Consider the following 223487-nt stretch of genomic DNA (forward strand, 5'->3'; position numbering starts at 1 on the left):
CCCGTTGCCGAGAGATCGGCACGGCGGGTTCGGTGAGCGGTCCGGGGAAACGGGCCGGTGGCAACACCGGAACCGCGCCCCGGGCCGACTCTCTAAGTGGAAGCCAGCCAGGCCCACCGAGGCGACCGTCTTGATGCCGCCGCGGATCACCTCGCCAGGCACCACAAGGGCTACCAGCCTCCCGGGACGGTCTACGACTGCCCGACGAGGAGATCCGCTTCAGGCCGTGGGACGCACCCCTAGATGCCGCGACGCTGGATGGCCGACATGAAGGCAACTCCCGCATCCGGCCGGGCTCCGCCGCTTACACCCTGTCCCGATGGGCGGGAATGATCCGTGTCGGCGCGGCCACCCGGTCACGCCGAGGCACCGGGCTTAAGTGGTGGGATGATCGCGAGGGTGGCTGGCCTGCCATCGAGGCTGGGGTGATCGGCTGCCGCGCCGCTTCGCGGCTCGCCACCGGGAACCGGGGCCGCGGAGCGCCAGCGCGACGCGGAGCGCCAGCGCGACGCGAAGCCGCCCGGCCGATTTACCGGAGGCGGTGAACCGTGCGACACGGGAGAGCCGCGCCAAGCGCGAACAGGAGCTGCCCCCAAGACGCGACGTCGGTATCCAGGACGAGCAGGCTCACGCGGCGCCGCCCCGGCGAGAGGCGTACAGGTCGGCGAGGAAGTCGTCCAACTCGTCGTCGGACTCGAACAGGTCAGGCCGGGCGAGGTCATCGACGCAGGCGACCACCCGGACGCCCTGCCGGCGGGCCAGTTCCTCCGCCGGTACATGCTCGGCGGTGGGCCACTCGGGCATCCGCTCGGCGTAGCTCGACATCACGACTCGCCTCCTCACAGCGGCTCTCACTCTCGCACGGGCAGGACCGGCAGAGCCGCCTCTCGGGCGCGCGGTGAGCCGGTGCAACGGGAGCCGCCCCCCGGGCAAGCCCACTTTGATCATGCCGGCCATCCGTGGGCCACCAGCTGCTCTGGCCGCAGTTAGGTCAAGTGCCTGGCGATCCGGCGGTCCATGGCTGAGGCGATCACCGCAGAGCGCCAACGGGTAGCGTCCGGCCGCATGGAGGTCTTCCTGCTCTGGCAGGTCCGCCACGCCCGGTGCCTCGACGGACGACCAACACAGCATCGAGACGACGCCGGCGAACTGGTCTGGGACGAGGAAGACGGCGACGACCTCAAGATGCTCGGGGTGTATTCGTCAGAGGCACGAGCGGAGGCACGGATACAGCGAGCCAGGAAGCTGCCTGGCTTCCAGGACGAGCCGGACTGCTTCTTCATCAGCCGCTACACCGTCGACCAGGACCAGTGGGACGACGGCTTCGTGTACCTCCCGCGCGACGATCAGGCCGACTAGACAGCGCTGAGCGATGCGGCAGCCCATCGCGGACGCGATCCCGCAGCCCCGCGCACTGGAAGACGGATCAACGCCGCGCGAGGTCACCCTGGTCTAGGAGCGGAGACGGCCGAGGTCGGCAAGTAGTTCGACGACTCGTGTCCTGATGTCGTCGCGGACCTGGCGGACCAGTTCAAGGGGCTGGCCAGCGGGGTCGGTGAGCTTCCAGTCCTCGTACCGTTTGCCGGGGAAGACGGGGCAGGCGTCGCCGCAGCCCATGGTGACGATGACGTCGCTTGCCTCGGCGGTGTGCCAGCTCAGCCGGGTAGGTGTCTGGTCGGTGATGTCGATGCCGACCTCGCGCATGGCCTCGACGGCGGCGGGGTTGATCCGGTCGCCGGGTTCGCTTCCGGCGGAGCGGACTTCGACGGTGTCGCCGGCGAGGTGGCGGAGCCAGCCGGCGGCCATCTGGGAGCGGCCGGCGTTGTGCACGCAGACGAACAGGACGCTGGGCTTGTCGCTCATCGGTGGTCTCTCTCGTCAGTCGATGGAGGGGCTGCGGCGTTCGATGAGAACGACGTCGCGCCAGGTGCCGTGGTGGCGGCCGATGCGCTGGCGGGTGCCGACGGTGCGGAAGCCGCAGGCGGTGTGCAGGGCGAGGCTGGCGGCGTTCTCGGGGAACACGCCGGACTGGATGGTCCAGATGCCAGCCTGCTCGGTGGAGGTGATCAGGGCGTCGAGCAGGGCCCGTCCGACTCCTCGGCCGCTGGCGTCGGGGTGGACGTACACGGAGTGTTCGACGACCCCGGCGTAGACGCACCGGTCGGACACCGCCGAGCAGGCGATCCAGCCCAGTACGCGGCCGGCCTGGTCGACGGCCACCCACCGGTGGCCGGGCATCCGGGTGGCGGTGAACCTCTCCCAGGTGGGCGGTTCGTTCTCGAAGGTGGCGTGGCCGGTGGCGATGCCGAGCCGGTAGATGTCCAGGACCGCGTCGGCGTGCGGGTCGTCCATGGCCGCGATCGTGATGCCGGCAGTGGTGGCCGCGGGGTTCATCGGGTTCCGGTCTCCTGCGCCAACTGGGGCACGGCGACGGCATCGGCGGCGTGCCCGCTGTGGGGGTACCAGGCGGCGAGCGCGGCGACGGCGACCAGGCCGCCGACGAGCTGGGCGACGACGAAGCCGGGCAGGGACGTCGGGGCGATGCCGGCGAAGGTGTCGGTGAAGGCCCGGCCGATGGTGACGGCGGGGTTGGCGAACGAGGTGGACGAGGTGAACCAGTAGGCGGCACCGATGTAGGCGCCCACGGCGGCGGGCGCGGCGGAGGAGCGACCGCTACGGGCGAGGGCGAAGACCAGCACGATCAGGCCGGCGGTCGCCACGACCTCGGCCAGCCAGAGGTTCCCCCCGGTCCGGTCGGTGTGTGACCAGGTCACGACCGGCAGTCCGAACATGAGGTGAGCCAGGACCGCCCCGGCGATCGCGCCAGCGACCTGCGCTGCGGTGTAGGCGGCGAGGTCCCGCCTGGTCAGTCCGGTGCCGGCGCGTCGGCCGAGCCACCAGTCCACGGCGGAGACGACCGGGTTGAAGTGCGCGCCGGAGACCGGTCCGAACGTCAGGATCAGCGCGCCCAGGGCCAGGGCGGTGGCGATCGCGTTCTCCAACAGCTGGAGCCCGACGTCGTCCGGGGAGAGTCGGGCGGCGGCGATCCCGGACCCGACGACGGCGGCGACCAGCATGGCGGTGCCAGCGAACTCGGCCGACGCCCGCCGCGCCAGCGCGAGGCTCATACGACGACCTCGGCGGCCGGCGTGGCGGGAACCTCCAGCAGCGCGCCGAGCTGGCGGAACGCCTCCGCCCTGACCCGGTACCAGACCCACGTGCCGCGACGCTCGGAGTCGACCAGGCCCGCCTCGCGCAGCACCTTCAGATGGTGGGAGATGGTCGGCCCGGACAGGTCGAAAGCCGAGGTCAGGTCGCAGACGCAGATCTCGGGTACCGAGGCGATCATCGACATCAGCCGCAGCCGGACCGGGTCACCCAGGGCCTTGAACATCGGCGCGACGACCGCCGCCTGGTCGGCGTCCAACGGCCGGGCGGCGATGGGAGGGCAACAGGCCACCGCTTGCAGATCCACCACCGGCAGCGCTTGTTTCGACATTCCTCTACCTTGACAGATCTCAAAACAAGGTGCAACAGTGGGTTTTGCTTCGAAATTCATCTAGGCAGGGGTGCAGCGATGACCACGCTGTTCGTCGCCGTCCTGCCGACGGGGTCACCCGGTTATCACCGCGCCGATCCAGCACCACGTTCGCCGACCTGCCAGGAGGAGACCCATGTCCCGCGTCCAGCTCGCTCTGCGCGTGTCCGACCTCGAACGCTCTGTCGCCTTCTACGCCAAGCTGTTCAACACCGAGCCGGCCAAGCGCCGCCCCGGCTACGCCAACTTCGCCATCGAGAACCCGCCCCTCAAGCTCGTCCTGCTCGAAGGCGAGCCCGACCAGCCCACCGTCATGGACCACCTGGGCGTCGAGGTGTTCAGCACCGACGAGGTCAACGCCGCCACCGCGCGGCTGACCGATGCCGGCCTCATCACGCTGGAGGAGAACAGCACCGAGTGCTGCTATGCCCTCCAGGACAAGGTCTGGGTGCGCGGCCCCGGCAACGAGCCCTGGGAGGTCTACACCGTCAAGGCCGACTCCCCGCAACTGGAGAAGGTCGCCGAGAGCGCCTGCTGCACGCCGGCCGCCGACAAGCAACCGGCCACCAACGGAGCCACCGCGAGGTGCTGCTGATCAGGACAAGGTGCGCGCCCGTTCTCCACCCGAGAGCGGGCCCGCAGCCTGCTGGGCAACACGATGTCCCGCTCCGGCCGGGCGTCGGGGCCGCAGTGAGCTGGTCCGCCCCGCTCGGCGGGACGACGGAGCCGACCGTGGCTGGCTACCATCCCGTCCATGACGAGCGTCGATCTCGGGATGACGGCCGCACCGCGCCCACCCGGGCGCACCCTGGCCCGTACGCAGTTCCTGCTGGCCGGCGCGTACGTCGCCGCCGTCGGCGTCGCCCTGGGCCGGGCCGCCACCTTCTCCGGGCACCTCTACCTGCCCCGTCAGGGTGACGAGGCCACCGGCACCGCCGACCTCTGGCCGGGACTGTGGGGCGGGGTGTGGCTGGCGCTGGTCCTCGTGATCGGCATGGTGCCCCTGGCCGCGGCGGTCACGGCGCTCGTCGCCGTCGCCCGGCTCGCCACCCCCCGGATGCGGAAGGAGCCCGCCCGGTGGCGCAGCCTGCTGGTGAGCACGGTCCTCGCCGCCCTCGTCGTCGCCGCCTGGGTGAGCCCGCCCGCGTCCACCCTGTACGCCTGGCTCCTCGACTAATGCGATGTCCACCAACGTCCACCTGCGGTCCGGTGGGTGTTGTGGATCCTCGCCGGGTGGGAACGCGACAACCCGGCGAACGTGAGGGGACATCGCACCAGCCTTCCCGGCGCATGCACCGGGCGGGGGCGTCGGGGACAGCGTCGTCGCCCGGCGCCGCCTCCGGCACGTTCTGCCCCGGAGCCGCGACCGGCCACGCGCCGTCCTCCGCAGGGCCGCCGTCGGGCCAGCTGATCTCGTCGCCGACCAGGGGCGCGACGGCGGACCAGCCCCCGTCGTCCACCGCCACGCGATCCGCACCCGCCCGCCGCCGTCGTCCAGGCCGGAGCTGACCACAATGTACCGACGGCCGTCCTGGCCGGTGACGTCGCGCCGCTCCCGCTGGTCGAACATGGCCCCGCCAGCGGTGGCGGCCGGGCCACCGCCGCTTTTTCAGCGCACCGGCGGTCCCACCCTCTGGCGGCGCCGGTGACGCCGACCGCTCGATCGGGTCGGCGGCGCGGGCTGCGTACGATGCGGAGCCGGGCATTCCCTCGTCCACGTGGAGGTATCGACCGATGGCAGGCCAGCAGGACGGGTTCGCCCTCGGCGTCGACCTCGGCACGTCCAACACCGTGGCCGTGCTGCGCTGGCCGGACGGGCGGACCCGACCACTGCTCGTCGACGGCCAGCCGATCCTCCCCTCCGGCGTGTACGCCGACGCCGACGGGCGGCTGCACGTCGGCCGGGACGCGCAGCGGCTGGCACAGGCCGACCCGGCCGGGTACGAGCCGAACCCGAAGCGCCGGGTGGACGAGCCGGCCGTGTCGCTGGGCGGACGCGCGTACCCCCCGGCGGAGCTCCTGGCCGCGACCCTGTACGCGGTGGCGGAGTCGGCGGTGGCTGCGGTGGGCTTCCTGCCCCCGGCGGTGGTCACCTACCCGGCGGCCTGGGCGGCGCCCCGACGGCAGGTGCTGCACGACGCGCTGGCGCTCGCCGGCTGGCCCTCGGCCGCCGAGCACACCATGTCCGGGCCGATCCCGCCCGGGACCCGCCTGCTGCGGGAGCCGGTGGCCGCCGCCCGGTACTACACCGACGTGCTGCGCCGGCCGGTGCCGGTCGGCGGCGCGGTCGCGGTCTTCGACTTCGGCGGCGGCACGCTGGACGTCGCCGTGGTCCGCAACGAGGGCGCCGACCCGTGGGGAGACTCCGGGTTCACGGTGGCCTCCACCGGCGGGGTGGCCGACCTGGGCGGCCTGGACCTCGACGCCGCCCTGGTGGGCCGGCTCGGGGAGCTGGTCGCCGACGCCGATCCGGCGTGCTGGGCGCGGCTGACCAGCCCGGAGACCACCAGCGAGTGGCGGGACCGGCAACAGCTCTGGGACAACGTACGCGGGGCGAAGGAGATGCTGTCGCGGGCCACCATCGCCCCGGTCGCCGTACCGGGGGTGGAGACGGCGGCGCGGCTGGACCGGGCCGACCTGGAACGGCTCGCCGCTCCCCTGCTGGCCCGGGCGGTGGCCGGGACCCGCGAGGTGATCGCCGCCGCAGGACTCACGCCGGAGCAGCTCGCCGGGCTCTTCCTGGTCGGCGGGTCGTCCCGGATACCGCTGGCGGCCCGGATGCTCCACGCCGAGCTGGGCATCGCGCCGACCGTGCTGGAACAGCCCGAGCTGCCGGTCGCCGAGGGGGCGCTGACCGACCTGCCGATGCCCCGTCCGCAGTCCCGGCCGGCGCCGGTCGCCGCCGGAGCACCCGGCCCCGGGCCGGCGGCGACACCCGGAGCACCCGGCCACCCGGCAACGCCACCCGGAACACCGGGGCAGGCGGCAGCACACGGAACGCCGGGGCAGGCGGCGACGCCGGGGCAGGCGGCGACAGCACACGGAACGCCGGGTTACGCGGTGGCAGCGCACGGAACGCCGGGCGACGCGGCGGCGGGGGTGGCCGGCCCGGCGGCGAAGACGGCGACGGCGGTGACGCTGCCCCAGCCGGCGCCGACCCGGCTCGACCCGTACGTACCCGGCCAGGCGGTGCCCCCGGCAGCCGGGACGGTGGCGGGCTGGCCGGGCGTACCCCACTCGGCGCCGCCGGTGTCGCCCGCGCCCGGCGGCGGTCCCACCTGGTCGGGAGGGGGTCGGCGGGGGCTCTGGATCGCGCTCGGCGCGGGTCTCGCACTGGTCGGCGTGGTGGCCGCGACGGTGCTCTGGCTGACCCGGGACCCCTACCCGGCGCTGGAGTTCCGGACCCTGAAGGTCGTGGCCGAACCGCCCGCCGGCGCGCAGCGTTCGACCGCCATGTTCACCGCGGTCCTGGGCGACCGCGCCTACCTCGCCCACCAGCTGGCCGACGACCGGCTGGAGGTGGTGGCGGTCCACGCCGGCACCGGGGACAAGCTGTGGCGCGAGCAGACCCGGGTCGGCGCGCAGCGGTGGGCCGGGATCCGCGCGCTGCCCGACGGGGTGGCGGTCCTGGCGGACGCGTCCGGCGACAGCACGCCACGCGACCTGCTGGTGCTCGACGCCGGCTCCGGCGACGAACGCTGGCGGCTCTCCGTGCACGGCGACGACGACCTGTACTACACCCGCGACACGGCGGTCTGGGTCGACCGGACCGGCGGTCGCCTGGTCGGCCTACGGATGCGCGACGGCCACGAGGAGTGGCGCCGGGACAGTCCCCGCAACGACTACGGCGACGCCCGGACCCAGGTCGTGCGGGTCAGCACCGCGGAGGCGTTGGGTGGTGCCGGCTCCGTGAGCGGCGCGCCGACGGCGCCCTGGCTCGGTGCAGCAGACCGGCTGGTGCAGGTGAGCGCCGACCGGTCGGTCCGGTTGATCGACATGGACAGCGGCGAGGTGCTGCGCAGCCGGCCCAACGTCGCCGACGTCGATGACCTGGTGGCGGCGCATGCCGACCGGCTGTACGTCATCGAGGACGGGCGCGGCTACCGGCTGCTCGGGTACGACCTGGCCAGCCTCGCCGAGCCGGACGTGCTCTACAGCGCGCCCAACGACCGGCGCCGGCCGAAGTCGCTGGTCGCCTGCGGCGAGCACCGGGCCTGCCTGCTGGAGGTGCCGGACGGCGAGACCGCACGCACCGAGGTGGTGGCGGCGACCGAGGGAAAGGGAAGCCGGCACTGGCCGGCCCCAAAGGCCGACACGCTGGTGCCGCTCGGCGAGCACCTGCTGGCCCGGCGGGACCCCCCGCAGTCCGCGGTCACCCTCTTCGACGCCGACGGCACGGCGGTGCTGGCCGACCGGGACGGGGTGGCGGTCCGGTTGGACGCGGGCAACCTGCTGGTCTTCGCCAAGCCGCCGAGCACGGTCGAGGACGAACGCAGCCTCGCCGGAATGTCGGTGGGCGCGGACTCGCCGTTCGAGATGGGTCAGCTCAAGGACGTCCGCAGCGAGTCCTGCTCGTGGAACGCCGAGGTGATCGCCTGCGGCCGGGAGAAGGACTTCGTGCTGTACCGCTTCGCCGGGGACGGATGAACCGCGGCCGGCGGGGTAAGCACCGCCGGCCTGGTGGAGAACGACCCGTTGTCGCGGCATCCCGCGACCGGACGCGCGGGCGGGCGGCCCCGGCCGACCCGCCCGCGGCGTACGGGTCAGTTGCCCGTGACGAAGTTCCAGGCCGACACGACCCACTCGGTCTGCTGGAGGTAGGCGACCCCCACGCCGACCAGGAAGACCGCGGTCACCAGGTGGGCGCCGCGGGCACCCCGCCGGACCCGACCCAGCTGACGCTCCCAGATCACCCGCCCGACCAGGCGGCACAGCGCGAAGAGGCCGACCGCCACCAGCAGGCTCAGCACGAAGGTGAGCAGCGGCGCGCCCAGGTCGCCCCGGCCGGAGATGGCCCAGATCCCCCAGCAGACGAAGGCGAAGAGCCCGCCCACCATGCTCCACTCGCGGCCCTGGCGCAGCTGCGCCAGGTGCCAGCTCATCGGCCGGCGCGGCGCGGCCGGCTCGGACCAGGTGTGGTCGCCGGCGTCCACGGTCGGGAACTGCTCGGTACGCGGGGTACGCGGCCGCCCGACCGAGGCGACGCCGGGGCGGAACGCGTCCCGCTGCGGCGGCACCCCGACACCGGGCTGCGGCGGCACCTCGACGGTCCGCTCCGCCCACGGCTGTGTCTGGTCTGCCATCTCGTGTCCTCCCCTGACTGATGCCGGCCCCCGGCCGGCCCGCCGTCTTCGAGGGTAGCCAGCCGGCAAATCGGTCGCCGCCCCGCCGGTGATCGGCTAGACAGGGGCGATGACCCACCCCACCCCCGACGTGCAGGTCCCGACCGCGACCGACTTCGACGAGATCGCCGAGCTGATCGGTGACGCGTTCCACAACCCGTTCGACGCCGAGGTCCGCGAGGTCGAGCGGGGCACCTTCGAGCCGGATCGGGCGCTGCTGGTCCGTGACCGGGGCCGAGCGGTGGCGCACGCCTCGGCCTTCACCCGGACGCTCACCGTCCCGGGGGCGACGGTGGCGGCGGCGCACGTCACGCTGGTCGCGGTGGCCGTCACCCACCGCCGCCGGGGGCTGCTCAGCGCGCTGATGCGCCGGCAGTTGCGGGAGATCCACGACGCCGGCCGGGAGCCGGTCGCGGTGCTCTGGGCCAGCGAGGGGCGGATCTATCCCCGGTTCGGCTACGGCCTGGCCACGCAGCGCCTCGTGATCGACTGCCCGGCCACCACCGAGGTGGGGCTGCCGGAGCCGGCGTCCGCGCCCGGCACCCTGCGCCTGGCCGACCCGGTCGCGTCGCAACCCGAGCTGGCCCGCGTGTACGACCGGGTGCGCCCCGATCGCCCCGGCTGGTCGGACCGGGACGACCGCTGGTGGCGGTACGTGCTGGCCGACCCGGCCGCCTGGCGGGGCGGGGCGACGACCCGCCGGGCCCTGCTGCACGAGGGCCCGGACGGCGTGGACGGGTACGCGCTCTGGCGCACCCGGGACGAGTGGGACGAGCGCGGGCCGCGCGGGCAGGTCCGGGTGGACGAGGTGGTCGCCGCCGGTCCCGAGGCGTACCTGGCGTTGTGGCGGACGCTCTTCTCGATCGACCTGACCCGGCAGCTCTCCTGCGCCCGGGTCGCCGTGGACGAGCCGCTGCTGCGCCTGGTGGACGAGCCGCGCCGGCTCGGCGCGCAGCTGGTCGACGCGCTCTGGGTGCGGGTGGTGGACGTGCCGGCCGCGCTGGCCGCCCGCCGGTACGCGACCGCCGTCGACGTGGTGGTCGAGGTCACCGACGAGCTGCTGCCGGAGAACACCGGGCGCTGGCGGCTCACCGGCGGCCCCACCGGCGCGGTATGCGTACGCACCGACGACCCGGCGGAGCTGGCCTGCGACGTACGCGGCCTCGGCGAGCTCTATCTGGGCGGCGTGGCACCGGCCGCGCTGGCCGCCGCGGGTCGGCTCCGCGAGCTGCGTCCCGGCGCACTCGCCGCCGCCGGCCCGGCCTTCGGCTGGCACCGCGCCCCGGCCGCGATGGAGGTCTTCTGAGCGGCGGCGGGGCCACCGGGGCCGGCGCGGGCGGTACGGTCGGCTGATGGCGGATGCGGAGCGACGGCGACGCCGGCTGCGGCACCAGCCCGACGGGCCGGCCGGGGACGGCGACGGCCCGGCGGCGGCCACGGCCGAGGTGCACGACGGCATGCCCACGCCCCGGGCGCGGCGCGGCGGCGGGGGCGAGGAGGGCGAGCGGGGCCTGCGGGGGCTGGTCGGCTCCGGTTCCTCGCAGGTGGGGGTCGGCGCGGCGCTGCGGGCCCGGGACGCCGCCCGGCCGACCGACGAGGACCTGGCCGAGGCGGAGGCCCGGCTGGTGATCGTCCGCCGCAACTGGGTGCCCCGCGAGGACCTGCCCCGCTCCGCCCGCTGACGACCGGCGGCCGGCCCCACGACGGGGTCGGCCCTCAGCAGGTGGTCAGGGCAGCTCGGGGAGCTGGCGGGTGCGCTCGTAGTCGGCCATCTGGGCGATCCGGCGGGCGTGCCGCTCGTTGCCGGAGAAGGGCGTGGTGAGGAACGCCTCGACGATGGCGGTCGCCTCGTCCAGGGTGTGCTGGCGGGCGCCGACGGCCACGATGTTGGCGTCGTTGTGCTCCCGGCCGAGCTGGGCGGTCTCGATGCTCCACGCCAGCGCCGCCCGGACGCCGGCGACCTTGTTGGCGGCGATCTGCTCACCGTTGCCCGAGCCGCCGATGACCACCCCGAGGCTGCCCGGGTCGTTGACCACCCGGTCACCGGTGTGCAGGCAGAAGGCCGGGTAGTCGTCGTCCGGGTCGAAGGCGTGCGGGCCGACGTCGACCAGCTCGTAGCCCTGCTTGGCCAGGTGGTTGGCCAGGTGCACCTTCAACTCGAAGCCGGCGTGGTCGGATCCCAGGTAGACGCGCATACCGCGCAGTCTGTCAGGCCCCGCCCCGGCACGTCGCGCGGGCGGCGGACCGGGGCGGATTCGTCACAACGTCGCCCGCGGCAGCTCGGCGACAACCAGGCCGCCGCGCGCCTTCGGGGTGAACCAGGTGCTCTTGCGGGGCATCTTCTCCCGGGCCAGGTTGACCGCGACGAAGTCGTCCACGGTCACCGGGGCGATCAGGATGGCCAGCTCGGCCCGGCCGGCGTCGACCTCGCCGGTGAGCCAGACCGCCGGGTAGTCGCCGCCGACGTAGGTGATCCGCTTGTCGCCCGGGTCGAGGCCGAGCGCGTCGCGCAGCACCAGGCGCTCGACCAGCGCGTGGTCCAGGTTCTCCAGCCGGGCGGCGCCCTCGTCGTGCGGCAGGGTGACCGCGTACCCCTGGCCGGAAAGCCGGAGGTGGACGGTGCCGCCGGCCTGCGGGACCTCGACCGGACCGTCGACCGGGGTGACCGTCGCGCCGGCGGCGCGGAGCCGGTCGAGCAGCTCGTCAGGGGTGGTGGTCAGCTCGCTGACCAGCCGGTTGTAGGGCTGGATGGCGACCGACGCCGGCGTGGTGACCACCGACAGGAAGCGGGGCAGGCCACCGGTCTGGGCGGCCAGGCTGCGGTGGTTGCCGTCGGCGACCACCAGCTCGCCGCCGCCGGCCAGCGCGGTCAGCTCGTCCTGCTGCGGACCCGGGCCGAGCAGCCAGATGGCGTGCGTCCGACCGGCCTGGTCGGTGTCGGTCGCGGCGGGCGCGCCAGCCGACTCGGTCGCCGCCGCGAGCGCGGCGTGCAGCTCGTCGCCGCGCCCCGTCTGGAGCAGGAGTACGGGCGAGAGCAGGTGCCCCAGCGCCTCGGCGAGAGCGACCCGCTCGCGCACCTTGGCGATGAAGACGTCCTCGTTGCGGATGACCAGGCCGGGCTCGTCGGCGCTGGTGGAGATCTGGTCGGTGTCCACCATGGCGAAGAGCCCGTACGCCGACTCCTCCCCCGGGGCGCTGATCCGGTAGAGCACCACGACCTGCTCGGCCGGGGTGTAGCTGCCGTCGGCCTTGGCCTCGGCCAGGCGGGCCACCGCGTCCGGGAGCGCGTCGAGGAAGGATTTCCCGAGGCTCTCCGGTGCCCGGTGCGGCATCTCGATGCCGAGGGCACTGTGCGGGTTCGCCTCGATGATCGCGGTGATCTCCGCGTCGTCGGCGAACTCGTCGTAGTTCTGCGCGCCGGTGCCGCCAGTGGTGATCCAGGCCCGGGCGATCGGATGCACGACCGTCATGCCCGTTGACGCTACCGGCGTCGGCGGCCCGGACGGCGCGGACCCCGCGCCGGGTCCACCAGATGAACCGCTCATCCCCGCTCGGCCGGCTCCTTGGCGCAGCGGTGCCGTCCGGTCTGGCCGGGGACCGGTGCGGGACGGCGGGCGGGGGCGGAGCCGGGCGGGGTGGCCGGGCGGATGGTCGGGGCACCGGGCGGGGTGGCCCGCGAGGTGACCGGGACCCGGGCGACACCGACCACGATCGGCGGGGCGAGCAGGTCGACCATCTCGACGGGAACCTCCGGGCCGGTCGACGGGTCGTCAACGGGCGGACGGCGGTGCTTGGCCATCGGGAAGCCTCCGGGTCGGCCGGATGCGGCCGCTGCGGCCGCTGCGCTGGACACCGGGAGAAACGACCCCGCGCCCGGGAGGGTGACGCCGCGGTGTCGCCGGCCGGTCGCGTGCGGTGTCGGGCGCGGCGACTGGCGCGGAGCCGGGGTGCGCGGAGCCGGGGTGCCCGGAGCCGGGGTGCGCGGAGCCGGTGCGGCAACGACTGTCAGCCGGCGTCCAACAGCGGGCCCGTCGACGGGCCGACCTTGTGTGCGGACGCTTTAGAGCTGATGTCGTAAACGAATCAGCGTCACCCAGCCAGTCGGTCCGGGCATCCGACCGATCGAGCGTCCGGGGTCCGGGGTCCGGGGTCCGGGGTCCGGGCGAACGGGGTCCGGGGTCCGGGCGAACGGGGTCCGGGCGAACGGGCGAACGGGCGAACGGGCGTTTGGGCGTTTGGGCGAAGGGACGTCGCTTCGGCCGTGTCGTCGCCCCGGGCCGCATCTCCGAGGAACGGCCGGGGGCGACGATCGGGATCAGTCGAAGATGGGGCCCATCTCGCGGGAGCGCTTGAGCTCGTAGAAGCCCGGAGTGCCGGCGACCAGCAGGACGCCGTCCCAGAGCCGCCCGGCGGCCTCACCCTTCGGCGCCGGCGTGATCACCGGGCCGAAGAAGGCCACCTGGGCACCGTCCGGGCCCGGGGCGTGGATGACCGGGGTGCCGACGTCCGTGCCGACGGGACGCATCCCGGCCTCGTGGCTGGCCCGCAGCGCCTCGTCGTACTCGGTGGTGTCGGCGGCGCCGGCGAGCGCCGGGTCCAGGCCGACGTCGGTGAGGGCGGCCGCGTACAGCTCGGGCCCGAGCTGCTCCTTGCCCAGGTGGATCCGGGTGCCCATGGCGGTGTAGAGCTTCGCCACCGCCTCCGGACCGTGCTGCTGCCCGACGGCCACGCAGACCCGCACCGGACCCCAGCCCTTCTTCATCAGCTCCTGGTACTCCTCGGGCAGGTCCCGACCCTCGTTGAGCACCGCGAGGCTCATCACGCGGAAGCGGATGTCCACCTCCCGGACCTTCTCGACCTCCAGCAGCCAACGGGAGGTGATCCACGCCCAGGGGCACAGGGGGTCGAACCACATGTCGACGGTGACACGTTCGGTCACGGTGAGGTCCCTTCGCGACGGGTGATGCGCCGGCAGTCCCGGCGCCGCTGCCTCGATCCTCACCCCGCACGGCATCGACCGGTAGCGGAATGAGAGCGTGACCTCGACCACCGCGGGGCGTCGGTGCATGGAAGACTCGGCTCGGGCCGGCCGTCACGAGCGGCCGACTGGGCTGGCGCAGCCGCGAGGCGGCGAGAGTGGGATGGAGACGAACAGTGCCGGGAGTGCGCAACCTGACCCAGGTCGAGGCCACCGAACGGGCCCGCCTGCTGGAGGTGACCGGGTACGACATCAGCCTGGACCTGTCGACCGCCGTGCAGGCCGAGGGCCGTACGTTCCGGTCGGTGACCGAGGTCCGGTTCCGCTGCGCCGAGCCGGGCGCGAGCACGTTCATCGAGGCCGCCGCCGAGTCGGTGCGTTCGGCGACGCTGAACGGGGCGCCCGTCGACCTCTCCGGATGGTCGGCCGAGAAGGGCCTGGCGCTGTCCGGGCTGGCCGCCGAGAACGTCCTCGTCGTCGACGCGGACTTCGGGTACTCCAACAGCGGGCAGGGCCTGCACCGCACGGTGGACCCGGTCGACGGGGAGACCTACCTCTACAGCCAGTTCGAGACGGCGGACGCGCAGAAGGTCTTCGCCTGCTTCGACCAGCCTGACCTGAAGAGCGTCTACACCTGGCACGCCACCGTCCCCGACCACTGGCGGGTGGTGTCCAACATGCCGGTCGAGCGCGAGGAGCCGGCCGGCGAGGCGCTCAAGACCGTCCACTTCATGGAGTCGGCGCGGATGAGCACCTACATCACCGCGCTCTGCGCCGGGCCGTACCACGAGGTGCGGGACAGCCACGACGGCATCGACCTCGGCGTGTTCTGCCGTGCCTCGATGGCGCCGCACCTGGACTCCGACGACCTGTTCCTGATCACCAAGCAGGGCTTCGACTTCTTCCACGAGCAGTTCGGGGTGCGCTACCCGCTACCCAAGTACGACCAGCTCTGGGTGCCGGACTTCAACGCCGGCGCGATGGAGAACTTCGGCTGCGTCACGCACGCCGAGTCGCACTACCTGTTCCGCTCGCAGGTCACCGACTTCGAGTACGAGCAGCGGGCCAACACGATCCTGCACGAGCTGGCGCACATGTGGTTCGGCGACCTGGTCACCATGCGCTGGTGGAACGACCTGTGGCTCAACGAGTCGTTCGCCGAGTGGGCCAGCCACTGGTGCAACACCCACGCCACCCGATTCTCCGAGGCCTGGACGACCTTCCTGTCCATCCGGAAGAACTGGGGCTACCGGCAGGACCAGCTCTCCTCCACCCACCCGGTCTACTGCGAGATGCCGGACCTGGAGGCCGTCGAGGTCAACTTCGACGGCATCACGTACGCCAAGGGCGCCAGCGTGCTCAAGCAGCTCGTCGCGTACGTCGGCGAGGAGCCGTTCCTGGCCGGCCTGCGGGCGTACTTCGGCAAGCACGCCTGGGGCAACGCCACCTTCGACGACCTGCTCTCCGAGCTGGAGGCCGCCTCCGGCCGGGAGCTGCGCAAGTTCGCCGCGCAGTGGCTGGAGACCGCGCAGGTCAACACGCTGCGCCCCGAGGTGAGCATCGGCGACGACGGGACGTACCAGCGGGTGCTGGTCCGCCAGGAGGCGCCGGCGGAGTACCCGACGCTGCGTACCCACCGCATCGGTGTGGGGCTCTACGACCTCGCCGACGGCCGGCTGGTCCGCCGGGAGCGGGTCGAGGTCGACGTCACCGGCGAGCAGATCGAGCTGTCGGCGCTGCACGGCCGGCCCGCCGCCGACGTGCTGCTGCTCAACGACGACGACCTCACCTACACCAAGCTGCGGCTGGACGATCGGTCGATGGCCACCGTGGTGCAGCACATCGCCGGCCTGGAGTCCTCGCTGGCCCGCGCCCTGTGCTGGACGGCTGCCTGGGACATGGTCCGCGACGCGGAGCTCTCCGGCCGCGACTACGTGGCGCTGGTGCTGGCCGGCCTCCCCGCCGAGACCGACATCAACCTGGTCACCGCCACCCTGCGTCAGGCGGGCACCACGCTCACCTTCTACGCCGACCCGGCCTGGGCGCCGACCGGCTGGACGGAGCTGGCCCGTACCGCGAAGGCCGCACTGTCCGCTGCGGAGCCGGGCAGCGGCTTCCAGCTCGCCTGGGCCCGCGCGTACGCCTCGGCGGCCCGCTCGCAGGAGGACCTGGCGACCCTGCGCGGCTGGCTGGACGGCAGCGGCGTGCCAGCCGGGCTGACCATCGACACCGAACTGCGCTGGACGCTCCTCCAGTCGCTGGTGGCCAACGGGGCGGCCGGCGCCGCCGAGGTCGAGGCCGAACTGGCCGCCGACCGGACGGCCAGCGGCGAGCGGGAGGCCGCGTACGCGCACGCGCTGGTCCCGACCGCGGAGAACAAGGCGGCGGTCTGGGCGCAGCTGACCGGTCCGGAGTCGCTGCCGAACTGGCGCAACCGGGCGCTGCTGCAGGGCTTCACCCACCCGGCGCAGGTGGAGCTCACCGCGCCGTACCGGGAGAAGTACTTCGCCAGCGTGGCCCAGATCTGGGCGCAGCGGGACAGCGAGCCGGCGCAGGAGTTCGTCCAGCTCGCCTACCCGGCGTACCTGGTCGAGGACGAGACGGTGGCGGCCACCGACGCCTGGCTGGCGCAGGACGGGCATCCGGCGTCGCTGCGCCGCCTGGTGGCCGAGGGCCGCGACGGGGTGGTCCGCGCGCTGAAGGCCCGCGCGAAGGATGCCCGGAGCGCCTGACCGCGGTACGCGGCCCGGGGCCGGCGTGGACGGACGTCCGCGTCGGCCCCGGGCCGTTGTGGTGGCGAACGTTACAAGCTCATCATGGGCGACCACCACCAACTGTTCGGCACCGTCGGGCCGGCCGATCCGCTCCGGATGGCCGCACCCTGGACGATGGCGCTCGACCCCAGCGGCTGGCCCCGCTGAGCCAGCCGGAAAGACGAAGCCCGGTCCGCGTGTTCGCGGACCGGGCTTCGGTGTACGGGGAGGGCTCAGCCCTTGCCGGCGTGGCTGGCGAGCTGGTCGAGGCCGATGATGATGCCGCCGGCCAGGTCGCCGCCGCCGAAAGCCGCCACCATGGACAGCGCGGCGAGCTTGGCGTACGTGTCCGGGATGCGCTTGCGCGCGTGCCGGCCGGTGACCACCTCCAGCTGGCGCTGGTTGGGCGACACCGCGATCAGGACGGACTCGTCGGGCTCGGCGAGCTGGCGGTGCAGCCGCGCGGCGTGCTCGCGGATCGGCTCGTCGAGGCCGCCCACGTAGACCGAGAAGACCAGGCCGGTGCCCTGGTCGGCCAGGCGGAGCGCCTCGTCGATGCGCAGCAGCTGGCGGGTCGAGAACGGCCCGTCCAGCACCTCGGGCGGGGTACCCGTCCCGGTCTGCTTCTCACCAACGGTCACTTGCGCCTCCGGTTCCACCGGCCGGCGCCTCGACGCCCGCCTTCTCGAGCTTGTGGCTGGTCAACGCCGGCGCCTGCGCGCCCGCGGCCAGGGCGGTGCCGGCCGAGTCGGCCAGCTGCTCCGGACGGCCCAGGAACCAGACCGGGGTGAAGTCGAAGCGCCGGCCCGGCCGGTAGCGCTTGTTACCGCCGCCGCGGTTGCTGGCGAACGCCAGCCCGACGATCACCAGCACCACCGCCGCCGGGATGCCGACGAAGATCAGTGACGTCTCAGTGACAGACAATCCCAACGCCCCCAGGCGGAAAGAGAGACCAGAGCATCCGGGGTCGGGTGGACGATCATGGCGCCGACCGCCCGACTCCGCTGCCATTCACGTTAGCGGAGCCGACGCCCCGCCAGATTGCGGGGTGCCGATCCCACCCGTCACTACAGTGTTCCAGTTGCGCTGCGGTCGCGATCAACCGGGCGTCGTCGCCGTAGCGACCGGTCAGCAGCACCCCGACGGGCAGGTCCGTCGCAGTGCGCCCGACCGGTAGCGAGACGGACGGATCACCCGTCACGTTGAAGACGGCGCAGTACGGCGAGAACCGGCGCTGCCGGTCGAAATCGGCGGCCGGGTCCGGGTCGGCGGTGAACCAGCCGACCGGTGCCTGCGGCGCGGCCAGGGTGGGGCAGAGCAGCAGGTCGCAGTGGGCGGTGCGGCGGGCGCCGAGGCGTACCTGGGCCTGGATCTCACCGAGGGTCGCCAGCAGCGCGCCGGCGCCGACGGCCGCGCCCCGGGAGCGGAGGAACCGGGTCAGCGGCAACAGCTCGGACTCCCGCTCCGGCGGCACCGGGGCGAGCGCCAGCACGTACCAGAGGGTCTCGAAGAGCGGCCACACCGCGGGGCCGAGCGGCCGGTCGACCTCGACCACCTCGTGGCCGGCCGCGGTGAGCAGCGCGGCGGCCCGGTCCACGGCGGCGACGCAGTCGGGGTGGACCGGCTCCTCGGCGAGCATCGGGGCGGTGAACCGGCCGATGCGCAGCCGGCCGGGCGCGGCCCGACGGGCGGCGGCGAGGTAGCCGCCGTCGGGTCGTGGTGGCGGCAGGTAGGGCTCGCCGGGCACCGGCACCGCCATCGCGTCGAGCAGCGCGGCGACGTCGGCGACCGTACGCCCGATCGGGCCGTGGGTGGGCAGGCCGAACGCGCCGGAGCCGATCGGCCCGCCGGAGACCAGGCCGCGGCTCGGCTTGTAGCCGACCAGGCCGCAGAGGGCGGCGGGGATGCGCAGCGACCCGCCGCCGTCGGATCCCTGCGCGACCGGGACCAGGCCGGCGGCGACCGCGGCCGCCGCGCCGCCGCTGGAGCCGCCGGCGGTGTACGACAGGTCCCACGGATTGCGGGCCGGCGGCGCGACCAGCCCCTCGGAGTAGAGCGAGCAGCCCAGCTCGGAGGTGGTGGTCTTGCCGAGGCTGACCAGCCCGGCGGCGGCCATCAGCCGGACCACGTCGGCGTCGACGGGCGGGACGAAGTCGGCGAAGGCCGCCGAGCCGAAGGTGGTGCGCACCCCGGCGGTGAGGGCCAGGTCCTTGATCGCGGTCGGTACGCCGTGCAGCGGGCCCCGCCGCGCCACCGGCGCGGCGTCGGCGGCCCGGGCCGCCTCCCGGGCGCGCTCGGGCGTGACCGTGACGAACGCGCCGACGGTGTCGCCGAGCCCGTCGACCCGGTCGAGGTGGTGCGCGACCAGCTCGACACTGGAGAGCTCGCCCCGGGCGACGGCGGCGGCCTGTTCCAGCGCGGTCAGGTCGTGCAGCTCGGCCATGCCGCCATCCTGCCGGGTGGGAACGGCTCTCGCCGCCCACGACACGACGTCAACGGATCACAACAGGCTGCCTTGCGGTGCCACCCATTCGCAGCGAGGCCCACCGACATCGCGGATCAGGTCGAAGTCGCGATAGTAGTGCAGTACCGTCGCGGAGTACTCGGCCGCAGCCGCCGCGACCAGGACGTCCACCGGACTGGCGGCCCGGTGCTGCCCGCGTGCCGTCAACGCCAGCTGCAGATCCCGAGCCCGCGTGGCAACGGCGGGCGTGATCGGAAGGTCGACCATCAGCTCTGCACGGCGGGCGCGCACCGCCATCGCATCGCGGAAGTCCCGGGCGCTCCGCCCATCCTCCAAGTCGAGCGGAACACAGGTCGCGGCGAGCCTCTCCTCGAGAATCGCCACGATGCGCTTTCCGACGATCGGTAGCCGGAGACGCCCCCATGCGGAGGTGTCTATGAGGTACAGACCGGCCGGAGGGGTCACGCGGCATCCTGCTCACCGCGAGGTGTCTTGTCGTCCTCAAGGAGACCGGTCCAGTCACGGTCGATCGAGAGCAGTTCCCGGATGGCCTCCATCCGCTCACTCCGCTCGGCCACAAGCCGAAGCGCCGCGTGGATGGTGTCCTTCTTGCTCTTGGTGCCAAGCTCTCGCCGCGCACGTTCAAGCAGGTCATCATCAAGATCGATAACAGTCTTCACAGGAGGAATATATATCGGCACGCCAGCTTTATACACCCGGCTTTCCGAGGAAGCGCAGGGCGTTGCCACCGAGCAGCTTGTCGCGCTGCTCCCCCGTGAGGAAGTCCGCCTCGTGGACCACCCGCCCGACCGGCCGCTCCCCCAGCGGGTACGGGTAGTCGCTGCCCACCAGCACCCGGTCCGCGCCCATGGTGTCCACCAGCAGCCGCAGCGCGGCCGGGGCGAAGACCACCGAGTCAACGCTGAACCGGTCGGTGTAGGAGCTGGGAGGCGCGGTCGAGGCGCCGCGTACCAGGTCGCCGCGGCGGTGCCAGGCGTTGTCGGCGCGGCCCAGCCAGAACGGGAAGCTGCCGCCGCCGTGCGCGAAGCAGATCCGCAGCGTTTCCGGCACCCGGTCGAAGACCCCACCGAGGATGAGCGCCAGCACCGACAGGTGCGTCTCGGCGGGCATGCCGGTGAGCCAGCGGGCCATCCACCGGTCCAGCCGGGGCCCGCCCGGCATGTCCCACGGGTGCACGAACACCGGCGCGCCCACCTCGGCGCAGTGGGTCAGGAACTGCACGATGCCGGCGTCGTCGAGGTCGCGGTCGCCGACGTGGTTGCCGATCTCCACGCCGACGTGCCCGGCCGCCAGGCAGCGGTCCAGCTCGGCGCAGGCCGCATCCGGGTCCTGCAACGGCACCTGGCAGAACGGCACCAGTCGGTCCCCACCGGCGGCGGTGACCTCCAGGGTGAGGTCGTTGAAGATCCGGGCCACCTTCACCGCCTGATCCGCCGGGCGGTCGTAGCTGAAGAAGACCGGGGTCGGGGAGACCACCTGCACGTCGACCCCGTCGGCGGCCATGTCGGCCAGCCGGGTCGGCGCGTCCCAGCACTGGGCGCCGACCGGCCGGAACTCCGTCTCCCCCACCATGATCATGGCGGCGCGCTCCGAGTCCACCCGCAGCCAGGGCCAACCGGACCCGCCGCACGCCGCGGCGAGATCCGGCCATCCCTTCGGTACGACGTGCGTGTGCACGTCGACGACCGGTGGGCGCATCAGCCCCTGCCCGGGTGCAGCGCGCCGCACCTGCCGCAGGTACGCGCGGGCTCGTCGGCGTAGAACGCCTGGAACACCGGGGGCAGGTCGGCGGCGATGTCACGCACCTGCAACTCGACCTCGTGCACCTTGTGCCCGCACTCCGGGCAGTACCACTGGAACTTCTCCAGCGTGCCCTCCTCGCGGACCCGCTCCACCACCACGCCGATCGAGCCGGCCTCGGGCCGCTGCGGCGAGTGCGGGGTGTTGCGCGGCAGCATCCACATCTGACCCTCGCGCACGTGCACCGTACGCGGCCCCTCCGGGGTCATCAGGTTGATGTGCATGTTGCCCTTGACCTGGTAGAAGAACTCCTCGTACGGGTCGACGTGGAAGTCGGTGCGCTGGTTGGGCCCGCCCACCACCATCACGATGAAGTCGTCCCCGCCGGGGAACATCTCCTTGTTGCCCACCGGCGGCTTCAACAGGTGCTGGTTCTCCGCGATCCACCCCGGAAAACTGAACGGCTCGGCGATCTCACTCACGACTGACCTCCTTGGGGGAGCAGGGCGACGGCCTGGATCTCGATCAGCAGGTGCGGGTGCGGCAACTGGTGCACCGCGACCGTCGTCCGGGTCGGCCCGGTGGCGTCGAAGAACTCCGCCCACACCTCGTTGTAACCACCGAAGTCGTTCATGTTGACCAGGTAGCTGGTGACCTGCACGAGGTCGGACAGGTCGGCCCCGACCGACCGCAGGAGATCACGGATGTTCCCGATGACCGCCCGGGTCTGCGCCCGGATGTCGAGGTCCGTCGTGCCGAACTCGTCCACCCGGACCCCGGCGAAGGTGTTGTCGGGCCGCCGCGACGACGTACCCGAGACGAAGACGAACCCGCCCGCGACCTTGACGTGCGGGAACGCCCCGCGCGGCACGGCCTTGCCCGCGACGACGCGCGCCCCACCCCCGCTCACGGCCGCCCGCCTGACGTGAGCCTCATGCCGCCGCGTTCAACGAAGCCGTGCCCAGCTTTTCGACAACGGCACGGACATGGGCACCGGGACGCAGCGGGACAGCCGCGGTGGCGGCGCCGGCGAGGAAGATCCACCCGGAGTGCAGCCGCACCCCGTGCCGGCCGGCGAGCCGGATGCCCTCGTCGAGCGCCCGTCGCGGGTCACCCAGGATCGCCGCCGTCGACCCGACCTGCGCCACCCGCCCGTCGATCTCCAGCAGCACGCCCAGGTTGTCCAGCCCGTCCGGCACCGGCGACCACGGACCGACCACGAACGCCGCCGCCGAGGTGTTGTCGGCGACCACGTCCGGCAGGGAGAAGGTGAAGTTCGCGTAGCGGGAGTCGATCAGCTCGATCGCCGGGGCGACCGCGCGGACCGCGTCGGCGAAGGCGCCCACCGGCTCACCCGGGTCGGGGAGCCGGTCCAGCAGGAACGCGACCTCCGGCTCGACCCGCGGGTGGATGAAGGCGCCGACGTCGACCGTGCCGCCGTCGGGGACCCGCATCACGTCGGTGAGCCGGCCCCAGATCACCTCGTCCACCCCGACCTGGGCCATCTTCGCCCGGCTGGTCAGCCCCATCTTGAGCCCCACCAGCCGCTCGCCCCGGTCGAGCCGGCGCTGCAGCAGCGCGGTCTGCACCGAGTACGCGGCGTCGACGTCCAGGCCGGTCTCGGCGGCCAACTGCGGGATGGCGGTGGCGGAGTCCGCCGCCACGCCGAGCCGCTCGGCGATCCCCGCGACGTCCACCCCGATCACCGAGCCACCTTCGTTCGCGACTGCGGGGCTCGCAAACCCGGCTCACTCCTCACGCTCACGCTGCCACCTTCGTTCGCGACTGCGGGGCTCGCAAACCCGGCTCACTCCTCACGCTGCCTCCTCCTCGCGCCGGCCCGCCAGGTCCAGCGCCACGTCCACGATCATGTCCTCCTGGCCGCCGACCATCCGCCGCCGGCCCAGCTCGACCAGGATCGAGCGGACGTCCACGCCGTACTTCGCCGAGGCCCGCTCCGCGTGCCGCAGGAAGCTGGAGTAGACCCCGGCGTACCCGAGGGAGAGCGTCTCCCGGTCGACCTGGACCGGGCGGTCCTGGAGCGGGCGGACGACGTCGTCGGCGGCGTCCATCAGCGCGAAGACCTCGCAGCCGTGCTTCCAGCCGTGCAGCTCGGCAACCGCGACGAAGACCTCCAGCGGCGCGTTGCCGGCCCCCGCGCCCATCCCGGCCAGCGACGCGTCCACCCGGACGGTACGGCCGTGCGGCGCGTCCGGCCCGGCCGGGCCGTCGCCGGCGACCCGGCCGTGCTCGACGGCGACCACGCTGTTGGCCACGCCGAGCGACAGGTTGTGGTGGGCGTGGATGCCGATCTGCGTGTGCGGCTGGAGCACCTGCCGGTACGCGTCGACCCGCTGCGCCACGTCGGACATCAGCAACCGGCCGCCGGAGTCGGTGACGTAGACGCAGTGCGCCCCGTACGACTCCATCAGCCTGGCCTGGGCGGCCAGCCCGGCCGGGTCGTTCATGTGCGACATCATCAGGAACCCGGAGACGTCCATGCCGTTCTCCCGGGCCCAGGAGATGTGCTGGGCGGAGATGTCCGCCTCGGTGCAGTGGGTGGCAATCCGGACGCTGGTCACCCCGAGCGCCTTCGCCGCCTTCAGGTCGGCGATGGTGCCGATCCCGGGCAGCAGCAGGGTGGTCAGCTTCGCCGTGGTCATCACCTCGGCGGCGGCGGAGATCCAGTCGGCGTCGCTGGCCGCGCCGTGGCCGTAGTTGACGCTGGAACCGGCCAGGCCGTCGCCGTGCGCCACCTCGATCGCGGCCACCCCGGCGGCATCCAGCGCGGCGGCGATGGTCCGCACCTGGTCGACGGTGTAGCGGTGGGCGATGGCATGCATGCCGTCGCGCAGCGTCACGTCCTGGATGTACAGGTCGGTCACGCGATCCCCCCGTTGTTCGCGGCTGCGGGGCTCCGCTCCGCTGCGCTCCTCGCGCTCCCGGCCACCCCCTTCGCGGCTCGCAGCGCCACCAGCCGCTCCGCGGTACGCAGCGCGGCCGAGGTCATGATGTCCAGGTTCCCGGCGTACGCGGGCAGGTAGTGCCCGGCACCGGAGACCTCCAGGAAGACCGAGACCTGCCACCCGGCCAGGTGCCGCCCGAGCGACGGCACGTACGTGTCGACCCGGTCGAACTGCACGTCCTGCTTGAGCCGGTAGCCGGGGACGTACTCCTGGACCGTGGTCACCATGTCGGCCACCGAGGCGGCGATCGCGGCCCGGTCGGCGTCGGCGTCCGGGCAGAGGCAGTAGACGGTGTCGCGCATCAGCAGCGGCGGGTCGGCCGGGTTCAGCACGATGATCGCCTTGCCGCGCTCCGCGCCGCCGACCACCTCGATCGCCCGGGCGGTGGTCTCGGTGAACTCGTCGATGTTGGCCCGGGTGCCCGGACCCGCCGACTTCGAGGCGATCGAGGCGACGATCTCCGCGTACGCGACCGGGGTGACCCGGCCGACGGCGGCGACGATCGGCACGGTGGCCTGCCCGCCGCAGGTGACCATGTTGACGTTGCTCTCGTGCAGGTGCTCGTCGAGGTTGACCGGCGGCACCACGTACGGGCCGACGGCCGCCGGGGTCAGGTCGACCACCGTCCGGCCGTGCGCCCGCAGCACGGCGTCGTGGTGCCGGTGCGCGCCGGCCGAGGTGGCGTCGAAGACCAGCGCCACGTCGGCGAACTCGGGCATCGCGACGAGGCCGTCCACGCCCTCGGCGGTGGTGGCCACGCCGAGCCGCCGGGCTCGCGCCAGACCGTCGGACCCGGGGTCGATGCCGGCCATCGCCACCATCCGCAGGCTCTCACTGAGCCGTAGCACCTTGATCATCAGGTCGGTGCCGATGTTGCCGGACCCGATCACCGCCACCCCGGTCGTCATGCCCCGACCTCCTTCGAGAAACAGGTCCGCACCGACCCGAGGCCCGAGATCCGCGCCTCGTACGCCGCGCCCGGGGTGACCGGCACCATCGGGCCGAGCGCCCCGGAGAGCACCACATCGCCCGCGCGCAGCGGGTCACCGGCCCGGGCCATCGTCCGCACCAGCCACTGGAGCGCGTGCAGCGGATTGCCGAGGCAGGCCGCCCCGGCGCCGACCGAGACCGGCTCGCCGGCGTGCTCCAGCACCATCCCGCACAACCGCAGGTCCACGTCGGCGAGCCGGCGGGGCGTGGTGCCGAGCACGAACATCCCGCTGGAGGCGTTGTCGGCGACGGTGTCCACGATGGAGATGTCCCAGCCGGCGATCCGCGAGTCGACGATCTCGATGGCCGGGAGCACGTGGTCGACCGCCCGGAGCAGGTCGGCGGTGGTGACCCGCTCGTCGGGCAGGTCCGCGCCGAGCACGAAGGCGATCTCCGCCTCCACCCGGGGCTGGAGCAGGCGGTCGATCTCCACCTCGACGCCGTCCCCGACCGCCATCGCGTCGGTCAGCACCCCGAAGTCCGGCTGGAAGACGCCGAAGCTCTCCTGCACCGCCCGGGAGGTCAGCCCGATCTTCGCGCCCACCCGGCGCTCGCCCCGGCCCTGCCAGGCCCGCGCCTGGAGCTGCTGCACCCGGTACGCCGACTCGACGTCGCCCTCCAGCAGCAGCCGCCCGCGCAGCGGCGGGCAGGGCTTCCCGCTGCTGCGGGCCTCGGCCAGCTCCCGGTTCGCCGCTTCGATATCGGCCCTCATGCCCGCTCCTCGCTGCGCCCGGCCCCGCCGGGCACCGTACCGATGGGTCGTTCGCTCACGACAGGTCCACGCAGACGTTGGTGAGTTCGGAGTAGAAGTCCAGCGAGTGCACGCCGCCCTCCCGGCCGATGCCGGAGGCCTTCACCCCGCCGAACGGGGTGCGCAGATCACGCAGGAACCAGGTGTTCACCCAGACGATACCGGCGTCCAGCCGCGCGCCGGCCCGGTGCGCCCGGCCGACGTCCCGGGTCCAGACCGTCGCCGCCAGGCCGTACTCGGTGCCGTTGGCCAGCGCGTACGCCTCGTCCTCGTCGTCGAATCCGGCGACGTGCACGACCGGGCCGAAGATCTCCTCGGTGTTGGTCCGCGTTCGCGGGCCGAGCCCGGTCAGCACGGTCGGCTGCACGTACGCCCCGCCGTCGCGGGCGTCACCGAAACGCGGCACACCGCCCCCGGCGAGCACCTCGGCGCCCTCGGCCCGGGCCAGCGCGTAGTGGCCGAGCACCTTGTCCCGGTGAGGGTGCGAGATGAGCGGCATGTTCGTGGTGGCCTCGTCGGCGGGCCACCCGTACGCCAGCTCCCCGGCCCGCTTGGCCAGCCGGGCGGTGAACTCCTCGAAGACCGGGCGCTGCACGTAGATCCGCTCGGTGCAGAGGCAGACCTGCCCGCCGTTGGTGAAGCTGGACCGCACCGAGCCGGCCACCGCCGCGTCCAGGTCGGCGTCGGCGAAGACCAGCCCGGCGTTCTTGCCGCCCAGCTCGAACGAGACCGCCTTCACCCCGTCCGCGGCGGCCCGCATGATCGCGCCGCCGGTGGCGGACTCGCCGGTGAAGGTGATCGCGTCGACCCCCGGGTGCCGGGTGAGGAACTCGCCCGCCGAGTCCGGGCCGAACCCGTGCACCAGGTTGAACACCCCGTCCGGGACGCCGGCGGCGGCCATCACCTCGGCCAGCAGCGTCGCCGACGCGGGGGTCTCCTCGCTGGGCTTGACCACCACGGCGTTGCCGCAGGCCAGGGCCGGGGCCACCTTCCAGGTGAGCAGCAGCAGCGGCAGGTTCCACGGGACGATCACGGCGACCACGCCGACCGGCTTGCGGACGGCGTAGTTCAGCGCCCGGCCACCGGTCGGGGTGACCGTGGTGAAGGACTCGGTCGGGGCGGTCGCCACGATCTCGGCGAAGGCCCGGAAGTTCGCCCCGCCGCGCGGGATGTCCAGGGTGCGGGCCTGCGAGATGGCCTTGCCGGTGTCGGCCACCTCGGCGGTGACCAGGTCGTCGAAGCGCCGTTCCAGCTCGTCGGCGACCCGGCGCAGCACCTCGGCGCGCTCCCGCTCCCCCATCCGGCCCCACGGTCCGCGCAGCGCCGCCCGGGCGGCGGCCACCGCGTCGTCCACCGTCGACCGCGACGCCTCGACCACCTCGAAGACCGGCTCGCCGGTCACCGGGCTGCGCTTGGTGAAGCGCCGCCCCGCGTCGACGAACTCGCCGCCGACGAAGTGGCGCAGCAGCCCCGGCCCGTCCGGCGCGCGCCCGGCCATCAGCCGCGCATCCCAGAGCGTCACCCGCGCCTCCCCCGACCGACCGCCGCACCCACCACGCCGGCCAGCAACGCCAGCCCGCCCGCGGCCACCGCCCCCACCACCGCGTACTGGCGCCGCACCCGGCGGCGCACCTGGGCGTACGGGGTGGTGGAGAAGGAGACCAGTTCGTACTGCGAAACGTACCGGCCGGGCAGCGCCCGTTCCAGGGCGTGCTCGATCCGCTTGCGGGTCTGGAACACCGGCGAGGCGACCTTGTCCCGCATCTCCACGAAGTTGGCCAGCGCCATCCGGGCGATCGCCTCGGCGTTGTCCTGCCGGCACCGCTGGTAGAGCGGCAGCGCGGCGGACCAGTCGTCGCCGCACTCGTCGAGGCAGCGGTCCAGCTCGACGACGTCCTCGAAGGCGCAGTTGGCGCCCTGGCCGTAGAACGGCACGATGGCGTGCGCCGCGTCGCCGACCAGCGCCACCCTGCCGTCGACCTGCCAGGGGGCGCAGCGGACCGTGCCGAGCACCCCGACCGGGTTGTGCTGGTAGTCGTCGACCAGGTTGGGCGCGAGCGGGATCAGGTCCGGGTAGTGGGTGGCGAAGTGCCGCTCGATCGCCGCCGGGCTGCCCAGCGAGGCGAAGCTGGCGGTGCCGTGGGTGGGCCAGAAGAGCGTGCAGGTGAACGAGCGGTCCGGGTTGGGCAGCGCGATCATCATGGAGGTGCCGCGCGGCCAGATGTGCAGCGCCGACGGGTCGAGGGCGAACTCCCCGCCGAGCGGCGGGATGGTGAGTTCCTTGTAGCCGTAGTCGAGGAAGTCCAGGCTCTCGGTCAGCACGCCGTACCCGAGCAGCTGCCCGCGCACGGCGGAGCCGGCGCCGTCGGCGCCGAGGACGACCGACGCGGTGGCGGCGACCTTGCCCTGCGGGGTCTCGAAGGTCATCTCGCCGCCGGCCGGGTCGAGGCCGACCAGCCGGTGGTCGAAGGCGATCCGCACCCCGGGCAGCGCGGCGGCGGCGGTGAGCAGGGCGTTGTTCAGCGCGCCCCGGCCGATCGAGTTGATCGCCCGGTCCCCGGAGCCGCTATACGACTGGAACTGCGGCTCGCCGGCGACCGGGTGGATCATCCGGCCGCGCATCGGCAGGGCGTCGGCCATCACCTGCGCGTCCAGCCCGATCCGGCGCAGCGCGTCCAGGCCGCGCTCGGAGAGCGCCAGGTTGATCGACCGGCCGCGCTCGACCCGCCCGTTCCTCGGGTCCGGCCGCCGCTCGTAGAGGGCGACCGGGTAGCCGCGCCGGGCCAGGAAGCAGGCCAGCAGGCAGCCGGCCAGCCCGGCCCCGACCACCGCGATCTCGTCGCGTTCCGCACTCATGAGTGCCTGCCTTTCGTTCGCGACTGCGGGGCTCGCAAACCCGGCTCACTCCTCGCGCTCACGGGTGCACCTCGGAAAGGGTCGCGGCCAGCGCGTCGGCGGCCCGCCAGCAGTCGTGGTACGTGGAGTAGAGCGGCACCGGGGCGAACCGGACGATGTCCGGCTCCCGGGCGTCGGCGATCACGCCGTGCTCGTGCCGCAGCCGCTTGGTCAGCTCGGCGGCGCTGCCGGCGCCGATGCGCACCGAGAGCTGGCAGCCCCGCCGCGCGGGGTCGCGTGGGGTGACCACGGTCAGCGGCCGGCCGGGGGTCACCTCGTCGAGCAGCCGTTCCAGGAAGCCCGTGAGCCGGACGCTGCGCTCCCGCAGGGCCGGCATGCCGACGCTGTCGAAGAGCTCCAGCGAGGTGCGCACCGGGCCCATCGCGAAGATCGGCGGGTTGGAGATCTGCCAGGCCTCCACGGTGGCCGGCGGCCGGGAGACCGGGGTCATCTCGAACCGGGTGGTGGCCTCGGTGCTCCACCAGCCCTCGAAGCGGGGCAGCCGAGGGTCGCCCAGGTGCCGCTCGTGGACGAAGACGCCGCCCAGCGCGCCGGGCCCGGAGTTGAGGTACTTGTAGGAGCACCAGGCGGCGAAGTCGACGTCCCAGTCGTGCAGCGCCAGCGGCACGTTGCCGGCAGCGTGCGCCAGGTCCCAGCCGACGATCGCGCCGGCGGCCCGACCGGCGGCGGTGACCGCCGGGATGTCCATCAGCTCGCCGGTGAGGTAGTTGACCCCGCCGAGCAGCAGCAGCGCGACCCGGTCGCCCTCCGCGGCCAGGTAGGCGGTCACGTCCTCGGTGCGCAGGGTGTCCTCGCCGGGTCGCGGCGTCAACCGGACCACGGTGGAGTCCGGGTCGAGGCCGTGGAAACGGGCCTGGCTACGCACCGCGTAGCTGTCCGAGGGGAACGCGCTGTCCTCGATGACGATCCGGGTCCGCTCCCCGACCGGCCGGTAGAAGCTCACCATCAGCAGGTGCAGGTTGACCGTGAGGGAGTTCATCACCACGGTCTCCGCGGGTCGGGCGCCGACCAGTCGCGCGGCGGGCGCCGTCAACAGCTCGTGGTACGGCAGCCACGGCCGCTCCGCCTCCAGGTGCCCCTCGACGCCGAGCCGGCGCCAGGCGTCCAGGTCGGCGAGGAGTTCCGCGCGGGTGGCCCGGGGTTGCAGCCCCAGGGAGTTGCCGGCCAGGTAGGCCGCCTCCGGGTAGCGGCCGCCGTCGGCGGGCGGCACGTGGAAGAGGTGACGGTGTCCGGGGTCGGCGGCGTCGAGGCGGTGCGCCTCCTGCTCCGAGATCGACATGTCCTGCTCCCTGCTCACATCGCCGTCCGGGCCGACCACAGCTCCGGGAAGACCACCCGGGCCATGCTGCGTTGCAGCCACGCCAGTCCGGCCGAGCCGCCGCTGCCGACCTTCGCGCCCATGGTGCGCTGCACCGCCTTGACGTGGTTCCACCGCCAGTCCCCGAACTGCTCGGCCACCTCGGTCAGCGCCTCGCCGAGCAGGCGGAGGTGGTTCTGCGGTCCGCCGTCGTCGTAGATCTCCACCCAGGCCGCCTCCACCGACGGGTGCGGCCGATGCTCGACGGCGACGTCCCGGTCCAGCACGTCGGCGGGGAGGTCGTGGCCGTGCCGGGCGAGCAGGGCGACCACGTCGTCCCAGAGGCTCGGCACGGCGAGGGCGGCGCGCAGCTCGTCGTAGACCTGTTCCTGGCGGCGGAACGGGCGGATCAGCGCGGGGTCGCGCAGGCCGAGCAGGAACTCCAGGTGCCGGTACATGGCGGACTGGAATCCGGAGCCCTCGCCGAGCAGGTTGCGGAACCGGTTGAAGTCGGCCGGGGTCATCCAGCGCAGGCCGCGCCAGGCGGCGTTGAGTCCCTCCAGGTGCATCGCCGCCCGGCGCAGCGGCGCCAGCGCCTCCCACACCCGGTCGGCGCGCAGGTCCCGCTGGGCCTGGCGCAGCTCGTGGCAGGTCAGCCCGAAGTAGAGCTCCATGATCTGGCTGACCATGAGGAAGGACATCTCGCCGGGGTCCGCGCTGAGCGGCTGTTGCAGGGTGTGCAGGGTGCTGGCGTGCACGTACGCGTCGTACGGCACCCGGTCGGCGAACTCCAGCGTGGGCTCGCCGCCGTTGCGGGCCGCCCGCGCGGTGCGCTGCTGCGGGGTGACCGGGCGCACCGCGGCGCTTCGGGTGGTCACCCGCAGATCCGTCTGATCCACCTTCTCGTCTCCTCCGTGAGCGGGATGACGACATGATCCCCCGGCCACAACGGCGTACGGAATGCCGAGTCGACGGCGATCCCGGGCAATCACCTTTGACGTGGAAGGCTCTTCTGCCGATCGGCTTCAGGAAGGTAAAGTCCACGCGTGGACGAGATGGACTGGGCCCTGCTGCGCGAACTGCAGGCCGACGCGCGGCTGTCGTTCAGCGAGCTGTCCCGGCGGGTGCACCTGTCCCCGCCGGCGGTGGCCGAACGCGTCCGCCGGCTGGAGGAGTCCGGCGTGATCACCGGCTACCACGCCCACGTGGACCTGACCCGGGCCGGTCGCGGCGTGGTCGCGCTGATCCGGATGTCCTGCTACGGCTCGCGCTGCATCCTGCACGACCCGGACGTCGCCGGCTGGCCGGAGATCCGGGAGATCCACCGGATCACCGGCGACGCGTGCAGCATGCTCAAGGTAGCGGCCGGCTCGATCACCGAGTTCGAGGCGGTCATCGACCGGCTCGCCCCGTACGGCCAGCCGTCCAGCACGATGGTGCTCTCCACCCCGCTGGACTGGCACCCGGTGACCCCGCTGCCGGTCCCGCCGACCGGAACGCCGGCGCCGGGCGCCCGCCGCCGCTGAGCCGACCGGGTTTGCCCCCCGGCGAGCGGGAATGCAGGTCCGGACACCCGTCGCAGGATTCCGGCGCACGTGGCCGGGAGGGGAGAATCATGCGGGGGCTCAATGCGTACCATCGTGCCTTCTCGGTCGTCCTGGCGATGTTCGCCCTGGTCGCGGCGTTCGTGCTGGCGACGGCCGCACCGGCCCGGGCCGGGGAGAACACCTTCGTCGAGGTCACGCCGAACACCGCGCAGGCCGGCACCCGGGTCAACATCCGGGCCAGCTGCGACAACGCCAACAACCAGCAGGCCACCGTGCAGTCCGACGCCTTCGGCCGGGTGGTGCTGCGGCCGAACAACGGCTTCCTCACCGGGGCGGTGACCATCCCGGGCAACAAGCAGCCGGGCGACTTCCCGGTCGACCTGCGCTGCGCCAACGGCAACACCGCGTCGACGATGTTGACCGTGCTGAACATGGCCCAGCCGAGCAAGGGCCCGGCGACCGGGGGCGGCGGCACCGCCGCTGACCGGGGCGCCGGTTCGCTGCTGCTGGTCGGTGGCCTCGCCGTGGTGGCCGTGGTTGCCGGGCTCGGGGTGTTCCGCGGGGGCCGTCGGCGGGCCGGGACCGGCTCCTGACCCCGCGTCGCCATGACCCGCGCACGCAGACGTACCCCGCGGTCAGGTCGGGACCGGGTCCGGGCCGCCGCCCGGCTGGCGGCCCGCGCGGCCGGCCGCTTCCGCCGGGTGGCCGGCCAGGCCATCTCCGCCAGCGTGGCCACCGCCGACCCGGTCGCCCAAGCCCGTCCGGTACGGCCGGCGCCACGCCGCAGGGCCCTGTCGGGAGGGCCGGGCGTCCCGGTCATGGTGATCGCCACCCTGATGGCGCTGATCGTCGCGATGCTCGGCGTCGAGCGGGTGACCGGCCTCAGCGTGCTGCCGGACCGGTTCATCGCCGGCCTGCGCCCGCCGCCGAAGAAGTTCCCGGTGCTGCCGGAGAGCCCGCCCACCCTGATCGCGATCTCCCGGATCGACCTGCGAGCCCCGGTGCACGACGTCGGGATCGCCCCGGACGGCAGCATCGGGGTGCCCGACGCGACCCGCGCCCAGGAAGCCGGCTGGTACGACCAGGGCCCCACCCCCGGCCAGTACGGTCCGGCGGTGATCGTCGGGCACGTCGACACCACCACCGGCCCGGCGGTCTTCCACGGGCTCCGGGATCTGCGCGACGGCGACACGGTCGAGGTGACCCGCGAGGACCGGAAGGTGGCGGTCTTCGAGGTGAACCAGGTGCAGCGCTACGGCAAGGAGGACCTGCCGGTGGACGAGATATTCGGCGACTTCAGCCGGCCCAACCTGCGACTGATCACCTGCGGTGGCCGGTGGGTGGGCGGCCAGACCGGCTACGCCGACAACGTGGTGGTGTACGCCTCGCTGGTGAAGGTGCACGACGAGTGACCGGACGGGTCCGCGGCCGACCCCCCGGCTCAGGCGGCCTCGGGCTCACGCAGGTCGAGCCAGTCCGCCCAGCGCGGGTCGGGCGCCCGATGGCCGAGCACCCGCCAGGCCGTGCCCCTGGGGGCGGCGGGCAGGGAGTGCAGCCGCCAGCCCAGCTCGGCCGGGGTCTTGTCGCCCTTGGTGTGGTTGCACCGGGCGCAGGCGGCGACCACGTTCTCCCAGGCGTGCCGGCCGCCCCGGCTGCGCGGGAAGACGTGGTCGATGGTCTCGGCCGGGCCCCGGCAGTAGGCGCAGCGCCAGCTGTCCCGGGCGAAGATCGCCCGCCGGGAGAGCCCGACGTGGGTGCGGTACGGCACCCGGACGAAGCGGGTCAGCCGGACCACCGAGGGCACCGGAAGCGCGTCGCGGGCACTGTGCAGGACACCGTCACCGTCGGCGACGCAGACCGCCTTGGCGGAGAGCACGAGGATGGCGGCGCGACGCACCGACACGACACACAGCGGCTCGTAAGTGGCGTTGAGAACCAGCGCGCCGGAGCCCACCGTGGGTCGTATGTCAGGCATCGTGCTCACCCTCCCGGTCCAGCCGCTCCCACCGCTGGCCGCGCCGGCCGTGCCCCACACAGCGGGGAACCACGACCGACGCCGGCGGGCGCACCGACGTCCGTTGCGCCAATCGTCCCTGATAAGACCCGGGATTGCACGTACTAATCCGGGCTCCCTCGTGAAGCTTTTTCGGCACGTGTCAAAATTTCTGGTTCGCGGCCGGTGAGCGCGGCGCGCGTTACCGGGGTCGCTCCGGCGGTGGGTCGGCGGTGGGTGGCCGTCGCTGGTGCGGTACGAAGACAGGGTGAGTGCCACCCGCCTGCCCTTCCCCGTCGCCGCGCCGAGCGCCGACCCCTCGCCGTCGGCCAGTTGCCTCCAGGACGCCTGGTGCAAGGGCGTCCTCGACGTGACCGGCTCGAGCTGGTTCGCCGAGGGCAGCTACTGGATCCTGCTCAAGCCGCTGCGGGTGGTGCTGATCCTGCTGCTGGCGTTCGCCGCCCGCTGGGCGTTGCACCGGACGATCAACCGGCTGGTCCGCACCACCACCCACGGCACGGTGCCGACCATGCTCCGGCCGCTGCGCGAGCGCATCCCGTCGGCCTCGCTCGACCCGGCCGAGTTCATCCCCGAGCGGCGCCGCCAGCGCGCCGAGGCGATCGGCTCGGTGCTGCGCAGCCTGGTCACCGCGTTCGTCTACGGCATCGCGCTGCTGATGGTGCTCAAGGAGTTCAGCTTCGACCTGGCCCCGCTGCTGGCCAGCGCCGGCATCGCCGGCGTCGCGCTCGGTTTCGGCGCGCAGAGCCTGGTGAAGGACCTGATCGCAGGTCTGTTCATGCTCATCGAGGACCAGTACGGCGTCGGCGACATGGTGGACCTGGGTGAGGCGACCGGCGTGGTGGAGTCGGTGGGACTACGGGTCACCACCGTCCGCGACGGCCGCGGGGTGCTCTGGTACATCCGCAACGGCGAGATCATCCGGGTGGGCAACAAGAGCCAGGGCTGGGCCCTGGTGGTGGTGGACCTGCCGATCGGCTTCGCCGGCACCGAGGAGGCGAGCGCCGTGCTGCGGACCGCCGCCGCCTCGGTGACGATGGACCCGGACCTGGCCAAGGAGATCGTCGACGCGCCGGAGGTGCTGGGCGTCGAGCAGATGACCGTGGACGGCGCGGTGATCCGCACGGTGGTCAAGACGACCGCGGACGGACAGTTCGCGGTGGGTCGGGAGCTGCGCCGCCGGCTGGCCGAGGCGCTGGAGAACTCGGGCATCACCGCGCAGATCGCGGCCGCCCGGCTCTACCCGGGGCTGCCGCAGACCGGCGGCATCGGCCCGGCCGGCGCGCCCGGCACCGTGGGCGCCCCGGGCACCGGCCAGGGTGGGGCCACCTGACCTGCGGCTCAGGCCCGGATCGCCGGGAACCGAAAGCTGGGGGTCGCGGACCGCGCGGCCCCTCGGGTATCGTCCGTTCGTTCAGTCGGAGATGCGACGATCAATCCGTTCGCCCTAGCTAGTTGTCAGACGATCGGGCAGAATTCGGTGCACGCGCTCCCGCCGGAGCGTGATCAAGTCCTCGCTGATCCGTAGATCTGACGACGGGGTCCCGTCAGGCCGTCATGACTGGCCGTTCACGGGGCACGATGGAGGCGACGGTGTCCGACGAGCGACCCTCTCCGGACGGGCCGGCCACCTTCCGGGAGGTGTTCGGCCAGTCCGAATACCGGGCGGTCTTCATGGCCACCGTGTTCTCCTGGGTGGGCGACTACCTGGCCAAGGCCGCGGTCACCGTGCTGGTCTACCGGCAGAGCGAGTCGGTCGCCCTCGCCGCCGCCGCGTTCGCGGTCAGCTACCTGCCCTGGCTCATCGGCGGGCCGCTGCTCGCGGCGCTCGCCGAGCGCTACCGCTACCGGCAGGTCATGGTGGTCTGCGACCTGATCCGGATGGCGTTGATGGTGCTGATCGCCGTGCCGGGCCTTCCGGTGTGGGCCATCCTGGCCCTGCTCTTCGCCACCACGCTGGCCAACCCGCCCAGCCAGGCCGCCCGGTCCGCGCTCATGCCCGCCATCCTCACCGGGGACCGGCTGATCCTCGGCCTGTCGCTGAACGCCAGCTCCTCCCAGGCCGCACAGGTCGTCGGATACCTCCTCGGCGCCACCGTGGCCGCGGTGAACCCGCCCGCCGCGCTCCTGATCAACGCGGCCACCTTCGCCGTGTCGGCCGCGCTGACGCGCTTCGGCGTCCGCGACCGCCAGCCGGCGATGGCCGCGGCGCACCGCAGCCACCTGTTGCGGGAGACCGGGCAGGGCTTCCAGATCGTCTTCGGCACCCCCGTCCTGCGGGCCATCGCCGTGCTGGTCTTCAGCGCCATGCTCTTCTCGATCATCCCCGAGGGGCTGGCCGCCGCCTGGGCCGACGAGGCGGGCGACGGGCTGGACAGCGGCGTCGCGCAGGCCGTCATCATGGCCGCCAACCCGGTCGGGTTCATCCTCGGCGGGCTGCTGGTGGGCCGCGTGGTCGCGCCGGCCCGCCGACTCGCCCTGATGCGACCGCTGGCGGTGATCGCCCCGCTGGTCCTGGTGCCCACGCTGTTCGACCCCCCGGCGGTGGTGGTGGCCCTGCTCGCGGCCGCCTGCGGCTTCGCCGCCGCCGGCCTGCTGCCGACGGCCAACGGGCTCTTCGTCCGCGCCCTGCCCAACGGCTACCGGGCCCGCGCCTTCGGCGTGATGGCCACCGGCATGCAGGTGATCCAGGGCGCCTCGGTGCTGATCACCGGGCTGCTCGCCGACCGTTTCTCCATCCCGCTGGTGGTCGGCGTGTGGAGCGCGGCCGGGGTGCTGCTGATGCTGGTCGCGGCGCTGCGCTGGCCGGACGGGGAGACCATCGACGCAGCCATCGCGGCGGCCGACCGCGCCAACCAGGACGACGCCGCGGCGCAGGACACGGCGCACGCTCCCCGACCCCGCGGCGGCCGGGCGCCGACGGACGGCCGCCGCAGCCACGCTGTGACGTGATCGGCAGCCGCCCCGGCCGGTACGCGGCGGCGCACCTGGCAGGATGGAACCGTGAATCCCGCAGGTGAGTCCGACCGGCCCGGTGAGTCGATGACCCTCTTCGAAGCGGTCGGCGGCGAGCCCACCTTCCGCAAGCTGGTCGACGAGTTCTACGCCGGCGTCGCCACCGACCCGCTACTGCGGCCGATGTACCCGGAGGAGGACCTCGGGCCGGCCGCCGACCGGTTCACGCTCTTCCTCATGCAGTACTGGGGCGGTCCCCACACCTACTCCGCCCAGCGCGGGCACCCGCGGCTGCGGATGCGGCACGCGCCGTTCCGGATCGGCGCGGTCGAGCGGGACGCCTGGCTGCACCACATGCGGCGGGCGGTCGACCGGCTGGACCTGCCGCCGGAGATCGCCGGGGCGCTCTGGGACTACCTCGAACGCGCCGCGTACTTCATGGTCAACGTGATGGAGGAGCCGGCCGGGGACGCCTGACGGCCGAGCAGTCGGGCCGGCGCACGCCGGCCCGCCCCCGTCGGGCTCAGAGCAGGGCGCCCTCGTCGTGCAGCCAGTCCACGAAGGTGGTCGCCACGGCCGCCCCGCAATCGAGCATCTCGACCAGGAGCGCCTCGTGGGTGCCGGCGGCGAGCGGCACCTGGAGCTCGGCGTAGATCGGCAGTTGACCCCGCTCGGTGGGGTCGCCGATGTACGCCTTGCAGAACCGGCGGGTGTGGTTCCACTCGTTGACCACCCGGTAGGCCCGGTCCGCCCAGTCCGGCGGCACGGTCGCGTGTGGACGGGCCCGCATCACCAGGATCTCGTCCTCGGGGCCCTCCAGGGTGACCAGCACCGCGTGCCGCTCCCACATGGCCAGCAGGTTCCCGTCGCCGTCGGCCAGGTACCGCACGTCAAGCAGGTCGAGGGCGTCACGGACCCGGCGCAGGGTGACCGGCTCCACGCTGATCGGCATGTCCGCGATCACCGGCCGGTCGGCGGTCACGCAGTCGTCCCCCGGCTGCCGGGGGGACGGTGGTCCGACCCGGACGGTGCTGTCCACTGTGATCCCGGTTCGAGTTTCCGGGTCGCCGCCAGCGGCGGGACCAGGGCGCCATGACCACCACGGCATCGCTCGCGCACCTCACTCCCCAGCGGATCCGGACGCCTACGGTGCGTTGGATCCGAGGATGGACGGTACCCGGACAGTCGGGTTGAAGCACCCCCCCAACGACAGCCCCGGGCCAGAAGAATGACCATGGGTCACCCGTTCGGACTATCCTTCACTGGCCGGATCGCGAGCTCCGAGACCTTGCGCGACCATGCCGCTCCGTACGGTCCGACCAGGCCGACCCAACGGCCGGCGACACGTACCTGGACCTCGCCCGAGGCGTCGACCGGCCCGAGGAACCCCATCCGGACCAGTCCCTGGACCAGTCGCTGGCTCACCTCGACCGGCTCCCCCGGCGGGTCGTCCGGGGTGACCAGCACCGCCACGTGGTCGAGCAGCGCGTCCCGCAGCATCCGCTGACCCACCGCCCGGCCGCCGATTCCCTGGGTGGCCGCGGTCCGCAGGGTGCCCGCCGCCGCCTCGGCGATCCGCCGCAGCTCCCCGGCGGGCAGCGCCTCCACCCGCCGACTCGCCGGCGGCGGCAGGGGCCAGCGCCAGCGGTCGTCCCGCCGGCCCGGCAGCACCCCGCCGGCCGACTCCAGCTGCGCCAGCAGCTCCGCGGCGGTGACCGTGACGTCACCCGGGCCGGCCCCGGCCACCGTATGGACCACCAGCACGTCCCAGGGCAGCCGGGCCCAGAGCGCGGTACGCCCGGCACCGTCGACCGGGCGGAGCCGGACCACGGTGGCCGGGTCGAAACGGACCAGCCGGGCCAGGAAGGCGCCCGCGTCGACGACCCCGTCCAGCCCGTGCCCCGGCGTCACGGCCGGCGCGTCGCTCACGGCGCCCCGCCCGAGGGCGCGTACGCCAGCAGGAAGGTCCGCTCGTCCTCGGTGATGCGGCGGGGCCGCTTGGTCACCAGGTCGAACGGCACCAGCACCGAACGGGCGGTGCTGGCCAGCACGTCGCCGTCGTACAGCTCGTAGGCGACGGTGAACCGGGACGCCCGGATCTCCTCCACCCAGAGTTCGATCCGGACGGTGGGGGCCGCCTCCGCGGTGGCCCGGCCGAGCGCGTAGTCGACCGGGCGCAGGTAGTCGACCTCGTGCCGGCGGATGACCACCCCGTCGGCGAACGAGCCCACTCCCCACGCCCGGCCACCGGCGAACATCAACGCCACCCGCGCCTCCTCGTACAGGGTGAGGAAGCGCGAGTTGTTGACGTGGCCGTACGCGTCCAGGTCGGACCAGCGCAGCGTGCAGTGGTAGACGAACCGGTCAGACAAGGGTCAGCACCGATCAGTCACGGGTGAGCTTGCGGTAGGTCACCCGGTGCGGGCGGGCCGCCTCGGCGCCGAGCCGGTCGATCTTGTTCTTCTCGTACGCGTCGAAGTTGCCCTCGAACCAGAACCACTTGGCCGGGTTCTCGTCGTCGCCCTCCCAGGCCAGGATGTGCGTGGCGACCCGGTCCAGGAACATCCGGTCGTGGGAGATGACCACGGCGCAGCCGGGGAACTCCAGTAGCGCGTTCTCCAGGCTGGAGAGCGTCTCCACGTCCAGGTCGTTGGTCGGCTCGTCGAGCAGGATGACGTTGCCGCCGATCTTCAGGGTCAGCGCCAGGTTGAGCCGGTTGCGCTCGCCGCCGGAGAGCACCTTGGTCGGCTTCTGCTGGTCCGGGCCCTTGAAGCCGAACGCGGCGATGTACGCCCGGGACGGCATCTCGACCTTGCCCACCATCAGGTAGTCGAGCCCGTCGGAGACGACCTCCCAGACGGTCTTGTCCCCGGCGAGGCCCTGCCGGTTCTGGTCGACGTACGACAGCGAGACGGTGTCGCCGACCTTGACGTCGCCGCCGGTCGCCTGCTCCAGCCCGACGATGGTCTTGAACAGGGTGGTCTTGCCGACGCCGTTCGGGCCGATGATGCCGACGATGCCGTTGCGCGGCAGCGAGAACGACAGGTTGTCGATCAGCAGCCGGTCACCGAAGCCCTTGCTGAGGGTGTGCGCCTCGATGACCGTGCTGCCCAGGCGCGGGCCCGGCGGGATCTGGATCTCCTCGAAGTCCAGCTTCCGGGTCTTCTCCGCCTCGTTGGCCATCTCGTCGTACCGGTCGAGCCGGGCCTTGGACTTGGTCTGCCGGGCCTTGGCGTTGGAGCGGACCCACTCGAGCTCCTCGGTGAGCCGCTTCTTCATCTTGGCGTCGCGGCGTCCCTCGACGGCCAGCCGGGCCGCCTTCTTCTCCAGGTAGGTGGAGTAGTTGCCCTCGTACGGGTAGGTCCGGCCGCGGTCCAGCTCGAGGATCCAGTTGGCCACGTTGTCCAGGAAGTACCGGTCGTGGGTGATCGCCATCACGGTGCCGGCGTACTTGGCCAGGTGCTGCTCCAGCCACGACACGCTCTCCGCGTCCAGGTGGTTGGTGGGCTCGTCGAGCAGCAGCAGGTCGGGCGCCTCCAGCAGCAGCTTGCAGAGCGCGACCCGGCGGCGCTCACCCCCGGAGAGCTGGGCCACGTCGGCGTCCGGCGGCGGGCAGCGCAGCGCGTCCATGGCCAGTTCGAGCTTGGAGTCGACGTCCCAGGCGTCGAGGTGGTCGAGCTCCTCCTGGAGCTTGCCCATCTCCTCCATCAGCTCGTCGGAGTAGTCCGTCGCCATCTGTTCGGCGATCTTGTTGAACCGCTCCAGCTTGGCCTTGGTCTCGGCGACCGCCTCCTCGACGTTGCCGAGGACGGTCTTGGCGTCGTTGAGCGCGGGCTCCTGGGCGAGCATGCCGACGGTGTAGCCGGGCATGAGCCGGGCCTCGCCGTTGCTCGGCTTGTCCCACCCTGCCATGATCTTGAGGAGGCTGGACTTACCGGCGCCGTTCGGGCCGACCACACCGATCTTGGCCCCCGGCAGGAAGTTCAGCGTCACGTTGTCGAGCACGACCTTGTCGCCGTGCGCCTTGCGCGCCTTTTCCAGGACGTAGATGAACTGGGCCACGGTGCGGGCTACCTCCGTCGGTTGCTGTCGCCGATTGGCGGGCGCGGCGCGGGCTGCGACCTCCGCCCGCCGCCGCCGGCCGGGGCCGGCCGCGCGCACGCCGTCGTCAATCCTGACAGGTACGGCCCGCTTCGCCCACATCACCCCGCCCGAGGGGTACGACGGCGAGCCGCGTTGTCAGGGTCGGTATAACTGACTAGCGTCTGCGGTATGACCAAGAAGATCGCCATCAGCGTGCCCGACGACGTGGCCGAACGTCTCGCCGAGGAGCCGAACGTCTCCGCCTTCGTGACCGAGAGCATTCGACGCCGCATGGCGGGCGAGAGCACGCGCCGGGCGTTGGAGCAGGTTGGCTTCAAGATCACCGATGAGGCGCTGGAGGAGGCCGGCAGGAAGTTGGACCAGGCGCACCGGGCGATCACGCCCGAACTACGAGCGAAGGCCGCCGCCCTCCTGAGCGAGGCGTCCCGAGGACGGATGCAGGTCGGTGGTTGACGCCGGACTTGTCCTCGACACGGCATCGCTGCTCGCCTACTCCGAAGGAGTGCCGGCCGTCGGCGTCCAGATCGCCAAGGTCGCCTATCGGCAGGAACAAGTGATCATCCCAGCGTTGTGCCTTGCCGCGGCATACCGCCAGGTGTCCAGCGATGGTTTGCCGCTGCTGGACATCGTCGGCGACCTCGACTCCGTGGTCGTCACCCCGGTCGACCACAACATGTGTCCCGTGCTGGGAGGCTGGTCGCGACTCCTGGGGAGCATGGACCTCGCTCAGGTGGCGATCGAGGCGGCTGCCCGGGCCGTCGTACCGATCATGACCGACCGGCGGGAGCTGCTCGGCGAGGTGCTCCCGAAGGAGTGGCCGATCATCGACCTCTGACCAGGCGTTGTCGACAAGATCACTGACCGGGTTGAGCCCGCGTGGGACGGGTAGGGAACTCCGGCACGGGGCACCAGAGGCCGCAGCTACGCTCAGTACGCTCATCGCGGTGGACCCGTCAGCACCCGGAGGTGGCCGATCGTGACCGTCCGTAGCTCCTTTGTCGTAGTGGCGAACCGACTGCCGGTCGACGAGGTGAGCACACCCGAGGGACGGCAGTGGCGACGCAGCCCGGGCGGGCTGGTGACCGCGCTGCACCCCGTCCTCGCCGAGCACCAGGGCACCTGGGTCGGCTGGGCCGGCGGCACCGGCGCCGCTCCCGAGCCGTTCGACCTGGAGGGCATCCGGCTGCACCCGGTGCCGCTGAGCGCCGAGGAACTGGAGCGCTACTACGAGGGCCAGTCCAACGCCACCATCTGGCCGCTCTACCACGACGCGGTCGAGACCCCGGCGTACAAGCGCCGCTGGCGCGAGGCGTACCGCCTGGTCAACGCGCGGTTCGCGGAGGCCGCGGCGGACGTCGCGGCCGAGGGCGCCACGGTCTGGGTGCAGGACTACCAGCTCCAACTGGTGCCGGCGATGCTCCGTGAGTTGCGACCGGACCTGCGGATCGGCTTCTTCCTGCACATCCCGTTCCCGCCGATCGAGCTGTTCATGCAGATGCCGTTCCGCACCGAGATCCTGCGCGGGCTGCTCGGCTCCGACCTGGTCGGGTTCCAGCAGCGGCTGGCCGCGCAGAACTTCGTCCGGCTGGCCCGGCACCTGCTCGGCCTGCGCTACGAGGGCCAGATGATCCAGGTGGACGACCGGCAGGTGAAGGCCGGCGCCTTCCCCATCTCGATCGACACCCAGGAGATGGAGCGGATGGCCGCCGACCCGGCGATCCAGGCCCGGGCCAAACAGATCCGCGAGGAGCTGGGCAACCCGAAGACGATCATCCTGGGGGTCGACCGGCTCGACTACACCAAGGGCATCGAACTTAGGCTGAAGGCCTTCCGGGAACTCCTGGCTGACGGAAAGTTGACAGTGCCGGACGCAGTTATGGTGCAGGTCGCGACGCCGAGTCGCGAGCGCGTGGAGCACTACCAGGCACTTCGCGTCAAGGTGGAGCGCGAGGTTGGTCGGATTAACGGCGAATTCGGACGAGTCGGCGTGCCGGCGGTGCATTATCTGCATCAGTCGTACAGTCGCTCCGAACTGGCCGCGATGTACGTCGCGGCCGACGTGATGATGGTGACCCCCCTGCGAGACGGAATGAATCTGGTGGCCAAGGAGTACGTGGCATCGCGCGCCGACCAGGGCGGTGCACTCGTGCTCAGCGAGTTCGCCGGCGCAGCCACCGAGCTGCGTCAGGCGTTCCTGTGTAACCCGCACGACCCCGACGCGGTCAAGGACGCCCTGCTGCGGGCCGTACACGTGGAGAAGCCGGAGGCCCGTCGACGCATGCGGATCATGCAACGTCATCTGCGCACCCACGACGTGGGGCACTGGGCGAAGTCGTTCCTCACCGAGCTCGGCACCCCCGGGGCGGAGGCCGCGTGAACGCCCCCACCGACATCGTGACCCCGCCCGTGGGGACGATGGACCCGGAGCTGCGCGCGGCCATCGGGCGGATCGCCCGGGTCCCCCAGCTCCTGGTCGCCTGCGACTACGACGGCACGCTCGCGCCGATCGTGGAGGACCCGAGCAAGGCCGTGCCGCTGCCGGAGTCGGTCGCCGCGGTCCGCGCGCTCGCCGCGCTGCCGCAGACCACCGTCGCGGTGGTCTCCGGTCGCGCGCTGCGCGACCTGGCCGCGCTCTCCCGGCTGCCCAGCGAGGTCCACCTGGTCGGCAGCCACGGCTCCGAGTTCGACATCGGCTTCGTCGAGCGGCTCTCCCCCGAGCTGGTCGCCGTCCGCACCCGGCTGCGCGACGCGCTGCGCGAGATCGCCGCGGTCCACCCCGGCGTACGGCTGGAGCGCAAGCCGGCCAGCGTCGCCGTGCACACCCGCGGGGTCGACCCGCAGGTCGCGGCGGCCGCCATCGAGGCGGTCCGCAGCGGGCCGGCGAAGTGGGACGGCGTCACGGTCACCCAGGGCAAGGAGGTCATCGAGCTGTCGGTGGTCGCCACCCACAAGGGCACCGCGGTCGACCAGCTGCGTACCCAGCTCTCGGCCAGCGCGGTGCTCTTCATCGGCGACGACGTCACCGACGAGAACGCCTTCGGCAACCTGCACGGCCCGGACGTCGGCATCAAGATCGGCCCGGGTGACACCGAGGCCCAGTACCGGGTCGCCGATCCGGTCGACGCGGCCCGCGCCCTGGGCCTGCTGCTGGAGACCCGCCGGCACTGGCTCTTCGGCGAGCGGGCCGTACCGATCGAGCGGCACTCGATGCTCGCCAACGGCCGGACGATCGCCCTGCTCACCCCCGAGGCCAACGTCACCTGGCTCTGCCACCCCAAGCCGGACTCGGCGGCGATCTTCGCCGACCTGGTCGGCGGCAGCCCGGCGGGCCACTTCAGCGTCGCCCCGGAGCGGGGCGGCATCCCGCTGGGGCAGCGCTACCGCAGCGGCACCATGACCGTCGAGACCCGCTGGTCGGGGCTGACCGTCACCGACTGGCTGGACCTGCCGGCGCGGGAGACCACCCCGGACGGCCCGGCGATCATCACCGGCGACTCGACCCTGGTCCGGGTGCTCACCGGTTCCGGCCGCGCCCGGGTGGAGTTCGCCCCGCGGCCCGAGTTCGGCCAGGTGGCGGTGCAGCTGCAACCGCTCGACGACGGCCTGCTGGTACTCGGCTCCAACGAGCCGGTCGCGCTCTACGCCCCCGGCGTCGAGTGGGAGGTCGGCAGCGACGGCGCCGGGTACGAGACCGCCCGCGCGGTGGTCGACCTCTCCGCCGCCGGCGGCCAGGTCGTGCTGGAGCTCCGCTTCGGCACACACAGCCTGGAGCACCACGCCGTCCCGATCCACGAGCGCCAGGCCGCCGCGGAGCAGCCCTGGAAGGACTGGGTGGCCTCGCTGCGGCTGCCGGCCACCGCCCGCGACCTGGTCACCCGCAGCGCGCTCACGCTGCGCGGTCTCTGCCACGAGCCGACCGGCTCGATCCTGGCCGCGGCGACCACCTCGCTCCCCGAGGAGCTGGGCGGCGTCCGGAACTGGGACTACCGCTACTGCTGGCTGCGGGACGCGGCGATGACCGCCCGCGCGCTGGTCGACCTCGGCTCGGTCGAGGAGGCCGAGGCGCTGCTGCGCTGGGTGGACGGCTGCATCGAGCGCACCGGCGGCCACCCGGAGCGGCTGCACCCGCTCTACACGGTCGACGGCTACGAGCTGGGCGCCGAGGCGGTCATCGACACCCTGCCCGGCTACGCCGGCTCCCGGCCGGTCCGGGTGGGCAACCTCGCCAACCACCAGCTACAGCTGGACGTCTTCGGCCCGATCGCGGACCTGATCGCCGCCGTGGCCGACGCCCGGGGCTCCGTCCGCGAGGACGAGTGGCGGGTGCTGGACAACATGGTCGAGGCGGTCCGCCGCCGGTGGCACGAGCCCGACCACGGCATCTGGGAGGCGCGCCTGCCTCCGCGGCACCACATCTTCTCCAAGGTGATGTGCTGGATGACCGTCGACCGCGCGCTGCACGTCATGCGGCAGCACGGCGGCGAGGACCGGCCGGAGTGGGTGGAGCTGCGCGACCGGATCGGCGCCAACGTGCTCGAGAACGGCTGGCACGAGGAGGTCGAGGCGTACAGCGTCGCGTACGGCGACGAGGACATGGACGCCTCCTCGCTCTGGATCGGCCTGTCGGGGCTGCTCCCCGGCGACGACCCGCGCTTCCTCTCCACCGTGCTGAAGATCGAGGCGGACCTGCGCAGCGGCCCGGTCGTCTACCGGTACCACTGGGACGACGGCCTGCCCGGCCGGGAGGGCGGCTTCCACATCTGCACGGCGTGGCTGATCGAGGCGTACCTGCGCACCGGCCGCCGCACCGACGCGGACGAGCTGTTCCTGCAGATGGTCGACACGGCGGGCCCGACCGGGCTGCTCCCCGAGCAGTACGACCCGCTCGCCGAGCGCGGCCTGGGCAACCACCCGCAGGCCTACAGCCACCTCGGCCTGATCCGTTGCGCGCTGCTCCTGGACAACATGCTCAAGCAGTGACCTGACCAGCGAAGACGGCGGCCGGAGAGTTCACTCTCCGGCCGCCGTCGTTGCGGCGAGTGGAGTGGATCAGGCGCCAGGGACCGGTGAATCGTTCACGACATCAGCTCCACAGCGACCGGGTGAGGTGGGACGGCCCCGCCACCCGGAGGATCAGACGTCGAGCGCACCTACCACGTCACCGATCACCACGATGGCGGGCGGACGCAGGCCCGCCTCGACCACGTCCGCCGCCACCGCGCCGAGCGTCGAGCGGAGCGTCCGCTGGGCGCCGGTGGTGCCCTCCTGGATCACGGCGACCGGGGTGGCCGGGTCCCGGCCGTGCGCGGTGAGCGTCGCGGTGATGGCGGCGAGATTCTTCAGCCCCATCAGGACGACCAGGGTGCCGCGCAGCCCGGCCAGCGCCGGCCATTGCACCAGCGAGGCCGGCGAGTCCGGCGCGAGATGCCCGGAGACGACGGTGAACTCGTGGGCCACCGCCCGGTGGGTGACCGGGACGCCGGCCACCGCCGGCACGGCGACCGCGCTGGTCACCCCCGGCACCACGGTCACCGGTACGCCCGCCTCGGCGCAGGCCAGCAACTCCTCACCGCCCCGACCGAAGACGTATGGGTCGCCGCCCTTGAGCCGGACCACGACCTTCCCGGCCAGGGCCCGGTCCACCAGGATCCGGTTGATCTCCTCCTGGGCGCGCGACGGCCCGTACGGGATCTTGGAGGCGTCCACCAGCTCGACGTCGGGCCGCAGCTCGTCCAGGAGCAGCCCTGGCACCAGCCGGTCGGCGACCACCACGTCCGCCTCGGTGAGCAGCCGCCAGCCCTTGACGGTGATCAGCTCCGGGTCGCCCGGACCGGCCCCCACCAGCGCCACCCGCCCGGCCACCGTTCCGCCCGGCGTCGTGTCCCGCCCCGCGGCGGCCAGGCCGGTGCGCACGGTCAGCAGGTCGCGCACGGCGTCCCGGACGCTCATCGCGCGACGCGGGTCGCCCCCGCCGAGCACCGCCACGGTGACCGGGCCGTGCCGGGTCACCGCCGGCGTCCACGCGGTGGCGGCGGAGCGGTCGTCGGCGCGTACGCAGAAGATCCGGCGCTCGGCGGCGGCGGCGCTGACCGAGGCGGCGGCGAGCGGGTCGTCGACGGCAACCTGGACCAGCCAGGCGCCGTCCAGGTCGGCCGGGGCGAACCGGCGCGGCGCCCAGTGCAGCCGGCCCGCGTCGACGTGGGCGTGCAGGGCGGGGGTCAGCCCCGGCGCGACCAGGACGACGTCCGCCCCGGCGTCCAGCAGCGCCGGCACCCGCCGGGTGGCCACCGCTCCCCCGCCCACCACGACCACCCGCCGGCCGGCGAGCCGCAGGCCGAGGGGGTAGGGGTTGGCGCTCACTTCTCGGAGACCCCCGCCGAGTCGAAGGTGGCGACCTCGTGCAGCACCCGGACCGCGCCGGTGACCACCGGCAGCGCCAGCAGCGCGCCGGTGCCCTCGCCGAGGCGCAGGCCGAGGTCGATCAGCGGGTCCAGGCCGAGGTGGCGCAGCGCCACGGTGGCCCCCGGCTCGGCGGAGCGGTGCCCGGCGACCATCGCGCCGACCGCGTCCGGGGCCAGGGCCGCCGCAACGAGCCCGGCACTGGCCGCGATCACCCCGTCCAGCAGCACCGGGACGCGGCGGGCGGCGGCACCGAGGATCAGGCCGGCCAGCGCCGCGTGCTCCAGGCCACCGACGGCGGCCAGCACGCCGAGCGGGTCGGCCGGGTCGGGCCGGTGCCGGCCCAGCGCGGTCCGCACCACGCCGACCTTGCGCTGGTACGTCTCGTCGTCCACCCCGGTGCCCCGCCCGGTGACCTCGGCCGGGTCCGTGCCGGTGAGGGCGGCGACCAGCGCCGCCGACGGGGTGGTGTTGCCGATGCCCATGTCGCCGGTGAGCAGGATGCCCGCCCCGCCGTCGACCAGCTCGCCAGCGATCCGGATGCCGGTCTCCACCGCCGCGCGGGCCTCGTCGCGGGTGAGCGCCGAGGTGACCGTCATGTCCCGGGTTCCCCGGCGGACGTTCGCGTCGACCAGGCGGGACCCGCCCGCCCGCCTGGCCCCGCCGACCCCACCGGCCCCGCCGACCCCACCGGCCCCGCCGACCCCACTGACGGCGTCGGGGTCGACCGGGAGCGGGGTGGCCACGCCGACGTCGACCACGGTGACCGAGGCGCCGGCCTGGCGGGCGAACGCGTTGACCACCGCCCCGCCGGCCAGGAAGTTGGCGATCATCTGGGCGGTGACCTCCTGCGGCCAGGGGGTCACTCCCTGCGCGTGCACGCCGTGGTCACCGGCGAAGATCGCCACTGCGGCCGGCTCGGGCAGCGGCGGCGGGCAGGCCCCGGCCAGCCCGGCGAGGCGTACGGAGAGTTCCTCCAGGGCGCCCAGGGAACCGGCGGGCTTGGTCAGCCGGGCCTGGAGGTCGCGCGCGGCGGTCATCGCCGGCTCGTCCAGCGGCCGAATCGTCGCGATGGTGGTCTCCAGCATCATGCCTCCAGGATCTCGGCCAGTACCTCGGTGAACGCGTCGCTGGTCGCCGGGTCGCGCACGGCCACCCGCAACCAGTCCGGCCCCAGCCCGGGGAAGGTGTCCCCGCGCCGGACGGCCCAGCCGCGCTCGCGCAGGGTCTCCCGCACCCGGTTGGCGCCGGCCAGGTGCAGCAGGACGAAGGCGCTGGCCGGGCGGGCGGCGACGCGTACCCCGGGCAGGGCCGACAGGCGCGCGACCAGGTGGTCGCGGTCGACGGCGAGCCGCGCGGCGATCGCGCGCTCGGCCGCGACGGCGGTGGGCGACGCGCAGGCGGTGGCGGCGGCGAGCGCCGGGGTGGAGACGGCCCAGAGCGGCTGGACGGCGGCGAGCCGATCCAGCAGCGCGGCCTCGCCCAGCAGGTAGCCGATCCGCAGGCCGGCCAGCCCCCAGGTCTTGGTGAGGCTGCGCACCACCACCAGGCCGGGCAGGTCACGCCGGCCCGCCAGCGACTCCGGCTCGCCCGCCACGCCGGGGGCCAGGGTGGTGTCGGCGAACGCCTCGTCGACGACCAGCACCCGGCCCGGCCGGGCCAGGGCGGCCAGGTCGGCGGCGGGGTGCAGCACCGAGGTGGGGTTGGTCGGGTTGCCGATCATCACCAGGTCGGCGTCGGCGGGCACCCGCGCCGGGTCGAGCCGGAAGTCGTCGGCCGGGTCGAGCAGCACCCGTTCCACCTCGTGGCCGGCGGCCCGCAGCGCGGCCTCCGGCTCGGTGAACTGGGGATGCACCACCACCGGGCGGCGGACCCCGGCCAGCGCGCGGGCGAGCAGCACGAAGCCCTCGGCGGCGCCGGCGGTGAGCAGCACCTCCTCCGGGGGACGGCCGTGCCGGGCGGCGACGGCCGCCCGGGCGGGCCCAGGGTCCGGGTACGCGGCCAGCCCGCCGAGCGAGGCGGTGAGCGGGTCCGCCAGCCAGTCCGGCATGGGGTCCCGGCGGACGTTGACGGCCAGGTCGACCAGGCCGGGAGTGGCCTCGACGTCCCCGTGGTGCCCCAGGTCGGGCTCGTCCCCGGTGCCCGGCGGCACCTCGATCAGCTGACCACGCATGTCCGTGATCCTGCCGGGAAGCCGCCGTACGGGACAGCGGATCCCGACGTGGGTCGCGTCACCGCCGGCGGCACCCTCGCCCGTTTATGAATTCTTCTCATTTCCGAATCGGAAATGTCATAACTTGACCACGTGAGCAACCGACCCCTTGCTGCCGCTGGTCGTTCCCTTCCTCTCCTGCGCGCCGGCCTGATCGCCGCCATCGTGGTCGCCGGCGCGGCCTACCCGTTGGCCGCGTACACCGGCATCGGCGCCAAGGCCACCGCGCACGCCGTGGAGCAGAAGACGGACATCCTGCGCACCGCGCTGCCGGCCGAGACGTCGTACCTCTACGCCCCCGACGGCAAGACGATCCTGACCATGTTCTACGAGGAGTACCGGCAGTACACGAAGCTGTCGGACATGTCGCCGAACATCCAGCAGGCGATCATCGCCGCCGAGGACAACCGCTTCTACCAGCACCACGGCGTCGACCCGAAGGGCGTCGCCCGCGCCTTCGTGGCCAACGCCCGCTCCAGCGGCGTCTCCCAGGGCGCCTCGACCCTGACCATGCAGTACGTCCGATTGGCGCTGCGGGACAGCGCCAAGACCCCGAAGGAGGTCCAGGAGGCCACCCAGCAGACCAGCCTGCGCAAGGTCAAGGAGATGCGCATGGCCCTGGACGTCGAGAAGGAGCTGACCAAGGACGAGATCCTGGAGCGCTACCTCAACTCGGCGTACTTCGGCCACCGGGCGTACGGCATCTACGCCGCCTCGCAGATCTTCTTCTCCAAGACCCCGGGCACCCTCACCCCGGTCGAGGCGGCCACCCTCGCCGGGCTGGTCAAGTCCCCCTCCGAATACGACCCGATCAGCTCGGACCAGAAGGACGCCACCGGGCGGCGCAACTACGTGCTGGACAAGATGGCGCAGCTCGGCTACCAGTCCCCGGACGCCGTCGCGGCAGCCAAGACCGAACCGATCCGGACCAGGGTCACCAACCCGCCGAACGACTGCTCCTCGGTCCCCAGCAAGTACACCACCTGGGGCTTCTACTGCGACTACCTCAAGAACTGGTGGAGCGCGCAGCCCGCCTTCGGGGAGAACCGGCTGGAACGGATGGACAAGCTGCGCCGGGGCGGCTACCGGATCGTGCTGGCCCTGGACCCGAAGATCCAGGCGGCGGCGGAGAACAACGTCGGCGCGAAGGACGCCGTGGGCAGCCCGTTCGCCAACGGGATCGTGGTCGCCGAGCCGGGCACCGGCCGGATCAAGGCGATGGCGGTGAACCGGACCTACTCGCTGGACCTCAGCGAGAACGGGCCGAATTCCAACCCGGAGGCCGGCCCGAACGTCAAGGCCAACTACCCGAACACCGTGGCACCCCTGCTCGGCGGCGGCAGTCTCCCCGGCTACCAGGCCGGATCGACGTTCAAGATGTTTCCCATGCTGGCCGCGCTGGACGCCGGGATGACGCTGTCCACCACCATCGACTCGCCGTACCGGTACCAGTCCGCCATCTACGACGGGTGGGCTCCGTCCAACGCCAGCGGGGCGATGACCGGCCGGCAGACCATGTGGTCCGGCTTCGGCAAGTCGGTGAACACCTTCTTCGTCCAGCTGGAGGAGCGGGTCGGCGCGGACAAGGGGGTACGCCTCGCCGAGCAGCTCGGGCTGCGCTGGCGTACCGACGTGGACCGGGACCATGCCGCCCCGGACAAGGCGAACAAGTGGGGCGCATTCACCCTGGGCGTCTCCGACGCCACCCCGCTGGAGATGGCCAACGCGTACGCCGCGGTCGCCGCCGAAGGGCGGTACTGCGAGGCGATGCCGGTCTTGTCGATCACCAACCGGGACGGTACGCCGACGACGTACCGGACGACGTCCGGCATCGAGCGGGAGGTGGCCAAGCCGCGCTGCCGGCAGGTGGTGGACGCGGACGCGGCCCGGGCCGCCACCGACGCCGCCCGCTGCCCGACCGGGGACACCCCCGCGAAGGGAAGCTGCGGGGGCTGGTCGACCGCGGACAGCGTCCGGGGCACGGTGGGCCGCCCGGTGGCCGGCAAGACCGGTACCACGGACAGCACCCGGTCGGCCTGGTTCGTCGGCTACACGCCCGAACTGGCGGCGGCGAGCTTCATCGCCGACCCGGACAACCCGTTCAACGCGGTGGGTGACGGCCAGTCCCAGGTCCCCGTCGGGGCGGTCGCCCAGACGCTGCGCGACGGCCTCAAGGGCACGCCCACCCGTCAGTTCACCCCACCCTCCGACCGCATCGTGGGGTGAGGTCGGCTCCCCCGCCCGGGCAGCCTCGGCGGCCAGCCCGAACCCGCGGGCGTGCGGGGCGAGGGCGTGCGTCGGCCAGCGGCAGCCGGCGCCGGGAACCGGCGGATCGCCACCTGCCCGATCACGCCGGTGCTCCGGCGCCCTCGGCAATCCCGGCCGCCGACACCAGCCGGGTCGCGATCGCCGGGTCGGCCGCCCAGTGCAGGCCCAGCTGCGAGGCGTGCACGCCCCGCCAGACGAACCCCTCGGGAGCGCCGCCCTCCCAGCTCCACGCCGGCCGCTCGCCGGCCCGGGGTGTCAGCACGGCGCTGTGCTGCTTGTAGCCGACCGCCGCGGCCCCGGCCTCAGCGACCACGCTGGCCGTGCGGGCGGTCGCCTCGCGGTACCCGACGACCAGGCCGTCGCGGCTGGCGCCGATCGCGTCCAGCACCCCGCACATCGGCCGGCCGTCCAGCTCGCGGGCCAGCCAGAGCAGGCCCGCCCCCTCGGCGAGCACCGGGCGGCCGGTGCGGGCCAGCTCGGCCACCGCGATGCAGAGCCGGCGGTTGGCGGAGAGTTCGTCGGCGTACGACTCGGGCAGGCCGGCGCCGACGACCAGCGCACGGGTGCCTGCGGGCAACGCCTCGTCGCGCAGCGGATCGAGGGTGACCACCTCGGCACCCGCCGCGCGCAGCAGCTCGGCGGTCTCGGCGTAGCTGTAGCTGCCGCCCGGCCCACCGGCCAGCGCGACCAGCGGACGGCCCTCCACCGGGGCGACCGGCGACGGCGACCAGGGCTCGACCGGCAGCGCGGGCGCGGAGCGGGCCAGCGCGCGCAGCCGGTCCAGCTCGACGGTGCCGGCCACCGCCTCGCCGAGGCGCCGCACCGCGCGGGTCGCCTCGGCGTCGCCGCCGACCACCGGCAGCACCCCGTGCCGCCTGGCGGGCAGCACCGCGGGCAGTTCATGCCGGCGCAGCGCGCCGTAGACGGGGACCTCGACGTCGTCGAGCGCCTCGCGCAGCATCGCCTCGTGCCGCGGGGACGCGACCTGGGTGAGGATCACCCCGCCCAGCCAGAGCTGGTCGTCGTAGGAGCGGAAGCCGTGCACCAGGGCGGCCACCGACTGCCCCATCGCGGCCACGTCCACCACCAGCACGACCGGGCTGCGCAGGGCGGTGGCGACGGCCGCCGTGGATTCCGCCTCGGGGCGCCCGGCCACCGAGTCGTACAGCCCCATGGTGCCCTGCACGACCGCCAGGCCGGCGCCGGCGGCGCCGTGTGCGAAGAGCGGCCCGAGCCGGCCGGCGCCGACCAGCCGCGGGTCGAGGTTGCGCCCGGGCCGGCCGGCGGCCAGCCCGAGGTATGCGGCGTCGACGTGGTCCGGGCCGACCTTGAAGCCGGCGACGTCCAGGCCCCGCTCGGCGAGGGCGGCGAGCAGGCCGATGGCGAGGGCGTTGGTGCCGTGTCCCGAGGACGGCGCGCTGAGCACGAGGCGCGGCACGGCGGTCATCATCGACTCCTCGCGGGCGACGGGTGGTGGTACGCGGACGACCGGGAGGATCACGACCGGAGATCCGCTCGCGTGACCATACTCGCCCAGACCGACGCGTGGCGGCCGCCGACCGGTCGGCGCCCGGGCCGTCGCGGTCGGTGGCCTCGGCCATACGGGTAGCCTCGTGCTGTGTACCGGTTCCTCCTGACCCCACGCTGGCTGGGCATCCTCGCGCTGACGCTGGCCGCCGCCGCGGTGATGGTGCTGCTCGGCAACTGGCAGCTGAACCGCTACGAGCAACGCACAGCGGTCAACGAACGTATCGACGCCGGCAGCCGGGGCACCCCCGCGCCGCTGCGTGACGCGCTGCCCGCGCCCGCCGGCGGGGCGGGCTCGGTCGGCCCGGCCCCCGCCGAGCGGGCCGAGTGGAGCCGGGTCACCGCCACCGGCCGGTACGACGCCTCGAACGTGGTCCTGGTCCGCGGCCGGACGGTCGACAGCAAGGTCGGCTTCGAGGTGCTCGCCCCGCTGGTGCTCGCCGACGGTACGGCAGTGCTGGTCGACCGGGGCTGGGTTCCGGCCGCGCCGGGCGGCGCGATGGCCATGCCGCAGGTGCCCGCCCTGCCCAGCGGCGACGTGACGGTGGTCGGCCGGGTGCACCCCACCGAGACCGGCGGGAGCGGCGTGGACCGGCGCGACGGCCGGCTGGAGACCCGCCGGGTCACCGTCGACAAGCTCGCCCGCGAGCTGCCGTACCCGGTGCACGGGGCGTACCTGCTGCTGGACGAGCAGACCCCGGCGAACGACCCGGCCTTCAGCGCGGTCCCGATCGGGCACACCAACAACTGGCAGAACTTCGGCTACATCGTCCAGTGGTGGCTCTTCGCCGCGATGACGCTCTTCGGCTACGGCTGGGTCGCCCGCCGCGAGGCCCGCCGTGCGGCGGGGCTGGAAATGCCGAAGGGGCCGGTCGACCGCGCCGCCGAACCGGCCACCCCGGCCTGACCGCACGCTCGGCGGTCGAGCCGAACCGGACACCCGGGCGGGTCACGGGACAACGGGGGACGTTGTAGTGTCCGCCCGTGATCAACGAGCCGGTGACCCCTGATCCCACGATCCCTGCGTCGGAGCCGGCGACGGCGGCGTACCCGGCCTACGACCCGTGGAGCGCCGTGCCGCCCGCGGACACCCCGCCGGTCACCGCCGAATTCTCCGCGCCGACGGCACCGCTTCCGGCTCCCACCGCGCTGCCGGCCGCACCCTTCCCCGCGCCGCCCGCCGCACCCTTCCCCGCGCCGCCGGCCGCACCCTTCCCCGCGCCGCCCGCCGCACCCTTCCCCGCGCCGCCCGCCGCACACTTCCCCGCGCCGCCGGCCGCGCACGACGCGCCCACCGCGCGGTTCTCCGCGCCCCCGGTCCCCTTCTCGTCGCCCCCGGTCCCCTTCTCGTCGCCCCCGGCACCGTTCCCGGTGCCGCCGGCCCAGTTCTCCGCGCCGCCCGCGTTGGCCCGGCCCGGGCCGCGTCCGCCGGTGGCCGCGCCGGCGATGCTGCCCGCCGGTCAGCAGCCGGCCCGGCCAGCCGTGGTGGCGGTGCAGATCGGCGAGATCGTGGTGACCCCGCCGGTGATCCACACGCCGGCCGGGGTGCTCCCGCTGGCCGGAGCCTCCTGGCAGGTGGCGGACTTCTGGCAGCAGGAGGAGAAGATCGCCACCTGGGCGCTGGTCTGCGCCATCGTGGGCTTCTTCTGCCTGACCTTCTTCAGCCTGTTCTTCCTGCTGGTCAAGGAGACCCGTTACCACGGCACGGTCCAGGTGACGGTCGTCAACGGGGGCCACCACTACGTGGCCCGCATCCCCGTGCTGGACCAGGGCCAGGTGCAGCACATCAACAACCAGGTCAACTACGCCCGGTCGCTGTCGACGTTCTGATCCCTGGGGCGGCGCCGACCACGGCCCGCCGGTGCGGGGCGGGGCGGCTCAGCCGCCGGCCCGCCCGGTGTGGATCGCCCGGACCATGTCGATGGTGTCCGCCTCGGCGGCGATCTTGTCCTCGCGGTAGCGCAGCACCCGGGCAAAGCGCAGCGCCATTCCGCCCGGGTAGCGGGAGCTGGTCTGCACCCCGTCGAAGGCGATCTCGACCACCTGCTCCGGGCGTACCCGGACCACCCAGTCGCCGCGCTCGACGGCCAGCGCCAGGAACCGCTCGGTCTGCCAGCGCAGCAGCTCGTCGGTGAGGCCCTTGAACGTCTTGCCGAGCATCACGAAGTCGCCGGTGCGCGGGTCCCGCGCGCCGAGGTGCAGGTTGGAGAGCCAACCCTGCCGCCGGCCGCTGCCCCACTCCACCGCCAACACCACCAGGTCGAGGGTGTGCCGGGGCTTGACCTTCACCCAGGCCGCCCCGCGCCGGCCAGCGTCGTAGGGCGCGTCCGGCGCCTTCACCACGACGCCCTCCTGGCCGGCGTCGAGCGCGGCGGCGAAGGCCGCGCCGGCCTGCTCGGCGTCGTCCACCGCCATCCGCCCGACCAGCAGCGACTCGTCGACCGCGCCGGCCAGCGCGGCCCACCGCTCCCGGCCGGGCCGGTCGATCAGATCCTCGCCGTCGAGGTGCAGCAGGTCGAAGAAGTACGGTGTCAGCACCGTCTCGCCGGTCGTCTCGGCGGCGGCGAGCACCGCTGGGGCCACCGGAACGGCGCCGGTGGTGCTCGGCGTGGTGCGGCGGGCGGCGCGGCTGGAGGTCTGCTGGAACGGCAGCGGCCGGCCGGTGGCGTCCAGCCCGATCGCCTCGCCGTCGAGCACCAACTCGCGGGCGGGAAGCGCGCGCACGGCGGCGACCACCTCGGGGACCCGGGCGGTGATCTCGTCGAGGCTGCGGGTAAAGACGGCGATGTCGCCGCCGGAGCGGTGCACCTGGATCCGGATGCCGTCGAGCTTGACGTCCACCACCGCCGGTACGCCGATCGCGTCGAGCGCCGCGTCGACCGACGGGGCGCTCTGCGCCAGCATCGGGGCGAGCGGGCGGCCCACCTGGAGCCCGAAGCCGGCCAGCGCGGCGGCGCCCCCGGAGAGCGCGGCGGCCGCGACCGCGCGCAGGTCACCGGCGAGCAGCAGGGCCCGGCGGACGGCGGTGACCGGCACCTCGGCGGCCCGGGCGATGGCGTCGGCGAGCAGCCCCGCCTGGGCGCCCTGGCGCAGCTCGCCGCTGAACAGGCCGACCAGCAGCCGCTGCTCGTCGGCGGTGGCGGCAGCGAAGAGCGCGCCCAGCAACTCCCGCCGGCGGGCCTGCGAGCCGGGCCCCCGCACCGCCGCGATCCGGTCGACCGCCGCGTCCACGGCGGCCACGGTCAGCGTCGGCTCGGCGGCGGGGGCGGGCAGGTCGCGCAGGGCGGCCCAGCCGACGCCGGTCTGCCGCTGGCGCAGCTCGCCGGCGAGGTAGCCGGAGCCGGCCGGCACCTCGGACGGGTCGAGCGCCCGCAGCGCGGTGGCGAGCAGCTCGACCTTGGCCCGCCGGCCGCTGGTGGCGCCGACGGCCGCGGAGGTGGCTGCCAGGTCGAGGAACCGCACGGCCCCATCCTGCCAGCCACCCCCGACACCACCCGGGCATTGCCGCGCCCGGGCCGTCCCGACGGGCGGCGCGGGTCAGGCGGAGACGGGCTCCTCGATGCGCAGCCCCCGGGCACGCACCTCGTCGGCAACCCGGGAGAGGACCCCGTCGAGGGCGACCAGCGCGGCGGAGAGCTCGCCGAGCTGGTCCTTGAGCGTGTCCTCGGGCCACGCGGAGACGTCGAGGTCCCCCAGAGCACTCACGGCGGCGTCGAGCCGCGCCATCACGTCGTTCGTACGCATGTTCGAAAGGCTATAACAGCCCGACGCCCGACACCCCGCAAACTCCGACATCGACCCCGAAGTTACGGTTCCGTCACCTACCCGACCTGGCGCCCCGCCTCGGCGACCCCGGCCAGCAGCAGCGCCTCGGCCAGGCAGACCCGGGCGAATTCGCCGAGGTGCAGGCTCTCGTTCGGGCCGTGCGCCCGCGCGTGCGGGTCCTCCACGCCGGTGACCAGGATCGCCGCCCGCGGGAACATCTCCTGGAAGGTGGCGATGAACGGGATGGAGCCGCCGACGCCGATGTCGACCGGGTCGGTGCCGTCCCAGGCGCCCCGGAAGGCCGCCCGCGCCGCCTCGAACATCGGCCCGGTGGCGTCGATGACGCAGGGGGCGCCGTCGTGCTCGAAGGTCACCGTCACCTGGGCGCCCCACGGGGCGTGCTTCTCCAGGTGGGCGGTCAGTGCGGCGTACGCCTGTTTCGGGTCGTCGCCCGGCGCCAGCCGTACGCTCAGCTTGGCCTTGGCTGACGGGACGAGCGCGTTCGGGGCCTCGGCGGTGGTCGGGGCGTCGATGCCGAGCACCGCGAGGGCCGGCTTGGTCCAGAGCCGCTCGGTGATCCGGCCGGTGCCGAAGAGTTCGGCGACCAGCCCGGCCTCGACACGGAACCGGTCCTCCGGGTAGTCGACGCTGGCGCCCGCCCGGCCGACCAGCCCCTCGACCGCCACGTCACCGGCGTCGTCGTGCAGCGTCGCGAGCAGCTTGACCAGCGCGGTGAGGGCGTCCGGCACGGCACCGCCGAACATGCCGCTGTGCACGGCGTGGTCGAGGGTGCGCACCTCCACGAAGCAGTTGACGATGCCGCGCAGCGAGGTGGTCAGCGCGGGCACGCCGATGTCCCAGTTGGTCGAGTCGGCGATCACGATGACGTCGGAGGCAAGTTCCTCACGGTGCTCGGCGAGCAGCCGCTCCAGCGAGTCCGAGCCGTACTCCTCCTCGCCCTCGATGAAGAGGACCACGCCGACCGGGAGCTGGTCGCCGAAGGCGCGCAGCGCGGCGACGTGCGCCATGATGCCGGCCTTGTCGTCGGCGGCGCCCCGGCCGTAGAGGCGGCCGTCCCGCTCCACCGGCTCGAACGGGTCGGACAGCCAGAGCGAGAGATTGCCGACCGGCTGGACGTCGTGGTGGGCGTACATCAGGACGGTGGGCGCGCCGGGCGGGGCCGGCTTCTTCCCGATCACCGCCGGCTGCCCGCCGGAACGCACGATCTTCGTGTCGAGGCCGCAGCCGCGCAGCAGCTCCGCGACGGCCTCGGCGGAGCGCTCCACGTGCGAGTGGTCGAAGCCCTCGAAGGCGATGCCGGGGATGCGGACGAGACGTTCCAGGTCGGCGCGGACACCGGGCAGTTCACGCTCGACGGCGGCCCGCACCTCGGACTCGGACATGATCGGTGTGGTCATGACCGGCATCGTATGCCGGCCTTACCTCGACACACCCTCCGAGGCCGCGTCGTCGCAGCGCACGTAGTAGCGGCGGGCGTCGTGCGGCAGCGCCGGCGCACCGTCGACCACCAGGTCCGCGTGCTCGGCGGTGCGGTCGGCGGCGAAGTGCGCACGCTCCCCGGCGTGCCAGCGGCGCAGCTCCGGCAGGATCTGCGGGCCGTCCCGATCCAGCGCCCGGGACCGTCGCAGCGGCGCCGGGGCGGTGACGAAGACCGCGAGGCTCAGCTCGGGCCGGATCACCGCCCGCGCCGCGCTCACCCCCTCCACCAGCAGCACCGGCCCGACCGGCACCGGCACCGCCCGGGGCAGGAAGCCGCGCCGCACCCAGCTGTAGCGGTGGTACGCCCCGGCTCGCCCGGCCCGCAGCGGCACCAGCACCCGCTCCTCCAGCCGCGACCAGAAGGTGAACTGGTCGTCCCACCCGTCGAGCAGGTCGTCGGTGTGCACCACCGGGGGCCGCTCGCCGCCGGGCAGCGCGGCGAAGGCGTCCGCGAGGCGCGCGGCGAAGACGCTCTTGCCCGCGCCGCTCGGCCCGTCGACGGCCACCAGTCGGGTACGCCCCAGCCGCGCCGGCCGGGCCCGCACCCGCCGGGCCAGCGCCGCGTACGCCTCGACCACCGCCACCCGCGGCCGGCCGGGCCCCTCGCCGGCGTCCTCCCGGTCCCCCGTCACCCGGTGGACGCTAGCGCCCGCCCCGACCCGGTCGCCGCCGGCCCTGGTCGCGCCGCGCGATCCGGGTGTTGTCCCCCGTGAGCCTGGTTCCGTCCTGTGCCCCGCCGTTCGCCGGGCGGCCACTGCCGGTGACCGGCATGATCTGGATGTGCTGCATGACGTGATGAGTCCGGGCGTGGACGCCCTGCTGGAACAGGCCCGCGCCGGGCTGCGCCGGCTGAGTCCGCAGGAGACGGTCGAGGCGGTGCGGGCCGGGGCCCTGCTGGTAGACACCCGTACCGAGCCGCAGCGCCGCGAGCAGGGTGGGCTGCCCGGTGCGGTCGTCATCGAGCGGACGGTGCTGGAGTGGCGGCTGGATCCGGCGAGCGAGTGGCGCATCCCCGAGGCGACCGGGTACGACCGGGAGATCGTCGTGGTGTGCCGGTACGGCGACAGCTCCAGCCTGGCGGCGGCGAGCCTGCAGGCGCTGGGGCTGCGCAACGCGACCGACATGATCGGCGGGGTGCAGGCGTGGCGGGAGGCGGGCCTGCCGCTCTCCGACGAGCCCGCCGACGTGCGCCCCTGACGGCACCGGTCCGCCGCGCGGTGCCCACTGCCGCCAGCCCGGTCCCGCCCCGGTCCGCCGCGCGGTGCCCACTGCCGCCAGCCCGGTCCCGCCCCGATCCGGCCGCTCGCCTGGTCCGGGCCGCCGCCCGCCCTGACTCGCGTGGCCCTTCCCTGGCGGCGGCGGTCAGGGCGCCGGCGGGGCGCCGGGTGGGATGAACGGCAGGTCGGCCGGCGGGCCGGCCTCGACCAGCCGCCAGAGCGCCTCGGTGTCGAGGTGTTCCTCGACCAGATCCCCCAGCAGGTCGAGGGAGCGCTCGCGGGCGGCGGCGAAGGCGGTGTCCGGCGCCACCCGGAAGCCGTGCCGGCCGGCCGTCCGGGCCACCTCGGTGAGGAAGCGGCGGCGGAACTCGTCGGATTCGAACGTGCCGTGCCAGTGGGTGCCGTACACCGCGCCGAGCCGCGCCCCCTCGCCGCCGCCGTCGGCGTGGGTCAGCAGCGGGGGCAGGGTCGGGTCGGCGGCCGAGACGTACCCGTGGTGGATCTCGTAGCCGCGCACGGTGACGCCGCCGGTGGCGGTACCCACGGCCGGCCGGACGGTCTTGCGCCGGTCGAAGGTGATCTCCATGGGCAGCAGGCCCAGCCCGGGGACGCTGCCCCGGCGGCTCTCCACCGGGTCGTGGATGGCCCGGGCGAGCATCTGGAAGCCGCCGCAGATGCCGAGCAGCGGCCGGCCGGCGGCGGCGTGCGCGGCGACGGCGTCGGCCAGGCCGGTCTCGCGCAGCCAGGCCAGGTCGGCGACGGTCGACTTGGAGCCGGGCAGGACGACCAGGTCGGCGGCGGCCAGTTCGGCGGGCTCGACGGTCAGCCGGACCCGGACGCCGGGCTCGGTGGCGAGCGCCTCGACGTCGGTGGCGTTGCTGATCCGGGGCAGCCGGACGACGGCGACGTCCAGCCAGTCGGTGCCGCGCGGCGCGGCCGGCCGGCCCAGCACCCGGCCGTACGCGAGGGAATCCTCCGCGTCGAGCCAGAGGTCGAGGTGCCAGGGCAGCACCCCGTACGCCGGGCGGCCGGTGACCCCGCGCAGCATGTCCAGCCCGGGCTGGAGCAGCCCCAGGTCGCCCCGGAACTTGTTGATCACGAAGCCGGCGACCAGCGCCTGGTCGGCCGGGTCGAGCAGGGCGAGGGTGCCGAACATCGCGGCGAACACCCCGCCCCGGTCGATGTCGCCGACGACAATGGTGGGCAGGCCGGCGTGCCGGGCCAGCCCCATGTTCACGTAGTCGCCGGACCGCAGGTTGATCTCGGCCGGGCTGCCGGCGCCCTCGCAGATCACCACGTCGTACGCCTCGCGCAGCTCGGCCAGGGCCGCGTACGCGGTCTCGGCGAGCTTCGGCCGCAGCTGCCGGAAGTTGCCGGCGGTGACGGTGTCGACGGCCTCACCGAGCAGCACCACCTGGCTGGCCAGGTCGCTGCCCGGCTTGAGCAGCACCGGGTTGAACCGCAGGTCGGGGGCGAGGCCGCAGGCCGCGGCCTGCATCGCCTGGGCGCGGCCGATCTCCCCGCCCCGGCCGTCCGGGCCGACGACCACCGCGGAGTTGTTGGACATGTTCTGCGCCTTGAACGGCGCCACCGCGACCCCCCGGCGGTGCAGCCAGCGGCAGATGCCGGCGGTGAGCACGCTCTTGCCGGCGTCGGAGGTGGTGCCGGCGACCAGCAGCCCGCCGCTCACCGGCCCCTGCCCCGGTCCGTCCCGGCATCGACCACGAGCGGCCCGGCGAACCGGGTGGCAGCCGCCGGGCGGGCCGGCAGCGGGCCCGCCGCCCGGCCCAGCCGTGGACGCAGACCGCGCAGCGCCCGCCGACCGGCGGCGTCCACCAGCCGGCCCACGGTCACCGGGTACGCCGCGGCGACCGCGAGCGCGGCGAGGCCGACGGCGCCGGAGATCCGGGCGGCCCGCTTGAGGTGCCGCGCCTCGGGGCGGGGGCCGTCGCCGAGGTACGGCCGGACCTCGGAGCGCCCGAAGTACACGTTGCGCCCGCCGAGCCGGACGCCGAGGGCGCCGGCCATCGCCGCCTCGCACTGGCCGGCGTTCGGGCTGGGGTGGTCGTCGCGGTCGCGCCGCCAGACGTGCCAGGCGCGGGCCCGGTCGCCGTGGGCGGTCGGCGCGACGGCGATGGTGAGCAGCCCGGTCAGCCGCGCCGGGACGAAGTTGAGCACGTCGTCGATGCGGGCGGACGGGGTGCCGAAGCGGGCGTAGCGCGGCGAGCGGTGGCCGACCATGGCGTCGAGCGTGTTGACCGCACGGTAGCCGAGCAGGCCGGGCAGCCCGGCGACCGCTCCCCAGACCAGCGGGGCGACCACCGCGTCGGAGGTGTTCTCGGCGACCGACTCGACGGTGGCCCGGGCCAGCTCGGACTCGTCGAGCGCGGACGGGTCCCGCCCACAGAGGTGACCCAGGCGGCGCCGGGCCGCCGGCAGGTCACCGCCACGCAGGGCGGACCCCATCACGCCGGCCTCGTGCCGCAGCGTGCGCCCGCCCAGCACCGTCCAGGTGCCGGCCGCCACGAGCAGGCCGCGCAGCACCGGGTGGCGCCGGGTCGCCATGGTGGCGGCGGCGCCGAGCAGCACCGGCGCGCCGACGGCGAGCGTGGTGAAGACCGCTCCGGCGGCCCGGTCGGGGCGGTAGACCCGCCGTTCCAGAGCGCCGGCCGCGCGGCCGAAGCCGGCCACCGGGTGCCAGCGACGGGGGTCGCCGAGCAGGGAGTCCAGGGCGTACCCCGCCACCAGCCCTGCCGCGTTCGCCACGGCGGTCGCCTGACGCACTTCACACCACCTCCGGCCGGCCAGCCTAGCCGTACGGCGGGGTGACCGACGTCGTGTCGCCACCCCGCCCCCGTCCGTACGCCCACCGGGCCGGATGCCGGGCCACTCCCCGCAGCTCACCGGCTCCGGCCCGCCGGCTCAGGCCGGCACCGGCACCCGGCCACGCCCGCGTCGACCCCGTCCGGCCGGCGCGCCGGCGGTCTCCTCCGGCGCGGCGTCCAGGTCGCCGTCCCCGGCGGCGTCCTCGCCGTCCCCCGGCACCGGGGTCAGCTCGTCGCCGTCGGCCGGCCCGTCGCCGTCGGCCTCCTCGTCGAACGGGTCAGCCAGCCCCTCGAAGCCGGTGCCGGGCAACTCGTGGCCGGCGCTGGGCACGGCGAACCCGGAGAACTCGAAGTCCTCGTCGAACGACCGGTCGTCCGGCGCGGCCGGTGCCTGCTCGTACGGCACCGGCTCGGTCGGCTCGCCCTGCACCCGGCCGGCCGCCTCGGCGTCCTCGACGATGCTGGTGGCCATGCTCGGCTTGTTGCGCAGGAACCGGGCCCGCCCCCGGGACAGGTCGTGCCCGACGGCGACCGCCTCCAGCTCGTAGAGGGTGCGGTGGTTGCCCGCGTCGTCCGTCCAGTCCCGGGTGTAGAGGCGGCCGGCCACCACCACCGGGTCGCCGACCATCACCGAGGCGGCCACCCCCTCGGCCAGCTTGCGCCAGCAGTTGACCCGGACGCGGAGGCTGTTGCCGTCCACCCACCGGCCGCTGTCCCGGTCGAGCCGGCGGGCGGTCGAGGCGACCTTGAAGTTGGCGACCAGCGTGTTGCTCTGCGTGGTGCGGCGCCACTCGGGGGCCGTCAGCACGTTGCCGACGATGGTGAGGGATGGGTAACCGCTATGACGGCGGCTCCCATCCCTCGCCCACCGTCAGGACTTGTTGCCCTGCACCAGTCGGAGGTTGATCCGCCTGAGGGCTGCGGCCGCGTCCGGGTCGACGGGCAGGGGCGTAGCCGTGTCCCGTTTGATCGCCGACTTCACCCGGCCGCACTCGCGTCTCACCACCCAGCAGGCGGTAGCGGTGCCGGCGGCGATGGCGGTGAGGTACACGAGAGCGAATGGCGACGGGGAGGGGTTGTGCACGGGGCGACGCTCCTTTGCTGACCGGACCGATCCCCGATGAAACACCCGTACGACCGGGCGGCGGAAGGCTTGGGCAGGTGAACGTCCAGGTAGCCGATCGCGCCGCCCCGGCCGCCAGTGGTCGGTGGAACTTCCACGTGCTATGCGCAACCGAGTGTGATCATCTGGGAGCGCTCAAGCACTGTCTTGATCACGGAACGCGAGTGGGCCGCCGCACTCTTTCGCGTGCACGCTGGGTAGGGGCCGCGCCGAAGTTCACCGAGGACGCTACGAGTCGCCTTCTTCGCGTTCTGCGACGAATACACCCCTACCGATCACCCCGTACGTCAGCCTGCGCTCCCGTAGCACGATGTGCGCCCGCTCGATTGTCGCGGTCGACACCGAATACAGCTCGGCCAACGCCTTGTTGCTGGGGAGCTTTGTGCCGGGCGCGTACTCGCCGCTAGCGATTCTTTCGGCGAGGTCTGCTGCGATCTGCTCATAGGTGAGCCAGCGGGCGGGCATAAGGGTGATCTCCTGGGTTGGGCCCGCGAATTACACCATGAGCGACACCGGACACTAACCCGCTTCTTGACCTCCCTAAGCACCCTAAGTACGGTGCGGACAGTAACCACCCGACACGGGAGGGTGATCAAGTGAAGTTCTGGCCCCTGACGCGACGGCCGACGACACCGCCGCCCGCACGCGGCCCCGCCATCCAACGAGCCGAGCAGCAAGCCGCGAAGCGCCGCCTCCTCGACCTCGCCCACCAGCGGCAGGCACGGCACCTGTACGACGGGCTGAGCCGGTGACTTCCATGTACGACGGGGTGGAGGTGCGGGTGCCGCTGCGGTGCCTCGGCTGCGCCGACACCATCACCAACGTCGGCCACCAGTGCGCCGGCGATCGAGAGCTCGCCCCGTACGGCGGCCTCTGCGAGTGCCCCCGGTCCGGCTGCGGGCCCTCAGCGGCACCGGCGGCCAAGCGGCGGGCACGCCGATGATCCGGCGAACAGCGGCACGGCGGGCAGCCACGCTGCAAGGGGCCCTGACCGCCATCCTGATCGGGCTGATGCTCGTGCTGCTCGGCGGCGGCGGCGCGGACCGCCGCGAGCCTCCCCACCGGACGACGCACCGGCCGTCGACCGAGCTGGAGCAGCAGCAGCGCGACGCCGAACTGCTCCGCGAGGTGATGGACCGCCTCGCGGAGCAGCGCCAGCGCTGACCCGCGCCAGACTGGACGGCAGGTAGTACGGTCCCCGCCATGACCGACACCGCGCAACGTCGTCGCACGCCCGTGCTGGCAGTGATCAGCGCCGTCGCCCTGATCGTCGCCGGCCTCGCCCTCGCCGCCGTCTACGTCGCCCAGGGCGGAGACGACACCGAACCGGCGGCGGCCCCGGCGGCGTCCAGCCCGGCGCCGAGGAAGCCAGCGCCGAAAGCGACGGCCGACCCGTACAAGGCGTACCTGCGGATGGCACCCGATGGGGCGCCCAACCTCAGTCGAGAGGACGCGCAGGCCCGTGCGCTGCTTGGCTGCGGCCAGAAGTGGGCGCCGGGCACTGTGGACGCGGCGCTGGCTGAGGCGTACGCGGATCTCTGCAAGCAGGGCAGGTAATCGGGGCTACTGGGCGGGCCGGTTCGGCACGGCGTAGACGATGCCGAGCGCGGCGAGCGTCGCCACGGCCACGCCCGCCCACTCGACCGAGGTGACCCGGTCGTCGGCCAGCGCGGTGCCGAGCGCGGTCAGGCCGGCCACGGCCGCGCCGACGGCCGCCTTGGCGTACGGCTTGATGCTCATGCTGCCCCTCCATGGGATCGGATGTGGTCTTCCAGCCGGGTCTCCACGCGACCGATCGCATCCCGCAGCGACGACCCACTGTTCGGCTTGAGTTCCTTCTCGATCAGGCTGAGCCGCTCCGGCACCCCGGGCACCGCGTCCCGCCCGGGCCGGGCCGGCGCGCCATACCAGTCCTCGCGGAACTCGTCGCCCTGCCGGGCCAACTTGCGCAACGGCCGGCCGATCATCCCGGCGAGCACCAGCGCCGAGACGACCACGCCGAGGATGACGCTGGCGGCGACCCAGCTCTGCAGGTGGCTCACCGGGCCGGCCCGCCGGTAAGCACGCGGCGCACGATCGCGTCGGCCAGCTTGTCGCAGTCGACCGTCGCCGGCGGCCGGGCGGCCAGCTCGCCGACCTTCGTCTCCAGCGCGGTGAGGTGCTTGTCGAGGCTGGACAGCGTCGGGTGCTCGACCGGCTTCGCGCCGTCCGCGTGGTCCTTGCCGACCGCGAGCCGCAGGTACGCCTGGCCGATCGGCTCGCGGCCGTCGAGCTTGGACAGCATCGTCTCGATGCGCGTGAGCTGCTTGGCCTGCTCCGGGGTCATGTCCTGCTCCTCCTTGGCTACCGCCGGCCACCCGGCAGTGTTCTCATCGTCGGTAGCCCAGCCCGAGGCGTGCACGTGGTCGGTGTGCTGGTCGCTGCCGTTGTACTTGGTCTTCTTCCACCCGCTCGACCTCGACCACTGGTAGCCGTTCCAGATGATGTAGTAGAGCCGTGCGCGGGCCTTCGGGTCGGCGAGCAGCCGGGCCACCAGGGCATCGGCGTCCGCCTTGGTGAACTTCGGCCCGATCATGATGTCGATGGCCCGATGCTCCGGCCGGTTGTCGGAGTCCTCCAGCTCCGGCCGGCTGCCAGGGGTGTCGTCCTCGTTGTGGCCGGACGGGCGGAGCTTGTGCGCGTCGTCGCCGATGCCGTAGACGACTACGCCGGGGTACTCGCGCTTGACGTCGTCGGTCAGCGCCTGCATGTTCGCTGCGCGGGCCATCAGGCCAGCCTCTCCAAGCGGAGCACGGACCCGGCCCGCACGATGCTCGGGTTGGCATGGGATGTGTTCTGCGCCCAGGTGAACGCGAACGTGCCGGCGGTCGCGGCCACGATCAGCACCCCGCGCGCCCAGATCGGCTGGTTGATGTTGCCGGCCGACCACACGATTGGCTGGACGGTGGTCAGCGTCGGGAAGCTGCCGGACACCTCGGTGCCACTGGTGGTCCGCCAGCCCGCCGTCCAGTTAGCCATCGTGGCGCCGGCCGGGCCGGACCAGCTGAACTTGAAGCCGCCCGCGTCGTAGGTGTGCGCGACGGCCAGGTCGACCGCGTAGACGGCCCCGGCCAGCACCGGCACCGCCAGGTGCGGGTCAGCGGCCAGGGTCGTGTTCGACGCCCTGGACGTGTCGGCCGTCTTCCACGCGGCCGGGTTGTTCAGCAGGGCCGGGAACATCGGCGTACCGGATGCGATCAGCACGAATCCTCCTTCACATCGGCACCACGGCGGGCGTCCACACGTCGACGACGGTCCCGGCCGGCCAGCCGGAGATCACGCCGTTGACCGAGCGGGCAGCCACAGTCGCGGCCTGCGGGCTGGCCACCAGGACGTCGTCGAGGCTGTAGGTCAGCGGCATCACGTTGCCCGACCCGGCGTCGATGATGGTCCGCACACCCGCCTTCGTCCCGGTGGTCAGCGCGGTGTCGACCGCGGATGCCTGCCAGTCCGGCATGGGGGTGCCCTCCTGCCATACCCGGGCGCGCAGCAGACTCCCGGCCACGTCCAGCTCGACGCTGTACCGCTGCCCGGCGACATGCGTCAGCCCGGTCACGATCGAGTCCAGCGTGGTATCCACCCCGGCCACCCGACGGCGCACCGAACACGTGATGCTCAGGTCCGGGATGAATCCCAACCTGGCCTGATAGAAATTGTTGTCGTCGGAAAACCTCGCGATGGCGTAGATGGTCAGGGCGGTGCCGGCCCCGACCGCGACCACCGGCACCGACCCGGTCACCCGCACCCGGGCGTCCGTGGAACGCAGCTCGACCACGCTGATCCGGCCGGAGTTCACCACCTGGTGGACGTGCTGGGCCACCGACCCGTCGACCGCGAACGACGCCGCCGACCCGAAGTGCTGCCACGCCTGCCCGGTGGGCGCAACGCCCCAACTGCCCGACACGGTCCGGGCGAAGGGATCGGACACCAGCGGCCCGATCCCCGACACGGTCACCCGCTCCTCACCGACACGCAGGGACAGCGGGAAGTGCGCCGGGTCCTGCGTCCACGGCCCGTTGTCGGCGGTGGAGGCGACCTGCATCGACTGCGACCGAAGCAGGTCCGCCTCATCGACGGTCAGCACATGCGACGGCGGCGGAGTCGATCCCATCGACACGGACAGCATCGCCTGCGCCGTCGACGCGGGCGCCACCCCGGTCACAGTCAGGAGCGTCGGCGTGTTCGCCGCGACCCCGAACGCCGCCGACGTAGACGACAGCAGCGCACCTCCCGCGTCGCGCCACATGACGATGATGGTGACTGTGCGGGCGACTGCGCAGCGAACCAGGGCCGTCGCCTGCCACGTCTCACCGGCCGCCGCGCCTGCCACATTCGGGCTCCGCGCCTCAACCGACGCCGCCACGCCGTTCGGGGTGCACGTGAGCGCCCCGGCGCCGTCGTGGGCGACTGAGCCGTTCAGCCCGGTCCACGCTTGCGCACTGGCGGCGAAGTCCCAACGGCCGCCGAACATGGCGTCGCCGGTCAGCGCGGCGGCCAGCGTCGACCCGTGGGCGGGCGCCCGGGCGGCGCCGTCGACCTGGGCGACGTCATACGGCTGCGCGGGCACACCGGCGTAGGTGATGTCCCACATTTCCTCGGTGATCGTCTCGCTGTAGCCGGTGACCAAGGTCCGGACGTCGCCGGCCGCCCAGGCGGGCAGGCCGGCCACCTCGAGCACGCCGCCCGTGTCCAGGCCGAGCAGGGCGACCAGCAGCGTCGGTGCGGCCTGCCACTCCGGGGCGGCCAGCTTGACGGAGATCGCCGGGAACCGTGGCCGGTCCACCGTCCCCAGGTGCCGCCGCCAGCCCGCCTCATCGGCCAGCCGGGAGTCGTCCAGCAGCCGCAGCTCCACCGACGTTTGGTACACGCCGACGCCGGCGGGCGGCGGCAGGGCGGCGAGTCGGCCGGTGGTCTGCACGGCCCGCGCCGAGCTGCCGTCGACCCGCTTGGCGGTGACGTCGTTGCGGACCTCGTCGGCCTCGTCCGGCGCGAACGGCGCAGCCAGCTGCCCCGTGTAGGCGATCGTCACCGGGGTTTGGTTGTACAGCGACGACCGGGTCCGGTAGGCCAGGCCCAGAGTGGTCCGCGACTCGTACAGGTAGCCCAGGTCGGCGTCCGTGCTGTCCTCGGTCAGATCAGCCAGGGACGCGGTCGGCTGCCGGGCGAGCATGACGGGCGACGCCTCAACGACCGGGACGGACACGGGCACGCCCTGCTCTGCCCAGATCCGGGCCAGCCGCACGTCGGCCGCCTCACCGGTCGCCGCAGCGTCGGCCGTACCCAGCCCAGTCCACATGTAGCCGAACAGGGCGCGCATCGCGGCGCCGTCGCGCCAGTCGACGACGGCCAGGTCCCGGCCCGCCCAGATCGCCAGGTGCCCGGTCGGCATCGGCGTGGTCGCCGTGGTGGCGTCAGGGTTGACCATCACCGCGGTGACGCCCGTCAGGGTGCCCGCGACGCTGCCCGTGGCGAAGTACCCGGCGACCGAGTCCCACAGGTAGCCGGCCTGGATGTTGCCACCCGACTGCCACACCGCGATGTTGTGCGGGATCATGCTGGTGATCACCGACGCGTAGTCCACGACGGTGGTCGCAGCGCCCGCCCCGGTGTAGGCGATCAGCTGCGTCCGGCCCGTCGTCGTGACGACCAGCCGCCACCGCTCGAACGTGCCGCCCGGCGTGGCGATGTCCAGCAGCGTCAGGTTGCCGGACAGGGCGGCGCCCACGGTGACGTCGGAGCACACGCCCACGGTCCAGCCGCCGGCGGTCGCCGCCGTCACCGAACCGGGCACGGTCGCGGCCAGCTGCCCGCCGGCGGACAGGTCGGCGAGTGCCTCGGTGCCGTAGTCGACGGTGTAGCCCAGGCTGGTCGTCCATGACGCGATGCCAGCGAACGGCACCACCCCGGTGATGGTGAGCGCGGGCACGCCGGACACGGCCGACCCGCCCTGCCCGGTGTCGTCGCCGTCCTCCAACGGCCAGTGCGCCAGCGCACCCGACCCGGAGATGGTGCGGCGCAGCGGCGACCACTTCGGCGCCTTGCCCTGGCCGAGCCGCCGCAGGATCCCGGACGCGTCGACGTCGACCCACCGCACCGACCCGGTCAAATTCCACCCGGGTGGCCAGGCGGGCACCTCGCCGTAGAAACGGCCGACCAGGGCACCGCCGGACAGGCCGGCCGACACGCGCAGCGGCGTGTTCCCGCCCAGGTAGCCGTACCACGCGCCGGCCGGGTTACGCGGGCTGTAGTTGCCGGATTCGTTGGCGAGCCGCAGCGAGCACCGGCCATGGTCCGCCCGGTTGCCCTCGCTGGTCCGGCCGCGAGTGATGGTGATGGCGCCGCGCACGTCCGCGGTGATGTCCACCCACCCGAACAGCGGGCCCAGGTGGAGCTCCACCTTGTACGCGAACAGCTTGCTCACGTCGTACCGCCGCCGAGCACGACCTGGACGTTGCCGCCGCCGCGCTTGATGGACCGGCGCAGCACCTCCACCAGCAGGTCGTCCAGGCGCGACCCGGCCGAGTCGATGGTCAGCGTCCCGCCGCCGCTGCCCGCCGCCGAGGTGACCGTCTCGCCGGCCTGCAACATGGCGAGGACGTTCTGGCCGGGCGCGCCGGGCACCCGACCACCCGCGTGGAACGTCGGCAGGTTCGGCACCGAGATGGTGTTGCCGCCGATGCCCGGAATCCACGACGGCACCGTCCACGACAACTTGCCGATCGTGGCGTTCCACGCGCGAGCGATCAAGTTGAACGCCGTCTTGTACGGCCGGGTGATGAAGTCGGCGACCTTCTTGAAGGCGTCACCGGTCCAGCCGGGGATCTTCTTCAAGAAGTCCCAGGTGTTGCTGGCGGCTTTCTTGATCCACTCCCACGACGCGCGCCACGCCTTGGAGAACCAATCCGTTTTCACGGCGATGAGCACGATCACCGCGATCAACGCGATGATCCCGATGACGATCCACGTGATCGGGTTCGCCCACATTGCCGCGTTGAACAGCCACTGCGCGGCGGCCCACACCTTGGACGCGGCGGCGGCGGCGTACTGGCCCACGGTGGTGGCCCGGAACCACGTCACGGCCGACTTCATGGCGGGGATCAGGAGGTTGTACATGCCGGACGCGAGGTCGCCGATACCGAACCCGAGCAGCAGTAGCGACTCGAAACCGAGGCCATCCTCGGTCGCCATCTTGATGCCCTTCATGCCGTCCTCGACACCGGTCAACGTGTCGCGGAACCCCATGGCCTTGGTGTCGACCGAGTCCGCCGCCTCACCGGCACGGTCGAAGCTGGAGCCGGCCTGCTCCACCTCGCGGCCCATGTCGCGGGCGGCGCCACCAACCCGACCGAAGGAATCGGTGAGCTGCTTGTCCTCGCCTGCGAACGTGAGCGTGACCTGATTGGCCATCAGCTGACCTCCAGCCCCGCGTCGCGGGCCAGCTGGGCGAGCGCGCCGGACATGATCTCGGTGACCCGCTCCCGCCTGACTTCCAAGCCCTTGTAGACGTACCGGCCGGACTTGATGAACTCCCGCTTGCCCGGGCGGCCCTTGACCCGGCCCTCGCCGCCGAAGTCGAGCCACGGCGCGTACGGGGCCCGTCGGCCGCCCAGCGCGATCCGGGCCACCCGCTGCGACGACCGCGCCTTCAGCGACGCCGCAGCGCGGCCGGTCTTACGCGGGAACCGCGGCTCGGCGTAGTCGATGATCTCCTCGGCCGCCTGGTTCAGCGCCAGGCGCAGCTGCTTGGGCAGGCCGGCGTCCATCGCCCGCAGCTGCGCCTGGAACTCCCGCAGCCCCGTCACCTGGATCTTGCCGACCATCACACCCCCGCCTTCAACCGCTCGAGTTCCTCGCGCTGTGCTTTGAGCGCGTAGTACCGGCTCCACATCAGGTATTCGTGCTGGCTCATCCGCTGCCGCAGATCGGCGACCGTCATGCCGAGCTTTGCCGCCAGGTAGAACTCGAAGTGCAGGTCAGCGTCGTCGAGGAGTGCTTTTGGTTGCCTCCTTGGCGGCGGAGGGCTTCAGCCCGGAGATCTCGGCGATCGCGTCGGACACGGCCACCAGGTCCCCGGCGCCGCCGGCCGCCGCCCACGCCGCCACGTCGTCGACGGACAGCTGCGGGTCGGTCATGCCCGTCGCGACGATGAAGTTGTCCCGCTCGCCCGTCGACCGGCCGCCCTCCTGCGCCTCCAGCACCTCGTCACGGGTCAGCGCGCGGATGGCCACGGTGGAGCCGTCCGGCAGGGTCGCGACGCCCTTGCCGGTCTTACGGGCCAGGATCTGCTCCCGGGTCAGGTTCGGCATGCCGGTTCCCTTCGTTGCTGGTGCTGGTCGGCCGCCGCTCCCGGGCGGATGAACGGGGGCCAGGTGGCCGTATCGGTCTCGACAACAACCGGCCGGCTGACAACGTCGTCGGTGGCTGCGTCGATCCGGAGGCGGCCGTCGGCATCGGGGATCAGCCGGGTCAGGTGCACCGCCCAGCGGCCGGCGTCGTTCCGTGCGACGGCGAACCGCACGGCGATGCACTTCGGGTCGTATCCGAGCGAGCACACCCACTGGGTCATCGCCTCGCGCTCGCTTGGCAGCAGGCCCGCCCAGTGGTAGCGCCGCAGCGCAGGCAGGTCAGGCATGGTCTCCCCTACGCCTGGGTGGTGGTGGTGACGACGTCGGAGATCTCGATCTCGGCCGACCAGGTGACCATGTCGTCGACCGGGTTGGTCTCCACGTACTTCGACAGCACGCCGCTGAACGCGTCCTGCGGCTTCCCGGTGCCCGTGCCCTCCGGCTTACGCACGACCGCCACGGTGGTGCCGAGCAGCGGCTTCAGCGCGTTGCGGGGGCCCGTCGACGCCGTGTTGTCGTAGGTGCCGCCCATGCTGAACTTGCCGTCGAGCAGACCGCCCTGCTTGGTCTTGGCGGCCTTGCCGTAGCCGGTCGTCTCGTGCACGTCCGCGCTGCCCTCGTACGTCGACGTCTTGCAGTGCGGGGAGATGTCCTTGGTGGCCACCGTGATGACGGTGTCCTTGCCGTGTACGTAGGCCATGGCCGCTACGCGCCCTTTCCGGTGATGTCGAGGTGGAAGATCGCCGCGAGGTACGGCCCGCCGGCGTTGTACCTGGCTTCGTCGAACTCGGCCCACGCCACCCGCACGCTGTCGCAGCTGGAGTACGTGTGCGCCTCGATCGCCTCCTTCACGCTCTTCGGGCCGGACCCGTCGGCGTACGCGGCGACCGCCTTCCGCGCCGACCGCTCCGCCGGCTTCCCGACCAGCACGACGACAGTCAAGTCCGGGTACTGGTCGCTGCCGCGGCCGTACGTCCCGTCGTAGGTGATGCGCTCCGGCAGGGCGATGATCGCCGCCGGTGGGGTGATCTTCTCGACGCCCCACGGCGGCACCCGCAGCCCCGTGATCGTCTTCAGCGCGGTGCTGAGGTCGACGGCGACGGCTTCCAGGTTCATCAGCCCACCACCCACGACTCGCGGACGAAGGGCTTCAACATCGCCTCGACGTCCGGGTCGAGCTTCGCCAGCAGCCGCAGCTCCGACCCCTGATCCGGCGACCCCGCAATGCCGTACGGGGAGTCACGCCGGGACAGAAAACGCGACGCCTGAAGCTTCACGGCCGACTTGACCGTCCCCGGCGTCGCCGTCCAACCCCACGACGCGGTGATGGCCACCTCGAACTCGTCACCCGTCGGCTGAACCGGCGACGCCGGGTCGACGGCCAGGCGCGTCCACGGCCGGGACAGCTTGGCCGCGTTGATGGGCGTCAGCGTGTAGGCGGTGATCGTTCCGGCCGGCACCGACACGGCCAGGCCGCCGGTCGTCATCAGATCGTCGATCTCGACCACCCACCGCCGGCGGCGAGGCCGCCACCGCGCGGTGTACCGGCGTTCCTCCGGCGCAGCAACCTTCCCGAACTGGCGCATGCCGTTGGGATGGGCGGCGTTGTCGACGGCCCGGGAGGCGGCCTCGATCGCCGAGACCACCTCCACGTCGTCGATGGCGTCGTCGATGCGGGTGAAGTCCTTCAGCTCCACATCGGTCAGGTACGCCGGCGCCCACCCCATCGGATCACTTCCCGGCGAGCTGCACCGCGGCCACCGTCAGGGTCGTCACCTTCGAGTAGGTGACGGCCACGATGGTGCCAGCGGTGGTCCGGTAGACGGGGATGACCGCGAGACCGGTGGTTGCCGGCACGCTGTACGGGACGCCGTCAACGGTGACCGTGGTCGCCGTGGCATCCGCGTTCTGCACGAGCAGGAACACGCCGAGATCCCACCCGGCAGCCCTACTGCCGGCCGCCACAGTGTCACCGCCTCCGTTCGCGGCCACCCGGGCGACGTTGGCCAGTCCAGCTGCCGCGTCCTGCGTTGCGAGCAGCGCCATCTACTCCACCTCCTCCAGCACCCATCCGTTGCCGTCGCCCCGGTCGACGTACCCGCCGGCCCGGGCCACCGGTTCCTGCTTTACCCGCTTGGGCACGCCCTTCTTCGCCGGGGCCTTGCTCTCCGGCTCGCCGGAGGTACCCCGCGGGGCACCTCCGGCCGTGTCGCCGCTCATCAGGTGATCCGGAGGCCGCTCACGCCGACCGGGCGGAGCAGGTGGGTCCCGAAGTAGCCGAACAGGTCCAGCTCGATCTTCGCCGGGCCCTGCTTCTCCTCGAACCGGAAGGTGAGCAGCGGCGACTCCCACGCCCACACGTCCAGCTCGTTGCCGATCAGCATCTGCGAGTCGCCGGCCGCCTGGCCGGTCATCGCCCACGCCGGACGGAAAGCCAGACCATCGACGTCCCAGCCCTGCGTGATGGCGTTTCCGGTGCCGATGCTGTTCTGCGCGCCGACGCTGGGGAAGATCGGACGGCCCGTCGAGTCCATCGTGCCCGCGATGATCGAAGTCGCGTTCTGGCCCATGAAGGCGAAGGACGGCGATGCGAAGCGCGCGAACGGGTACTTGGCGAGCTGCTGCCGCATGCCCTTGATCAGCGCCGCCTCAGCGAACGGCGTGCCGCCGGTGCTGGCGAACGTCGCGGCCTGCGCGCCGGAGGGAACGAAGCCCGCCGTGATGGTGCCGCCAGCGCCGCTGGCGCCGTTGAGCAGCGTGTAGACCTTCGTCTCCGTCTGCCGGTTGTACGACTCCATCATCGCGTTGAGCGCGATCTGGTCGATGGCCGGGTTGCTGGAGTCGACGATCTCCCGCGTCAGCACGAGGCTGCCGGAGATGGCGCCCGGGGTGATTGTCTTCGTGGTCAGCACCAGGGTGCCGTCCGTCGGGTTCGTGCCTTCGACGTGGTCGGCGGTCCCGCCCGAGACGGAGCCGAACACCGGCACGACGAACGGGGTCGCGTTCCCGATCACGCCCCGGCTTGTCGCGCTGACCAGCGGCCTGCCCTGAGCCAGCATCGGCACGAACAGGTCGGGCCGGTAGCCGGGCGGAATCACCTGGCTGGCGTTGCCCGTGGTGACCGTGGCGAACTTCTGCCGCGCCAGCTCCGAGTGCGTCAGCTTCGACAGGTCCTCGGTCTGCATGCGGAACTTCCGCAGCCGGTCGATCGCGTCGTCGTCGCGGTGGTGGGCGGCGTACCAACCGTCGCGGACCAGCGACGGGCCGACACCATTCAGCGCGTAAATCGGCGCCTCGCGGGTCACCGTGTACCGCGCGGCGCGTACCGGCTGCGGCCCGTCCTGCGGCGCGGCGATGTTCTCCAGCGCGACCTTGAAACCCGCGGAGACGGACTCGCCGATGGACTGGCCGAGCTGCTCCACCAGGGTCTTCTGGCTTTCCTTCATCGAGTCGGTCAGGCCGGAGACGAATCCCTCGAAGTCGAACGTCTGCGGCTGGCCGTTGCCCTTGTCTTCGGGCATGCCATTTCCCTTCTGGTCTCGGCTGGCCTTCACGGACGTCAGCCGGGCGTCATCGAAAGCGGGGGTGCCCGTGATGGCAACGCCGCGGAGGTTGGCCTGGCGGACCAGGCGCACCGACTCATCGGTCGGGTCCGGCTGCCACGAGTCGAAGCTGTCGAAGTCGACCTCGACCGAGAAGCCGTCGAGAATGCCGTCTTCGGCCTTCTCCAGAGCACGATCACCCTCGGGACCGCGACCGACCTTGAAAGTCCCCATGAGCCCTCGCGATGAGGACTGAAGGCGAGTGGCAACGCCGATCAGGTCGCGACTGTCGTGGTGCTGGTTGAGCTTGATACGGCTGACCTCGGACCAACTCACCGAGTCCTTGGCGAACCGCCACTTGCCCATGCCGTTGTTGGCAACCTTGCCCCAGGGAAGCAGAAGGCCCGTGATGGTGCGGCGCTCCGGATCTACCTGGAAGTCCTGCGGGTCGGGCGCCACGAACTGCAGCTGCACCGGATCACCCGCGTCGAAGTTGACCGTGTCGCGTCCCACGCGATCCTCCCTGCGTTCCTGCTGGCTGCCGGGCGGCGTCGGCTCCGGCGCGGTCGCCGGCGGCGCGGCCGGCTGGCTCTGCTGCTTGCTCGTCGCCTTCCGCACCCGCGCCACCGGCAGGTCCTCCAGGTCCGCGATCCGCTCGTCGTCGTACGCGCCGACCTCCCGGCCGGCCTTGTACGTCTGCATCCGCGTCATCGCGTCCCCGCGCAGGAACCCACCAAAGTCGATCCGCGCCTCGTAGCCGCGCGGCAGAACATCCCGCATCGACAACCGCTCCTGAACCGCGGACACGTACCCGCCGAAGCTGGTGTTCAGCAGCGCCTGCCACCGCTGCTCCTGGTTCGCGTACGTACGCGACGTCACCGACACCTGAAGATCCTCAGCGTCCAGGCCCGTCGCCCGCGCGACCTCCAACACCGCATGCTGCCGCTGCGCGGCCAGCTGCAACTGCTCCGGCGACCACTGCAACGTCTTCGGCTCGATGTCCCCGCTGACGTACCCCCACGCCCGCTTCGCCCGCGCCGCCTCCCAGTCGTCGAGCATCTCCTGGACGTCGTCGTCATCGGGCTCGTCCGCGCCGTCCTTCGGTGCGAAGTAGCCGAGCGGCATCGGATCCTTCACATACAGGGCGGCGGTCTGGTCAAGCAGCAGACACGTGCGGATCGCCCGGGCCGCGTGGCGCAGCAGCGGCGGGTTCGGCGAGTCGAACCGGATCACCTCACGGTCGTCGACCGGCCGCCCGTCGATGTACACCTGCCCGTCCGCCGGGAACGGCTGGTCCGGGCTGATCTGCGCCTGCGACGGCATCAGCGACCCGGCCGGCGCCACGTGGACGCTGTCGACCGGCACGTGCTGGGCCTCGACCGGGTAGCCGTGCCATCCGACCTTCGTGACCCGCAGCCAGGCGATGCCCTCGAACAGCAGATCCTCGAGCAGCTGCGCCTTCACCACCGAGTTGGCGATGTTCGGGTCGATGTTGCCGCTCGGCAGGTACGTCACATCGTCGACGACGCGCCGGTCCGGGCCGTGTACCCGGATCGGTAGGGTCGCGAGGCTGCCGCAGATCAGGTTCCGGGCGCGGAGCACCGCGGTCACCTGTAGCGCCTCGGCCCGGGAGATCCGCGGCGCGATCGCGCCGCCACCGGTCATCGCCTGGAGCATCTCCGCCGGCACGGACACCGCGAACTTGGCCGAGGGCTGCGGGGCGTCCATCTCGGCGGCCGCCGGCTCCGGGGCGGCCATCTGGGCGGCCGGCCTCGGCCGCCACCCAAACATCTCACGCCACCCCACACACGAAGACTAACACCGGCATTGACATTCCGGTATTGCGCTTCGTCAGTCCTTGGCCAGGCCCGACCGGTTCCGGCCAACGATCACCCGCGGCTTCCCCACCGGCTTCGGCAACGTCCGCGCCAGATGCGCCGCCCCAGCCACCGCGTACACCGCGTCAACGGGCTTGTCACCGGCCCGCGTGAACACCCACCCGTCACCGCGCTTCAGCGGCTCCGCGCCAGCCACCTGCGCGTCTAGCATCGCCTGGCCGGAGTGCGCCAGCGTGCGGGCCTTCACCTCTTTGGCCAGGCCCATGCACACCGCCGTCGTCTCACCGCGAATCTCCGCGACCTTCACCCCGCGCGGCGGCCAACCCCGGGCGCCGTCCTTGCGCCGGTCGGCGACCTTTGCGGCCACCGCGGCCGCCGGACCCTGCGGGAACCAGCCGAGCACCTTCGGCTTCAGCTTCTCCACCCACCCGGGCAGGTCCCGCTCCAGCTGCGACGCCGCAGCCGGCCCGGTCCACTCCGCCACCGTTTCCGCCCGCACCCGCCCATCCTCAAGCACCGCTGCCGCAGCGAGCGTGGCGTGCGTGCCGTCCGGCGACAGGTCGATGCACGCCGCCAGCCGCGACCGCACGTCGGCCAGGTCGCCGACGTCCTTGCAGCCCCGCCACGCGATCGGGTCGATCGCCGGGTTCATCAGCCGCACCCGGATACACATCCGCTCCGTCTGAAAACCGGCCAGCGCCTTACCGCCCAGCCGCTTCGCCCGAGCCGCCGCAGCGAGCAGCACCTCCAGGTCCAGGCCGTACCCGACGCGCGGATTCGCCTGAAGCAGCGCGTCGACGTCCTCCGGGTCCGCATCCTCCGGCGCGCTGTACTCGATCAGGCCCAACCGCGGGTCACCGACGCCGGTCTCGATGAACTCTCTCGCGGCGTCCTGCAAGTCGTTGAGCACCACGCTCTTGTCGGAGCCGGCGTTGGACAGGCACCAAATCTGCGCGTCCTCCGGCGAGCAGGCCGGCTCGAACGCCTCCCACGCCTCGTACGTGTGGTGCTGCCGCAGCTCATCGGCGATGCCCCGGTCGATCGTCAGCGACCGGCCGCCCTCCGCATTACTTGCGGCGATCTTGTACCGGGCGCCGGCGATCGACCACGACTCGGTCTCGCCGTTCGTCCGCCGGTACCACTTCCTGCCCGGCTCGTGCAGGTCGTCGAACGCCCGCGTGGCCGCGACCAGCCGCAGCGTCGCCTGCCACGCCTCCTTCGCGTACGACAGCTGGGTGGACGTGCCGAGGATCAGCGGCACGCCCTTCCGGAACTGCCACCACGCGCACATCACCTTCGGCAACGTCGTCTTCCCGTTCTGCCTGCTGATCAGCAGCAGCACGATCCGGAACCGCGGCCGGCCGTCCGGCAGCAGCTCCAGGCCGTGGATCGCGGAGAACCGCTGGAACGGCAGCAGCGGATGCCCGATCTCCACGGCGAAGGCGGCCAGCTCGAACCCCTCGCTGGTCTCCGGCGTCAACGCGCACCCACACCCGCACGGCCCGGGAGGTCCGGTGACCAACGGTGGCGTCCAGAGGCGGGGCGTCGTGGAGCCGATGAGCGGACGGGCAAGATCGGTCATACCTGGTCCAAGTCGGGCTTCGGGGAGAGGGAAAAAGGACAGGGCGCGGGTGTCCGCCAGGTCCCCGCTGGGGAAAAACCGGGCCGCCGGACCGCGGTCGTGGTCACCATCGGGTCACTGGCCTGTTCGGTGGGTCGATGTGCTGGGCCGGGTCGCCGATGTGCAGGTTGCAGGGCCCGCACGCAGCGACGATGTGACGCGGGTCGTCCCCCGTGGTCGCGCGACCGAGGGTGTGATGCGCGTGGCCCGCCTGCGGCCCGCTCAGGGCCGCCTCGCCCGTGCACGTGTGTTCGCCCGGGACCCGGTCGCACCACCCGTCCTCGTGCGCGCGGCACCGGTACCCGTCCCGGGCCAGCACCTGAGCTCGGCGGGCCCGCCACGCCCTGGTGCTGCCCCCGGCCCATGCCTGACTCACATCCCCTCCGTCCCGACCTTGGTCCTGTAGTGCCCCTGAGCGTTCCTGTGTGGCCGCCTGTAGGGGAGCACATGGCTGATCAAGTTGTACTCCCGTCTGCGGGATGACAGGCGGGGTCCGCCCTTTGCGGCCTCGCCTGCCCCTCTTGCGGTTCGCCTGGGCTGGGCGGGGTAGGGCGCCCGACCCGTCCCGACCCGACCCGACCTTTCCGGAAACCGGAGGCTTGGGATCTGCCGGATCGGCCGATGGTCGGCCGGTTTCCGCCGGGCGGTATTGATCTTGGTTCGGGGTGCGCGGGGTGGGGCTGCTCGCCCCGTCGCGCTGGGCGCGGTGCCCCTTGGTTGGGGTCGCGCGGGCGGTGGTGGCGCGGTGTCCCTCGGCGGGGGTCGCGCTCGGGTGCGGGGTCCGGCTGGAGGCCGGGTCGCGGTGGGTGGGCGTGGTCCGGCCGGGTGCCGGGTCGCCGGTGGCGTGGTCCGGCCGGGTGCCGGGTCGCCGCGGGTCCTGCGAGGTCGCGGGGGCCGGCTGGTCACCGGGTCGCGGGTCGTCGTCGTGCTTGCGGGGTCCGCCGGGCAGGCCGGAGGGTCGCGGGGTAGCGGACGCGGGCACCTCGTAGCCGTGCTTGGCGAGGTGCGCGACGGTCAGCGCGCCGTAGTACGGCTGCGCGGGCGCGGGCAGCAGGATCCACCGCTGGGGGTCGGAGTCCTTGCCGCGCTGGCCGTTGCACTGGTTGCAGGCGACGACCAGGTCATCGGGGCTCTGGGCGGCCCTGCCGGGGGTGCGGTGGTCGTAGGTGCCGGCCAGGCCGCCCTTGCGTGCGTCCCAGTTGACGACACGACCGCAGTAGCGGCAGCCGTCGCCGTCGCGCAGCCGCACGGGCACGGTCAGGGCGGGGTTGCCGTTGTCGTTCTTACGCTGGCGCTCCCACGCCATCTCGGCCTTCAGCCGGATGTGGAACAGGTGTTCGGAGTCGTCGGCGAGCAGCCAGCCGCCGTCGACCCGGGTCCAGATGCCGGCCCGGGCGACCCACTCGGCGAGGTGCTGCCACTGCGGGCCACCGTAGAGGGCCACGGTGGCGTCGGGGACCACGTAGTCGGTTTCCTGGGCGGCGGAGTAGGTGGCGCAGAGCCAGGCCAGGCCGGCGATGGCGGGCAGGCGGAGGTCCCACCCGTCCAGGTCGTCGTCCGGGCCTCGCTGCCACGCGAGGGGTGCCAGGACACGCGGGTTCATCCCGCTGGTGTCGCTGGACTTGAGCCAGGTCACCAGACGACCCACTTAGTGATCATGGTCAATGGATCTCCCGGTACGGTGCGGCGCGGCCACCAACAGGGGTGGCCGCGCCGGAGGGTTGGAACAGCGGTGCGGGCGGTGCGGGCTACTCCGGTGGATCCGGCGGGTAGCCGCGCCGGCGTAGGCTGCGCAGCGCCCGGCGCTGCGTCCAGCCCGATCCGCACCGGGTCAGGGATCCGTCCTGCGGCCACCGACGCGGCTCCGCCAGATAGCCGTTGAAGCTGTTCTTCACCTCTCGCCAGCGGCCGGCCCGGGCCCGCCCAGCGACGTACCGGAGGGTCCCCAGCACCCGGCGCAGCGCCCACCGGAGCGCTCCGTTGCGCCGGGCGCCGCGCAGCATCAGGAGGTCGGCCAGCACGCCGACGGGGTAGACGTCCACGTCATCAGCCACGCTGGCCACCGCCCACCGAGGTCAGGTGCACACCGGCACCGTCGCGCAGGTCCATGCCGGGCAGTGGGTCCGGCCGCTTCGGCGGCGGGATCCGCTTGTCGGTCAGCCGCTTCGCGTGCGCCAGCAGCCGCACGGCCTCGTCCGGGTCGGTCTCCGGCTCGATGCGCAGCAGCCGGATCGTCGGGGTGGGGATCAGGTCGCCCTCCACCACGTCGTGCTTGATGGACACGCAGTCCAGCACCACGATGGCGACGTGCTGGCCCTCCGGGTTCTCCAGCAGCTGCTGCCGGATCTCGGCCAGGCCGTTGACCTCGTACGGCGGCAGCGCGGCCTTCAGCTTGGTGGCCATGGGCTACTTCCTTCCTGGCTGGTGGCGGTGCGGTAGCCGTCCATCACGTCACGGGGGATCCGGCCGAGCGCCGGGACGTCGACCCCGTTCTCCCGGGCCCACGCCCGAACGACCTTGGCCGGGACGTCGCCGCCCGGATTGTCGGCCTTCCCCTCGTCCTTGCGGGTGGTGGCCGTGCCGCCAGCGACACGGAACTGCTCGCGTGCCTTGGCCAGTTCGGCGCTCAGCTGGTCGATGCGGCGCTGCGCCTCCGCCTTGGCTCGCACGGCAGCCTCGGCAGCCTCGGCTGCTCGGCGTTCATCGGTCAGCCGGGTGCGGAGGTCCTCGGCCAGGGCGGTGAGCTTCGCGCCCAGCGAGCGGGTGCGCTGGTGCGGTGACGCCGACGCGGCAGCGAGCAGGTCCGCCAGGACATCCGTGGCCCGGGCGATCGTCGGTGGGGCCGGCGCGACCGCAGGGGGCCGCAGAGTGCCGGTCAGGGGCGGCACCTGGGTGGTACGCGGAAGGCCGGGCACGCCCGGCTTGCCCTGCGCGGCCGCCACCATGCTGGCCCGCCGCTCGTAGGCGGTGGCCAGCTGGCGTGCGGTGTCCCGGTCGCCGGCGCACATGTCGTTGATGAGCCGGGTCACCGACCGTTGCCCCAGGGTGGTGAAGTCCGCGATTTCGATCTCGCTCTTACCGTCGGCGAACAGCCGCAACACCTCGTACTGCGTGCGGCTGGCGACGACGACCGGGGCAACACGCACCGGGCTGCCAGAGGTGCTCACGCCCCACCACCGGCGGCCGCCGCGGCTTCCTGCTCTCGGTACTCCGCCACGATCCGGTCGCCGAGGTCGGTCAGCTTCCACGCCCGGACGCCGTTGGCGTCGGCCTCGGACTCGTCCGGCAACTCCACCAGGCGGGCCTTCCGCAGCGGCTTGAGCCGGGCGACGGCGGGGCGGTGGCCGAACGGGAACTCGGCCAGCTTCTCCCAGTCCGGGCGCGGGATACGCGGGTCGTTGTGCACCCGGCCCTGCTCGACGGCGAAGAGCGTCAACACCTGCTCTTCGTCCAGGCTGATCTCCATCAGGTGGCTCCGATCGTGCTGGTCTGGTACGCGGCCACCGCCGCGGTGGTCTTTGCCGCCAGGGCCTGCTCCGCGCAGGTCTTGTGCGAGGGGCGGCCGTCGTCGTCGCGCAGCACCGTGTGCAGGCCACAGTGCCGGCACTTCCCGGCCCGCTTCGCCACGTGCTCGGGGCCCCACACCAGGCAGATGGTCACGCCGCCAGCAGCTGCTCTTTCGTCACGGCCGCTCACCCCTGGCCCTGCCTCGGGTACTCGTCCCAGGTGTGGGCGTCGAGGGTCCGGCCGGCGGCCTGCTTGCCCGTCCGAGCCAGCAGCCAGGTGCGCGGGTCGGCGGCCTGGTGCCCCTCCACGACGTAGCCGGTCCGCTCGACCTCGATCACCCGGGTGCCGGCCAACTCCAAAGCGGCGGCCTCCATGCGGGCCTCGTCCCCGTCCGCGTCGTCGTCGGCCTGGTCGTACAGCGGGCCGAGCGGCGCCCACTCGCCCCACTGCTTGAAGAAGTACGGGATGCCCGCCGCGCGGCACTGGTCACGCAGCTGCCGCGCCCAGTCCGGGTGCATCGGCCGGGCCTGCCGACCGGACTCCCCGCCGACCACTACCCAATCGATCCCGCCGTCGACAAGGGCGTCCTTGTCCGTGAGGTCCAGGTCGACGGGGCCGAGCAGCGGTTCACAGGACAGCCAGCGGACGGCCGCCGGGGTGTCGATCAGCGCAGGCACCCGCAGGCCCGCCCGTTTCTGGTCCTCCACCGAGACGCCCAGCCAGACGTTGCGCAGCGGCCAGGTGTCCCACGGGTTGCCCGCGGTGATGTCGATGCCCTCGTGGCCGAGGGTCGGCGACTCGCACTGCACCAACGTCCGGAACTCCGGGTCGTTGAGCAGCGCCCGCATCCGCCCGTGTCGCTTGGTGAGCAGCTGGAAGGTGTGCTGGTGCGCGGCCGCCATCACGGCGAACACCTCGGCGATGTACTCCGTGGGGACCTGGTCGTGGAACAGGTCCGACATGGAGTTGACGAAGACGCGGCGGGGGCGCTTCCACCGCAGCGGCAGCGCCAGCTTGGCCGGGCGGGCCACCAGGTCGAAACCCTGCTCGAAGTAGTGGCCGGGGGTGCCCCGAAAGCGTTCGGCGAATGTCTCGGCGTAGCAGTGGTCACAGCCCGGGGAGACCTTCGTGCACCCGGTCACCGGGTTCCACGTAGCGTCGGTCCACTCGATGGCGGTCTTGTCAGCCATGCCGCTCCGCCCTCCGCACAGCGCGGGTGGTGCGGCGGCGGGCGCCGGTCTCGGTCCACGCGTAGCCGTGCCTGGTTTGGGCGCCGGCGGCGAGGACACCCCAGTGCCAGCGGCGCCGCCACCACGGCCGGGCGTCGATGCGGCGCGGCTGGAAGTCGAAGACGCGGACCTCCGGCAGGGCCGCCAGCGTGACCGCCTCGGGCTCGGCCGGCTGGGCGGGCAGGGGAGGACGAGCATCCAGCCCATCCGCCGGCGGCATCGACAGCGTTGCGGACCAGAGCTGGCCGGCGGCCACGCGGCTGCCCTCGAGGGCGCGGGCTTCGTCCTCGATGAGGCTCGTCGACCTGGCCGTGAGCAGCGCGGCGGGACGGGCCGGCACCGCGGGCAAGCAGCCCAGGCGCTCGGGCTGGCCGGGCCGGTACTCCGGATAGGTGGCGTACCCGGGCCGGCGGGCGGCCGCCGCGCGCAGCTGGGCGTCGGTCAGTACGCGGGCCGGGGCGATCGGGGTCGGGGTCTGGTCGGTCACCGGTACTCCTCTCGGTCGCGCTCGCCGAGCACGGCGGCGTCGTGGGCTTGCGCGGCCTCCACCAGGTGCCGGGGCAGGTCGCGGGGCGGGGCCGCCGGGTCGGGGTGCCGGGCGTCGCCCGTCCTGCCGACGACATGGCACGTCTGGCACTCGATGCGGCCCTGGTGGTCCGGGGGCGCGCCGGGCGCGGGCACGAACTGGTGCTGCCGGCCGGTCGGCTGCTTGCGGTTCGACATCACGGCACCTGCTCTTCGTCCTGGCCGTCGTCGCAGGCGGCGTCGAGCAGGTCCGGGCCGTCCTGGGCGGGCCGGCCGCCCGGCCCGGGCATGCCGGGCAGGGCGGCCGGCGGCGTCGCCGGCGGGCGGGTCTTCGCGTCGCACACCGGGCCGCGGCCGCGCGCCCGGCTGGCAGGGGTACGCAGCTCCCGGCCGCACTCCTCGCACTCCTGCCGCTCACTCATCGCTGGCCCGCGGTCGGATCAGCGGCATGTCAGCGGGGACGTCGAGCCTGACCGGGGCCGGGCGGGCGATCGGCCCGCCGGTAGCCAGCCTGCGCCGCTGGCTCGTTTCGTCCGTGCTGGTGCGCGGGGGTGCGGCGAGCGCGGCGGCCAGCTCCCGGGCCAGCGGGTCGAAGACGTCCCACAGGTTGGCGGCTCCCCGGAGCAGCGCCGCCCGGTGCTCGGGGCTGGCGTACCGCTCGGCGAGGGTGAGCAGGTCCCGGAACGCCTTGGACGTGGTGATCTGCTCGTCCAGCTGCCGCTGGCGGGCGGCCACGGCAACCGTGATCGCGCCGACGATGAAGCCGGTGACCAGCGCGGCCACCACCGTGATGGCGTACTGAGCGGGCATGGTGGTACCTCCTGCGGTGAGCGCGTGGATCATCGGGTGGGGGCCAGTCCGGGCGGCACCAGCCGGGCGAGGGCACGGATGGCCCGGTACTGCAGCGCCTTGACGGCGTCCTCGTTCTTGCCCATCGCCTGGGCGGTCTCGGCGATGGACAGGCCGAGCAGGAAACGCAGCCGGATGCACTCGCGCTGCTCGGGGCGGAGCTGCTGCACGGCGGCGAGCAGCTCCAGGTTGGTGAAGTGCTCGACGACCAGGCCGGCCGGGTTGCCCTCCGGGGCGTGGTCGACGCGGTCGCCGCCGTCGAGCATGTCCCCGACGGTGACCTCCAGCCGGTAGCGGCTGGACTTGAAATGATCGGCGAGCAGGTTCCGGGCGATCGTGACCAGCCACGCGCCGATGTCCCGGCCCTGCCAGGTCACGCCGTCGATGCGGCGCAGCGCGCGGACGAACACCTCGCTGGTCAGGTCCTCGGCGAGCTGGCGGTTACCGGACCGGGAGTAGAGGAACCGGAACACCATCTGGTGGTACGCGGCGTAGATCTCGCCGAACGCCTCCCGGTCACCGGCCTGCGCCGCCACCACCAGGTCCCACGACGTGGTGGTGCCCGTGGTGGTCCGCTTGCGGGTCTGCTCGGCCGCCGGCGGGCCGGCCTGCGCAGGCACCCGCACCGTCCGGGCGGTCACCGCGGCGGTCACCGGGCACCCGTCCGGTACCGGTCGAGCTCCGCCAGCAGGGCCACCAGTGCGGCCATGAAGAGCAGCCCGCCGACCTCGGGCGCCGCCTCGCGGACACCCTGCACGATCCCGGCCCACATCACGCCGGCACCGCCTCGGCCTGCTCGGCGGCGGTCGGGACGACGGCCACCAGGTCGACCCGGGCTCCCCGCCAGTCGACGATGGCGTGGTAGCCGGTCGCGCCGACCATCGCCCAGTGCTGGGCGCTGCGCAGCCCGCCGAGCCGCTCCGCCCACGCCTCGGCCTCGGCCTGGGTGTCGAAGTCGAGCTGCACGGCGGTGCTGCGGGGGTCGAAGCGGACCGCGAGCGGCGCCGGCAGCGCGGGCTGGTCCACGGCGTACGCCATGCGGCGGATCTCCCGCAGCATGCCGGCACGGAAGATCCGGACCAGCGCCGGCTGGCCAGCCGCGGCCGCCATCACGACCTCGGCCGGTGTCGCGGTGCTGACGACCTCGATGACGATCGCCGCAGCGTGCGCCAGGTCGACGTCGCGCACCCGACCGAAGTCGGGGTCGGCCTCGCGGCGCCGGCTGGCGAGCGCCTCGGGGCGCTCGCCGGTGAAGTCGATGCCGCTGCCACAGGGCCGGTCGCTGACGTCGTCGCGGAGCCGGAAGGGGAGGAAGCCCTCGCTGGTCGCTGCGGTCTTGGCCGCCTCGGCGTGCGCCTCGCACACGTTCACCGTCCCGGACAGCTCGCCGTAGGTGACGCCGTCGCGGGTCCGGTAGATCTCGAAGCGGACGGCGGCGGGCGCGCCGCAGCCGGGGAGCTCGGGCAACCGGCGAGCGGCGGTCTGCGCCACCTCGGGGGTGGCAGGTACGTTGGTCATCTCGACCGTTCCTTTCGTCAGGGTTGGGGCGGGTAGAGATCCGGGGTCACGTCCGTTGCTGCGGACGTGGCCCCTTCCTGCTGGCGGCTGCGCTGCAGCTCGTCGAGCAGCTCGGCAAGCCGGCGGGCGTCGTAGTCCCGCCGTTCCTGCTCCGTGGCCGAACGCCACGGGATCGGCGTCGGCTCGGTCGCGGTCGCGGGGGGCGCGGTCAGGGCGGCGACGATCAGGAACAGCCCGGCAGCGATCAGCGCGGCAGCCTGCGCGGCCAGGGCCGCGGTGCGGCCCATCTCAGGCGGCCTTCCGCTCGCGGGCGGCCCGGCGCTGCCACACGGCCACCTGGATCTCGGCGAGTACCTGCGACAGCGCCTCGGCGGCGGCCCGGCCGCCCGGGCTGTTCGGGTCGATGGGCTGGATGGGCTTGCGGGGGCCGGACGGGGGCGGCGGCGTCGAGGGGCCGGACGGGGGGTGCGTCATGCTGCGATCTCCGATCTCGTTCGCCCGAACAGCGCCTCCACGGAGGTGTCGAGGTCGGCCGCCATCCGCATCGCCAGCGCCAAGCCGGCACCCTTGTGGCCGTTGCGGATCAGGGACATGTGGGTCCGGCCGATGCCGTGCCGCTCGGCCTGCTTGGCGACCGTGTCCAGCCCCTTTCGCTTGGCGAGGGCGTCGTAGACCTCCAGCCGCAGACGAACCGCGTCGGGCTTCGGCGACTCGGCGTCGGGATTTGGCGTCGGTTCCATGCCAGACACGCTAGCCGTCGCCTAAAGGCAACGCAACATGTGACGCCAAAATCCGGCCGATTCAGCCGTTCGGTTGAGTGGCAGTGACCGGCTTCTCTGCCTTATCGTTGCCTGTAGGCAACGCTGGCAGGGGGTCGGAAGCATGGGTCAGAGGGTCAACGGGGCAGGCGCAGCACGGATAAGGCTACGATCGGCGCTCAGACGTGCCGTCACCAAAGGGCAACGCCCCCCAAACCACCGCTGCCGCTGGTCCAGCGCCTATGGTTCGCCTATGGGCGACGCTTCCTCCCCTGCCGAAGACTGGGCAGGTTACCTACGGCGAATGACCAGCCGACCCGGTTGGAGCGTCGCCAGGCTCGCGCGTGAGGCCGGCATCCACCGCGGCACAATCTTCGGATGGATCAAGGGTGAGGGTGTCACCGTCGCCAGCGTGAAGGCCATCGCGAAGGCCCTCGGCGACGACGAGGCACACGCCCTGGCCGCCGCCGGCGGAGCCGCCGCCCACGGTGACCAGCTCGACCCAGACCTTCGGATCATCATGCAGCGACTGGATGACCCGACCGTGAGCGAGCCGGAGAAGGCCACAATCCGCGCGACTCTGCGCTACCTGGCTGACCTTGCCGACCGGCAGGACCGCGGGCGGCGAGAGCGCGGGGGCGAGCAGGGCCGCGCGGCGAGCTGATGCCCCGCCGCCGCGGCCAGCTCGCCGCCGTCCCCGACCAGCCCCGCCGGTTCGTCGCCTACCGGCGCGTCAGCGAGTTGATGGGCCGCGGCGGCGACGACTTCCACTCGCCGAGCATCCAGCTCACCGCGATCCGCCGCATGGCCAAGCCGGCCGGCCTGCGAGAGGTCGCCGTCGTCGACGACATCGACCGCACCGGCAGGCACTTCAGCCGCGAGGGCATCGACCGCGTCCGCGTCATGGCCAAGGCCGGGCAGATCGACGTCCTGGCCGTCTACAAGGTCGACAGGTTCGGCCGCAACGTCCTCGAATCCCTCCAGCTGCTCGCCGAGCTGGCCGCCGCGGGCGTCACCATCATGTCCGCCACCGAGCAGATCGACACGTCCACACCGTCCGGCCGGTGGATGCTCACTAACCTGCTGTCCATCGCCGAAATGCAGTCCGATGAGATCGGCCGAGGCTGGTCAAACACGATCGCCCGCCGCGCGGAAAAGGGCCAGCATCACGGCCGGCCCTTGGGGTATCTGCGGGTTGATAAGCGGCTCGTACCCGATCCCGTCGTCGGGCCAGCAATCACCGAAGTGTTCCACCGATATGCGGCCGGCGAGCCGATCGGCGAGGTGACGGAATACCTTGCGGCAATTCGCGGGAAAGCGATGCATACCGCGAACGTGAAAAAGCTGCTCCGCAATCCCGCCTACCGGGGAATGGTGGTCGCCGGCGACGAGGTGCTGCCCGGCGAGCATGACCCCCTGGTCGACGAGGTGACGTGGCGGCGAGTGCAGGACCGGCTGGCGGCCGAGGCCGGCACCCCGCCCCGACACCTGGCGCCCACCTGGCCGCTGGTCGGCCTGGTCGAGTGCCCGCAGGAGCACAAGCTCCAGCGGCAGGGCGACCGCCTCGTCTGCGGGCAAGGCCGCGGCGACGTCAAGGGCGGCAGCTGCCCCGGCGTCGGCCGGCCAGTGCTCGCGCGGCTGGTAGACGAGGTGCTGCGCCAGGTCGCCGAGTGGGCCGCCGAGCTGCGCACCGGTGACCACGGCGCGCGGTCCCGCCAGCTGGCCCGGATGGCGTCCAGCCGCGTCGACCGGGCTGCACTGGAGCGGCAGGTCACCGAGGCGCGTACCGCCATGGTGCAACTGGTCAAAAACAACGCCCTGGAGCGGCTACCCGATGCGGTGTACCGGCAGGCGATGGCCGAGCTCCGGGAGTCGGAGCAGGCCGCCGCCGGGCAACTCGCCCGCCTCGGTGCCGTCGACGTGCCGCCTGATCCTGTAGCGGCGGCGAACGCGGTCGACGCGCTGCTGGCGCTGTGGCGCGACCCGGAGGTGACCCACGCGGAGCGGGTGCGGGCACTACGGTCAGTCGTCGACCGGATCGTCGTGAGGCCCGCCGAGCGGTGGCGCGAGCCGGAGCACGACCGCGTTGACGTGCAGTTTCACTGGTAGCGGTCCGTGATCTCCGACGATCGTGACGTAGGTATCGAACATCGTCCCCTCCCAGGGGTTCCAGGGTCTGCCGTGGCGAGTCGACTCGATGCCGAGCCTGGCCGGGTGGGCGCTGCGCCGCGAGCGGACGGGACCGCCCTGTGGACGACGGGACCGCCTGTGGACAAGAACCTGATCAAGGTCCCGGTCTGCTAGGGCCAGGCGGCCCTGGGTGGGGCGTACCGGGGGCGACCAGGATCGGAGGCGGGGTCACCCGGCGAGGGAACGACCCCGGCTGGGTACGGATTTGATCAACCGAGGGCCAGCACAGCACGAGGTCCGATGAGAAAGGTCAGTGACGATGATTCTCAGCCCGCGTACCACCGGCTCCGTCCGCACCGAGCGGGAGGTGCGGCGATGAGCGCGGTGATCAACCCGGCGACCGTCGCCGAGTGCCTGCGCGTCGGCGGCGGCTTCTCCCAGGGTGACCGGAACTGGATCGTGGAGCAGTTCGGGACCCTGGACGCGCGGCTAGCCGCGTTCCACGCCGACGCCACCGAACTGGAGGTGTCGGTCAAGGACCGCGAGGCACGCGGGCAGAAGATCACGCTGGAATGCTGGATCGCCGGTCGGCAGAAGATCGTCACCACCTCCCGCGAGGAGGACCTGCGCGCGGCGCTCAACGACGCCCGCGACGACCTGCGCCGACGGCTCAACGACGCCAAGACCCGGCAGGAGCCCCGGCACAACAAGCACGTCCGGGCGATGGGCCAGCCGGGCCCCGACCAGGTGGCCGACGCCGACGGCGACCTCACCCGGGTCGACGCCGAGCCGGCCTGAGCGGCGCAGCGGCCGTCCCCGTCCGGCCGGTGCGTTCGGGCGGGGACGGCACCGGGGGCTACCGCCCGGTAGCTTCCGGGGCGTACCGTCGCCTCCGTGGAACTGGACGTGCTGGGGCCGCCGTACGAGCGGCAGACGATCGACCTGGGCACCGACGACGAGGGACCGGTGGTCGCCACCCTCGTCCGTCGGCGCGCCGAGCGCCCCACCGGGCGGGCCGTGCTCTACGTGCACGGCTTCGTCGACTACTTCTTCCAGACCCACGTCGCCGACTTCTTCGCCGCGCGCGGCTGGGACTTCTATGCCCTCGACCTGCGCAAGTACGGTCGCAGCCTGCTGCCGCACCAGACCCCGAACTTCTGCCGCGACCTCGGCGACTACTTCCCCGAGCTGGACGCCGCCGCGAAGATCATCCGTGCGGACGACGGCCACGACACCCTGCTCGCCATGGGCCACTCCACCGGCGGCCTGATCATCTCGCTCTGGGCGCACGCCCGACGCGACGCCGGCCTGGTCGACGGGCTCTTCCTCAACAGCCCGTTCTTCGACATCAACGCACCCTGGCTGGTCCGTCGACCCCTCGCGGCCGCCGTCTCCCGGCTGGGCCGCAGCGCGCCGCACCGGGTCCTCCCCTTCGCCCTGAACACCGTGTACGGCGAGAGCCTGCACGCCGAGCACCGCGGCGAATGGACGTACGACCTGGCCTGGAAACCGCTCGCCGGGTTCCCCGTCCGGGCCGGCTGGCTGAACGCGATCCGCACCGCCCAGCGGCAGCTGCGCGCCGGGCTGGAGATCCCGGTGCCCGTGCTGCTGGCCTGCTCGACCCGCAGCTTCAAGGGCATGAAGTGGCACGACTCGGCGGCCCTGGCCGACGCCGTCCTCGACGTCGAGCACATGGTCCGCTGGGCGCCCCGGCTCGGCCGGCACGTCACCCTGGCCCGCTTCGACGGCGGCCTGCACGACCTGACGCTCTCCGGTCCCGCCGTACGCGAGCAGGTCTTTGCCGAGGTCGGGCGGTGGGCCGAGGCCTTCCTCGGCGCGGGCCCGACGGACGCCGGCCCGGGCCCGGCGGACGCCGCCGCCCGCGCGGTCCCGACCAGCCGCGGACCGGCCGGGCAGGCCCAGCCGGCAGCCACGCCGCAGGCCGGCTGACCGCCGCTCAGCCCTGCGGCGGCAGCTCGGCGATGATCCGGTCGAAGGTGGCCACCGGGTGGCCGCCCGCGCCGGGCAGCACCAGGCCCAGGCAGCGCAGCCCGACCTCCCCCGCCGCGTCGGCCCGCACCCCGAAGACGGGCGCGCCGACGTACCCGGCGGGCAGCTCGCCGGTGACCCGCAGCCCGCCGTCCGCGCGGACCACCCGCTCGACCGCCACCTCCAACGGCCGCGAGCCGTCCGCACTGACGCCCAGCGCCAGCACGATCGCGGAGACCGGCTCCGCGCCGATCCGGGCGACTTCGTCCGCGCCGGCCGCGACCGCGTCCGGCACCGGTTGGGTACGCCAGCGCCAGCCCTGCCCGGCCGCCCGCCCGTGCAGCCCGCCGGTCGGCATGACCGCCACCCCGACGCCCGGCCGGTGCGCCCACAGCTCGGCGAAACCCGGCAGGACCAGCGCGTCGGCGGCCACCCCGGTCGGCTCGGTGACGCTCGGCCGCAGCCCGATCTCCCCCGCCTCGGCCCGGGTCAGGACGTCGGCGGTGAGCAGGAACTCGCCCGTCGGGTGCTGGAAGAAGAACGCCGTGCCGGCGGGCCCGTCGCCGACCGCGCGGATCGGCAGGATCGCCCGTCCCAGGAGCTGGCACAGCTCGTAGGCGACCTCGTTCTCGGCGTCCGGTTCCAGCAGCACGAAGCCGAGGGTACGGGCCACACCGGGCCGGAACCCGGGTGACCGGGCGGCGGTGGCGTGCGACGCTGATCACCGCGCCGGAGCGGGGACCCGTTCCCCCGTGGACCGGGAGTACGGCGGTACCCTCTTGGCGCGACACGCACGCCGCGCGCCCGTAGCTCAGCGGATAGAGCAGGGGACTTCTAATCCCAAGGCCGCAGGTTCGAATCCTGCCGGGCGCACCACCTCCTAGCTGGTCAACCGCCCCTGGCCGCTGATCATCGACTCAGGCCGGACACACCTCGGCCCCACCACACTCCACGCCACCCGTGGCCAGCCGTGCGCCGACCACGGGTCGCCCGGCGCTGCGGGCACCCCGGCGGGGCGGCGATCTTGGCGCAGGTTCGGGATGACAGCCGACCGCGTCGACCTGCGGGGCGTGGGCTCGGACCGCTGTACCTGCAGCCCGGCGGATTGCACGAATATCGACCGGCGGGCCACCGCCTCGCCCTTCTCGTCCAGTTGGTACACGTCGAGCCAGCACCACCCGTCGTAGGTCATCCAGTCGAGCACGCGGATCACCCGGCACATGATCGGCTTGACGAACTGCACGCTGGCCGCGCGGGTCACGTACATCAGGTCACCGACCTTGAGTAGGGGCACGCTCATCGCCAGCCCCAGAGATGGCGGAACCTGCGCCACGCCCTGATCCGGGCGCGAGCGGCCTCCGCCATCGGGCAGGAGCCGGTCTCAGTGCACTTGCAGCAGCGGTTATGGCGGTGATAGTCCAGGCAGTACCAAGCCGACTGCACCAGGAACGGCGCCTCTCTCCTCACAGCCGCCACGCCCTTCCGGACGACCGCCACTGGGCGGCGAGGGTCATCAGCGGACCAGTGCGCGGGTAGATCTGCGTCGGGGCGTTCCAGGACGGGGCGGCCGGAGCCCAAGCGCCAGTTCGATCCGGGTAGACGGTGGCGGGGCCAGTCCGGTCCAGGGGCGGGGGTGCCGCCGGGCGGCCGATCAGCCGCCGCAGGGCACGCATGATCAGCGAACACAGCGTGAGCATCCGATCCCTCTCCGTTGGTTTACGGCTCACACAGAAGGTAATGCGGCTGGTCCTGGAAGTACAGGAGGTACAGCTTGTTTAATAGGTCCAGGACCTATCTGATGATCGAGGCTTACTGGTCGTACGTAGGTTGAAGCGATGGTCGATCAGTTCTCGCCGATACCCCTGTACGTGCAGCTCGCCGACCTGATCACCAAGCGCATCGAGTCGGGAGAGCTACAGCCGCTCAAGCCACTGCCGAGCGAGCTCCGGCTACAGCAGGAGTACGGCGTGGCTCGCGGCACGGTCCGCGCCGCCATCGCCCTCCTGCGGGAGCGCGGGTTGGTCATGACCATGCCCCAGCGCGGGACCTACGTGACGGAGCGCCAACCCGGGACATAGGCCCCCACCACCAGGCAGGGGATGCGGTGGCGGGCGCGGCAGGGTAGTTCCGCGCCCCAGCGGCACACCCTGCGCCAGCGCGCCCAGCTCCGGACGGGACGTCCTGGTCGGCGCCGTATCCGCACCCGTACGGCTGTCCGCCTGCCGTATGCTGCGCGCGTCGTCACGGGGACACCGGGGAGAAACAGATGCGACGCCAGGGCAGGGCGGCGGCCACGGCTGCATTGATCATGGTGGCGTTGACGGGCTGCGGCACGCCGGCCGGCACGGACGGAGACCTCAGCGACGACTGGCGGCCGATCCCCGCGGCGCAGCAGTTCAGCCCGCAGGCCGGCGAGTGCCACGTGATCGCCGAGGCGACCGCCTACCTCACCAGCTACGCGCCGGTGGACTGCGCCAAGACCCACCTGGTGGAGACGTTCCACGTCGGCACCTTCACCGGCGACCTGGCCGCGCGGCCCATCCCGCCCAAGGTGGAGTCTGCGGCCATGCGCGTCGCTTTCGCCGACTGCGACGCCCGGGCCCAGAAGTTCGTAGGCGGTGACTGGCGGAACGCCCGGCTGTCGGTGCAGGTCGCGCCGACCTCGCCGGCCGGTTGGACGGGCGGCAGCCGCTGGTACCGCTGCGACATCTTCGAGCTGGACGAGGTGGACGGGGCCAACGGCGACTCCGACCGGGCGATCCAGCGGGCCGGCACGCTTCGCGACACGGTGCGCAGTCGCTCCCCGCTGACGTACGGCTGCATGAACGAGGACGAATGGGGACGGCTGCGGCCGGCCGGCTGCACCGTTGCGCACCAGTTCGAGTACGCCGGCATCTGGACCGCCCCGGACCGCTCCTACCAGGTGGCCGGGCGGGATGAGCAGACCATCCATGCCGGATGCCGCATGGTCGTGGCCCGGTACGCCAAGGTGCCGGTCGACGGTAACCTGCGGTACCGCACCGGCACCGCGTACCGATTGCCGTCCCGGGAGTTGTGGGCTCGCGGTGACCGGGGTGTGCGCTGCTATTTCTGGTCCAGCGGCCGCAAGCTCACGCGGTCGATCGCCGGCGGCGGCCCGAAGGTGCTGCCGATCAACTGAGCCGGATCAGCGCGGAGCTGACGCCCTGACCGCATGGTGCGCGGTCGGGCAGGACTTCCGGCCGATCCTGTGGACCGACGGGCGCCCGCAGGCATTGCCGGTGCACGGCAAGTCGGTCCGGGTGACCGCCGTCAACGCGAGCGGGATCGCAGTCGGCCTCGTGGAGGACACACAGCGCCAGGAGTACGTCTTCCGCTACGCGAATGGCGCGTACACGAGGCTGCACACACCACCGGGAAGCTGGCGCCCCTACCCGACCCCGGCTATCAACGCGGCCGGTGACGTCATCATCAACGTGGAGCCGCGCAGAAACTTGGAAGGCAAGGACAGCATCGTCCTGCTCTGGAAAGCAGGCTCGACGACCGCGGTCAAGCTGCCGCTTCCCGCCGGGGCCAACGCCCACGACATCAACGACGACGGCACGATCGTCGGCGCAATGTACAGAGACGGCGTCGCCACCGCGGCGTACGCCTGGGACCAACAGGGCAACGGCCGGAAGCTGGAGTTGCCGGCCGGCCAGACCGGCGCTGCCTACGCCGCGCAGGGCGACTGGGCGACGGGCGGCATGTGGCCGTCCATGTCCACGGCGCTGTGGAACCTCCGGACCGGCGAGGTGACCACGCTGGGGGCGGAAGGACCAGGAGTAACCGGATCGGGGGGGAAGGGACCGGGAACGGCGGTCAACGCCTCCGGCTGGGTCGTCGCCCGCGGCTCCGTGCTGCGTGACGGTGCCGCTGTCGAGCTTGCCGTGCCCAGCGGGCAGACCAGCCGCGCGGCGGACGTGTCCGACACCGGGCTGGTTGTGGGGCAGGCGCTGACCAGTGGCCGCGACGGCGACCAGAACCTCGGGCCGCGCGTGTGGCGTTGTTGACCCGACCCTGAGAAAGCACGTGGAACAGCAACTCCTGCCAGCGCTCCCCTGGTTGTCACGCCGTGGTTCCTGGCGGGAGGTTGTCGGTCCGGCTCGCTACCCTCCGCCGGTGACCGAGACCGCTGACGCGACGCGTGTGCCCACTGTGGAGGACGAGGCTCGGTTCTGGGCCCTGGTGGAGGCCGCCTGGGGCAGCGGTATTTCGACGATTCGGATGTGCGTGGGGTGCTTCAGTCGGGCTTTGACGCCGGGCGGCGGAGGGTTGTGGTGTACTGCCGTGTCTCGTTGCCGGGTCAGAAGTCCGACTTGGCCTTGCAGGTGGCGGCGATGCAACAGTTCTGTCTCGCTCGTGGTCTGGCCGTGGATGAGTGGATCAGTGAGGTCGGCGGTGGGATGAACCTTCGCCGCAAGAAGTTCCTGGCGTTGATGGACGCCGTCGACCGGGGTGAGGTCGCCACTCTGGTGGTGGCGCACCAGGACCGGTTGGCCCGGTTCGGGTTCGACTTGCTGGAGCATCTGGCGGCGCGCGGCGGCTGCGAGATCGTGGTGGCCAACCAGGAGTCCCTGTCCCCGCAGCAGGAGTTGGTCGAGGACCTTTTGGCCGTCGTGCACTCCTTCTCGTGCCGGCTGGACGGTCTGCGCCGCTACGAGAAGGAGTTGAAAAGGGCGGACTTGACCATGGAGGGTGACCGGTGAAGGTCACCCGGATTGCCTACTCGGCCCGACTGAATTCGGGCAGGTACGCCGCCCTGGTGGAGCAGGCCTGTCGGTTGGGTCGGGTGCGTAGCGAGGTGTGGCAGCGTTACGGCTCGGTCCTCGGAGTCGGGTCCGGGTTGAGAGACCGGCAGGTGCGGGACCGGTGGCTGGCCGACGGCACACACGCGTTGTTTGGTGTGCTGGCGAATGCGTGGAAGGAAACCGTCCGCGACGCGATGGCCGACATCGGAGCGAACCTGGAGGCGGCCAAGGTCGACGTCCGGCGGGCGATCAGCCGGCGCACCAACGATCCGGCCGAGCGTAAGCGGATGTTCACCGCGCTGCAGGCGGACCAGTGGGCCAGTGACCCGTTTCTGGCCCGGCAGATGCGTAAGCATTGGAAGCGGGGCCGCAACCGCACACACGATCAGATCGTGGTGCGCGCCGACAAGTACAACACGCTCGTTGACGGGCGGGGCCGGTTGTGGCTGGCGATTGCCGGTCTCGAGCCCCGCAAGATGGTCAGGATCCCGTTGTCCACGACGGTCGCGCCGACGGGTACCTTGCGGCTGATCCTGCGCAGCGGCCGGGTCGAGGTGCACTACCAGATCGACGCGGCGCAGATGCGGTCGTCGCAGCGGCCGTGCGGCGACCGGACGTTGGGTGTGGACAAGGGCTACACCGAAGCCCTGACCGACTCCGACGGCCAGCCCCACGGTGCAAGGCTCGGCGTGCTGCTGACCGCCCAGTCGGATCGGTTGAAGGAACGTAACCGGCGTCGGGCGAAGCTGCGCTCGATCGCGAACAACGCCGCCCTGCGTGGTGACCACGCGAAAGCGCACCGGATCAAGGCCGACAATCTCGGCACGGTGAAGCGGGATCGGCAGGCGGCCCGGCATCGAGCGCGGGTGCGTACGGAGGTCTTCACCGCCGTGCACGAGGTCGTCGACGAGGCCGTCACCGTGATCGCCGAAGATCTCACCAAACGCTTCACCGGACGCAAGAAGCTTCCTAAGAACATCAACCGGCGTCTCGCCGCATGGACCAAAGGAGTCACCGCCGAGGCCCTGAAAAGCGTGTCGGAGCGTAGAGGTTCTACGCTCGTTCCCGTCAACGCCGCCTACACCTCACAAACCTGTCACCGCTGCGGCGCCTTCGGCCGCCGTAGCGGGGACCGGTTTCACTGCACCCCGTGCAGGGTGGTATGGCAGGCCGACGTGAACGCCGCGATCAACATCCTGCACCGAACCGGCGACCCCGACATCGCCCTGCACACCCCACACCACACGGTGAAGCAGATCCTGCAGGACAGGACCGATCGCCACCGGACCAGACTGCCGGTCCAGGACTCCAGCCCAGCCACCGCTGGGCGGAGAGCGAACTATCCGAACCGCTCAACTATGAGCAACGAGTAGGAAGCAGTCGACCAGCAACGCCGCCGGCTGGGCGGAGAGCTGACGGGGGCGGTGCGACGCGACATCGGGGCGTCCACCGGCGCGGAAACCCGGGTGACGCCGACGCACCGGGGTTCCACCATCGACGGATGGCACCGACCCGACCGGCTGAGCCGGACATCCGTCGCTACTACACAAACGTCTACGACGAGGCCGGCCGGCTGGGCCGTACGCCGCAGGGGCGGCTGGAACGGGCGCGTACCCGTGAGCTGCTGGCCCGGCTGCTGCCCCCGCCGCCCGCGACGGTGCTCGACCTGGGTGGCGGCCCGGGAGCGTACGCCGGCTGGCTGGCCGCCGCCGGCCACCCGGTGCACCTGGTCGACCTGGTGCCGGCGCACGCGGCGGCGGCCCGGCGTCACCATCCGGTGGCCAGCGCGAGCGCGGGCGACGCCCGCCACCTGCCGTACGCCGACGCCAGCGTGGACGCCGCGCTGCTGCTCGGGCCGCTCTACCACCTGACCGAGCGGGGCGAGCGGATCACCGCGTTGCGGGAGGCCGCTCGGGTCACCCGCCCCGGCGGGCCGGTGCTCGCCGCCGCGATCAGCCGGAACACCCCGATGATCGACCTGGTTCGGCAGGGCCGGGTGGACGACGCCACCCGGCCGGCGATCCTGTCCGCGTACGCCACCGGGGTCAACGACCCGGCCACCGGCTTCACCACCGCCTACTTCCACCGCCCCGAGCAGTTGGTGGACGAATTCACCGCCGCCGGCCTGCCGACACCGGCGCTGTACGGCATCGAGGGCCCGCTCTGGCCGGTGCTGGAGACGCTCGGCGCGGGCGAGGACTCCACGCTGTTCCGCGAGGCCGTCGCCTGCGCACGGGCGTTCGAGTGCGACCCGGCGGTGATCGGCACGAGCTGCCACCTGCTCGCCGTAGCAACTTCGGGAGCCTGCTGATCTGTCAGCGACCCGACGCGCACCTAGGGTGATCGGAGCGGACGCTCCATGCTATTGTCCCTCGTCGATCTACCGCCGCACGGACCCGGACGGGTCGCTGCCCGAAGGACGCCTCCCGATGTCGGCCGTACCCGCTCCGACCTCGCCGCCGTCGCTGCTGGACCGGCCGGCCGGTGGCGCGTTCAGTCGCATCTTCACCACCCTGCCGGCCCTGCTGCGGCTCACCTGCGGGCTGGTCGGCGCGGTCACCGCGCTGGCCGTGCGCACCCCGCCGGTGCGGACCGGGGCGCTGCTCGTGGTGGTCGGGGTGCTGACCGCCTGGTCGGTGCTCTACGCCGTCCGCGCACTGCGCACCGGGATCGGCGGCGCGCTGATCGTCGGGGACGTCGCGCTCACCACGGCGGCGTGCCTGCTCATCCCGCACCTGGTCGCGCCGGAGGTGCTGCCGGGCGAGGGGAGCTGGATCGCGGTGCTGGCCAGCACCACGGTGATCAACACGCAGGCGACCGGCTCAGCCCGCTGGTCGGTCCCGGCCGGCCTGCTGGTCACCGCCGCCTACGCCACCGGCACCACCGCCGCCGGCAACTCCGCCGAGGCCACCGCGCACGCGGCGACCCTGCTGGGGCAGACCGGGCTGGCGGCGATGCTGACCGAGGTCATGCGCCGGCGGATCGGCCGGGCCGACCGGGCCTTCGCCGACTACCAGGGGTCGCGCCGGGACGCGCTGGTCGCCCGTACCGCTCGGGAGGCCGAGCGGCGGCAGAACCGGGACCTGCACGACACGGTCCTCGGCACCCTCACCATGGTCGGGCTGGGCGCGGTGCCCGGCGGGTCACCGGCGCTGCCCCGGCGGGCCGCGGCGGATTTGCGTACCCTCGTCGGGCTCGCCGACGCGCGGTCGGCGCCGGTCGGCGGCCGGGTCGCGGTCGACGAGCGGCTGCGGGCGGTGCGTGACGCCCACCCGGAGCTCGCGGTGGCCGCCGAGCTGGCGCCCTGCGCGGCACCGGCCCCGGTCGCCGCGGCGCTCGCGGACGCCACCGCCGCCGCGCTGGCCAACGTGGCCCGGCACGCGCCCGGCGCGACGGTCACCCTGCGGCTGAGCACCGGCGCGGACACCGTCGTGGTCGAGGTGGTCGACGACGGTCCCGGCTTCGACCCGACCAGCGTCCCGGCCCACCGGTACGGGCTGCGCGAGTCGGTACGCGGGCGGCTGGCCGAGGTCGGCGGGCGCGCCGACGTGACCTCCACCCCTGGCGAAGGCACCCGGATCCGGCTGGAATGGACAGATGTCGGCTGACCTCGACACCGGACCGGCCGCCGTACCCCGGGTCGGGCCGCCCCGGGCGAGCCTGCCACGGCCGGACGACGTCCCGGCGGTGGACGTGGCCCGCGCCTCCGACGGGGGCGCCCGGATCGTGGCCGTCGCCATCGCGCTGGTCTGGCACACGGCGATCGGGTTACCGGCGCTGCTGGAAGCGTGGTCCGAGCTGGCCGCGCCGGCGGTGGTCGGGGCCGGCTGGCTGGTCGTCGCCGCGACCGGCGGGTACGCCGGCGTCCGGCTGCTGCGCGGCGCCCGGCCGCCGGTGCTGCCGCTGGTCGCGGTGCTGCTGGCGGTGGACGCGGCGGTCTTCGCGGCCTGCGGGCGGGAGCAGTTGTTCACCGCCGCGAACTGGGTCTGGGGCACCCTCGGCTGGTTCTTCGTGGTGGTGCTCTGGGGGCGGCGGCTCCCCTGGCTGCTGGCCCTGCTCGCCGCCCATTCGCTGATCGCCCTGGCCGCCCTGCTCGAGCACGGCGCGACCGCCCCCGCCGACCTGACCCGGTACGCGATGTACGTCTACGGCACCGCGTCGCTGCCGACCGCGGTCTTCGCCGGCGCGGCGGTGATCGCCGCCCTCGCCCGGGAACGCGCCGAGGCGGCGGCGGCCACCCTCGCCGTGGCCGCCGAGCGGGACGCGGCCGAGCGGGCCCGGCAGGAGCGGCGGGCCGGGCTCGCCCTGGTCAGCGGTGCCGCCGAGGCGGTGCTGGCCGAGCTGGCCGACGGGCGCGCCGACCCGGCCGACCCGCTGGTGCAGCGCCGGTGCGTGCTCGCCGCGGCCCGGCTGCGCCGGCTGATCGCCGAGTCGGACGACGTGCCGGACCCGCTGCTGCACGAGCTGCGCGCCGCCGCCGACCTGGCCGAACGGAACGGCCTGCCGATCGAACTGGTCGCCATCGGCACGCCCCCGCCGCTGCCGGTGGAGGTCCGCCGCCGGCTGGTCGACCCGCCCACCGCCGCGCTGGCCGAGGCCGGGGGCTGGGCCCGGCTGACCGTGGTCGCCGGCCCGGACGAGGTGGTGGTCAGCCTGGTCACCCCCGAGGTGGATGGTACGGGGGCGACCGGTCCGCCGGGCCACGTCGAGGACGACGGTCAGGTGGAGCACGTGCAGGAGCGGGACGGGGAGATCAGGTGGACGCAGACCCGGTGGCGCAGGACGTGAGCGCGGACCGGCCGGTCGGGGTGGCCATCGTGGACGACCACCCGGTGGTGATCGACGGGGTGCGGGCCTGGCTGGCCTGCGAGCCGCGGCTGCGCGTACTGGCCACCGGCGACGACCCGGACCAGGTGCTGGCGGACGCCCCGGACGCCGACGTGGTCCTGCTGGACCTGCGCCTGCACGGGCGGATGGTGATCGACAAGCTGGCCGAGCTGAGCGCCGCCGGCCGGCGGGTGGTGGTCTACTCCGAGCACACCGACCCGGCGACGATGCTCGCCGCGCTGGACGCCGGGGCGGCGGCGTTCCTGGCCAAGCACGAGGGGCGGGAGCATTGTGTGGCCACCGTCCTGGCCGCCGCCAGCGACCGCCCGTACGTGCCACCGGCGCTGGCCGGGGCGATGGTCGGCGACCCGCGCCCGGACCGGCCGGCCCTGTCGGACAAGGAACGGGAGGCGCTGCTGCTCTGGTTCCAGTCGATGTCGAAGGCGTCGGTGGCCCGCCGGATGCGGATCAGCGAGCACACCGTCAAGCAGTACGTGGACCGGGCGCGGATCAAGTACACCCGGGCGGGTCGGCCGGCGGCAACCAAGGCGGCGCTGCTGGCCCGGGCGATCGAGGACGGCCTCGTCCGACCGGAGGAGATCGGCATCTACCGGTCGCAGGCGGCGGCCGACCGGCCGACCCCCTAACGGCTGTCATGACAGGTCCGGCGAGCTCGGCGAGGCTTTCCGGCAGGAGGCCAACTGCCCGGGAGGTCGTGACGATGCGCGAGGATGCGTCCCCGTTCTTCATCGCACCGCATCGCTTCGACGCACCGGACGACGAGTTGCGACCGGTGCTGGACCCGCGCTACGAGCTGGTCACGGAGCCGGGCGAGCGGGTGTTGCGGCGACTGCGCACCCCGGTGGCCGGCTGCCTGCTCAGCCCGACCGGCACCCGCCGGCAGTGGGTGCTGCCCGCGCCGGCCACGGTGACCGTCACCGACCGGCGGCTGGCGTACGTGTGCGCTGGCGCGGAGTTGTCCGTGGTCTCCGAACGGGACGGCCGTAGCGGCGCCCGGCACCGGCGCGGCGTACAGCCGTCCCGCCTGGTCAGCGGGCAGATCCGCTGGCAGTGGCCGTCCCGCCTGGAGCTGCCGCGGCTGGCCACCGGGCCGGCGGCGGACGGGCCGGCGCCCGACGGGGAGCTGCTGCTGGTCTGCGACGCGCTGCGGACCATCCAGCAGCCGGCGCTCGCCGTCGGTGGGCCGACCGACGCGGTGACGGACCTGGCCCGGTTGGTCCGCCGGTCGGTGGCCGCGTTCCGGCTGACCCACCCGGACCTGGTGGAACTCTCCCCGCCGGAACGGGACGAGCTGGCCCGGCGGGCCGCGCCCGGTCCGCTCGACGGGGCGGTCCGGGTGACGCTGCCCGGCTCGCTGCCGGTGGAGTTCCTCTCCCGGGACGACTACTACCGCACGCCGACGCCCCCGGCGCGGGACGCGGTCGGCGAGTGAGCCCGCGCCCGTAGCCGGCGCAGCATCCGGGCGTCGGTGAACTCGACGGCCTGGGCGGTGGACTCGACGGTGGCGCCGTGCCCGATCAGGTGCTCGGCCCGCTCGACCCGGAGCTGCTGCTGGTAGCCGAGGCCGGCCGTCCAGCAGGCCGGCCCGGCCGACCGGCCCCGCCGGGCCGTGCGCACTCGGCCGCCATCCGGCCCGGCTGGCCCGCCGGGCGCAGGTGGCTGTCGCTTCCTTTGGAGCTGATGACGTGAACGATTCACACCGGCATCCGCACGCCCGCCCGGAACGGGATCGCAGGCGCGCGCCCACCCGGATCCGCCGCGCCGAACGGCGTGGATCCGCCGCCGTAGCTCGGCCCGGCAGCCACCAAGCCGCCCGGGGCCACAGCGCTTCCCCACGAACCACCCCGTGTGCCAGGGCACTTCCCCCGACTGGCAACGGCGCATCGGCACGAGCCCACTCGTGGGGTCACGGCGAATCCGCACAAACCCGACCGGGGCCCAGCCCACCCCGCACGAACCCAACCGGACGCGGCTGTTTCCCTCACCCCGAGCCACTCACGGACCCTTCCTGCGAGCCCGACGCCGGAGAGCTCCAGCCGGACGCCGGTCATCATCGGCAGCGTCTCGTCCCAGCCGGCGGCCCGGGTCCGGGCTGCAAGGAGTGCGGCGACCGGCGCGTGAGGACGGCCCCTGTCGCCCTCACCAGGGCCGCAGTCCCTCCCAGTTCCGGCCGGAACCGCGGCCGCCACCGCTGGCACGCGTCACTCCGGCGGTGAGTCGTTGACGACATCAGCTCCACAGCGTCCCGCCACGGCATCCCGACCGGGACCGGGACCGCCACGCCCCGGCTGCCACCATGAAGGCGGACGCCGGGGCTCAGCGGACGCAGGCGCAGGGGATGAGCGGGCCCCGAAGGTGAGCGGACGCGGGCGCAGGGGGCGTGAACCGGCGCCGGGTCAGGAGGTGGCGGTGCGGCGACCGCGGCGGTCCAGCTCGGCGGCCTCCTCGAGGGTGGGGGCGGTGCCGCCGAGGTGGGTCGGCTGCCACCAGGCGTCCTCCGGGCCGGCGGGCTGGTCCGGGTACTCCCGCTGGGCCCGGTCGACCAGGGCCGACAACCGGCTCTTCAGCTCGACGGTCATGGCGTTGGTGTCCGGCCAGTCTGCCGGGTCCATCGGCTCGCCGATCAGGATGGTGATCGGGGTGTGCCGGCGGGTCAGGTTCTTCGGCCGACCCTTGGTCCAGAGCCGCTGGGTGCCCCAGAGCGCCACCGGCAGCAGCGGCACGCCGGCCTGCTGCGCCATCCGGGCGGCCCCGCTCTTGAGTTCCTTGACGGTGAACGAGCGGCTGATCGTCGCCTCGGGGAAGACGCCGACCACCTCGCCGCGCTGCAACGCGCCCACCGCGGAGTTGTACGACCCGGCGCCGGCCCGGCGGTCCACCGGGATGTGCTTCATGCCGCGCATCAGCGGGCCCGAGACCTTGTGCGCGAAGACCTCGTGCTTCGCCATGAACCGGACCAGCCGGCGAGACTCGTGCGCCCCGTAACCGCTGAAGATGAAGTCGAGGTAGCTGACGTGGTTGCTGGCCAGCACGGCCCCACCGGTACGCGGGACGTGGTGGCTGCCCTCGATGGTCAGGCGCAGGTCGAGGACCCGGAACATGGTCTTGGCGGCGGCGATCACGGGGGGATACACGAGTTCCGGCATCCGGCAACTTTACCCCGCGTAGGTTACGGACCCGTAGGGCCCGGACGACCGGCGGCCCTGGCCCGGCTGGGACTGCGGGTGGTGGCGGCGACCTACCGCTTCTCCCACCAGGTGCACTGGCCGGCCCAGCTCGACGACGTCCGGCGGGCGGCGCGGGCGGCGCGCGACGACGCCGACGGGGTGCCGGTGCTGCTGGTGCACGGCGGCTCCGACATCACCCACCCGCCGACCGGCCCACGAGGCTACCGTCGACGCATGCCGGAGCTGCACTCCATCGTGATCCACTGCCGTGACCCGTACCTGCTGGCGCCCTTCTGGAGCCTGGTCACCGGCCTGCCGGCGGTGCCGGAGGACGAGGCGAAGCTCGCCGACCGGTCGCTGGCTCCGGGCGAGTCGGTGCTGCTGCGGGACCCGCACCGGCACCGGCCCGGCGTCTGGATCTCCCCGGTCGACGACCTGCCCGGCCCCGGCCGGATCCATCTCGACCTGGTCGGTGACGCCGAGGAGCGGGCCGCCGTGCTGGAGGCCGGCGCCACGGTGGTCCGGGAGCTGCCCGGCTGGACGGTCTTCGCCGACCCGGAGGGCAACGAGTTCTGCCTGCTCCCCCACCAGCCCTGACCGGCGGCGGGAGAGCCGGCGGACACCGCTATTCGGCCAGGTTGTGCAGGTCCAGCCGGCCCCGGGCGAAGGCGTCCACCCGGCCCCAGCGGCCGGGGATGTCGAGCATCTCGATCCGACCCATCCCCACCGGCAGCACCGGCTCGACCGCCAGGTGCCCCTCATGCGGCTCCAGGCCGAGCATGGTCCGCAGCAGCAGCAGCGGGGTGCCCGTGGACCACGCCTGCGGGCTGCACGCCGTCGGGTACTCCACCGGGAACTTGGTCTGCTCCCGGGGGTAGCCGCCGAACGCCTCCGGCAGGCGCCCGTTGAAGTAGCGGGCGGCGTCCAGGATCCCGCTGGCGATGGTGGCGGCCTCCTCCCTGAATTCGTACCGGCGCAGGCCCCAGGCGATGAAGGAGTTGTCGAAGGGCCAGATCGTGCCGTTGTGGTAACCGATCGGGTTGTACCGGACCTCCCCCTCGGCGAGGGTGCGCACACCCCAGCCGGAGAAGAGCCGGGGACCGACCAGGTGGCGAGCGATCTTCTCGGCCCGGTCCCGGTCGACGATGCCGCTCCACAACAGGTGCCCGATGTTGGAGCTCAGCGTGCCGCACTGGCGCCCGTCCGGGTCCAGGGCGAGGGCGTAGTACTCGCCGTCCTCCACCCACCAGTCCCGGTTGAACCGGTCCTTGAGCTGCGCCGCCTCCCGCTCCAACTGGTCGGCGTACCCCGGGTCGCCCCAGAACTCGCGGGCCAGCCGGGCGGCCCGCACCTTCGCGTCGTACGCGTAGCCCTGCACCTCGCAGGTGGCCCTGGGAAACGGCGGCAGCGTGCCGTCGCGGTACGAGATGGAGTCCCAGGAGTCCTTCCAGCACTGGTTCTCCAGGCCGGTCTCGGTGTTGCGCCGCTCGTACCAGATGTAGCCGCTGCCGACCAGGTCGGCGTAGTCGTCGACCCACTTGAGCGCGGCTCGGCACTCCCGTTCCAGTTCGCGGACCAGGGCGACGTCCCCGGTCCACTTCTCGTACTCGTCGAGCAGGATCAGGAAGAGCGGGGTGGCGTCGACCGAGCCGTAGTACGGCGAGTGCGGCTGCTCCTCGAAGGCGGCGGTCTCGCCGTAGCGCATCTCGTGCAGGATCCGGCCCGGGTCCTCATCCCGGAAGTCGTCGAATCGGGTGCCCTGCAACGCGCCGAGGATGCGCAGCGTGGTCTTGGACAGCTCGGGGGCGAAGGGCAGCACCTGCAGGCAGGTCAGGATGCTGTCCCGGCCGAACATCGTCATGAACCAGGGCAGGCCGGCCGCGGGCAGCGTCAGCCCGCCGAGCGACAGCGGCGCGAAGCGCAGTGCCGCCAGGTCGATCAGGCTGCGCCGGTAGGTGGCCGCCAGTTCGGGGTGCTCGCTGTTGAGCTTGGGGGCCCTGGCGATCCACTCCTCCAGGTCGTGCTGGAGGGCGAGCCGCTCCGTGCCGTGCACCCGGAGGCCCATCCGCAGGTCCCGGCCGCCCGGACCGATCGCGAGCGTGTTCACGTCGATGCCGGTGCGCCACTGCTCGTTCGGCTCCAGGTGGACGCTGAAGGCGAACCCGTTCTTGTCGTAGCGGGCCGGCCGGGACGCCGAAATGACCGTCTCGCGCCGGAAGTTGCCACGCCGGTAGCCCAGGCGCAGCCGGTCCTCCTCCACCTCGGTGTAGATCTCGCCCTTCTTGTTCAGGATCTCGTCCTTGACCTGGAACAGGTCGGCGAAGTCGGAGCCGGCGTCCATCCGTATCTCCAGATCCACCGGCCTTTCGTCGTGGTTGAGGATGGTCAGGTCCTCGCGGAAGCTCCCGCCGACCGCCCGCTCCCTGATGATCGACAGCTTGGCGTCGATGTAGTGGGTGGCCATGCCGGGCACCAGGAAGAACCGCGCCTCGTAGTACTGCAGATCGTCGAAGGAGAGCGCGTTGAGGCGCTCGCCGTTGACCGTCAGCACCCACTTCGACAGGAAGCGGGTGTCGATGGCGAACAGGCCGGTCGGTTCGCTCGGCGTCGCCTCGATGTCGCCGGTCTCCTCGGAGACGACGAAGGTGTTGCCGTCCAGGATCCGGATCGTGTTGCTCTGCGCCATCAGCGGGCCTCCCTGCGGAATTCGTGCCGCGGGCCCCGGGAGGTGGCCGGGCCGGGGAAGATCCGCTCCACCTGGAGCACCAGTCGCAGGTCGCCCGAGACGGTCATGTCGCCCCGCAACAACGCGGCGATCGCGTTCTCGCCACCCGCGACGATGTCCCCGAAGAGGTCGGGTCCGGTGCCGAGCACGGTGTCCGCCTCCCGGTCCTCCTGGCTGACTTCCAGCCTGCCCCGGTCGATCTGGAGCAGCCAGTGCCTGGTGTGCGCCCCCTCGTGCAGGTCGAAGCGCAATGTCCCCGAGGTCTTGGCCAGCAGGGGCTCGTAGCCCCGGCGGTCGAGATCCTCGAAGAACCTCGTGGTCGGGTCCACCGTCCACTCCCCCCGTCGATCCACGGCATGACGACGTACCCCGACCGGGTCCCCGTCCCGTGTGCCGTCAACCTCGCCCGGATCAGGTGAGTCCCGGCGAGCCGCGGGCAGCCGGACGCCGGCCCCCCGGCTGGGGGAGCCGGCGTCACCGGCCCGCGGCGGACGGTCAGTTGTTGGGTTCGTCGGCGCTGATGTCCGCGAGCACCGACTGCGGCTCCCGCTCGACCGCCAGGTCACCCATCGAGACCAGGCCGATCAGCTTGCCGTCGTCCACCACCGGCAGCCGGCGCACGGCGTACGTCCGCATCAGGTCGGCCGCGGCGACCGCGTCGTCGTACTGGCTGACCGTCACCACGTCCTTGCTGGTGATCTGGTTGAGCCTGGTGGTGTTCGGGTCCATGTTCTCGGCCACGCCGCGGACCGTGATGTCCCGGTCCGTGACGATGCCAGCCACGTCGTCTCCCGCGGTCACCACCACGTCGCCGATCGCGCTGTCCCGCATCTCCTGAGCCGCGGCGGTGAGCGTGTCGTTGCCGTCCATCGTCACCAACCGGGTCGTCATGAACTCTCCGACCGTTGTCATGGTGCTCCCCTCTCGGTGTCGGCAGGCTCCGTCTACCCGCCGCCCCGCCTCAGGTAACGCGTGCTCACCGGTGCCGGCGCAACCGCGATCGCGGCAGCGACCGGCGGGGGCGGTCAGCCGCGCGGTGGCATGCCGTAGACCCGCTCGACGTGCAGGCGCAGCACCAGCCGCCGCTCGGCGACCATGGCCGCGCGGAAGTCGTCCCAGTCGGGGTGTTCGCCCTGCACCGCCCGGTAGAGCCCGATCAGCTCCTCCACGGTCGGATCGTCCGCTCGCTGCGCCACCGGGGTCAGTTCGGCCCGCGCCTCCGCCACCGCGTACGCCCAGCCGTCCGCACTGCTCACGTGGAAGCTGGCCCAGGGGTCACGACGCAGGTTGGCGGTCTTGGCCCGTCCGTCGGTGACCGAGACCCGGATCAGCTCCCGTTCCCGGTCGAAGGCGTACACCACGTTGGACAGCTGCGGCCGCCCGTCCCGTTTGATGGTGGCGAGCACGCCGAGCCAGCGGCCGGCGATGAGTTCGGTCAGGTCCTGCCGGGTCCGTTCGTCCGTCATGGCGTCCTCCGCGTCAGCTGGTGCAGAAGCAGGTGTGCCCACGAGCGACATACCTGAGAGGCACAAATATGCCTGTCAGGTATGTCGCTCGCACCCGAATCGGCCGGCCCGACGCGACCCGCCCGGGGGACGGGCGGGCTCAGCGGAGTTCGGCGGCGACCAGCTCGGCGAGCTGCACCGCGTTCAGCGCGGCGCCCTTGCGCAGGTTGTCGTTGGAGCAGAACAGCGCCAGGCCGTGCTCGACGGTCTCGTCGGCGCGGATCCGGCCCACGTACGTCGGGTCCTGGCCGGCCGCCTCCAGCGGGGTGGGCACGTCGGCGAGGGCCACGCCGGGCGCGCCGTCGAGCAGCTCGCGGGCCCGCTGCGGGGTGACCGGCCGGGCGAAGCGGGCGTTGAGCTGGAGCGAGTGGCCGGTGAAGACGGGCACCCGGACGCAGGTGCCGGAGACCTTCAGCCCGGGGATCTCCAGGATCTTCCGGCTCTCGTTGCGCAGCTTCTGCTCCTCGTCGGTCTCGAAGGAGCCGTCGTCGACGATCGAGCCGGCGAGCGGGAGCACGTTGAAGGCGATCGGCCGGGCGAAGGAGCGCGGCGCGGGGAACTGCACGGCGGTGCCGTCGAAGGCGAGTGCGGCGGCGTCCTCGGCGACCTTGCGGACCTGCTCGTCCAGCTCGGCGACGCCGGCCAGGCCGGCCCCGGAGACCGCCTGGTACGTCGAGACGACCAGGCCGACCAGCTCCGCCTCGGAGTGCAGCGGGCGCAGCACCGGCATCGCGGCCATCGTGGTGCAGTTCGGGTTGGCGATGATGCCCTTCGGGCGTACGGCGGCGGCGTGCGGGTTGACCTCGGCGACCACCAGCGGCACCTCCGGGTCCATCCGGAACGCCGAGGAGTTGTCGATCACCACGGCGCCCGCGGCGGCGACCCGGGGGGCGAACTCCCTGGCGGTGCCCTTGCCCGCCGAGAAGAGCACGATGTCCAGCCCGGAATAGTCGGCGGTGGCCGCGTCCTCGACCGTCACCTCGCCGTCGCGCCAGGGCAGGGTCCGCCCGGCCGACCGGGCGGAGGCGAACAGCCGCACCTGCTCCGCCGGGAAGTCGCGCTCCGCCAGCACCTGCCGCATCACGCCACCGACCTGGCCGGTGGCCCCCACAATGCCGATCCTCATGCCCGCGAGGCTACCCAGGCCGCCGGTCCGGGCGGGAACGCTTTCCCACCGCCCGGACCGGATCCGGCCCGATCAGAGCGTGGCGTCGGTCACCTCGCCGAGCCCGGTCGCGATGAGTTCGTCGCGGATCACCGCCGCGTCGCCCTCCACCACCAGGGTCAGCGACTCCGGGTGCAGGTGGGCGGCGGCCGCGGCGGAGACCTGCGCCACGTCGGCGGCGAGCAGCGACTCGCGCAGCCGGGCGTGGTAGTCGTCCGGCAGGTCGTGCACCACCAGGGTGGTCAGCGCCGACGCGATCGCCCGCGGGCTCTGCAACTCCACCGACAGCTGGCCGGCCCGCCAGGAGCGGGCCACCGCCAGCTCGTCGGCGGTCACCCCGCCGGCCTGGGTACGGGAGATCTCCCCGACCGCCTCGACCAGGGCCGGCGCGGTCACCGCGGTCTGCACACCGGAGCTGACCGCGAACCGGCCGAACCGGCGGGACGAGGCGAAGTCGCCCCGGATGCCGTACGTGTAGCCGTGCACCTCCCGGATGAGGTGGTTGAGCCGGGAGGTGAACGCCCCGCCGAGCACCGTGCCGGCGAGCGTCATCGGCACGTGGTCCGGGTGAGCGCGGTGCGCCGACGGGTGCCCCAGCCGCAACGTGGACTGCACCGAGCCGGGCCGGTCCACCAGCAGGATCCGCCGCCCGGTGTGCAGCGGCACCTCGATCGGGCCGCCGCGCTCGACCGGGCCGCCGCCGGTGCCGGCGAACGCCGCCGCGGCGAGCCCGTCCAGGTCGAGGCGGTCCAGGTCACCGGCGACGATCAGCGTGCCGGGCCGGAGGAACCACTCGGAGTGGAAGACGGTGACGTCCTCGACGTCCAGCGCGGCCACCGAGTCCGGGTCGCCGTACATCGGGCGGCCCCACCGGTTCTCGGCGCCGAAGAGGTCGGCGCGGAGCACCGCGTCGGCGCGCGGCCCGGGGTTGGCCCAGTCCATCCGCAGCGCGGTCGCCTCGTCGTCGCGGACCCGGCGCACGTCGTCGGGGTCGAGCCGGGGCGTCCGGACCGCCTCGGCGAGCAGCTCCACCGCCGCGCTCAGCCGGCCCACCGGGACCTGGACGCTGACCTGGAAGGAGTCCCAGTCCAGCCCAGTCACCAGCTCGGTGCCGAGGCCCTCGACGGCCAGGGCGAAGGTGGTGGCGTCCCGCTGGGTGGTGCCCTCCTCCAGGGCCTTGGCCAGCACCCCGCCGAGCCCCTCCTTGCCGACCGGCTCGCGGCCGGCCCCCGCGTCGAGCAGCAGCACCGCGACGGCGAGGTTCTGCCCGGGCAGGTGCGCGGCGACCACCCGGCCGCCGGCGACGTCCCGCCGGACCACGGTCGGGAACCGGTACGGGCGGGGGGTGCCCGCGCCGGGACGGGCGGCGATCAGCGTCATGGGGTCTCCTCCGGCAGGTAGGTCAGGGTCACCCGGTCGTCGGCGCCGAGCAGCTCTGCGGCCAGCTCGGCGATCTGGTCGGCGGTCACCGCCAGCCAGGCCGGCAGCCGCTCGGCGGCCCGGGCCGGGTCGCCGAACTGGGTGGCGTACCGGCCGAGGGTGTCGGCCCGGCCGTCCACCGTGGACATCTGCCGCCACCAGGCGGTGCTCAGCAGCGCCTTGGCCCGGTCCAGCTCGGCGTGGGTCACCGGCACGGTGGCCAGCTCGTCGACCACCTCGGCGACGCCTGCGGCCAGCCGCTCGGCGCCCACCCCGGGGCGGGCGGTGGCGGTGACGATCAACGGCGCGGGGGCGTGCGCCAGGTCCACCCCGTACGCCCCGACCAGGTCCGGCTGGGCGATCCGTTCCCCGTCGGCGAGGCGCTGGTAGAGGCGGCTGCCCCGGCCGCTGCCGAGCACCGCGGCGAGCACGGTCGCCACGTCGTACCCGGGGGCGCCGAAGGGGTGGGTGCGGTGCGCGACGTACACGCGGGGCGCGGGGACGTCGCCGGTGACCGTCTCGACGGCGGCCCGGCCGGTGGCCGCGACGGTACGGCCGTCCGGCGCGGCGGGGATCTCCTCGCGGACGGGGATCGCGCCGAAGTACTTGTCGGCGAGCGCGAACACCTCGGCGGCGGCGGCGTCGCCGACGACGGTGAGCACGGCGTTGTGCGGCGCGTAGTAGGTCGTGTGGAACGCCTGGAAGGTGGCCAGGTCGGCGGCGTTCAGGTCGGCCATCGAGCCGATCGTCGCGTGGTGGTACGGGTGGCCGGGCGGATAGAGCAGCGGCAGCAGCCGCAGCCAGGCGTCGCCGTACGGCACGTTCTCGTAGCGCTGGCGGCGCTCGTTCTTGACCACCTCGCGCTGGTTGTCCAGCGTCTCCTGGGTGAGCGCGGGGACCAGGCCGCCCATCCGGTCGGCCTCCAGCCAGAGCGCCAGCTCCAGGTGCTCGGCCGGGACGGTCTCGAAGTAGTTCGTCCGGTCCGGGTTGGTGGTGGCGTTGAGCGAGCCGCCCGAGCCCTGGATCAGCTTCATGTGCTCGGTCTTGGCGACGTTGACCGAGCCCTCGAACATCAGGTGCTCGAAGAGGTGGGCGAAGCCGGTCTGGCCCGCCGGCTCGTGCCGGGAACCCACGTCGTACCAGAGGTTGACCGCCACCGCCGGGGCGGTACGGTCCTCGCTCACCACCACGCGCAGGCCGTTGTCCAGTCGGGTCGTCTCGATGGGCCAGGGGTAACCGCTGTCGGGCATGACCCGACGCTATCCGATCTCCGGGGCGGAAAGGGGACGTGCCGCGGGGCGGTCGATCAGTCGGGGGGCTCGCTCGGGGTCACGGTCTGATCGGACGTGCGATCCTCCAGCACCGTGTCCGGGGCGGCGTTCCGGTCCTCCTCCCGGATGTCGGACTCGGTGAGGATGGCGTCGGCCTGCGCCTGCGGGTTCTCGCTGCCGAGCGCCGCCTCCTCGGGCAGCAGGTGGGCACGGGACTCCACCCGTTCCTGGTCGCTCTGCTCGTGGCTCATGCCGAGTCTCATACCCCCCGATCCGCCCGGCACGCCCGCAAGATCGCGCCCGCTCGGGGCGATGCCGGGCGGCGCCGGACGTGCCGCGCCGGGGGCTCCGCCAGCGGCATCGACGAAGGCGAACGTCAGGCGACGCTTTCCGGACGACCCGGTGAGCCTCGCCGGTCCGGTCGGGTAGGCTTACCGGCGTGACGCGCTCGTATCGATGGTTCAGGCAGCCGGCTCCGCCGCCGGTGACCTCGCCATGAGCTGACGTCACCACGTTTTCGAGCCGGCCGGGCAGGAGCTTCCGCTCCTGCCCTTCTGCGTACGAGCAGCCGGCTCGACCCGGGCACCGGCCCCGGTCACGGTCGGCGGAAGGATGCCCACCGTGACCACTCCGGAGACCCGCGCGGTCATCGACCAGCGGATCGACCGCGTCGTGCCGTTGACCACCCCCGCCCTGCTCCTGCACGACCTGCCGCTGGACGCCCCGCTCGCCACGGCCGTGCTGGCCGGCCGGCGCGCGGTCGGCCGGGTACTGGATCGCGCCGACGACCGCCTGCTGGTGGTGGTCGGCCCGTGCTCGGTGCACGACCCGGCCGCGGCGCTGGACTACGCCCACCGGCTGCGCGAGGCCGCCGACCGGCACGCCGACGACCTGCTGGTGGTGATGCGGGTCTACTTCGAGAAGCCGCGTTCCACGGTGGGCTGGAAGGGCCTGATCAACGACCCGGCGCTGGACGGCTCCGGCGACGTCAACCGCGGCCTGCGGACCGCGCGGGCGCTCCTGCTCGACGTGCTGCGCCTCGGCCTGCCGGTGGGCTGCGAGTTCCTGGACCCGATCACCCCGCAGTACATCGCCGACACGGTGTCCTGGGGCGCGATCGGCGCCCGGACGGTGGAGAGCCAGGTGCACCGGCAGCTCGCCTCCGGGCTGTCCATGCCGATCGGCATGAAGAACCGCCCCGACGGCAGCATCGGCACGGCGGTGGACGCGATCCGGGCGGCCGGCGTGCCGCACGTCTTCCCCGGCATCGACGTCTCCGGCACCCCGGCGATCATGCACACCCGGGGCAACGCCGACGGGCACCTGGTGCTGCGCGGCGGCGGCGGCCGGCCGAACTACGACGCCGAGTCGGTGGCTGGCGCGCTGGACCTGCTGCGGGCCGCCGGCCTGCCCGAGCGGGTGGTGGTCGACGCCAGCCACGCCAACAGCGGCAAGGACCACCGCAACCAGCCGAAGGTGGCCGCCGACGTGGCCGGGCAGCTCACCGCCGGCCAGCGCGGCATCGTCGGCATCATGCTGGAGAGCTTCCTGCTCGACGGCCGCCAGGACCTGGACCCCACCCGGGAGCTGACCTACGGCCGGTCGGTCACCGACGCCTGCATCGGCTGGGACACCACCGCCGAGGTCCTGGACCACCTGGCCGCCGCCGTCCGTACCCGCCGCGCCACCCTCCCCGCCCCGGCCTGACCCACCCCACCTGCCCGATCGGTGGGGAGGGGGAGGGGTGTTGTTTGACCGGTTCGGGGGTGGGTAGGTGGGCGACGTGACCGATGACGTTCCCGTGATCGACGCGGCTGTCACCGACGAGCCGGACACCCGGCCCCTCGATGAGCTGCTCGACGACATCTACCACGGCCAGGAGCGGATCAGCCAGGCGGACATCTACCGCCGGGCCGTCGCCGCGGAACTTCCCGCGGCGTTGCTCACCCGGATCGCCGCGCTTCCCCAGGGTGAGTACGCGGTGGACGAGGCGGCGGACCTGCTCGGCGGTGCGGTCACCTGACGCCCCCCGCGAGAGGAGACGAGATGTCCGACCCCGAGGAGCACCACGACAAGCTGCCGGCGCTCGGCGAGCCCCCGGAGGGCGTGGACACGCTCCCCGAGCCGGACTTCGCCAACGAGCACGACCGCACCGCGGTCGACCGCGACGTGGTCACCGGCGAGGACTCCGACGAGCGGGAGCCGGAGGCGTCGCGCGGCTGGGCCGGGGAAAACCACGGCACCACCCCGACCTGACGAGGACGACGCGAAGGGGGCCGGCGCACCGCCGGCCCCCTCGCGTACGGGTCACTGCTCGTCGTGGTGGCCCGCGGCGGCCCGCTGCGCGACGGCGTACCCCATCTGGAGGAAGTCGGAGGCGGCGACCGCGGTCAGCGCGGTGGACACCAGCCGGGTCAGCCGGGGCGCCAGCACCAGGCCGCCGGTGAGGCCGGTGGCGACCCAGACGGCCAGGCAGAACGGGCAGCTCAGCAGCTCGCCGACGGCGTGCCTCATCCCGCTGCCCTGGTCGCGGACCTGCTCCATCACCTCGCCGCTGCCGATCGGGCGGTCGTAGCGGGTGAACGGGGCCCGCAACGGGCTGGTCACCGCGTCCTTGGAGAGCAGCCGGCTCAGCTTGTGCGTCGCGATGGAGAGCAGCACCACGTCGCCGGCGGCGGGCCGGTCCGGCACCGGCCGCCCGGTCGCCCGGACCAGGCCGGCCAGCGACGCGGTGACCGTGGCGTAGGTGCCCATCGCCGCGAGGTAGCCGCCCAGCGGCCGGTGCTCGTGCGGCGCGTACGCCTGGCGCAGCCGCGCCACCCGCTGCCTCAGGCCGCCCTGGGTCACCGGCATCTCCTTCTCCCTCATCAGGCTCCGCTCAACCAGCGGTCAGGTTGTCGGCCACCTCGCGGGCGAGGTTGGCCAGGGTCTCGTCGGCCAGGCCGTCGTCCCCACCGGTCAGGTCGAGCCGGACCCGGGCTCCTCCGGCGTCGGCCGCCTCCACCCGGATCTCGGCCGACCAGCCGGGGGCGGAGACGCTGCTCCACCGGGCCCGCAGTTCCTCGGCGGTGGCCTGCGGGCGCTCCCCGCCGTCCTGCCGCAGCGGGTCCGGCAACCAGGCCGAGGCCCGGTCCGGGTCGGTCGCGGTGTTGAACACCACCTCGGGCGGCGCGGACATACCCCGCTCGGCGTGCGTGGCCATCAGGCGTCCCGCAGCCGGCTCGGGTCGACCTCGCGCCCGGGGTGCCGGGCCAGGTACTCGGTCTCCAGCTCGGCGGTGCGGCGCAGGTGGTTGGCGAGCGCGGAGTCGGCCGCGTGCCGCAGGGTGTCCAGCCGGGTGCGGTGCAGGCTCTGCAGCTCCCGGATCAGGTCCTCGTCGCCCAACTCCGCCGGGTCCACCCCGACCAGCTCACCGTCGACGTCCGCGCCGGAGGCCGACGCGTCGCGGGCGAGGTCGCCGCCCCACTCGGTCATCCGCTGCTCCGGGCTGACGTCACCGGACTGGCGTACTGATTCGGTCATGTCGCCCCCTGGGCTCGTTTGAGCTGGCATCTAGACGGATGCCCAGACCGGGTGTCACCAAACCCTCCTACGACGCCACGGCGGAGATGCCGGGCCGTCCCGGTACGCTCGACGCCATGAAACGGCTCTGGACACCGGCGTGGATCGCCCGCCACGTGGCCCTGGTCGTGCTGGTCGTCGGGTTCCTGGCGCTGGGCTGGTGGCAGATCAGCCGGGCGGCCTCGGGCAACACGCTCAGCTGGGCGTACGCGGTGGAGTGGCCGATCTTCGCCGGCTTCGTGGTCTTCGTCTGGTGGCGTGAGGTCCAGCACACCCTGCGCGGCCCGGCCGCGACGCCAGAGGCGGTCACCGCCGGTGACGCCGCCCCGGGCCCGGCCGCCCTGGCGGTACGCCGCCCGGTGCGCGTGGCCCGGGTGCCGGCCACGGGCGACGTGCCGGACGCCGACCTGGCCGAGTACAACCGCTACCTGACATGGTTGAACGCCAATCCGGGCGCGAGGCCCGGTGACTATCCCGGCTGAGGCCGGTGCGGAAGGACGGAAGACGGTGGGCGGAGCCCTTACCCGGTACCGCGTGATCGCCTGGATCGTGGGCGTGGCGCTGGCCGTGCTGGTGCTGATCGGCATGCCGCTGAAGTACGCGTTCGACGAGCCGATCGTGGTGGCGGTCGTCGGCACCGCGCACGGCTGGCTCTACCTGCTCTACCTGGCCGCCACCTTCGACCTGGGCCGCCGGGTGAACTGGCCGCTCAAGCGGATGCTGCTGGTGATGCTCGCCGGCACGGTGCCGTTCGTGTCGTTCGTCGCCGAGCGCAGGGTGACCCGGGAGTTCGCGGCCCGGCAGCCCCGCACCCCGGAGCCGGTGGCCGCGGGCTAGGCACGCCTCAACGCTCCGGTCGCCAGCAGCCGGCCGTGCCGGCCGGGTCCTCCGCGTCGGGATACCGGTGCAGCTCCCGGGCGCGACCCAGCGCCCGGCTGACCTGGCCGAACTGCCGCTCGTCGTCGCTGCTGAACAACAGCACCTCGACGCCCCCGCAATGCCCCCACAGCTCGTACGCCGGCGGCCGCCAGCGGTCACCGGCCAGCACCAGCAGCACCGGCAGCAGGAACAGCACCCCCAGGGTCAGGTACGCCCCGGCGGTGAGCCGTTGCAGCCCGCCGGTGAACCCGAGCAGCACGCCGACGCCGGTGATCAGGGCGGCGGTCACCGCGACGGCGCGCACGGCCAGCCGGTCGTGCGGCCCCCGCGCGGTACGCAGGTGGGTGAGGTCGGCCACGGCGAAGGTGTTCCGGCCGACGGTGAACCGTTCGGTGGTCACCACGATTCCCGGTCGCGCGTAGAGCAGCTCTGTCCCGCGCGACGAGCGCGGCGGGCGGGTGGCGGAGCGGTCTGTCTGCACGGCGTCCTCCCAGGGGCCGGCGGTGCCGGCTCTCCCACCGTGCCGTGCCTGCTCACGACGGGATTCCCGGCTCCGGGCTCCATTCTGTTGCCGCCCCGCCAACCGCGTCGGGTCGGATTCCGGCCCTCGCCGCCGGGCACCCGTCCCGGGCTGCCCGTATGTGCCATCCGTTTCGGGTTTGTCCGGCGTCCGCACCACTCGCGCCGCGAGATCCGTCGAGAACGACGAATCCGGCGAAAGCCGTGAAGTGCAACTCACCAGCCGCGACCCACGTCACGCCACAGCAGTGTCACCGGACGTCACGCTGCGCAGCGGCCCTTCCTGCCCCTTTGCCAACTTTCGCCCCGGCTTCACCTGCACGCGACTCCCGTCCCGGGTTAGGTTGGGCGGGCCGGCACGGTCGGCCGCCATCCGTCCGGATGGCCCCAGGCCGGTGCCGCCGGGGGCGTCAGCATCCCCCGGCGGCCCGCAGAGAGGAGCCTTCCGCTCTTGTCGTCCCCACGGATGCTGGTGCGAACGCTCACGGTCGCCGGCCTCTCGGCCGCACTGATCGCCCCGTCCACGGTGGCTCAGGCCGAGCCGTCCGTGGCCGAGCTGACCGCACGGATCGAGAGGTCCTCGACCGAACTGGAACAGGTCGTCGAGTCGTACAACAAGCTCAACGAGGAGATCAAGGCCAACAAGGAGACCGCGGCCTCGCTGCACGCCCGGATCGGACCGCTCGAGGAGCAGGTCGCGCGGAGCCGGGCCGACGTCGGGGAGATGGCCGCGACCGCGTACAAGACCGGTGGCCTGCGGACCGCGCAGGCGCTGCTCGAACCGGGTGGGCCCGCGTCGCTGCTGGACCGGCTCACCACGATCGACCGGCTCACCCGGGAACGCCAGGACCGGATCGCCGACTTCACCACGAGCCAGCGGAAGCTGCTCGACGAGAAGACCCGGCTGGACGCGACGCTGGCCCGGGAGGTCGCGCAGGCCAGCAGCATCGCGAACACGAAGAAGAAGATCGAGCGCGACCTGGCCCGGCTCTACCAGCTGCGCCGGGAGGCGTACGGCCGGGCCACCGAGGCACCGGCCCCACGGCCGGCCGTCCGCTCCACCGACGCCGCGCCCGCCGTCTCCGGCAGCGCCGGGATCGCGGTGCGCTACGCGTACGGGGCGATCGGCAAGCCGTACGTCTGGGGCGCCGACGGCCCCGGCGGCTACGACTGTTCCGGGCTCACCCTGGCGGCCTGGCGGGCGGCGGGCAGGTCGCTGCCGCACAACGTCCGGATGCAGTGGGGCGCGGTGTCGCACATCGGCTGCGGCGACCTGCGACCCGGGGACCTGGTCTTCTACAGCGGCCTCGGGCACGTGGGCCTCTACGTCGGCGGTGGGCAGATCATCGACGCGCCCAGCGCCGGGCGCAACGTGCTGAAGCGGGACATGGACATCATGTCGATCCAGGGCTACGGCCGGGTCTGACCCCGACCCGGATACGGGAACGGCCGGCGTCCCCCTATCGGACGCCGGCCGTTCGCCGTCATTGTCACCGGGTCAGGCTGCCTGCAGCCCCTCGGCCCGAGCCAGCTCGCGGAGCCGGCCGAGGGCCTGGATCTCCAGCTGGCGGATCCGCTCCCGGGAGAGCGAGAACCGCGACGCGACCTCGGTGAGCGAGTGCTCCCGCCCGTCCTCGAGCCCGTACCGGGCCCGCATGATGCCGGCCGACCGGTCGTCGAGGTGGTTGAGCAGACCCTCGATGCGCTGCCGCTCCAGGCCGGTGAGGACGATCTCCTCCGGCGACGGGGCGTCGCTGTCGGCGACCAGGTCGCCGAGCTTGGTGTCGCCGTCGTCGCCGATCGGGGTGTCCAGCGACACCGTGTCCTGCGACCAGCGGACCAGCTCGTTGACCCGCTCGACGGTGACGCCGAGGGCCGCCGCGATCTGCTCCGGCTCCGGGTCGCTGCCCAACTCACGGGTGAGCTGCCGGGCCACGTTGCGCATCCGGTTGACGTCCTCGACCAGGTGCACCGGCAGCCGCACCGTGCGCTCCTGCTGGGCGATCGCCCGGCTGATGGCCTGGCGGATCCACCAGGTCGCGTAGGTGGAGAACTTGTAGCCACGCTCGTAGTCGAACTTCTCGACCGCGCGGACCAGACCGGTGTTGCCCTCCTGGATCAGATCCAGCATGGGCATCCCGGACCGGACGTAGCGCCGGGCGATGGAGACCACCAGCCGCAGGTTGGCCCGGATGAAGAGGTCCTTGGCCCGCTCGCCCTCGGCGACCACGCGCTCCAGGTCGTCCCGGTCGACGCCGTCGGGGACGCGGTCCTCGCCGAGCAGGTGCTGGGCGTAGAGGCCGGCCTCGATGGCCTTGGAGAGATCGACCTCCTTGGCGGCGTCCAGCAGCGGCGTCCGGGAGATCTCGTGCAGGTAGACGCCAACCAGGTCGCGCTCCTCGGCGACCTGATCGGTCCGCATGCCGATGTTCTTGTCCACGTTGCCCACGGTCCCCTCGCTCGCGCCGGTTGCCCGGTTCCTTGCCATCCCCACGTCCATCGGCCCTCCCCCGTAACCTCCGCTGTGCCCGTCGGTGCTGACACCTACACAACAGATGAGACGTGTCGGGGATTCCATGTCGTGAGTCGAAAGTGTCACGAATGCCTGAGTATCAGCTGAAAGCTCGGTCCACGTTTGCTGTCAGCACCCCGCTCGGCGCTCACCGACCCCACACCATGAACGGGCTGTCGGATCAGGGGAAATCGGCCTCCGCCCTGGGCAATCGCACCATTGCGACGCCAACGACGCAGCGACCCTCGTCACCGCCCGGCTGCGATCCTGGTCACTGCCAGACACGCGCCGGCGGACCGATCGGTTCAACCACGGGACATTGATTACCCCACCCCCCGGACAACAATCCGAGGCGTGCTGGACGTCCCCGTCCGCGACGTGTTCCGCGTCTCACCCGACCGGGCGGCGCCGCCGCCGGCGCACAGGGGTCAGGAGGCGAGCAGGGCGAGCGCGCCGCGAACCTGGTGCGCGCAGCGGTCCAGCGCCGCCCGGGCGGCGGACACCTCGGCCCCGGAGACCAGCGAGACCAGTGCGGTCTTGAGGTCGCCGTCGGCCTCGTGCAGGGCCCGCCGGGAGGTCTCCTCCGAGCGGCCGGTGGCCTCCATCAGGATCGAGATCATCCGGCCGCGCAGCTTGGCGTTGGTGGCCACCATGTCGATCATCAGGTTCGAGTAGACCCGGCCGAGGCGCACCATCACGGCCGTGGAGAAGGTGTTCAGCACCAGCTTCTGCGCGGTGCCCGCCTTCATCCGGGTCGAGCCGGTGACCACCTCCGGTCCGGTGTCGACCCCGATGAACACGTCGACCGAGGCGGCGGCCTCCGCCTCCGGGTTCGCGCAGAGAAGCACCGTCGCGGCGCCCCGCGCCCGGGCTGCGGCGAGCGCCCCGAGGACGTACGGGGTGCGTCCGCTGGCAGCCAGGCCGACGACCAGGTCACCCGGTCGTACGCACTCGGCCGCCTCCGCGGCGCCGCCCGGCTCGTCGTCCTCGGCGTCCTCGACGGCGCGCCACATCGCGTCCGGGCCGCCCGCCAGGTGGGCGCAGAACCAGCCCCGCGGGGAGTTGAAGGTGGGGGCCAGCTCGGCGGCGTCGAGCACCCCGAGCCGGCCGGAGGTGCCGGCGCCGAAGTAGTGCACGCGGTGCCCGCCGCGCAGGGCCGCCACGGCCAGGTCGACGGTCGCGGCGATCTCGCCGAGGACGGCCGCGACGGCGGCCGGCACCCGGCGGTCGGCGTCGTTGATGACGGTGAGCACGTCCCGGGTCGACATCAGGTCGAGGTCGGCGCTGTCCGGGTTGCGGCGCTCGGTCGGGGCGCCCACCCGGACCACCGGCCGGGTCGCGACCGCCTCGTCCGGCTCCACCCGGCCGGCGGTCACCCGCGCCTCCGCCCCGGGCCGACCCGGTGCGACTGGACCGCCTCGGCGGTCGCCTCCAGGGCCTTGCGGGCCCGGGCCCGGTTGCGCGCGGCCACCCCGACGAAGAGCACGTCGACGACGGTGAGCTGGGCGAGCCGGCTCGCCATCGCACCGGAACGGTAGGTCGTCTCGCGGGCCGCGGTGGTGAGCACGAAGTCGGCGACCTCGGTGATCGGCGAGCGGGGGAAGTTGGTCAGCGCGACGGTCGACGCGCCCCGCGCTCGGGCCTGCTCCAGCACCTCGATCACGTCGGAGGTGGTGCCGGTGTGTGAGATGCCCACCGCGACGTCCCCCTTGTCGAGCAGCGCGGCGGAGGTCAGCGCGGTGTGCACGTCGGGGAAGTAGAAGGCGGTGCGGCCGATGCGGTGCAGCTTCTGCTGGAAGTCCGAGGCGACGAAGCCGCTGGCCCCGGCGCCGTAGACGTCGATGCGGCCGGCGGCGGCGATGGCGTCCACCACCCGCTCGCAGACCGCCGGGTCGAGTTGCTCGGCGGTCTGCTCCACGGCCCGGGCATCGTTGAACGCGATGGTGGCGATGATCTGCGCCAGGTCCGCGCCGGGCGGGATGTCACCACCGACGACCCGGGCGTCCGGCGGCTCGACCCGGCGGGCGGCCTCGGCGGCGAGCCGGATCCGCAACTGAGGGTAACCGTCCATGCCGACCGACCGGCAGAACCGGATCACGGTGGCCTCGGAGGTCTCGGCGGTGGTGGCGAGATCGGTGATGGTCCGGCGCGCGGCGCCGGCCGGGTCGGAGACGACCAGCCGGGCCACCCGCTGCTCGGCGGGCGACAGCGAGGGGAGCAGGCCGCTGATGTGGACGATCAGCCCACCCGGCTCGTGACTCGCGGAAATCTTCGGACTCTTCGCCACGGATGAAACTTACTTTCATGAGCGGCGGCCCGTCAACCATCACCGCGCGTATCCGACAGAAGTATCCCCCGCAGCGGCAGAGTCCCGGCGGCCTGCGCGGTTACCGCCGGACGACACGACCGCTGCCCCCGCCGGTGACGACCACGCTACGGTGTCCCGCATGGTGGATCGCAGCGTGCTGGTCACCGGCGGGACGGGCGGACTCGGTGGGGCGGTCACCGCCGCCTTCGTCCAAGCAGGCTGGCGGGTGGTCGTACCGCAGCGGGGGAGCGCCACCCCGACGAGGCAGGCTTCGTCCGGCCCGGTCCGGGTGACCGCGGACCTGATGGACCCGACGGACGTCGCCCGGGCCGTGCGGGCCGCCGCCGACGACCCGGCCGCGCCGCTGCGCGCCGTGGTCAACCTGGTCGGCGGGTACGCCAGCGGCGGCCGGGTGCACGAGACCCCGGTCGAGGAGTTCGAGCGGATGCTGGCGATCAACCTGCGCCCCACCTATCTGGTCACCCAGGCGGCGCTGCCGCACCTGGTCGCGGCCGGCGGCGGCGCGGTGGTCTGCGTCTCGGCGCGGGCCGCGCTCGCGCCGTTCCCCGGGGCGGCCGGGTACGCCACCGCCAAGGCGGCCGTGCTCGCCTTCGCCAACGCGGTGGCGGTGGAGTACCGGGCCTCCGCCGTGCGCTGCAACACGGTGCTGCCGAGCGTGATCGACACCCCGGCGAACCGGGCCGCCCAACCGGACGCCGACCACCGCCGCTGGGTGACCCCGGCCGAGATCGCCCCGGTGGTCCGCTTCCTCGCCTCGGACGAGTCCGCGCCGACCAGCGGGGCGGCCGTCCCGGTCTACGGGCGGGCCTGAGCGGGTAGCCCATCCCGGATCGGTTCGGCTGCCGGCGGGCCGGGCGCCGACGCGTCGGGGGACGGCGCGTCGGGGGACGGCCGACCGGCCCCCGGCGGCAGCCAGGCCGCCAGGTGGGCGCGGATGCGCCGCTCCACCTCCTCCGGCGCGCCACCCGCGTCGACCACCACGAAGCTCTGGTACTCGGGCAGCGTGCGGTACGCGGAGTCGGCCGCGGTCAGCCAGCCCATCGTCTCGTGGTCCTCGCCGCGCCGCTCGATCCGCCGGTACGCCTCCGCCGGGTCCACCGTGAGCAGGAAGGTGACCTGCGGTGCCGGGAACACGCGGTAACCGGCCCGGGCCAGCCGCTCCCAGCGCTGCCCGCCGTGCGCCCGGATGCTGGCGTACTGGCAGGCGGAGTAGCGGTCCATGACGGCCGTGCGGCCGGTCACCAGGCAGCTCGCCAGCGCGGCGGCGATGGCCAGCCAGCGCAGCACCGACTCGACGGCGAGCACCCCGTTGCGCCCCACCAGGCGCTGCGCGTCGGGGCGTCCGAGCCGGTTGGCGAGGCGGCCGAGCCAGCGCCGGCCGCCGGCGTTGCGGTGGTAGGTGGCCGGCCGACCGACCGCGGTGAGCACGTCGGCGAGCCGGTGCGCCTGGGTGGTCTTGCCCGAGCCGTCGATGCCGATCAGGGCGACGCGGCGCAGTCGGGCCCTGCCGCCGGTCGCCCGCAGTGATCTGGCCACCCTGCAGAGATTATCCGACCCGCGCTCGCTCGCACGGATTTGCCCGGTTGATGACCCGGTGACCAGTCCCGCCCGTTGCCGAGGTGTGGGTGCCGGGCGAGCCGGGTACGCAACGTCATTTCCGACCGCCTGTCCACCTTCACGACGACGGGAGTACCAGATGGCCGAGCGCGGGGACGAGAGCCTGTTGCACACCCTCAAGCGGGTCGCCGCCGTGCTCAAGCAGAACGACATCCCCTTCGCCCTCGGCGGCAGCTTCGCCGTCTACGCGCACGGCGGCCACTCCAGTGAGCACGACGTGGACTTCCTGCTCCGCGAGGAGGACCTCGAGCGGTCGGTGGAGGCGCTGGTCGCCGAGGGCTTCACCGCCGAGCGCCCGCCGGAGGACTGGCTGGTGAAGGTCTACGACGAGGGGCGGATGGTGGACCTGATCCACCGGCCGATCGAGACCCCGGTGACCGAGGAGACCTTCGCCGACACGGTGGTGCGTCCGGTGGACGCCATCCACCTGCCGGTGCTGTCCGCGACCCGGCTGATGGTGCACAAGCTGCTCAGCTTCTCGCAGCACTACTGCGACTTCGCCCGCGGCCTGCCGCTGGCCCGCTCGCTCCGGGAACAGATCGACTGGGAACGGGTACGGAAGGAGACGCGGCACTCGCCGTACGCCGAGGCGTTCCTGGTGCTGCTGGACCGGCTCGACGTGGTCCCGTACTGCGGCACGCCCGTGCCATACGCCCGCACCCCCGAGGGAGAGGAGACACCGTGACCGAACATGGCGCCGGCCCGCCCGACGAGTACGTCGAGGCGGAGATCCACCGGCTGCTCGCCGAGGATCCGGACGTCGCCGAGCAGGGGATCACCGTGGTCCGCCGGGAGCGCGGCCTGGTCCTCTACGGCGAGGTGGAGAGCCCGCACCGACGGGAGGAGATCCTCCGCCGGGTCTCCGAGCGCTTCCCGGACGAGCCGATCACCAGCGACATCGGGGTGATCCGGACGCAGGCGCCGACCCAGGTCGAGGAGCTGCCGTGAGGGGGGCCCGACGATGATCCGGATCGCCGCGGTCGGCGACGTGCACGTGGACGAGGACGTGGTCGGCCGGTTCCGGCCGGCCCTGGAGGAGCTGCCGGACTGCGCCGACGTGCTGCTGCTCGCCGGGGACCTGACCCGGCACGGCACCGAGGCCGAGGCGCGCTGCGTGGCCCGGGAGTTCGGCGGGCTCGGGGTCCCGGTGATCACCGTGCTCGGCAACCACGACCACCAGTGCGACGAGGTGCCGCAGGTGGTCAAGGCGCTGGCGGACGTGGGGATCACCGTGCTGGAGGGGACGGGCATGGTGGTGGAGTGCGCCGGCGGCCGGCTCGGCGTGGCCGGGGTCAAGGGCTTCGGCGGCGGCTTCGCCGGTCGGTGCGCCAGCGACTTCGGCGAGCCGGAGATGAAGGCGTTCGTCCACACCACCAACGAGAGCGCGGACGCGCTGGGCAGGGCGCTGCGCGGGCTGGACTGCGACCGGCTGGTCGCGCTGACCCACTACTCCCCCGTGCCGGACACCCTCGCCGGTGAGCCGCTGGAGATCTACCCGTTCCTCGGGTCGTACCAGCTGGGTCAGGCGATCGACTCGGCGCCGACCGCGCTGGCCCTGCACGGGCACGCCCACGCGGGCACCGAGCGGGGCACCACCCCGGGCGGGGTACGCGTGCGCAACGTCGCGCACCCGGTGATCAAGCAGGCGTACAGCATCTTCCACCTGGGAGATCAACTCGAGTGATCGTCCCTGGTTTCCCGAATCAGTGGGCCGGGTACTTCAGCCGCCATGGAGCTGATTCTCTGGATTCTCGCAGTCGTACTCGTGGTCGCCGGCATCCTCGCGCTGTTCCGCCGGCAGATCCTGTGGGGCATCGTCCTCATCGTGGTCGGCCTGCTGGTCGGCCCGGGTGGCGTCAGCATCTTCAGTTGACGCTGATTCACATCACCGGACCCGCCGGGGTCGTCGCTTCCGGTATCTCCGTCCTCCCAGACCGAGATCCGGAATCGACGAGATCCGGAATCGACGACCCCGGCGCTGCGCTGTCCGTCGCGTCGCCGTATCAGCAGCGCGGCACGTTCGGAATCCACCCGGTGTAGCCGGTGTAGACGTACGCGTCGGAGACGTACCGGCCGGAGCCGATCCGGTCCCAGACCGAACTGGTCCCGTACGTGCCGGTGACCGTGGTGCCGGTGGTCTGGCACTGAATGGTGACCGTGGCGCCGTCGGCGACCGAGCCGACCGCGGCGTAGCTGGTGCCCGGGCCGGAGCGGACGGTCAGGTCGGCGCCGGCGGTGTTCACCGTCCCCGTCGCGGTGCCGCCGGAGCAGGCGTTGTCGCTGGTGTAGCTCTTGGTGCCCCAGTAGAGCGCCAACGCGCCGTTGAACCGGACCTGGATGTCGCTGCCGTTCAGCCGCTGCTCGTAGTGCAGGTGCGGCCCGCTGGAGCCGCCGGTGCTGCCGACCCAGCCGATCACCTTGCCGTAGCCGACGGTCTGGCCGACCGAGACGTTGAAGCCGTTGAGGTGGGCGTAGTAGGTGGTGTAGCCGCCGCCGTGGTCGATCCGGACGTACTTGCCGTAGCTGGTGCCGCCGAGGTCGGTGACCCGGTCGACGGTGCCGGAGGCACTGGCCACCACCGGGTCGCCGAGGTCGTCGGTGCGGTTGAAGTCGATCGCGTACGCCGGGCTGTGGTCGGATCGGGTCTGCCCCGACCAGGACTGGCCGCAGGGGAACGGCACCTTGAAGCTCGGCGCCGCCATCGCCGGGCTCGCCGGGGCCACCAGGGCCACCGCGGCGAGCAGCGCAATCGCGGCCAGGCTCCACCACCGTCTATGCATCGAGCACCTCCCATGTCGAGATTCTTCAATCAGCTGGGCATAGCGTGGCAGAAACCTCCATCGATGGGAAGTGGCACGGAGCGCAGGTCGCCGTCATCGCGCGGGAACGCAACCCACGGCCGGTGGGCGGGTTTCGGGATTGTTACCGGGCCGTGTCCGGCAAGGGGTGGACCGTAGGTGATGCAAGCGCTTGCATGTGGAGACGACCATCGGACCGGCGCGGGTTCGATTCCTCCACGCGCCGGCAAGGAAGGAGAACGGCATGGCGTTTGCCAGATCACGCCAGGCTCTCGCGATCGCCGGCGTACTGGGGCTGGCGCTCGGCGTCACCGCCTGCGGCACCGGCAACGACAAGAAGAGCAGCAAGGCGAGCTCCCCCGAGTGCGCCGCATACGAGAAGTACCAGGGCCACGACGGCAAGAAGGTCACCATCTACTCGTCCATCCGGGACATCGAGGCCGACCGCCTCGCGCAGTCCTGGAAGCAGTTCGCGGACTGCACCGGCATCAAGGTCGACCACGAGGGCTCGCCCGAGTTCGAGGCCCAGCTCCCCGTCCGGGTCGACGGCGGCAACGCCCCCGACCTGGCCTTCATCCCGCAGCCCGGCCTGCTCAAGCGGTTCGTCGACAGTGGCAAGCTGAAGCCGGTCGGCGCCGACACCAAGGCCATGGCCGAGGCCAACTACTCCCCCGACTGGCTGAAGTACAGCACCGTCAACGGCCAGTTCTACGGCGCTCCCCTGGGCTCGAACGTGAAGTCGTTCGTCTGGTACTCGCCGAAGACCTTCAAGGAGAAGGGCTGGACCGTCCCCACCACCTGGGACGAGCTGATCAAGCTCAGCGACACGATCGCGGCGAGCGGCACCAAGCCGTGGTGCGCCGGCATCGAGTCCGGTGAGGCCACCGGTTGGCCGGCCACCGACTGGATCGAGGACCTGATGCTGCGGACGCAGACCCCCGAGGTCTACGACCAGTGGACCAACCACGAGATCCCGTTCAACGACCCGAAGGTCGCCGAGGCCGTCGACAAGGCCGGCACCATCCTGAAGAACGAGAAGTACGTCAACGGCGGCTTCGGCGGCGTCAAGAGCATCGCCACCACCGCCTTCGGCGAGGCCGGTCTGCCGATCACCGAGGGCAAGTGCGCCCTGCACCGCCAGGCGTCCTTCTACGCCAACCAGTGGCCGAAGGGCACCAAGGTGGCCGAGGACGGCGACGTCTTCGCCTTCTACTTCCCGGCCGTCGACCCGGCCAAGGGCAAGCCGGTGCTGGGCGGCGGCGAGTTCGTCGCGGCCTTCGCCGACCGCCCCGAGATCCAGGCGGTACAGACCTACCTGGCCTCCGGCGAGTACGCCAACAGCCGCGCCAAGATCGGCGACTGGGTGTCGGCGAACAAGAAGCTCGACCTGGCCAACGTGCCGAACCCGGTGGACAAGCTCTCCGTCGGCATCCTCCAGGACCCGAAGACGGTCTTCCGCTTCGACGGCTCGGACCTGATGCCGGCCGCGGTCGGCGCGGGCACCTTCTGGAAGGGCATGGTCGACTGGATCAACGGCAAGGACACCGCGACGGTGCTCAAGGGCATCGAGGGCAGCTGGAAGTGATCTGAGGCGGGTGGTCCGGTCCGCGGCGCGGACCGGACCACCCGCCGAACCCGAACCCTTGAGGAGGGTCGATGGAGTTCGACTTCGCTGAGGAACAGCCCAAGTTCCTCATGCTGATGTACGGGCTGATCGCTTTCGTCGCGGTGGTGGGCAGTCTGCTCCTGCTCCTCGACGTGGTGCCAGCCTGGTTCGCCCGCCGTCGGGAGACGCGCCTGGTGGCGGCGGCCGCCAGCGGCGCCCCACTCCCCCGCCGTACCAAGCCCCGGGAAGGGTTCTTCGCGCTCTTCTTCCTGCTGCCGACGGTGTTGCTGCTCACCGTCGGGCTGGTCGTGCCGGCGATCCGCACCACGCTGCTCTCCTTCATGGACGGCGGCAGCAACGACTGGGTGGGCTTCGACAACTACGTCTGGATGTTCTCCGAGGACTCGATCTTCCGGGTTCTGCTCAACACGCTGGTCTGGGTGATCCTGGTCCCGCTGATCGCCACCTCGTTCGGGCTGCTGTACGCCGTGATGGTGGACAGGGCCCGGTTCGAGGTGGTCGCCAAGTCGCTGATCTTCCTGCCGATGGGGATCTCGTTCGTCGGCGCCAGCATCATCTGGAAGTTCGTCTACGCCTACCGGGGCGACGGCCAGGAGCAGATCGGCCTGCTCAACCAGATCGTGGTCAGCCTCGGCGGCGAACCGAAGCAGTGGCTGCTGGAGTCGCCGCTGAACACCCTGCTGCTGATCGTGATCATGGTGTGGATCCAGGCCGGCTTCGCCATGGTGGTGCTCTCCGCCGCGATCAAGGCGATCCCGGCGGACATCGTGGAGGCCGCCCGCCTCGACGGGGTCACCCCCTGGCAGATGTTCTGGCGGATCACCATGCCGAGCATCCGGCCCGCGCTGATCGTGGTGGTGGTGACGCTGTCGATCGCCACGCTCAAGGTCTTCGACATCGTCCGGACCGCGACCAACGGCAACTACGACACCAACGTGATCGCCACCGAGATGTACAACCAGGCGTTCCGGTACGGCCAGAACGGGCAGGGCTCGGCACTGGCGGTCTTCCTGTTCATCCTGGTGGTACCGCTCGTGATCTACCAGATCCGCAACCTGCGTCAGCAGCGGGAGGGCTGAGATGACCACCGCCACGCCCACGGTCCCGGCCGGCACCCGGGCCACCGGGAAGACCAGCACCGCCGGACGCGTCCGCAAGCGGCTGAACAGCCGTACCGCCACGCTGGTCTCGGTCGTCATCGCGCTGCTCTGGACGATCCCGACCTTCGGCCTCCTCGTGTCCTCGGTCCGCCCGGAGAACGAGATCAAGACCACGGGTTGGTGGACGTTCTTCACCAACCCGCAGTTCACCCTGGAGAACTACCAGGAGGTGCTCTTCGGCAGCTCGTCCTCCTCGGGTCAGCTCGCCAGCTACTTCATCAACTCGCTGGCCATCACCATCCCCTCGGTGCTGTTCCCGCTCGCCTTCGCCTCGCTCGCCGCGTACGCGCTGGCCTGGATCAACTTCAGGGGCCGGGACTGGCTCTACATCGCGATCTTCGCGTTGCAGATCGTCCCGCTGCAGATGGCCCTCGTGCCGCTGCTGAAGTTCTTCTCCACCGGGGTCACCGTCGCCGGCGTCACCCTGATGCCGGCCTGGGACCTGGTGGACGAGCAGAAGTTCGCCCAGGTGTGGTTCGCGCACACCTGCTTCGCGCTGCCCTTCGCGGTGTTCCTGCTGCACAACTTCATCGCGCAACTGCCCAGGGACCTGATGGAGGCGGCCCGGGTCGACGGGGCCACCCACCCCAAGATCTTCCGAACCATCGTCCTGCCGCTGATCACCCCGGCCCTGGCGGCCTTCGGCATCTTCCAGTTCCTCTGGGTCTGGAACGACCTGCTGGTCGCGCTGATCTTCGCCGGGGGCGGCAACGAGACCGCCCCGCTGACCGTCCGGCTGGCCGAGATGGCCGGCACCCGGGGCAACGAGTGGCAGCGGCTGACCGCGGGCGCGTTCGTCTCGATCGTCGTACCGATGATCGTGTTCCTGTCCCTGCAGCGCTACTTCGTGCGCGGCCTGCTCGCCGGCAGCGTCAAGGGCTGAGGCCTGGCACCGCCGCCGCCCGAGTGCCGGGCGGCGGCGGTCTCGGCCACGGAGCAGGGGAACACCGTGACCAGGATTGATGATGTCGCCCGGCTCGCCGGGGTCTCGACCGCCACCGTCTCCCGGGCGTTGCGCGGCCTGCCGATGGTCTCAGCGGCGACCCGCCGCCGGGTGCTCGCCGCCGCCGAGCAGTTGCAGTACGCCGTCTCGCCGAGCGCCTCGCGGCTGGCTGGCGGCCGGACCGGGACGGTGGCCGTGGTGGTCCCGCGGATCACCCGCTGGTTCTTCGGCACCGTCGTCGAGGCGGTCGAGGAATTCCTCCACCAGTCCGGGTACGACCTGCTCCTGCACAACCTGGGCGGGCGGGAGCAGATCCGGCAGCGGGTGCTGCGTACCGCCGACCTGCACAAGCGCGTCGACGGCATCATGCTGGTCGCCACGCCGCTGCGGCCGGCCGACCTGACCGCGCTGGCCGCGCTGGACCTGCCCGGGATCACCGTCAGCTCCGGCACCGTGGTGCCCGGCTGGCCCTGCGTCCGGATCGACGATGTCGCCACCGCCCGCACCGCCACCCGGCACCTGCTCGACCTGGGACACCGCCGGATCGCCCACATCTCCGGCGACCCGGACGACGAGCTGGCCTTCACCACCCACCTGGACCGGCGCCGGGGCTACCAGGAGGCGCTGCGGGCGGCCGGCATCCGCCCCGACCCCAGCCTGGACGTCGAGTCGCAGTTCACCATCGACGGCGGCAACCGGGCCACCGCCGAGCTGCTCTCCCGGGGCGAACCGCCGACCGCGATCTTCGCCGCCTGCGACGAGATGGCGATGGGCGCGATCGCCGCGCTGCGCGACGCCGGGCTGCGGGTGCCGCAGGACGTCAGCGTGATCGGCGTCGACGACCACGACCTGGCCAGCGTGCTCGGGCTCAGCACCATCGCCCAGCCCGCCGCCGAGCAGGGCCTGCTCGCCGCCCGGCTGCTGCTCGACCCGCTCGGCACCCGCACCACCGACCCGTACGCCGGCCGGCTCCCCGACCAGCCCCCGGCCGGCGGTCCGGGCGGCACGCCGACACCCCCGGTGATCCTGCCCACTCGGCTGATCGTGCGTGAATCGACCGCGCCGCCGCGGGCAGACTGAACGGACTCGACCGCACCACGGCTCGACACAGGGAGAAAGCTCTGAACACCGACGCGACGCGGCAGGAACAGTCCGGTGGCCCGGCCACCGGGTGGTGGACCGAGGCCGTCATCTACCAGATCTACCCGCGCTCCTTCGCCGACACCGACGGCGACGGCATCGGTGACCTGCCGGGCATCACGGCCCGGCTCGGCCACCTCGCCGAGCTGGGCGTCGACGCCGTCTGGCTGTCGCCGTTCTACCCGTCGCCGCAGGCCGACGCCGGGTACGACGTGGCCGACTACCGGGACGTCGACCCGCTCTTCGGGCGGCTGGAGGACGCCGGCGAGCTGATCGCCGGGGCCCGCGCCAAGGGCCTGAAGGTGATCGTCGACCTGGTGCCCAACCACACCTCCTCCGCGCACCGGTGGTTCACCGCGGCCCTGGCCGCCGCCCCGGGCAGCCCCGAGCGGGCCCGGTACGTCTTCCGCGACGGCCTCGGCCCGGATGGCGACCAGCCCCCGAACGACTGGCAGAGCGTCTTCGGCGGCCCGGCCTGGACCCGGGTCACCGACCCGGACGGCCGGCCCGGCCAGTGGTACCTGCACCTGTTCGACACCGGCCAGCCCGACCTGAACTGGGACAACCCGGAGGTCCGGGAGGAGTTCCTGGACGTGCTGCGGTTCTGGCTGGACCGGGGCGTCGACGGCTTCCGGGTGGACGTGGCGCACGGCCTGATCAAGCAGGCCGACCTGGCCGACTGGCAGGAGCCGCAGGAGATCCTCTCCGGCAACGAGGTGGCGAAGCCGCGGCCCCCGATGTGGGATCAGGACGGCGTGCACGAGATCTACCGGGACTGGCGTCGGCTGCTCGACTCGTACCCGGGCGAGCGGATCCTGGTCGCCGAGGCGTGGGTCGAGCCGGCCGAGCGGCTGGCCCGCTACGTCCGCCCGGACGAGATGCACCAGGCGTTCAACTTCGAGTACCTGCTCGCCTCGTGGACCGCGACCGCCCAGTACGCGGTGATCACCCGGTCGCTGGAGGCCACCGACACGGTCGGCGCGCCGACCACCTGGGTGCTCTCCAATCACGACGTGGTGCGGCACGCCTCCCGGCTGGGCCTGCCGATCGGCACGGTCCGGCCCAACGGCATCGGCATCGGCGACCCGCAGCCGGACGCCGCGCTGGGCCTGCGGCGGGCCCGCGCCGCCACCCTGCTGATGCTGGCCCTACCCGGCTCCGCCTACCTGTACCAGGGCGAGGAGCTGGGCCTGCCCGAGCACACGACCCTGCCGGACGAGGTCCGGCAGGACCCGACCTGGGAGCGCAGCGGTCACACCCTGCGCGGCCGGGACGGCTGCCGGGTGCCGATCCCGTGGGAGGCCGACGCCCCGTCGTACGGCTTCGGACCGACGGACGCCAGCTGGCTGCCCCAGCCGCCGCTGTGGGCCGAGTACGCCCTCGACCGGCAGCGCGGGGTGCCCGGCTCGACGTACGAGACGTACCGCACGGCGCTGCGGCTGCGCCGCGAGCACGGGCTGGCCCGGGGCCCGCTGGAGTGGCTCTCCTCCGGCGACGAGGTGCTGGCCTTCCGCAACGGCGGGCTCACCGTGCTGACCAACTTCGGTGCGGCGGCCGTCCCGCCGCCGGCCGGGGAGCTGCTGCACAGCAGCGCCCCGCTCGACGCCGACGGCCGGGTCCCCACCGACGTGACGGTCTGGGCCCGCGCCTGACGCCCCGCTGGATCCCGCCGGCCCCGGGTTGACGGCCTGGGCCGGCGGGAGTGGGCCGCGGCTCGGCGGCCGCGCAGTCTGATCGGCGCACAGCGGCCGCCCTGTGGCCGCACCGCCTCACGACCGCACTGTCTCTCCCTACGCGAACGGCCGGGCCGCACAGCGGGCCCGAACCGCGCTACCCGGCGAGTGGTCAGAGGCGGTCGGCGCGGGCGTGCAGCAGGTCGTGCACCGCCTCGATGTCCCCGGGCGAGCTGCGCGAGGCGCGCCAGTACATCAGCCCGGTGGGGATGAAGAAGAGCTGGAAGGCGGCCAGCCCGACCGCGAAGTTCAGCGGCGGCGGGAAGGCCGCCCGCAGGCCGTGGAAGGCCACCCCGACCAGGCCGTTGCCGGCCGCCCGTCCCACCCCGTTGACCAGGTTGCCCAGGCTGTAGACGGTGCCGCGGTGCTCGGGCGGGTTGACGTCGGCGATCAGGGCGAACCAGTTCGGCGAGTTCGCCGAGGTCAGCGCCAGCGCGACGACGGCGGTGAGCAGGCTCAGGCCGACCGTCGGCTCGGTCACCACGCTGGCCAGCACCGCCCGGACCACCGCGCCGCCGCCGGCGCCGTCCGGCACCACGATGCGTACCGGCACGAAGAAGAGGACCAGGTAGAACGGCAGGGCCGCGAGGATGCCCACCGCCGCGACCAGGGCCCGACCCCTCGGGGTACGCCGTTGCAGCGCGTCGCCGGCCAGCCCGCCGACGATGGAGAGCACCCCGCCCAGCTGGAACAGGGTGGCGAAGACGCTGCCCACCACGACCGCGGTCGCCGACGAGTAGCCCTGGGCCTCGGCCCGCTCGGCGAAGAGCACCGGCAACCAGACCAGCGAACCGAACGCCGCCTGCGCGGTCAGCCCCTGCAGGATCAGCCAGCGGTTGGTCCGCCGGGCCATGATCCGGGGTAGGTCGGCCCGGGTGATCCGGTAGTCGTACTCGGCCCCGGCGTCGAGCGCCCCGGCCAGCTCCGGCTCGCTCTGCCCGCGCCGGATGTCGTACGTGAAGAGGTAGGCCAGGGTGGCCGCCAGCCCGACCACGGTGAGCACCAGGAACGGACGCCGCCAGTCGGTGGCGCCGAGGAGCCCGCCGGTGAGCGTGCCGGCCAGCGTGCCCACCCCCTGCGACAGCCCCCAGAAGCTCATCACCAGCCCGCGGCGGCGGGGCGAGATCAGGTCGGTGACCACCGAGAACCCGACCGAGCCGACCGCGCCGAGCCCGACCGCGGCCAGCAGCTGCGCGGCCAGGAACGTCGGGTAGTCCTGGGCGAGCGCGCTGCCGCCGGTGCCGGCCGCCCAGATCAGGGTGCCGACCACGAGCAGCGGCTTGCGGTTCGTCCGGTCCCCCACGTACGCCCAGGCCACCGCCGCCACCGCGCTGACCAGGAAGCTCATTGCGGTGACCAGGCCGAGCAGCCGCTGCGGCACGCCCAGCGCCCCGGAGATCGGCCCGTACAGCGGCGGGACCAGGCCGATCGCCACGTTGTCCAGCGAGGCGAGCACCACGAAGACCACGACGCTGTAGAACCGGTGCGACGCGCCGCCGCCCCAGGCCCGCGCCACCCCGCCCCTGGTCAAGGTCATGTCCGGCAGCCAATCAGGGTGAGGTAACGAACGGATCACCGGGGTCCATCCCGCCGGTCAGCGCCGCGGAGTCGCCCGGTCGACGGTCCGGTCCCGGGCCTGGGCGTACCGCTCGCGGACGGCGGGGACGGGCTCCGCGTCGTACTCCCGGGTGCCGGCGACCGCCCACTCCGGTGGCGCCGCGCCGCCCAGGGCGACCCAGGCGGCCTGGCGGGCCGCGCCGTCGGCGACGTACTCCCCCGGCGGCGGCACCACCACCGGCCGGCCGAAGACCTGCGGGGCGATCCGGCGCACCGCCGCGGACCGGGCCCCGCCACCGACCAGGATCACCCGCTGGGCGGTCGCGCCCTGGGCGGTCAGCGCATCCAGCCCGTCGGCGAGCGCGCAGAGCATCCCCTCGACGGCCGCCCGGGCCAGGTGCGCCGGGGTGGCCGTGCGCAGGGTGAGCCCGTGCAGTGCGCCGGTCGACAGTGGTCGGTCGGGGGTGCGCTCCCCCTCCAGGTAGGGGATCATGACCAGCCCGTCCGCACCGGGTGGGGCGGCCAGCGCCAGCTCGGTCAGCTCGTCGAGCCCGACCTGGAGCATCGCGGCGGCGGCGTCCAGCACCCGGGCGGCGTTGAGCGTGCAGACCAGCGGCAGGAACCGGCCGGTGGCGTCGGCGAAGCCGGCGACGGCGCCGCCCGGGTCGGCGGCCGGCACGTCGGCCACGCTGAACACCGTGCCGGAGGTGCCGATCGAGACGACCACGTCGCCCGGGCGGGCCCCGACGCCCAGCGCGGCGGCGGCGTTGTCCCCCGTGCCGGCGCCGAGCAGCACCCCGCCCGGCGCGGACCCCGACGTCCCCGCACCGGAGCCCGACGCCGCGCCGGACGCGGCACCCGACGACGGTCCGCCGAGCGCGGCCGGGTCCAGGACACCGGCCGCCTGGGCCGGACCGAGCACGGCGGGCACCCGCACCACCCGGCCGAAGGCTCGTTCCAGCAGGTCGAGGCGGTACTCCCCGGTTCGGGGGGACCAGTAGCCGGTGCCGCTGGCGTCGCCCCGGTCGGTGCACAGCGCGGCCAGGCCGGGCGCGCCGGCCAGCCGCCAGGTGAGCCAGTCGTGCGGCAGGCAGACCGCTGCGACCCGGGCCGCCTGCTCCGGCTCGTGCCGGGCCAGCCAGCGCAGCTTGGTGCCGGTGAAGCTCGCCACCGGCACGCTGCCCACCGCCTCGGCCCAGAACCGGCGGCCCGCCGCCCCGCCGCCGGCCTCGGCGACGAGCTCGCGGGCCGCGTCGGCGGACCGGGTGTCGTTCCAGAGCAGGGCGGGCCGGACCACCTCGCCCGCCTCGTCCAGGCAGACCATGCCGTGCTGCTGGCCGGCGACCGAGACGGCCGCGACGTCGGCCAGCCCACCGGCGGCGTCGACGGCGGACCGCAGCGCGTCCCACCAGGCCCGCGGGTCGACCTCGGTGCCGTCCGGGTGCGGCGCCCGGCCCCGCCGGACCAGGGCACCGGTCGCCGCGTCGTGGACGACGACCTTGCAGGACTGGGTGGACGAGTCGACCCCGGCGACGAGCGGCATGGCGGCCCGCCTCAGCGTGCGCCGAGCAGGTGCTCGACGGCGAGCTGGTTGAGCCGGACGAAGTTGAAGCCCCGCGCCGCGACCGCGTCGACGTCGAGGTCCTCGAACGCGGACCGGTCGGCGAGCAGGTCGGCGTACCCCTCCCCCGGGCCCAACGTCGGCGTGCCGAGCTCGGCGACCTTGCTGGCGGCCAGCGCCCCGGCCACCTCCGGGTCCGCCCGGAACGCTGCGGCCCGCTCCTTGAGTAGCAGGTACGTGCGCATGTTCGCCTCGGCCGAGGCCCAGACGCCGGTGAAATCCTCGGTGCGGGAGGGCTTGTAGTCGAAGTGGCGTGGCCCGTCGTACGCGGGGCCGCCGTCCGGGCCGCCGTGCTCCAGCAGGTCGACCAGGGCGAAGGCGTTGAGCAGGTCGCCGTGGCCGAAGACCAGGTCCTGGTCGTACTTGATGCTCCGCTGGCCGTTGAGGTCGATGTGGAACAGTTTGCCCTGCCAGAGCGCCTGGGCGATGCCGTGCGCGAAGTTCAGCCCGGCCATCTGCTCGTGGCCGACCTCCGGGTTGAGGCCGACCAGCTCCGGGTGGGCCAGGGTGGAGATGAACGCCAGCGCGTGCCCGATGGTGGGCAGCAGGATGTCGCCGCGCGGCTCGTTGGGCTTGGGCTCGATGGCGAAGCGCAGGTCGTAGCCGCGGTCCACGACGTACTGGCAGAGCAGGTCGACCGCCTCGCGGTAGCGGTCCAGCGCGGCCCGTACGTCCTTGGCCAGGTCGTACTCGGCGCCTTCCCGGCCGCCCCACATCACGAAGGTGCGGGCGCCCAGCTCGGCGGCGAGGTCGACGTTGCGCAGCACCTTGCGCAGCGCGTACCGGCGCACGTCCCGGTCGTTGCTGGTGAACCCGCCGTCCTTGAAGACGGGGTGGGTGAAGAGGTTGGTGGTGACCATCGGGACGACCAGGCCGGTCTCGTCCAGCGCCTTGCGGAACCGGGCCAGGTGAGCGTCACGGGTGGCGGCGTCCACGCCGAAGGGGACCAGGTCGTCGTCGTGGAAGGTGATCCCGTACGCGCCGAGCTCGGCGAGGCGCTGCACGGCCTCCACCGCGTCCAGTGCCGGCCGGGTGGCGTCACCGAACGGGTCGCGGGCCTGCCAGCCCACCGTCCAGAGCCCGAAGGAGAACTTGTCGGCGGGGGTGGGACGGGGTGCCATGGCAGACCTCCGGTGGTGTCGTCCGCAATTTGTTCAGTGGATGGATTAAATGACCGGGCTGTGGCACTGTCAAGGGGTGACCAGCACCAGCGCCGCCGGCGCGGTCCGGCAGGGCAGCCTGCGCGAGCTCAACCTCGCCGTGGTGCTCGGGCGGATCGCCGCCGCCGACCACCCACCGTCGCGGGCCGGCATCGCCAGCGAGACCGGCCTCACCCGGGCCACCGTCTCGGCCGTGGTGGACGACCTGATCACCGGCCGTCTGGTCGCCGAGGCCGACCCCGCGCCGCGCGGCGGGGCCGGCCGCCCCGCCCGGGGGCTGCGGCTCGCCACCGACGGCCCCGCCGGGCTGGGGCTGGAGATCAACGTCGACTACCTGGCCGCCTGCGTGGTCGACCTCGCCGGCACCGTCCGGCACCACGAGGTACGCCGGGCCGACCTGCGCCCGATCGCCCCCGCCGACGCGCTCGCCCGGCTGGTCGAGCTGGCCGGACGGGCCCGGGCCGCCGCCGGACGGCAGGGGCTGACCCTGGCCGGGGCGACGCTGGCCGTGCCAGGGCTGGTCGACGCCCACGGCCTGGTCCGCCTCGCGCCGAACCTCGGCTGGCGCGACGTCGACGTCCCCGCCCTGCTCGCCGGGCATCCCCCGCTCGCCGGGCCGGTCGACGGGGTGCCGGCGCTGGTGGTCGACAACGAGGCCAACCTGGCCGCCCTCGGCGAGTTGCACGCCGGGCCCGGCACGGCCAGCTTCCTGCACGTCTCGGGCGAGATCGGCATCGGCGCCGGGATCGTGCTCGACGGCACGCTGTTCCGGGGCGCCCGGGGCTGGAGCGGCGAGCTGGGCCACGTACCGGTCGACCCGGACGGGCCCCGGTGCCGCTGCGGCGGGCGGGGCTGCCTGGAGACGTACGCGGGTCAGGAGGCCGTCCTCGACGCGGCCGGACTCTCCGGGGCGGACCTGCCGGCGGACACGGCGGCGCACCGGCTGGCCGACCTCGCCGCCGCCGGCGCCCCGGCCACCCTGGCCGCGCTGCACGCGGCCGGCACCGCCCTCGGGGTGGCCGTCGCCGGCGTGATCAACCTGCTGGACCTGGACACCGTGGTCCTCGGGGGCGGATACGCCACCCTCGCACCCTGGCTGCGCCCGCCGGTCGTCGCCGAGTTGGCCGACCGGGTGCTCACCGCCGCCTGGTCACCGGTCACCGTGCGCGCGGCAGCGCTCGGCCCCGCGTCGGCGGCGGTCGGCGGGGCGGGATCGGTGGTCCGCCGGATCATCGCCCGGCCGTCCGGTTGGCTCGCCGGCCGGCAGTGAGGCGGCTTTCCTGGATGGGCGATCGCCACTGCACCTCGTGGTTGCCACGCGGACCGACCGTGCCGGGCCGCCAGGCCGCCGGACGGTCAGGCGGAGCGGGCGACCGACGGGTCGTTGAGCGACGCATCGGGCGGCGGGGTGCCGGTGCCCTGCCACGGCACTGCCGGCGGAGCCACCGCCTCCCGGTCACGGGCGACCCGGTCGAACTCGCGGATCCCGCGCAGCAGGGCCTGGCGGCCCTCGCCGCTCATCCCGGCCAGCACCTCGGCCAGCCGCCGCCGGCGGTCCCGGCGCAGCTCGGTGAGGAGCCGACGGGCCTCCGGGGTCAGGTGCAGGGAAATCTCCCGCCGGTCGAGGCGGCCCGGCTCCCGTTCCAGCATGCCGGCCGCCACCAGCCGGTCGCAGAGCCGGCTGGCCGAGGAGAGCAGCATGTCGAGCAGCGTGGCGAGCCGGCGGAGGTTGATTCCGTCGTGCCGCTCCACCACCATGACCGCGCGCAGTTGGGCGGCGGAGAGACGGCTGGTCGTGCCTTCCCGCGCTGCCTCCCACACGGAGAGGAGGGCACCCGCCGCGGCGTCGAGCTCGGCGGCCATACTCATCTCTGGTCCGCGAGGACCAAGTTCTTCGGCCATGGTGGGCCCGAGACTACCCGGAGTACCTGGTAGTCGGCCCCTGGACGCCGTCCGGTCGCTCATCGGCGACCTGCGGGCGTTCGTCGCCGGCGACCTGGTCGACGACGCGGTGGTGGTCTGCCTGGACTGGACTGGACCGGCCCGTAGCCCTGACCGCCCGTTTGCCGTCACTGTGCAATCCGGACGGGAGGCCGGAAAGCGAACCGCCGCACCGGGAACTCCCGGTGCGGCGGTACATCCGCGCCGTCCGAAGGCTCAGCGCGGCGCGTTCGGGCGCAGCGCGATCGCCTTCAGGAAGATGTCACCGATCTTGCTCGGGTCCTCGGTGACGAAGGTGCCGCCGCCGGTGACCTTGGTGATCGACTCAAGCTCGGCCTTGGAGACCTCGTTGCCGATGCCGATGATGATCACCTGCACCGGGCGCTCCGAGTCGTTCAGCTGCTTGAGCTTGCTGATCAGCGAGGCCTGCGAGATGCCGTTCCGGTCGTCGTTCTTGCCGTCGGTGAAGAGCACCACCGAGTTCACCCGGCCCGGCTCCCAGTCCCGCTGCACCGTCTTGTACGCCTCGAGCACGGTGTCGTACAGGCCGGTGTTGCCGTCGGACGGGCGGATCCCGGCGAGGCCCTGCTCCAGCCGGCCGCGGTTGCTGGAGAGCGGGTTGATCGGCACCACCTCGCGCCAGTCCCGCGAGCCCACCAGCTCGGTGGAGAACGTCCAGAGGCCGATCGACCAGGTGTCGTCGAACAGACGCAGGCCCCGGCTCGCCGCCGCCACGGTCACCTGCTGCCGGGTGGCGCCGTTCGCGGAGGGCACCTTCGTCTTCATCGAGCCGGAGACGTCGATGACGCTGAGCATCCGACCGGACTGGGTGGCGATGGACCAGCCGGAGAGCGCATCGTCTATCGCGACGGGGTCCAGGCCACCGGCGGCGCCGACCCCCGCCGGCGGGGCGCTCGCCTGACCGCCGGCCGGGCTGGGCGCCCCCTGCGGCGCCTTGAAGCCGTCACCCCAGTTGCCGTCCGGGGCCCGCAGCGACTGGGCGGCCAGCCGGTTCTTGAATCCCTGGGTGGTGAGCAGCTCGAAGAGCACCTTGGCGGCGGACTGCTTGGCCGGCTCGATGCCGGGCAGCACCGCGTACGGGTAGTCCAGCGGCATCGGCGACGGCTCCACCAGGTAGAGCGCGGCCAGCGGGATCGGCGGCTTGGTGTTGTTGTACGCGATGACGTCTTCCTCGGAGAGCGCGGCGGCACCGAGCCCGCTGGCGATGGACGTCGGGTCGTTGGCGCGCGGGAAGCGGGCGAGCAGGTCCTGCCGCAGCGCGGAGCGGCCGGTGGCCAGCGCCCGCAGCGCGCCGGTGGTGGCCCCCTGGGTGTCGCCGCCGGACGCGCTCGCCGCGCTGGTGAGGGAGAGCAGGCCGGAGAGGCCGGCCGCGTCCCGGGTCGGCTCGACGATCCCGGCCCGCAGCGGCTTGTCGCTGCTCATTGCGCGCAGCAGGTCGGTCCAGCTGAGCTTCTTGTCCGGCCAGCCCAGCCGGGAGGCGGCGACCGGCTCCGGCATCGCCACCACCACCGGGCTGCGGGCGATCGAGGCCCCGTTGCCCGGCGCGAAGGCGGCCGCGTCGTTCTTCAGCCGCAGCAGCCAGGTGGAGGAGTCCGGGATCCAGATGTCGGGCGTGACCACCGTGCCGCTGGCCTGGCCGACGCCCGCGAGGGTGACGCCGTGCTTGCTGGCGACCGCGGCCGCCACGTCCACCGACTCGGAGGCGCTGACGTTCACGGCGATGCAGGTGCCGCCCACCGCCGCGCCGTCCTCGACCCACTGCGCCGAGGCCTTCTGCACCGCCGGGGCGAGCTCGGGGGCGGCGGCCACGGAGAGTTGGATCTTGCCGGAGCAGGACGGCCCGGCCAACTGCTGGTAACCGAACCAGGAACCCGCGACCACGACGAGCGCGGTGGCCGCCGCGGCGGCTCCTGCTCCACGGATACTTGAACGCATGCGATGGCGGCCAGACACGCTGACCATCTTGCGTATCTCGTTCGCATAGTGCCATGACCGTTCGGACGAAAGTTACGCAGGAGCAACAGTTGATTACATTTTTGCCACAACGAGTGACCAGCCAGTCTCTCGCCGTCGCTCTGGTCTACACTGGACAATCCCGGTCAGGGCAGGACACAGGTCGGGCTCGGCACCGGCACCGGCTCGCCGACCGGTTCCGGCACGCCCGAGCCGGGATCGACCCGGAACACCCGGACCATGTCGGCCCGCTCGTCGGCGAGGTAGAGGTGGGCCCCGGTCAGCACGAAGTGCCGGGGCCACTCGCCCCCGGTATCGACCTCGGCGACCAGCCGTGGCAGCCCCCCGTCCACCGCGAAGACGGAGACCGTGCCCACCCCCCGGTTGCCGACGTAGAGGAAGCGCCCGTCCGGCCCCACGGCGATCTCGGACGGCTGGACGTGCCCCGCCCGCCCGCTGGCGTCCACCCGCCCCCGCTGGTGCAGCGCCCCCTCCGGGGTCGACTCGTACGCGGTGACCGTGGCGTCCAGCTCGCCGGCCACCCAGCAGCGCCGCCCGTCCGGGTGGCGGGCTAGGTGGCGGGGCCCGGTCCCGGCCACGGTACGGACCCGGGGCGCGCGCGGCACCAGCCGGCCCGAGTCGGCGTCCAGGTCGTACCGGTAGATCGAGTCGGTGCCGAGGTCGACGGCGAGCAGCGGCCCGGCCCCCGGGTCCGGGGAGACCATGTGGCAGTGCGCCCCCTCCTGGCGCTCCGGGTCGGGTCCGTGCCCCTGGTGCACGACCAGGTCGCTGCGCTCGGCGGGCACGCCCTGCGCGTCCAGCGGGAGGACGGCCACGCTGCCGCCGCCGTAGTTGGCCACGAAGAGGTGCCGCCCGTCCGGCGCGACGGCCAGGTGGCAGGGGTCGGCGCCGCCGGTCGGCCGGACGCCCAGCGCGGTCAGCTCGCCGTCCCGGCCCACCCGGAAGGCGCTGATCCGCCCCGCCGGCAGCTCGTTCACCGCGTACAGCACCGGCAGGACGGGATGCCGGACGAGGAAGGAGGGCGAATCGGTCACCGCAACCGTGCCGAGCGGGGTGAGTTCCCCCGAGTCGGGATCCCGGCGGGCGGCGACGATGCCGGCCCCCCGCCCGGCGCTGGCCGCCGTGTAGCCGCCGATGTGGACGATCGCGTTCGTCACCGTGCACCCTCCGCCGATCCTGTCGTCGATCCAACCAGAGGCTTCCCGGTGGGCCCGGGCGTTAGCCCTGTTTTCCCGGATTTCCGGGCGGAACGCCGACTCCCCGGGGCGGCGCGATCGGACCGCACCGCCCCGCCATACGGAGGTCAGGCCACCGGGACCGGCTCGCCACGCTGCCGGGCGACGTGCTCGACCAGCGAGATCAGCACCAGCTTGGCGGACTGGCGGTCCCGGGCGTCGCAGAGCACCATCGGCACGTCCGGGTCGAGGTCCAGCGCCTGGCGCACCGCCTCGATGCCGAACCGGCGGGTCCCGTCGAAGCAGTTCACCCCGACCACGAACGGGATGCCCCGCTGCTCGAAGTAGTCGATCGACGGGAAGCAGTCGGCGAGTCGCCGGGTGTCGGCGAGCACCACCGCGCCGAGCGCGCCGAAGGCCAGCTCGTCCCAGAGGAACCAGAAGCGGTCCTGTCCGGGCGTGCCGAAGAGGTAGACCTGGAGGTCCTCGTTGATCGTGATCCGGCCGAAGTCCATCGCCACCGTGGTGGTCGACTTCGCCTCCACCCCGGAAAGGTCGTCGGTGCCGATGCCGGCCCCGGTCAGCACCTCCTCGGTCTGCAACGGCCGGACCTCGCTCAACGCGCCGACCAACGTCGTCTTGCCCGCGCCGAAGCCCCCGGCGATCAGGATCTTGAGAGCCAGCGGCAACCGGGCCCCGGAGGAGTCCCGGTCAGAGCGCACGTAGTCCACTGACCACCGCCTTGAGAATGTCGTTGTCGGGAAGACCGGCGGCCGGCGGCTCGTGCACCGAGACCAGGCCCCGGGCGAGCAGGTCGCCGAGGAGGACCCGGACCACGCCCACCGCGAGGTCCAGGTCGGCGGCGAGGTCCGCCACCGCGGCGGGCCGCCGGGCCAGCTCGACCAGCCGCCGGTGCTCCGGCTGCAGCCCCGGCTGGCCGAACGGGTCCGCGTCCGCGCCGGTCAGCACGAACGCGATCAGGTCGAAGCCGTCGACGGCCGGCCGTACCCGGCCGCCGGTGAGGGTGTACGGACGGACCACCGGCCCGGCCGCGCCGTCCAGCCACTCGTGCTGGGCACCCGGCAACTCAGCCCGCATCGACGGCCCCCACCGTCGGGCGGGCGGGCGCGATCAGGTTCTCGCCGACCCGGATGACCAGCATCGCCATCTCGTACGCCACCAGGCCGATGTCCGCGTCGGCCTGGCAGACCACCGCCAGGCACGCGCCCTGACCAGCGGCCGTCACGAACAGGTACGCGGACTCCATCTCCACCACGGTCTGCCGCACCCCGCCGCCGGCCAGGTGCCGGCTGGCGCCCTTGGCCAGGCTGGAGAAGCCGGAGGCCAGGGCGCACAGGTGCTCGGCTTCGGCGCGGTCCAGCTCGGCGGAGGCGCCGAGCAGCAGGCCGTCGGCGGAGAGCACCACGGCCTCACTGGCAGCCGGTACGCGATCGACCAACTCGTCGAGCAACCAGCCGAGGTCGACGTTCTGCCTCGTCGTGTGCACCACTAGGCGTCCCTCTCAGTCGCGGTCGGGGAATCGGGGGTCGCCGCCGGGTCACGCGGCGGCGGGGGCGACGCGGGCTCCCCGCCCCGCCCCTCGGACGGGCCACCGGGCGGGGCGGGCGCGGCCTCCGCGTCGTCGGGTCGCCCCGGCGGCACGGAACGGACGCCGCCCTCGCGCCGGCCCCGGGCCGTACCGGCCTGGAGCGCGGACATCTGCCGGCGTGCCTCCTCTGGGGATCGGACGTTCGGGGCCTCGGCGACCCGCGGGCGGGGGCGGGCGGCGGGCCCGTGCCGGCGGATCCGGCGGGGCAGGCCGTCGCCGTCGGGGGCGGCCTCCACCGACGAGGTGCGGGCCGGGGCGAACGGGGGCACGGTCGGCTCGGGCCGGTCCCGCCCGGCGCGGGCCGAGCGGGGCAGGGGCAGGGTGGTCAGCCGGGTGACCGACGCGGCGGGCCGCCCCGCGGCGACCGGCGCGGCCGGCGGCTCGTCGGTGACCAGGTCGGCGGGTACGAGGACCACGGCGGTCACCCCGCCCCCCGGGACCTCGGAGCGCAGGGTGACCCGGACGCCGTGCCGGGCGGCGAGCCGGGACACCACGAACAGGCCGAGCCGGGCGCTGTCGGCCGGGTCGAACTCGGGCGGCCGGGCGAGCCGGCGGTTGGCGTTCTCCACCGCCTGCGGAGTCATGCCCAGGCCGTGGTCGGTGATCTCCACGGCGTAGCCGTGGGGCACCTGCTGGCCGGAAACCTCGACCCGGGTCTCGGGCGGGGAGAAGGCGGTGGCGTTCTCGATCAGCTCGGCGAGCAGGTGGATGACGTCCGCGACGGCCCGGCCGACCACGCCGGCGGGCTGCACCGCCCCGATGTCCACCCGGTCGTACGCCTCGACCTCGGAGACCGCGCCGCGCACGACGTCCAGCGCGGCCACGGGCTGCCGCCAGCCCCGCCCGGGGGTTGCCCCGGCGAGGATGACCAGGTCCTCGGCGTGCCGGCGCAGCCGGGTGGCCAGGTGGTCGAGCCGGAACAACTCGGCCAGCTCGTCCGGGTCCTCGCTGCGTCGTTCCATCCGGTCGAGCAGCGCCAGCTGGCGGTGCACCAGGCCCTGGCTGCGTCGGGCGATGTTGAGGAACACCTCGTTGAGGCCGCGGCGCAGGGTGACCTCGTCGACCGCCGCCCGGACGGCGGTCCGCCGGACCTCGTTGAAGGCGCGCCCGACCTCCCCGATCTCGTCGGCGCCGTACTCCAGCGGCGGCGCCTCCCGGGCCACGTCCACCTGTTCACCCCGGCGCAGCCGGGCCACCACGTCGGGCAGCCGCTGCTCGGCCATCTCCAGGGCGGCGCTGCGCACGCTGGTCAGCCGGCCGGCCAGCGTACGCCCGACCCGGACCGCGACCAGCAGCGACACCACGACCGCCGCCAGCCCGAGCACCCCGGCGACGGCGAGCCGGACCAGGATGCCGACCGCCACCGGCACGGACCGCTCGGCCACCCCGTCGGCCTGCTTCTGCTCGAAGTCGCGCAGCGCCTGCTGGACGGCGTCGTGGCTGGTCTGCCAGCTGCGGGCGTCCACCGGCGGGCGGGCGGCCGGGTCCGCCCGCAGCAGCCTCTCCTGCATGCTGCGCAGCTGGACGAAGGCCGGGTCCTCCGTCAGCCGCTGGTAGGCGCTGCGGGCCTGCGCCGGCAGGTCGGCCACGGCCGTGTCGACCAGGAACCGCTCGTTGCCGATGGTCTGCGTCAGGAGCCGGTGCTCGCCGTCCACGAAGCGCCCGCCGGCGAGCCCGCCGGCCACCAGCGCGTCGGTCTGGCCGAGCAGGTCGCGGGAGCGGCCGAGCGCGGTGAGCGCCAGCGTCTCCCGGTTGAGTTCCGGGTCGGGCAGGTCGGCCATCGCCGCGAAGGTCTGGAAGGCGAAGGAGATCATGCCGCTGTAGAGCCCGACGGCGCCGGCCCGGTCCACCTGCCTGCGGTCGATGAAGCCACGCCCGGCCGGCAGCGCGTCGAGGGCGGCGACCAGCTTGTCGATCCGGGCGTCGAGCAGGTCGTCGGCCGCGTCGCGCAGCTTCTCCCCGCCGATCCGCCGGCGCAGCTCGGCGACCGCCGCGTCGGTGCGGCGGCGCTGGTCGGTCAGGGCCGGCAGGGCCGCCGGGCCGGCGAGCTGCACCACCGAGAGGCGACGCTCGCGTTGCAGCTCGGTGACGACCGCCTCGCCGGGGCGGCCCAGGTCGTAGAGGAGGGTCCGCGCCGAGAGCAGGTCCAGCGCCGGGCCGAAGGTCAGCGTGGTGGCGAAGATCCAGAGTGCGAGCAGGGCGGCCACCGGAGTGACGACCAGGGCGGTCAGCTTGGCGCGGATCGGCCAGTCGCGGGTGTCCATGAGTCCTCGCCCGAAGGGGTGGCAGCGGCGGCGCCAGCACCGGCCGGGCAGCGTCCCGGCCGCGCCGGGCACCGACTCGGGCGCCTTGGGCAGGATACGTAATCCCGGCCCGTAGCACTACCGTCCGTCTCGCGCTTCACCACTGCCCGTTTGTGGACCGTCGAGACGACGGACGCCCCGCCGGGAGGACCGGCGGGGCGTCACGTGTGGGCGGAACGGTCAGCTGTTGACGGAAATGCCGAGGCCCTCCGCGACCCGACGGCCGTAGCCCTCGTCGCACTGGCTGAAGTGCCAGACCATCTTCTCCTGGATGTGCTTGTCGCACTGGGCCAGGTTGTCGACCAGGTTGAGGATCAGGTCGTCCCGCTCCCAGTCGGCCATCTCGCGGTAGCGCCGGCCGGCCTGGGAGTAGTTGTTCTGCCGCTCGATCGGGGCCTTCATGATCTGCCCCGAGACGAACGGACGGTACTCCCGGTAGGACTCGTCGGCCTCACGCAGACCGGCGACCGAGGACGGCTCGAAGTTGATGTGCGGGTTGCCGCCCCGGTTGTCGACGCCGTACGACATCTGACCGCCGCCCTGGTTGGTGCTGACCGGCACGTCCTCGCGCGGCCGGTTGATCGGCAGCTGGAGGTAGTTCGGGCCGACCCGGTACCGCTGGGTGTCCGAGTAGGAGAACGTCCGGCCGACCAGCATCTTGTCGTCGGAGAAGTCGATGCCGTCGACCAGCACGCCGGTGCCAAAGGCGATCTGCTCGTTCTCGTTGTGGTGGTCGGTGATGTTGCGGTTGAGCGTCATCATGCCGACCGGCAGGTAGGGGAAGTCCTCCTCCGGCCAGATCTTGGTGTCGTCGAGCGGGTCGAAGTCCAGCTCCGGGTGCTCGTCGTCGCTCATGATCTGGACGTTGAGCTCCCACTTGGGGTACTCGCCGCGCTCGATCGCCTCGTAGAGGTCCTTCGAGGCGTGCCCGAGGTCCCTGGCCTGGATCTCGGCGGCCTGCGCCTCGGTCAGGTTGTGCTCGCCCTGCTGGGTCAGCCAGTGGAACTTGACCAGCACGCCCTCGCCCTCGGCGTTGACGAAGCGGTAGGTGTTCACCCCGGAGCCGCGCATCGTCCGGTAGTTCTTCGGGATGCCGTACGGGGAGAAGAGCCAGGTCAACATGTGCATGGACTCGGGCGTGTTCGACATGAAGTCGAAGATCCGGTTCGGCTCCTGGCGGAAGGTGACCGGGTCCGGCTTCAGCGAGTGGATCACGTCCGGGAACTTGATCGCGTCCCGGATGAAGAAGACCTGGAGGTTGTTGCCGACCATGTCCCAGTTGCCGTCCTCGGTGCGGAACTTGACCGCGAAGCCACGCGGGTCCCGGGCCGCCTCGGAGGAGTCCCGGCCGCCGATGACGGTGGAGAACCGGATGGTGACGGGGGTCTTCCTGCCCTTGGTCTGGAAGAGCTTGGCCCGGGTGTACTTCGACGCCGGCTGGTCGCCGATCGTCCCGTACGCCTCGAACTCGCCGTGTGCGACGAAGCCGCGGGCGTGCACCACCCGCTCCGGGATCCGCTCCCGGTCGAAGTGGCTGATCTTCTCCAGGAAGTGGTAGTTCTCCAGCGTCGCCGGGCCGCGCGAACCGACCGTCCGCTGCTGCTGGTTGTTGTGCACGGGGTGACCCTGACGGGTCGTGAGGATCGGCTTGTCGGCCTTGTCGCTCATCGCTCTCCTCCTGATCGGTTCTGGCAGTCGGGGCAGCGCCCCCAGTACGTGACCTCGGCGAACTCCACCGCGAACGCGGTGGCGGCCGAGGAATCGAGGCTGGGCGGGGGGCCGGACCGGCATCACCCCAGCCAAGCGCGCTTTCTGGAATGAGTCAAGTTTTGGTGGCGGTTCATCCTGTGGGCATCGCCATGCCGGGGCCGGGAATCAGCCAGGAAAGTCCGCGGAATCGGGATTGGTGGCCAGCGCGTGGAGGGAATACCAGGTGGCGAAGGAGGAGCCATGTCGCCCACGCAGGTAATCGTTGTGGTTGTCGTCGTGCTGGTGGTCACCGCGCTGGTCGCCGCGGCCGTAGTGACCGGCCGCCGACGCGCGCTCAAGCGCCGCTTCGGCCCCGAGTACGACCGGGTCGTCGCGGAGCAGGACAGCCGCGGAGCCGCCGAACGGGAGCTGCGCGACCGGGAACGCCGGCACGCGGAGCTCGAACTCACCCCGCTGGACCCGGGGTCCCGGGCCCGGTACGCCGCCGCCTGGGAGGAGCTCCAGGTCCGCTTCGTCGACCTGCTCGGCGAGGAGCCGGTCGGGCACCGGCCGCCGGAGCAACGCCACCCGGACAGTCCGCATGACGTCACGAGCCGCTGAGGAGAGCCGCGATGCGCCAGGAAGAGCAGCAGGGCAGCACCGACCACGCGGAGGCGGTCCGCTCCGCCCCGGTGCCGGTCACGCCGGCGGACGCCCGACCCGGGACGCCCCGGGACGACTGGGACGGCCGGGCCGACATCCCCGACGACGTGCTGGACGACCGGGGAACCTTCGACGACCCCAGGGTGACCGCCGACGACGGCGACGACACCCGCCCGCACGACGTGCGCGACCGCGACGACGCGGCCGGCGACACGCGGCCGGAGTTCCACGAACCGGCCCCGCTGCCGACCGCCTTCGGGGCGGCCACCGTGGCCGACGCGGTCGCCGCGTCGGCGCTGGCCGGCGGCCGTCCCGAGGACGAACGGGACGCCCGGTTGGAGGACACCGCGATGCCGGGCGACGGCGCTCCCGGGCGGACCGAGCCGTTCGACGACGAGCGGGCCGACCCGACCGCCGCCGACCGGATCCACGACCCCGAGCGGTGGGAGGAGGCGCACGCCGGGGGCGCCCGAGGCGACGCCGACGCGGCGGCGGCCGGTGCGGCCGGGTACGGCAGCGCCGAGCCGACCATGGTCGACCCGGACGCCGAGGCGCCGGAGGGTGGCGCAGCCGCCGCCGCGGCCAGCGTCGGCCCGGCCGGGGCGGCCGGGGTCGCGGAGGCGGCCCGGCCGTCCGGTGCGAACGTCCCCACGCACCCGGCGATGCTCTTCGACGCGGACGCGGCGCAGGGCTTCCGGGACCGCTGGCGGGAGGTGCAGCTCCGCTTCGTGGACGACCCACGCGCGGCCGTCGGCGAGGCCCAGTCGCTGGTCGAGGAGGCGATCCGGGCGCTCTCAGACGCACTCGCCGCGCAGAAGGAGAAGCTCGGCGGCTGGCAGGCAGCCGGCTCGGCGGACACCGAGCAGCTGCGGGTGGCCGTGCGGCAGTACCGCGACTTCCTGGACCGGGTCCTCGGTCGCTGATCCTCCCCGGGCGCCCCGGGGCGGACCTCCGGCCGGGGCGCCCGCGTCCGTACCGCACGGACGGCAGGACGCCCGTCCATCCGGGGTGACAGCGGGCGCGCACCCGACCAACGCCGAGGAGGCTCAGGGGCCTGACCTCCGCCGGCATGGGCCGGTCCCACCGGGGTACGCGAGACACACGCGCCTGGGACAGGAGGCGCGCCTGGGACAGGAGGTCAGCACCATGACGGATCGTGACCCGAACCGCCGGCCGCTGGAGGAGAGCCCGGAGGTGGCCGCCGCGGTCGACGACGAGACCACCGTGCCGCAGTTGGTGACCGGGGGCGGCGCCGACCGGGACAACCCGTCCTTCACCGAGCCCGGCGACACGTCGACCGAGGACCTGCTCGGCGACCCGTATGCGGCCGGTACCGGGGCCACGGGCACCGGCACGGGGGCCGCCAGGGACAACATCCGCACCGGGGCCGAGCAGCCCTGGGAGCCGGAGGACCTGGTGATGGCCCGCGGGCAGGACCTGACCCCGGAGAACATCGAGCGGGCCCGTCGCGACCTGGCCGAACAGGGCCGCGCCGCGGTCGAGAAGACCGTCCCCTGACCCTCGCCGCCCGCCGGGCACCCCGGCGGCCGACGACCGCCGCCGACGGGTACGGCGGGGGCCTCTGGCCCGACCGGATGACCGGTCGGGCCAGAGGCCTGTGGGAAGCCCACCGCGGCAGCGCCTCACTCCCGCCGCGGCGGGTGGGCGGTCCGCCCGGTGCTCAGGAGAGCGGCGGGTAGGCGTTCGAGTCCGTCGGGTTGTTCGACACCCGGCTGCCGCCGGCCTCGGCGTCCGCCTTCGCCTTCCACTCCGGGTTCACGTACCTCCTCGCCCCGGCGTACGGGTTGTCCACCTTCTGCCCCGGCGGGGCGTCGTCGGCGGTGGCGTCGTCGGCCACGCCGTCCGGTCGGACCGGTTGCCCTCGGCGTCTGCCTGCGCGGTGTGGCTCCCCGAACCGCGTGCAGTGATTCTTGCATGGGAGCGCTTCCAGGGCAATGCCTCGATGTACTGACTGGGCGAACGCAGGCGATGAAGGGACCCCGCTCGCCCTTGCGCGACGCAAGACGGCTTGGACCGGGGCAGATCAGCGGAGGACGGCCGAGGACGGCACCAAAAGGGCCTGCCGCGCCCTCCGAGCCCGGTCCGGGCGTAGGTGGGCTGGACTGCACGGATGGCAACGCCAGGGTGTTAACCCTTCCATACGCCGCTTAGCACGCCTAGCCGCCCCAAGGCCAGAAAACTCCTAAACACGAATCTTTCCTCGTATAGCTCACGAAACCGTCTAACGTCGGGCGTAGCTCGAGTGTCGGGCTCAAAGGACAACAGGGGATGGAGTGACGCAGGTCATGGCAAAGAAGATGCTTGGGAAGATCGTCGCGGGAGCCGCTCTTGGCGGCGCGACCCTGCTGCTGTTCTCGCCGGGGTCGGCGTACGCCAGCGGACAGGCGGAGTACGTGGGCAAGGTCGTCGACAAGCCGCAGGTCAATCTCCTTGACTTCTGCCAGGACGACAAGGGCTGGAACGGCAGGGACTGGGACCGCAAGGACCACGACCGCAAGGACGAGGACCGCAAGGACCACGACCGCAAGGACCACGAGGACCGCAAGGACGAGGACCGCAAGGACCACGACCGCAAGGACGAGGACCGCAAGGACCACGACCGCAAGGACCACGAGGACCGCAAGGACGAGGACCGCAAGGACGAGGACCGCAAGGACCACGACCGCAAGGACGAGGACCGCAAGGACTGGGGCGGCTCCAACTGGGACAGCGGCAACGAAGTCTGGCAGTCAGGCCAAGGTGGTGGAATGGCTGCCGACTCGGACATGCGGGACGACCGCAAGGACGAGGACCGCAAGGACGAGAACCGCAAGGACGAGGACCGCAAGGACCACGACCGCAAGGACCACGAGGGCAAGGACGAGGACCGCAAGGACCACGACCGCAAGGACCACGAGGGCAAGGACGAGGACCGCAGGGACCACTGCATGCCGCGGGGCCACGTCGACGGGGGTGACGGTGGCATGACCACCACCAGCACCAACCGTGGTCTGGCCACCGGTGGGGCGGGCATGATCGGTGCAGCCACGCTGGGCGGGATCGTGCTGATGCGTCGGCGTCGGGCCAATGACCTCGTCTGACATTACGGCGACACGGGCTGGCGGCCGTCACGGGAAACCGTGGCGCGCCGCCGGCGCGGCCGTCGTCGTCCTCCTCGCCATGGCGGGCGCCGGCATGGTCGGCGCGTCCGTCCGGACCGTGCCCCCGCCCCAGCCGCCCCAGCCGCTGGCCCAAGCCGCGTCCGCCGGCCCGACCACGACCGCTCCCGACACCGTCGACGGCACCGCCACCCAGGCCGCCAGCCAGGCGTCTGCCGCCGACGAGACCACCCCGGACCACGTTCCCGCCCCCGCCGCCCTGGCCCGGTCGAGCCCGAAGACCATCACGATTCCCCGGATCGGGGTGAACGCCGACATCATGCTGCTCGGCACCAATCCGGACGGCACGGTCCAGGTGCCCCCGCTGGACCAGGCCCAGTTGGCCGGCTGGTACTCGCCCGGTCCCAGCCCTGGCGAAGTCGGCAACGCTGTCATCGTCGGCCACGTCGACTCGGCCAAGCTCGGGCCCGCCGTCTTCTTCAAACTCGGCGCGCTGCAGCCCGGTGACACCATCACCGTCACCCGTGAGGACCGCCAGCAGGCCAGCTTCAAAGTCGACTCGGTCGAGTCGTACCCGAAGACGTCGTTCCCGACCGAACTCGTGTACGGCCCCAGCGACAAGGCCAGCCTGCGTCTGGTGACCTGCGGCGGTCAGTTCGACCAGACCAGCCGCAGCTACCTGAACAACATCATCGTCCTGGCCACGATGACGTCCTGACGCCACCAGCGCGGTCCGGCCGGATCGGGAAATCCGACCGGCCGGACCACGCCTGATCGTCGATCAGGCCGCGGCGGAGGTCCGCACCAGGGTGCGGATCTGGCGCAGCAGCACCGACAGGGCGGCCAGGTCCGCCCGGGACTCGTCGAACTCCCCCATCGCCCGACGGGCACGGTGGATCGAGGTGGCGTTCGACTGCTCCCACTCCTGCACCCGCTCGTGCGAGGGCAGGCTGTCCGGGGTGGAGCCCAGGACCTCAGCGGTGAGCGCGGCCAGCGCGGCGTACAGGTCGTAGCGCAGCGCCATCCGGGCCAGCGTCTGCCACCGGTCCTCCCGCGGCAACAGCGAGATCTTCGACAGCAGGGCGTCCACCCGGAACAGGTCGGACAGGACGAAGTACACCGAGGCCACCTCGCCCACGTCCCGCCCGCTGGCGGTCGCCGTCTCCACCACGTCCAGCAGGCCGAAGCTGTACATCAGCCGGGTCGCCTGCTCGGCCAGATCGCGCGGCAGCCCCTGCTCGGTCATCGAGTCGATGTGCGCCGCCAGCGACTCGCGCTCGCTGCCGTAGAAGCGCTCCTCCAGGTCGGGCAGGAGCCGGGCCACGCCGTCGCGCAACCGGGCGATCTCGGCCGGCACGTCGATCGGCGAGCGCCGGTTGGTGACCAGCCAGCGCACCGCGCGGTCGACCAGCCGCCGGGTGTCCAGGTAGACGTTGGTCTGCAACTCCGGGGAGACCTTGTCGTCCAACGCCTCGATGGCGTCCCAGAGCTCGCGCAGCCCGAAGACCTCGCGGACCACCACGTACGCCCGGATCACGTCCGCCGCCGACGCTGCCGTCTCCTCGACCACCCGGAAGAGGAACGAGATGCCGCCCCGGTTGATCACCTCGTTGACCAGCACGGTGGTGACGATGTCGCGGCGCAGCCGGTGCCGGCCCATCCGGTCCGCGAAGCGCTCGCGCATCGGCGTCGGGAAGTAGTTGACCAGGACTTCGGTCGTCCACTCCTCGTCGGCCAGCCCCTCGGCCAGGATCTCCCGCTCCAGCACGATCTTGACGTACGCGAGCAGCACGGCGAACTCCGGCGCGGTCAGCCCGGCCTCGGTGCGGACCGCCAACTCCTCGTCCGGCGGCAGCGCCTCCAGGGCCCGGTCGAGCTGACCGGCCCGCTCCAGCTCGCTGATCATCCGCCGGTGCACCGGGAGCAGCGACGCAGACTGGGCCTGGGCGTTGTTGATCGCCCGCGCCTGGTCGTAGTTGTCCCGGAGCACCAGCTCGGCGACCTCGTCGGTCATCTGGGCGAGCAGCTCGTCCCGCTCGGGGAGGCCCAGCACTCCGTCGGCGACCGCCGTGTTGAGCAGGATCTTGATGTTCACCTCGTGGTCGGAGCAGTCCACCCCGGCCGCGTTGTCGATGAAGTCGGTGTAGATCCGACCGCCGGCCTGCGCGTACTCGATCCGGCCGAGCTGGGTCCAGCCCAGGTTGCCGCCCTCGCCGGCCACCCGGCAGCGCAGGGTATTGCCGTCCACCCGGATGGCGTCGTTGGACTTGTCGCCCACCTCGGCGTTGGTCTGGGTGGAGGCCTTCACGTAGGTGCCGATGCCGCCGTTCCAGAACAGGTCGACCGGCGCGGTGAGGATCGCCTTCATCAGCTCCTGCGGGCTCAGCTGCGTCACGTCCTCGTCGAGGTCGAGCACCGCGCGGATCTGCGGCGAGAGCGGCACCGACTTGGCGGTACGCGAGTACACCCCGCCGCCTTCGGAGATCAGCGACGTGTCGTAGTCCTCCCACGACGACCGGGGCAGGTCGAACAGCCGCTTGCGCTCCTCCCACGAGCGGGCGGCGTCCGGATCCGGGTCGAGGAAGATGTGCCGGTGGTCAAAGGCGGCCGCCAGCCGGATGTGCTTCGAGAGCAGCATGCCGTTGCCGAACACGTCGCCGGACATGTCGCCGACGCCGACCACGGTGAAGTCCTGGGTCTGGGTGTCGTGGCCCAGCTCGCGGAAGTGCCGCTTGACCGACTCCCAGGCGCCCCGGGCGGTGATGCCCATCTTCTTGTGGTCGTACCCGGCGGAACCACCGGAGGCGAACGCGTCGCCGAGCCAAAAGTTGTGCGCCGCCGAGATCTCGTTGGCGATGTCGGAGAACGACGCGGTGCCCTTGTCCGCCGCCACCACCAGGTACGGGTCGTCGGCGTCGTGCCGGACCACGTCGACCGGCGGCACGATCTCGCCGCCGACGATGTTGTCGGTGACGTCGAGCATCGCGCCGACGAACTCCTTGTAGCAGGCGACCGCCTCGTCCCGGTCGCCCGGCTTCTGCTTGAGCACGAAGCCGCCCTTGGCACCCACCGGCACGATCACGGCGTTCTTCACCATCTGCGCCTTGACCAGGCCGAGCACCTCGGTGCGGAAGTCCTCCCGCCGGTCGGACCAGCGCAACCCGCCCCGGGCCACCGGCCCGTACCGCAGGTGCACGCCCTCGAACCGGGGCGAGTACACGAAGATCTCGAACTTCGGCCGCGGGGCCGGCAGGTCCGGGATGGCCTGCGGGTCCAGCTTGAACGCCACGTACGACTTGGGTCGCCCGCCGACCGGCTTCTGGTAGAAGCTGGTGCGCAGGGTGGCCTGGATCAGCGTCAGGTACGACCGCAGGATGCGGTCCTGGTCCAGGCTGGCCACGTCGTCCAGCGCCGCGCCGATCGCGGTGACCAGCTCGTCGCTGCGCTGCCGGCGCTCCTCCAGGCTCGCGGAGCCCGGGGCGAACCGCGCCTCGAAGAGGTCCACCAGCAGCGCGGTGATCTTCGGGTACGCGATGAAGGTCTGCTCCATGTAGTCCTGAGAGAAGACGGTGCCGGCCTGGCGCAGGTACTTCGCGTACGCCCGCAGCACCACCACCTGCCGCCAGGTGAGGCCGCCGCGCAGGACCAGCTCGTTGAAGCCGTCCACCTCGGCCTCGCCCCGCCAGGCGGCGGCGAAGGCGTTCTCCACGTGCGGGCGCACCTCGGCCAGCTCCTGGTGCCCCTCGGGCAGGCGCAGGCCGAAGTCGTACAGGAAGACCTGGCCGTCGACCCGGTCCACCTCGTACGGGTGCTCGTCGACCACCCCGACGCCGAGCGAGTGCAGCACCGGCAGCACGGCGGAGAGCATCATCGGCTCGCCGTACCGGTAGACCTTGAAGCGGACGTCCATGATGTCGTCGGCGTCCGCGCCCGGGTCGGTGCCGCGCGGGGCGAGGTGCTTGCGGAACAGGTGCATCTCCAGCTGGCCGGGCTCCTCCAGCAGCTCCAGCTTGGCCAGGTCCTTCATCGCCTCGTACGGCGTGTGGCCGTCCTTGTAGCCCTCCGGGAAGGCGTCGGCGTACCGGCTGAACAGGTGCTTGGCCTGCTCGTCGCCGAGCTTGCGCTCCAGCACCAGCCGGTAGTCGTCGTCCCAGAGCCGGGTGGCGTCGGCCAGCTCCTCGGCGAGCAGGTCGGGGTCGACGTCGCCGGGCGGGCTGGCCGGGTCGGTCCGGACTATGAAGTGCACCCGGGCCAGCATCGACTCGGTCACCCGGGTGGTGTAGTCCACCCCGACGCCGTTCAGCTCGCGGAGCAGGATGTCCTGCATGCGCAGCCGGTTCTGGGTGGTGAACCGGTCCCGGGGCAGGTAGATCAGGCAGGAGATGAACCGCCCGTACGCGTCCCGGCGCAGGAAGACCCGCAGCTGCCGGCGACCGGCCATCCGCAGCACGCCGGTCACCGCGTGGTACAGGTCGTCGGTCTTGATCTGGAACAGCTCGTCGCGCGGGTAGGTCTCCAGGATCTGGAGCAGGTCCTTGCCGGAGTGGCTGCGCTGGCTCAGGCCGGAGCGGTCCAGCACCTCGGCGACCTTGCGCCGGACCACCGGCAGCTCCCGGACGCTGGTCCGGTACGCGGCGGTGGAGAACAGGCCGAGGAAACGCCGCTCCCCGACCACCTCGCCGGCCTCGTTGAAGATCTTGAACCCGATGTAGTCCAGGTAGGCGGACCGGTGCACGGTCGCCCGGGAGTTCGCCTTGGTGATGATCAGCAGGCGCTTCTCCATCACCTTCTCGTGCGCCTCGGGCGTCATCGACGACAACGCCCGCGCCTCCGGCGAGTCCGAGCGCAGGATGCCCAGCCCGGTGCCGAGCACCGCCTCCAGCCCGGTGCCGGCGCCGGCGCCGTTGTCGACCAGCCGGTACTCGCGGTAACCGAGGAAGGTGAAGTGGTCGTGGGCCAGCCAGCGCAGCAGCTCCACCGAGTCGGTGATGTCCTTCTCCGGCACCGGTGGGCGGTTGTCGGAGGTCCGCGCGGAGGCCAGGTCGTCGGCGAGGACCAGGGCGCGCTGGCGCATCTTCGGCCAGTCCTCCACCGCCTCGCGCACGTCGGTGAGCACCCGCTGGAGTTCGCGGCGCAGCTTCTCCCGCTCGCCGGCGTCGCGGACCGGGTCGATCTCGATCCGCATCCAGCTCTCGACCAGGTCGCCGGCGATCGCGTCGTCCGGCTCGACGTCGGCGGAGACCTCGGTCAGCCGGCCGAGCGGCTCCCGCCGCACCACCACCAGCGGGTGCACCAGCAGGTGCACGTCGAGGTGGTGGGAGTTGAGCAGCGCGGTCACCGAGTCGACCAGGAACGGCATGTCGTCCGTGACGATCTCGATCACCGTGTGGTGCTGCTCGGCGTCGGGTGAGTGGATGCGCAGTTTCAGCTCGCCCGGCACCCGCTGCTGGGCCAGGTCCCGGTGCGCCCGGGCGGCGTCGAGCATCTCCTCCGCGGTGAACCCGATCAGCTCCTCGTCCGGCGCGAACCGCCAGAAACGGCTCGCCAGGGTCGCCGCGTCGTGGTCGTCGCCGGCCAACGCCACCGCCTGGGCCACCAGGCGCTCCGCGTTGGGTACTGGCTCGTCGAGTCCCGCGTCCTCCACGTCGTCCCCGAGCGCTTCCGTGGGAAGCCCCAGGTCGTAGAGGGTGTCAATGCTCGAGCCGGTCATCCCGGTCACTCCTGTGTCGAGTCGGCCGGAGCCGTCCCCGTCGGTCGCCGAATCGAAGCTGTCGTCCCGGCCAGTATCAGCCTGCCGGAGGTCGGGTCCCGGTTTGATTGCCGGACGCCGGTCCATCGGTGCCACTCCCCTCGACCCACCGCGTTGTGGGTCACTCTGCCGCCCAGCCTAGGCCCGCCGCTTTTGCCATTGGTCGGCGGACCACCGGCCGGACGTCCGGTTCGGGACTCTGTCCTTTCACCCGTTGCAGATGCGTGGTCGGCCGGCTGCCGAGTACCCCGACTCGCGATGTTCATCACCCCGTCGTGCCGGGTCTTCACGCAGCGTGCGGCCACACCGGGGCGGTACGGAGAGCACGGCCGTACTAGCGTGCAGGGCAGTCCAAGATCCGGAGGTACCGCTCCATGCTCCTGTCGTACCCGCACCGTCGTCCCCGTACGCGCATCCTGCCGGCCCTCGCGACGCTGGCCGCCACCGTGCTCGCCGCCGGCATGCTCAGCGGGTGTTCCGACGGTGACGGACCGGAACGGACCGTGGACGCCTTCCTGGCCGGTTGGCGCTCCGGCGACCTCGCCGCGGTCGGGTTCATCGACCCGACCGGCGCGCGACTGCCCGCCGCCGAGGTCAGCAAGAAGATCAAGGCGCTCTCCGGCGAGCTGGCCGCCACCCCGCCCACGCTGCGCCGCTCCGGCGACGCCGAGGTCACCAAGGACATCGCCACCGCCAAGGTCCAGGTGGAGTGGGCGCTGCCGGGCCCGACCACCTGGGCGTACGACCGCCCGGTGCGGCTGCGCCTGAGCAAGGACGACCAGTGGCAGGTGATCTGGGAGCCGCAGCTGGTGCAGGAGCAACTCGGCGAGGGCGACCGGTTGACGGTGCGCCGCGACGCCAGCTCCCGGTCCGGGGTGCTGGACGCCGCCGGGCAGCCGATCGTGGCGCCCCGGCCGGTGGTCCGGGTCGGCGTGCAGCCCGGCGAGGTGACCGATGTCAAGGCGCTGGTGAAGCAGCTCGACGCGGCCTTCAAGGCGATCCGGCCGGCGCTGACTCCCCCGGTCGACCTCGCCGACCTGCCCGGACGGCTCAGCGAGGCGGATCCGGGTGCTTTCGTCGAGGTGGTGACGCTGCGGGACGAGGCGTACCGGCAGATCCGGCCGCGCATCTACGACCTGCCCGGCACCAAGTTCCGCTCCGAGAAGCTGGACCTGGCCCCCACCCGGGAGTTCGCCCGGGCGCTGCTCGGCTCGGTCGACGAGGCGCAGGCCGATGACCTGGCCGCCCACCCCGACAGGTACGCCAAGGGCGACCTGGTCGGTCACGGCGGCCTCCAGGGCCGGCACGACGACCGCCTGCGCGGCACCCCCGGGCTCACCGTGCTCGTCCAGCGGCCCACCGGCCCCGACGGCACCCCGACGCCGACCGAGGTCTTCCGGCACGAGCCGCAGCCCGGGCAGCCGCTGAAGACCACCCTCGACGTGGCCACCCAGAACGCGGCCGACGCGGCGCTGCGCGGCGAGAAGCGACGCTCGGCGCTGGTGGCGGTACGGATCAGCGACGGCGCGGTGCTCGCCGCCGCCAACGGGCCGGGCGCGGCCGGGGAGAACCTGGCCTTCACCGCCCAGGTGCCGCCGGGCTCCACCTTCAAGATGGTCAGCGCCCTCGGCCTGCTGGACCGGGACGCGGTCGGCGCCGACGCCGTGGTGGACTGCCCGAAGACGTTCACCGTGGACGGCCGGCCGTTCAAGAACTCCGACGACTTCGTCCTCGGCAAGGTGCCGTTCCGCACGGACTTCGCCAAGTCCTGCAACACCGCCTTCGCGTCCCTGGCGCCGAAGCTGGGCCCCGACGGGCTTGCCGTCACCGGCCGTACGCTCGGCCTGGAGGGCACCTGGGACCTCGGCACGGACGCCTTCACCGGCAAGGTCTCGGCCAACGGCTCCCCGGTGGAGCAGGCCGCCGCAGCAATCGGCCAGGGCACCACGGTGGTCAGTCCGCTGGCCATGGCCGGCGCCACCGCCGCCGTGGCCCGCGGTCGCTGGGAGCAGCCGAAGCTGGTGCTCGACCCGGCCCCGGCAAAGCCGGCGGAGCCCGGCCCGCAGCTGAAGGCCGAGTCGGTGGGGCCGCTGAAGGCGATGATGCGTGAGGTGGTCACCGCCGGCACGGCGAAGGCGCTGGCCGACGTCCCCGGCGGCCCGGTGTACGGCAAGACCGGCACCGCCGAGTACGACGACAACCCGGCGCACACCCACGCCTGGTTCGTCGGCTGGCAGGGCGACGTCGCGTTCGCGGTCTTCGTCGAGCAGGGCGGGTCGAGCACGTCCAGCGCGGTCCCGATCAGCGAGCGCTTCCTCCGCGCCCTCCGCTGACGGGTCGTGGCCCGACGGCGCGACCGACGCCGGCAGCGGCCGCAGCGCGGGCAGCGGCGGGCCCGTCAGGCGATGCCGGCGGACGAGGATGGCGTGCCGTCCTCCGGCGCCCCGTCCTCCTCGGGCCAGGGCACCCGGCGGAGCAGGCCGGGCCCGACGGCAGCGGGCGGCCCGACCGGCTCGACGGCCATCGCGGGCGCCGGCGTCTCCATCGGCGCCGACGCGAGGTCCCCGGCCGCCAGGCCAGCTGGCCCGGGGCCGAGTGTCGCCCTCGGCTCACCCGCCGCCGGCCCGGCGGACCCGACCGGCGTCCCCGCCGTGATCCCGTCCGGCGAGCCCGGGCCGGCCGCACCACCCCGGTTGGGCGGGGAGGCGACGGCGGCGAGGGCCGCCGGCCCGGCGGACCGGACGCGCTGCGGCGGCGGGGACGACGCCAACAGCCGGGGCGGGACCGCCTCCGGCGCCGACACCGGGGCCAGCCCCGCCACGATGGTGTTGACGATCTCGGCGGCGTACGAGCCGTCCGGGTCGTAGTCGGGGTCGAAGACGGTCAGCTCGACGCCGAGGCAGTGCGGGGTGTCCACCAGGCCGTCGAGCAGGATCTCCAGTTCGGCGAAGGCGATCCCGCCCGGGTCCGGGGCGTCCACCGCCGGCATCACCGCCGGGTCGAGCACGTCCACGTCGATGTGCACCCAGTAGCCGGCGCAGTCGGCGAGCTGCTCGTGCGCCCACTGGGCGGTGCGGGCCGCGCCCTCGGCGCGCAGCGCCGGCACCGGGCGGGTGGTGATGCCGGCGGCCTGCAGGTCGAGGCGGTATTCGTCCTGCGCGCGGATGCCGAGCACCACCACGTCGATGTCCCGGAAGTAGGGGCGCCGCCCCTCGATGGCGGCCAGGTCGGCCTGCCCGCGCCCGGTCACCAGAGCGAGGTCCTCTCCCGCCGCCGCGCCCACGTACGAGGCGTTGCCGGGGTGCCGGAAGTCGGAGTGGCCGTCGACGAAGACCAGGCCGATCCGGCCGCCGACGGCCTCACCGAGCCGGTGCATGGCCAGGGCCGAGCCGAGCAGCACCGAGCAGTCCCCGCCGAGCACCAGCGGGAACTCACCGCGGTCGATGATCGCGCCGATCCGGTCGGCCAGGGTCAGCGAGTAGCCGGAGATCTCCCGGGCGTGGCAGACCCCGTCGCCGGGCCGCCAGTCGCCCGGGTCGTACCGGGGCGGGGTGAGGCAGCCGGCGTCGCGGGCCCGCAGCCGGGCGAGCAGGTCGTGGTCGCGCAGCGCGCCGGGCGCCTTGGCGCAGCCGGGCACGGAGGTCGACGTGGGTGGGCGCAGTCCCAGGTTCGTCGGCGCGTCGAGGACGGCGATCCGGCGCATCATGGGCTCCCGTCCTCGGTGGTCCGGCGGGCCGGCCGGAACGCCGGCCCGCGCTGGCGTGCTACGAACTCAGAACAGGGCGCTGGCCAGTGCCCGTCGGGCCGAGGCGACCGCGGGGTCGTCCGGGCCGGCGATGGTGAACAGCGAGACCAGGTGCTGGCGTACCTTCTCCCGATCGTCGCCGGCGGTTCGGCGGACCAGGCCGACCAGCCGGGCGTACGCCTGCTCGGCCAGGCCGCTGAGCACCTCGATGTCGGCGGCGAGCAGCTGGGCCTCGACGTCGTCGGAAGCGCCCTGCGCGGCGGCGAGGGCCGCCTGCGGGTCGACGCCGGCGACCCGGCGGGCCACCCCGACCTGGGCCAGGCCGGCCTCCGCCGCGGCGTCCGCCGGCGACTCGGCCAGAATCTTCCGGTACGCCCGCTCGGCGGCGTCCAGGTCGCCGCTCAGCAGGGCGTCGTCGGCCTCGTCGAGGCGCGGGTCCTCCGGCTCGGCCACGGTCACGCCACCGGCCTTGAGCACCGCCTGGATCCACTGGCGCAGCTGCGCCTCCGGCATCACGCCGGGGAAGGCGTCGATCGGCCTGCCGCCGACGACCGCGTAGACCGTCGGGATCGCCTGGATCTGGAACATCTGGGCGATCCGGGGGTTCTCCTGGACGTCGACCCGGGCCAGCACCCAGGCACCGCCGCCCTCGGCAGCCAGCCGCTCCAACACTGGCGCGAACTGGTCACTCTCCGGGTAGCCGGCTGCCCCGAAGAAGACGACGACGGGCATGTTCAGCGACCGTTCGAGCACCTCGGACTGGAGGGTCGCCTCCGTCACATCGATCATCAACGGGCCGCCGCCACCGGTGGTGGGGCCGCCCGGGAGACCGGCGGGCGGGCCGGCCTGGGTCGGTGTGGTGGGGCGGGTGTTGGCCGGTGCGGTGCTGCGCAGCGCGCTGAGGTCGACCGCGCCGCGGGTGAAGATCGACGAGGTGATCCGTGGGTCGCTCATGGTTATCTAGTCTCGCACGTGTCCCGCGGAACTCAGATCAACCGCGACGGCGACAGTTGCAACTCTCACCCGTGCTCACCGCCGACCGGGCCGCTGCCGCCACCGCCCGCCGCGATCGTGCGCCCGTGGTTGGCGTTCGCACCTTTCGCGGTGCTTTCGCGGCCACCAGGAGTGCACGATCGCGGACCTGCTGGTGGGGTCAGAAACGGGCGGGTTCGCGGTAGACGCCCCACTCGGCGCGGAGGGCGTCGCAGATCTCGCCGAGGGTGGCCTCGGCGCGGACGGCGTCCAGCATGGCCGGGATCATGTTCCCGCCGGAGCGGCCGACCTCGACCATCCGAGCGACGGCGGCGGAGACCGCGGCGTCGTCCCGGGCGGCCTTGCGCCCGGCCAGCACCCGGCGCTGCTCCAGCTCCACCTCGTGCGAGATGCGCAGGATCTCCAGGTCCTTGGCGACGGTGCCGGTGTGGCAGTTGACCCCGACGATCTTCTTGTCGCCCTTCTCCAGCGCCTGCTGGTAGACGAAGGCCGACTCGGCGATGTGGCCGGTGAACCAGCCGTCCTCGATGCCGCGCAGGATGCCCGAGGTCATCGGGCCGATCTGGTGCGGGCCCTCGCCGCCGAGCTGCCGGATCCGGGCGAAGATCTCCTCCGCCTCGGCCTCGATCTTGTCGGTGAGCGCCTCGACGTACCAGGAGCCGCCGAGCGGGTCGGCGACGTTGACCACCCCGGTCTCCTCCATCAGCACCTGCTGGGTACGCAGGGCGATCTCGGCGGACTCGTCGGTCGGCAGCGCCAGGGTCTCGTCCAGGGCGTTGGTGTGCAGCGAGTTGGTCCCGCCGAGCACCGCGGCCAGCGCCTCCACGGCGGTCCGCACCACGTTGTTGACCGGCTGCTGCGCGGTCAGCGACACCCCGGCGGTCTGGGTGTGGAACCGCAGCCAGAGGGCCTTCTCGCTGGTGGCGCCGTAGACGTCGCGCAGCCAGCGGGCCCAGATCCGGCGAGCCGCGCGGAACTTGGCGATCTCCTCGAAGAAGTCCACGTGCGAGTCGAAGAAGAAGCTCAGGCCCGGGGCGAAGACGTTGACGTCCAGCCCGCGGCTCAGCCCCAGCTCGACATAGCCGAACCCGTCGGCGAGGGTGTACGCCAGTTCCTGCGCGGCGGTCGAGCCGGCCTCGCGGATGTGGTAGCCGGAGACCGACAGCGGCTTGTAGCGCGGGATCTCCCGGGCGCAGTACTCCATCAGGTCGCCGATCAGGCGCAGGTGCGGCTCGGGGTCGAAGAGCCACTCCTTCTGCGCGATGTACTCCTTGAAGATGTCGGTCTGCAGCGTGCCGTCCAGCGCGGACAGGTCGACGCCCTGCCGCTCGGCGGCGACCAGGTACATGCAGAAGACCGGCACGGCCGGGCCGGAGATGGTCATCGAGGTGGTGACGCGGCCCAGGTCGATGCCGTCGAAGAGGGTCTCCATGTCGGCCGCGCTGTCCACCGCGACGCCGCAGTGGCCGACCTCGCCGAGCGACTGCGGGTCGTCGGAGTCGCGCCCCATCAGGGTGGGCATGTCGAAGGCGACGGAGAGCCCGCCGCCGCCGGCGCCCAGGATCATCTTGTAACGCTCGTTGGTCTGCTGGGCGTTGCCGAACCCGGCGAACTGCCGGATGGTCCAGGTCCGCCCGCGGTAGCCGGTCGGGTAGAGCCCCCGGGTGTACGGGAACTCACCCGGCCAGCCGATCCGCTCGAAGCCCGGGTACGCGGTACCTTCCGGCGGGCCGTACACCGGGTCGACGGTCATCCCGGACAGCGTGGTGAAGTCGGCGTCCCGCTTGCGCGCGGCGTCGTAGCGGGCCTGCCAGCGTGCCCGTCCGGCGGCGATCTCGTCGGCGTTCATCCGCGGGGCTCCTCCTCGAGTCCTCGACTGAAGACCGAGTGTAGAACGGCTGACTGAACGATCGCTAAGGGTGTTCGTACCGGTCGGTAACCTGATCAGACCGGGGTGCCGAGCGTCACGTCGTCCACCCGGATGTTGATCTCGTCGGCGCGCAGCCCGTACGCCTCCACCGCGGCCGTCACCGCGACCCGGACCGCGTCGGTCACCTGCGGCACCGGGTGGCCGGCTTCGATCACCAGCACCAGGTTGACCACGGCCGCGCCGTCGGTCACGTGCGCCGAGCATCCCCGCCGCGCGTCGCCGACCTGGTCCAGGCCGACCCGGTCGAGCACCGCGTTGAAGAACCGGGCGACGTCGCCACCGAGCTCGGCCACGCCAGGCACGGACCGGGCGGCGGCCACCGCGATCTTCTCCACCACCTCGTCGGAGACGTGCGTCGTCCCGCCCGCCACCGCGTCCGGTGTCACCGACAGCTCCTGCGTCGCCTCGTCAGCCATGGTCTCCCCACCCCGTCGCCCCGCCCCACGGTTGACGTGGAGCGGTGCGAGCGTACTAGGCGGGCGGCGTCCGCAGTGGACGCGCCGGCACAGTGCTCCGGGGCACGCCGGGTCAATCCGGCGGTCGGGTCAGGAGCCGAGCTGGGCGAGCAGCTCGTCCGCCGCCGCGTACGGGTCGATGGCGCCCTCAGCCACCTTCGCGGCGAGCGTGGCCAGCTCCGTACCGTCACGCAGCGAACCGATCCGGGCGCGGAGCGCACCGAGCGCGATCGCCTCGATCTCGGCGGCGGCCCGCGTCTCCCGGCGGCGGCGCAGCTCGTCGTGCTGCTCCAGCCAGCCGCGGTGCTTGTCGATCGCGGCGGCGATGTCGTCGATCCCCTCGCCCCGGGCGGCGATCGACCGGACCACCTGCGGGCGCCACTCGCCGGGCCCGCGCTCGCCCAGGGCGATCATGCCCTGGATGTCGCGGACGGTGGCGTCGGCGCCGTCCCGGTCGGCCTTGTTGACCACGAAGACGTCGGCGATCTCCAGGATGCCGGCCTTGACCGCCTGGATCGCGTCGCCCATGCCGGGGGCCAGCAGGACCAGCGTGGTGTCGGCCAGCGAGGCGACCTCGACCTCGGCCTGACCGACGCCGACGGTCTCCACCAGCACCACGTCGCAGCCTGCGCCCTCCAGCACCCGCACGGCCTGCGGGGTGGCCGCGGAGAGCCCGCCGAGGTGGCCCCGGCTGGACATCGAACGGATGTAGACCCCCGGGTCGGTGGCGTGGTCCTGCATCCGGACCCGGTCGCCGAGGATCGCGCCGCCGGTGAACGGGCTGGACGGGTCGATCGCCAGCACGCCGACCCGGTGACCGCGCGCCCGCAGCGCCCGGACCAGCTCGTTGGTGGTGGTCGACTTGCCCACCCCGGGCGAGCCGGTCAGGCCCACCACCTGGGCCTGACCGGCGTACGGCGCCAGCGCCGCCGCCACCTGCGGCAGCACCTCGTCACCGGACTCGACCAGGGTGATCAGACGGGCCACCGCGCGGGGGTCACCCGCGCGGGCCCGCTCCACCAGCATCGGTACGTCCCGGCTACGGCGCACCGGTCCGGTGGCCACGGCCGGGGCGTGGTCGACGGCGTTGCTCACTGCGGTTCCTTCGTTCACGACTGCGGGACTCGCAGCACCGGTTCGCTCCGCGCGCTCACTGCTGGCTCTCGGCCCCAGCCGGCACGTGGATGATCAGCGCGTCACCCTGGCCGCCGCCGCCGCAGAGCGCGGCCGCGCCGGTGCCGCCGCCCCGGCGCTTGAGCTCCAGCGCGAGGGTGAGGACCAGCCGCGCGCCGGACATGCCGATCGGGTGGCCCAGCGCGATCGCGCCGCCGTTGACGTTGACCTTGTCCGGGCTGACCCCGAGGTCACGGGCGGACTGGATGCCGACCTGGGCGAACGCCTCGTTGATCTCGATCAGGTCGAGGTCGGAGACGCTCAGCCCGCCCTTCTTGAGCGCGTGCTGGATCGCGTTGGACGGCTGCGAGTGCAGGGAGTTGTCCGGCCCCGCCACGTTGCCGTGCGCGCCGATCTCGGCCAGCCAGGTCAGCCCCAGCTCCTTGGCCTTGGCCTTGCTCATCACGACCACCGCGGCGGCGCCGTCGGAGATCGGCGAGGAGGTGCCGGCGGTGATGGTGCCGTCCTTCGTGAACGCCGGACGCAGCTTCGCCAGCGACTCGGCGGTGGTGTCCGGGCGGATGCCCTCGTCCTCGCTGATCACCAGCGGGTCGCCCTTGCGCTGCGGGATGACCACCGGGGTGATCTCGTCGGCGAAGTGGCCGTTCTTCTGCGCGGCGGCGGCCCGCTGGTGGCTGGTGGCGGCGAACGCGTCCTGTTCCTCGCGGGTGATGCCGTGCCGCCCGCCGTGCCGCTCGGTGGACTCGCCCATCGCGCAGCAGTCCCAGGCGTCGGTGAGCCCGTCCAGCGCCATGTGGTCCTTGATCGTGACGTCGCCGTACTTGTAGCCCGAGCGCTGCCCGAGCAGCAGGTGCGGGGCGTTGGTCATCGACTCCATGCCGCCGGCCACCACGATGTCGAACTCGCCGGCCCGGATGAGCTGGTCGGCGAGGGCGATCGCGTCCAGGCCGGAGAGGCAGACCTTGTTGATGGTCAGCGCCGGCACGGACATCGGGACGCCGGCCTCGACGGCCGCCTGCCGGGCCGGGATCTGCCCGGCGCCGGCCTGGAGCACCTGCCCCATGATCACGTACTGCACCTGGTCCGGGGCGACGCCGGCGCGCTCCAGCGCCGCCTTGATCGCGACGCCGCCGAGCTTCGTCGCCGGGAGGTCCTTGAAGTTGCCCAGCAGGCGCCCCATCGGGGTCCGCGCGCCGCTGATGATCACCGAAGCCATTGCCTGCCTCCGAGGGGGTGCCGACCTGTACGCCTTAACGATTGTTCGGTCAGACTAGCGCCATGGCTGAGAACTCCCCCGTCGAGCCCGCTGCCGACTACGTCACAGACATCGGCCTGCGCCGGATCGACCACGTCGGGGTCGCGGTCGCCGACCTCGACGCCGCGATCGACTTCTACCAGCGGACCTTCGGCATGCGCTGCGTGCACACCGAGACCAACACCGAGCAGGGCGTACGCGAGGCGATGCTGGCGGTCGGCCCGACCGCCGAGGGCGGCTGCGTGCAGTTGCTCGCCCCGCTGACCCCGGAGTCGACCATCGCGAAGTTCCTGGACCTCAACGGGCCGGGCGTGCAGCAGGTGGCGTACACGGTGGCCGACATCGACGCCGCCTGCGCCGCGCTGCGCGAGCGGGGCGTACGGCTGCTCTACGAGACCCCGAAGCGCGGCACCGCCGACTCCCGGATCAACTTCGTGCACCCGAAGGACGCCGGCGGCGTCCTGGTCGAACTGGTCGAGCCGGCCGCCGACGCCCACTGACCACCCCTCCCCTCCCGCCTTCGCGCCGCGGGCCCCGGCCCGGCCCGCCGCATGCGGCAGTCGCGGTCTCCATGCCGCCGGACACTGGGACCTGCCGCACCACGGTGCCGGCCCGGCCATGGGGCGGCCGTCCCATGGGCCGGGAAAGAGCGCGGTGGTGCGCGGTAGGGGTGTCCCACGGACACCTCCACGCATCGGTCAATGCAGTTTTTCACAGAGGACTTCCGGCCCTAGCTACCGTTCAGTAACGTCCGGCCCACAAGGAGCGCGACCGGTGCCGGATGTGTCGATTGCCGACATGGCGGTCGGTCGCACCGGCGCCGACGATGGCAGCACCCCTGCCCCCGGCGCGGGTGCGGACAAACGGGAGGTCACCGTGCAGGACATCCTCGAAGCGATCATGGCGGCGGAAGGCTCCGACCAGCCGGAGCGGGAACTCGCCGGGCTCGCCGGGTTGCCGGTACCGGCCACCTACCGGGGCGTGGTCGTCCGCGCCGAGGACACCCGGATGTTCGACGGGATGGCCACCCGCGACAAGGACCCGCGCAAGGCGCTGCACCTACAGGAGGTGCCCACCCCGGAGCTCGGCCCGGGCGAGGCGCTGGTCGCGGTGATGGCCAGCGCGATCAACTACAACACGGTCTGGACCAGCATCTTCGAGCCGCTGCCGACCTTCAGGTTCCTCCAGCGCTACGGCCGGCTCTCCGAGCTGACCCGCCGGCACGACCTGCCGTACCACGTGGTTGGTTCGGACGCGGCGGGCGTGGTGCTGCGCACCGGGCCCGGCGTGACGAGGTGGAAGGCCGGCGACGAGGTCGTCGCGCACTGCCTCTCGGTGGAGCTGGAGGACGCGGCCGGCCACGACGACACCATGCTCGACCCGCAGCAGCGGATCTGGGGCTTCGAGACCAACTTCGGCGGCCTCGCCGAACTGGCCGTGGTCAAGGCCAACCAGCTGATGCCCAAGCCGCGTCACCTCAGCTGGGAGGAGGCGGCCAGCCCGGGGCTGGTCAACTCGACCGCGTACCGGCAGCTGGTATCGCACCACGGCGCCAACATGAAGCAGGGCGACGTGGTGCTGATCTGGGGCGCCTCCGGCGGCCTGGGCGGCTACGCCACCCAGATGGCGCTCAACGGTGGCGCGATCCCGGTCTGCGTGGTCTCCTCCCCGGAGAAGGCCGAGCTGTGCCGGTCGATGGGCGCCGAGCTGGTCATCGACCGGGCCGCGGAGGGCTTCCGGTTCTGGAAGGACGAGGAGACCCAGGACCAGGACGAGTGGCGGCGCTTCGGCGAGCGGATCCGCGAACTCACCGGCGGTGAGGACCCGGACGTCGTCTTCGAGCACCCCGGCCGCGAGACCTTCGGCGCCAGCGTCTACGTGGCCAAGCGCGGCGGCACCGTCGTCACCTGCGCCTCCACCAGCGGCTACCAGCACCAGTACGACAACCGTTACCTGTGGATGCACCTCAAGCGGATCGTCGGCAGCCACTTCGCCAACTACCGGGAGGCGTGGGAGGCCAACCGGCTGGTGTCCCTGGGCAGGATCCACCCGACGGTGTCGAAGACCTACCCGCTGGAGCAGACCGGCCAGGCGGCGTACGAGGTGCACCGCAACGCCCACCAGGGCAAGGTCGGCGTGCGCTGCCTCGCCCCCACCGACGGGCTGGGCGTCCGGGACCGGGAGCTGCGGTCCCGGCACCAGGGCGCGATCAACCGGTTCCGCGGCCACTGAGCCGTCCGGCTGATGCCGGCATGTCCATTGCGGTGAGGCGGGCATTGCCTTTCCACATGGGCCACCGGACCGCCATTCGAGTGACACCGGACAAAGGGCCGTGGGCATCCCCCGCGGCCCTTTTCCCGCTCACCGCGCGTGACGACCGGCCTGCCCGGGACCTGCCAAGATCGCCGATTGGTCGGGTGTGCGGGAGCACCGACGTTGACCATGTAATGAGGACACGAAAGCTCGGGACCGCTCTTGCGAACGACCCCGGGGGGTCTGCGAGTATGTCCCAATGCCCCAGCAGCAGTCCTCGCCTCTCGCGTTCTTCGATAACGCGAACTCGCAGCCAGATTTCACCGTCGGCCTCCGCGGATACAACACCCACCAGGTCGACGACTTCATCGGCCGGATGACCGGCGCGCTGACTCAGTCCGAGCAGGCCCGGGCCGAGGCCGAGCAGCGGATGAACGACGCCCAGCGCCGGCTCCGCCAGGCCGAGCAGCGCCAGGGCGCGCTCGAGCAGAAGCTTGCCGACACCAACAAGCAGCTCGAGGAGAACAGCCGGCCGACCCTCTCCGGCCTGGGCACCCGCGTCGAGCAGATCCTGCGCTTGGCCGAGGAGCAGGCCAACGACCACCGCAACGAGGCCAAGCGCGAGTCGGAGGGCATCCTCTCCGCGGCCCGCCTGGAGGCCCGGGAGATCACCGACAAGGCGCGCGCCGAGGCGGCGGCGATGAAGGCCACCGCCGAGCGGGAGGCCGGCAACGTCCGCACCACCGCCGAGCGCGAGGCCGCCGAGGTCCGGGTGCAGGCTCGCCGCGAGGCCGACACGCTGCGCGCCGACGCCGACCGGGAGACCAAGCAGCTGCGTACGGTCACCGCGCACGAGGTGGCCGAGCTCAAGTCCACCGTCGAGCGTGAGGTCGCCACCCTGCGCGCCACCGCCGAGCGGGAGATCACCCAGCAGCGGGCCAAGGCCGCGCGCGAGGCGGAAGAGAAGCGCGCCGAGGCGACCAAGCTGCTCACCGACGCCCGCGACAAGCGGGACAAGGACCTCCAGGCCCTGGAGCTCCAGCTCGCCGAGCGCCGCGAGAAGTCCGAGCGCGAGGAGTCCGAGCGGCACGCCGCCCAGGTCGCGCAGACCCAGAAGTTGGTCGGCGAGGCCGAGCAGCGGGCCCGGGCCGCCCAGGATCGCGCCAAGGAGATCGAGCAGCGCGCCGAGGCCCGCCGGGTCGAGTCGGAGCGCACCGCCGCCGAGACCGTCGAGAAGGCCAAGGCGCTGTCGGAGAAGACGCTGAGCGAGGCCAAGGCCGAGGCGAAGCGGCAGCTCACCGAGGCGCGTACCGAGGCGGAGCTGACCACCCAGGCGGCCCGCCGCGAGGTCGAGGACCTCACCCGTCAGAAGGACGCGGTCACCTCCCAGCTCGGCCAGATGCTCTCCGGCCTCGCCGGCATCGTGCCGGGCGTGCCGGCCCAGCAGCCGGCCGCGGCGCCGGCCAAGCCGGAGGCCGGCAAGGCCCCGAGCACCGGGGAGCAGGCGACTGCGGAGACGGCCAGCTGACCCACCGCACCGTCGGGGCATGAGTGCACGGCGCGGGGTGACACCGGGTGACCGGTGACACCCCGCGCCGTATGCGTTTCCCAACCCCTGATACCGCCCGTACGGCAGCAGTGAAGTAGGTCCCAACCGGGGCGTCCGTATCGCCCCAGGAGGGCCGGATGCGTGTGAGGATGGGGGCATGTCGCACGGCGAGGAACTGTTCGCTCTCAGCGGGGACGTGACCACGGAGCCCAGCTTCGAGTCCGCCATGCGGGGGTACGTAAAAGGACAGGTGGACCGGTACGTCGCTCGCGCGGAGCACGAGATCGCGACCCTGGCGGCCGAACGGGAACAGGCGTACACCCAGATCCACAAGCTGGCCGGGCAGGTCGAGCATCTCCAGCGGGACCTGGCCCAGGTGCGCAAACAGGTGGGCGTGGTGGACCGGGCCTCGTTCAAGCATCTCGGGCCCCGGGTCGAGCAGATTCTCTCCCTCGCCGAGGAGCAGGCGGACGCCATCCTGAGCGCCGCCAGCCAGGAGATCGAGGCCCGCCGCGCCACCGCCGAACACATCATCGACGAGGCCCGCGAGCAGGCCGCCCGGGCGCTCAAGGACTTCGAGATCGCATTGGCCGCGCGGCGCGCCGAGGAGGAGCGGCACACCGCCGCCCGCAAGGCCGAGGCGGACGCCGCGGTCAAGACCGCCAAGGAGGAGGCGGCCCGGCTCCGGGCCACCGCCCAGGACGAGTCGAACCGGCTGCGCAGCGCCGCCCAGGAGGCGCTGGCCAAGGCCCAGCAGGAGGCCACCCAGCTCCGCGACACGGCCAAGGAGATCCACAGCCGGGCCCGACAGGAGGCCACCAAGCTGCGCGAGGCGGCCAGGGAGGCGCTGGCGAAGGCCCAGCAGGAGGCGACCCAGCTGCGCGAGGCGGCCAAGGAGGTGCACGCCAAGGCCCAGCAGGAGGCCAAGCGGCTCACCGAGTCGGCGGCCGAGGCCGGGCGGGCCACTCACGCCAAGGCCCTCCAGGAGGCGAAGCAGATCACCGACGACGCCGAGGAGGCCGCCAAGGGCACCCGGGGCCGGGCCCGGCAGGAGGCGCACCGGCTGACCACCGAGGCCACCGAGGCGGCCCAGCGCAACCGCGCCGAGACCGAGGCGTACGTGCAGCGGATGCGCAGCGAGACCGAGGCGTACGTGCAGCACGCCCGCGCCCAGACGCAGCAGGAGCTGGGCGCGTGGCGGGCCGGCGTGGAGAAGGAGGTCAACGGTCGGCGGCAGGCCGCCGACCGGGAGCTGACCCAGCGCCGCGCCGCCGCCGAGCAGGAGTACGCCAAGGGCCGCGACGAGCTGGAGAAGAAGTTCACCAACCGGCACGACGCGCTGGAGAAGCAGCACAAGACCCGCCACGACCAGCTGGAACGGGAGTGGACGGCGCGGCGCGACGAGGTCGAGCAGGGTGCCGCCGAGGTCCGCCGGTCCGCCGAGGCCGACGCGCTCACCATGCGCCGCCAGGCCGAGGAGGAGGCCACCACACTGCTCCAGCGGGCCGAGACGGACGCGGCCGACAAGCGCCGCAAGGCCGACGAGCACGTCGCGGCGTCCCGCCGCCAGTTCGAGGAGTACGCCGCCACCACCCAGCAGCACCTGGCCACCACCCAGCAGCACCTGGCCGCGACGCAGCAGGAGGCGGCGGCGGGCCGCCAGCAGCTCGCCCACGTGATGCTGGAGATCGCGCAGGCCCAGCAGCAGCTCGCCGACCTGCGCCAGGAGACCTGGCAGGCGCGGCAGGAGTCCGACGATCTCCAGCGGCAGATCACCGAGCTCCGGCTGCGGAAGGTCACCGGTACGGCGCTTGTGCCGACGGCGAACGATGCCGCTCTGGCGCTCGCCGGCGCCACGCCGAGCACCGACGGCACGAAGCCCACCGCCGAGAGCGCGAAGCCCACCGCCGCCGGCGCCGAGCCGGCCGGTGGTGGGCAAGCGCCCGCCGACGGCGCGAAGACCGCGCCGGGCGTGGACGAGGCCACGCCGAAGGCCGCGCCGGTCCCCGCCACGGACGGGACGAAGCCCACGGCCCGCCCGGTGGCCGAGCCGGTGACCACGGTGGACGGCGGCACCGCCAGCGCTGGCGTGGACGGGGAGCCGACGGTGGCCGCGGTGCCCGGAACGGGCGGTCGGGAGGCCACCCCAACCAAGATCACCAGCACCGGCGAGAGCGGCAAGCGGCCGACCAAGCCGACCACCGACGAGCGAAGCGCCAAGCCGAGCAAGGTCACCGTCGAGTCGGAGTAACCGGGGCCGGCCCGGCCTGTCCCGATCCACCACGGTCCCGACCCACCACGGTCCGGCGACCCGGCCCCGGCGGCACCCCTGCGCCACCCGCTTTGCTCTGCTGCAGTCCCGGCAACAGCGGAGCGCTCCCAGTGTTGTCGGGGACGCAGCAGAGCAAAGGCGCCGAAGGCACCACCGGAGGCCCGAAACGGTAAGACCCCGCCGGTGGAGTGACCGACCCGGGGGGGGAGGAGGAGGGGGCAGGACCGAGGCCGAGGGCCGGGCGCCTCGGAGCGCGCCGAGGCGGGACACCCCTGGACCGACGTCCCGGGCGGGGCTGGTCCGGACACCTGCCGCCCACTACCCTCCGGGCAGGAGGCCGCACGGGGCTCAGGCCACGGACGGTCCGGCAGTTCCGGCGTACCCGCCGGGACACGATCCGGGGAGGTCGAGTGGGACAGGACGAACCGGTGCGGGACCAGTCCCGGGACGACGCCACCCCTGAGCCCGCCGTGCCCGCCAACCCGGGTGGAGAGCCGACCACGGGCAGCGCGGAGCGGGCCACGAGCGGCGCGGGACGCACCACGGCCGGCGGAGCGCGGCCTGGGACCGGCGAGGATGCGACCACGTCGGCCGACGGGGACCCGACGGACTTCGAGGCCGCCGGTCCGGTGGCGACCGCCTCGGGTCGGTTCGGTCAGCCGGGGCGGCCGCTGCGACGGAGCAGCTTCCTGGTCGGCTTCACCGGGGCGCTCGGGGTGCTGCTGGCGTACACGCTCTATCTGGGTATCCGCAACGCCGGCGGCATCCTCGTCCTGGTGGTCATCGCGCTCTTCCTGGCGGTGGGGCTCAACCCGGCGGTGGTCCGGCTGCGCCTCTGGGGGCTGCCGCACGGCCTCGCGGTGGCGGTGGTCGTCCTCACCGTGGTGCTGCTGATCACCGGCGGCCTGGTGGCGCTCGTGCCGCCGGTGGTGACCCAGACCGGGGAGTTCGTCAACCATGTCCCCAGCTACATCGAGGAGTTGCGGCGCAACCGCACGGTCAACGACCTGGTGGAACGGTACGACGTGATGGAGCGCGTGCAGGCGGCGGCGAACGCCGACACCGTGGGCCGGGCGCTGGGCGGTGTGCTGGGCGGCGCCCAGCTGATCTTCGGCACCCTGTTCCGGGCGCTCACCGTGCTGGTGCTGACCATCTATTTCCTGGCCTACTTCGACAAGCTGCGCGACCTCGCGTACTCGCTGGTCCCCCGCTCGCGCCGGCAGCGGGTCAGCCTGATCGGCGACGAGATCCTGACCAAGGTCGGGGCGTACATGGTGGGGGCGCTGAGCATCGCCGTGCTGGCCGGCGTGAGCACCTTCGTCTTCGCGCTGGTCGTCGGGCTGCCGTACCCGTTCGCGCTGGCCGTGGTCGTCGCCGTGACCGACCTGATCCCGCAGATCGGCGCCACCCTCGGCGCGGTGATCGTCAGCCTGGTCGGGTTCGCCACCGGGCTGCCCGCGGGCATCGCCTGCGTGGTCTTCTTCCTGATCTACCAGCAGGTGGAGAACTACCTGATCTACCCGAAGGTGATGCGACGGTCGGTGGAGGTCAACGAGGTGGCCGCCCTGCTCGGCGCGCTGCTGGGGGTGGCGCTGATCGGGGTGCTCGGCGCGCTGATCGCCATCCCGATGGTGGCCGCCCTCCAGCTGATCCTGCGCGAGGTGGTGCTGCCCCGGCAGGAGGCCCGCTGACCCTCAGTCCCGCCGCGGGCCCGGGACGGGCGTGTCGGCGAAGGAGGCCACCGTGCGGTCGGCGTACGCGCTGACGTCGCCGGTCTCCACCGGGCCGTCCCAGGTGGTGGGCAGCGGCAGCGGCACCGCCGGGTTGACCCGCCCGACGATCTCGTCCAGCACCGTCTCGGCGTCGCCCACCCAGAGGTGCTTCGCGCCGGGCACCCCGACCACCTCGGCCTGCGGCACCGCCGCGAAGCGCTCCCGCGCCTCGTCCGGCCGCAGGTAGTCGTCGAACTCGGGCACCAGCGCGGTGAGCGCCTTGCCCGACGCGGCCCACCCGGCCAGATCCTCCGGCTCGGAGAAGCGCAGCGGTGGGGAGAGCAGGATCGCCCCGGCCACCGCCGGGTCGCAGCCGTACTTCAGCGCCAGGTCGGTGCCGAACGACCAGCCCACCAGCCAGATGTTGGGCAGCTCGTGGAACTCGGCGTACTCGATCGCGGCGGCGACGTCGAAGCGCTCCCCCACCGCGGCGTCGAAGGTGCCCTCGCTGGTGCCGCGGACGCTGCTGGTGCCCCGGGTATTGAACCGGAGCACGGCCAGGTCGGCCAGCGCCGGCAGCCGCCAGGCCGCCTTGCGGAAGACGTGGCTGTCCATCATCCCGCCGTGCGTGGGCAGCGGGTGCAGGCAGACCAGGGTGCCCACCGGCTCGCGGTCGACCGGGCGGGCCAGCTCACCGACCAGGCGCAGGCCGTCGGCGGTGTGCAGCTCGATGTCCTCCCGGTGGCCGGGCAGGATCGACGACGCGCGGATCGGTGTGCTCACCGCTCAAGTCTGGCGCGACTTCGCCGCCGCCGCCCGCCCGGGCGGAAACAGCGTGATCCAGATCGCTCAGCCGTGCTTCGGGGCGCTGCGCCCCCGCTGGATCACCGGGCCACGCCGGTCCCGGGCCTGCCAGCAGCCGCTGTGCCAGTGCCGGCGGTCGGTGAGGTCGCCCGACCCGTCCGCCGGCCAGGCCACCAGGTGCGCCACCCCCGGGCGGATCTCCTGGTCGCAGCCGGGGCAACGGTACGTCTTGGTGGACGCGCCGCCGCCGATCCCGCGTACCTGCCATTCGCCGTCGCGCCACTGCTGCACCGAGGCGACGCCCTGGCGTACCCGGTCGGAGTCCAGGTGGGCGGTGTCGTCCCGGCGGGGACGGTTGCGACGGGGGCTCACAGTCACCAAGCGTACGGTCCGACGGCCGGACCGGCCCGGGTCGGGCGGTCCGGCCGGCACACCCCCGCTCAGTCCCAGGTCTCCGGGTCGGTCAGGTCCTTCGCCACCTGCGCCCCGGCCAACACCGTCGTCGCGTCCGCCTCAGTGAAGCCCTTCTCCGGCCAGCCGAAATCGGCGGTCAGGTGTGCCTTCGGGAACCCGAGCAGCTCCAGTTTCGTGCCATCCGGGTAGAGGTAGCCGGGTCGGCCGCCCACCACGCGGTTACTCTCGGTAGTGCTTCCCGCAACCTGCGCCCCGTACAGCAGCTTCACCCACATGGTCGCCGACGGCTCCCGGTAGAGGGTGAGCTCGACCTTGAGACCCTTCGGGAAGGCGGTGACGTCGACGGAGCAGGCGCTCACCGTCGCGCCCTCCGGCAACGTGCTCAGCCGCAGCGGCGCCGCGCACCGTCGTGCCTCATTCCAGCGGATGGCCTCCACGGCCTTGACCAGCACGCTCCGGTCGCCGACGAGCATGCTCGCCCGGGCGTACAGGCCGGGGGCGGGCTGCCAGGCCGTGACCAGACCGCCGCCCGTACGCCCGAACTGCCGGACGGCACCGTCAAAGGTCAGCCGGACCACGGCCTCCTGGATGGGGACGCCATCGATCAGGAGTTCGTTGATCATCTGCGCGGAGCGGCTCACCTCGACCAGGACCGGCTGTCCGCCGCCGACGTTGAACCGGATCGACTCGACCTGGTTCGAGCGGTAGACGGCCCAGCCCAGGTAACGCGCCTGGCTGGTGTCCACGCCCAGATGCAGCACCTGCGGGTCGGTGCCGACCAGGTCGGGCCGCTGGGCGGCACCCGGCACCCCGTCGGCCCGGGGCGGCACGGCCGCGGCGACGGTCGGCGTCGCCGCCGCCCACGGCAGCCGGCCGGAAAGCCCGGCGAAGTCCGTCCCGGTCACCCCGACCAAGCCCAGGACCCCGACCAGGGCCAGGGCGGTGCCGGTGGCGGCCCGGCGGCGCAGTTGCCGGCGGCGGCCGAGGGCGCGCGAGTCCCGGAGCAGGCGGTGGGTGTCGGTCTCCCCCTCGGCGCGCTCCCGCAGCACCGAGGCGATCCGCTGGTCCAGGTCGGTCACGGTCGGCTCCCGTTCGTCATCGGGACGCCGAAGCGCTCCCGGAGATGGGTGAGCGCCCGCATGGCATGGGTGCGGACGGTGACCGGCGAGCAGCCCATGATCGCGGCGATCGTCGCGTCGTCGAGGTCCTCGTAGTAGCGCAGCACCAGCACGGTGCGCTGGCGGTCCGGCAAGGCACGGATCAGCCGCCACATCTCGTCCCGGTCGGCCGCCTCCCCGCCGAGGTCGCCCCGGTGGGCCTGCTCGGCGAAGGTGTCCACGGCCAGCTCCCGGCTGGACCGGCGCCGCCACCACGAGTTGTTGGCGTTGACCAGCATCCGGCGCACGTACACGTCGGGCCGGTCGGCCCGGACGATCTTCCGCCAGTGCACGTACGCCCGCGCCAGGACGTCCTGGGTCAGGTCCTCGGCGCGGTGCGCGTCGCCGGTCAGCAGCCGGGCCAGGCGCAACAGGGCCGGGCCACGGCTGCCGACGTACTCCTCGAAGGTCACGCCCTCAAGACGCCGTCACCGGCGCCCGGTGTTGACCCGGATCAGCGGTTGGTGTGGTCGCGGAAGCCCCGGCCGCTCTTGCGCCCCAGGTAGCCGGCCGTGACCAGGTGCTCCAGCAGCGGGGCGGGGGCGAAGCCCGGCTCGCGCAGCTCCAGGTAGAGCTCCCGCTGGATGGCCAGCGAGACGTCCAGCCCGACCACGTCGAGCAGCTCGAACGGGCCCATCGGGTAGCCGCAGCCCAGCTTCATCGCGTAATCGATGTCGTCGGCGGTGGAGTAACTGGCCTCCAGCATCTTCACCGCGTCGTTGAGGTACGGGAAGAGCAGCGCGTTGACGATGAAACCGGACCGGTCGCCGCAGACCACGCCGGTCTTGCCCAGCGCCGCACAGACCGCGCGGGCGGTGGCGGTGGTCTCCGCCGAGGTGCGGATGGTCTGCACCACCTCGACCAGCGGCATGATCGGCGCCGGGTTGAAAAAGTGCAGCCCCACCACGTCGGCCGGGCGCTGGGTGGCCATCGCCACGTCGATCACCGGCAGCGAGGAGGTGGTGGTGGCGAGCACGACGCCCGGCTTGCAGATCTCGTCGAGGCTGGCGAAGAGGGCCTTCTTGACGCTCAGCTCCTCGACCACGGCCTCGACCACCAGGTCGACGTCGGCCAGGTGCTCCAGCGTGGCGGACCAGTTGATCCGGCCCAGCGCCGCGTCCCGGTCGGCCTCGCTGAGCTTGCCGCGCACCACACCCTTGTTGAGCGAGGTCTTGACGGACTCGAAGACCTTGGCCGACTTCTCCGCGCCCCGGGTCACCGAGACGACCTCGTAGCCGGCCTTGGCGAAAACCTCGATGATGCCGGTGGCCATCGTCCCGGAGCCGACCACGCCGACCTTGGCGATCCCCCGGGCGCCGTCGGCGAGCGCCGACTCCGACGCCACCGGCGTCTGCTCGTCGGGTACGACCACCGGGGAGCCCGGCCGCTCGTAGGTGTAGAAGCCCCGGCCGGACTTGCGGCCGAGCAGCCCCGCGGTGACCATCTGCTTGATCAGCGGCACCGGGGCGTGCCGGCGGTCGCGCCCGCCCCGCCGGTACATGGTGTCCAGGATCTCGTACGCGGTGTCCAGGCCGATCAGGTCCATCAGGGCGAGGGGGCCCATCGGCAGGCCGCAGCCGAGCTTCATCGCGGCGTCGATGTCCTCGCGGGTGGCGTACCGCGCCTCGAACATGCTCACGGCGTGGTTGAGGTAGCCGAAGAGCAGCGCGTTGGCGATGAAGCCGGCCCGGTCATTGATGGTCACGTCGACCTTGCCCAGCCGCTCGCAGAGCGCCTCGACGTCGGCGACCACGTCGGCGGAGGTGACCACCGTGCGGACCACCTCGACCAGCTTCATCACCGGCGCCGGGTTGAAGAAGTGGATGCCGATCACCTGGTTGGGCCGGGTGGTGGCGACCGAGATCTCGGTGACGCTCAGCGACGAGGTGTTGGTGGCCAGGATCGCCTCGGGCTTGCAGACCCGGTCCAGCTCGGCGAAGATCCGCTGCTTCAGGTCGAGGTGCTCGGGCACCGCCTCGATCACCAGGTCCACCGAGTGCAGCGCGCCAAGGCCGACCTGGAAGTGCACCCGCGAGTGCAGGGCGTCCCGGTCAGCCTCGGCGAGCTTGCCCTTCGCCACCGCGCGGTCGGTCGAGCCCTTGAGGTTGGCCCGGCCGCGCTCCAGGGCGGCCTCGGAGATCTCCACCGCGACGACGTCGACGTTGTTGCGGGCGAACACCTCGACGATGCCGGCACCCATGGTGCCCAGACCCACCACACCCACACTGGTGAACTCGCGCGCCACGACCGGCCTCCCCTGGTTGCTCCGCACTGCCGACTTGAACGGCCACTAAGGTTATGCGCCGGAGTCTGCCACGTGACGCTGCGTTGTCGAGACGCCGTGGGATATTTCACGCGCGGGGTCAGTTCGCCGTCGCGGGCACCCCCGTCAGCGCCAGCAGCTCCGCCACGAACTCGGCCGGCCGTTCCACGTGCGGGCTGTGCCCGCAGCCGGGGAGCACCACCTCCCGGTACGCGCCGCCGGCCGCGGCGTACCGCTCCAGCACCGCCCGGGTCTGCGCGATCATCGGCTGCGGCGGGCAGGCCTCCACCCCCGGCCAGCCCGGTACCACCCCCAGCGACCCCAGGTACGCCAGGTCGAACAGCGAGGTGTCCGAGACGATCACGTCGGCGTCGCCGCGTACCCAGGCGACGGGCGGCTTGACCCCGATGGCGACCAACTCGTCGGCGAGCTGGAGGTGGGCCGGGGCGAGCGCGTTGAGCACGCCCCGCGTCCCCGGCGCGGTACCCGGCCAGTGCGGCGAGGTGGTGGCCGTGCCGGGGTAGTTGTCGCCGCCCGTGGCGGTGGTGAGCATGCTCTCCAGCAGCAGCTCCTCGTCCTCACCGAGCGAGGCGGGGTCGGCGACGTAGGTCGTCCGCAGCACGGTGCGGGGGCTGGTGGGGGCGTCCGCGCTCCGGTCGCCGGCGGCGAGCCGGGCCACGAAGTCCGGGTTCACCGAGCCGGCGCCGGTGCCGGCGAAGTCGGGCGTGGTCGGGGTGCCGTCGAGGTCCCGCGTGCCGCCGAAGCCGTACGGCGACACCGGCGCCTCCAGCAGCAGGGCCGCCACCCGGTCCGGCTGGTCGACCAGCAGCCGCATCGCCACGCCGCCGCCGAGGGAGTGCCCGACCACCACCGGGCGCGCGCCGGCAGCGAAGAGGCCCGGGGCGTCGAGCAGGGCGGCCACGTCGTCGGCGAAGTCGGCCAGCCCACGGGTGGCATCCACCGGTGCGGTCGCGGTGTCGCCGTACCCGCGCAGGTCGGGCGCGACCACCCGGAGCGTCGCGGGCAGCCGGCGGACCAGCGGCTCCCAGTATGCCGAGGAGGAGCCGTTGCCGTGCACCAGCAGCACCGGCGTGCCGTCCGGCGGGCCGGCCACCCGTACCCGCTGGTTGATGCCGTTCGCCGTCACGGTCCGCTGCTCGATCTCCATCCGCGGCATGCTGCCACGGTGGCGCGCCCTGGTCCATGTGCCGGCGACCCACGATCCGCCCGGGGCGGGTGTGCCGCGCCCCTCGCGCGGCGGCCGGGACCGGCCCGGCCGCCCGACGTCCCGCCGTGGTCTCCGCGGTGGCGGCCGGCAGCCTTCCGCCCGGTAGAGGTCAGGCCGCGGCGGGCGGCCCGCCACGGCCCTCGCCGGCCCTACCGGTGAGTAATCTCCGGGTCTAGACTTCCGCCATGACGGCTGTGCATGTCCCCGGCACCCCGGTCATCGAGGGCGGCCGACTGGTCTCGACGAGCCCCGCGACGGGCACGGAGGCCGGCCGCTTCCCCGTGGCCACCCCCGACGACGTCGCCCGCGCGGTCGAGCGGGCCCGGACCGCCGGCGAGTGGTGGGCGGGGCTGGGCTTCACCGGGCGCCGGGAGCGGCTGCTGCGCTGGCGCGGCCTGCTGGCCCAGCGGATCGAGGAGCTGGCGGAGCTGGTCCACGTCGAGGGGGGCAAGCCGGTCGCCGACGCGATCGTCGAGATCCTCACCGCGATCGAGCACATCGACTGGGCCGCCCGCAGCGCCCGCCGGGTGCTCGGGCCGCGCCGGGTCCGCTCGCGGCTGATCCTCGCCGAGTTCTCCGGCCACCTCGAATACCAGCCGTACGGGGTGATCGGCGTGATCGGCCCCTGGAACTATCCGGTCTTCACCCCGATCGGCTCCACCGCATACGCTCTCGCCGCCGGCAACGCCGTCGTGCTCAAGCCCAGCGAGTACACCCCGGCCGTCGGGCAGTGGCTGGTGGACGCCTTCGCCGAGGTGGTGCCGGATCAGCCGGTGCTGACCGCGGTGCACGGCCTCGGTGACGTCGGGGCGGCGCTGTGCCGCTCAGGCGTGGGCAAGCTGGCCTTCACCGGCTCGACCGCGACCGCGAAGAAGGTGATGGCGGCCTGCGCCGAGTCGCTGACCCCGGTGCTGCTGGAGGCCGGCGGCAAGGACGCGATGATCGTGGACGGCGACGCCGACCTGGACGCCGCCGCCGAGGCGTGCGTCTGGGGCGCGCTGACCAACGCGGGCCAGACCTGCATCGGCATCGAGCGGGTCTACGCCGTCGAGCCGGTCTTCGACACCTTCGTCGACAAGGTCGTCGCCCGCGCCGGCCGGCTGACCGTCGGCGCAGAGGGCGCGGACATCGGCCCGATCACCATGCCCAGCCAGCTCGACGTGATCCGGCGGCACATCGACGACGCCATCACCGCCGGTGGTCGCGCCGTGCTCGGCGGCCCGGCCGCGGTGCAGCCGCCGTACGTGCACCCGACCGTGCTGGTGGACGTCCCCGAGTCCTCGGCGGCCGTCCGCGAGGAGACCTTCGGCCCGACCCTGACCATCAACCGGGTACGCGACGCCGACGAGGCCGTACGCCGGGCCAACGCCCTGTCGTACGGCCTCGGGGGTTCGGTCTTCGGTCGCCGGCAGGCCGTGGCGATCGCCCGGCGGCTGCGCTCGGGCATGGCCTCGGTCAACTCGGCGCTCACCTTCGCCGGGATGTCCACGCTGCCGTTCGGCGGCGTGGGTGACTCCGGCTTCGGGCGGATCCACGGCGAGGACGGGCTGCGCGAGTTCGGCCGGGCCAAGGCGATCACCCGGCGGCGGGCCCGGTCGCTGCTGCCGTCGATGACCTTCGAGCGGACGCCCGCCGACGTGGCGCGTCTGGTCAAGGCCGCCAAGGTGATGTACGGCCGGCGCTGAGCGGGCGCCGGGTCAGAAGAGGGTCAGCTCGTCGCGCTCGATGCCGCGCAGCTTGTCGTAGTCGACCACCACGCAGCGGATCCCCCGGTCCGTGGCGAGCACGCGGGCCTGCGGCTTGATCTCCTGCGCGACGAAGACTCCGGAGACCGGGGCGAGCAGCGGGTCGCGGTTCATCAGTTCCAGGTACCGGGTGAGCTGCTCCACCCCGTCGATCTCCCCGCGCCGCTTCACCTCGACGGCGACCGCGCCGGAGTTGGCGTCCCGGCAGAGCAGGTCGACCGGGCCGATCGCGGTCATGTACTCCCGCCGCACCAGGGTGAAGCCCTCGCCGAGGGTCTCCGGGTTGGCGGCCAGCAGCTCCTGCAGGTGCGCCTCGACGCCGTCCTTGCGCAGTCCCGGGTCGACGCCCAGCTCGTACGAGGTGTCCTGGAGGATCTCCTCCAGGGTGATCCGCAGTTCCTCGCCGGCCTTGTTGACCACCCGCCAGACGCCCGGGGCCTCCTCCAGCCGGCAGGGCGGACTCATCCAGTTCAGCGGCTTGTACGCCCGGTCGTCGGCGTGGATCGACACCGAACCGTCCGCCTTCACCATCAGCAGCCGCGTGGCCAGCGGCAGATGAGCCGAGAGCCGTCCGACGTAGTCCACCGAGCACTTCGCAATCACCAGCCGCACCCGACGAGGGTAGCCGAGGACCGGCCCGTCGCCACCGAGCGGTGCTGGTGTGCCGGTGCGATGCTGACATGGTGTTCGAAGTCCTCACAGGTACCGGCCTGGCCGCCTCGGCCGGCCTGAACGCCTACATTCCCCTGATCACCATGGGGTTGCTCGCCCGCTACACGGATCTGATCGAGCTGCCGAGCGGCTGGCAGTGGCTGGGCAACGGGTGGGTCGTCCTGATCCTGGCGGCGCTGCTCGCCGTGGAGGTCGTCGCCGACAAGGTGCCGGTGGTCGACCACGTCAACGACGTCGTGCAGACCGTTGTCCGCCCGACCGCCGGCGGCCTGGCATTCGGCGCCGGTGCCAGCTCGGAGACCGTGACGGTCAGCGACCCCGGGAGCTTCTTCTCGTCCCACCAGTGGGTGCCGGTGGTGACCGGCGTCGTCATCGCGCTCGGCGTGCACCTGCTGAAGTCGGCCGCCCGGCCGGTCGTCAACGCCACCACCGCGGGCTTCGGCGCGCCGGTGGCCAGCACCGCGGAGGACGCGACCAGCGTGGTCATGTCCGTGGTGGCGATCATCCTGCCGGTGCTGGTGCTGGCATTCCTGCTGGGGCTGGTGGCCTTCCTCTTCTGGTTCCTGCGGCGCCGCTCCGACCGCCGCCGCGAGCGCCAGGCCGCGCGGGCGGCCGGCTTCCGGGTCTGACATCGGGGGTACGGCTCGATTCGCTGGCCGGCGGATATGCCGCTGGCCGGCACCCCTCGTTCGGGGTGCCGGCCAGCGTGTGGTGCGGTGGGTCAGCTGTTCCAGTGCTGGGCGACCAGGTCGGCGGCCTGCTGCTCCCACTGGGCGTAGGCGTCCGGGTAGGCCGACACCTGCACGGTCTGCGCGGCCTCGGTCAGCGGCATGTCCTGCCAGCCGTCAACCTGCTTCAGGCCCTTCTCGAACGCCATCGTCGAGTACTCGGGGTCGGTGATCTGCTCGACCGTGCCCCAACCGCTGGAGGGGCGCTGCTGGAACAGGCCCAGCGAGTCGTGGTCGTTGCGGTCACCCAGGTGACCCAGGTTCTCCAGCTTCGACTCCTGCAGGCTGGTGGCGATCGAGATGACGGCGGCCCGCTCGTCCAGGCCCGACTTCTTCGTCGCGGCGATGATCGCCTTGGCATTGTCGGTCTGCTCGCCGTTCAAGTCGATCCGGGACTGCGCGCCCTGCACACCGTGCGGGATCAGCTTGGCGTTGTCCACACCGGGCTTGTCCGCCTGCACCACCGCAACCGACTTGGCGTCGACCGCCGGGGCGGCATGGGCGCCGGTGGCCGGGCCGGCGAACACGCCACCGGCGAAAGCCAGACCAGCAATACCAAGAACGCTCTTACGCATGATCGTGTTCATGGGAGGTAGCTCCTTCGAGGGGGGATTGGCACCACGGCCACGACCGGGGGGTCGAGCACGCGGGCAAGCACCACGACAAGGCGCTCAACAAAACAAGAGGGAAAGTCTCTGTCCGGCAGATCATCGCGAACCGGGGGCTCGCGGCGCCGGGACCATGTGTAACGACCGGCGGCCCACCACCATTCCCGGGGGCCCACACCCTCGGGCCGGCCACGCTATCGGGCCAGGCCAGCGGGGGTTGCTGCTGCGATCGTCCAGGTGATGTAACCACCCCCGGCCGGCCACCATTCCGCCGCCCGGATGCCGCCGGTCACGGGACAGGCCGCCCCTCAGCAGCCCAGACCCGGACACCCCGGGGCGCGCCCGCCAACCCCGGTACCCGACATTGCGCGCCCAGCATCCCCCACAGGTCGGCATGGACGAACCGGACAGCAACCCCAGCAGGGACCTTGCGGGCGCATCCGTGTCACGGGCGGCAAGGGTTGCGCCCGGGGGTGGACCACCTGCGCTGGCTCGCCCATCGAAGGCGGGAGCAGGGCTGAGCCCCACCTCATGCTTGCGGTCGCCGAGCGCCGGGTGCGGAGAGGGCCGTTCGGGGGCCACCGCCATCCCGCCCGCACTGTCATGATCAGCGAATGCTGGTGAAGAACTTCCGCGGCCCCCTGGTCGCGGTCGCGCTGATCGCCGTGGTCGCGCTCCTCGTCACACCGCTGCGGACATCGGTACTGTCGGCCGTGGACAGGATGTCCGGCGGCACGGCCACCACCGGTCCGGCCGCCCCGGACGCCACGGCGGGGCAGGTCGGGCCCGACGGGACAGCGGGGCAGATCGGGCCGGACGGGACAGCCGGCCCGGACGGGACAGCCGGGCCGGGTGGGACGACGCCGACGCCCGATCGGAGCGGGTCGCCCGGAGCCGGCAGCGGCCTGCCCGGGGCGACCACGCCGGGCACCCTGCCGCCGGTGGTCGACCACGGTCCGCGTACCGGCAACAAGGTGGCGCTCACCTTCGACGCGGACATGACCGACGCGATGCGCCGGCAGCTGCGCGGGCCGCACCCGCCGTCGTACGCCAACCTGGCGATCGTCGAACTGCTGGAGCGCGAGCGGGTGCCGGCCACCTTCTTCCTCACCGGCAAATGGGTCGAGGACTACCCGGAGCTGACCCGCCGGCTGGCCGCCAACCCGCGGTTCGAGCTGGCCAACCACACCTACGGGCACGCGGCGTTCACCCCGCGCTGCTACCAGCTGACGACGCTCCCCCGGCGGGAGATGACCCCGGACGTGGCGCAGACCTTCGAGGTGATCGGCCGGTACGGCGGCCGGCAGACCCGCTACTTCCGATTTCCCGGCCTCTGCCACGACCGGACGGCGCTGGCCGAGCTGGCGCCGCTCGGGCTGACCGTGGTGGACGGCGACGTGGTCAGCGGCGATCCCTTCGCCACCGCCTGGCGGCCGATCGTCCGGGCGGTGCTGAGCCAGGTCCGGCCCGGCTCGGTGATCATCATGCACGTCACCGAGGCGAACGCGGCGATGACCGACGAGGCGCTGCCCCACATCCTGGCCGGGCTGGCCGAGCGGGGTCTGGAACCGGCTCCGCTCTCCGAGGTGCTCGGCCCGGCCACCCCCGCCTAGCCGATCCTGGTGGCCGACTTCAGGCGGCGGACGGCCGGGTCCGGGGCACCGTCAGGGTACGGCTGACGACGGAGACCGGCGGTGCGAGCACCCGGGTGGTGAGCCTCGTCAAGGAGGACGGGGGCCTGGCGCCTCTGTGGGTGACCGTCCCCCGGAACGTCGCCGGCCAAGTCGGGCAAATGCCTAACATTGGGGCAGCAGCCGAGAGGGAGGCCGTCATGACCACAGCGATGGAGATGCCCCGGGTGCAGGAGTGCGCCGTCGCGTCCTGCGCCTACAACCGAGCCAACGACTGCCACGCCTTCGCCATCACGATCGGCAGCAGCGACCACGCCCACTGCCACACCTTCGTCGAGATGCCGGTGCGGGGCGGGATCGAGCAGCTCATCGCCCAGGTGGGCGCCTGCAGCCGGTCGGACTGCCGGCACAACTCCGAGCTGGAGTGCCACGCCCCGGCGATCACCGTCGGTCCGGACAACGACATGGCCGACTGCATGACGTACCAGAGCCGCTGACCACGGCGGCCCGCGCCCGCGCGGGCCGTGGGTCAGCCGGTCAGGCCGTTGGCCTCCCGGATCACGCCGACCAGCTCGTCGATGATGCCGGTCAGGGCGAAGTCCTTCGGGGTGAAGACCCGGGCGACCCCGGCGGCCCGCAGCGCCTCGGCGTCCCCGGCGGGGATGATCCCGCCGACGACCACCGGCAGGTCACCGCGCCCGGCCGCGCGCAGCCCGTCGAGAACCGCCGGCACGGCCGCGAGGTGCGAGCCGGAGAGCACCGACAGGCCGACCAGGTCCACGTCCTCCTCGACGGCGGCCGCGACGATCTGCCCGGCGGTGAGCCGGATGCCCTGGTAGACCACCTCGAAGCCGGCGTCGCGGGCGCGTACCGCGATCTGCTCGGCACCGTTGGAGTGGCCGTCCAGGCCGGGCTTGCCGACCAGCAGCCGCAGCCGGCCGCTGCCCAGCTCGGTGGCGGTGGCAGCGACCCGCTTCCGGACCGCGACCAGGGTGGCGTCCCCGCCGGCCCCGGCCGCGCCAACCAGCCCGGTGGGCGCCCGGTACTCGCCGAAGACCTGGCGCAGCACGCCGGCCCACTCGCCGGTGGTCACCCCGGCCCGCACGCACCCCAGCGTCGCCGGCATCAGGTTCGTCGTGGTCGCGGCGTCCGCGCGGAGCCGGGCCAGTGCCGCGTCGACTGCCGCGCCGTCCCGCCCGGCCCGCCATTCGCGTACGGAGGCGGTGGCGGTCGCCTCGACCGCCGGGTCGACCTGCTCGATGGCCTCCGCGCCGGCGGCGGTCAGCGGGGACGGCTCGGTCTCGGTGAACCGGTTGACGCCGACCACCACGTCGGCGCCGGACTCCATCCGGCGGCGCCGGTCGGCCAGCGAGGCGACCAGCGCGCTCTTGAGGTAGCCGGTCTCCACGGCCGCCACCACGCCGCCCATCTCCAGTACCTTCTCCAGCTCCACGCGGGCGCCGGTGACGATCTCGTCGACCAGCGCGGTCATCACGTGTGAGCCCTCGAAGAGGTCCGGGTACGCCAGCAGGTCCGACTCGTACGCGAGCACCTGCTGCATCCGCAGCGACCACTGCTGGTCCCACGGCCGGGGCAGGCCGAGCGCCTCGTTCCAGGCGGGCAGCTGCACCGCGCGGGCCCGGGCGTCCCGGGAGAGGGTGACGCCGAGCATCTCCAGCACGATGCGCTGGATGTTGTTCTCCGGCTGCGCCTCGGTCAGGCCCAGCGAGTTGACCTGCACGCCGTAGCGGAAGCGGCGCTGCTTCGGATCCTGCACGCCGTAACGCCCGCGGGTGATCTCGTCCCAGAGTGCGCCGAAGGCGCGCATCTTGGCGATCTCCTCGACGAAGCGCACCCCGGCGTTGACGAAGAAGGAGATCCGCTGCACCACGTCGCCCATCCGCTCGGCGGGCACCTGACCGGAGTCGCGGACCGCGTCGAGCACGGCGACGGCGGTGGCTAGCGCGAAGCCGACCTCCTGTACCGGCGTCGCGCCGGCCTCCTGGAGGTGATACGAGCAGATGTTGGCCGGGTTCCACTTCGGCATCGTCGTCAGCGTGTGCGCGATGATGTCCGCGGTGAGCCGCAGCGACGCCGCCGGCGGGAAGATGTACGTCCCCCGCGACAGGTACTCCTTGATGATGTCGTTCTGCGTGGTGCCGGAGAGCATCGAGGCGGTGTGACCCTGCTCCATCGCCACCGTGCCGTAGAGGGCGAGCAGCCACATCGCCGGCGCGTTGATCGTCATCGAGGTGTTCATCTCGGCGAGCGGGATGCCGTCGAAGAGGGCCCGCATGTCGCCCAGGTGGGCCACCGGCACCCCGACCCGGCCGACCTCGCCGGCGGCCAGCTCGTGGTCCGGGTCGTAACCGGTCTGGGTCGGCAGGTCGAAGGCGACCGACAGACCGGTCTGCCCCTTGGCGAGATTGCGCCGGAAGAGCGCGTTGGTGGCCGCGGCGGAGGAGTGCCCGGCGTACGTGCGCATCACCCAGGGGCGGTCGCGCTCCGGCAGCCGGCCCGGGAGTGCCTTCTCGTCCATTTCCGGAGTCTAAGTTACCGTTCAGTAAAACGGGCTGTGGAAAACCACACACGTCCATGGAGCAGACCACCGGGCACGAGCGGCGCGACATGGCCGACACCACCACACCCCGGACCGCCGCGGGCGGCGGCCGGGTCGCACACTGGACGTCATGGATGACGAGCTCGCGATCTCCGTACGGGGACTGCGCAAGGCGTACGGCGACAACGTCGCGGTGGCGGGGGTCGACCTCGACGTCCGGCGCGGCGAGGTGTTCGCTCTGCTCGGCCCGAACGGCGCGGGCAAGACCACCACGGTGGAGATCCTGGAGGGCTACCGGCAGCGCGACGCCGGCGAGGTCTCCGTGCTGGGCAGCGACCCGGCCCGCCCGGACCCGCACTGGCGTTCCCGGGTCGGCATCGTGCTCCAGGGCACCGGCGAGTTCGACGAGCTGACCGTCGCCGAGGTGGTCCGGCACTTCTCCGGCTTCTACCCCGACGCGGACGACCCGGACAAGGTGGTCGAGCGGGTCGGCCTGGCCGGCAAGGCGAAGGCCCGCACGCACACCCTCTCCGGCGGGCAGAAGCGTCGGCTGGACGTGGCGCTGGGCATCATCGGCCGCCCCGAGCTGCTCTTCCTCGACGAGCCGACCACCGGCTTCGACCCGGAGGCCCGGCGGGAGTTCTGGGAACTGATCCGGGACCTGGCGGCGGCCGGCACCACCATCGTGCTCACCACCCACTACCTGGACGAGGCCGAGTCGCTCGCCGACCGGGTCGGGGTGATCAGCGGCGGCCGGCTGGTCGAGGTGGCCCCGCCGAACCGGCTCGGCAACCGGCAGGAGGCCCTGGCGACCGTCTCCTGGCGTACCCCGGACGGGACTCCGCAGACCGCGGAGAGCGCGACGCCGACGGCCCTGGTGGCGGAGCTGGCCGGGCGCTTCGGCGGCGAGGTCCCCGGCCTGACGGTGACCCGGCCGACCCTGGAAGACATCTACCTGAAGATGATCGGAAACCGATGACGACCACGACGAAGCCGGCGGCCCCGGTCGCCGCCACCCCGGGCCGGCGGCTCGGCCTGGGCGCCCTCGCGCTGCGGCAGGGCCGGCTGGAGATCACCCAGTTCCTGCGCAGCCGGGAGTCCGTCGTCTTCACGATGGGCTTCCCGATCATCATGATCCTGATCTTCGCCTCGATCTTCGGCGGCACGATCGGCGGCGGGGTGAAGTTCACCCAGTACTTCATCACCGGCATGATCGCGACCGGGCTGATGACGGTGAGCTTCCAGAACCTCGGCATCTGGATCCCGATCGAGCGGGACCGGGGGGTGCTCAAGCGCTACCGGGGCACCCCGATGCCGAAGTGGGTCTGGTTCGCCGGCAAGGTGATCATGGTGGTGGCGATCGGCGTCGCCGAGACCGTGCTGCTCCTGGCCGTCGCCGTGGCGCTGTTCGACCTGGACCTGCCGGGCACCGCCGCGAAGTGGTTCACCTTCGGCTGGGTCGCCGTGCTCGGGGTGACCTCCTGCACCCTGTGCGGGATCGCCATCTCCTCGCTGGCCCGCACCGCGCGCAGCGGTTCCGCCGTGGTCACCCCGGTCTCCCTGGTACTCCAGTTCATCTCCGGGGTGTTCTTCGTCTTCACCGAGCTGCCCGCCTGGATGCAGCAGGCGGCGGCGCTCTTCCCGCTCAAGTGGATGTGCCAGGGGCTTCGGGCGGTCTTCCTGCCGGAGAGCTTCGGCGCCCAGGAACCGGCCGGCTCGTTCGAGCTGGGCCGGGTCGCCCTGGTGCTGGCGCTGTGGTGCGTGATCGGCCTGGTGCTCTGCCTGACCACCTTCCGCTGGACCACCAAGCGCGACGGCTGACGACGACCGGGGCGGGCGCCCGGCGCCCGCCCCGGTCGGATGTCCGGACTCAGTACGTGTAGAAACCCTTGCCGGTCTTACGCCCCAGGTCGCCGGCGGTGACCATGCGCTGGAGCAGCTCCGGCGGGAAGAACTTCTCGTCGGCGGTGTCGGTGTAGATGTTCTTCGAGGCGTGCAGCAGCACGTCCACGCCGGTCAGGTCGGTGGTGGCCAGCGGGCCCATGGCGTGGCCGAAACCGAGCCGGCAGGCGGTGTCCAGGTCCTCCGCCGACACCACGCCGGACTCGACCAGCTTGACCGCCTCGACGACCAGCGCCGAGATCAGCCGGGTGGTGACGAAACCGGCGATGTCCCGGTTGACCACCACCACGGTCTTGCCGATTCCCTCGGCGAACGCCTTGGAACGGGCCAGGGTCTCGTCGCTGGTCTTGTAGCCCCGGACCAGCTCGCAGAGCTTCATCATCGGGACCGGCGAGAAGAAGTGGGTGCCGACGACCGACTCCGGGCGCTGCGTCACCGCGGCGATCTGGGTCACCGGGATGGCCGAGGTGTTGGTGGCCAGCACCGCGTCGGACTTGCAGATCTTGTCCAGCGCGCGGAACACCTCGTGCTTGATCTCCAACCGCTCGAAGACCGCCTCGATCACGATGTCCGCGTCGGCGACCGCCTCCAGCTCGGTGGTGAGGGTGATCCGGCCCAGCGTCGCCTCGACCTCGGACGCGTCGATGCGGCCCTTCTCGGCGAACTTCTCCAGCGACTTCCGGATGCCGTCGACGCCCCGCCCGGTGGCCGCATCGTCCAGGTCGCGCAGCGTCACCTGCCAGCCCGCCTGCGCCGCGACCTGGGCGATGCCCGAACCCATCAGCCCGGCACCGACGACCGCGAGTCGACCCGCCATCTGCTTCTCCCTCGCTGCGATTGAGTGTCTGTCTGCACCCTAGTCGGCGAGCCTGAACGACGGCTAAGGCCCCGGCGGCGGGGCCTCTCAGATGGTGAGGTCCGGCGCCGTCGGCGTGGTCCCCCGCTCCACCTCCACACCGAGCGCCCGCAGGTCGGCCACGAAGTCCGGGTAGCCCCGGTCGACATGGTGCACGTGGGACACCTCGGTGACCCCCTCCGCGCAGAGCCCCGCGATGATCAGGCCCGCGCCGGCCCGGATGTCGGTGGCGCGCACCGGGGCGCCGGAGAGGCGGTCGCGACCCCGTACCACCGCGTGGTGGCCGTCGGTCTGGATGTCCGCCCCCAGCCGCATCATCTCGTTGGCGAACATGAACCGGCCGTCGAAGATGTTCTCTGTGATCAGCGAGGCGCCGTGGCTCACCGCGGCCAGGCCAATCGCCATCGGCAGCAGGTCGGTGGCGAAGCCCGGGTACGGCAGGGTGACCACGTCGACGGCGGCGGGCCGGTCGTCGGCGCGTACCCGGAAGGCGTCGCCGCGGGTCTCCACCAGGGCGCCGGCCGAGACCAGCTTGTCCAGCGCGACCTCCAGATAGGCGGGGTCCAGGCCGGTGACGGTGACGTCCCCCCGGGTCATCGCGGCGCCGAACGCCCAGGTGCCGGCGACGATCCGGTCCCCCACCGTGGCGTGCCGCACCGGGCGCAGCTCGGACACCCCGATGATGCGCAGGGTGGAGGTGCCCGCGCCCGAGATCCGGGCACCCATCTGGTTGGCCATGGTGCAGATGTCGACGATCTCCGGCTCGCGGGCCGCGTTGTCGATCACCGTCACGCCCCGGGCCAGCACCGCCGCCATCACCAGGTTCTCGGTGGCCCCCACGCTGGGGAAGTCCAGCACGATCTCCGCGCCGTGCAGGCCGTCCGGGGCGGAGGCGATGACGAAACCGTGCTCACCCGAGATGTCCGCGCCCATCCGGGTCAGTCCCGAGATGTGCATGTCCAGCCCGCGGGAGCCGATCGCGTCCCCGCCGGGGTGGGCCACCCGCACGTACCCCCGGCGGGCCAGCAGCGGGCCCAGCACGCAGATCGACGCGCGCAGCCGGCGGACCAGGTCGTAGTCGGCCTCCGCGCCGGGCCGCTCGGGCACGTCGATGATGACCGAGCGGGACCGGGCAACCCCGCCCCGGGCGACCATCGGGTCGACCGGATCGTCGGCCTCGAACCGCACGCCGCAGCCGAGCCGGCGCAGCACCTCCCCCATGATCGCGATGTCGGTGATCCGGGGAACGTTGGTGATCACACTGCGGCCCGGGGCGAGCAGCGCGGCCGCCATCAGTTTGAGCGCGGAGTTCTTGGCCCCGACCACGTGCACCGTACCGGCCAGGCGGGCGTCGCCGTCGACCCGGATGACGTCGACGTCGTTGACCGCCGGGTCACCGGCGTCACCGGGCCCCGCTCCGCCCGGCCACCCGAGGGCCGGGTCCGGCCGGGCCGGGATCGTCAGGTCCGGTATCCGTAGGCTGTGCGTCATGGCCGTCCACCTCACGCGCATCTACACCAAGGCCGGCGACGCCGGCATGACCAGGCTGAGCAACAACGAGCAGGTGTCGAAGACCGACCCCCGGATCGCCGCGTACGCGGATGTCGACGAGTGCAACGCCGCGATCGGCGTGGCGCTCGCCCTCGGGCAGCTCGACGAGGAACTCCGGGCGGTGCTGGGGTCGATCCAGAACGACATGTTCGACGTGGGCGCCGACCTGTCCACCCCGGTCGAGCCGGACCCGAAGTACCCGCCGCTGCGGGTCACCGAGGAGTACGTGGAGCGCCTTGAGGGCTGGTGCGACGAGTACAACGCACGCCTGAGCAAGCTCGACTCCTTCATCCTCCCCGGCGGCACCGCGGGCGCGGCGCTGCTGCACGTGGCACGGACGGTCGCCCGGCGCGCCGAACGGGCCGCCTGGGCACTGGTCGCGCACGACCCGGATCGCACCAACTCCCTTCCGGCAAAGTATCTCAACCGGCTCTCCGATCTGCTCTTTATCCTGTCAAGAACGGCAAATCCGGACGGCGATGTGCTATGGGTGCCGGGCGGGAAGCGCTGAGCACCGGCACGCTGCACCACGTCGAGGTCTGGGTGCCCGACCTCGACGCGGCGAAGGCGAGCTGGGGCTGGCTGCTCGGCGAGCTGGGCTGGACGCCGTACCAGGACTGGCCGGCCGGCCGGTCCTGGCGGCTCGGCCCGACGTACCTGGTCATGGAGGAGTCCCCGGCGCTGTCCGGGTGGTTCCACGACCGGCTCGCCCCCGGCCTCAACCACCTCGCGTTCCACGCCGGTCCGCCCGCCGCGGTGGACCGGCTGGTCGCGGCCGCGCCGGCGCACGGCTGGACGCTGCTCTTCCCGGACCGCCACCCGCACGCCGGCGGCCCGCACAGCTACGCCGCCTACCTCACCGACGGGCACGGGTACGAAGTCGAGCTGGTCGCCGAGGTCGGCTGAGGCGTGACCCTCCCGCGGACCGGACGCCGTGGCAGCCACCCGGCCGCTCCGGTGGACCGGATCCGGCGACCGAACCTCCGGCGGCGGCCGGCGAGATCAGGAACGGTCGAGGGCCCCGCGACTGGCCGGGGCGCTCCGCCCGGCTCCGGTCCGCTGCGAGCCCGGCCACCGCCGGGTCGGCCGGCGGCCGCGGGCCGGCCCGGGGCAGGACCGCGCGGCGCGACGGCGGCGGCGCACCCGACGCCGGTGGACCGCGACGACGACGGCGACGGCCGCGACCAGCAACACCCCGGCGGCCGCCAGCAGCCCGGTCGGCACCGCGCCGACGGCCCAGCCGAGCAGCACCGTCCCCGGCACCCAGACCGCCACCGCCAGCCCGTCGAAGAGCACGAACCGGCGGTACGGCAGCCGGGCCATCCCGGCCACCCGGGGCACCAGGGTCCGGACGAACGCGGTCCAGCGGCCAAGCAGCACCGCCGGCCCACCCCGGGCGGCAACCAGGGCCTCGGCCCGCCCCCAGCGGTGCTCCCCCACCCACCGGCCCAGCCGTCCGCGTCGCAGCCGGGGGCCGAGCAGCCGCCCCTCCAGGTAACCGAGCTGGTCCCCGGCGAACGCGGCGAGCGTCGTCACGACGAGCGCCACCCCCAGGTCGAGCCGACCGGCCCGGGCCAGCAGCCCCACCGTCAGCATGGTGGTGGCCGCCGGCAGCACCACGCCGGCCAGCAGGCCCACCTCGGCGGCGAGCACGGCCGCGGCGGCCAACAGGACGTAGCCCGGTGGCAGGGTGCCGAGCCGGTCCAGCAGGGAATCCAGGAGAGTCACGTCAGCAAGCGTGCCGCGCCCGGACGGCCCCGCCGTCCTCCCGCCGGCCGACCGGGGTCCTCCGGATGGCCGGCCGTCTCCCTAGGGTGACCCCGCACCCGGCACCGGATTGAAGTCGTCGTCGACCAGGCCGAGCCGGTGCGCCAGCACCGCCGCCTGCACCCGGTTGCGCAGCTCCAGTTTCTCCATCGCGGCCGACACGTGCGTCTTCACGGTGGTCACCCCCAGGTGGAGCCGCGCACCGATCTCCGCGTTCGACAGTCCAGCGCCGACCAGCGCCAGCACCTCCCGCTCGCGGGGGCTGAGCAGCCGCACGGACGCGTCGGGGTGGGGCCGCTGGTCACGGTCGTGGGCGGCGAGCGCCCGGTGCAGGACGCGGGCCAGCACCGGCGGCGCCAGCAGCGCCTCCCCGCGCGCCGCCCGGCCCACCGCGTCGACCAGTTCCTCCGGGGCGCCGTCCTTCACCAGGTAGCCGAGCGCGCCGGCGCCCAGCGCGCCGTAGACGTTGGCGTCGTCGGCGAAGGTGGTCAGCACGAGCACCCGGGCCGACGGCTGCCGCATCAGGATCCGTCGGGTCGCCTCGATGCCGTCCATCCGGGGCATCCGCAGGTCCATCAGGATCACGTCCGGCCGCAGCCGCTCGGCGAGCCGGACGGCGTCGTGGCCGTCTCCCGCCTCGCCGACCACCTCGAAGCCACCGGCCGTCCGGAGCAGCAGGCCCACGCCGGCCCGGACGAGGGTCTGGTCGTCGACCACGAGAACTCTGATCATGGTTTCTCCCTGATCGGCAGCCGGGCCCGCACCCGCCAGCCGCCGCCTTCGGTGGCCGCCGCGGCGAGTGTGCCACCGAGCAGACCGACCCGCTCCCGCATCCCGCTCAGCCCGTAGCCCGACGCCGGCAGCGTGGGGCGCGGCCGCGCCGGCCCGCTGTCCAGGACCTCCACCAGCAGCGCACCGTCGACGACCCACACGTCCACCGAGGCGATCGCCCCGGGGCCGGCGTGCTTGAGGCTGTTGGTCAGCGCCTCCTGCACCACCCGGGAGGCCGTCGTCCCCACCACCAGCGGCACCCGGGCCAGCGCGGACGGGACGGCGACCTGGACGGCCAGCCCTGCTTCGCGAACCCGGCGGGCCGCCTCCCGGATCACCTGTTCCGGCTCCACCTGCAGGTCGGCCGGCTCGACCGCTTCCGGGTCCCGGAGCACCTCCAGCAGCTCCCGCAGCTCGTCCAGCACCTTCCCGGCGGTGTCCCGCAACTCCCCCAGGGCGGACACCGCCTCGTCGGTCCGGCCGGTGTGCTGCACCGCGTACCGGGCCGCGCCGGCGCGCAGGGCGATCGCCGCGATGTGGTGGGCCACGATGTCGTGCAGGTCCCGGGCGATGCTCGCCCGCTCGGCGAGCCGGACCGCCCGGGTCTCCACCGCCCGGCGCTCCTCCGCCTCCCGGGCGCGCTCCTCCGCCGCCGTCGCGACCTGGCGCACGCCACGCAGGTAGCGGCCGAACGCCATCGGTGCGGCGGCGACCCCGGCCAGCAGGACCAGCCGGATCACCCCCGGACCGCCGGAGAGCACACCCACGTTGCCCGCGTCCACGGCGTCGACCACCGTCGCGGCGAGGAAGAGGAGGTACGCCGCCGCCGTCGCCCGCCGGCCGAACCGGTACGCGACGTAGCCCAGCGCGACCGCCGCGGCCAGCTGCGCGGTGCCCGAGCCGGGCAGCGTCACCGCGTCGGCCATCACCAGCAGCGCCGACTCCGCGAGCAGCACCGGCCAGGGCCACCGCCGGACGGCGACCAGGGCGAGCCCGGCGAGGACCGCGAAGACGCCCGCCCACTTCTCGCGAGGCACTCCGGCCGAGGCCATCCAGGTGGTGCTGGCCAGACCCAACGCGGCCGTGCCCAGCCCGAGCAGCAGCTCCGGCCACCAACCGCGTCGCCCACCCATCACCGGGCCAACCATACGGACGGCCCGCACCTGCGCTGGCCCTCCCATCGGCCGTCACACCTCCTCCGGGTGGCCGGTATCCCGACCGCCGGCACGACGCCCGCCCGCTCGCCGCGCGCCTAGCGTCGACCGGCGTGACCAGCGATACGCCGACCTTCCTCGCCCAGTTCGCCCGGCACCCGCTCACCACCGGAGCGGTGCTGCCCAGCGGTGCCACACTGGCCCGCGACATCACCGCGGCCGTGCCTCGGGTGGGACATCCACTGGTGGTCGAACTCGGCCCAGGGACGGGGGCATTCACCCGGGCGATCCAGGAGCGGCTGGCCGGCCGAGGTCACCACATGGCGGTCGAGGTCAACCCGGCCTTCGCCACCGGCCTGGCCCGCCGGCACCCGATCGTGGAGGTGGTACGCGCCGACGCCGCCACGCTCGACGCGCTGCTGGCGGAACGCCAGCTGCCCTCCGCCGACGTGGTGGTCAGCGGGCTGCCCTGGGCCGCGTTCCCCGCCGACCGGCAACGCGCAATCCTCCACGCGGTCGTCGCGACGCTCGGACGCGGCGGCGTCTTCACCACCTTCGCGTACCGGCACGCGCTGCCGACCCGGCCGGCGCGACGCTTCCACCGGTTGCTGACCGGCGTCTTCGACGAGGTGACCGTGGGACGGACGGTCTGGACGAACCTGCCGCCGGCCCTGGTCTACCACTGCCGCCGTCCGCTGCACCGGTGAGTCCCGGTCCAGGTACGCCGCTGGCCGGCGCCCCTGGACACACCCGAAGCCGCGACCAAAGGGAGATCAGGCGGCGGGCCAGTCCTGGGACGCCAGACGCGGCGAGGCCGCCCCCGGCGGGGCGGCCTCGAGCCAGGAGAGGAACCCGGTGACCGTGGATCGCGCCATGGCGATCTCGACCGGAGCGTGGTGACTGGTACACCGGAGGATCACCCAGTCGGCGGGCATGGAGAACCGCTCCTGCCCCTCGGGCAGCCGCCGGCGCTCCACCACCAGCTCCTTGCGGGAGAGCACCCGCTTGGGCCGCAGGGCGAAGCTGAACATCCGGTACCACCGGAGCTCGTCGCCGGCGAACCGGCCGAAGCCGGGCGACCAGCCCCGGCCGTCGAGCACGGTGGTGACCCGGACGCCGAGCCGGATGATGCCTCCGCTACGCGTGACGAGGGCCCGCCGGATGAAGAGGATCAGGGCCGCGGCGACGACCACCGCGAAGCCGATTCCGATCCCTTCCACGATCTCCATCGGCGGGTCGGCTCAGCGCGCGGGGGTGGCCGGGGAGGCGCTCTCGGCGAGGACGGTGACGCCCTCACCGGTCACCGACAGGAAGCCGCCGGCGATGTCGTACGCGACCTGCTGGCCGCCGGCCTGCTTGATACGGATCTGGCTGGGCTCCGCGAGCTGGCCGAGCAGGGGCGCGTGCCCCGGCAGCACACCCAGCTCACCCTCGGTCGTCCGGGCGACGACCATCTCGGCCTCACCGGACCAGACCTTCTCCTCGACGGCTACGAGCTCGACGTGAAGCTGCTGTGCCACGCTGTCTCCTTGCTGCGGCGGCGGATTGCCAAAAGTCTAGTCCCGCCGCCGGGGGCTCCCCAACGCGGGTGGCGAGACCTGCACCACCTGGCGTGGTGACACGCGGAGCCGGGCCGGCGGGAAGCCGGCCCGGCGGTGCCGCGGGGCTCACTTGTTCCGGTTGCGGAACTCCGGGTGTTCGAGGAGGAACGCGTCCAGCTGTTCGTTCTTCAGCGCGGTGAAGAAGTCGTCGGCGGCGGGCAGCAGCCGCTCGCCCTTGTACGCGCGGCCGGTGCCGATCCCCTCGCCCGGCAGCTTGATCAGCTCGACGTTCTCCGACCGGACGCCCTTGAGGGCGATGGCGAAGTCGACCACGCTGTTGCCCCGGCCGTTGAAGGTCAACGACTGGCCAGCGGCCCGGATCACCTTGTCCAGCTTGATCGGGTTGGTCACCACGTCGGCGCTGAACGCCTGCTTGACCATCGCCTTGATGAACTGCTGCTGGTGGCGCTGGCGGCCGTAGTCGGAGTCCGGGACGCCGTTCTTGGGGTAGCGCTGCCGGACGTAGTCCAGCGCCTGCCAGCCGCTCAGGTGCTGGGTGCCCTTCTTGTACTCCGCCTGCGGCCCGATGTAGCCGGGGCCGTTCGGGTTGCCCTTGCGGTGGGTGCCGTCCGGCTCGCGGTGCTCCGACGTCACGTCCCGCTCGATGTACATGTCGACGCCGCCCATCGCGTCGACGATCTTCTGGAAGCCGGTGAAGTTGATGATCGCGCCGGCGTCGAACCGCTCGATGCCGGTCACCTTCTGCACGGTCTCGGCGAGCAGCGCGAAGCCCTGCGGGGCGCTCGGGTTCTGCCCCCGCACGACGCTGCCGTGCGACATGGCCCCGTTGAGCTTCCCGGTGCCGCCCGGGTAGCCGGCCTTGTCGAATTTGGGGATGTCGACGTAGAGGTCGCGGGGCATGGAGAACAGGTACGCCCGGTCCATCGACTCCGGCACGTGCAGCACCATGATCGAGTCGGCCAGCGGCCGGTCCTCCGCCTTGCGCGGGTCGGTGCCGACCAGCAGGATGTTGAGCGGGCCCTTGATGTCGCTCTTGCGCTCCTGCGCCCCGGCCGCCTGGTCGCCGAAGAGGTCGGCCTTGCCGACGGCGCCCTCGTACCGGGCCAGCAGCGCCTCGTAGCCGACCAGCACCACGCCGCTGAGCAGCATGAGCACGGCGCCGAAGACGGTGCACGTCCTGGCCCACCGCGGCACGCCCGACCACATGGACGGCTTGCCGCCGCCCTTGCCGGCCTTACCCACGAGCTTCTCCATTCGTCGTCACGCCCACGACTTAGGAGACGGGCGTACGCAGCCGAAAAGTTGCACCGGAGCGACGCCGGTTCGCGGGCGTCGCGCTCGAAACGGTACCGCGCCGCTGCGGGCACCGCGTACCCGGAGAACCGACACGGGGCACGATCAGGACCGGACACGGCGAAGGCCACCCCGGCTCGCGCCGGGGTGGCCTTCGTTGCTGTGGCGGAGGTCTCAGCCCTCCGACATCAGTTCCTTCGCCTTGCGCTCCAGGTCCTCCAGACCGCCGCACATGAAGAAGGCCTGCTCGGGGAAGTGGTCGTACTCGCCCTCGCTGATCTTCTTGAACGCCTCGATGGTCTCGCTGATCGGGACCGTCGAGCCCGGCACGCCGGTGAACTGCTCGGCGGCGTAGGTGTTCTGCGACAGGAAGCGCTCGATCCGCCGGGCGCGCTGCACGGTGATCTTGTCTTCCTCGGAGAGCTCCTCAATACCGAGGATGGCGATGATGTCCTGCAGGTCCTTGTAGCGCTGCAGGATCCGCTTCACCTCGGTGGCGACCTGGAAGTGGTCCTCGCCGACGAACTCCGGGGCGAGGATCCGGGACGAGGACGCCAGCGGGTCCACGGCCGGGTAGATGCCCTTGTCGGAGATCGACCGCTCCAGGTTGGTGGTCGCGTCCAGGTGGGCGAACGTGGTGGCCGGCGCCGGGTCGGTGTAGTCGTCGGCGGGCACGTAGATCGCCTGCATCGAGGTGATGGCCTGGCCCCGGACGGAGGTGATCCGCTCCTGGAGCTCGCCCATCTCGTCGGCCAGGGTCGGCTGGTAACCCACGGCGCTCGGCATGCGGCCGAGCAGCGTGGAAACCTCGGAACCGGCCTGGGTGAAGCGGAAGATGTTGTCGATGAAGAGCAGCACCTCCTGCTTCTTCACGTCGCGGAAGTACTCCGCCATGGTCAGCGCGGACAGCGCCACCCGCAGCCGGGTGCCCGGCGGCTCGTCCATCTGGCCGTAGACCAGCGCGGTCTTGTCGATGACGCCGGACTCGGTCATCTCGGCGATGAGGTCGTTGCCCTCACGGGTGCGCTCACCCACGCCAGCGAAGACCGAGGTACCACCGAAGTTCCGGGCGACCCGGGTGATCATCTCCTGGATGAGCACCGTCTTGCCCACACCGGCACCGCCGAACAGGCCGATCTTGCCGCCCTTGACGTACGGGGCGAGCAGGTCGATGACCTTGATGCCGGTCTCCAGCATCTCGGTCTTCGGCTCCAGGTCCGCGAAGGCCGGGGCCTTGCGGTGGATGCCCCACCGGTCGTCGGCCTGGAGGGTCTCGCCCTCGGTCAGGTTGAGGCACTCACCGATCGCGTTGAACACGTGGCCCTTGACCGCGTCGCCGACCGGCACGCTGATCGGCGAGCCGGTGTCGCGCACCTCGGTGCCACGGACCAGGCCGTCGGTCGGCTGCATCGAGATGGCGCGGACCATGTTGTCACCCAGGTGCTGGGCGACCTCCAGGGTCAGCGTCTTCTCGCCGCCGGAGAGCGTCACGTCCACGTGCAGGGCGTTGAACAGGGCCGGCATGGCGTCGCGCGGGAACTCGGCGTCGACGACCGGGCCGATGACCCGGACCACGCGACCCGTGGCCGTCTTGGTCTCTACTGGGGCAGTCATCACACTTCACTTCCCGACGCGGCGAGCGCGTTCGCGCCGCCGACGATCTCGCTGATCTCCTGGGTGATCCCGGCCTGGCGGGCCGTGTTCATCTCACGCGTGTACTTCTCGATCATCTCTTCGGCGTTGTCGGTGGCGCTCTTCATCGCCCGCCGCCGAGCCGCCGACTCGCTCGCCGCCGACTCGATCAACGCCGCGTAGATCCGCGTGTTGATGTACTTCGGCAGCAGCGCGTCGAGCAGCGCGTCCGCCTCCGGCTCGAAGTCGTACGCCGGCAGCAGACCCTCGGACCGCGGACGGTCCTCGACCTGCATCGGCCCGATGATCTTCGCGACGGGCGTCTGGGTCATCAGGGAGTGGAACTCGGTGTAGACGATGTGCAGCTCGTCGATCCCGAGCACCCCGTCCGGCCCTGGCCCGCCGTCGACGTCGTCCGCGCCGCCGATGAACGCCTTGATCAGCGTCTCGCCCACCTGACGGGCGTCGGCGAAGGACGGCTGCTCGGAGAAGCCGGTCCAGTTCGCCTCGATCGGCCGGTTGCGGAACCGGTAGAACGTGACGCCCTTACGCCCGATGACGTAGAGCACCGGCTCCTTGCCGTCGGCCTTGAGCCGGGCGATCAGTGACTCCGCCGTCCTGATCGCGTTGGAGCTGTAGCCGCCGGCGAGACCCCGGTCGCTGGTGACCAGCAGGACGCCCGCCCGCCGCACCCGCTCACGCGGGGTGAGCAGCGGGTGGTCGATCCGCGCGTTGGACGCAAGCGCCGTGAGCACGCCAGTGATGGCCTGGGCGTACGGCAGGGACGCCTCCACCCGCGCCTGAGCCTTGGCGATCCGGCTCGTCGCCACGAGCTCCATCGCCTTGGTGATCTTCTTCATCGACTTCGCCGAGCGGATCCGTTGACGAAGAACGCGTACCTGGGCGGCCATGGATCAGCTCTCTACCGGGCGGTCGGTCGAGCCGTCGCGGAAGCGGGTCACCGTCTCACGGTTCTCCTCGCCCTCCAGCGGCTTGGCCGGCGCCTCGTTGATCCGCTGCTCGTCCTCCTTGCCCAGGAAGACCTGCTTGAACTCGGTGATGGCCGAGTCGAGCGAGCCGATGATCTCGTCGTCCCACTTGTTGTCCGCGATCGCGGCGAGGACGCCCCCGTGCTTGTGGCGCAGGTACTGGAGGAACTCCGACTCGAAGCGCCGGACCTCGCCCACCGGGATGTCGTCCAGCTTGCCCTCGGTGCCGGCCCAGACCGAGACGACCTGCTCCTGCACCGGGTACGGCGCATAGTTCGACTGCTTGAGCAGCTCGACCAGGCGGGAACCGCGCTCCAGCTGGGCGCGGGAGGCCCGGTCCAGGTCGGAGGCGAAGGCGGCGAACGCCTCCAGCTCGCGGAACTGGGCCAGGTTGAGCCGGAGCGAACCGGCGACCTTCTTCATCGGCTTCACCTGCGCGGCGCCACCGACCCGGGAGACCGAGGTGCCGACGTTGATCGCCGGCCGGACGCCCTGGTTGAACAGGTCGGTCTCGAGGAAGATCTGGCCGTCGGTGATCGAGATGACGTTGGTCGGGATGAAGGCCGAGATGTCGCTGGCCTTCGTCTCGATGATCGGCAGGCCGGTCATCGAGCCGCCGCCCAGCTCGTCGGAGAGCTTCGCGCAGCGCTCCAGCAGACGGGAGTGCAGGTAGAAGACGTCACCCGGGTACGCCTCGCGGCCCGGCGGGCGACGCAGCAGCAGCGACACGGCCCGGTACGCCTCGGCCTGCTTGCTCAGGTCGTCGAAGACGATCAGGACGTGCTTGCCGCCGTACATCCAGTGCTGCCCGATGGACGAGCCGGTGTAGGGGGCGAGGTACTTGAAGCCGGCCGGGTCGGAGGCCGGGGAGGCCACGATGGTGGTGTACTCCATCGCGCCGGCCTCCTCCAGCTGGCCCTTGATGGAGGCGATGGTGGAGGCCTTCTGGCCGATGGCGACGTAGATGCAGCGGACCTGCTTCGTCGGGTCGCCGGAGCGCCAGTTGTCCCGCTGGTTGAGGATGGCGTCCAGCGCGACGGTGGTCTTGCCGGTCTTCCGGTCACCGATGATCAGCTGTCGCTGCCCCCGGCCGATCGGGGTCATGGCGTCAACGGCCTTGAGACCGGTCTGCAGCGGCTCGGAGACGGACTGCCGGGACATCACGTTCGGGGCCTGGAGCTCCAGCTCGCGGAAGCCCTCGTTCGCGAGGTCGCCGAGCCCGTCGATCGGCTGGCCGAGCGCGTTGACCACGCGGCCGAGGAAGGCGTCGCCGACCGGCACGGACAGCACCCGACCGGTCCGCTTGACGCGCTGACCCTCTTCGATGCCGCCGTAGTCACCGAGGACGACGACACCGATCTCCCGGACGTCGAGGTTCAGCGCCACACCGAGCGTGCCGTCCTCGAACTCCAGGAGCTCGTTGGTCATGGTCGAGGGGAGGCCCTCGACGTGGGCGATGCCGTCGCCGGCATCGGCGACGGTGCCGACCTCCTCGCGGGAGACTTCGGCGGTGTAGGAGGAGACGTAGCGCTCCAGGGCGCCGCGGATATCCTCCGTCGAGATGGTCAGCTCGGCCATCCTCTGCTTCCTTAAGTATCAGGGTCCCGGGATACCTAGTACCGACCGGTCCGAATGGCGTCGATCAGGGGGCTACGGAGACGCTGGTCAGCGCTTCGCGAGCGCGTTGCGGGTCTCGTTGAGGCGGCGCAGCACGGTGCCGTCGTACAGGTCGGAACCGACCCGCACGCTCACCCCACCGAGCACCTCCGGGTCAACCGTCTGCTTGACGGAAACCTCTCGACCGTACATCGCGGAGAGGCGGGCACCGAGGCGTCGCTCTTCCTCGTCACTCAACGGGGCGGCCACGGTCACGTACGCGACCTGCCGGTCCCGCCGGTCGGCGGCCAGCTCGACCAGCCGGGTGAGCGCCCCGGTGAAGGAGCGTCCCCCGAACCCGCCGAGAGCCGCCTCGACGAGGCGGACGGTCACCGGGCGGGCCTTGGCGGCGAGCAGCTCACGGGCCAGCCCGGCCCGCTGCCCAACCGGGGCGATCGGGTCGGACAGCGCGTTGGACAGCGCCGACTGACCGGAGACCACCTGGCCGAAGCGGAACAGCTCGTCCTCGACCTCACCGAGGTCACCCGACCTGTCGGCGCTGGCGAGCAGCGCCTCCACGCCGAGCCGCTCGGTGCCGTCGAGCAGTTCCGACGGCGCCGACCACCGGCCGGAGACCAGCCCGGTCAGCAGGTCGAGCGCGTCCGCGCCCACCTTGCCGCCCAGGATGCCGGTCAGCAGCCCGGCACGGTCCTCGCCGGACCGCGCCGGGTCGGACAGCGCCCGGCGCAGCCGCGGCTCGCGCCGCAGCAGATCGGCGACGGAGAGGATGTCGTCGGCGGTGGAGACCACCGCCGACGGCTCCGCGCCGCGGACGTACGCGTCGAGGCGCTCGGCCGCGACCGTGTACGACTCCCGGCTGGCGGCCTGCATCAGCGGGCCCCCGCGCTCTCGAGACCGCTCAGGAACCGGTCGACGGTGCCCTTGCGACGAGCCTCGTCGGCGAGCGACTCACCGACGATCTTGCTGGCCAGGTCCACCGCGATGGTGCCGACCTCCGTACGCAGCTCGCGCACGATGGTGGCCCGCTCGGCGGCGAGCTGCTCCTTGCCGGCCGCGATGATCCGGTCGGACTCCTCCCGCGCCTTGGCGAGAACGTCCTGGCGGATGCCCTCGGCGTCGGCCCGGGCGTCGTCCCGGATCCTGGCGGCGTCGGTCCGCGCCTCGGCGAGCTGCGCGCGGTACTGCTCGAGCAGCTGGTTGGCCTCGGCCTGGGCGGCCTCGGCGCGCTTGATGCCACCCTCGATCGCGTCGACCCGCGCCTGGAACGTCTGCTCCATCCGCGGGAAGACGAACTTCATCAGCACGAAGCAGAGCACGATGAAGGCGATGCCACCGACCACGATCTCCTGCCAGAGCGGGATGATCGGGTTGTGGGTCGTCTCACCACCCTGAGCGGCGAGGAAGAGCATGGGAAAACCTCCCGGTCAGAAGGGCTGGATCAGGCGGTGCCGGCCCAGATGAAGCCGAAGGCGATGCCCAGCAGCGCGAGCGCCTCGATGACGGCGAAGCCGATCCAGACGTACGGCAGGGTGATCCGGGACGACTCCGGCTGCCGGGCGGTCGACTGGATGTAGGCGGCGAAGACCAGGCCGACGCCGATACCGGGACCGATGGCGGCGAGGCCGTAGCCGATGGCGGCGGTGCTGCCGGTAACCGCGGCGATGTCCATTAGTGGGTTCCTCCTGGTTATCACGCGTGACGGTCACGCGGGACGACAACTGTTGGTACGAAGTGGATCAGTGCTCTTCGGCGAGCGCGCCCTGCACGTAGCTGGCGGTCAGCACGGTGAAGACGTAGGCCTGCAGGACGATCACCAGGAACTCGAGGAAGGTGAGCGCGATGGTCATCACCCAGGACAGCACCGAGACCGGCGCCAGCCAGGTGTTGGCGCTGAGCATCGCGAAACCGCCGAGCGTGAAGACCAGCAGGAGCATGTGGCCGGCGAACATGTTCGCGAAGAGACGGACGGCCAGCGAGAACGGCCGGACCAGGAAGGTCGAGAAGAACTCGATCGGGATCAGCAGCGGCAGGATGTACCAGGGCGCCGGCGGGATCAGGGAGTTCTTGAAGTACTTCACGAAGCCGTGGTGCCGGATGCCGATGTAGTTGAACAGCAGGTAGCTGATCACGGCGAGGAACGCCGGGAACGCGATGTGCGAGTTCGGCGAGATCTGGAAGAACGGGATGATCGCGAACGCGTTCGTCAGCAGGACGAAGCAGAAGAGCGTGGTGAAGTACGGCGCGAACCGCACCCCCGCGTGCCCGATCATGTCGACCGCGATGTTGTTCCGCACGAAGCCGTAGATCGACTCGGCGAACCACTGCTTCTTCGTCGGCACCAGCTGCGGATTCCGGTAGCTGGCCAGGAAGAAGATGATCAGAACGCCGACGGCGATCCAGACCATCGCCGTGATCTTGGTGAACCAGTACGAGTCGTGCGCACCCCAGGGCAGGATGCTGGGCAGGTAGAAGTCCTCCACACTGGGTGGGAATGCCGCCTGGCCCGCTGCCAGGACGTTCGCCTGTCCGAACACCGCGTCCCTTCCTAAGTAGGCGTGCCGAGTCGGCGGACGACCAGGATGATCCCCCCGGCCATGCCGAGCACGACGCCGATCCCGGTGGCGATGCCCCCGGTGTCGAGCCACTGATCGACCAGCCAGCCGATGAAACCCCAGACGAGCATGCCCCCGATGAGGTATGAGAGCGCGGTCCAACCCTGGCCGGCGCCGGTCGGAACATCGTCCGGGCCGCCGGTGGGTCGGGGGGTTTGGTCACCAGCCATGACGGGGCGAACGATATCAGCCGGGAATACGAGGCTGTGCCTCACCCCCCGCACAACGTCGTTGTGTGGGTATCTGGCGGGTGAAGTCGTCTGGAGGCACGCTACTCCCCTTACGCCAGGCAGAAAATGACCGAAGGTGGACGGACATGCGCGTCGCCCGCCAGGTGGGACGGCGCCCCGAAAGACCACGGCCGGTGTCGCCGCACCCGTCAGCGGGACAGCCCGCGCTGGTGCACCCTGGTCAGCCACCAGATGTGCACCCCGGTCCAGACCGCCACCCCCGCCGCGATGCCGAGGCAGAGCGGGATCAGCCCCTCCCAGCCGGTCGATGCCACGGCCACCATCACGACACCCAGCAGGGTGAACTTGGCGGCGTACAGGCCGAGCCCGAACGGGAGCACCAGCTGCGGGTTGACCGCGTCGGCCCAGGCCAGCACCACTGTGGTCAGCGTGTAGCTGACCACCGTCACGGCCACCCCGGCCGCGGCGCCCAGCGCCGCGTCACCACCGCCGGTCACCCCGCCGAGCAGCGCGGCCACCGCACCCAGCAGCGCCGAGGCGAGCAGCAGCACCGGCAGGTGACGCAGGCGCCAGCGCCGGTCCGCGGCCGCTTCCGGCGCGCGCACCCAGGGCCTAGCCACGGGGGTACGCCGGGAAGGCGGCGGCCAGCTCGGCGACCTCGGCGGCGATCCCGGCGAGCGTGTCGGCGCTCCCCGGTGCGGCCGGATCGGTGCGTACCGCACGGGCGATCAGCGAGGCGACCTGGCGCATCTCCGGCACCCCCAGGCCCTGGGTGGTGACGCTCGGCGTGCCGACCCGGATGCCGGAGGCGACCATCGGCCGCTGCGGGTCGTACGGGATGGCGTTCTTGTTCAGCGTGATGGTCGCGGCGTCGCAGCGGGCCTCGGCCTCGGCGCCGGTCACCCCGGTCCCGCCCAGGTCGATCAGGGCCAGGTGGGTGTCGGTGCCGCCGGAGACCGGGCGCATCCCCTCGGCGGCCAGCCCGGCGGCGAGCGCCCGGGCGTTCTCCACCACCTGCGTGGCGTACGCCCGGAACTCGGGCTGCGCGGCCTCGCGCAGCGCGACCGCCTTGGCCGCGACGGCGTGCATCAGCGGGCCGCCCTGGGTGAACGGGAAGACCGCCTTGTCGATCCGGGAGGCCAGCGACTCCCGGCAGAGGATCATGCCGCCGCGCGGGCCGCGCAGCACCTTGTGGGTGGTGGCGCAGACGACATCGGCGTACGGCACCGGCGACGGGATGGCCCGGCCAGCGACCAGCCCGATGAAGTGCGCGGCGTCCACCATCAGGTACGCGCCGACCTCGTCGGCGATCTCCCGGAACCGGGCGAAGTCGATCAGCCGGGGATAGGCGGTCGCCCCACAGATGATCATCTTGGGTCGGTGCGCCAGGGCGAGGTCGCGGACCTCGTCGTAGTCGATCAGCTCGGTGTCCCGCCGGACGGTGTAGCCGACGGTGTGGAACCACCTGCCGGAGAAGTTCACCCGGCTGCCGTGGGTGAGGTGCCCCCCGTGCGGCAGGTCCATCGCCAGCACCGTGTCGCCGGGCTGCACCAGGGCCGCGTACGCGGCGAGGTTGGCGCTGGCCCCGGAGTGCGGCTGGAGGTTGGCGTGCTCGGCGTCGAAGAGCTCCTTCGCCCGGGCGATGCCGATCTCCTCGGCCCGGTCGACCTCGGCGCAGCCGCCGTAGTAGCGCCGGCCCGGGTAGCCCTCGGCGTACTTGTTGGTCAGCGTCGAGCCGAGCGCCGCGAGCACCGCCGGGGAGGTGAGATTCTCGCTGGCGATCAGCTGCAGGCCGCCACGCAGCCGTTCGAGCTCGCCCAGCACCACCCCGGCTATCTCCGGGTCGACGGTGCTGAGCTGCTGGAAGTCCGGCCCCCAGAAGGTGTTGCTCGCGTTCTCCACAGCGAAGAAGTCTATGGGGCCGCACCCTGGCAGCCGTGAGATGCCTCGTCACCGGAGCCACGGGCTACCTCGGCGGGCGGCTCGCGCCCCGGCCGGGGGGTCAGTTGCCGTCGCGGGGGGCGGTCCGGCGGTAGGTGACCGACTCGCTGGGCGGGACGAAGTCGCGGACGGGCTGGCCCTCGAGGGCGGCGCCGAGCACCTGACCCACCGCGTCGACCATCCGGGCCTGCACCGCCTTGCCGACCGCGTCCCGGGGGTCGTCCGGGTTCGCCGCGATCGAGGCGACGGCGAGCTGCGGGGTGAACGCGACCACGGACTCGGTCTCGTACTGATCCGAGCTGCCGGTCTTGCCGGCCACCGGGCGGCCCAGCGTCGGGCGGAGCTTCTCCGCGGTGCCGCCGTCGCAGCGGTGGTACATCGACTGGTCGCCGACCGGGCAGCGGGCCGCGTCCACCGCCGCCCGGGCCACGTCAGTGTCGACCACCTGCCGGCAGTCCGGGCGGCCGGCGGCCACCTCGTGCCCGGCGCTGTCGGTGATCGACACGACCGGCCGCGGCGCGCACCAGGTCCCCTCGGCGGCCACGGTGGCGTACGCGTTGGCCAGGTCGAGCGGGGTGGTCGAGGAGACCCCGAGGGTGAACGGACCCCAGTCCCGCGCGCCGTAGCGGGCCAGCCGGGCGTCGCCCTCGGCCCGGAACACGATGCCCAGCCGCTCGGCCATCTCCACCACCCGGTCCGCGCCGACCTGCTCGATCAGCCAGGCGAAATAGGTGTTCACCGAGCGGCCGAAGGCGGTCCACATGGAGTGCCGCCCGTCCATCGACTCCGGGGTGGCGTTGGCCGGGCACCAGACGCCGCCGCAGCCGGCCCCGCCGTCGCCGGCCGGGAACCGGGTGCGGATCCGGGACGGGGCCGTGAAACCGGTCTCCAGCGGCAGGCCGGACTCCAGGGCGGCCAGCATGGTGAAGAGCTTGAAGGTCGAGCCGGCCTGGTAGCCTTCGATGCCGTTGCCGCCGGCGACGAGCTGGTTGACCGTGTTCGGGTAGGTCTTCTGGCCGCGCGGGTTGGCGGCCACGCTGTAGTTCCGGTTCACCGCCATGGCCAGCACCCGGCCGGTGCCGGGCTGGACCACCGCGGTCGGCACCGCCCGGCGGTCGGCGACGCGGTAGATGTCCAGCACCTGCCGCATGGTGGCCTGCTGCACGGCCGGGTCCAGCGAGGAGACGATCCGGAAGCCGCCCCGGCGCAGGGTGCCCTGCCGCTCCGCCGGCGAGGCGCCGAAGGCCGGCTGGGCGCCCCACCACTGGGTGAACCAGTCGCAGAAGAAGCCCCAGTCGTTCTGCTCCTGCGGAACCGCGGTGCAGTCGTTCGGGGTCGCGCTGGGGCTCAGGGCCAGCGGGGTGGCCTTCGCCTGGGCCGCCTCGGCCGCCGGCACCTGCCGCGTCTCGACCAGTTGGTCCAGCACGTACGCCCGGCGGCGCAGCGCCGCGTCGGCGTCGCCGTTGATCGGGTCGTCGGTGTCCGGCGAGCGGACCAGGCCGGCGAGCAGGGCCGCCTGGGCCAGGGTGAGGTTCGCCGGCGAGGTGGAGAAGTAGCGCTTGCTGGCGGCCGCGATGCCGTACGCCCCGGCGCCGAAGTACGCGATGTTGAGGTAGCGCCGGAGGATCTCGTCCTTGTCCAGCTCCCGCTCCAGCGACAGGGCGTACCGCATCTCCCGCAGCTTGCGGGCGGCGGTGATCTCGGTGGCCGCCCTGCGCTCCTCCCGGGTCAGCCGGGGATCGCTGGCCAGCACGTTGCGCACGTACTGCATGGTCAGCGTGGAGGCGCCCTGCCGGGTCGTGCCGCCGCGCCGGTTGACGGTGAAGGCCCGGATCACGCCGCGCACGTCGACGCCCCGGTGGTGGTAGAAGCGGACGTCCTCGGCGGCCACGATGGCCTGGCGCATCACCGGCGCCACCTGCACCAGCGGCACCTCGACGCGGTCCTCGGTGTAGAACGAGGTGATCAGGGTGCGGCCGTCGTTGGCGTACAGGTTGGACCGCTGCGCGGTGGGTGGGGTACGCAGGCTGGCGGGCAGCTCGGAGTAGGGCGCGGCGAGCGTGCCGAAGCCCAGCCCGACCACGAGGGCGACCGGGAGGGCCGCCGCCCCCAGCACCAGCCCGGCGAGCACGCCGGCGATCACCACGGTGAGCAACTTGTCGAGATGGGCCCGGATCATCAGCACTCCCCGCAGGAGCCGTCAGGACCCGTTCAGAATGACCCGCAATGCCCCTTCCGCCACTATTTTTCCCCAAATCCGGAGGAAATTCGCGAGCGGGACGCGGCGCGGAGCACGGGACACGCCGCCCGGTTCACCCGGGCGGGGTCAGGGCAGCAGCGCCGCGGTGAACGGGTGGACGGTCTCCTCGATCTCGTCGGCCACCCGGCTGAAGCACTGGTCGCCCCGGCCCCAGGGGTCGTCCAGGTCGTCGGAGTGCAACGCGGACGCGCCCTGCCGGGCCGCGTCGACGGCCGCCACCAGGGCCACGCCGCGGGCGTACACCGACTCCGGGGTGGCCTCCGCCGGCGGCAGGGCGGCGGCGTCCACCAGCCCGAGCAGCCGGCCGAACTCCCCCAGCACGAAGGTGCGGGACGCCGCGTCCGGCCGCAGCGCCACCACGTACTCCTGCTGGTCGGCGGTGGCGGTGAGGACCAGGTCGGCGGCGTCGATCAGATCCGAGCGCAGCTTGCGCGCGGCAAAGCCCACCACGTCGCCGCCACGCGCCAGCACCTGCCGGGCCGCCGGCGGGTTCATCTCCTCGCCGGCGTGCCAGCCGCCGGTGCCGGCGCTGTGGCTGTGCAGCAGCTCGTCGGAGCGGGCCGGGTCGACGCCGAGCCGGCCCAGCCGCTCCCGGACCGTGAGCACCAGCAGCCGCTCCGCCATCGGCGAGCGGCAGATGTTGCCCATGCACACGTGCAGGACGGTGAACGGCGGCACTCAGGCCCCCCGCTCGTCGAGGATGTCCGGCGCCACCTCGCGGAGCTTGTCCAGGCCGATCGCGCCCAGCCGGAGCACCCGCGGCACCTCGCCGGTGAGGTCGACGATCGTGCTCGGCACCGGGTCCGGGCAGGGCCCGGCCTCCAGGTAGGCGCGGACCGAGTAGCCGAGCTGGTCGCGGGCCTCCTCGGCGGTCAGCGCGGCCGCCTGTCCCGCCTTGTTCGCCGAGGCGACCGCCATCGGGCCGGTCTCCCGCAGCACCTCCAGCGCCACCGGGTGCAGCGGCATCCGGACCGCGACCGTGCCGCTGGCGTCGCCCAGGTCCCAGGCCAGGCTCGGCGAGTGCTCCACCACGATGGTCAACGCACCCGGCCAGAACGCTTCGACCAGGTCGCGCGCGGCGCGCGGCAGCGTGAAGACCAGGCCGTCCAGCGTGTGCCGGGAGCCGATCAGCACCGGCGGCGCCTGCCGGGCGCCGCCCTTGGCGTCCGCGAGCGCCTTGACGGCGTACGGGGTGAAGGCGTCCGCGCCGATCCCGTAGACCGTGTCGGTCGGCAGGACGACCAGCTCGCCGTTCTTGACCGCCTCGATGGCAGCGGCGATGCCGCGGTCCCGGTCGGCGGGCGACCGACAGTCGTAGAGCATCACGAGGAGCCAGTCTGCCACGCCGCGGCCGCACCTGGGCGCGGGCCGTCCGCCCGCCGGGACGCGGTGGCGAAGCGGGGGCGCCCGACCAGGTCCCGGTGCTCGGCCACCTCGCCGTACCGGCCGTCGGCGGCGAGCAGCGCCGGCACCGCCGCGCCGTGGGTGTCGTCGTGCTCCACGCCCAGCGCGCCGCCGGGGCGCAGCAGCTGCGCGGCGCGGGCCAGCACCGGCCGGATCACGCTCAACCCGTCCGCCCCGCCGAAGACCGCCTCGTCCGGGTCGTGCCCGGCCACCTCCGGGGGTACGGCCACCGCCCGGGGCACGTACGGCGGGTTGCAGAGCAGCACGTCCACCTCGCCGACCAGCGCGGCCAGCAGCTCCGGATCGGTGACGTCGGCGGCGACCACCTCGACCGGCCGGTCCCCGGCGGCGGCCCGGTCGGCGGCGTTGCGCCGCAGCCACGCCAACGCGGCGGGCGACCGCTCCACCGCCACCACCCGGGCGGCCGGCACCTCCTGGGCGACCGCGAGCGCGATCGCCCCCGAGCCGCTGCACAGGTCCACCACCAGCGGCGCCGGCCGGGCTCGGGCCACGTCGATCCCCCAGCCGGCGAGCAGCTCGGTCTCCGGCCGGGGCACGAAGACCCCCGGTCCGACCGCCAGCTCCAGGTGCCGGAAGCCGGCCCGGCCGGTCAGGTGCTGCAGCGGCTCCCGGTCGGCCCGGCGGGCGACCAGCGCCTCGAACCGCTCCCGCTGCGCGGCGGTGAAGCCGTCGGCCAGCGCCAGCCGGCCCCGGGGCACGTCCAGCACGTACGCGGCGAGCAGCTCCGCCTCGGCCCGGGCCGAGCCCACCCCGGCGGCGGCCAGGGTACGGGCGGCGCGGGCCACGGCGAGCGCGGGTCGCTCGCGTTCTGTCCCTTCGGAGGGGTGGCGCGGGAGGAAGGTCACGACATAATCATGAAGCGTTGCGGGTCATGTCACGAGCGGGTGCGTCCGGACGCACACCGACAGGAGGTTTCGCAGGTGGGGTGGCTCGACCGGGTCGATGACCAGGTTGAAGCTCTCCAGCGTGCCCGCGCCCTGCAGGAGTCGAGCCGGTCCGCCGAGGCGTGCGGCCTGCTCGAACGGGTGCTGCGCACCACCACCGATCCGCACACCCGCGCCGACGCGCTGGTGCAGCGCCTCTGCGCGCTGATCAATCTCGGTCGGACGGCCGAGTTCACCGGGGCCATCGAGGAGGCGTCCACCGCCGTCCGCGACCTGCCCGAGCCGTACCTGCACGGGCACCTCAACGCGCTGGCCGCGCTCGCCGCGCACCACCAGGGCGCGCTGGACCGGTGCGTCACCCACCTGGTCCGCGCCGCCCGCGCGCTGGGCGCGGCCGAGGAGCGGGACCGGGACACCGCCTGGGGCTGGCACGACCTGGCGATGGCCTACTCGTACCTCAGCTTCCACGGCTACGCCCTCGGCGCGATCGAACGGGCCCGGCAGCACGGGCTGGCCGCCGGCATCCCCGAGGAGGTCTTCGCCGCGCCGGGCATCCGGCTGCGCAACGCGGTCGCCCTCGACCACAACGGCGACAGCGACGGCTGCCTGCGAGTGCTGCGGGACATCGCCATCGACCTGAACCGGTTCGTCCGGGACGGCCGGGGCGACCGGATCCGCCCCAGCAGCCTGGCCGCGTACGGCTACGCGGCGGCCCGGCGGGCGGCCCTCGGCGACCCGCTGGAGACCGGCACGGAGGCCGACCCGGTCCGGCTGCTCGGCCACGGCGGGGACAGCGCCCGCGCCCGGGACATGCGCCAGCTCGGCCAGGTCTGCCTGGCCGTCGCCGGCGGCCGACCGATCGAGGCGATCACCCGGCTGGATGCCGCCCTGGTCTCCAACGAGACGCTCGGGGCGGCCGAGCCGTCCCGGCTGCGCAGCATCGCGTACGCCCGGGCCGGCGACCACGTGGCGGCGCACCGGGCCGACCGGATGGCGTTCCGGCTGGCCGCGCAGCGCAACGACCGGCTGCGGGACGTGTACATCGACGGCATCGCCGCCCGGATCGACCACGAGGAGATGCGCCGCGAGGCCGCCCGGTACGAGGGCGAGGCGCTGACCGACCCGCTGACCGGCCTGCCCAACCGGCGCCGGCTGGAGCGGTACATCGCCTCGGTGACCTCGCGCGGCGAGCGGGTGGTGATCGGCGTCTGCGACCTGGACGGCTTCAAGGCGGTCAACACCTCACACGGCCACCACTCGGGGGACCTGGTCCTGCAACGCATCGCCGGGGTGATCAACCGGGTGATGCGCCGGGGGGACTTCGTGGCCCGCTACGGCGGGGACGAGTTCGTGGTGGTGCTCTCCGGGGCGGGGATGACCGAGGCGGCCGAGGTGGCCCGGCGGATCAACGCGGCCGTGCGCACCGAGGACTGGGAGTCCCTGGTGCCCGGTACCCCGGTCGGGGTGAGCATCGGCTTCGCCGAGGTGGCCGGCGCCGGCGCCACACTGCGCGACGCGCTCGGCACCGCCTTCGAGATCGCCGACCGCGAGATGCTCCGCGCCAAGACCCGCCCCCGCGCCTCCTGACCCCCACCCCACCCCCCTCGGGGCCTCTTTCCCGGAAAGAGTGGCTGTTCCGCGACGGATAGCCACTCTTTCCAGGAAAGTGCGTGTGTTTCGGGGTGGGGTGGGCGTCAGCGGCGGGTGAAGTCGGGGGTGCCGGCGAGACGGGCGGCGCGGTCGGCCTCGGCGAGGGCGTCAAGGACGCCGTCGAGGTCGCCGGCGAGCGCCAGGTCGAGGTTGTACGCCGTGTAGCCGATCCGGTGGTCGGTGATCCGGTTCTGCGGGAAGTTGTAGGTGCGGATCCGCTCGGAGCGGTCCACCGTACGCACCTGCGCCTTGCGGGCGTCCGAGGCGGCGGCGTCGGCCTGCTCCTGGGCGACGGCGAGCAGTCGGGCCCGCAGGATGCGCATCGCCTGCTCACGGTTCTGCAGCTGGGACTTCTCGTTCTGGCAGGAGACCACCACGCCGGTCGGCAGGTGGGTGATCCGGACCGCCGAGTCGGTGGTGTTCACCGACTGGCCGCCCGGCCCCGACGAGCGGAACACGTCGATCCGCAGGTCGTTGGGGTCGATGGTGAGTTCGACGTCCTCGGCCTCGGGAAGCACCAGCACGCCGGCGGCGCTGGTGTGGATGCGCCCCTGCGACTCGGTGACCGGCACGCGCTGCACCCGGTGCACGCCGCCCTCCCACTTCAGCCGCGACCAGACGCCGTTGCCGCCCTCGGGAACGCCCTTGGTCTTGATCGCCAGCGATACGTCCTTCACCCCGCCCAGGTCGGAGTCCTGCACGTCGATCACCTCGGTGAGCCAGCCGCGCCGCTCGGCGTACCGGGTGTACATCCGCAGCAGGTCGCCGGCGAAGAGCGCGGACTCCTCGCCACCCTCGCCGGCCTTGATCTCGATGATCACGTCCTTGGCGTCGTGCGGGTCACGCGGGATCAGCAGCTCCGCCAGGCGCTCCTCCAGCGCCGGCAGGCCCGCCGCGATCGACTCGGCCTCGGCGGCGAAGGACGGGTCCTCGGCGGCCAACTCCCGGGCCGCGACCAGGTCGGCGCGGGCCTGCTCCAGCTCACCGGCAGCCTTGTACAGCGGGACCAGCTCGGCGTACCGGCGGCCGACCCGGCGCGCGGTGCCCTGGTCGGCGTGGATGGCCGGGTCGGCCAGCCGCTTCTCCAGCTCGGCGTACTCGTCGAGGAGGGCGGCCAGGCGCTCGCTGCTCATGCGGGGATACTCCTTCGACGACGACCGGGCGGAAACGGGGGCGGAACGGACGAACGCCCGCGCCCGGCGGGAAGCCGGACACGGGCGTCGTCAGTGGAGCTACTTGGCCTTCTTCGCCTGAACCTTGGCGTACTTCTGCTGGAACTTCGCGACCCGGCCGGCGGTGTCGAGAACGCGCTGCTTACCGGTGTAGAACGGGTGGCAGGCGCTGCAGGTCTCGACGGTGATCGAGCCGCCCTTGGCGGTGCTGCGGGTCGTGAAGGAGTTGCCGCAGGAGCACCTGACCTCGGTGGTCACGTACTCCGGGTGGATGTTGGGCTTCATGTCGCCTCGGTCCTCTCGTCGGTGGTCGCCGGGTCGCCGCTGATCTCCCCGCCGCTCGTGCGCGACGGGCTCGGGCGTGAACCGGAACCGGTGGCCGATTGACCAGTCTGCCATGGGCGTGAGCCGACCCGGCAGGCGGGCCGCACGACCGGTCCGGCAGTGCAAACGCCCGCCTCGATCCCCGCATTCCCGCCGCCGGGGACCAGCATTCCCGACACCGACGTACGGTGGAGCCGTGCCCGATTCATCCCTGAGCCGAGCAGGATGGGCAGGATGTCCCGACTGATCGCCACCCGCGGGCTGCCCGCCTCCGGCAAGACCACCTTCGCCCGTACCCTCCAACCGGCCGTGGCCCGGGTGAACCGGGACGACCTGCGCCGGATGCTGCACGGCGAGCGGCTGTTCACCCAGCGGGCCGAGTACCAGGTGACCCTCGCCCAGCGGGCCCAGGTGGAGGCGCTGCTGCGGGCCGGGGTCAGCGTCTGCGTGGACGACACCAACCTGCGCTCGCGCACCCTGCGGGAATGGGCCGACCTGGCCGCCCGGCACGACGCCGACTTCGAGGTGCACGACTTCACCGACGTGCCGCTGGACGAGTGCCTGCGCCGCGACGCCGCGCGGGCGGAGGCGGACCGGGTCGGTGAGTCGGCCATCCGCCGGCTGCACGAGCGGTACCTGGCCGACCGGCCGCTGCCGCTGCCGGTGCCGACGGCCCGGACCGGCCGGCCCGGCACCGTCGACGCGGCCCCGGCCGCCCCGCCGGAGATCGTCCTGGTGGACATCGACGGCACGGTCGCGGTGAACGTCTCCCGCAGCCCGTACGACATGACCCGGGTCGGCGAGGACGAGCCCAACGAGGCGGTGATCGCGGCGGTCCGGGCGATGCACGCCGCCGGGTACGGGGTGGTCTTCTGCTCCGGGCGGGACGCCACCGCCCGGGCCGCCACGGTGGCCTGGCTGGACCGGTACGTCCGGGTGCCGTACCTCGGTCTGCACCTGCGCGCGGTGGGCGACTCCCGCAAGGACGCCGTGGTGAAGCAGGAGATCTACGAGCGCGAGGTGCGCGGCCGCTACCGGGTGGTCGGGGTCTTCGACGACCGGCAGCAGGTGGTGCGGATGTGGCGGTCGCTCGGGCTGACCGTGTTCCAGGTCGCCGAGGGCGACTTTTGAGGCGTCCGCCCTGGTGAAGACGTGCGGAACGCGCCGCCGGCCGGCCCGGGAGGAGGGGCCGGCCGGCAGGGTGGCTCCCGGCGGACGTCGGGTCCGTCAGGCGGCGGGCGCCTCCCCAGGTGTCTCCGCCGCCGTCAGGGCGACCGCCGCCTCGGCGCGGACGCCGTTGACGGTCACCGCGAGCAGCACCTGCGCGCCGGCCCGCAGCGCGGCCAGCTCCCCGGTGGCCGGGTCGAAGCGGGCCACGTGCCAGGGCCGCACCCCGTCGGCCGATCCGATGTGGACGCCCGGCGAGGCGGACCAGTCGGCGCTGACCGGCGCCGCCACGGGCACGGCACGACCACCCGGCTGGGTCAGCGTCGCGGTCACCGCGGCCGGCGCACCCACCGCGACGGTGGCCGGCGCGGTCACCGCGAGCCGGTCGGTGTGGGCGTGGAACTCCGCGGCGACCCAGCGCGGGCCCTCGGCCAGCGGGTCCCGCCGGGCCCGGTCGGCCTCGGCCGGGGTCACCGGGTCCACACCGAACTCTGTCCAGCCGGTGAAGCCGCCGAGCTGCGGCGGCGTCGACGGGTTCTTGCCCGCGTTGCCGTTGATCACGTACGGCACCCCGTCCACCCGGTCGGCGTGGAACGTGCCGACGTGCCCGCCGACGAAGAGAGCGCCCTTGCCGGTGCGGTGCTGGAAGTCGGCCAGCCACTGCTCCACCAGCGCCGCCTCCTTGCGGTCACCGAGCTGGCTGGCCTTGGCGGGGCTCGGGTCGCGGGGTGGGTGGTGGTGCAGCACCACCACCGAGCCGACCGCCGGGTCGGCGGCGGCCGAGTCCAGCGCCTCGCGCAGCATCCGAACCTGGTCGAAGCCTCCGCCGCGCAGCGACCCGGTCGACGAGTTCAGCGTGACGAACCGGGTGCCCCGGTGGTCGAAGACCCGCTGCGGAGCACCGAAGACGGCGCGAAAGTTGTCGATCGGCGCGCCCATGATCTCGTGGTTGCCCGGGACGTAGTACCAGGGCAGGTCGCCGCCGAGCTCCTCGTCCAGCAGCCGCTTCGCCAGCGCGAAGTCCGCCGGGTAGGCGGTGTCCACGAAGTCGCCGTCGATAACCAGGAAGTCCGGCTTCGCCGCCTTCACCTCGCGCAGCGTACGGCGGGCCTGGGCGACCAGGTCGCTGTCCGGGTCGGCGGCGACGAACTGGGCGTCGGAGAGCACCGCGAAGCGCCAGGGCGCGCCGTCCACCGTGCCGTCGCGCAGCACCACCCGGTCGGTGCGGGGCGGCTCGGCCGGCAGGTCGACAGTGGGCGGCACCTTCGCCACCAGGTCGTCGATCACCACCTCGCTGGTGTACCGGGCGGCCGGGTTGGTCTCCGCCACGTAGAACCGGCGGACCCGCACCGGGTACTGCACGCCGGCCGGCACCGCGAACTCGACGTACCGCCAGCCCTTCCAGGTGACCAGCGGGCCGCGCAGCACGTGCTGGGTGTCCTGCGCATCGTGCAGGTGCAGGCTGGGCCATTCCCCGGTGCCGTTGCCGTGGATCCACATGCCGAACGCCTGCGGCTGGCCGGCCACCTCGATCCAGGCCGGCGGGTCGGCGTAGGCGGCCCGGGTGCCGGTGGACTGACCGAAGTCGTACGTCATCCGCAGGCCGGTGCCGGTGTGACCCGGCGCCGGGGCGACCGTGCCGCTGGCCCGGGCCTGGCTGAACCTCCAGGAGGCTGCGTCGTCGAAGGTGGCCACCGGCACGTCGGTCAGCCCGACGGTGACCGGCAGCACCGAGACGTGGTCACCGACGTGGACGGTGACCAGGGCGGAACCGCTGTCGCCGAGGGCCCTGACCGAGAGGTTGCCGTCGGCGGTCGGGGTGACCGCCAGCAACTGCGGGTCGTACTCGAGTTTCAGGTCGGCCGGCTCGATCGGCGCGGTGTTGCCCTCGGCGTCGTAGCCGACCACGCCGAACAGGCCGCTGTCGCCGGCCCGGTCGAGGCCGACCCGGTCCACGGTGGAGTCCACACGGACCAGCGGGCCGAGCACGGTCAGGTCGAGGGTGCCGCTGGCGCCGTCCCGCCAGGCGGTGACGGTGCTCCGGCCGGAAGCGCCGGCGCGGAAGACGCCGTCGGTCACCTTCCCGTGCGCGGCCGGGTTCGCCCGCCACTGCGGCGCGCCCGGCGCCGGGCCGTACGTCTCGTCGTGGCCGGCGGCGGTGAGCCGGCGGGTCAGCCCGGGGAAGATCCGGTCGGGCCGGCCGCCCCGCACCGGCGCGACGCCCGGCGCGGCGGTCGGGTCGCTCGCGGTCTCCAGCCAGTACCCGGTGAGCCGGCCACTGCCCGGCGGGGCGTAGACGGCCAGCCCGTTGGGGACGGCGCGCTCGGTGCCATCGGAAGGGCTGTTCTCCACCTGCACGGTCGCCGCGCCGGGCTCCCGGGCGAGCAAGGTGGACGAGCCGCCCCCGTCCAGGTTGAGCGCGTGGTACGCACCCAGCTCGGCCATCATCGCGCCCATCTCGGACTGCGTGACGCCCCGGCTGTCCACCTGGCGCCCGTCCACGGTGAGCAGGATCATCCGCCGCCCGTCGGCGGAGAAACCGACCGCGGTGCGCGGGGCCAGGGTCGGATCGGCGATGGCCTGCACCAGCCCGTCGCGGACCAGGACGTTGCCGCCGCCGACGGCGGCGCGCAGGTCGCCGCCCTCGGCCGGCTTCGGCTTCCAGGTCAGGTCCACCGGATCGCCGGGGCGCAGCGCGGCGAGGGCGGAGGCGCCGGCGTCCCGGCCGAGCAGCACGGTGGTGCCGGCCGGGATGGGCCCCTCCCCCGCCGCGCCGCTCACCGTGGCGACCCGGCCGTCCCGCACCGCCACCTCGGTAACCCGGGCCGCCCCCTCGACCGCCCGCCGCCGGGGGTACGACCCCCAGAGCGCGGTGAACACACCGACGCCGTTGGCCTGCACCAGGTTGTTGAACTGGGTCAGGGCGACCGGGCCGGCCGGCAGGGTCGCGGTGCCGTCGAAGTGCACCTGGACCACCCGGCCGAGACCGTCGCCGGTGATGGCGGCCGCGTTGGGGTGGCCGGCGACCGACGACTGGATCAGCTCCCCGTCGCGGATGCCGACCCCCTGGGCGGCCCCGGAGTTGTTGATGTCGAAGAAGTCGCCGTTGACTGCGGCGACGGCCCGGGACCGGTCGACCGCGCCGCGCAGCGGCTCGGCCCGGGCCACCTCCCCGGAGTTGACGTAGTCGACCCGCAACCCGCCGGTGAGGTCGGCGGTGAGCGCGTCGGCGCGCAGCCAGCCGGCGGCGTCGTACCGGTCGAAGGAGGTGAGGTCGAGCCCCGGCGCGACCGGACGGGTGGTCCGGGCGGTCTCCAGTCCGTCAGCCGGCGCGACGCCGGTCGGGGCGAGCGCCACCGAGGAGGCCGGGTACGACGAGGCGGGCGGCGCGTCCTCGACGGCGGTGCCGGCGGCGGGCGGCGCGGCGGTCGCCGGGGCGGCCCCGGCGAGCGCGAGCAGCGGCGTCAGCAGCAGGACGCCGGGAAGGCGGGCGGATCGACTGCGGGTACGCATGGACGACAGTCAACCCGGCGATGCACAGAAGTTTCAATACCTGGCGACTGAACCGAAGGAAAATTCCAACACCCGGGAGGCCCGGGTACGACGAAGGGCACGGCCGATACGGCCGTGCCCTTCGGGTCTCACCCGGGTGGGATCACTCCCCCGGCGTCGACTTCGCGATCTGCATCAGGAACTCGATGTTGGTGCGGGACTTCTTGAGCCGGTCCAGCAGCAGGTCCAGCGCCGCCTGGGAGTCCAGCGAGTGCAGGACCTTGCGGAGCTTGTGGATGATGGCCAGCTCCTCCGGCGAGAGCAGGATCTCCTCCTTGCGGGTACTGGACGCACTGACGTCGACCGCCGGGAAGGTCCGCTTGTCGGCGATCTTCCGGTCCAGCTTCAGCTCCGCGTTACCGGTGCCCTTGAACTCCTCGAAGATGACCGTGTCCGCCATGGACCCGGTCTCCACCAGCGCGGTGGCGAGGATGGTCAGCGAGCCGCCGTTCTCGATGTTGCGGGCCGCACCCAGGAAACGCTTCGGCGGGTAGAGCGCGGTGGAGTCGATACCACCCGACATGATCCGGCCGCTGGCCGGCGCCGCCAGGTTGTACGACCGCCCGAGCCGGGTCACCGAGTCGAGCAGCACGACCACGTCGTGCCCCAGCTCGACCAGGCGCTTGGCCCGCTCGATCGCCAGCTCCGCCACCGTGGTGTGGTCCTGCGGCGGACGGTCGAACGTGGCCGCGACGACCTCGCCCTTGACCGTGCGCTGCATGTCGGTGACCTCTTCGGGACGCTCGTCCACCAGCACCACCATCAGGTGGCACTCCGGGTTGTTGTGCGTGATCGCGTTCGCGATCGCCTGCAGCACCATGGTCTTGCCGGCCTTCGGCGGCGACACGATCAGCGCCCGCTGCCCCTTGCCGATCGGCATGACCAGGTCGATCACCCGGGTGGTCAGGATGTGCGGCTCGGTCTCCAGCCGCAGCCGCTCCTGCGGGTACAGCGGAGTGAGCTTGTAGAACTCGGGACGACGCTTGGCCTCGTCCGGCTCCATGCCGTTGATGGTGTCCAGCCGGACCAGCGGGTTGTACTTGTCCCGCCGCTGCTCACCGTCGCGGGCGGCCCGCACCGCGCCGGTGATCGCGTCACCGCGGCGCAGCCCGTACTTCTTGATCTGGGACATCGAGACGTAGACGTCGTTCGGGCCGGCCAGGTAGCCGGTGGTCCGGACGAAGGCGTAGTTGTCGAGGATGTCGACGATGCCGGCCACCGGGACGAGCACGTCGTCCTCGCTGACCTGCGGCTCACGGCCGCCCTCGCGACCGCCCTCGCCACCCTCGGCCCGCTCGCCGCGGCCGCGCCGGCGGTCGCGGAACCGGCTGCGCCGGCCGCGCCGGCCGCCGCCCTCGCCGTCGTCGTCGGAGTCGTTGTCGCGCTGGGCCCGGTCGCCACCGCGGTCGTTGCGGTCGCCCCGGTCGTTGCGGTCACGCTCGGCCCGCTCACCGCGGTCGTTGCGCTCGCCGCGCTCGGCCCGGTCGGCCCGCTCGTTGCGCTCGGTGCGCTCGGTGCGCTCGGCCCGCTCGGTCCGCTCGCCGCGCTCGGCCCGCTCGGCCCGGTCGCCGCGCTCGGCCCGCTCGGTCCGCTCGCCGCGCTCGGCCCGCTCGGCCCGGTCGCCGCGCTCGGCCCGCTCGGCCCGGTCCCGGCCACGACCCTCGCCGCGCTCGGCACGCTCACCGGTCTCGGTGGGAGCAGTCTCCTCGGTCCGCGCCTCGGCGGGACGGCCCTCGGCGGGACGGCCCTCAGCGGGACGGCCCTCAGCGGGACGGGCCGCCTCAGCAGGACGGGCCTCAGCGGCGGGACGGGCCTCAGCGGGACGGGCCTCAGCGGCAGCCCGGCTGCGCCGGGTCCGGGTACGGCCCTCGGCCGCACCGGCGGCCGCCGGCGCGGCCGGAGCCTGCTCGGCGGCCCGCTCGCCGGTCTCGCGAACCTCGGCGTGCACCTCGTCACGGGCGGGCGCGGCCGCGGCCGCGACCTCGGCCCGCGGTCGAGGGGTGCCGGTGGCGGCGCCCTGCTGTCGCTCGGTGATCGCGCTGATCAGCTCGCCCTTGCGCATCCGCGCTGTCCCGGAGATGCCGAGCGACGCGGCCAGGCTCTGCAGCTCCGGCAGCAGCATCGCCGACAGACCGGTGCCGCTGCGCCGACGGCGGGCGGGAGCGGCGGTGGTGGCATCGCCAGCGACGTTGGAAACATCCGACGTCACGTCGGTGGTGTCGCTCAATGGATTCCTTCCCTCGATTGGCCGGGACTGCCCGGAGTCGACAAACTCAGGTGGCCGGGCGGCCTCGGTGCACCCGCCTCGCATTGACGCGTCGCGGGAGTCTGTGGCACAGCAGCCGGTCGGTTTCCCGACTCACCAGCATCGGTGAGCAGGTCTCGCCGTCTGCGGCGACCTGTGGAAACTGCGGCGCGGCGTGGGCCTTGGCAGGGGTGACGGGCTTATCGCCGAGAGCTTCAGGGGTGCGCCGACCCGCAGGGAGATCGCATGCTTCGCGGCTGTGCTAAGTCTAGAGCGTAATCAACTCTTCCGACCTGCGGCAACAGGGTCCCGCTCGGCGTGTCCCAGTCTACCCCGCGCGACCGATGCGCCGCGCGCCTCTACCGACAACCGCCAGACCTGCCAGTCTGTTCCCGCCTGGAAGCCGGTCGGCGGCTCGCTCAGCGCCAGCACGGTCGGCCCCGCACCACTGACCACAGCCGCCACATCCGTCGCTCGCAACGCGCTGACCAGGGC

Annotated in this window: 229 protein-coding genes, 1 tRNA gene and 4 pseudogenes (1 of these 234 running past the window's edge); 80 read left to right on the top strand and 154 right to left on the bottom strand. The window is 72.9% G+C overall.

Annotated features, from left to right (window positions below):
• Nucleotides 1–627 precede the first annotated feature (627 nt).
• On the bottom strand, nt 628–825 hold the full coding sequence (locus tag ABZ807_RS05140) for a hypothetical protein (protein ID WP_357153110.1): 198 nt from the start codon (nt 823–825) through the stop codon (nt 628–630).
• Nucleotides 826–1065: 240 nt separating this feature from the next.
• Between ABZ807_RS05140 and ABZ807_RS05145 the strand changes: the two genes are divergently transcribed.
• On the top strand, nt 1066–1359 hold the full coding sequence (locus ABZ807_RS05145; RefSeq protein WP_357153113.1) for a hypothetical protein: 294 nt from the start codon (nt 1066–1068) through the stop codon (nt 1357–1359).
• A 93-nt stretch (nt 1360–1452) separates the two neighbouring features.
• Here the strand turns inward: ABZ807_RS05145 and ABZ807_RS05150 are convergent, their stop codons facing one another.
• From ABZ807_RS05150 to ABZ807_RS05165, 4 genes are read right to left on the bottom strand one after another with little or no spacing between them, the layout of a single operon-like run.
• Entirely contained in the window at nt 1453–1863 is a 411-nt protein-coding gene (locus tag ABZ807_RS05150) for an arsenate reductase ArsC (protein WP_357153116.1), read from the bottom strand.
• 15 nt (nt 1864–1878) lie between these two features.
• Nucleotides 1879–2352, bottom strand: a complete 474-nt coding sequence (locus tag ABZ807_RS05155; protein WP_357153699.1) for an N-acetyltransferase family protein — start codon at nt 2350–2352, stop codon at nt 1879–1881.
• A gap of 38 nt (nt 2353–2390) precedes the next feature.
• The gene (locus ABZ807_RS05160) at nt 2391–3128 is read right to left on the bottom strand and encodes an MIP/aquaporin family protein (RefSeq protein ID WP_357153118.1); all 738 of its coding nucleotides are present in this window, start codon (nt 3126–3128) and stop codon (nt 2391–2393) included.
• Entirely contained in the window at nt 3125–3499 is a 375-nt protein-coding gene (locus tag ABZ807_RS05165) for a metalloregulator ArsR/SmtB family transcription factor (protein WP_357153121.1), read from the bottom strand. The genes ABZ807_RS05160 and ABZ807_RS05165 overlap by 4 nt, the downstream gene beginning before the upstream one ends.
• Before the next feature lie 175 nt (nt 3500–3674).
• Here ABZ807_RS05165 and ABZ807_RS05170 point away from each other — a divergent pair, with 175 nt between their 5' ends.
• The 3 genes from ABZ807_RS05170 to ABZ807_RS05180 all read left to right on the top strand — a co-directional run bounded on the left by ABZ807_RS05170 (nt 3675) and on the right by ABZ807_RS05180 (nt 8185).
• Nucleotides 3675–4133, top strand: coding sequence for an ArsI/CadI family heavy metal resistance metalloenzyme (locus ABZ807_RS05170; protein ID WP_357153123.1), 459 nt, complete (start codon nt 3675–3677; stop codon nt 4131–4133).
• A 159-nt stretch (nt 4134–4292) separates the two neighbouring features.
• Nucleotides 4293–4715, top strand: a complete 423-nt coding sequence (locus tag ABZ807_RS05175; RefSeq protein WP_357153126.1) for a hypothetical protein — start codon at nt 4293–4295, stop codon at nt 4713–4715.
• A gap of 557 nt (nt 4716–5272) precedes the next feature.
• Nucleotides 5273–8185 carry an Hsp70 family protein gene (locus ABZ807_RS05180; RefSeq protein WP_357153129.1) on the top strand — a complete coding sequence of 971 codons (2913 nt, stop codon included), beginning with the start codon at nt 5273–5275 and terminating at the stop codon, nt 8183–8185.
• Nucleotides 8186–8301: 116 nt separating this feature from the next.
• Here the strand turns inward: ABZ807_RS05180 and ABZ807_RS05185 are convergent, their stop codons facing one another.
• The gene (locus ABZ807_RS05185; protein WP_357153131.1) at nt 8302–8841 is read right to left on the bottom strand and encodes a hypothetical protein; all 540 of its coding nucleotides are present in this window, start codon (nt 8839–8841) and stop codon (nt 8302–8304) included.
• Nucleotides 8842–8950: 109 nt separating this feature from the next.
• On the opposite strand from ABZ807_RS05185, the gene ABZ807_RS05190 reads away from it, so the two are divergent.
• Both ABZ807_RS05190 and ABZ807_RS05195 read left to right on the top strand, forming a co-directional pair.
• The gene (locus ABZ807_RS05190; protein WP_357153134.1) at nt 8951–10186 is read left to right on the top strand and encodes a GNAT family N-acetyltransferase; all 1236 of its coding nucleotides are present in this window, start codon (nt 8951–8953) and stop codon (nt 10184–10186) included.
• Between the two features lie 46 nt (nt 10187–10232).
• Nucleotides 10233–10562: a hypothetical protein gene (locus tag ABZ807_RS05195; protein ID WP_357153135.1), complete on the top strand. Its 330-nt coding sequence runs from the start codon at nt 10233–10235 to the stop codon at nt 10560–10562.
• Between the two features lie 45 nt (nt 10563–10607).
• On the opposite strand, the gene ABZ807_RS05200 is transcribed toward ABZ807_RS05195, so the two are convergent.
• From ABZ807_RS05200 to ABZ807_RS05215, 4 genes are all read right to left on the bottom strand, one after another.
• Nucleotides 10608–11075 carry a ribose-5-phosphate isomerase gene (locus tag ABZ807_RS05200; protein WP_357153138.1) on the bottom strand — a complete coding sequence of 156 codons (468 nt, stop codon included), beginning with the start codon at nt 11073–11075 and terminating at the stop codon, nt 10608–10610.
• 63 nt (nt 11076–11138) lie between these two features.
• On the bottom strand, nt 11139–12350 hold the full coding sequence (locus ABZ807_RS05205) for a DUF1015 family protein (RefSeq protein ID WP_357153141.1): 1212 nt from the start codon (nt 12348–12350) through the stop codon (nt 11139–11141).
• A 71-nt stretch (nt 12351–12421) separates the two neighbouring features.
• Nucleotides 12422–12679, bottom strand: coding sequence for a hypothetical protein (locus ABZ807_RS05210; protein WP_357153144.1), 258 nt, complete (start codon nt 12677–12679; stop codon nt 12422–12424).
• Nucleotides 12680–13195: 516 nt separating this feature from the next.
• On the bottom strand, nt 13196–13819 hold the full coding sequence (locus ABZ807_RS05215; RefSeq protein WP_357153147.1) for a disulfide bond formation protein DsbA: 624 nt from the start codon (nt 13817–13819) through the stop codon (nt 13196–13198).
• A gap of 224 nt (nt 13820–14043) precedes the next feature.
• Between ABZ807_RS05215 and pepN the strand changes: the two genes are divergently transcribed.
• Entirely contained in the window at nt 14044–16590 is a 2547-nt protein-coding gene (gene pepN, locus ABZ807_RS05220) for an aminopeptidase N (protein ID WP_357153150.1), read from the top strand.
• Between the two features lie 254 nt (nt 16591–16844).
• Here the strand turns inward: pepN and ABZ807_RS05225 are convergent, their stop codons facing one another.
• The 16 genes and pseudogenes from ABZ807_RS05225 to ABZ807_RS05300 form a co-directional block, all read right to left on the bottom strand.
• Nucleotides 16845–17252, bottom strand: a complete 408-nt coding sequence (locus ABZ807_RS05225; RefSeq protein ID WP_357153152.1) for a DUF5130 family protein — start codon at nt 17250–17252, stop codon at nt 16845–16847.
• Nucleotides 17239–17535: a hypothetical protein gene (locus ABZ807_RS05230; RefSeq protein ID WP_357153155.1), complete on the bottom strand. Its 297-nt coding sequence runs from the start codon at nt 17533–17535 to the stop codon at nt 17239–17241. The genes ABZ807_RS05225 and ABZ807_RS05230 overlap by 14 nt, the downstream gene beginning before the upstream one ends.
• Nucleotides 17536–17590: 55 nt before the next feature.
• Nucleotides 17591–19054: an amidase gene (locus ABZ807_RS05235; protein ID WP_357153158.1), complete on the bottom strand. Its 1464-nt coding sequence runs from the start codon at nt 19052–19054 to the stop codon at nt 17591–17593.
• A gap of 57 nt (nt 19055–19111) precedes the next feature.
• Nucleotides 19112–19459: a VapC toxin family PIN domain ribonuclease gene (locus ABZ807_RS05240; protein ID WP_357153161.1), complete on the bottom strand. Its 348-nt coding sequence runs from the start codon at nt 19457–19459 to the stop codon at nt 19112–19114.
• Between the two features lie 77 nt (nt 19460–19536).
• Nucleotides 19537–19755 carry a type II toxin-antitoxin system VapB family antitoxin gene (locus ABZ807_RS05245; RefSeq protein WP_357153164.1) on the bottom strand — a complete coding sequence of 73 codons (219 nt, stop codon included), beginning with the start codon at nt 19753–19755 and terminating at the stop codon, nt 19537–19539.
• 28 nt (nt 19756–19783) lie between these two features.
• On the bottom strand, nt 19784–20794 hold the full coding sequence (locus tag ABZ807_RS05250) for an amidohydrolase family protein (RefSeq protein ID WP_357153166.1): 1011 nt from the start codon (nt 20792–20794) through the stop codon (nt 19784–19786).
• Complete coding sequence (locus ABZ807_RS05255) at nt 20794–21318, bottom strand: 3-hydroxyanthranilate 3,4-dioxygenase (RefSeq protein ID WP_357153168.1); 525 nt, start codon at nt 21316–21318, stop codon at nt 20794–20796. Before ABZ807_RS05255 ends, ABZ807_RS05250 begins: the two co-directional genes overlap by 1 nt.
• Nucleotides 21315–21746: a RidA family protein gene (locus ABZ807_RS05260; RefSeq protein ID WP_357153171.1), complete on the bottom strand. Its 432-nt coding sequence runs from the start codon at nt 21744–21746 to the stop codon at nt 21315–21317. Before ABZ807_RS05260 ends, ABZ807_RS05255 begins: the two co-directional genes overlap by 4 nt.
• Nucleotides 21747–21768: 22 nt before the next feature.
• On the bottom strand, nt 21769–22542 hold the full coding sequence (locus ABZ807_RS05265) for a fumarylacetoacetate hydrolase family protein (RefSeq protein WP_357153174.1): 774 nt from the start codon (nt 22540–22542) through the stop codon (nt 21769–21771).
• Between the two features lie 108 nt (nt 22543–22650).
• Nucleotides 22651–23721: a 4-hydroxy-2-oxovalerate aldolase gene (dmpG, locus tag ABZ807_RS05270; protein ID WP_357153177.1), complete on the bottom strand. Its 1071-nt coding sequence runs from the start codon at nt 23719–23721 to the stop codon at nt 22651–22653.
• Nucleotides 23722–23807: 86 nt separating this feature from the next.
• Nucleotides 23808–24710 (bottom strand): annotated as a pseudogene (locus tag ABZ807_RS05275) (acetaldehyde dehydrogenase (acetylating)); the annotation flags it as partial.
• The gene (locus tag ABZ807_RS05280) at nt 24707–25504 is read right to left on the bottom strand and encodes a fumarylacetoacetate hydrolase family protein (protein ID WP_357153180.1); all 798 of its coding nucleotides are present in this window, start codon (nt 25502–25504) and stop codon (nt 24707–24709) included. The pseudogene ABZ807_RS05275 and the gene ABZ807_RS05280, both read right to left, overlap by 4 nt.
• A gap of 55 nt (nt 25505–25559) precedes the next feature.
• Nucleotides 25560–27041: a 2-hydroxymuconic semialdehyde dehydrogenase gene (locus ABZ807_RS05285; RefSeq protein ID WP_357153700.1), complete on the bottom strand. Its 1482-nt coding sequence runs from the start codon at nt 27039–27041 to the stop codon at nt 25560–25562.
• A gap of 20 nt (nt 27042–27061) precedes the next feature.
• Complete coding sequence (locus ABZ807_RS05290; RefSeq protein WP_357153183.1) at nt 27062–28399, bottom strand: NAD(P)/FAD-dependent oxidoreductase; 1338 nt, start codon at nt 28397–28399, stop codon at nt 27062–27064.
• Nucleotides 28400–28457: 58 nt separating this feature from the next.
• Nucleotides 28458–29738 (bottom strand): kynureninase, encoded by a 1281-nt coding sequence (gene kynU / locus ABZ807_RS05295; RefSeq protein ID WP_357153186.1) that lies wholly within the window; start codon nt 29736–29738, stop codon nt 28458–28460.
• A 14-nt stretch (nt 29739–29752) separates the two neighbouring features.
• On the bottom strand, nt 29753–30655 hold the full coding sequence (locus ABZ807_RS05300) for a tryptophan 2,3-dioxygenase family protein (RefSeq protein WP_357153189.1): 903 nt from the start codon (nt 30653–30655) through the stop codon (nt 29753–29755).
• Between the two features lie 147 nt (nt 30656–30802).
• Between ABZ807_RS05300 and ABZ807_RS05305 the strand changes: the two genes are divergently transcribed.
• The 3 genes from ABZ807_RS05305 (at nt 30803) to ABZ807_RS05315 (ending at nt 32715) form a co-directional block, all read left to right on the top strand.
• Nucleotides 30803–31282 carry an Lrp/AsnC family transcriptional regulator gene (locus tag ABZ807_RS05305; RefSeq protein ID WP_357153192.1) on the top strand — a complete coding sequence of 160 codons (480 nt, stop codon included), beginning with the start codon at nt 30803–30805 and terminating at the stop codon, nt 31280–31282.
• A 137-nt stretch (nt 31283–31419) separates the two neighbouring features.
• Nucleotides 31420–31896 (top strand): hypothetical protein, encoded by a 477-nt coding sequence (locus ABZ807_RS05310; RefSeq protein ID WP_357153702.1) that lies wholly within the window; start codon nt 31420–31422, stop codon nt 31894–31896.
• 12 nt (nt 31897–31908) lie between these two features.
• Entirely contained in the window at nt 31909–32715 is an 807-nt protein-coding gene (locus tag ABZ807_RS05315) for a class F sortase (RefSeq protein WP_357153195.1), read from the top strand.
• 29 nt (nt 32716–32744) lie between these two features.
• Here the strand turns inward: ABZ807_RS05315 and ABZ807_RS05320 are convergent, their stop codons facing one another.
• Nucleotides 32745–33278, bottom strand: coding sequence for an HNH endonuclease (locus ABZ807_RS05320; RefSeq protein WP_357153198.1), 534 nt, complete (start codon nt 33276–33278; stop codon nt 32745–32747).
• Between the two features lie 286 nt (nt 33279–33564).
• On the opposite strand from ABZ807_RS05320, the gene ABZ807_RS05325 reads away from it, so the two are divergent.
• The 3 genes from ABZ807_RS05325 (at nt 33565) to ABZ807_RS05335 (ending at nt 36746) form a co-directional block, all read left to right on the top strand.
• Nucleotides 33565–34647 (top strand): mechanosensitive ion channel family protein, encoded by a 1083-nt coding sequence (locus tag ABZ807_RS05325; protein ID WP_357153201.1) that lies wholly within the window; start codon nt 33565–33567, stop codon nt 34645–34647.
• 248 nt (nt 34648–34895) lie between these two features.
• Nucleotides 34896–36266 carry an MFS transporter gene (locus ABZ807_RS05330; protein ID WP_357153703.1) on the top strand — a complete coding sequence of 457 codons (1371 nt, stop codon included), beginning with the start codon at nt 34896–34898 and terminating at the stop codon, nt 36264–36266.
• A gap of 90 nt (nt 36267–36356) precedes the next feature.
• Nucleotides 36357–36746 carry a globin gene (locus tag ABZ807_RS05335; protein ID WP_357153204.1) on the top strand — a complete coding sequence of 130 codons (390 nt, stop codon included), beginning with the start codon at nt 36357–36359 and terminating at the stop codon, nt 36744–36746.
• 46 nt (nt 36747–36792) lie between these two features.
• Here the strand turns inward: ABZ807_RS05335 and ABZ807_RS05340 are convergent, their stop codons facing one another.
• The 4 genes from ABZ807_RS05340 to ettA all read right to left on the bottom strand — a co-directional run bounded on the left by ABZ807_RS05340 (nt 36793) and on the right by ettA (nt 40331).
• Nucleotides 36793–37377, bottom strand: a complete 585-nt coding sequence (locus ABZ807_RS05340) for a YbjN domain-containing protein (protein WP_357153207.1) — start codon at nt 37375–37377, stop codon at nt 36793–36795.
• Nucleotides 37378–37508: 131 nt separating this feature from the next.
• Entirely contained in the window at nt 37509–38198 is a 690-nt protein-coding gene (locus ABZ807_RS05345) for a hypothetical protein (RefSeq protein ID WP_357153210.1), read from the bottom strand.
• Nucleotides 38195–38641 carry a thioesterase family protein gene (locus tag ABZ807_RS05350; RefSeq protein WP_357153213.1) on the bottom strand — a complete coding sequence of 149 codons (447 nt, stop codon included), beginning with the start codon at nt 38639–38641 and terminating at the stop codon, nt 38195–38197. Before ABZ807_RS05350 ends, ABZ807_RS05345 begins: the two co-directional genes overlap by 4 nt.
• Nucleotides 38642–38654: 13 nt before the next feature.
• On the bottom strand, nt 38655–40331 hold the full coding sequence (gene ettA, locus ABZ807_RS05355; RefSeq protein ID WP_357153216.1) for an energy-dependent translational throttle protein EttA: 1677 nt from the start codon (nt 40329–40331) through the stop codon (nt 38655–38657).
• 210 nt (nt 40332–40541) lie between these two features.
• Here ettA and ABZ807_RS05360 point away from each other — a divergent pair, with 210 nt between their 5' ends.
• From ABZ807_RS05360 to otsB, 4 genes are all read left to right on the top strand, one after another.
• Nucleotides 40542–40826, top strand: a complete 285-nt coding sequence (locus ABZ807_RS05360; protein WP_357153219.1) for a hypothetical protein — start codon at nt 40542–40544, stop codon at nt 40824–40826.
• Nucleotides 40819–41208: a hypothetical protein gene (locus ABZ807_RS05365; RefSeq protein WP_357153221.1), complete on the top strand. Its 390-nt coding sequence runs from the start codon at nt 40819–40821 to the stop codon at nt 41206–41208. The genes ABZ807_RS05360 and ABZ807_RS05365 overlap by 8 nt, the downstream gene beginning before the upstream one ends.
• A gap of 141 nt (nt 41209–41349) precedes the next feature.
• Entirely contained in the window at nt 41350–42750 is a 1401-nt protein-coding gene (locus ABZ807_RS05370; RefSeq protein WP_357153224.1) for a trehalose-6-phosphate synthase, read from the top strand.
• Nucleotides 42747–45353, top strand: a complete 2607-nt coding sequence (gene otsB, locus ABZ807_RS05375; protein WP_357153226.1) for a trehalose-phosphatase — start codon at nt 42747–42749, stop codon at nt 45351–45353. The genes ABZ807_RS05370 and otsB overlap by 4 nt, the downstream gene beginning before the upstream one ends.
• A gap of 153 nt (nt 45354–45506) precedes the next feature.
• Here the strand turns inward: otsB and cobA are convergent, their stop codons facing one another.
• Genes cobA through cobC form a run of 3 tightly spaced genes read right to left on the bottom strand, consistent with a single transcriptional unit; the run spans nt 45507 to nt 48945 of the window.
• Entirely contained in the window at nt 45507–46733 is a 1227-nt protein-coding gene (gene cobA / locus ABZ807_RS05380; protein WP_357153229.1) for a uroporphyrinogen-III C-methyltransferase, read from the bottom strand.
• Nucleotides 46730–47860 (bottom strand): nicotinate-nucleotide--dimethylbenzimidazole phosphoribosyltransferase, encoded by a 1131-nt coding sequence (locus ABZ807_RS05385; protein WP_357153705.1) that lies wholly within the window; start codon nt 47858–47860, stop codon nt 46730–46732. The genes cobA and ABZ807_RS05385 overlap by 4 nt, the downstream gene beginning before the upstream one ends.
• Nucleotides 47860–48945 carry an Rv2231c family pyridoxal phosphate-dependent protein CobC gene (gene cobC / locus ABZ807_RS05390; RefSeq protein ID WP_357153232.1) on the bottom strand — a complete coding sequence of 362 codons (1086 nt, stop codon included), beginning with the start codon at nt 48943–48945 and terminating at the stop codon, nt 47860–47862. Before cobC ends, ABZ807_RS05385 begins: the two co-directional genes overlap by 1 nt.
• Before the next feature lie 132 nt (nt 48946–49077).
• Between cobC and ABZ807_RS05395 the strand changes: the two genes are divergently transcribed.
• Nucleotides 49078–51210, top strand: a complete 2133-nt coding sequence (locus tag ABZ807_RS05395; protein WP_357153235.1) for a transglycosylase domain-containing protein — start codon at nt 49078–49080, stop codon at nt 51208–51210.
• Between the two features lie 121 nt (nt 51211–51331).
• Here ABZ807_RS05395 and ABZ807_RS05400 read toward each other — a convergent pair whose 3' ends face one another.
• On the bottom strand, nt 51332–52699 hold the full coding sequence (locus ABZ807_RS05400; protein ID WP_357153707.1) for a cobyrinate a,c-diamide synthase: 1368 nt from the start codon (nt 52697–52699) through the stop codon (nt 51332–51334).
• A gap of 171 nt (nt 52700–52870) precedes the next feature.
• On the opposite strand from ABZ807_RS05400, the gene ABZ807_RS05405 reads away from it, so the two are divergent.
• A complete protein-coding gene (locus tag ABZ807_RS05405) occupies nt 52871–53686 on the top strand; it encodes an SURF1 family protein (protein WP_357153237.1) in 816 nt (271 codons plus the stop codon).
• A 77-nt stretch (nt 53687–53763) separates the two neighbouring features.
• Nucleotides 53764–54609 carry a hypothetical protein gene (locus ABZ807_RS05410; RefSeq protein ID WP_357153239.1) on the top strand — a complete coding sequence of 282 codons (846 nt, stop codon included), beginning with the start codon at nt 53764–53766 and terminating at the stop codon, nt 54607–54609.
• Nucleotides 54610–54657: 48 nt separating this feature from the next.
• Here the strand turns inward: ABZ807_RS05410 and ABZ807_RS05415 are convergent, their stop codons facing one another.
• The 4 genes from ABZ807_RS05415 to ABZ807_RS05430 form a co-directional block, all read right to left on the bottom strand.
• Nucleotides 54658–56241, bottom strand: a complete 1584-nt coding sequence (locus tag ABZ807_RS05415; RefSeq protein WP_357153241.1) for an ATP-dependent DNA ligase — start codon at nt 56239–56241, stop codon at nt 54658–54660.
• A 75-nt stretch (nt 56242–56316) separates the two neighbouring features.
• Nucleotides 56317–56523 (bottom strand): hypothetical protein, encoded by a 207-nt coding sequence (locus ABZ807_RS05420; protein ID WP_357153244.1) that lies wholly within the window; start codon nt 56521–56523, stop codon nt 56317–56319.
• A gap of 77 nt (nt 56524–56600) precedes the next feature.
• Entirely contained in the window at nt 56601–57947 is a 1347-nt protein-coding gene (locus ABZ807_RS05425; protein WP_357153709.1) for a dipeptidase, read from the bottom strand.
• A gap of 36 nt (nt 57948–57983) precedes the next feature.
• Complete coding sequence (locus ABZ807_RS05430; RefSeq protein ID WP_357153247.1) at nt 57984–58676, bottom strand: hypothetical protein; 693 nt, start codon at nt 58674–58676, stop codon at nt 57984–57986.
• 163 nt (nt 58677–58839) lie between these two features.
• Here ABZ807_RS05430 and ABZ807_RS05435 point away from each other — a divergent pair, with 163 nt between their 5' ends.
• On the top strand, nt 58840–59241 hold the full coding sequence (locus ABZ807_RS05435; RefSeq protein ID WP_357153711.1) for a rhodanese-like domain-containing protein: 402 nt from the start codon (nt 58840–58842) through the stop codon (nt 59239–59241).
• A 165-nt stretch (nt 59242–59406) separates the two neighbouring features.
• Here the strand turns inward: ABZ807_RS05435 and ABZ807_RS05440 are convergent, their stop codons facing one another.
• From ABZ807_RS05440 to ABZ807_RS05460, 5 genes are all read right to left on the bottom strand, one after another.
• The gene (locus tag ABZ807_RS05440) at nt 59407–60951 is read right to left on the bottom strand and encodes a cobyric acid synthase (protein ID WP_357153250.1); all 1545 of its coding nucleotides are present in this window, start codon (nt 60949–60951) and stop codon (nt 59407–59409) included.
• Nucleotides 60948–62045 (bottom strand): cobalamin biosynthesis protein, encoded by a 1098-nt coding sequence (locus ABZ807_RS05445; protein ID WP_357153252.1) that lies wholly within the window; start codon nt 62043–62045, stop codon nt 60948–60950. Before ABZ807_RS05445 ends, ABZ807_RS05440 begins: the two co-directional genes overlap by 4 nt.
• Before the next feature lie 138 nt (nt 62046–62183).
• Nucleotides 62184–62906, bottom strand: a complete 723-nt coding sequence (locus tag ABZ807_RS05450; protein ID WP_357153713.1) for a single-stranded DNA-binding protein — start codon at nt 62904–62906, stop codon at nt 62184–62186.
• 51 nt (nt 62907–62957) lie between these two features.
• Nucleotides 62958–63170: a hypothetical protein gene (locus tag ABZ807_RS05455; RefSeq protein ID WP_357153255.1), complete on the bottom strand. Its 213-nt coding sequence runs from the start codon at nt 63168–63170 to the stop codon at nt 62958–62960.
• Between the two features lie 267 nt (nt 63171–63437).
• Nucleotides 63438–63674 (bottom strand): winged helix-turn-helix domain-containing protein, encoded by a 237-nt coding sequence (locus ABZ807_RS05460; protein ID WP_357153258.1) that lies wholly within the window; start codon nt 63672–63674, stop codon nt 63438–63440.
• A 131-nt stretch (nt 63675–63805) separates the two neighbouring features.
• Between ABZ807_RS05460 and ABZ807_RS05465 the strand changes: the two genes are divergently transcribed.
• The 4 genes from ABZ807_RS05465 to ABZ807_RS05480 are packed head-to-tail and all read left to right on the top strand — an operon-like array spanning nt 63806 to nt 64766.
• Complete coding sequence (locus ABZ807_RS05465) at nt 63806–63961, top strand: hypothetical protein (protein WP_357153261.1); 156 nt, start codon at nt 63806–63808, stop codon at nt 63959–63961.
• Entirely contained in the window at nt 63958–64152 is a 195-nt protein-coding gene (locus tag ABZ807_RS05470; protein ID WP_357153264.1) for a hypothetical protein, read from the top strand. Before ABZ807_RS05465 ends, ABZ807_RS05470 begins: the two co-directional genes overlap by 4 nt.
• Nucleotides 64149–64373 (top strand): hypothetical protein, encoded by a 225-nt coding sequence (locus ABZ807_RS05475; protein WP_357153268.1) that lies wholly within the window; start codon nt 64149–64151, stop codon nt 64371–64373. Before ABZ807_RS05470 ends, ABZ807_RS05475 begins: the two co-directional genes overlap by 4 nt.
• A gap of 39 nt (nt 64374–64412) precedes the next feature.
• Nucleotides 64413–64766 (top strand): hypothetical protein, encoded by a 354-nt coding sequence (locus ABZ807_RS05480; RefSeq protein WP_357153270.1) that lies wholly within the window; start codon nt 64413–64415, stop codon nt 64764–64766.
• A 6-nt stretch (nt 64767–64772) separates the two neighbouring features.
• Here ABZ807_RS05480 and ABZ807_RS05485 read toward each other — a convergent pair whose 3' ends face one another.
• The 33 genes and pseudogenes from ABZ807_RS05485 to ABZ807_RS05645 form a co-directional block, all read right to left on the bottom strand.
• Nucleotides 64773–64949, bottom strand: coding sequence for a hypothetical protein (locus ABZ807_RS05485; RefSeq protein WP_357153273.1), 177 nt, complete (start codon nt 64947–64949; stop codon nt 64773–64775).
• The gene (locus tag ABZ807_RS05490) at nt 64946–65251 is read right to left on the bottom strand and encodes a hypothetical protein (protein ID WP_357153276.1); all 306 of its coding nucleotides are present in this window, start codon (nt 65249–65251) and stop codon (nt 64946–64948) included. Before ABZ807_RS05490 ends, ABZ807_RS05485 begins: the two co-directional genes overlap by 4 nt.
• The gene (locus tag ABZ807_RS05495; protein WP_357153279.1) at nt 65248–65976 is read right to left on the bottom strand and encodes a hypothetical protein; all 729 of its coding nucleotides are present in this window, start codon (nt 65974–65976) and stop codon (nt 65248–65250) included. Before ABZ807_RS05495 ends, ABZ807_RS05490 begins: the two co-directional genes overlap by 4 nt.
• On the bottom strand, nt 65976–66452 hold the full coding sequence (locus ABZ807_RS05500; protein ID WP_357153282.1) for a hypothetical protein: 477 nt from the start codon (nt 66450–66452) through the stop codon (nt 65976–65978). The genes ABZ807_RS05495 and ABZ807_RS05500 overlap by 1 nt, the downstream gene beginning before the upstream one ends.
• Nucleotides 66453–66462: 10 nt before the next feature.
• The gene (locus ABZ807_RS05505; RefSeq protein ID WP_357153284.1) at nt 66463–69669 is read right to left on the bottom strand and encodes a hypothetical protein; all 3207 of its coding nucleotides are present in this window, start codon (nt 69667–69669) and stop codon (nt 66463–66465) included.
• Entirely contained in the window at nt 69666–70655 is a 990-nt protein-coding gene (locus ABZ807_RS05510) for a hypothetical protein (protein ID WP_357153287.1), read from the bottom strand. Before ABZ807_RS05510 ends, ABZ807_RS05505 begins: the two co-directional genes overlap by 4 nt.
• Nucleotides 70655–71068 (bottom strand): HK97 gp10 family phage protein, encoded by a 414-nt coding sequence (locus ABZ807_RS05515; RefSeq protein ID WP_357153290.1) that lies wholly within the window; start codon nt 71066–71068, stop codon nt 70655–70657. Before ABZ807_RS05515 ends, ABZ807_RS05510 begins: the two co-directional genes overlap by 1 nt.
• A 153-nt stretch (nt 71069–71221) precedes the next feature.
• The gene (locus ABZ807_RS05520) at nt 71222–71554 is read right to left on the bottom strand and encodes a hypothetical protein (RefSeq protein ID WP_357153293.1); all 333 of its coding nucleotides are present in this window, start codon (nt 71552–71554) and stop codon (nt 71222–71224) included.
• Entirely contained in the window at nt 71542–71880 is a 339-nt protein-coding gene (locus ABZ807_RS05525) for a hypothetical protein (protein ID WP_357153295.1), read from the bottom strand. Before ABZ807_RS05525 ends, ABZ807_RS05520 begins: the two co-directional genes overlap by 13 nt.
• Before the next feature lie 8 nt (nt 71881–71888).
• On the bottom strand, nt 71889–72293 hold the full coding sequence (locus tag ABZ807_RS05530) for a hypothetical protein (RefSeq protein WP_357153298.1): 405 nt from the start codon (nt 72291–72293) through the stop codon (nt 71889–71891).
• Nucleotides 72294–72298: 5 nt separating this feature from the next.
• Nucleotides 72299–72709, bottom strand: a complete 411-nt coding sequence (locus ABZ807_RS05535; protein WP_357153301.1) for a hypothetical protein — start codon at nt 72707–72709, stop codon at nt 72299–72301.
• On the bottom strand, nt 72709–73320 hold the full coding sequence (locus tag ABZ807_RS05540) for a hypothetical protein (RefSeq protein WP_357153303.1): 612 nt from the start codon (nt 73318–73320) through the stop codon (nt 72709–72711). Before ABZ807_RS05540 ends, ABZ807_RS05535 begins: the two co-directional genes overlap by 1 nt.
• Before the next feature lie 4 nt (nt 73321–73324).
• Nucleotides 73325–73639, bottom strand: a complete 315-nt coding sequence (locus ABZ807_RS05545; protein ID WP_357153306.1) for a hypothetical protein — start codon at nt 73637–73639, stop codon at nt 73325–73327.
• Entirely contained in the window at nt 73640–73813 is a 174-nt protein-coding gene (locus tag ABZ807_RS05550; protein WP_357153308.1) for a hypothetical protein, read from the bottom strand.
• Nucleotides 73813–76926: a phage portal protein gene (locus ABZ807_RS05555; protein WP_357153311.1), complete on the bottom strand. Its 3114-nt coding sequence runs from the start codon at nt 76924–76926 to the stop codon at nt 73813–73815. Before ABZ807_RS05555 ends, ABZ807_RS05550 begins: the two co-directional genes overlap by 1 nt.
• Nucleotides 76927–76986: 60 nt before the next feature.
• Nucleotides 76987–78453 (bottom strand): terminase, encoded by a 1467-nt coding sequence (locus ABZ807_RS05560; protein WP_357153313.1) that lies wholly within the window; start codon nt 78451–78453, stop codon nt 76987–76989.
• Nucleotides 78454–78658: 205 nt separating this feature from the next.
• The gene (locus ABZ807_RS05565) at nt 78659–80242 is read right to left on the bottom strand and encodes a hypothetical protein (protein ID WP_357153315.1); all 1584 of its coding nucleotides are present in this window, start codon (nt 80240–80242) and stop codon (nt 78659–78661) included.
• A 100-nt stretch (nt 80243–80342) separates the two neighbouring features.
• The gene (locus ABZ807_RS05570) at nt 80343–80648 is read right to left on the bottom strand and encodes a hypothetical protein (protein WP_357153317.1); all 306 of its coding nucleotides are present in this window, start codon (nt 80646–80648) and stop codon (nt 80343–80345) included.
• Nucleotides 80641–80997, bottom strand: coding sequence for a hypothetical protein (locus ABZ807_RS05575; protein WP_357153318.1), 357 nt, complete (start codon nt 80995–80997; stop codon nt 80641–80643). The genes ABZ807_RS05570 and ABZ807_RS05575 overlap by 8 nt, the downstream gene beginning before the upstream one ends.
• Nucleotides 80982–81761 carry a histone-like nucleoid-structuring protein Lsr2 gene (locus ABZ807_RS05580; RefSeq protein WP_357153320.1) on the bottom strand — a complete coding sequence of 260 codons (780 nt, stop codon included), beginning with the start codon at nt 81759–81761 and terminating at the stop codon, nt 80982–80984. The genes ABZ807_RS05575 and ABZ807_RS05580 overlap by 16 nt, the downstream gene beginning before the upstream one ends.
• The gene (locus tag ABZ807_RS05585) at nt 81758–82060 is read right to left on the bottom strand and encodes a hypothetical protein (RefSeq protein WP_357153322.1); all 303 of its coding nucleotides are present in this window, start codon (nt 82058–82060) and stop codon (nt 81758–81760) included. Before ABZ807_RS05585 ends, ABZ807_RS05580 begins: the two co-directional genes overlap by 4 nt.
• Nucleotides 82060–82254: a hypothetical protein gene (locus ABZ807_RS05590; RefSeq protein ID WP_357153324.1), complete on the bottom strand. Its 195-nt coding sequence runs from the start codon at nt 82252–82254 to the stop codon at nt 82060–82062. Before ABZ807_RS05590 ends, ABZ807_RS05585 begins: the two co-directional genes overlap by 1 nt.
• A 32-nt stretch (nt 82255–82286) precedes the next feature.
• Nucleotides 82287–83291 (bottom strand): phage Gp37/Gp68 family protein, encoded by a 1005-nt coding sequence (locus ABZ807_RS05595; RefSeq protein ID WP_357153325.1) that lies wholly within the window; start codon nt 83289–83291, stop codon nt 82287–82289.
• The gene (locus ABZ807_RS05600) at nt 83284–83817 is read right to left on the bottom strand and encodes a hypothetical protein (protein ID WP_357153326.1); all 534 of its coding nucleotides are present in this window, start codon (nt 83815–83817) and stop codon (nt 83284–83286) included. The genes ABZ807_RS05595 and ABZ807_RS05600 overlap by 8 nt, the downstream gene beginning before the upstream one ends.
• Nucleotides 83814–84053, bottom strand: a complete 240-nt coding sequence (locus ABZ807_RS05605; RefSeq protein WP_357153328.1) for a hypothetical protein — start codon at nt 84051–84053, stop codon at nt 83814–83816. The genes ABZ807_RS05600 and ABZ807_RS05605 overlap by 4 nt, the downstream gene beginning before the upstream one ends.
• Complete coding sequence (locus tag ABZ807_RS05610; RefSeq protein WP_357153330.1) at nt 84053–84277, bottom strand: DUF6011 domain-containing protein; 225 nt, start codon at nt 84275–84277, stop codon at nt 84053–84055. The genes ABZ807_RS05605 and ABZ807_RS05610 overlap by 1 nt, the downstream gene beginning before the upstream one ends.
• Nucleotides 84270–84665, bottom strand: coding sequence for a hypothetical protein (locus tag ABZ807_RS05615; RefSeq protein ID WP_357153332.1), 396 nt, complete (start codon nt 84663–84665; stop codon nt 84270–84272). Before ABZ807_RS05615 ends, ABZ807_RS05610 begins: the two co-directional genes overlap by 8 nt.
• A gap of 29 nt (nt 84666–84694) precedes the next feature.
• Nucleotides 84695–85252, bottom strand: a pseudogene (locus ABZ807_RS05620) (sigma-70 family RNA polymerase sigma factor); the annotation flags it as partial.
• Between the two features lie 101 nt (nt 85253–85353).
• Nucleotides 85354–85476: a hypothetical protein gene (locus tag ABZ807_RS05625; protein WP_357153334.1), complete on the bottom strand. Its 123-nt coding sequence runs from the start codon at nt 85474–85476 to the stop codon at nt 85354–85356.
• Nucleotides 85476–86222: a hypothetical protein gene (locus ABZ807_RS05630; RefSeq protein WP_357153335.1), complete on the bottom strand. Its 747-nt coding sequence runs from the start codon at nt 86220–86222 to the stop codon at nt 85476–85478. The genes ABZ807_RS05625 and ABZ807_RS05630 overlap by 1 nt, the downstream gene beginning before the upstream one ends.
• A gap of 17 nt (nt 86223–86239) precedes the next feature.
• Entirely contained in the window at nt 86240–86509 is a 270-nt protein-coding gene (locus tag ABZ807_RS05635; RefSeq protein ID WP_357153337.1) for a hypothetical protein, read from the bottom strand.
• 1 nt (nt 86510) lies between these two features.
• Complete coding sequence (locus tag ABZ807_RS05640) at nt 86511–86696, bottom strand: hypothetical protein (RefSeq protein WP_357153339.1); 186 nt, start codon at nt 86694–86696, stop codon at nt 86511–86513.
• Nucleotides 86693–86962: a hypothetical protein gene (locus ABZ807_RS05645; protein WP_357153341.1), complete on the bottom strand. Its 270-nt coding sequence runs from the start codon at nt 86960–86962 to the stop codon at nt 86693–86695. The genes ABZ807_RS05640 and ABZ807_RS05645 overlap by 4 nt, the downstream gene beginning before the upstream one ends.
• Before the next feature lie 271 nt (nt 86963–87233).
• On the opposite strand from ABZ807_RS05645, the gene ABZ807_RS05650 reads away from it, so the two are divergent.
• From ABZ807_RS05650 to ABZ807_RS05665, 4 genes are all read left to right on the top strand, one after another.
• A complete protein-coding gene (locus tag ABZ807_RS05650; RefSeq protein ID WP_357153342.1) occupies nt 87234–87644 on the top strand; it encodes a helix-turn-helix transcriptional regulator in 411 nt (136 codons plus the stop codon).
• Nucleotides 87644–89089, top strand: coding sequence for a recombinase family protein (locus tag ABZ807_RS05655; protein WP_357153344.1), 1446 nt, complete (start codon nt 87644–87646; stop codon nt 89087–89089). The genes ABZ807_RS05650 and ABZ807_RS05655 overlap by 1 nt, the downstream gene beginning before the upstream one ends.
• 396 nt (nt 89090–89485) lie before the next feature.
• Nucleotides 89486–89908: an HPF/RaiA family ribosome-associated protein gene (locus ABZ807_RS05660; RefSeq protein WP_357153346.1), complete on the top strand. Its 423-nt coding sequence runs from the start codon at nt 89486–89488 to the stop codon at nt 89906–89908.
• 96 nt (nt 89909–90004) lie between these two features.
• Entirely contained in the window at nt 90005–91060 is a 1056-nt protein-coding gene (locus tag ABZ807_RS05665; RefSeq protein ID WP_357153348.1) for an alpha/beta hydrolase, read from the top strand.
• A 7-nt stretch (nt 91061–91067) separates the two neighbouring features.
• Here the strand turns inward: ABZ807_RS05665 and ABZ807_RS05670 are convergent, their stop codons facing one another.
• Nucleotides 91068–91751 carry a hypothetical protein gene (locus ABZ807_RS05670; protein WP_357153350.1) on the bottom strand — a complete coding sequence of 228 codons (684 nt, stop codon included), beginning with the start codon at nt 91749–91751 and terminating at the stop codon, nt 91068–91070.
• Nucleotides 91752–91899: 148 nt separating this feature from the next.
• Between ABZ807_RS05670 and ABZ807_RS05675 the strand changes: the two genes are divergently transcribed.
• Nucleotides 91900–91975 (top strand) — tRNA-Arg (locus ABZ807_RS05675).
• 184 nt (nt 91976–92159) lie between these two features.
• Here the strand turns inward: ABZ807_RS05675 and ABZ807_RS05680 are convergent.
• Nucleotides 92160–92399: pseudogene (locus ABZ807_RS05680) on the bottom strand (hypothetical protein); the annotation flags it as partial.
• Between the two features lie 163 nt (nt 92400–92562).
• On the bottom strand, nt 92563–92796 hold the full coding sequence (locus ABZ807_RS05685) for a hypothetical protein (protein ID WP_357153351.1): 234 nt from the start codon (nt 92794–92796) through the stop codon (nt 92563–92565).
• Between the two features lie 138 nt (nt 92797–92934).
• On the opposite strand from ABZ807_RS05685, the gene ABZ807_RS05690 reads away from it, so the two are divergent.
• From ABZ807_RS05690 to ABZ807_RS05735, 10 genes and pseudogenes are all read left to right on the top strand, one after another.
• A complete protein-coding gene (locus tag ABZ807_RS05690; RefSeq protein ID WP_357153353.1) occupies nt 92935–93177 on the top strand; it encodes a winged helix-turn-helix domain-containing protein in 243 nt (80 codons plus the stop codon).
• A 188-nt stretch (nt 93178–93365) separates the two neighbouring features.
• The gene (locus ABZ807_RS05695; RefSeq protein ID WP_357153355.1) at nt 93366–94259 is read left to right on the top strand and encodes a septum formation family protein; all 894 of its coding nucleotides are present in this window, start codon (nt 93366–93368) and stop codon (nt 94257–94259) included.
• 100 nt (nt 94260–94359) lie between these two features.
• Nucleotides 94360–95130 (top strand): hypothetical protein, encoded by a 771-nt coding sequence (locus tag ABZ807_RS05700; RefSeq protein WP_357153357.1) that lies wholly within the window; start codon nt 94360–94362, stop codon nt 95128–95130.
• A gap of 183 nt (nt 95131–95313) precedes the next feature.
• Nucleotides 95314–95826 (top strand): annotated as a pseudogene (locus tag ABZ807_RS05705) (IS607 family transposase); the annotation flags it as partial.
• Nucleotides 95823–97241, top strand: coding sequence for a transposase (locus tag ABZ807_RS05710; RefSeq protein WP_357153358.1), 1419 nt, complete (start codon nt 95823–95825; stop codon nt 97239–97241). The pseudogene ABZ807_RS05705 and the gene ABZ807_RS05710, both read left to right, overlap by 4 nt.
• Nucleotides 97242–97369: 128 nt before the next feature.
• Nucleotides 97370–98179 (top strand): class I SAM-dependent methyltransferase, encoded by an 810-nt coding sequence (locus ABZ807_RS05715; RefSeq protein WP_357153360.1) that lies wholly within the window; start codon nt 97370–97372, stop codon nt 98177–98179.
• Between the two features lie 118 nt (nt 98180–98297).
• Nucleotides 98298–99476 (top strand): ATP-binding protein, encoded by a 1179-nt coding sequence (locus tag ABZ807_RS05720; RefSeq protein ID WP_357153362.1) that lies wholly within the window; start codon nt 98298–98300, stop codon nt 99474–99476.
• The gene (locus ABZ807_RS05725) at nt 99466–100656 is read left to right on the top strand and encodes a hypothetical protein (RefSeq protein ID WP_357153364.1); all 1191 of its coding nucleotides are present in this window, start codon (nt 99466–99468) and stop codon (nt 100654–100656) included. The genes ABZ807_RS05720 and ABZ807_RS05725 overlap by 11 nt, the downstream gene beginning before the upstream one ends.
• Nucleotides 100626–101342 carry a response regulator transcription factor gene (locus ABZ807_RS05730; RefSeq protein WP_357153365.1) on the top strand — a complete coding sequence of 239 codons (717 nt, stop codon included), beginning with the start codon at nt 100626–100628 and terminating at the stop codon, nt 101340–101342. Before ABZ807_RS05725 ends, ABZ807_RS05730 begins: the two co-directional genes overlap by 31 nt.
• A 74-nt stretch (nt 101343–101416) precedes the next feature.
• Nucleotides 101417–102148 (top strand): hypothetical protein, encoded by a 732-nt coding sequence (locus tag ABZ807_RS05735; RefSeq protein WP_357153367.1) that lies wholly within the window; start codon nt 101417–101419, stop codon nt 102146–102148.
• Here ABZ807_RS05735 and ABZ807_RS05740 read toward each other — a convergent pair.
• Both ABZ807_RS05740 and ABZ807_RS05745 read right to left on the bottom strand, forming a co-directional pair.
• Nucleotides 102103–102333 carry a hypothetical protein gene (locus ABZ807_RS05740; RefSeq protein WP_357153369.1) on the bottom strand — a complete coding sequence of 77 codons (231 nt, stop codon included), beginning with the start codon at nt 102331–102333 and terminating at the stop codon, nt 102103–102105. The genes ABZ807_RS05735 and ABZ807_RS05740 overlap by 46 nt on opposite strands.
• Nucleotides 102334–103112: 779 nt before the next feature.
• Nucleotides 103113–103862, bottom strand: coding sequence for a lysophospholipid acyltransferase family protein (locus ABZ807_RS05745; RefSeq protein WP_357153370.1), 750 nt, complete (start codon nt 103860–103862; stop codon nt 103113–103115).
• Between the two features lie 78 nt (nt 103863–103940).
• Here ABZ807_RS05745 and ABZ807_RS05750 point away from each other — a divergent pair, with 78 nt between their 5' ends.
• Nucleotides 103941–104480: a VOC family protein gene (locus ABZ807_RS05750; RefSeq protein ID WP_357153372.1), complete on the top strand. Its 540-nt coding sequence runs from the start codon at nt 103941–103943 to the stop codon at nt 104478–104480.
• Nucleotides 104481–104508: 28 nt separating this feature from the next.
• On the opposite strand, the gene ABZ807_RS05755 is transcribed toward ABZ807_RS05750, so the two are convergent.
• The 8 genes from ABZ807_RS05755 to ABZ807_RS05790 form a co-directional block, all read right to left on the bottom strand.
• Entirely contained in the window at nt 104509–106569 is a 2061-nt protein-coding gene (locus ABZ807_RS05755; protein ID WP_357153374.1) for a glycogen debranching N-terminal domain-containing protein, read from the bottom strand.
• Nucleotides 106569–106937 (bottom strand): SCP2 sterol-binding domain-containing protein, encoded by a 369-nt coding sequence (locus ABZ807_RS05760; RefSeq protein ID WP_357153376.1) that lies wholly within the window; start codon nt 106935–106937, stop codon nt 106569–106571. Before ABZ807_RS05760 ends, ABZ807_RS05755 begins: the two co-directional genes overlap by 1 nt.
• A gap of 166 nt (nt 106938–107103) precedes the next feature.
• Complete coding sequence (locus ABZ807_RS05765) at nt 107104–107520, bottom strand: CBS domain-containing protein (RefSeq protein ID WP_357153377.1); 417 nt, start codon at nt 107518–107520, stop codon at nt 107104–107106.
• Between the two features lie 113 nt (nt 107521–107633).
• Nucleotides 107634–108074, bottom strand: coding sequence for a PPOX class F420-dependent oxidoreductase (locus tag ABZ807_RS05770; RefSeq protein WP_357153379.1), 441 nt, complete (start codon nt 108072–108074; stop codon nt 107634–107636).
• Nucleotides 108075–108213: 139 nt separating this feature from the next.
• Nucleotides 108214–109239 carry an aspartate-semialdehyde dehydrogenase gene (locus ABZ807_RS05775; protein ID WP_357153380.1) on the bottom strand — a complete coding sequence of 342 codons (1026 nt, stop codon included), beginning with the start codon at nt 109237–109239 and terminating at the stop codon, nt 108214–108216.
• A gap of 72 nt (nt 109240–109311) precedes the next feature.
• Nucleotides 109312–110658: a pitrilysin family protein gene (locus ABZ807_RS05780; RefSeq protein WP_357153382.1), complete on the bottom strand. Its 1347-nt coding sequence runs from the start codon at nt 110656–110658 to the stop codon at nt 109312–109314.
• A complete protein-coding gene (locus ABZ807_RS05785) occupies nt 110655–111947 on the bottom strand; it encodes a pitrilysin family protein (protein ID WP_357153384.1) in 1293 nt (430 codons plus the stop codon). Before ABZ807_RS05785 ends, ABZ807_RS05780 begins: the two co-directional genes overlap by 4 nt.
• Before the next feature lie 56 nt (nt 111948–112003).
• Entirely contained in the window at nt 112004–112219 is a 216-nt protein-coding gene (locus tag ABZ807_RS05790; RefSeq protein ID WP_357153385.1) for a hypothetical protein, read from the bottom strand.
• Nucleotides 112220–112580: 361 nt separating this feature from the next.
• On the opposite strand from ABZ807_RS05790, the gene ABZ807_RS05795 reads away from it, so the two are divergent.
• The 3 genes from ABZ807_RS05795 to ABZ807_RS05805 all read left to right on the top strand — a co-directional run bounded on the left by ABZ807_RS05795 (nt 112581) and on the right by ABZ807_RS05805 (nt 114224).
• Nucleotides 112581–113675, top strand: coding sequence for a 3-deoxy-7-phosphoheptulonate synthase (locus ABZ807_RS05795; protein WP_357153387.1), 1095 nt, complete (start codon nt 112581–112583; stop codon nt 113673–113675).
• Between the two features lie 67 nt (nt 113676–113742).
• Entirely contained in the window at nt 113743–113991 is a 249-nt protein-coding gene (locus tag ABZ807_RS05800) for a hypothetical protein (protein WP_357153389.1), read from the top strand.
• 23 nt (nt 113992–114014) lie between these two features.
• A complete protein-coding gene (locus tag ABZ807_RS05805; protein WP_357153391.1) occupies nt 114015–114224 on the top strand; it encodes a hypothetical protein in 210 nt (69 codons plus the stop codon).
• Between the two features lie 51 nt (nt 114225–114275).
• Here the strand turns inward: ABZ807_RS05805 and ABZ807_RS05810 are convergent, their stop codons facing one another.
• From ABZ807_RS05810 to ABZ807_RS05820, 3 genes are read right to left on the bottom strand one after another with little or no spacing between them, the layout of a single operon-like run.
• The gene (locus ABZ807_RS05810) at nt 114276–114836 is read right to left on the bottom strand and encodes a DUF1360 domain-containing protein (RefSeq protein WP_357153393.1); all 561 of its coding nucleotides are present in this window, start codon (nt 114834–114836) and stop codon (nt 114276–114278) included.
• A 10-nt stretch (nt 114837–114846) separates the two neighbouring features.
• Nucleotides 114847–115170 carry a hypothetical protein gene (locus ABZ807_RS05815; RefSeq protein WP_357153395.1) on the bottom strand — a complete coding sequence of 108 codons (324 nt, stop codon included), beginning with the start codon at nt 115168–115170 and terminating at the stop codon, nt 114847–114849.
• A complete protein-coding gene (locus tag ABZ807_RS05820; RefSeq protein WP_357153396.1) occupies nt 115170–115490 on the bottom strand; it encodes a DUF6158 family protein in 321 nt (106 codons plus the stop codon). The genes ABZ807_RS05815 and ABZ807_RS05820 overlap by 1 nt, the downstream gene beginning before the upstream one ends.
• Nucleotides 115491–115606: 116 nt before the next feature.
• Here ABZ807_RS05820 and ABZ807_RS05825 point away from each other — a divergent pair, with 116 nt between their 5' ends.
• Nucleotides 115607–116011: a hypothetical protein gene (locus tag ABZ807_RS05825; RefSeq protein WP_357153714.1), complete on the top strand. Its 405-nt coding sequence runs from the start codon at nt 115607–115609 to the stop codon at nt 116009–116011.
• A 25-nt stretch (nt 116012–116036) separates the two neighbouring features.
• Nucleotides 116037–116366 carry a DUF3817 domain-containing protein gene (locus tag ABZ807_RS05830; protein WP_357153398.1) on the top strand — a complete coding sequence of 110 codons (330 nt, stop codon included), beginning with the start codon at nt 116037–116039 and terminating at the stop codon, nt 116364–116366.
• A 7-nt stretch (nt 116367–116373) separates the two neighbouring features.
• On the opposite strand, the gene ABZ807_RS05835 is transcribed toward ABZ807_RS05830, so the two are convergent.
• Nucleotides 116374–116889: a DUF6232 family protein gene (locus ABZ807_RS05835; RefSeq protein ID WP_357153399.1), complete on the bottom strand. Its 516-nt coding sequence runs from the start codon at nt 116887–116889 to the stop codon at nt 116374–116376.
• Nucleotides 116890–117378: 489 nt separating this feature from the next.
• Here ABZ807_RS05835 and ABZ807_RS05840 point away from each other — a divergent pair, with 489 nt between their 5' ends.
• A complete protein-coding gene (locus tag ABZ807_RS05840; RefSeq protein WP_357153401.1) occupies nt 117379–118353 on the top strand; it encodes an NlpC/P60 family protein in 975 nt (324 codons plus the stop codon).
• A gap of 72 nt (nt 118354–118425) precedes the next feature.
• Here the strand turns inward: ABZ807_RS05840 and ABZ807_RS05845 are convergent, their stop codons facing one another.
• The 3 genes from ABZ807_RS05845 to ABZ807_RS05855 all read right to left on the bottom strand — a co-directional run bounded on the left by ABZ807_RS05845 (nt 118426) and on the right by ABZ807_RS05855 (nt 121726).
• Nucleotides 118426–119415 (bottom strand): sigma-70 family RNA polymerase sigma factor, encoded by a 990-nt coding sequence (locus ABZ807_RS05845; protein ID WP_357153716.1) that lies wholly within the window; start codon nt 119413–119415, stop codon nt 118426–118428.
• Between the two features lie 452 nt (nt 119416–119867).
• A complete protein-coding gene (murQ, locus tag ABZ807_RS05850; RefSeq protein ID WP_357153403.1) occupies nt 119868–120815 on the bottom strand; it encodes an N-acetylmuramic acid 6-phosphate etherase in 948 nt (315 codons plus the stop codon).
• Nucleotides 120812–121726, bottom strand: coding sequence for a MurR/RpiR family transcriptional regulator (locus ABZ807_RS05855; protein WP_357153405.1), 915 nt, complete (start codon nt 121724–121726; stop codon nt 120812–120814). Before ABZ807_RS05855 ends, murQ begins: the two co-directional genes overlap by 4 nt.
• A gap of 160 nt (nt 121727–121886) precedes the next feature.
• Between ABZ807_RS05855 and ABZ807_RS05860 the strand changes: the two genes are divergently transcribed.
• Nucleotides 121887–122579, top strand: a complete 693-nt coding sequence (locus ABZ807_RS05860; protein WP_357153407.1) for an SDR family NAD(P)-dependent oxidoreductase — start codon at nt 121887–121889, stop codon at nt 122577–122579.
• Here ABZ807_RS05860 and ABZ807_RS05865 read toward each other — a convergent pair.
• The gene (locus tag ABZ807_RS05865; protein ID WP_357153409.1) at nt 122564–123304 is read right to left on the bottom strand and encodes a dTMP kinase; all 741 of its coding nucleotides are present in this window, start codon (nt 123302–123304) and stop codon (nt 122564–122566) included. The two genes, ABZ807_RS05860 and ABZ807_RS05865, sit on opposite strands and share 16 nt — an antisense overlap.
• Between ABZ807_RS05865 and ABZ807_RS05870 the strand changes: the two genes are divergently transcribed.
• Genes ABZ807_RS05870 through ABZ807_RS05885 form a run of 4 tightly spaced genes read left to right on the top strand, consistent with a single transcriptional unit; the run spans nt 123240 to nt 125258 of the window.
• Nucleotides 123240–124070, top strand: a complete 831-nt coding sequence (locus ABZ807_RS05870; RefSeq protein WP_357153410.1) for a nucleotidyltransferase — start codon at nt 123240–123242, stop codon at nt 124068–124070. The genes ABZ807_RS05865 and ABZ807_RS05870 overlap by 65 nt on opposite strands.
• Nucleotides 124067–124333 (top strand): hypothetical protein, encoded by a 267-nt coding sequence (locus ABZ807_RS05875; RefSeq protein ID WP_357153412.1) that lies wholly within the window; start codon nt 124067–124069, stop codon nt 124331–124333. Before ABZ807_RS05870 ends, ABZ807_RS05875 begins: the two co-directional genes overlap by 4 nt.
• 13 nt (nt 124334–124346) lie before the next feature.
• Nucleotides 124347–125069: a metallophosphoesterase gene (locus tag ABZ807_RS05880; protein WP_357153414.1), complete on the top strand. Its 723-nt coding sequence runs from the start codon at nt 124347–124349 to the stop codon at nt 125067–125069.
• A 45-nt stretch (nt 125070–125114) separates the two neighbouring features.
• On the top strand, nt 125115–125258 hold the full coding sequence (locus tag ABZ807_RS05885; protein ID WP_018786997.1) for a GPGG-motif small membrane protein: 144 nt from the start codon (nt 125115–125117) through the stop codon (nt 125256–125258).
• A 130-nt stretch (nt 125259–125388) separates the two neighbouring features.
• On the opposite strand, the gene ABZ807_RS05890 is transcribed toward ABZ807_RS05885, so the two are convergent.
• Nucleotides 125389–126165 carry a peptidoglycan DD-metalloendopeptidase family protein gene (locus ABZ807_RS05890; protein ID WP_357153417.1) on the bottom strand — a complete coding sequence of 259 codons (777 nt, stop codon included), beginning with the start codon at nt 126163–126165 and terminating at the stop codon, nt 125389–125391.
• A 262-nt stretch (nt 126166–126427) separates the two neighbouring features.
• Here ABZ807_RS05890 and ABZ807_RS05895 point away from each other — a divergent pair, with 262 nt between their 5' ends.
• From ABZ807_RS05895 to ABZ807_RS05915, 5 genes are all read left to right on the top strand, one after another.
• On the top strand, nt 126428–127768 hold the full coding sequence (locus ABZ807_RS05895; RefSeq protein WP_357153419.1) for an ABC transporter substrate-binding protein: 1341 nt from the start codon (nt 126428–126430) through the stop codon (nt 127766–127768).
• Between the two features lie 71 nt (nt 127769–127839).
• Nucleotides 127840–128889: a sugar ABC transporter permease gene (locus ABZ807_RS05900; RefSeq protein WP_357153420.1), complete on the top strand. Its 1050-nt coding sequence runs from the start codon at nt 127840–127842 to the stop codon at nt 128887–128889.
• 1 nt (nt 128890) lies between these two features.
• On the top strand, nt 128891–129853 hold the full coding sequence (locus tag ABZ807_RS05905; RefSeq protein ID WP_357153421.1) for a carbohydrate ABC transporter permease: 963 nt from the start codon (nt 128891–128893) through the stop codon (nt 129851–129853).
• Between the two features lie 66 nt (nt 129854–129919).
• Nucleotides 129920–130993 carry a LacI family DNA-binding transcriptional regulator gene (locus tag ABZ807_RS05910; RefSeq protein ID WP_357153423.1) on the top strand — a complete coding sequence of 358 codons (1074 nt, stop codon included), beginning with the start codon at nt 129920–129922 and terminating at the stop codon, nt 130991–130993.
• Between the two features lie 41 nt (nt 130994–131034).
• Complete coding sequence (locus ABZ807_RS05915) at nt 131035–132705, top strand: alpha-amylase family glycosyl hydrolase (RefSeq protein ID WP_357153717.1); 1671 nt, start codon at nt 131035–131037, stop codon at nt 132703–132705.
• A gap of 193 nt (nt 132706–132898) precedes the next feature.
• Here ABZ807_RS05915 and ABZ807_RS05920 read toward each other — a convergent pair whose 3' ends face one another.
• Genes ABZ807_RS05920 through xylA form a run of 3 tightly spaced genes read right to left on the bottom strand, consistent with a single transcriptional unit; the run spans nt 132899 to nt 137085 of the window.
• On the bottom strand, nt 132899–134323 hold the full coding sequence (locus tag ABZ807_RS05920; RefSeq protein WP_357153425.1) for an MFS transporter: 1425 nt from the start codon (nt 134321–134323) through the stop codon (nt 132899–132901).
• A gap of 57 nt (nt 134324–134380) precedes the next feature.
• Nucleotides 134381–135886 carry a xylulokinase gene (gene xylB, locus ABZ807_RS05925; RefSeq protein ID WP_357153427.1) on the bottom strand — a complete coding sequence of 502 codons (1506 nt, stop codon included), beginning with the start codon at nt 135884–135886 and terminating at the stop codon, nt 134381–134383.
• An 11-nt stretch (nt 135887–135897) separates the two neighbouring features.
• Nucleotides 135898–137085: a xylose isomerase gene (gene xylA / locus ABZ807_RS05930; protein WP_357153428.1), complete on the bottom strand. Its 1188-nt coding sequence runs from the start codon at nt 137083–137085 to the stop codon at nt 135898–135900.
• Nucleotides 137086–137134: 49 nt separating this feature from the next.
• Between xylA and ABZ807_RS05935 the strand changes: the two genes are divergently transcribed.
• A complete protein-coding gene (locus tag ABZ807_RS05935; protein ID WP_357153430.1) occupies nt 137135–138394 on the top strand; it encodes an ROK family protein in 1260 nt (419 codons plus the stop codon).
• Nucleotides 138395–138480: 86 nt separating this feature from the next.
• Here ABZ807_RS05935 and ABZ807_RS05940 read toward each other — a convergent pair whose 3' ends face one another.
• The 8 genes from ABZ807_RS05940 to ABZ807_RS05975 all read right to left on the bottom strand — a co-directional run bounded on the left by ABZ807_RS05940 (nt 138481) and on the right by ABZ807_RS05975 (nt 147815).
• Nucleotides 138481–138993, bottom strand: a complete 513-nt coding sequence (locus ABZ807_RS05940; protein ID WP_357153431.1) for a MarR family winged helix-turn-helix transcriptional regulator — start codon at nt 138991–138993, stop codon at nt 138481–138483.
• A 288-nt stretch (nt 138994–139281) separates the two neighbouring features.
• On the bottom strand, nt 139282–141021 hold the full coding sequence (locus ABZ807_RS05945; protein WP_357153432.1) for a substrate-binding domain-containing protein: 1740 nt from the start codon (nt 141019–141021) through the stop codon (nt 139282–139284).
• A gap of 164 nt (nt 141022–141185) precedes the next feature.
• A complete protein-coding gene (locus ABZ807_RS05950; RefSeq protein ID WP_357153434.1) occupies nt 141186–142217 on the bottom strand; it encodes a lactonase family protein in 1032 nt (343 codons plus the stop codon).
• Between the two features lie 146 nt (nt 142218–142363).
• Entirely contained in the window at nt 142364–142966 is a 603-nt protein-coding gene (locus ABZ807_RS05955) for an ATP/GTP-binding protein (protein WP_357153436.1), read from the bottom strand.
• The gene (locus tag ABZ807_RS05960; protein ID WP_357153438.1) at nt 142947–143333 is read right to left on the bottom strand and encodes a DUF742 domain-containing protein; all 387 of its coding nucleotides are present in this window, start codon (nt 143331–143333) and stop codon (nt 142947–142949) included. The genes ABZ807_RS05955 and ABZ807_RS05960 overlap by 20 nt, the downstream gene beginning before the upstream one ends.
• Nucleotides 143323–143745, bottom strand: coding sequence for a roadblock/LC7 domain-containing protein (locus tag ABZ807_RS05965; protein ID WP_357153440.1), 423 nt, complete (start codon nt 143743–143745; stop codon nt 143323–143325). The genes ABZ807_RS05960 and ABZ807_RS05965 overlap by 11 nt, the downstream gene beginning before the upstream one ends.
• On the bottom strand, nt 143745–146108 hold the full coding sequence (locus ABZ807_RS05970; RefSeq protein WP_357153442.1) for a nitrate- and nitrite sensing domain-containing protein: 2364 nt from the start codon (nt 146106–146108) through the stop codon (nt 143745–143747). Before ABZ807_RS05970 ends, ABZ807_RS05965 begins: the two co-directional genes overlap by 1 nt.
• Before the next feature lie 219 nt (nt 146109–146327).
• Entirely contained in the window at nt 146328–147815 is a 1488-nt protein-coding gene (locus ABZ807_RS05975; RefSeq protein ID WP_357153444.1) for a catalase, read from the bottom strand.
• A gap of 282 nt (nt 147816–148097) precedes the next feature.
• Between ABZ807_RS05975 and ABZ807_RS05980 the strand changes: the two genes are divergently transcribed.
• From ABZ807_RS05980 to ABZ807_RS05990, 3 genes are all read left to right on the top strand, one after another.
• The gene (locus ABZ807_RS05980; RefSeq protein ID WP_357153446.1) at nt 148098–148457 is read left to right on the top strand and encodes a hypothetical protein; all 360 of its coding nucleotides are present in this window, start codon (nt 148098–148100) and stop codon (nt 148455–148457) included.
• A gap of 11 nt (nt 148458–148468) precedes the next feature.
• Nucleotides 148469–149422 (top strand): hypothetical protein, encoded by a 954-nt coding sequence (locus ABZ807_RS05985; protein WP_357153448.1) that lies wholly within the window; start codon nt 148469–148471, stop codon nt 149420–149422.
• 223 nt (nt 149423–149645) lie between these two features.
• A complete protein-coding gene (locus tag ABZ807_RS05990) occupies nt 149646–150017 on the top strand; it encodes a hypothetical protein (RefSeq protein ID WP_357153450.1) in 372 nt (123 codons plus the stop codon).
• A gap of 163 nt (nt 150018–150180) precedes the next feature.
• Here the strand turns inward: ABZ807_RS05990 and ABZ807_RS05995 are convergent, their stop codons facing one another.
• Nucleotides 150181–150357, bottom strand: coding sequence for a hypothetical protein (locus ABZ807_RS05995; RefSeq protein WP_357153741.1), 177 nt, complete (start codon nt 150355–150357; stop codon nt 150181–150183).
• 448 nt (nt 150358–150805) lie between these two features.
• Here ABZ807_RS05995 and ABZ807_RS06000 point away from each other — a divergent pair, with 448 nt between their 5' ends.
• On the top strand, nt 150806–151600 hold the full coding sequence (locus ABZ807_RS06000; protein WP_357153452.1) for a hypothetical protein: 795 nt from the start codon (nt 150806–150808) through the stop codon (nt 151598–151600).
• 1 nt (nt 151601) lies between these two features.
• Complete coding sequence (locus ABZ807_RS06005; protein ID WP_357153719.1) at nt 151602–152336, top strand: class F sortase; 735 nt, start codon at nt 151602–151604, stop codon at nt 152334–152336.
• Nucleotides 152337–152399: 63 nt separating this feature from the next.
• Here the strand turns inward: ABZ807_RS06005 and ABZ807_RS06010 are convergent, their stop codons facing one another.
• Nucleotides 152400–157454 carry an NAD-glutamate dehydrogenase gene (locus ABZ807_RS06010; protein WP_357153453.1) on the bottom strand — a complete coding sequence of 1685 codons (5055 nt, stop codon included), beginning with the start codon at nt 157452–157454 and terminating at the stop codon, nt 152400–152402.
• Nucleotides 157455–157741: 287 nt separating this feature from the next.
• Here ABZ807_RS06010 and ABZ807_RS06015 point away from each other — a divergent pair, with 287 nt between their 5' ends.
• Nucleotides 157742–159700, top strand: a complete 1959-nt coding sequence (locus ABZ807_RS06015; RefSeq protein ID WP_357153455.1) for a penicillin-binding transpeptidase domain-containing protein — start codon at nt 157742–157744, stop codon at nt 159698–159700.
• Nucleotides 159701–159765: 65 nt separating this feature from the next.
• Here ABZ807_RS06015 and ABZ807_RS06020 read toward each other — a convergent pair whose 3' ends face one another.
• The 6 genes from ABZ807_RS06020 to ABZ807_RS06045 all read right to left on the bottom strand — a co-directional run bounded on the left by ABZ807_RS06020 (nt 159766) and on the right by ABZ807_RS06045 (nt 166840).
• The gene (locus ABZ807_RS06020) at nt 159766–161073 is read right to left on the bottom strand and encodes an arginase family protein (protein ID WP_357153457.1); all 1308 of its coding nucleotides are present in this window, start codon (nt 161071–161073) and stop codon (nt 159766–159768) included.
• A gap of 66 nt (nt 161074–161139) precedes the next feature.
• Nucleotides 161140–162066 carry a tetratricopeptide repeat protein gene (locus ABZ807_RS06025; RefSeq protein WP_357153459.1) on the bottom strand — a complete coding sequence of 309 codons (927 nt, stop codon included), beginning with the start codon at nt 162064–162066 and terminating at the stop codon, nt 161140–161142.
• Nucleotides 162067–162265: 199 nt separating this feature from the next.
• The gene (locus tag ABZ807_RS06030) at nt 162266–163954 is read right to left on the bottom strand and encodes a methylmalonyl-CoA mutase family protein (RefSeq protein WP_357153461.1); all 1689 of its coding nucleotides are present in this window, start codon (nt 163952–163954) and stop codon (nt 162266–162268) included.
• Nucleotides 163955–164049: 95 nt separating this feature from the next.
• Nucleotides 164050–164451 carry an Asp23/Gls24 family envelope stress response protein gene (locus ABZ807_RS06035; RefSeq protein WP_357153462.1) on the bottom strand — a complete coding sequence of 134 codons (402 nt, stop codon included), beginning with the start codon at nt 164449–164451 and terminating at the stop codon, nt 164050–164052.
• 129 nt (nt 164452–164580) lie between these two features.
• A complete protein-coding gene (gene meaB / locus ABZ807_RS06040; RefSeq protein ID WP_357153464.1) occupies nt 164581–165585 on the bottom strand; it encodes a methylmalonyl Co-A mutase-associated GTPase MeaB in 1005 nt (334 codons plus the stop codon).
• Nucleotides 165586–165640: 55 nt separating this feature from the next.
• Nucleotides 165641–166840: an acetyl-CoA C-acetyltransferase gene (locus ABZ807_RS06045; RefSeq protein ID WP_357153466.1), complete on the bottom strand. Its 1200-nt coding sequence runs from the start codon at nt 166838–166840 to the stop codon at nt 165641–165643.
• Between the two features lie 62 nt (nt 166841–166902).
• Between ABZ807_RS06045 and mce the strand changes: the two genes are divergently transcribed.
• The 5 genes from mce to ABZ807_RS06070 all read left to right on the top strand — a co-directional run bounded on the left by mce (nt 166903) and on the right by ABZ807_RS06070 (nt 174644).
• Nucleotides 166903–167379, top strand: a complete 477-nt coding sequence (gene mce, locus ABZ807_RS06050) for a methylmalonyl-CoA epimerase (RefSeq protein ID WP_357153468.1) — start codon at nt 166903–166905, stop codon at nt 167377–167379.
• Between the two features lie 376 nt (nt 167380–167755).
• Complete coding sequence (ccrA, locus tag ABZ807_RS06055) at nt 167756–169111, top strand: crotonyl-CoA carboxylase/reductase (RefSeq protein WP_357153720.1); 1356 nt, start codon at nt 167756–167758, stop codon at nt 169109–169111.
• A 280-nt stretch (nt 169112–169391) separates the two neighbouring features.
• The gene (locus tag ABZ807_RS06060; protein ID WP_357153470.1) at nt 169392–170660 is read left to right on the top strand and encodes a cell division protein DivIVA; all 1269 of its coding nucleotides are present in this window, start codon (nt 169392–169394) and stop codon (nt 170658–170660) included.
• Between the two features lie 178 nt (nt 170661–170838).
• The gene (locus tag ABZ807_RS06065) at nt 170839–172932 is read left to right on the top strand and encodes a hypothetical protein (protein WP_357153472.1); all 2094 of its coding nucleotides are present in this window, start codon (nt 170839–170841) and stop codon (nt 172930–172932) included.
• Between the two features lie 650 nt (nt 172933–173582).
• Entirely contained in the window at nt 173583–174644 is a 1062-nt protein-coding gene (locus ABZ807_RS06070) for an AI-2E family transporter (RefSeq protein WP_357153722.1), read from the top strand.
• Between the two features lie 3 nt (nt 174645–174647).
• Here the strand turns inward: ABZ807_RS06070 and ABZ807_RS06075 are convergent, their stop codons facing one another.
• The 6 genes from ABZ807_RS06075 to ABZ807_RS06100 form a co-directional block, all read right to left on the bottom strand.
• Nucleotides 174648–175448, bottom strand: coding sequence for an alpha/beta hydrolase (locus ABZ807_RS06075; protein ID WP_357153474.1), 801 nt, complete (start codon nt 175446–175448; stop codon nt 174648–174650).
• A 66-nt stretch (nt 175449–175514) separates the two neighbouring features.
• Nucleotides 175515–175841, bottom strand: a complete 327-nt coding sequence (locus ABZ807_RS06080) for a hypothetical protein (protein WP_357153475.1) — start codon at nt 175839–175841, stop codon at nt 175515–175517.
• Between the two features lie 68 nt (nt 175842–175909).
• Nucleotides 175910–176962 (bottom strand): hypothetical protein, encoded by a 1053-nt coding sequence (locus ABZ807_RS06085; protein WP_357153476.1) that lies wholly within the window; start codon nt 176960–176962, stop codon nt 175910–175912.
• Nucleotides 176959–177453 (bottom strand): SigE family RNA polymerase sigma factor, encoded by a 495-nt coding sequence (locus ABZ807_RS06090; RefSeq protein WP_357153477.1) that lies wholly within the window; start codon nt 177451–177453, stop codon nt 176959–176961. Before ABZ807_RS06090 ends, ABZ807_RS06085 begins: the two co-directional genes overlap by 4 nt.
• A 41-nt stretch (nt 177454–177494) precedes the next feature.
• Nucleotides 177495–179285 carry a 3-hydroxybutyryl-CoA dehydrogenase gene (locus tag ABZ807_RS06095; RefSeq protein WP_357153479.1) on the bottom strand — a complete coding sequence of 597 codons (1791 nt, stop codon included), beginning with the start codon at nt 179283–179285 and terminating at the stop codon, nt 177495–177497.
• 118 nt (nt 179286–179403) lie between these two features.
• Nucleotides 179404–180471 (bottom strand): alpha/beta hydrolase, encoded by a 1068-nt coding sequence (locus ABZ807_RS06100; RefSeq protein WP_357153481.1) that lies wholly within the window; start codon nt 180469–180471, stop codon nt 179404–179406.
• Nucleotides 180472–180716: 245 nt separating this feature from the next.
• Between ABZ807_RS06100 and ABZ807_RS06105 the strand changes: the two genes are divergently transcribed.
• Entirely contained in the window at nt 180717–182216 is a 1500-nt protein-coding gene (locus ABZ807_RS06105; RefSeq protein ID WP_357153483.1) for an aldehyde dehydrogenase family protein, read from the top strand.
• A 12-nt stretch (nt 182217–182228) separates the two neighbouring features.
• Here ABZ807_RS06105 and nucS read toward each other — a convergent pair whose 3' ends face one another.
• Complete coding sequence (gene nucS / locus ABZ807_RS06110; protein WP_357153485.1) at nt 182229–182888, bottom strand: endonuclease NucS; 660 nt, start codon at nt 182886–182888, stop codon at nt 182229–182231.
• Between the two features lie 71 nt (nt 182889–182959).
• On the opposite strand from nucS, the gene ABZ807_RS06115 reads away from it, so the two are divergent.
• Nucleotides 182960–183577: a DUF4126 domain-containing protein gene (locus tag ABZ807_RS06115; protein WP_357153724.1), complete on the top strand. Its 618-nt coding sequence runs from the start codon at nt 182960–182962 to the stop codon at nt 183575–183577.
• Between the two features lie 92 nt (nt 183578–183669).
• Here ABZ807_RS06115 and ABZ807_RS06120 read toward each other — a convergent pair whose 3' ends face one another.
• Nucleotides 183670–184263 (bottom strand): hypothetical protein, encoded by a 594-nt coding sequence (locus tag ABZ807_RS06120; protein WP_357153486.1) that lies wholly within the window; start codon nt 184261–184263, stop codon nt 183670–183672.
• A gap of 635 nt (nt 184264–184898) precedes the next feature.
• Between ABZ807_RS06120 and ABZ807_RS06125 the strand changes: the two genes are divergently transcribed.
• Complete coding sequence (locus ABZ807_RS06125) at nt 184899–185897, top strand: polysaccharide deacetylase family protein (RefSeq protein WP_357153487.1); 999 nt, start codon at nt 184899–184901, stop codon at nt 185895–185897.
• Between the two features lie 218 nt (nt 185898–186115).
• Entirely contained in the window at nt 186116–186412 is a 297-nt protein-coding gene (locus ABZ807_RS06130; protein ID WP_357153489.1) for a DUF1540 domain-containing protein, read from the top strand.
• Between the two features lie 32 nt (nt 186413–186444).
• Here the strand turns inward: ABZ807_RS06130 and ABZ807_RS06135 are convergent, their stop codons facing one another.
• A complete protein-coding gene (locus ABZ807_RS06135) occupies nt 186445–188454 on the bottom strand; it encodes a protein meaA (RefSeq protein ID WP_357153491.1) in 2010 nt (669 codons plus the stop codon).
• 151 nt (nt 188455–188605) lie between these two features.
• Here ABZ807_RS06135 and ABZ807_RS06140 point away from each other — a divergent pair, with 151 nt between their 5' ends.
• Entirely contained in the window at nt 188606–189454 is an 849-nt protein-coding gene (locus tag ABZ807_RS06140) for an ABC transporter ATP-binding protein (RefSeq protein WP_357153493.1), read from the top strand.
• A complete protein-coding gene (locus ABZ807_RS06145) occupies nt 189451–190296 on the top strand; it encodes an ABC transporter permease (RefSeq protein ID WP_357153495.1) in 846 nt (281 codons plus the stop codon). Before ABZ807_RS06140 ends, ABZ807_RS06145 begins: the two co-directional genes overlap by 4 nt.
• Nucleotides 190297–190345: 49 nt before the next feature.
• Here the strand turns inward: ABZ807_RS06145 and ABZ807_RS06150 are convergent, their stop codons facing one another.
• Both ABZ807_RS06150 and murA read right to left on the bottom strand, forming a co-directional pair.
• The gene (locus ABZ807_RS06150; RefSeq protein WP_357153496.1) at nt 190346–191194 is read right to left on the bottom strand and encodes a 3-hydroxyacyl-CoA dehydrogenase family protein; all 849 of its coding nucleotides are present in this window, start codon (nt 191192–191194) and stop codon (nt 190346–190348) included.
• Nucleotides 191195–191281: 87 nt separating this feature from the next.
• Nucleotides 191282–192724, bottom strand: a complete 1443-nt coding sequence (gene murA / locus ABZ807_RS06155; protein ID WP_357153497.1) for a UDP-N-acetylglucosamine 1-carboxyvinyltransferase — start codon at nt 192722–192724, stop codon at nt 191282–191284.
• Between murA and ABZ807_RS06160 the strand changes: the two genes are divergently transcribed.
• Both ABZ807_RS06160 and ABZ807_RS06165 read left to right on the top strand, forming a co-directional pair.
• On the top strand, nt 192723–193295 hold the full coding sequence (locus ABZ807_RS06160) for a cob(I)yrinic acid a,c-diamide adenosyltransferase (protein ID WP_357153498.1): 573 nt from the start codon (nt 192723–192725) through the stop codon (nt 193293–193295). The genes murA and ABZ807_RS06160 overlap by 2 nt on opposite strands.
• Entirely contained in the window at nt 193271–193690 is a 420-nt protein-coding gene (locus ABZ807_RS06165) for a VOC family protein (protein WP_357153500.1), read from the top strand. The genes ABZ807_RS06160 and ABZ807_RS06165 overlap by 25 nt, the downstream gene beginning before the upstream one ends.
• Nucleotides 193691–193786: 96 nt before the next feature.
• Here the strand turns inward: ABZ807_RS06165 and ABZ807_RS06170 are convergent, their stop codons facing one another.
• From ABZ807_RS06170 to ABZ807_RS06180, 3 genes are all read right to left on the bottom strand, one after another.
• Nucleotides 193787–194512: a DedA family protein gene (locus tag ABZ807_RS06170; protein WP_357153502.1), complete on the bottom strand. Its 726-nt coding sequence runs from the start codon at nt 194510–194512 to the stop codon at nt 193787–193789.
• An 81-nt stretch (nt 194513–194593) separates the two neighbouring features.
• Nucleotides 194594–195283 carry a response regulator transcription factor gene (locus ABZ807_RS06175; RefSeq protein WP_357153503.1) on the bottom strand — a complete coding sequence of 230 codons (690 nt, stop codon included), beginning with the start codon at nt 195281–195283 and terminating at the stop codon, nt 194594–194596.
• Nucleotides 195280–196455, bottom strand: a complete 1176-nt coding sequence (locus ABZ807_RS06180) for a histidine kinase (RefSeq protein WP_357153505.1) — start codon at nt 196453–196455, stop codon at nt 195280–195282. The genes ABZ807_RS06175 and ABZ807_RS06180 overlap by 4 nt, the downstream gene beginning before the upstream one ends.
• 134 nt (nt 196456–196589) lie before the next feature.
• On the opposite strand from ABZ807_RS06180, the gene ABZ807_RS06185 reads away from it, so the two are divergent.
• Nucleotides 196590–197183, top strand: coding sequence for a methyltransferase domain-containing protein (locus ABZ807_RS06185; protein ID WP_357153506.1), 594 nt, complete (start codon nt 196590–196592; stop codon nt 197181–197183).
• 66 nt (nt 197184–197249) lie between these two features.
• Here the strand turns inward: ABZ807_RS06185 and ABZ807_RS06190 are convergent, their stop codons facing one another.
• The 17 genes from ABZ807_RS06190 to prmC form a co-directional block, all read right to left on the bottom strand.
• Complete coding sequence (locus ABZ807_RS06190) at nt 197250–197705, bottom strand: DUF2550 domain-containing protein (RefSeq protein ID WP_357153507.1); 456 nt, start codon at nt 197703–197705, stop codon at nt 197250–197252.
• Nucleotides 197706–197717: 12 nt separating this feature from the next.
• On the bottom strand, nt 197718–197996 hold the full coding sequence (locus ABZ807_RS06195) for a F0F1 ATP synthase subunit epsilon (protein WP_357153509.1): 279 nt from the start codon (nt 197994–197996) through the stop codon (nt 197718–197720).
• Nucleotides 197997–198143: 147 nt separating this feature from the next.
• Nucleotides 198144–199292 carry an LCP family protein gene (locus ABZ807_RS06200; RefSeq protein WP_357153511.1) on the bottom strand — a complete coding sequence of 383 codons (1149 nt, stop codon included), beginning with the start codon at nt 199290–199292 and terminating at the stop codon, nt 198144–198146.
• A 213-nt stretch (nt 199293–199505) separates the two neighbouring features.
• On the bottom strand, nt 199506–200945 hold the full coding sequence (gene atpD, locus ABZ807_RS06205; RefSeq protein WP_357153513.1) for a F0F1 ATP synthase subunit beta: 1440 nt from the start codon (nt 200943–200945) through the stop codon (nt 199506–199508).
• Entirely contained in the window at nt 200945–201874 is a 930-nt protein-coding gene (locus ABZ807_RS06210) for a F0F1 ATP synthase subunit gamma (RefSeq protein WP_357153515.1), read from the bottom strand. The genes atpD and ABZ807_RS06210 overlap by 1 nt, the downstream gene beginning before the upstream one ends.
• Before the next feature lie 3 nt (nt 201875–201877).
• Nucleotides 201878–203530: a F0F1 ATP synthase subunit alpha gene (gene atpA / locus ABZ807_RS06215; protein WP_357153517.1), complete on the bottom strand. Its 1653-nt coding sequence runs from the start codon at nt 203528–203530 to the stop codon at nt 201878–201880.
• Between the two features lie 87 nt (nt 203531–203617).
• Nucleotides 203618–204439: a F0F1 ATP synthase subunit delta gene (locus ABZ807_RS06220; RefSeq protein WP_357153518.1), complete on the bottom strand. Its 822-nt coding sequence runs from the start codon at nt 204437–204439 to the stop codon at nt 203618–203620.
• Complete coding sequence (locus ABZ807_RS06225; RefSeq protein ID WP_357153520.1) at nt 204439–204978, bottom strand: F0F1 ATP synthase subunit B; 540 nt, start codon at nt 204976–204978, stop codon at nt 204439–204441. Before ABZ807_RS06225 ends, ABZ807_RS06220 begins: the two co-directional genes overlap by 1 nt.
• 29 nt (nt 204979–205007) lie before the next feature.
• Nucleotides 205008–205238: a F0F1 ATP synthase subunit C gene (locus tag ABZ807_RS06230; protein WP_357153522.1), complete on the bottom strand. Its 231-nt coding sequence runs from the start codon at nt 205236–205238 to the stop codon at nt 205008–205010.
• Between the two features lie 67 nt (nt 205239–205305).
• Complete coding sequence (atpB, locus tag ABZ807_RS06235) at nt 205306–206103, bottom strand: F0F1 ATP synthase subunit A (protein ID WP_357153524.1); 798 nt, start codon at nt 206101–206103, stop codon at nt 205306–205308.
• Between the two features lie 11 nt (nt 206104–206114).
• Entirely contained in the window at nt 206115–206351 is a 237-nt protein-coding gene (locus ABZ807_RS06240) for a hypothetical protein (protein ID WP_357153525.1), read from the bottom strand.
• Nucleotides 206352–206560: 209 nt separating this feature from the next.
• Nucleotides 206561–206992 (bottom strand): hypothetical protein, encoded by a 432-nt coding sequence (locus ABZ807_RS06245; protein ID WP_357153527.1) that lies wholly within the window; start codon nt 206990–206992, stop codon nt 206561–206563.
• Nucleotides 206985–208274 (bottom strand): serine hydroxymethyltransferase, encoded by a 1290-nt coding sequence (glyA, locus tag ABZ807_RS06250; RefSeq protein ID WP_357153528.1) that lies wholly within the window; start codon nt 208272–208274, stop codon nt 206985–206987. The genes ABZ807_RS06245 and glyA overlap by 8 nt, the downstream gene beginning before the upstream one ends.
• Nucleotides 208275–208374: 100 nt before the next feature.
• Nucleotides 208375–210492, bottom strand: a complete 2118-nt coding sequence (locus tag ABZ807_RS06255; RefSeq protein ID WP_357153530.1) for a transglycosylase domain-containing protein — start codon at nt 210490–210492, stop codon at nt 208375–208377.
• A 147-nt stretch (nt 210493–210639) separates the two neighbouring features.
• Nucleotides 210640–211251, bottom strand: coding sequence for a phosphotyrosine protein phosphatase (locus tag ABZ807_RS06260; protein WP_357153532.1), 612 nt, complete (start codon nt 211249–211251; stop codon nt 210640–210642).
• Nucleotides 211252–211896, bottom strand: coding sequence for an L-threonylcarbamoyladenylate synthase (locus tag ABZ807_RS06265; protein WP_357153725.1), 645 nt, complete (start codon nt 211894–211896; stop codon nt 211252–211254). It lies immediately after the preceding gene.
• Nucleotides 211896–212843, bottom strand: coding sequence for a peptide chain release factor N(5)-glutamine methyltransferase (gene prmC / locus ABZ807_RS06270; RefSeq protein WP_357153534.1), 948 nt, complete (start codon nt 212841–212843; stop codon nt 211896–211898). Before prmC ends, ABZ807_RS06265 begins: the two co-directional genes overlap by 1 nt.
• A gap of 75 nt (nt 212844–212918) precedes the next feature.
• On the opposite strand from prmC, the gene ABZ807_RS06275 reads away from it, so the two are divergent.
• Nucleotides 212919–214469 carry a GGDEF domain-containing protein gene (locus tag ABZ807_RS06275; protein ID WP_357153536.1) on the top strand — a complete coding sequence of 517 codons (1551 nt, stop codon included), beginning with the start codon at nt 212919–212921 and terminating at the stop codon, nt 214467–214469.
• A 107-nt stretch (nt 214470–214576) separates the two neighbouring features.
• On the opposite strand, the gene prfA is transcribed toward ABZ807_RS06275, so the two are convergent.
• Both prfA and rpmE read right to left on the bottom strand, forming a co-directional pair.
• Nucleotides 214577–215665: a peptide chain release factor 1 gene (prfA, locus tag ABZ807_RS06280; RefSeq protein ID WP_357153538.1), complete on the bottom strand. Its 1089-nt coding sequence runs from the start codon at nt 215663–215665 to the stop codon at nt 214577–214579.
• Nucleotides 215666–215764: 99 nt separating this feature from the next.
• Nucleotides 215765–215989: a 50S ribosomal protein L31 gene (gene rpmE / locus ABZ807_RS06285; protein ID WP_357153539.1), complete on the bottom strand. Its 225-nt coding sequence runs from the start codon at nt 215987–215989 to the stop codon at nt 215765–215767.
• A 273-nt stretch (nt 215990–216262) separates the two neighbouring features.
• On the opposite strand from rpmE, the gene ABZ807_RS06290 reads away from it, so the two are divergent.
• Nucleotides 216263–217159, top strand: coding sequence for an AAA family ATPase (locus tag ABZ807_RS06290; RefSeq protein ID WP_357153540.1), 897 nt, complete (start codon nt 216263–216265; stop codon nt 217157–217159).
• A gap of 96 nt (nt 217160–217255) precedes the next feature.
• Here the strand turns inward: ABZ807_RS06290 and ABZ807_RS06295 are convergent, their stop codons facing one another.
• The 3 genes from ABZ807_RS06295 to thrB form a co-directional block, all read right to left on the bottom strand.
• Complete coding sequence (locus ABZ807_RS06295; RefSeq protein ID WP_357153542.1) at nt 217256–220708, bottom strand: phosphodiester glycosidase family protein; 3453 nt, start codon at nt 220706–220708, stop codon at nt 217256–217258.
• A 142-nt stretch (nt 220709–220850) separates the two neighbouring features.
• Nucleotides 220851–222974, bottom strand: coding sequence for a transcription termination factor Rho (gene rho, locus ABZ807_RS06300; RefSeq protein ID WP_357153544.1), 2124 nt, complete (start codon nt 222972–222974; stop codon nt 220851–220853).
• 297 nt (nt 222975–223271) lie between these two features.
• Nucleotides 223272–223487, bottom strand: partial view of a homoserine kinase gene (gene thrB, locus ABZ807_RS06305; protein WP_357153546.1) — the final stretch only. The gene runs 729 nt beyond the window's last position; 216 of the gene's 945 nt are visible here — the last part of the coding sequence; its start codon lies off the right edge, out of view; the stop codon is at nt 223272–223274.

It is taken from the genome of Micromonospora sp. NPDC047548, from assembly GCF_040642975.1.
In the GTDB taxonomy this organism is placed as follows: Bacteria; Actinomycetota; Actinomycetes; order Mycobacteriales; family Micromonosporaceae; genus Micromonospora.

Coding starts and splice junctions, on each gene's coding strand:
- ABZ807_RS05140 (WP_357153110.1), bottom strand. CDS start 825: ATGTCGAGCTACGCCGAGCGGATGCCCGAGTGGCCCACCGCCGAGCAT.
- ABZ807_RS05145 (WP_357153113.1), top strand. CDS start 1,066: ATGGAGGTCTTCCTGCTCTGGCAGGTCCGCCACGCCCGGTGCCTCGAC.
- ABZ807_RS05150 (WP_357153116.1), bottom strand. CDS start 1,863: ATGAGCGACAAGCCCAGCGTCCTGTTCGTCTGCGTGCACAACGCCGGC.
- ABZ807_RS05155 (WP_357153699.1), bottom strand. CDS start 2,352: ATGGACGACCCGCACGCCGACGCGGTCCTGGACATCTACCGGCTCGGC.
- ABZ807_RS05160 (WP_357153118.1), bottom strand. CDS start 3,128: ATGAGCCTCGCGCTGGCGCGGCGGGCGTCGGCCGAGTTCGCTGGCACC.
- ABZ807_RS05165 (WP_357153121.1), bottom strand. CDS start 3,499: ATGTCGAAACAAGCGCTGCCGGTGGTGGATCTGCAAGCGGTGGCCTGT.
- ABZ807_RS05170 (WP_357153123.1), top strand. CDS start 3,675: ATGTCCCGCGTCCAGCTCGCTCTGCGCGTGTCCGACCTCGAACGCTCT.
- ABZ807_RS05175 (WP_357153126.1), top strand. CDS start 4,293: ATGACGAGCGTCGATCTCGGGATGACGGCCGCACCGCGCCCACCCGGG.
- ABZ807_RS05180 (WP_357153129.1), top strand. CDS start 5,273: ATGGCAGGCCAGCAGGACGGGTTCGCCCTCGGCGTCGACCTCGGCACG.
- ABZ807_RS05185 (WP_357153131.1), bottom strand. CDS start 8,841: ATGGCAGACCAGACACAGCCGTGGGCGGAGCGGACCGTCGAGGTGCCG.
- ABZ807_RS05190 (WP_357153134.1), top strand. CDS start 8,951: ATGACCCACCCCACCCCCGACGTGCAGGTCCCGACCGCGACCGACTTC.
- ABZ807_RS05195 (WP_357153135.1), top strand. CDS start 10,233: ATGGCGGATGCGGAGCGACGGCGACGCCGGCTGCGGCACCAGCCCGAC.
- ABZ807_RS05200 (WP_357153138.1), bottom strand. CDS start 11,075: ATGCGCGTCTACCTGGGATCCGACCACGCCGGCTTCGAGTTGAAGGTG.
- ABZ807_RS05205 (WP_357153141.1), bottom strand. CDS start 12,350: ATGACGGTCGTGCATCCGATCGCCCGGGCCTGGATCACCACTGGCGGC.
- ABZ807_RS05210 (WP_357153144.1), bottom strand. CDS start 12,679: ATGGCCAAGCACCGCCGTCCGCCCGTTGACGACCCGTCGACCGGCCCG.
- ABZ807_RS05235 (WP_357153158.1), bottom strand. CDS start 19,054: ATGGCCGAGCTGCACGACCTGACCGCGCTGGAACAGGCCGCCGCCGTC.
- ABZ807_RS05250 (WP_357153166.1), bottom strand. CDS start 20,794: ATGCGCCCACCGGTCGTCGACGTGCACACGCACGTCGTACCGAAGGGA.
- ABZ807_RS05280 (WP_357153180.1), bottom strand. CDS start 25,504: ATGAGGGCCGATATCGAAGCGGCGAACCGGGAGCTGGCCGAGGCCCGC.
- ABZ807_RS05285 (WP_357153700.1), bottom strand. CDS start 27,041: ATGGCCGGGCGCGCGCCGGACGGGCCGGGGCTGCTGCGCCACTTCGTC.
- ABZ807_RS05290 (WP_357153183.1), bottom strand. CDS start 28,399: ATGAGTGCGGAACGCGACGAGATCGCGGTGGTCGGGGCCGGGCTGGCC.
- kynU (WP_357153186.1), bottom strand. CDS start 29,738: ATGTCGATCTCGGAGCAGGAGGCGCACCGCCTCGACGCCGCCGACCCC.
- ABZ807_RS05310 (WP_357153702.1), top strand. CDS start 31,420: ATGTTCGCCCTGGTCGCGGCGTTCGTGCTGGCGACGGCCGCACCGGCC.
- ABZ807_RS05315 (WP_357153195.1), top strand. CDS start 31,909: ATGACCCGCGCACGCAGACGTACCCCGCGGTCAGGTCGGGACCGGGTC.
- ABZ807_RS05320 (WP_357153198.1), bottom strand. CDS start 33,278: ATGCCTGACATACGACCCACGGTGGGCTCCGGCGCGCTGGTTCTCAAC.
- ABZ807_RS05330 (WP_357153703.1), top strand. CDS start 34,896: ATGGAGGCGACGGTGTCCGACGAGCGACCCTCTCCGGACGGGCCGGCC.
- ABZ807_RS05335 (WP_357153204.1), top strand. CDS start 36,357: ATGACCCTCTTCGAAGCGGTCGGCGGCGAGCCCACCTTCCGCAAGCTG.
- ABZ807_RS05340 (WP_357153207.1), bottom strand. CDS start 37,377: ATGCCGTGGTGGTCATGGCGCCCTGGTCCCGCCGCTGGCGGCGACCCG.
- ABZ807_RS05360 (WP_357153219.1), top strand. CDS start 40,542: ATGACCAAGAAGATCGCCATCAGCGTGCCCGACGACGTGGCCGAACGT.
- ABZ807_RS05385 (WP_357153705.1), bottom strand. CDS start 47,860: ATGCTGGAGACCACCATCGCGACGATTCGGCCGCTGGACGAGCCGGCG.
- cobC (WP_357153232.1), bottom strand. CDS start 48,945: ATGCGTGGTCAGCTGATCGAGGTGCCGCCGGGCACCGGGGACGAGCCC.
- ABZ807_RS05400 (WP_357153707.1), bottom strand. CDS start 52,699: ATGACCGCCGTGCCGCGCCTCGTGCTCAGCGCGCCGTCCTCGGGACAC.
- ABZ807_RS05420 (WP_357153244.1), bottom strand. CDS start 56,523: ATGCGTACGAACGACGTGATGGCGCGGCTCGACGCCGCCGTGAGTGCT.
- ABZ807_RS05425 (WP_357153709.1), bottom strand. CDS start 57,947: ATGTCCGAGTCCGAGGTGCGGGCCGCCGTCGAGCGTGAACTGCCCGGT.
- ABZ807_RS05435 (WP_357153711.1), top strand. CDS start 58,840: ATGAGTCCGGGCGTGGACGCCCTGCTGGAACAGGCCCGCGCCGGGCTG.
- ABZ807_RS05460 (WP_357153258.1), bottom strand. CDS start 63,674: ATGCCCGCCCGCTGGCTCACCTATGAGCAGATCGCAGCAGACCTCGCC.
- ABZ807_RS05475 (WP_357153268.1), top strand. CDS start 64,149: ATGATCCGGCGAACAGCGGCACGGCGGGCAGCCACGCTGCAAGGGGCC.
- ABZ807_RS05480 (WP_357153270.1), top strand. CDS start 64,413: ATGACCGACACCGCGCAACGTCGTCGCACGCCCGTGCTGGCAGTGATC.
- ABZ807_RS05485 (WP_357153273.1), bottom strand. CDS start 64,949: ATGAGCATCAAGCCGTACGCCAAGGCGGCCGTCGGCGCGGCCGTGGCC.
- ABZ807_RS05495 (WP_357153279.1), bottom strand. CDS start 65,976: ATGGCCCGCGCAGCGAACATGCAGGCGCTGACCGACGACGTCAAGCGC.
- ABZ807_RS05510 (WP_357153287.1), bottom strand. CDS start 70,655: ATGGCCAATCAGGTCACGCTCACGTTCGCAGGCGAGGACAAGCAGCTC.
- ABZ807_RS05515 (WP_357153290.1), bottom strand. CDS start 71,068: ATGGTCGGCAAGATCCAGGTGACGGGGCTGCGGGAGTTCCAGGCGCAG.
- ABZ807_RS05520 (WP_357153293.1), bottom strand. CDS start 71,554: ATGCCGAACCTGACCCGGGAGCAGATCCTGGCCCGTAAGACCGGCAAG.
- ABZ807_RS05525 (WP_357153295.1), bottom strand. CDS start 71,880: ATGCCTGACCTGCCTGCGCTGCGGCGCTACCACTGGGCGGGCCTGCTG.
- ABZ807_RS05530 (WP_357153298.1), bottom strand. CDS start 72,293: ATGGCCTACGTACACGGCAAGGACACCGTCATCACGGTGGCCACCAAG.
- ABZ807_RS05535 (WP_357153301.1), bottom strand. CDS start 72,709: ATGAACCTGGAAGCCGTCGCCGTCGACCTCAGCACCGCGCTGAAGACG.
- ABZ807_RS05540 (WP_357153303.1), bottom strand. CDS start 73,320: ATGGGGTGGGCGCCGGCGTACCTGACCGATGTGGAGCTGAAGGACTTC.
- ABZ807_RS05545 (WP_357153306.1), bottom strand. CDS start 73,639: ATGGCGCTGCTCGCAACGCAGGACGCGGCAGCTGGACTGGCCAACGTC.
- ABZ807_RS05550 (WP_357153308.1), bottom strand. CDS start 73,813: ATGAGCGGCGACACGGCCGGAGGTGCCCCGCGGGGTACCTCCGGCGAG.
- ABZ807_RS05555 (WP_357153311.1), bottom strand. CDS start 76,926: ATGTTTGGGTGGCGGCCGAGGCCGGCCGCCCAGATGGCCGCCCCGGAG.
- ABZ807_RS05575 (WP_357153318.1), bottom strand. CDS start 80,997: ATGGCCACCAAGCTGAAGGCCGCGCTGCCGCCGTACGAGGTCAACGGC.
- ABZ807_RS05585 (WP_357153322.1), bottom strand. CDS start 82,060: ATGGAGATCAGCCTGGACGAAGAGCAGGTGTTGACGCTCTTCGCCGTC.
- ABZ807_RS05595 (WP_357153325.1), bottom strand. CDS start 83,291: ATGGCTGACAAGACCGCCATCGAGTGGACCGACGCTACGTGGAACCCG.
- ABZ807_RS05605 (WP_357153328.1), bottom strand. CDS start 84,053: ATGTCGAACCGCAAGCAGCCGACCGGCCGGCAGCACCAGTTCGTGCCC.
- ABZ807_RS05610 (WP_357153330.1), bottom strand. CDS start 84,277: ATGAGTGAGCGGCAGGAGTGCGAGGAGTGCGGCCGGGAGCTGCGTACC.
- ABZ807_RS05615 (WP_357153332.1), bottom strand. CDS start 84,665: ATGCCCGCTCAGTACGCCATCACGGTGGTGGCCGCGCTGGTCACCGGC.
- ABZ807_RS05625 (WP_357153334.1), bottom strand. CDS start 85,476: ATGTGGGCCGGGATCGTGCAGGGTGTCCGCGAGGCGGCGCCCGAGGTC.
- ABZ807_RS05630 (WP_357153335.1), bottom strand. CDS start 86,222: ATGACCAACGTACCTGCCACCCCCGAGGTGGCGCAGACCGCCGCTCGC.
- ABZ807_RS05635 (WP_357153337.1), bottom strand. CDS start 86,509: ATGGGCCGCACCGCGGCCCTGGCCGCGCAGGCTGCCGCGCTGATCGCT.
- ABZ807_RS05640 (WP_357153339.1), bottom strand. CDS start 86,696: ATGACGCACCCCCCGTCCGGCCCCTCGACGCCGCCGCCCCCGTCCGGC.
- ABZ807_RS05645 (WP_357153341.1), bottom strand. CDS start 86,962: ATGGAACCGACGCCAAATCCCGACGCCGAGTCGCCGAAGCCCGACGCG.
- ABZ807_RS05650 (WP_357153342.1), top strand. CDS start 87,234: ATGGGCGACGCTTCCTCCCCTGCCGAAGACTGGGCAGGTTACCTACGG.
- ABZ807_RS05655 (WP_357153344.1), top strand. CDS start 87,644: ATGCCCCGCCGCCGCGGCCAGCTCGCCGCCGTCCCCGACCAGCCCCGC.
- ABZ807_RS05660 (WP_357153346.1), top strand. CDS start 89,486: ATGAGCGCGGTGATCAACCCGGCGACCGTCGCCGAGTGCCTGCGCGTC.
- ABZ807_RS05685 (WP_357153351.1), bottom strand. CDS start 92,796: ATGCTCACGCTGTGTTCGCTGATCATGCGTGCCCTGCGGCGGCTGATC.
- ABZ807_RS05690 (WP_357153353.1), top strand. CDS start 92,935: ATGGTCGATCAGTTCTCGCCGATACCCCTGTACGTGCAGCTCGCCGAC.
- ABZ807_RS05695 (WP_357153355.1), top strand. CDS start 93,366: ATGCGACGCCAGGGCAGGGCGGCGGCCACGGCTGCATTGATCATGGTG.
- ABZ807_RS05715 (WP_357153360.1), top strand. CDS start 97,370: ATGGCACCGACCCGACCGGCTGAGCCGGACATCCGTCGCTACTACACA.
- ABZ807_RS05720 (WP_357153362.1), top strand. CDS start 98,298: ATGTCGGCCGTACCCGCTCCGACCTCGCCGCCGTCGCTGCTGGACCGG.
- ABZ807_RS05725 (WP_357153364.1), top strand. CDS start 99,466: ATGTCGGCTGACCTCGACACCGGACCGGCCGCCGTACCCCGGGTCGGG.
- ABZ807_RS05735 (WP_357153367.1), top strand. CDS start 101,417: ATGCGCGAGGATGCGTCCCCGTTCTTCATCGCACCGCATCGCTTCGAC.
- ABZ807_RS05745 (WP_357153370.1), bottom strand. CDS start 103,862: ATGCCGGAACTCGTGTATCCCCCCGTGATCGCCGCCGCCAAGACCATG.
- ABZ807_RS05755 (WP_357153374.1), bottom strand. CDS start 106,569: ATGGCGCAGAGCAACACGATCCGGATCCTGGACGGCAACACCTTCGTC.
- ABZ807_RS05765 (WP_357153377.1), bottom strand. CDS start 107,520: ATGACAACGGTCGGAGAGTTCATGACGACCCGGTTGGTGACGATGGAC.
- ABZ807_RS05770 (WP_357153379.1), bottom strand. CDS start 108,074: ATGACGGACGAACGGACCCGGCAGGACCTGACCGAACTCATCGCCGGC.
- ABZ807_RS05775 (WP_357153380.1), bottom strand. CDS start 109,239: ATGAGGATCGGCATTGTGGGGGCCACCGGCCAGGTCGGTGGCGTGATG.
- ABZ807_RS05780 (WP_357153382.1), bottom strand. CDS start 110,658: ATGACGCTGATCGCCGCCCGTCCCGGCGCGGGCACCCCCCGCCCGTAC.
- ABZ807_RS05785 (WP_357153384.1), bottom strand. CDS start 111,947: ATGCCCGACAGCGGTTACCCCTGGCCCATCGAGACGACCCGACTGGAC.
- ABZ807_RS05790 (WP_357153385.1), bottom strand. CDS start 112,219: ATGAGCCACGAGCAGAGCGACCAGGAACGGGTGGAGTCCCGTGCCCAC.
- ABZ807_RS05795 (WP_357153387.1), top strand. CDS start 112,581: ATGCCCACCGTGACCACTCCGGAGACCCGCGCGGTCATCGACCAGCGG.
- ABZ807_RS05805 (WP_357153391.1), top strand. CDS start 114,015: ATGTCCGACCCCGAGGAGCACCACGACAAGCTGCCGGCGCTCGGCGAG.
- ABZ807_RS05810 (WP_357153393.1), bottom strand. CDS start 114,836: ATGAGGGAGAAGGAGATGCCGGTGACCCAGGGCGGCCTGAGGCAGCGG.
- ABZ807_RS05815 (WP_357153395.1), bottom strand. CDS start 115,170: ATGGCCACGCACGCCGAGCGGGGTATGTCCGCGCCGCCCGAGGTGGTG.
- ABZ807_RS05820 (WP_357153396.1), bottom strand. CDS start 115,490: ATGACCGAATCAGTACGCCAGTCCGGTGACGTCAGCCCGGAGCAGCGG.
- ABZ807_RS05825 (WP_357153714.1), top strand. CDS start 115,607: ATGAAACGGCTCTGGACACCGGCGTGGATCGCCCGCCACGTGGCCCTG.
- ABZ807_RS05845 (WP_357153716.1), bottom strand. CDS start 119,415: ATGGCAAGGAACCGGGCAACCGGCGCGAGCGAGGGGACCGTGGGCAAC.
- ABZ807_RS05860 (WP_357153407.1), top strand. CDS start 121,887: ATGGTGGATCGCAGCGTGCTGGTCACCGGCGGGACGGGCGGACTCGGT.
- ABZ807_RS05870 (WP_357153410.1), top strand. CDS start 123,240: ATGCCGATCAGGGCGACGCGGCGCAGTCGGGCCCTGCCGCCGGTCGCC.
- ABZ807_RS05880 (WP_357153414.1), top strand. CDS start 124,347: ATGATCCGGATCGCCGCGGTCGGCGACGTGCACGTGGACGAGGACGTG.
- ABZ807_RS05885 (WP_018786997.1), top strand. CDS start 125,115: ATGGAGCTGATTCTCTGGATTCTCGCAGTCGTACTCGTGGTCGCCGGC.
- ABZ807_RS05890 (WP_357153417.1), bottom strand. CDS start 126,165: ATGCATAGACGGTGGTGGAGCCTGGCCGCGATTGCGCTGCTCGCCGCG.
- ABZ807_RS05895 (WP_357153419.1), top strand. CDS start 126,428: ATGGCGTTTGCCAGATCACGCCAGGCTCTCGCGATCGCCGGCGTACTG.
- ABZ807_RS05900 (WP_357153420.1), top strand. CDS start 127,840: ATGGAGTTCGACTTCGCTGAGGAACAGCCCAAGTTCCTCATGCTGATG.
- ABZ807_RS05905 (WP_357153421.1), top strand. CDS start 128,891: ATGACCACCGCCACGCCCACGGTCCCGGCCGGCACCCGGGCCACCGGG.
- ABZ807_RS05920 (WP_357153425.1), bottom strand. CDS start 134,323: ATGACCTTGACCAGGGGCGGGGTGGCGCGGGCCTGGGGCGGCGGCGCG.
- xylB (WP_357153427.1), bottom strand. CDS start 135,886: ATGCCGCTCGTCGCCGGGGTCGACTCGTCCACCCAGTCCTGCAAGGTC.
- xylA (WP_357153428.1), bottom strand. CDS start 137,085: ATGGCACCCCGTCCCACCCCCGCCGACAAGTTCTCCTTCGGGCTCTGG.
- ABZ807_RS05935 (WP_357153430.1), top strand. CDS start 137,135: ATGACCGGGCTGTGGCACTGTCAAGGGGTGACCAGCACCAGCGCCGCC.
- ABZ807_RS05940 (WP_357153431.1), bottom strand. CDS start 138,993: ATGAGTATGGCCGCCGAGCTCGACGCCGCGGCGGGTGCCCTCCTCTCC.
- ABZ807_RS05945 (WP_357153432.1), bottom strand. CDS start 141,021: ATGCGTTCAAGTATCCGTGGAGCAGGAGCCGCCGCGGCGGCCACCGCG.
- ABZ807_RS05960 (WP_357153438.1), bottom strand. CDS start 143,333: ATGCGGGCTGAGTTGCCGGGTGCCCAGCACGAGTGGCTGGACGGCGCG.
- ABZ807_RS05970 (WP_357153442.1), bottom strand. CDS start 146,108: ATGGACACCCGCGACTGGCCGATCCGCGCCAAGCTGACCGCCCTGGTC.
- ABZ807_RS05975 (WP_357153444.1), bottom strand. CDS start 147,815: ATGAGCGACAAGGCCGACAAGCCGATCCTCACGACCCGTCAGGGTCAC.
- ABZ807_RS05980 (WP_357153446.1), top strand. CDS start 148,098: ATGTCGCCCACGCAGGTAATCGTTGTGGTTGTCGTCGTGCTGGTGGTC.
- ABZ807_RS05985 (WP_357153448.1), top strand. CDS start 148,469: ATGCGCCAGGAAGAGCAGCAGGGCAGCACCGACCACGCGGAGGCGGTC.
- ABZ807_RS05990 (WP_357153450.1), top strand. CDS start 149,646: ATGACGGATCGTGACCCGAACCGCCGGCCGCTGGAGGAGAGCCCGGAG.
- ABZ807_RS06000 (WP_357153452.1), top strand. CDS start 150,806: ATGGCAAAGAAGATGCTTGGGAAGATCGTCGCGGGAGCCGCTCTTGGC.
- ABZ807_RS06010 (WP_357153453.1), bottom strand. CDS start 157,454: ATGGACCGGCGTCCGGCAATCAAACCGGGACCCGACCTCCGGCAGGCT.
- ABZ807_RS06015 (WP_357153455.1), top strand. CDS start 157,742: ATGCTCCTGTCGTACCCGCACCGTCGTCCCCGTACGCGCATCCTGCCG.
- ABZ807_RS06020 (WP_357153457.1), bottom strand. CDS start 161,073: ATGATGCGCCGGATCGCCGTCCTCGACGCGCCGACGAACCTGGGACTG.
- ABZ807_RS06025 (WP_357153459.1), bottom strand. CDS start 162,066: ATGAGCGACCCACGGATCACCTCGTCGATCTTCACCCGCGGCGCGGTC.
- ABZ807_RS06030 (WP_357153461.1), bottom strand. CDS start 163,954: ATGAACGCCGACGAGATCGCCGCCGGACGGGCACGCTGGCAGGCCCGC.
- ABZ807_RS06035 (WP_357153462.1), bottom strand. CDS start 164,451: ATGGCTGACGAGGCGACGCAGGAGCTGTCGGTGACACCGGACGCGGTG.
- ABZ807_RS06045 (WP_357153466.1), bottom strand. CDS start 166,840: ATGGCTTCGGTGATCATCAGCGGCGCGCGGACCCCGATGGGGCGCCTG.
- mce (WP_357153468.1), top strand. CDS start 166,903: ATGGCTGAGAACTCCCCCGTCGAGCCCGCTGCCGACTACGTCACAGAC.
- ABZ807_RS06060 (WP_357153470.1), top strand. CDS start 169,392: ATGCCCCAGCAGCAGTCCTCGCCTCTCGCGTTCTTCGATAACGCGAAC.
- ABZ807_RS06065 (WP_357153472.1), top strand. CDS start 170,839: ATGTCGCACGGCGAGGAACTGTTCGCTCTCAGCGGGGACGTGACCACG.
- ABZ807_RS06100 (WP_357153481.1), bottom strand. CDS start 180,471: ATGGAGATCGAGCAGCGGACCGTGACGGCGAACGGCATCAACCAGCGG.
- ABZ807_RS06105 (WP_357153483.1), top strand. CDS start 180,717: ATGACGGCTGTGCATGTCCCCGGCACCCCGGTCATCGAGGGCGGCCGA.
- ABZ807_RS06120 (WP_357153486.1), bottom strand. CDS start 184,263: ATGAACACGATCATGCGTAAGAGCGTTCTTGGTATTGCTGGTCTGGCT.
- ABZ807_RS06125 (WP_357153487.1), top strand. CDS start 184,899: ATGCTGGTGAAGAACTTCCGCGGCCCCCTGGTCGCGGTCGCGCTGATC.
- ABZ807_RS06130 (WP_357153489.1), top strand. CDS start 186,116: ATGACCACAGCGATGGAGATGCCCCGGGTGCAGGAGTGCGCCGTCGCG.
- ABZ807_RS06135 (WP_357153491.1), bottom strand. CDS start 188,454: ATGGACGAGAAGGCACTCCCGGGCCGGCTGCCGGAGCGCGACCGCCCC.
- ABZ807_RS06140 (WP_357153493.1), top strand. CDS start 188,606: ATGGATGACGAGCTCGCGATCTCCGTACGGGGACTGCGCAAGGCGTAC.
- ABZ807_RS06145 (WP_357153495.1), top strand. CDS start 189,451: ATGACGACCACGACGAAGCCGGCGGCCCCGGTCGCCGCCACCCCGGGC.
- ABZ807_RS06150 (WP_357153496.1), bottom strand. CDS start 191,194: ATGGCGGGTCGACTCGCGGTCGTCGGTGCCGGGCTGATGGGTTCGGGC.
- ABZ807_RS06160 (WP_357153498.1), top strand. CDS start 192,723: ATGGCCGTCCACCTCACGCGCATCTACACCAAGGCCGGCGACGCCGGC.
- murA (WP_357153497.1), bottom strand. CDS start 192,724: ATGACGCACAGCCTACGGATACCGGACCTGACGATCCCGGCCCGGCCG.
- ABZ807_RS06165 (WP_357153500.1), top strand. CDS start 193,271: ATGGGTGCCGGGCGGGAAGCGCTGAGCACCGGCACGCTGCACCACGTC.
- ABZ807_RS06175 (WP_357153503.1), bottom strand. CDS start 195,283: ATGATCAGAGTTCTCGTGGTCGACGACCAGACCCTCGTCCGGGCCGGC.
- ABZ807_RS06180 (WP_357153505.1), bottom strand. CDS start 196,455: ATGGGTGGGCGACGCGGTTGGTGGCCGGAGCTGCTGCTCGGGCTGGGC.
- ABZ807_RS06190 (WP_357153507.1), bottom strand. CDS start 197,705: ATGGAGATCGTGGAAGGGATCGGAATCGGCTTCGCGGTGGTCGTCGCC.
- ABZ807_RS06200 (WP_357153511.1), bottom strand. CDS start 199,292: ATGGAGAAGCTCGTGGGTAAGGCCGGCAAGGGCGGCGGCAAGCCGTCC.
- atpD (WP_357153513.1), bottom strand. CDS start 200,945: ATGACTGCCCCAGTAGAGACCAAGACGGCCACGGGTCGCGTGGTCCGG.
- ABZ807_RS06210 (WP_357153515.1), bottom strand. CDS start 201,874: ATGGCCGCCCAGGTACGCGTTCTTCGTCAACGGATCCGCTCGGCGAAG.
- atpA (WP_357153517.1), bottom strand. CDS start 203,530: ATGGCCGAGCTGACCATCTCGACGGAGGATATCCGCGGCGCCCTGGAG.
- ABZ807_RS06220 (WP_357153518.1), bottom strand. CDS start 204,439: ATGCAGGCCGCCAGCCGGGAGTCGTACACGGTCGCGGCCGAGCGCCTC.
- ABZ807_RS06225 (WP_357153520.1), bottom strand. CDS start 204,978: ATGCTCTTCCTCGCCGCTCAGGGTGGTGAGACGACCCACAACCCGATC.
- ABZ807_RS06230 (WP_357153522.1), bottom strand. CDS start 205,238: ATGGACATCGCCGCGGTTACCGGCAGCACCGCCGCCATCGGCTACGGC.
- ABZ807_RS06240 (WP_357153525.1), bottom strand. CDS start 206,351: ATGGCTGGTGACCAAACCCCCCGACCCACCGGCGGCCCGGACGATGTT.
- ABZ807_RS06255 (WP_357153530.1), bottom strand. CDS start 210,492: ATGATCCGGGCCCATCTCGACAAGTTGCTCACCGTGGTGATCGCCGGC.
- ABZ807_RS06265 (WP_357153725.1), bottom strand. CDS start 211,896: ATGCTCTACGACTGTCGGTCGCCCGCCGACCGGGACCGCGGCATCGCC.
- prfA (WP_357153538.1), bottom strand. CDS start 215,665: ATGAGCAGCGAGCGCCTGGCCGCCCTCCTCGACGAGTACGCCGAGCTG.
- rpmE (WP_357153539.1), bottom strand. CDS start 215,989: ATGAAGCCCAACATCCACCCGGAGTACGTGACCACCGAGGTCAGGTGC.
- ABZ807_RS06290 (WP_357153540.1), top strand. CDS start 216,263: ATGTCCCGACTGATCGCCACCCGCGGGCTGCCCGCCTCCGGCAAGACC.
- ABZ807_RS06295 (WP_357153542.1), bottom strand. CDS start 220,708: ATGCGTACCCGCAGTCGATCCGCCCGCCTTCCCGGCGTCCTGCTGCTG.